At 59.4% G+C, this 199,910-nt stretch carries 193 protein-coding genes, 1 tRNA gene, 2 rRNA genes and 2 pseudogenes (2 of these 198 running past the window's edge); 69 read left to right on the forward strand and 129 right to left on the reverse strand.

Annotated features, from left to right (window positions below; all coding sequences use genetic code 11):
- Nucleotides 1-20, reverse strand: partial view of a signal recognition particle protein gene (ffh, locus tag AB4P90_RS23395; protein WP_003193965.1) — the start only. 1,357 nt of this gene lie to the left of the window's left edge; the window shows 20 of its 1,377 coding nt (coding positions 1-20); its start codon is at nt 18-20; its stop codon lies beyond the left edge, outside the window.
- A 232-nt stretch (nt 21-252) separates the two neighbouring features.
- On the opposite strand from ffh, the gene AB4P90_RS23400 reads away from it, so the two are divergent.
- The 3 genes from AB4P90_RS23400 (at nt 253) to AB4P90_RS23410 (ending at nt 3,992) form a co-directional block, all read left to right on the forward strand.
- A complete protein-coding gene (locus AB4P90_RS23400) occupies nt 253-1,065 on the forward strand; it encodes an inner membrane protein YpjD (protein ID WP_003193966.1) in 813 nt (270 codons plus the stop codon).
- A gap of 12 nt (nt 1,066-1,077) precedes the next feature.
- A complete protein-coding gene (locus AB4P90_RS23405; protein WP_003193967.1) occupies nt 1,078-2,316 on the forward strand; it encodes a transporter associated domain-containing protein in 1,239 nt (412 codons plus the stop codon).
- A gap of 365 nt (nt 2,317-2,681) precedes the next feature.
- On the forward strand, nt 2,682-3,992 hold the full coding sequence (locus AB4P90_RS23410) for an MFS transporter (RefSeq protein WP_003193968.1): 1,311 nt from the start codon (nt 2,682-2,684) through the stop codon (nt 3,990-3,992).
- A 121-nt stretch (nt 3,993-4,113) separates the two neighbouring features.
- On the opposite strand, the gene purT is transcribed toward AB4P90_RS23410, so the two are convergent.
- From purT to AB4P90_RS23435, 5 genes are all read right to left on the reverse strand, one after another.
- Nucleotides 4,114-5,295 (reverse strand): formate-dependent phosphoribosylglycinamide formyltransferase, encoded by a 1,182-nt coding sequence (purT, locus tag AB4P90_RS23415; RefSeq protein ID WP_072435082.1) that lies wholly within the window; start codon nt 5,293-5,295, stop codon nt 4,114-4,116.
- Between the two features lie 70 nt (nt 5,296-5,365).
- The gene (locus tag AB4P90_RS23420) at nt 5,366-5,833 is read right to left on the reverse strand and encodes a preQ0 transporter (protein WP_014719786.1); all 468 of its coding nucleotides are present in this window, start codon (nt 5,831-5,833) and stop codon (nt 5,366-5,368) included.
- Nucleotides 5,834-5,980: 147 nt separating this feature from the next.
- Nucleotides 5,981-6,196, reverse strand: coding sequence for a DUF1289 domain-containing protein (locus tag AB4P90_RS23425; protein ID WP_014719787.1), 216 nt, complete (start codon nt 6,194-6,196; stop codon nt 5,981-5,983).
- Nucleotides 6,193-6,714, reverse strand: a complete 522-nt coding sequence (locus AB4P90_RS23430; RefSeq protein WP_014719788.1) for a gamma carbonic anhydrase family protein — start codon at nt 6,712-6,714, stop codon at nt 6,193-6,195. Before AB4P90_RS23430 ends, AB4P90_RS23425 begins: the two co-directional genes overlap by 4 nt.
- A 35-nt stretch (nt 6,715-6,749) precedes the next feature.
- Complete coding sequence (locus AB4P90_RS23435; protein ID WP_014719789.1) at nt 6,750-7,352, reverse strand: CoA pyrophosphatase; 603 nt, start codon at nt 7,350-7,352, stop codon at nt 6,750-6,752.
- A gap of 147 nt (nt 7,353-7,499) precedes the next feature.
- Between AB4P90_RS23435 and AB4P90_RS23440 the strand changes: the two genes are divergently transcribed.
- The 7 genes from AB4P90_RS23440 to nagE all read left to right on the forward strand — a co-directional run bounded on the left by AB4P90_RS23440 (nt 7,500) and on the right by nagE (nt 15,994).
- Nucleotides 7,500-8,048, forward strand: a complete 549-nt coding sequence (locus AB4P90_RS23440) for an NUDIX hydrolase (protein ID WP_003193976.1) — start codon at nt 7,500-7,502, stop codon at nt 8,046-8,048.
- Nucleotides 8,049-8,084: 36 nt separating this feature from the next.
- Entirely contained in the window at nt 8,085-8,588 is a 504-nt protein-coding gene (locus tag AB4P90_RS23445; protein ID WP_014719790.1) for a murein L,D-transpeptidase family protein, read from the forward strand.
- Nucleotides 8,589-8,850: 262 nt separating this feature from the next.
- Nucleotides 8,851-9,609, forward strand: coding sequence for a GntR family transcriptional regulator (locus AB4P90_RS23450; protein ID WP_003193978.1), 759 nt, complete (start codon nt 8,851-8,853; stop codon nt 9,607-9,609).
- A gap of 10 nt (nt 9,610-9,619) precedes the next feature.
- Complete coding sequence (nagA, locus tag AB4P90_RS23455; protein ID WP_014719791.1) at nt 9,620-10,726, forward strand: N-acetylglucosamine-6-phosphate deacetylase; 1,107 nt, start codon at nt 9,620-9,622, stop codon at nt 10,724-10,726.
- On the forward strand, nt 10,719-11,729 hold the full coding sequence (locus AB4P90_RS23460) for an SIS domain-containing protein (RefSeq protein WP_395606112.1): 1,011 nt from the start codon (nt 10,719-10,721) through the stop codon (nt 11,727-11,729). The genes nagA and AB4P90_RS23460 overlap by 8 nt, the downstream gene beginning before the upstream one ends.
- Before the next feature lie 30 nt (nt 11,730-11,759).
- Entirely contained in the window at nt 11,760-14,270 is a 2,511-nt protein-coding gene (gene ptsP, locus AB4P90_RS23465) for a phosphoenolpyruvate--protein phosphotransferase (RefSeq protein WP_014719793.1), read from the forward strand.
- Nucleotides 14,271-14,296: 26 nt separating this feature from the next.
- The gene (gene nagE, locus AB4P90_RS23470; RefSeq protein ID WP_014719794.1) at nt 14,297-15,994 is read left to right on the forward strand and encodes an N-acetylglucosamine-specific PTS transporter subunit IIBC; all 1,698 of its coding nucleotides are present in this window, start codon (nt 14,297-14,299) and stop codon (nt 15,992-15,994) included.
- 115 nt (nt 15,995-16,109) lie between these two features.
- Here the strand turns inward: nagE and AB4P90_RS23475 are convergent, their stop codons facing one another.
- From AB4P90_RS23475 to purL, 4 genes are all read right to left on the reverse strand, one after another.
- Complete coding sequence (locus AB4P90_RS23475) at nt 16,110-16,304, reverse strand: DUF6124 family protein (protein ID WP_395606113.1); 195 nt, start codon at nt 16,302-16,304, stop codon at nt 16,110-16,112.
- Between the two features lie 86 nt (nt 16,305-16,390).
- Nucleotides 16,391-16,660, reverse strand: a complete 270-nt coding sequence (locus AB4P90_RS23480) for a DUF6124 family protein (RefSeq protein ID WP_102665948.1) — start codon at nt 16,658-16,660, stop codon at nt 16,391-16,393.
- A 475-nt stretch (nt 16,661-17,135) separates the two neighbouring features.
- Nucleotides 17,136-17,447 carry an NGG1p interacting factor NIF3 gene (locus AB4P90_RS23485; protein ID WP_072435073.1) on the reverse strand — a complete coding sequence of 104 codons (312 nt, stop codon included), beginning with the start codon at nt 17,445-17,447 and terminating at the stop codon, nt 17,136-17,138.
- Between the two features lie 4 nt (nt 17,448-17,451).
- Nucleotides 17,452-21,348 (reverse strand): phosphoribosylformylglycinamidine synthase, encoded by a 3,897-nt coding sequence (purL, locus tag AB4P90_RS23490; RefSeq protein ID WP_014719797.1) that lies wholly within the window; start codon nt 21,346-21,348, stop codon nt 17,452-17,454.
- A 286-nt stretch (nt 21,349-21,634) separates the two neighbouring features.
- On the opposite strand from purL, the gene mltF reads away from it, so the two are divergent.
- On the forward strand, nt 21,635-23,095 hold the full coding sequence (mltF, locus tag AB4P90_RS23495; protein ID WP_137270788.1) for a membrane-bound lytic murein transglycosylase MltF: 1,461 nt from the start codon (nt 21,635-21,637) through the stop codon (nt 23,093-23,095).
- A gap of 136 nt (nt 23,096-23,231) precedes the next feature.
- Here the strand turns inward: mltF and AB4P90_RS23500 are convergent, their stop codons facing one another.
- The 5 genes from AB4P90_RS23500 to treP form a co-directional block, all read right to left on the reverse strand.
- Nucleotides 23,232-23,510 (reverse strand): PTS transporter subunit EIIB, encoded by a 279-nt coding sequence (locus tag AB4P90_RS23500; RefSeq protein ID WP_019817232.1) that lies wholly within the window; start codon nt 23,508-23,510, stop codon nt 23,232-23,234.
- A 2-nt stretch (nt 23,511-23,512) separates the two neighbouring features.
- Nucleotides 23,513-26,047, reverse strand: a complete 2,535-nt coding sequence (gene ptsP / locus AB4P90_RS23505) for a phosphoenolpyruvate--protein phosphotransferase (protein ID WP_395605408.1) — start codon at nt 26,045-26,047, stop codon at nt 23,513-23,515.
- A 171-nt stretch (nt 26,048-26,218) separates the two neighbouring features.
- On the reverse strand, nt 26,219-27,439 hold the full coding sequence (locus AB4P90_RS23510) for a carbohydrate porin (protein WP_019817230.1): 1,221 nt from the start codon (nt 27,437-27,439) through the stop codon (nt 26,219-26,221).
- A 165-nt stretch (nt 27,440-27,604) separates the two neighbouring features.
- A complete protein-coding gene (gene treC, locus AB4P90_RS23515; protein WP_130175421.1) occupies nt 27,605-29,251 on the reverse strand; it encodes an alpha,alpha-phosphotrehalase in 1,647 nt (548 codons plus the stop codon).
- A gap of 122 nt (nt 29,252-29,373) precedes the next feature.
- Nucleotides 29,374-30,816, reverse strand: coding sequence for a PTS system trehalose-specific EIIBC component (treP, locus tag AB4P90_RS23520; RefSeq protein WP_014719803.1), 1,443 nt, complete (start codon nt 30,814-30,816; stop codon nt 29,374-29,376).
- 254 nt (nt 30,817-31,070) lie between these two features.
- Here treP and treR point away from each other — a divergent pair, with 254 nt between their 5' ends.
- On the forward strand, nt 31,071-31,775 hold the full coding sequence (gene treR, locus AB4P90_RS23525) for a trehalose operon repressor (RefSeq protein ID WP_060768042.1): 705 nt from the start codon (nt 31,071-31,073) through the stop codon (nt 31,773-31,775).
- Nucleotides 31,776-31,813: 38 nt separating this feature from the next.
- On the opposite strand, the gene AB4P90_RS23530 is transcribed toward treR, so the two are convergent.
- The 9 genes from AB4P90_RS23530 to AB4P90_RS23570 all read right to left on the reverse strand — a co-directional run bounded on the left by AB4P90_RS23530 (nt 31,814) and on the right by AB4P90_RS23570 (nt 38,837).
- Nucleotides 31,814-33,049: a type II toxin-antitoxin system HipA family toxin gene (locus tag AB4P90_RS23530; RefSeq protein WP_003193995.1), complete on the reverse strand. Its 1,236-nt coding sequence runs from the start codon at nt 33,047-33,049 to the stop codon at nt 31,814-31,816.
- A complete protein-coding gene (locus AB4P90_RS23535; RefSeq protein WP_003193996.1) occupies nt 33,042-33,287 on the reverse strand; it encodes a helix-turn-helix transcriptional regulator in 246 nt (81 codons plus the stop codon). The genes AB4P90_RS23530 and AB4P90_RS23535 overlap by 8 nt, the downstream gene beginning before the upstream one ends.
- Before the next feature lie 294 nt (nt 33,288-33,581).
- Nucleotides 33,582-34,280, reverse strand: coding sequence for a competence protein CoiA (locus tag AB4P90_RS23540; RefSeq protein WP_122350183.1), 699 nt, complete (start codon nt 34,278-34,280; stop codon nt 33,582-33,584).
- A gap of 303 nt (nt 34,281-34,583) precedes the next feature.
- Nucleotides 34,584-35,621, reverse strand: coding sequence for a PIN domain-containing protein (locus AB4P90_RS23545; protein ID WP_122350181.1), 1,038 nt, complete (start codon nt 35,619-35,621; stop codon nt 34,584-34,586).
- Nucleotides 35,618-35,812 carry a transcriptional regulator gene (locus tag AB4P90_RS23550; RefSeq protein WP_122350180.1) on the reverse strand — a complete coding sequence of 65 codons (195 nt, stop codon included), beginning with the start codon at nt 35,810-35,812 and terminating at the stop codon, nt 35,618-35,620. Before AB4P90_RS23550 ends, AB4P90_RS23545 begins: the two co-directional genes overlap by 4 nt.
- A 79-nt stretch (nt 35,813-35,891) precedes the next feature.
- Nucleotides 35,892-36,731: a hypothetical protein gene (locus tag AB4P90_RS23555; RefSeq protein WP_182240333.1), complete on the reverse strand. Its 840-nt coding sequence runs from the start codon at nt 36,729-36,731 to the stop codon at nt 35,892-35,894.
- 36 nt (nt 36,732-36,767) lie between these two features.
- A complete protein-coding gene (locus tag AB4P90_RS23560) occupies nt 36,768-37,631 on the reverse strand; it encodes a DUF4231 domain-containing protein (protein WP_122349717.1) in 864 nt (287 codons plus the stop codon).
- A gap of 11 nt (nt 37,632-37,642) precedes the next feature.
- The gene (locus AB4P90_RS23565; protein ID WP_256149963.1) at nt 37,643-38,131 is read right to left on the reverse strand and encodes a TIR domain-containing protein; all 489 of its coding nucleotides are present in this window, start codon (nt 38,129-38,131) and stop codon (nt 37,643-37,645) included.
- Nucleotides 38,132-38,471: 340 nt separating this feature from the next.
- A complete protein-coding gene (locus AB4P90_RS23570; RefSeq protein WP_122349715.1) occupies nt 38,472-38,837 on the reverse strand; it encodes a plasmid mobilization protein in 366 nt (121 codons plus the stop codon).
- 488 nt (nt 38,838-39,325) lie between these two features.
- Here AB4P90_RS23570 and AB4P90_RS23575 point away from each other — a divergent pair, with 488 nt between their 5' ends.
- A complete protein-coding gene (locus tag AB4P90_RS23575; RefSeq protein WP_229589561.1) occupies nt 39,326-39,535 on the forward strand; it encodes a TraC family protein in 210 nt (69 codons plus the stop codon).
- Nucleotides 39,536-39,572: 37 nt separating this feature from the next.
- Here the strand turns inward: AB4P90_RS23575 and AB4P90_RS23580 are convergent, their stop codons facing one another.
- On the reverse strand, nt 39,573-39,704 hold the full coding sequence (locus AB4P90_RS23580; RefSeq protein ID WP_108724267.1) for a hypothetical protein: 132 nt from the start codon (nt 39,702-39,704) through the stop codon (nt 39,573-39,575).
- A 327-nt stretch (nt 39,705-40,031) separates the two neighbouring features.
- Between AB4P90_RS23580 and trbJ the strand changes: the two genes are divergently transcribed.
- The 4 genes from trbJ to AB4P90_RS23600 are packed head-to-tail and all read left to right on the forward strand — an operon-like array spanning nt 40,032 to nt 42,962.
- Nucleotides 40,032-40,826: a P-type conjugative transfer protein TrbJ gene (gene trbJ / locus AB4P90_RS23585; RefSeq protein WP_182240337.1), complete on the forward strand. Its 795-nt coding sequence runs from the start codon at nt 40,032-40,034 to the stop codon at nt 40,824-40,826.
- A 2-nt stretch (nt 40,827-40,828) separates the two neighbouring features.
- Nucleotides 40,829-41,017 (forward strand): hypothetical protein, encoded by a 189-nt coding sequence (locus tag AB4P90_RS23590; RefSeq protein ID WP_182240339.1) that lies wholly within the window; start codon nt 40,829-40,831, stop codon nt 41,015-41,017.
- A 2-nt stretch (nt 41,018-41,019) separates the two neighbouring features.
- Entirely contained in the window at nt 41,020-42,645 is a 1,626-nt protein-coding gene (gene trbL / locus AB4P90_RS23595; protein WP_259154125.1) for a P-type conjugative transfer protein TrbL, read from the forward strand.
- Nucleotides 42,642-42,962 (forward strand): hypothetical protein, encoded by a 321-nt coding sequence (locus AB4P90_RS23600; RefSeq protein ID WP_182240343.1) that lies wholly within the window; start codon nt 42,642-42,644, stop codon nt 42,960-42,962. Before trbL ends, AB4P90_RS23600 begins: the two co-directional genes overlap by 4 nt.
- 687 nt (nt 42,963-43,649) lie before the next feature.
- On the opposite strand, the gene repC is transcribed toward AB4P90_RS23600, so the two are convergent.
- From repC to AB4P90_RS23640, 8 genes are all read right to left on the reverse strand, one after another.
- The gene (repC, locus tag AB4P90_RS23605) at nt 43,650-44,549 is read right to left on the reverse strand and encodes a replication protein C, IncQ-type (RefSeq protein WP_202692395.1); all 900 of its coding nucleotides are present in this window, start codon (nt 44,547-44,549) and stop codon (nt 43,650-43,652) included.
- Nucleotides 44,536-45,420 carry a helicase RepA family protein gene (locus AB4P90_RS23610; protein WP_182240347.1) on the reverse strand — a complete coding sequence of 295 codons (885 nt, stop codon included), beginning with the start codon at nt 45,418-45,420 and terminating at the stop codon, nt 44,536-44,538. Before AB4P90_RS23610 ends, repC begins: the two co-directional genes overlap by 14 nt.
- A 3-nt stretch (nt 45,421-45,423) precedes the next feature.
- Nucleotides 45,424-45,645 (reverse strand): AlpA family transcriptional regulator, encoded by a 222-nt coding sequence (locus tag AB4P90_RS23615; RefSeq protein ID WP_182240349.1) that lies wholly within the window; start codon nt 45,643-45,645, stop codon nt 45,424-45,426.
- A gap of 303 nt (nt 45,646-45,948) precedes the next feature.
- Nucleotides 45,949-47,157, reverse strand: coding sequence for a site-specific integrase (locus AB4P90_RS23620; protein ID WP_103714983.1), 1,209 nt, complete (start codon nt 47,155-47,157; stop codon nt 45,949-45,951).
- A gap of 308 nt (nt 47,158-47,465) precedes the next feature.
- The gene (gene guaA, locus AB4P90_RS23625; protein ID WP_014719806.1) at nt 47,466-49,043 is read right to left on the reverse strand and encodes a glutamine-hydrolyzing GMP synthase; all 1,578 of its coding nucleotides are present in this window, start codon (nt 49,041-49,043) and stop codon (nt 47,466-47,468) included.
- An 80-nt stretch (nt 49,044-49,123) separates the two neighbouring features.
- Nucleotides 49,124-50,593 carry an IMP dehydrogenase gene (gene guaB, locus AB4P90_RS23630; protein WP_014719807.1) on the reverse strand — a complete coding sequence of 490 codons (1,470 nt, stop codon included), beginning with the start codon at nt 50,591-50,593 and terminating at the stop codon, nt 49,124-49,126.
- Between the two features lie 104 nt (nt 50,594-50,697).
- On the reverse strand, nt 50,698-51,246 hold the full coding sequence (locus AB4P90_RS23635) for a hypothetical protein (RefSeq protein ID WP_005791157.1): 549 nt from the start codon (nt 51,244-51,246) through the stop codon (nt 50,698-50,700).
- Nucleotides 51,247-51,383: 137 nt separating this feature from the next.
- Nucleotides 51,384-52,151 carry a sulfite exporter TauE/SafE family protein gene (locus AB4P90_RS23640; RefSeq protein ID WP_032903680.1) on the reverse strand — a complete coding sequence of 256 codons (768 nt, stop codon included), beginning with the start codon at nt 52,149-52,151 and terminating at the stop codon, nt 51,384-51,386.
- Nucleotides 52,152-52,250: 99 nt separating this feature from the next.
- On the opposite strand from AB4P90_RS23640, the gene AB4P90_RS23645 reads away from it, so the two are divergent.
- From AB4P90_RS23645 to leuA, 4 genes are all read left to right on the forward strand, one after another.
- Nucleotides 52,251-53,141, forward strand: coding sequence for a LysR family transcriptional regulator (locus AB4P90_RS23645; RefSeq protein WP_395605409.1), 891 nt, complete (start codon nt 52,251-52,253; stop codon nt 53,139-53,141).
- Nucleotides 53,142-53,151: 10 nt separating this feature from the next.
- Nucleotides 53,152-54,531 carry an exodeoxyribonuclease VII large subunit gene (gene xseA, locus AB4P90_RS23650; RefSeq protein ID WP_014719810.1) on the forward strand — a complete coding sequence of 460 codons (1,380 nt, stop codon included), beginning with the start codon at nt 53,152-53,154 and terminating at the stop codon, nt 54,529-54,531.
- 3 nt (nt 54,532-54,534) lie between these two features.
- Nucleotides 54,535-55,356, forward strand: coding sequence for a M23 family metallopeptidase (locus AB4P90_RS23655; RefSeq protein WP_014719811.1), 822 nt, complete (start codon nt 54,535-54,537; stop codon nt 55,354-55,356).
- A 425-nt stretch (nt 55,357-55,781) separates the two neighbouring features.
- Nucleotides 55,782-57,461: a 2-isopropylmalate synthase gene (gene leuA, locus AB4P90_RS23660; RefSeq protein WP_014719812.1), complete on the forward strand. Its 1,680-nt coding sequence runs from the start codon at nt 55,782-55,784 to the stop codon at nt 57,459-57,461.
- A gap of 167 nt (nt 57,462-57,628) precedes the next feature.
- On the opposite strand, the gene AB4P90_RS23665 is transcribed toward leuA, so the two are convergent.
- The 21 genes from AB4P90_RS23665 to trmJ form a co-directional block, all read right to left on the reverse strand.
- The gene (locus tag AB4P90_RS23665) at nt 57,629-58,420 is read right to left on the reverse strand and encodes an amidohydrolase (RefSeq protein ID WP_038451430.1); all 792 of its coding nucleotides are present in this window, start codon (nt 58,418-58,420) and stop codon (nt 57,629-57,631) included.
- The gene (locus AB4P90_RS23670; RefSeq protein WP_020301376.1) at nt 58,408-59,556 is read right to left on the reverse strand and encodes a pyridoxal phosphate-dependent aminotransferase; all 1,149 of its coding nucleotides are present in this window, start codon (nt 59,554-59,556) and stop codon (nt 58,408-58,410) included. Before AB4P90_RS23670 ends, AB4P90_RS23665 begins: the two co-directional genes overlap by 13 nt.
- Before the next feature lie 134 nt (nt 59,557-59,690).
- Entirely contained in the window at nt 59,691-61,160 is a 1,470-nt protein-coding gene (gene der, locus AB4P90_RS23675; RefSeq protein WP_005791167.1) for a ribosome biogenesis GTPase Der, read from the reverse strand.
- A 139-nt stretch (nt 61,161-61,299) separates the two neighbouring features.
- The gene (bamB, locus tag AB4P90_RS23680) at nt 61,300-62,451 is read right to left on the reverse strand and encodes an outer membrane protein assembly factor BamB (RefSeq protein WP_014719815.1); all 1,152 of its coding nucleotides are present in this window, start codon (nt 62,449-62,451) and stop codon (nt 61,300-61,302) included.
- Nucleotides 62,444-63,085, reverse strand: a complete 642-nt coding sequence (locus AB4P90_RS23685; protein ID WP_014719816.1) for a YfgM family protein — start codon at nt 63,083-63,085, stop codon at nt 62,444-62,446. Before AB4P90_RS23685 ends, bamB begins: the two co-directional genes overlap by 8 nt.
- Nucleotides 63,086-63,126: 41 nt before the next feature.
- Nucleotides 63,127-64,416 (reverse strand): histidine--tRNA ligase, encoded by a 1,290-nt coding sequence (gene hisS / locus AB4P90_RS23690; RefSeq protein ID WP_019817223.1) that lies wholly within the window; start codon nt 64,414-64,416, stop codon nt 63,127-63,129.
- 23 nt (nt 64,417-64,439) lie between these two features.
- Nucleotides 64,440-65,549 carry a flavodoxin-dependent (E)-4-hydroxy-3-methylbut-2-enyl-diphosphate synthase gene (gene ispG, locus AB4P90_RS23695; protein WP_003175952.1) on the reverse strand — a complete coding sequence of 370 codons (1,110 nt, stop codon included), beginning with the start codon at nt 65,547-65,549 and terminating at the stop codon, nt 64,440-64,442.
- A gap of 2 nt (nt 65,550-65,551) precedes the next feature.
- Nucleotides 65,552-66,532 carry a RodZ domain-containing protein gene (locus AB4P90_RS23700; RefSeq protein ID WP_339231661.1) on the reverse strand — a complete coding sequence of 327 codons (981 nt, stop codon included), beginning with the start codon at nt 66,530-66,532 and terminating at the stop codon, nt 65,552-65,554.
- Nucleotides 66,532-67,290 (reverse strand): type IV pilus biogenesis/stability protein PilW, encoded by a 759-nt coding sequence (gene pilW, locus AB4P90_RS23705; protein WP_014719819.1) that lies wholly within the window; start codon nt 67,288-67,290, stop codon nt 66,532-66,534. Before pilW ends, AB4P90_RS23700 begins: the two co-directional genes overlap by 1 nt.
- Before the next feature lie 10 nt (nt 67,291-67,300).
- A complete protein-coding gene (gene rlmN / locus AB4P90_RS23710; RefSeq protein ID WP_395605410.1) occupies nt 67,301-68,449 on the reverse strand; it encodes a 23S rRNA (adenine(2503)-C(2))-methyltransferase RlmN in 1,149 nt (382 codons plus the stop codon).
- Nucleotides 68,450-68,478: 29 nt separating this feature from the next.
- On the reverse strand, nt 68,479-68,904 hold the full coding sequence (ndk, locus tag AB4P90_RS23715) for a nucleoside-diphosphate kinase (RefSeq protein ID WP_003175956.1): 426 nt from the start codon (nt 68,902-68,904) through the stop codon (nt 68,479-68,481).
- 92 nt (nt 68,905-68,996) lie between these two features.
- Nucleotides 68,997-69,197: a Fe-S cluster assembly protein IscX gene (gene iscX, locus AB4P90_RS23720; RefSeq protein ID WP_014719820.1), complete on the reverse strand. Its 201-nt coding sequence runs from the start codon at nt 69,195-69,197 to the stop codon at nt 68,997-68,999.
- Between the two features lie 14 nt (nt 69,198-69,211).
- Nucleotides 69,212-69,553: an ISC system 2Fe-2S type ferredoxin gene (fdx, locus tag AB4P90_RS23725; protein WP_005791182.1), complete on the reverse strand. Its 342-nt coding sequence runs from the start codon at nt 69,551-69,553 to the stop codon at nt 69,212-69,214.
- A gap of 3 nt (nt 69,554-69,556) precedes the next feature.
- Nucleotides 69,557-71,419 carry a Fe-S protein assembly chaperone HscA gene (gene hscA / locus AB4P90_RS23730; RefSeq protein WP_014719821.1) on the reverse strand — a complete coding sequence of 621 codons (1,863 nt, stop codon included), beginning with the start codon at nt 71,417-71,419 and terminating at the stop codon, nt 69,557-69,559.
- Nucleotides 71,420-71,470: 51 nt separating this feature from the next.
- Complete coding sequence (gene hscB / locus AB4P90_RS23735; protein WP_014719822.1) at nt 71,471-71,992, reverse strand: co-chaperone HscB; 522 nt, start codon at nt 71,990-71,992, stop codon at nt 71,471-71,473.
- A gap of 8 nt (nt 71,993-72,000) precedes the next feature.
- Nucleotides 72,001-72,324 carry an iron-sulfur cluster assembly protein IscA gene (iscA, locus tag AB4P90_RS23740; RefSeq protein WP_003209680.1) on the reverse strand — a complete coding sequence of 108 codons (324 nt, stop codon included), beginning with the start codon at nt 72,322-72,324 and terminating at the stop codon, nt 72,001-72,003.
- 28 nt (nt 72,325-72,352) lie between these two features.
- Complete coding sequence (gene iscU / locus AB4P90_RS23745; RefSeq protein ID WP_003175965.1) at nt 72,353-72,739, reverse strand: Fe-S cluster assembly scaffold IscU; 387 nt, start codon at nt 72,737-72,739, stop codon at nt 72,353-72,355.
- Between the two features lie 99 nt (nt 72,740-72,838).
- Entirely contained in the window at nt 72,839-74,053 is a 1,215-nt protein-coding gene (locus AB4P90_RS23750; RefSeq protein WP_003194019.1) for an IscS subfamily cysteine desulfurase, read from the reverse strand.
- Nucleotides 74,054-74,103: 50 nt separating this feature from the next.
- Entirely contained in the window at nt 74,104-74,595 is a 492-nt protein-coding gene (iscR, locus tag AB4P90_RS23755; RefSeq protein ID WP_003194020.1) for a Fe-S cluster assembly transcriptional regulator IscR, read from the reverse strand.
- Nucleotides 74,596-74,882: 287 nt separating this feature from the next.
- Nucleotides 74,883-75,668, reverse strand: coding sequence for a serine O-acetyltransferase (cysE, locus tag AB4P90_RS23760; protein ID WP_395605411.1), 786 nt, complete (start codon nt 75,666-75,668; stop codon nt 74,883-74,885).
- Nucleotides 75,669-75,670: 2 nt separating this feature from the next.
- Nucleotides 75,671-76,441 carry a tRNA (cytosine(32)/uridine(32)-2'-O)-methyltransferase TrmJ gene (trmJ, locus tag AB4P90_RS23765; protein WP_003194022.1) on the reverse strand — a complete coding sequence of 257 codons (771 nt, stop codon included), beginning with the start codon at nt 76,439-76,441 and terminating at the stop codon, nt 75,671-75,673.
- A 145-nt stretch (nt 76,442-76,586) separates the two neighbouring features.
- On the opposite strand from trmJ, the gene suhB reads away from it, so the two are divergent.
- Nucleotides 76,587-77,402: an inositol-phosphate phosphatase gene (suhB, locus tag AB4P90_RS23770; RefSeq protein WP_005791195.1), complete on the forward strand. Its 816-nt coding sequence runs from the start codon at nt 76,587-76,589 to the stop codon at nt 77,400-77,402.
- Between the two features lie 205 nt (nt 77,403-77,607).
- Here the strand turns inward: suhB and AB4P90_RS23775 are convergent, their stop codons facing one another.
- From AB4P90_RS23775 to queA, 6 genes are all read right to left on the reverse strand, one after another.
- Complete coding sequence (locus AB4P90_RS23775; RefSeq protein ID WP_003194023.1) at nt 77,608-78,150, reverse strand: glycine zipper 2TM domain-containing protein; 543 nt, start codon at nt 78,148-78,150, stop codon at nt 77,608-77,610.
- 123 nt (nt 78,151-78,273) lie between these two features.
- Nucleotides 78,274-79,188: a protein translocase subunit SecF gene (gene secF / locus AB4P90_RS23780; protein WP_014719825.1), complete on the reverse strand. Its 915-nt coding sequence runs from the start codon at nt 79,186-79,188 to the stop codon at nt 78,274-78,276.
- 9 nt (nt 79,189-79,197) lie between these two features.
- Nucleotides 79,198-81,066, reverse strand: a complete 1,869-nt coding sequence (gene secD / locus AB4P90_RS23785) for a protein translocase subunit SecD (protein WP_014719826.1) — start codon at nt 81,064-81,066, stop codon at nt 79,198-79,200.
- Nucleotides 81,067-81,128: 62 nt separating this feature from the next.
- Entirely contained in the window at nt 81,129-81,467 is a 339-nt protein-coding gene (yajC, locus tag AB4P90_RS23790; protein WP_003175975.1) for a preprotein translocase subunit YajC, read from the reverse strand.
- 43 nt (nt 81,468-81,510) lie between these two features.
- Nucleotides 81,511-82,626: a tRNA guanosine(34) transglycosylase Tgt gene (gene tgt, locus AB4P90_RS23795; RefSeq protein WP_161937012.1), complete on the reverse strand. Its 1,116-nt coding sequence runs from the start codon at nt 82,624-82,626 to the stop codon at nt 81,511-81,513.
- A gap of 5 nt (nt 82,627-82,631) precedes the next feature.
- Nucleotides 82,632-83,681 (reverse strand): tRNA preQ1(34) S-adenosylmethionine ribosyltransferase-isomerase QueA, encoded by a 1,050-nt coding sequence (gene queA / locus AB4P90_RS23800; protein WP_395605412.1) that lies wholly within the window; start codon nt 83,679-83,681, stop codon nt 82,632-82,634.
- Between the two features lie 108 nt (nt 83,682-83,789).
- On the opposite strand from queA, the gene AB4P90_RS23805 reads away from it, so the two are divergent.
- Nucleotides 83,790-83,874, forward strand: a tRNA-Leu gene (locus AB4P90_RS23805).
- A gap of 83 nt (nt 83,875-83,957) precedes the next feature.
- Complete coding sequence (locus tag AB4P90_RS23810) at nt 83,958-84,287, forward strand: hypothetical protein (RefSeq protein ID WP_020302001.1); 330 nt, start codon at nt 83,958-83,960, stop codon at nt 84,285-84,287.
- Here the strand turns inward: AB4P90_RS23810 and AB4P90_RS23815 are convergent.
- On the reverse strand, nt 84,258-84,896 hold the full coding sequence (locus AB4P90_RS23815; protein WP_020302002.1) for a LysE/ArgO family amino acid transporter: 639 nt from the start codon (nt 84,894-84,896) through the stop codon (nt 84,258-84,260). The two genes, AB4P90_RS23810 and AB4P90_RS23815, sit on opposite strands and share 30 nt — an antisense overlap.
- Nucleotides 84,897-84,922: 26 nt before the next feature.
- Nucleotides 84,923-85,729 carry a 2OG-Fe(II) oxygenase family protein gene (locus AB4P90_RS23820; RefSeq protein WP_038451451.1) on the reverse strand — a complete coding sequence of 269 codons (807 nt, stop codon included), beginning with the start codon at nt 85,727-85,729 and terminating at the stop codon, nt 84,923-84,925.
- A gap of 225 nt (nt 85,730-85,954) precedes the next feature.
- Here AB4P90_RS23820 and AB4P90_RS23825 point away from each other — a divergent pair, with 225 nt between their 5' ends.
- Entirely contained in the window at nt 85,955-86,647 is a 693-nt protein-coding gene (locus tag AB4P90_RS23825) for an NBR1-Ig-like domain-containing protein (protein WP_020302004.1), read from the forward strand.
- Nucleotides 86,648-86,655: 8 nt separating this feature from the next.
- Here AB4P90_RS23825 and AB4P90_RS23830 read toward each other — a convergent pair whose 3' ends face one another.
- Nucleotides 86,656-87,291 carry a LysE family translocator gene (locus tag AB4P90_RS23830; protein ID WP_072435030.1) on the reverse strand — a complete coding sequence of 212 codons (636 nt, stop codon included), beginning with the start codon at nt 87,289-87,291 and terminating at the stop codon, nt 86,656-86,658.
- Nucleotides 87,292-87,447: 156 nt separating this feature from the next.
- On the opposite strand from AB4P90_RS23830, the gene AB4P90_RS23835 reads away from it, so the two are divergent.
- Nucleotides 87,448-87,819 (forward strand): PH domain-containing protein, encoded by a 372-nt coding sequence (locus AB4P90_RS23835; protein WP_014719840.1) that lies wholly within the window; start codon nt 87,448-87,450, stop codon nt 87,817-87,819.
- Between the two features lie 80 nt (nt 87,820-87,899).
- Here the strand turns inward: AB4P90_RS23835 and AB4P90_RS23840 are convergent, their stop codons facing one another.
- Together AB4P90_RS23840 and AB4P90_RS23845 are read right to left on the reverse strand one after the other, a co-directional pair.
- Nucleotides 87,900-88,475: a PIN domain-containing protein gene (locus AB4P90_RS23840; RefSeq protein ID WP_038451456.1), complete on the reverse strand. Its 576-nt coding sequence runs from the start codon at nt 88,473-88,475 to the stop codon at nt 87,900-87,902.
- A complete protein-coding gene (locus AB4P90_RS23845) occupies nt 88,472-88,942 on the reverse strand; it encodes a helix-turn-helix domain-containing protein (protein WP_014719842.1) in 471 nt (156 codons plus the stop codon). Before AB4P90_RS23845 ends, AB4P90_RS23840 begins: the two co-directional genes overlap by 4 nt.
- Nucleotides 88,943-89,136: 194 nt before the next feature.
- Here AB4P90_RS23845 and AB4P90_RS23850 point away from each other — a divergent pair, with 194 nt between their 5' ends.
- Genes AB4P90_RS23850 through AB4P90_RS23860 form a run of 3 tightly spaced genes read left to right on the forward strand, consistent with a single transcriptional unit; the run spans nt 89,137 to nt 90,899 of the window.
- Complete coding sequence (locus AB4P90_RS23850; protein WP_395605413.1) at nt 89,137-90,291, forward strand: S-type pyocin domain-containing protein; 1,155 nt, start codon at nt 89,137-89,139, stop codon at nt 90,289-90,291.
- Nucleotides 90,292-90,298: 7 nt separating this feature from the next.
- Nucleotides 90,299-90,556: a colicin E3-like toxin immunity protein gene (locus AB4P90_RS23855; RefSeq protein WP_014719844.1), complete on the forward strand. Its 258-nt coding sequence runs from the start codon at nt 90,299-90,301 to the stop codon at nt 90,554-90,556.
- 58 nt (nt 90,557-90,614) lie between these two features.
- Entirely contained in the window at nt 90,615-90,899 is a 285-nt protein-coding gene (locus tag AB4P90_RS23860; RefSeq protein WP_019817493.1) for a barstar family protein, read from the forward strand.
- A 20-nt stretch (nt 90,900-90,919) separates the two neighbouring features.
- Here the strand turns inward: AB4P90_RS23860 and AB4P90_RS23865 are convergent, their stop codons facing one another.
- Nucleotides 90,920-91,294 (reverse strand): cytochrome c family protein, encoded by a 375-nt coding sequence (locus tag AB4P90_RS23865; protein ID WP_019817492.1) that lies wholly within the window; start codon nt 91,292-91,294, stop codon nt 90,920-90,922.
- Nucleotides 91,295-91,324: 30 nt separating this feature from the next.
- On the reverse strand, nt 91,325-91,756 hold the full coding sequence (locus AB4P90_RS23870) for a VOC family protein (RefSeq protein WP_019817491.1): 432 nt from the start codon (nt 91,754-91,756) through the stop codon (nt 91,325-91,327).
- Nucleotides 91,757-91,920: 164 nt separating this feature from the next.
- Between AB4P90_RS23870 and AB4P90_RS23875 the strand changes: the two genes are divergently transcribed.
- The 9 genes from AB4P90_RS23875 to AB4P90_RS23915 all read left to right on the forward strand — a co-directional run bounded on the left by AB4P90_RS23875 (nt 91,921) and on the right by AB4P90_RS23915 (nt 101,659).
- On the forward strand, nt 91,921-92,283 hold the full coding sequence (locus AB4P90_RS23875) for a response regulator (protein WP_003194033.1): 363 nt from the start codon (nt 91,921-91,923) through the stop codon (nt 92,281-92,283).
- 212 nt (nt 92,284-92,495) lie between these two features.
- Entirely contained in the window at nt 92,496-93,110 is a 615-nt protein-coding gene (locus AB4P90_RS23880; protein ID WP_395605414.1) for a biliverdin-producing heme oxygenase, read from the forward strand.
- Entirely contained in the window at nt 93,107-95,335 is a 2,229-nt protein-coding gene (locus AB4P90_RS23885) for an ATP-binding protein (protein WP_032903662.1), read from the forward strand. The genes AB4P90_RS23880 and AB4P90_RS23885 overlap by 4 nt, the downstream gene beginning before the upstream one ends.
- 441 nt (nt 95,336-95,776) lie before the next feature.
- Nucleotides 95,777-97,678: an alkaline phosphatase D family protein gene (locus AB4P90_RS23890; RefSeq protein ID WP_019817489.1), complete on the forward strand. Its 1,902-nt coding sequence runs from the start codon at nt 95,777-95,779 to the stop codon at nt 97,676-97,678.
- 138 nt (nt 97,679-97,816) lie between these two features.
- On the forward strand, nt 97,817-98,830 hold the full coding sequence (locus AB4P90_RS23895; RefSeq protein ID WP_019817488.1) for a sensor domain-containing diguanylate cyclase: 1,014 nt from the start codon (nt 97,817-97,819) through the stop codon (nt 98,828-98,830).
- A gap of 110 nt (nt 98,831-98,940) precedes the next feature.
- The gene (locus AB4P90_RS23900) at nt 98,941-100,194 is read left to right on the forward strand and encodes an aspartate aminotransferase family protein (protein WP_395605415.1); all 1,254 of its coding nucleotides are present in this window, start codon (nt 98,941-98,943) and stop codon (nt 100,192-100,194) included.
- A gap of 144 nt (nt 100,195-100,338) precedes the next feature.
- A complete protein-coding gene (locus AB4P90_RS23905) occupies nt 100,339-100,593 on the forward strand; it encodes a type II toxin-antitoxin system Phd/YefM family antitoxin (RefSeq protein WP_003194039.1) in 255 nt (84 codons plus the stop codon).
- A complete protein-coding gene (locus AB4P90_RS23910) occupies nt 100,590-100,844 on the forward strand; it encodes a Txe/YoeB family addiction module toxin (RefSeq protein WP_014719853.1) in 255 nt (84 codons plus the stop codon). Before AB4P90_RS23905 ends, AB4P90_RS23910 begins: the two co-directional genes overlap by 4 nt.
- A 98-nt stretch (nt 100,845-100,942) precedes the next feature.
- Entirely contained in the window at nt 100,943-101,659 is a 717-nt protein-coding gene (locus AB4P90_RS23915; RefSeq protein WP_014719854.1) for a hypothetical protein, read from the forward strand.
- Nucleotides 101,660-101,669: 10 nt separating this feature from the next.
- Here AB4P90_RS23915 and AB4P90_RS23920 read toward each other — a convergent pair whose 3' ends face one another.
- From AB4P90_RS23920 to AB4P90_RS23950, 7 genes are all read right to left on the reverse strand, one after another.
- On the reverse strand, nt 101,670-102,791 hold the full coding sequence (locus AB4P90_RS23920) for an aminotransferase class V-fold PLP-dependent enzyme (protein WP_014719855.1): 1,122 nt from the start codon (nt 102,789-102,791) through the stop codon (nt 101,670-101,672).
- Between the two features lies 1 nt (nt 102,792).
- Nucleotides 102,793-103,995 carry an MFS transporter gene (locus AB4P90_RS23925; protein ID WP_019817486.1) on the reverse strand — a complete coding sequence of 401 codons (1,203 nt, stop codon included), beginning with the start codon at nt 103,993-103,995 and terminating at the stop codon, nt 102,793-102,795.
- Nucleotides 103,995-105,245: an ATP-grasp domain-containing protein gene (locus tag AB4P90_RS23930; RefSeq protein WP_014719857.1), complete on the reverse strand. Its 1,251-nt coding sequence runs from the start codon at nt 105,243-105,245 to the stop codon at nt 103,995-103,997. Before AB4P90_RS23930 ends, AB4P90_RS23925 begins: the two co-directional genes overlap by 1 nt.
- Nucleotides 105,246-105,259: 14 nt before the next feature.
- On the reverse strand, nt 105,260-106,231 hold the full coding sequence (locus tag AB4P90_RS23935) for a proline dehydrogenase family protein (RefSeq protein ID WP_020302012.1): 972 nt from the start codon (nt 106,229-106,231) through the stop codon (nt 105,260-105,262).
- A 4-nt stretch (nt 106,232-106,235) separates the two neighbouring features.
- Nucleotides 106,236-107,300 carry a fatty acid desaturase family protein gene (locus AB4P90_RS23940; protein WP_020302013.1) on the reverse strand — a complete coding sequence of 355 codons (1,065 nt, stop codon included), beginning with the start codon at nt 107,298-107,300 and terminating at the stop codon, nt 106,236-106,238.
- A 249-nt stretch (nt 107,301-107,549) separates the two neighbouring features.
- Entirely contained in the window at nt 107,550-108,266 is a 717-nt protein-coding gene (locus tag AB4P90_RS23945; RefSeq protein ID WP_020302014.1) for a LuxR family transcriptional regulator, read from the reverse strand.
- Nucleotides 108,267-108,463: 197 nt separating this feature from the next.
- The gene (locus AB4P90_RS23950; protein ID WP_395605416.1) at nt 108,464-109,549 is read right to left on the reverse strand and encodes a pyridoxal phosphate-dependent aminotransferase; all 1,086 of its coding nucleotides are present in this window, start codon (nt 109,547-109,549) and stop codon (nt 108,464-108,466) included.
- 211 nt (nt 109,550-109,760) lie between these two features.
- On the opposite strand from AB4P90_RS23950, the gene AB4P90_RS23955 reads away from it, so the two are divergent.
- Both AB4P90_RS23955 and AB4P90_RS23960 read left to right on the forward strand, forming a co-directional pair.
- Nucleotides 109,761-110,366 carry a helix-turn-helix transcriptional regulator gene (locus AB4P90_RS23955; RefSeq protein ID WP_003194047.1) on the forward strand — a complete coding sequence of 202 codons (606 nt, stop codon included), beginning with the start codon at nt 109,761-109,763 and terminating at the stop codon, nt 110,364-110,366.
- Nucleotides 110,353-111,216, forward strand: coding sequence for a queuosine precursor transporter (locus tag AB4P90_RS23960; protein ID WP_014719862.1), 864 nt, complete (start codon nt 110,353-110,355; stop codon nt 111,214-111,216). The genes AB4P90_RS23955 and AB4P90_RS23960 overlap by 14 nt, the downstream gene beginning before the upstream one ends.
- A 107-nt stretch (nt 111,217-111,323) precedes the next feature.
- Here the strand turns inward: AB4P90_RS23960 and queC are convergent, their stop codons facing one another.
- The 8 genes from queC to hmpA form a co-directional block, all read right to left on the reverse strand.
- Nucleotides 111,324-112,022, reverse strand: a complete 699-nt coding sequence (queC, locus tag AB4P90_RS23965) for a 7-cyano-7-deazaguanine synthase QueC (RefSeq protein ID WP_014719863.1) — start codon at nt 112,020-112,022, stop codon at nt 111,324-111,326.
- Between the two features lie 153 nt (nt 112,023-112,175).
- Entirely contained in the window at nt 112,176-113,063 is an 888-nt protein-coding gene (cyoE, locus tag AB4P90_RS23970; RefSeq protein WP_019817484.1) for a heme o synthase, read from the reverse strand.
- A gap of 11 nt (nt 113,064-113,074) precedes the next feature.
- On the reverse strand, nt 113,075-113,410 hold the full coding sequence (gene cyoD, locus AB4P90_RS23975) for a cytochrome o ubiquinol oxidase subunit IV (RefSeq protein ID WP_003194051.1): 336 nt from the start codon (nt 113,408-113,410) through the stop codon (nt 113,075-113,077).
- On the reverse strand, nt 113,410-114,036 hold the full coding sequence (locus AB4P90_RS23980) for a cytochrome o ubiquinol oxidase subunit III (RefSeq protein ID WP_003194052.1): 627 nt from the start codon (nt 114,034-114,036) through the stop codon (nt 113,410-113,412). The genes cyoD and AB4P90_RS23980 overlap by 1 nt, the downstream gene beginning before the upstream one ends.
- 3 nt (nt 114,037-114,039) lie before the next feature.
- Complete coding sequence (gene cyoB, locus AB4P90_RS23985; RefSeq protein WP_005791254.1) at nt 114,040-116,058, reverse strand: cytochrome o ubiquinol oxidase subunit I; 2,019 nt, start codon at nt 116,056-116,058, stop codon at nt 114,040-114,042.
- A gap of 3 nt (nt 116,059-116,061) precedes the next feature.
- A complete protein-coding gene (gene cyoA / locus AB4P90_RS23990) occupies nt 116,062-117,003 on the reverse strand; it encodes a ubiquinol oxidase subunit II (RefSeq protein ID WP_003194054.1) in 942 nt (313 codons plus the stop codon).
- Between the two features lie 794 nt (nt 117,004-117,797).
- A complete protein-coding gene (locus AB4P90_RS23995) occupies nt 117,798-118,304 on the reverse strand; it encodes a disulfide bond formation protein B (protein ID WP_014719865.1) in 507 nt (168 codons plus the stop codon).
- Nucleotides 118,305-118,526: 222 nt separating this feature from the next.
- Nucleotides 118,527-119,708, reverse strand: coding sequence for an NO-inducible flavohemoprotein (gene hmpA / locus AB4P90_RS24000; RefSeq protein WP_014719866.1), 1,182 nt, complete (start codon nt 119,706-119,708; stop codon nt 118,527-118,529).
- 147 nt (nt 119,709-119,855) lie between these two features.
- Between hmpA and norR the strand changes: the two genes are divergently transcribed.
- Nucleotides 119,856-121,403, forward strand: a complete 1,548-nt coding sequence (gene norR, locus AB4P90_RS24005; RefSeq protein ID WP_032902541.1) for a nitric oxide reductase transcriptional regulator NorR — start codon at nt 119,856-119,858, stop codon at nt 121,401-121,403.
- Between the two features lie 63 nt (nt 121,404-121,466).
- Here the strand turns inward: norR and AB4P90_RS24010 are convergent, their stop codons facing one another.
- On the reverse strand, nt 121,467-122,405 hold the full coding sequence (locus AB4P90_RS24010; RefSeq protein WP_058410980.1) for a DMT family transporter: 939 nt from the start codon (nt 122,403-122,405) through the stop codon (nt 121,467-121,469).
- A gap of 136 nt (nt 122,406-122,541) precedes the next feature.
- On the opposite strand from AB4P90_RS24010, the gene AB4P90_RS24015 reads away from it, so the two are divergent.
- Nucleotides 122,542-123,417, forward strand: coding sequence for a helix-turn-helix domain-containing protein (locus AB4P90_RS24015; protein WP_060768063.1), 876 nt, complete (start codon nt 122,542-122,544; stop codon nt 123,415-123,417).
- Here the strand turns inward: AB4P90_RS24015 and AB4P90_RS24020 are convergent.
- From AB4P90_RS24020 to AB4P90_RS24050, 7 genes are all read right to left on the reverse strand, one after another.
- Complete coding sequence (locus AB4P90_RS24020) at nt 123,414-125,909, reverse strand: LuxR C-terminal-related transcriptional regulator (RefSeq protein ID WP_395605417.1); 2,496 nt, start codon at nt 125,907-125,909, stop codon at nt 123,414-123,416. The genes AB4P90_RS24015 and AB4P90_RS24020 overlap by 4 nt on opposite strands.
- 230 nt (nt 125,910-126,139) lie before the next feature.
- On the reverse strand, nt 126,140-127,498 hold the full coding sequence (locus tag AB4P90_RS24025; RefSeq protein ID WP_014719871.1) for a DUF1329 domain-containing protein: 1,359 nt from the start codon (nt 127,496-127,498) through the stop codon (nt 126,140-126,142).
- Between the two features lie 27 nt (nt 127,499-127,525).
- Nucleotides 127,526-129,316 (reverse strand): DUF1302 domain-containing protein, encoded by a 1,791-nt coding sequence (locus AB4P90_RS24030; protein WP_014719872.1) that lies wholly within the window; start codon nt 129,314-129,316, stop codon nt 127,526-127,528.
- A 481-nt stretch (nt 129,317-129,797) separates the two neighbouring features.
- Nucleotides 129,798-130,709, reverse strand: coding sequence for an SDR family oxidoreductase (locus tag AB4P90_RS24035; protein ID WP_395605418.1), 912 nt, complete (start codon nt 130,707-130,709; stop codon nt 129,798-129,800).
- A gap of 117 nt (nt 130,710-130,826) precedes the next feature.
- The gene (locus AB4P90_RS24040; protein ID WP_395605419.1) at nt 130,827-131,729 is read right to left on the reverse strand and encodes an alpha/beta fold hydrolase; all 903 of its coding nucleotides are present in this window, start codon (nt 131,727-131,729) and stop codon (nt 130,827-130,829) included.
- Nucleotides 131,729-132,511, reverse strand: coding sequence for a class II aldolase/adducin family protein (locus AB4P90_RS24045; protein WP_020302024.1), 783 nt, complete (start codon nt 132,509-132,511; stop codon nt 131,729-131,731). The genes AB4P90_RS24040 and AB4P90_RS24045 overlap by 1 nt, the downstream gene beginning before the upstream one ends.
- 175 nt (nt 132,512-132,686) lie before the next feature.
- Nucleotides 132,687-133,142: a flavodoxin gene (locus AB4P90_RS24050; RefSeq protein ID WP_014719876.1), complete on the reverse strand. Its 456-nt coding sequence runs from the start codon at nt 133,140-133,142 to the stop codon at nt 132,687-132,689.
- A gap of 129 nt (nt 133,143-133,271) precedes the next feature.
- Between AB4P90_RS24050 and AB4P90_RS24055 the strand changes: the two genes are divergently transcribed.
- Together AB4P90_RS24055 and AB4P90_RS24060 are read left to right on the forward strand one after the other, a co-directional pair.
- Complete coding sequence (locus tag AB4P90_RS24055; protein ID WP_020302025.1) at nt 133,272-133,739, forward strand: PAS domain-containing protein; 468 nt, start codon at nt 133,272-133,274, stop codon at nt 133,737-133,739.
- 58 nt (nt 133,740-133,797) lie between these two features.
- On the forward strand, nt 133,798-134,403 hold the full coding sequence (locus AB4P90_RS24060; protein WP_020302026.1) for a hypothetical protein: 606 nt from the start codon (nt 133,798-133,800) through the stop codon (nt 134,401-134,403).
- Here AB4P90_RS24060 and AB4P90_RS24065 read toward each other — a convergent pair.
- Nucleotides 134,394-135,356 carry a MerR family transcriptional regulator gene (locus AB4P90_RS24065; RefSeq protein WP_395605420.1) on the reverse strand — a complete coding sequence of 321 codons (963 nt, stop codon included), beginning with the start codon at nt 135,354-135,356 and terminating at the stop codon, nt 134,394-134,396. The two genes, AB4P90_RS24060 and AB4P90_RS24065, sit on opposite strands and share 10 nt — an antisense overlap.
- Nucleotides 135,357-135,569: 213 nt before the next feature.
- Between AB4P90_RS24065 and AB4P90_RS24070 the strand changes: the two genes are divergently transcribed.
- The 6 genes from AB4P90_RS24070 to AB4P90_RS24095 are packed head-to-tail and all read left to right on the forward strand — an operon-like array spanning nt 135,570 to nt 138,493.
- Nucleotides 135,570-136,127 carry an antibiotic biosynthesis monooxygenase gene (locus AB4P90_RS24070; RefSeq protein ID WP_395605421.1) on the forward strand — a complete coding sequence of 186 codons (558 nt, stop codon included), beginning with the start codon at nt 135,570-135,572 and terminating at the stop codon, nt 136,125-136,127.
- A 57-nt stretch (nt 136,128-136,184) separates the two neighbouring features.
- On the forward strand, nt 136,185-136,895 hold the full coding sequence (gene folM, locus AB4P90_RS24075; RefSeq protein WP_133634300.1) for a dihydromonapterin reductase: 711 nt from the start codon (nt 136,185-136,187) through the stop codon (nt 136,893-136,895).
- Between the two features lie 20 nt (nt 136,896-136,915).
- Nucleotides 136,916-137,476: a GTP cyclohydrolase I FolE gene (gene folE / locus AB4P90_RS24080; protein ID WP_003194072.1), complete on the forward strand. Its 561-nt coding sequence runs from the start codon at nt 136,916-136,918 to the stop codon at nt 137,474-137,476.
- A gap of 2 nt (nt 137,477-137,478) precedes the next feature.
- Nucleotides 137,479-137,850, forward strand: coding sequence for a dihydroneopterin triphosphate 2'-epimerase (gene folX, locus AB4P90_RS24085; protein ID WP_003194073.1), 372 nt, complete (start codon nt 137,479-137,481; stop codon nt 137,848-137,850).
- 15 nt (nt 137,851-137,865) lie between these two features.
- A complete protein-coding gene (locus AB4P90_RS24090; RefSeq protein ID WP_014719882.1) occupies nt 137,866-138,162 on the forward strand; it encodes a DUF1244 domain-containing protein in 297 nt (98 codons plus the stop codon).
- Nucleotides 138,155-138,493 (forward strand): HopJ type III effector protein, encoded by a 339-nt coding sequence (locus AB4P90_RS24095; protein WP_014719883.1) that lies wholly within the window; start codon nt 138,155-138,157, stop codon nt 138,491-138,493. The genes AB4P90_RS24090 and AB4P90_RS24095 overlap by 8 nt, the downstream gene beginning before the upstream one ends.
- Nucleotides 138,494-138,663: 170 nt before the next feature.
- Here the strand turns inward: AB4P90_RS24095 and trxB are convergent, their stop codons facing one another.
- Entirely contained in the window at nt 138,664-139,626 is a 963-nt protein-coding gene (trxB, locus tag AB4P90_RS24100; RefSeq protein WP_003194076.1) for a thioredoxin-disulfide reductase, read from the reverse strand.
- A 293-nt stretch (nt 139,627-139,919) separates the two neighbouring features.
- Between trxB and cysZ the strand changes: the two genes are divergently transcribed.
- A complete protein-coding gene (gene cysZ, locus AB4P90_RS24105; RefSeq protein WP_019817478.1) occupies nt 139,920-140,684 on the forward strand; it encodes a sulfate transporter CysZ in 765 nt (254 codons plus the stop codon).
- A 54-nt stretch (nt 140,685-140,738) separates the two neighbouring features.
- Nucleotides 140,739-141,917, forward strand: a complete 1,179-nt coding sequence (locus AB4P90_RS24110) for a glycosyltransferase family 1 protein (protein ID WP_019817477.1) — start codon at nt 140,739-140,741, stop codon at nt 141,915-141,917.
- 379 nt (nt 141,918-142,296) lie between these two features.
- On the opposite strand, the gene AB4P90_RS24115 is transcribed toward AB4P90_RS24110, so the two are convergent.
- The 7 genes from AB4P90_RS24115 to rplU form a co-directional block, all read right to left on the reverse strand.
- Nucleotides 142,297-143,400, reverse strand: a complete 1,104-nt coding sequence (locus AB4P90_RS24115) for an NADH:flavin oxidoreductase (RefSeq protein ID WP_014719887.1) — start codon at nt 143,398-143,400, stop codon at nt 142,297-142,299.
- A 116-nt stretch (nt 143,401-143,516) separates the two neighbouring features.
- Nucleotides 143,517-143,999: a glutathione peroxidase gene (locus AB4P90_RS24120; RefSeq protein WP_014719888.1), complete on the reverse strand. Its 483-nt coding sequence runs from the start codon at nt 143,997-143,999 to the stop codon at nt 143,517-143,519.
- Between the two features lie 102 nt (nt 144,000-144,101).
- Nucleotides 144,102-144,566, reverse strand: a complete 465-nt coding sequence (locus AB4P90_RS24125; protein ID WP_014719889.1) for a CreA family protein — start codon at nt 144,564-144,566, stop codon at nt 144,102-144,104.
- Nucleotides 144,567-144,582: 16 nt separating this feature from the next.
- Complete coding sequence (gene proB, locus AB4P90_RS24130) at nt 144,583-145,701, reverse strand: glutamate 5-kinase (RefSeq protein WP_019817476.1); 1,119 nt, start codon at nt 145,699-145,701, stop codon at nt 144,583-144,585.
- Nucleotides 145,702-145,810: 109 nt separating this feature from the next.
- Nucleotides 145,811-147,034, reverse strand: a complete 1,224-nt coding sequence (gene cgtA, locus AB4P90_RS24135; protein WP_003194084.1) for an Obg family GTPase CgtA — start codon at nt 147,032-147,034, stop codon at nt 145,811-145,813.
- A 192-nt stretch (nt 147,035-147,226) separates the two neighbouring features.
- On the reverse strand, nt 147,227-147,484 hold the full coding sequence (gene rpmA / locus AB4P90_RS24140; RefSeq protein WP_003176049.1) for a 50S ribosomal protein L27: 258 nt from the start codon (nt 147,482-147,484) through the stop codon (nt 147,227-147,229).
- 34 nt (nt 147,485-147,518) lie between these two features.
- A complete protein-coding gene (gene rplU / locus AB4P90_RS24145) occupies nt 147,519-147,833 on the reverse strand; it encodes a 50S ribosomal protein L21 (protein WP_007950961.1) in 315 nt (104 codons plus the stop codon).
- 239 nt (nt 147,834-148,072) lie between these two features.
- Here rplU and AB4P90_RS24150 point away from each other — a divergent pair, with 239 nt between their 5' ends.
- The 3 genes from AB4P90_RS24150 (at nt 148,073) to AB4P90_RS24160 (ending at nt 149,971) form a co-directional block, all read left to right on the forward strand.
- Nucleotides 148,073-149,041, forward strand: a complete 969-nt coding sequence (locus AB4P90_RS24150; protein WP_014719891.1) for a polyprenyl synthetase family protein — start codon at nt 148,073-148,075, stop codon at nt 149,039-149,041.
- 170 nt (nt 149,042-149,211) lie between these two features.
- Complete coding sequence (locus AB4P90_RS24155; RefSeq protein WP_014719892.1) at nt 149,212-149,553, forward strand: zinc ribbon domain-containing protein YjdM; 342 nt, start codon at nt 149,212-149,214, stop codon at nt 149,551-149,553.
- 160 nt (nt 149,554-149,713) lie between these two features.
- Complete coding sequence (locus AB4P90_RS24160; RefSeq protein ID WP_005791321.1) at nt 149,714-149,971, forward strand: hypothetical protein; 258 nt, start codon at nt 149,714-149,716, stop codon at nt 149,969-149,971.
- Between the two features lie 60 nt (nt 149,972-150,031).
- Here the strand turns inward: AB4P90_RS24160 and AB4P90_RS24165 are convergent, their stop codons facing one another.
- The gene (locus tag AB4P90_RS24165; protein WP_014719893.1) at nt 150,032-150,649 is read right to left on the reverse strand and encodes an FKBP-type peptidyl-prolyl cis-trans isomerase; all 618 of its coding nucleotides are present in this window, start codon (nt 150,647-150,649) and stop codon (nt 150,032-150,034) included.
- Between the two features lie 390 nt (nt 150,650-151,039).
- Between AB4P90_RS24165 and AB4P90_RS24170 the strand changes: the two are divergent.
- Nucleotides 151,040-151,921: pseudogene (locus tag AB4P90_RS24170) on the forward strand (methyl-accepting chemotaxis protein); the annotation flags it as partial.
- Nucleotides 151,922-152,119: 198 nt separating this feature from the next.
- Nucleotides 152,120-152,824: a methyl-accepting chemotaxis protein gene (locus tag AB4P90_RS24175; RefSeq protein WP_370874670.1), complete on the forward strand. Its 705-nt coding sequence runs from the start codon at nt 152,120-152,122 to the stop codon at nt 152,822-152,824.
- A gap of 640 nt (nt 152,825-153,464) precedes the next feature.
- Here the strand turns inward: AB4P90_RS24175 and AB4P90_RS24180 are convergent.
- The 4 genes from AB4P90_RS24180 to AB4P90_RS24195 are packed head-to-tail and all read right to left on the reverse strand — an operon-like array spanning nt 153,465 to nt 157,617.
- The gene (locus AB4P90_RS24180) at nt 153,465-153,833 is read right to left on the reverse strand and encodes a glyoxalase superfamily protein (protein WP_014719894.1); all 369 of its coding nucleotides are present in this window, start codon (nt 153,831-153,833) and stop codon (nt 153,465-153,467) included.
- A gap of 29 nt (nt 153,834-153,862) precedes the next feature.
- Nucleotides 153,863-155,326 (reverse strand): amidohydrolase family protein, encoded by a 1,464-nt coding sequence (locus tag AB4P90_RS24185; RefSeq protein WP_395605422.1) that lies wholly within the window; start codon nt 155,324-155,326, stop codon nt 153,863-153,865.
- A gap of 1 nt (nt 155,327) precedes the next feature.
- Nucleotides 155,328-156,188, reverse strand: a complete 861-nt coding sequence (locus tag AB4P90_RS24190; protein ID WP_014719896.1) for a MurR/RpiR family transcriptional regulator — start codon at nt 156,186-156,188, stop codon at nt 155,328-155,330.
- Between the two features lie 25 nt (nt 156,189-156,213).
- A complete protein-coding gene (locus AB4P90_RS24195) occupies nt 156,214-157,617 on the reverse strand; it encodes a gluconate:H+ symporter (RefSeq protein ID WP_020302507.1) in 1,404 nt (467 codons plus the stop codon).
- 189 nt (nt 157,618-157,806) lie between these two features.
- Between AB4P90_RS24195 and AB4P90_RS24200 the strand changes: the two genes are divergently transcribed.
- Nucleotides 157,807-158,181 carry a lysozyme inhibitor LprI family protein gene (locus tag AB4P90_RS24200; protein ID WP_014719898.1) on the forward strand — a complete coding sequence of 125 codons (375 nt, stop codon included), beginning with the start codon at nt 157,807-157,809 and terminating at the stop codon, nt 158,179-158,181.
- A 29-nt stretch (nt 158,182-158,210) separates the two neighbouring features.
- On the opposite strand, the gene AB4P90_RS24205 is transcribed toward AB4P90_RS24200, so the two are convergent.
- The 4 genes from AB4P90_RS24205 to AB4P90_RS24220 all read right to left on the reverse strand — a co-directional run bounded on the left by AB4P90_RS24205 (nt 158,211) and on the right by AB4P90_RS24220 (nt 162,555).
- Complete coding sequence (locus AB4P90_RS24205; protein WP_020302509.1) at nt 158,211-159,656, reverse strand: SulP family inorganic anion transporter; 1,446 nt, start codon at nt 159,654-159,656, stop codon at nt 158,211-158,213.
- Between the two features lie 199 nt (nt 159,657-159,855).
- Nucleotides 159,856-160,749, reverse strand: a complete 894-nt coding sequence (locus AB4P90_RS24210; RefSeq protein ID WP_102665970.1) for an NAD-dependent epimerase/dehydratase family protein — start codon at nt 160,747-160,749, stop codon at nt 159,856-159,858.
- Nucleotides 160,750-160,852: 103 nt separating this feature from the next.
- Nucleotides 160,853-161,749 (reverse strand): LysR family transcriptional regulator, encoded by an 897-nt coding sequence (locus AB4P90_RS24215; protein WP_014719901.1) that lies wholly within the window; start codon nt 161,747-161,749, stop codon nt 160,853-160,855.
- A 41-nt stretch (nt 161,750-161,790) separates the two neighbouring features.
- Nucleotides 161,791-162,555, reverse strand: coding sequence for a sulfite exporter TauE/SafE family protein (locus AB4P90_RS24220; RefSeq protein ID WP_395605423.1), 765 nt, complete (start codon nt 162,553-162,555; stop codon nt 161,791-161,793).
- A gap of 185 nt (nt 162,556-162,740) precedes the next feature.
- Between AB4P90_RS24220 and AB4P90_RS24225 the strand changes: the two genes are divergently transcribed.
- A complete protein-coding gene (locus AB4P90_RS24225; protein ID WP_395605424.1) occupies nt 162,741-163,631 on the forward strand; it encodes a LysR substrate-binding domain-containing protein in 891 nt (296 codons plus the stop codon).
- Here AB4P90_RS24225 and AB4P90_RS24230 read toward each other — a convergent pair.
- Both AB4P90_RS24230 and kynU read right to left on the reverse strand, forming a co-directional pair.
- Nucleotides 163,577-164,983: an amino acid permease gene (locus AB4P90_RS24230; RefSeq protein WP_395605425.1), complete on the reverse strand. Its 1,407-nt coding sequence runs from the start codon at nt 164,981-164,983 to the stop codon at nt 163,577-163,579. The genes AB4P90_RS24225 and AB4P90_RS24230 overlap by 55 nt on opposite strands.
- A 132-nt stretch (nt 164,984-165,115) precedes the next feature.
- On the reverse strand, nt 165,116-166,366 hold the full coding sequence (gene kynU / locus AB4P90_RS24235) for a kynureninase (RefSeq protein WP_060768073.1): 1,251 nt from the start codon (nt 166,364-166,366) through the stop codon (nt 165,116-165,118).
- A 144-nt stretch (nt 166,367-166,510) separates the two neighbouring features.
- On the opposite strand from kynU, the gene AB4P90_RS24240 reads away from it, so the two are divergent.
- Nucleotides 166,511-166,984, forward strand: coding sequence for an Lrp/AsnC family transcriptional regulator (locus tag AB4P90_RS24240; protein WP_003176072.1), 474 nt, complete (start codon nt 166,511-166,513; stop codon nt 166,982-166,984).
- A 106-nt stretch (nt 166,985-167,090) separates the two neighbouring features.
- Here the strand turns inward: AB4P90_RS24240 and catA are convergent, their stop codons facing one another.
- The 3 genes from catA to AB4P90_RS24255 are packed head-to-tail and all read right to left on the reverse strand — an operon-like array spanning nt 167,091 to nt 169,490.
- Nucleotides 167,091-168,020 carry a catechol 1,2-dioxygenase gene (gene catA / locus AB4P90_RS24245; protein ID WP_395605426.1) on the reverse strand — a complete coding sequence of 310 codons (930 nt, stop codon included), beginning with the start codon at nt 168,018-168,020 and terminating at the stop codon, nt 167,091-167,093.
- Nucleotides 168,021-168,059: 39 nt separating this feature from the next.
- Entirely contained in the window at nt 168,060-168,350 is a 291-nt protein-coding gene (gene catC, locus AB4P90_RS24250) for a muconolactone Delta-isomerase (RefSeq protein WP_014719906.1), read from the reverse strand.
- Between the two features lie 12 nt (nt 168,351-168,362).
- Nucleotides 168,363-169,490 carry a muconate cycloisomerase family protein gene (locus tag AB4P90_RS24255; RefSeq protein WP_020302515.1) on the reverse strand — a complete coding sequence of 376 codons (1,128 nt, stop codon included), beginning with the start codon at nt 169,488-169,490 and terminating at the stop codon, nt 168,363-168,365.
- Between the two features lie 114 nt (nt 169,491-169,604).
- Between AB4P90_RS24255 and AB4P90_RS24260 the strand changes: the two genes are divergently transcribed.
- Complete coding sequence (locus tag AB4P90_RS24260) at nt 169,605-170,480, forward strand: LysR family transcriptional regulator (RefSeq protein ID WP_122301553.1); 876 nt, start codon at nt 169,605-169,607, stop codon at nt 170,478-170,480.
- Nucleotides 170,481-170,613: 133 nt separating this feature from the next.
- On the opposite strand, the gene AB4P90_RS24265 is transcribed toward AB4P90_RS24260, so the two are convergent.
- On the reverse strand, nt 170,614-171,606 hold the full coding sequence (locus AB4P90_RS24265) for an AraC family transcriptional regulator (protein WP_014719909.1): 993 nt from the start codon (nt 171,604-171,606) through the stop codon (nt 170,614-170,616).
- 311 nt (nt 171,607-171,917) lie between these two features.
- Between AB4P90_RS24265 and antA the strand changes: the two genes are divergently transcribed.
- The 4 genes from antA to AB4P90_RS24285 all read left to right on the forward strand — a co-directional run bounded on the left by antA (nt 171,918) and on the right by AB4P90_RS24285 (nt 176,355).
- Entirely contained in the window at nt 171,918-173,309 is a 1,392-nt protein-coding gene (antA, locus tag AB4P90_RS24270) for an anthranilate 1,2-dioxygenase large subunit (protein ID WP_020302518.1), read from the forward strand.
- Entirely contained in the window at nt 173,309-173,800 is a 492-nt protein-coding gene (gene antB, locus AB4P90_RS24275) for an anthranilate 1,2-dioxygenase small subunit (protein WP_014719911.1), read from the forward strand. Before antA ends, antB begins: the two co-directional genes overlap by 1 nt.
- 75 nt (nt 173,801-173,875) lie before the next feature.
- Nucleotides 173,876-174,883, forward strand: coding sequence for an anthranilate 1,2-dioxygenase electron transfer component AntC (gene antC, locus AB4P90_RS24280; protein ID WP_014719912.1), 1,008 nt, complete (start codon nt 173,876-173,878; stop codon nt 174,881-174,883).
- A 71-nt stretch (nt 174,884-174,954) separates the two neighbouring features.
- On the forward strand, nt 174,955-176,355 hold the full coding sequence (locus tag AB4P90_RS24285; RefSeq protein WP_044274391.1) for an amino acid permease: 1,401 nt from the start codon (nt 174,955-174,957) through the stop codon (nt 176,353-176,355).
- Nucleotides 176,356-176,515: 160 nt separating this feature from the next.
- Here the strand turns inward: AB4P90_RS24285 and kynA are convergent, their stop codons facing one another.
- Complete coding sequence (gene kynA / locus AB4P90_RS24290) at nt 176,516-177,373, reverse strand: tryptophan 2,3-dioxygenase (protein WP_054896994.1); 858 nt, start codon at nt 177,371-177,373, stop codon at nt 176,516-176,518.
- A complete protein-coding gene (gene kynB / locus AB4P90_RS24295; protein ID WP_020302521.1) occupies nt 177,370-178,020 on the reverse strand; it encodes an arylformamidase in 651 nt (216 codons plus the stop codon). The genes kynA and kynB overlap by 4 nt, the downstream gene beginning before the upstream one ends.
- 364 nt (nt 178,021-178,384) lie before the next feature.
- Here kynB and AB4P90_RS24300 point away from each other — a divergent pair, with 364 nt between their 5' ends.
- On the forward strand, nt 178,385-178,729 hold the full coding sequence (locus AB4P90_RS24300) for a cupin domain-containing protein (RefSeq protein ID WP_019817873.1): 345 nt from the start codon (nt 178,385-178,387) through the stop codon (nt 178,727-178,729).
- A gap of 47 nt (nt 178,730-178,776) precedes the next feature.
- On the opposite strand, the gene mmsB is transcribed toward AB4P90_RS24300, so the two are convergent.
- Both mmsB and AB4P90_RS24310 read right to left on the reverse strand, forming a co-directional pair.
- Complete coding sequence (mmsB, locus tag AB4P90_RS24305) at nt 178,777-179,664, reverse strand: 3-hydroxyisobutyrate dehydrogenase (RefSeq protein WP_103452051.1); 888 nt, start codon at nt 179,662-179,664, stop codon at nt 178,777-178,779.
- 15 nt (nt 179,665-179,679) lie between these two features.
- On the reverse strand, nt 179,680-181,197 hold the full coding sequence (locus AB4P90_RS24310; RefSeq protein WP_014719917.1) for a CoA-acylating methylmalonate-semialdehyde dehydrogenase: 1,518 nt from the start codon (nt 181,195-181,197) through the stop codon (nt 179,680-179,682).
- 133 nt (nt 181,198-181,330) lie between these two features.
- Here AB4P90_RS24310 and AB4P90_RS24315 point away from each other — a divergent pair, with 133 nt between their 5' ends.
- Nucleotides 181,331-182,278, forward strand: a complete 948-nt coding sequence (locus AB4P90_RS24315) for a LysR family transcriptional regulator (RefSeq protein WP_014719918.1) — start codon at nt 181,331-181,333, stop codon at nt 182,276-182,278.
- A gap of 330 nt (nt 182,279-182,608) precedes the next feature.
- The gene (locus AB4P90_RS24320) at nt 182,609-182,899 is read left to right on the forward strand and encodes a DUF3077 domain-containing protein (RefSeq protein ID WP_395605427.1); all 291 of its coding nucleotides are present in this window, start codon (nt 182,609-182,611) and stop codon (nt 182,897-182,899) included.
- 45 nt (nt 182,900-182,944) lie between these two features.
- Here AB4P90_RS24320 and AB4P90_RS24325 read toward each other — a convergent pair whose 3' ends face one another.
- Genes AB4P90_RS24325 through AB4P90_RS24335 form a run of 3 tightly spaced genes read right to left on the reverse strand, consistent with a single transcriptional unit; the run spans nt 182,945 to nt 185,741 of the window.
- Nucleotides 182,945-183,892, reverse strand: coding sequence for a LysR substrate-binding domain-containing protein (locus AB4P90_RS24325; RefSeq protein ID WP_073845580.1), 948 nt, complete (start codon nt 183,890-183,892; stop codon nt 182,945-182,947).
- Nucleotides 183,892-184,740, reverse strand: a complete 849-nt coding sequence (locus AB4P90_RS24330; protein WP_003194121.1) for an EamA family transporter — start codon at nt 184,738-184,740, stop codon at nt 183,892-183,894. The genes AB4P90_RS24325 and AB4P90_RS24330 overlap by 1 nt, the downstream gene beginning before the upstream one ends.
- Before the next feature lie 53 nt (nt 184,741-184,793).
- Nucleotides 184,794-185,741, reverse strand: a complete 948-nt coding sequence (locus AB4P90_RS24335; protein ID WP_395605428.1) for a TauD/TfdA family dioxygenase — start codon at nt 185,739-185,741, stop codon at nt 184,794-184,796.
- A gap of 148 nt (nt 185,742-185,889) precedes the next feature.
- Here AB4P90_RS24335 and AB4P90_RS24340 point away from each other — a divergent pair.
- A pseudogene (locus AB4P90_RS24340) lies at nt 185,890-185,985 on the forward strand (DUF3077 domain-containing protein); the annotation flags it as partial.
- A 155-nt stretch (nt 185,986-186,140) separates the two neighbouring features.
- Here AB4P90_RS24340 and AB4P90_RS24345 read toward each other — a convergent pair.
- The 8 genes from AB4P90_RS24345 to AB4P90_RS24380 form a co-directional block, all read right to left on the reverse strand.
- Entirely contained in the window at nt 186,141-186,629 is a 489-nt protein-coding gene (locus AB4P90_RS24345; protein ID WP_014719919.1) for an OmpA family protein, read from the reverse strand.
- 5 nt (nt 186,630-186,634) lie between these two features.
- Nucleotides 186,635-187,897, reverse strand: coding sequence for a diguanylate cyclase domain-containing protein (locus AB4P90_RS24350; RefSeq protein WP_020302524.1), 1,263 nt, complete (start codon nt 187,895-187,897; stop codon nt 186,635-186,637).
- Nucleotides 187,894-188,460, reverse strand: a complete 567-nt coding sequence (locus AB4P90_RS24355; RefSeq protein WP_014719921.1) for a YfiR family protein — start codon at nt 188,458-188,460, stop codon at nt 187,894-187,896. Before AB4P90_RS24355 ends, AB4P90_RS24350 begins: the two co-directional genes overlap by 4 nt.
- Nucleotides 188,461-188,602: 142 nt before the next feature.
- Nucleotides 188,603-190,672, reverse strand: a complete 2,070-nt coding sequence (gene recD, locus AB4P90_RS24360) for an exodeoxyribonuclease V subunit alpha (RefSeq protein WP_020302526.1) — start codon at nt 190,670-190,672, stop codon at nt 188,603-188,605.
- On the reverse strand, nt 190,669-194,340 hold the full coding sequence (gene recB / locus AB4P90_RS24365) for an exodeoxyribonuclease V subunit beta (RefSeq protein WP_395605429.1): 3,672 nt from the start codon (nt 194,338-194,340) through the stop codon (nt 190,669-190,671). The genes recD and recB overlap by 4 nt, the downstream gene beginning before the upstream one ends.
- The gene (recC, locus tag AB4P90_RS24370) at nt 194,337-197,789 is read right to left on the reverse strand and encodes an exodeoxyribonuclease V subunit gamma (RefSeq protein ID WP_395605430.1); all 3,453 of its coding nucleotides are present in this window, start codon (nt 197,787-197,789) and stop codon (nt 194,337-194,339) included. Before recC ends, recB begins: the two co-directional genes overlap by 4 nt.
- Nucleotides 197,790-197,948: 159 nt before the next feature.
- Nucleotides 197,949-198,064, reverse strand: a 5S ribosomal RNA gene (gene rrf, locus AB4P90_RS24375).
- Nucleotides 198,065-198,221: 157 nt separating this feature from the next.
- Nucleotides 198,222-199,910: ribosomal RNA gene (locus AB4P90_RS24380) — 23S ribosomal RNA — on the reverse strand (it continues 1,203 nt past the right edge of the window).

A 199,910-nucleotide genomic window follows, 5' to 3' on the forward strand; every position in this document is an offset into this window, starting at 1 on the left:
TCAGTCAAGTTTTCAAACATGCGCGATCCTTTCAGGCCCTATTCATCGAAATGCAGGTAGACCGAGGTAATGGCGGCCCAGGCTGGGGGAAATCGCTATTAAAAACAGCGTTCGCCGAGCCTGCGGCGTGGGCAGGTCGCGGATTATAGCGAAGACTGCGCCCATGCACACCCGCTGTCTGGCCCGGGAGTCTTTCGTGCAACGCAGGTGTGTGCCAAACTCAACGCCTTTCGGGCTTGCCTACCAGGATTTATGCTCCCCTTGTCACCCAGTTTGCTACCCAGCCTCGCCGCCGCCATTTTGTATGCCGCTGCGACCCTCTATCAGGGCACTCGTCTGGCCCAAGGCGCCAAAGCGGACAAACGTCTGCTCGTCGGCCTTGGCGTGCTGGCCCTGCTAGCCCATGCCGCCAGCCTGTTCACCCACCTGATGACCCCGGTCGGCCTGGGCCTGGACTTTTTCAGCGCCGCCAGCCTGATCGCCGCGGCCGTCATCGCGCTGACGCTGCTGGCCTGCTACCGGATTCCGGTGGAGAACCTGCTGGTGCTGCTATTCCCCCTGGGAATGCTCACGGTGCTGCTGGCGCAGTTCACCCCCACCGGCACCGTACAGGTGATCGACGAGGAGCCGGGCATCCTCGCTCACATCCTGCTGTCCATCCTCGCCTACGGCATGTTCACCATCGCGGTGTTCCAGGCCCTGCTCCTGCTGCTGCAGGATCACCAGCTCAAGCACAAGCACCCGTCGGGGCTGATCAAGAACTTCCCGCCCCTGCAAACCATGGAAAGCCTGCTGTTCGGGTTCCTGTGGGCCGGCTGGACCCTGCTGTCACTGTCGCTGATCTCCGGCTGGCTGTTCGTCGAGAACCTGTTTGCCCAGCATCTGGTGCATAAAACCTTGCTGGCGTGCCTGGCGTGGGTCGTGTTCAGCGTGCTGCTGTGGGGGCGCAACCGCCTCGGCTGGCGCGGGCACAAGGCCATCCGCTGGACCCTGGCCGGTTTCTGCCTGTTGATGCTGGCCTATTTCGGCAGCAAGCTGGTTCGCGAATACATCCTGCATATCTGACGGGCAGTGATCATGGACAACTTGCCCTTAGGGCCGATGCTCGCCGTAATTGCCCTGCTGATCTTGTGGGCGGCGCTGTTTACTGCCATAGAAGCTGCGCAACAACACCTGCTGGCCCTGCGCCCTGGCACCCGCCAGGGCGACAAGGCGGCCGCCCGCCTGAGCTTCCCGCGCCATAGCCTGATCCTGTGCAACAGCCTGTGTCGCGCCGCCGTGGTGATTCTTTGCACCCTGCTGGCAATCTATGCCTGGGCAGAAAACGGGCCCTGGCTAGGCTGGCTGATTTCCTGCGCAGCGCTGCTGGTGCTGGCCGACTACCTGCCCCGCGCCCTGGCCACCCGTCACCCTCAGGCAGTGCTGGGCTTTGGCAATACATTGCTGGGCGTGCCGCTGAAAATCCTCTACCCCCTGGCCTGGCTGCTCAATGGCATCAGCCTGCTGTTATTGCGCCCGTTTGCACGCAAATCCGGCGTGGCGAAAAACAGCGACGAGCCCCTGCCCGACCATGATGACAACCCAGAGCCCGATACCGACGCCGACCGCACTCCCGGCCTGCCCGGTATCCATGCCCTGGACAACATCACGGTCAACGACATCCTGGTGCCGCGCAGTGAAGTGGACGGCATCAACCTCGATGAGCCAATAGAAAACATCATCGAACAGTTGCGCACCTCGCCGCGCACACGCCTGCCGGTGTTCCACAGCGACATCAACCAGGTGCAGGCCGTGCTCAACACCCGGCAGGTCCAACACCTGCTGCCTGACGCCAGCCTGACCAAAGAGGCCCTGCTCGCTGCCTGCCACGAGCCTTACTTCGTGCCGGAAAGCACGCCGTTGCAGCTGCAACTGCTGAACTTCCACAAACAACAGCGGCGCCTGGGCATGGTGGTGGACGAGTACGGTGAAGTGCTGGGCATCGTCACCCTGGAAGATATTCTGGAAGAGATCGTCGGCGAATTCGAAAGCGATCAGGCGGTGGATAACCCGCATATCGAAGCCCAGCCCGATGGCCGCTACATCATCGACGGCGCCGCTTCGATCCGCGAACTGAACAAAAGCCTGGGCTGGCACCTGCCCAGCGACGGTCCCAAGACCCTCAACGGCCTGGTGACCGAAGCGCTGGAAACCATCCCCGATTGCGCGGTGTGCCTGAAAGTCGGCCGCTATCGCCTGGAAATTCTCGAGACCGAGGACAACCGGGTGAGCAAAGTATTGATCTGGCATACCAGCCACGTGCCAGTGGCCGCCTGACCTCAGCAGGCTCAACCCGGTCAATGTGGGAGCTGGCTTGCCTGCGATGCAGGCGACTCGGTCCTTCAGTTGAACCGAGGTGATGCTATCGCAGGCAAGCCAGCTTCCACATTGATCCAGTTCCAGGCCATAGATCCTCACCAGCCCCTTGTTGGATCCTTAGCCCCCTTCCTATAATCCCTGCGGCTTACCCAAGCCCCGCCCGACCGCGTGCTACCCGCACTCAGCGTGTCCTGGCACCGCCTTACCATGTCCGACCGGCGTTTGCTCCCATCCCGAGCCGCTCCGCGCATAGCCCTGATCCATGGGTGTTCGACCAATAATAATCCGCGTCCAAACGCGCAATAACCGTCAGGGATAACGTTATGAGCACCACCTACCAAGAGGCCGCGAGCGCCGCACCTGCCAACTCGACCGCCCGCGTCGCCACGGCGAGCATCGTCGGCACCGCCATTGAGTTCTACGATTTCTACATCTACGCCACGGCTGCCGCCCTGGTGATCGGCCCGGTGTTTTTCCCACAGACCTCCGGCACCGCACAGATGCTGGCGTCGTTTCTGACCTTCGGCATCGCCTTTATCGCCCGGCCACTGGGGTCGGCGTTGTTCGGTCACTTCGGCGACCGCATCGGCCGTAAATCAACCCTTGTGGCTTCGCTGCTGCTGATGGGGGTGTGCACCACCTTGATCGGCTTGTTGCCGGGCTACGACAGCATCGGCGCCTGGGCCCCGATTCTCTTGTGTGTTTTGCGCTTCGGCCAAGGCCTCGGCCTGGGTGGAGAATGGGGCGGCGCGGCCTTGCTGGCGACCGAGAATGCCCCCAAGGGCAAGCGCGCCTGGTTCGGCATGTTTCCCCAACTGGGCCCGTCGATAGGCTTCCTGGCGGCCAACGGTTTGTTCCTGATTTTGGCCATGAGCCTGAATGACGAGCAATTTCGCAGCTGGGGCTGGCGCATTCCGTTCATCCTCAGCGCCGCGCTGGTGATGGTGGGCCTGTATGCGCGCCTCAAACTGCATGAGACGCCGGTATTCGCCAATGCAGTGGCCAAGGAAAAACCCGTGAAAGTGCCGCTGGTGGAACTGTTCAGCCAGCATTGGCTGCCGGTACTGCTGGGCGCCGCGTCGATGGTGGTGTGCTATGCGCTGTTCTACATCACCACGGCGTTTTCGTTGAGCTACGGCGTTTCCACGTTGGGCTACAGCCGTGAAACCTTCCTCGGCCTGCTGTGCTTTGCGGTGCTGTTCATGGGGCTGGCAACGCCATTGGCCGCCTTGGCCAGTGATCGCTACGGGCGCAAGCCGGTGCTGATTGTCGGCGCGGTCCTGGCAATTCTGTCGGGCTTCACCATGGAGCCGCTGCTGACCCATGGCTCGACCTGGGCGGTGGCGCTATTTTTGGCCCTGGAGCTGTTTTTGATGGGCGTGACGTTCGCACCGATGGGCGCGCTGCTGCCAGAACTGTTCCCGACCCGCGTGCGTTATACCGGCGCATCGGCGGCGTATAACCTGGGTGGAATCGTGGGGGCGTCGGCGGCGCCGTTCTTCGCGACCAAGCTGGTGGCGATGGGCGGGCTGAGTTATGTCGGTGGGTATGTGTCGGCGGCAGCGTTGCTGAGTTTGATTGCGGTGCTGTGCCTGAAAGAGACGCGGGATAACGACTTGAACAAGGTCGCCTGACCCCATGCTCGTTCCCACGCTCTGCGTGGGAATGCAGTTAGGGACGCTTTGCGTCCCCAAGCGCGACGCAGAGCGTCACAAGAGGCATTCCCACGCAAAGCGTGGGAACGAGCGTGGCGGCTTAGAGCTCTACAACAACTGCTTGGGAAGCACGGGTCGCCTTGGCACGAGCCGCTTCAATCGACTCGTCCCGCGCCAGTGCCACGCCCATGCGGCGCTGGCCGTTCACTTCAGGTTTACCAAACAGACGCAACGCTGTATCCGGCTCGCTCAGCGCGGCGCCGAGGTTGGCAAACGCCGTCTGGGTGGACTGCCCTTCCACCAGGATCACCGCAGACGCCGAAGGCCCGAACTGACGGATCAACGGGATCGGCAGGCCGAGGATGGCGCGCGCGTGCAAGGCAAACTGCGACAGGTCCTGAGAAATCAGGGTCACCAGGCCAGTGTCATGGGGACGCGGCGACACTTCGCTGAACCACACCTGATCGCCTTTGATGAACAACTCCACACCAAACAGACCACGACCGCCCAAGGCTTCGGTCACGGCTTTGGCTACGCGCTCTGACTCTGCCAGGGCAATCGGGCTCATGGCCTGCGGCTGCCAGGACTCCTGATAGTCGCCCTTCTCCTGGCGATGCCCTACCGGCGCGCAGAAGGTGGTACCGCCGATGTGGCGCACGGTCAGCAGGGTGATTTCGTAGTCGAAGTCGATAAAACCTTCGATGATCACCCGGCCCTTGCCGGCACGCCCGCCCTCTTGGGCGTAGTCCCAGGCTTTCTGCACGTCATCAGTGCTGCGCAACAGGCTCTGGCCCTTGCCCGACGAACTCATCACCGGCTTGACCACGCACGGGAAGCCCAGGTCCTGGACAGCCTTACTGTAGGCTTCGAAGGTGTCGGCGAAGTGGTACGGCGAGGTCGGCAGGTCCAGTTCTTCGGCGGCCAGGCGACGGATGCCTTCACGGTTCATGGTCAACGACGTGGCGCGGGCGGTCGGAATGACGGTAAAGCCTTCGGCCTCTAGTTCCACCAGGGTCGCGGTGGCGATGGCTTCGATTTCCGGCACGATAAAGTGCGGTTTCTCCGCCTCGATCACCGCACGCAATGCGGCCCCGTCAAGCATGTTGATCACATGGCTACGGTGCGCCACCTGCATGGCCGGCGCGTTGGCGTAGCGATCCACGGCAATCACTTCAACGCCCAGGCGTTGCAGTTCGATTACCACTTCCTTGCCCAGCTCACCGCAGCCACACAGCAAAACGCGGGTCGCGGTTGGCGACAATGGAGTTCCGATTCGGGTCATCTCAGGTCCTCAGGGGAGCGGATCATGGGGGAGAAAGGCCGGCATTTTACATGAACTGTAAAAATTGGCCTCAGTTGGCGACAGCCCGCCGGCGGATGCGCCAGGCCATGATCAGCCAGACCACGGTGACACCGGCGAACTTGGACACCAACGCCGTGCCCGCCACCGCCGGCGTCAGTGCGCCGATCAGGCCGAAAAAGATAAAGGTATCGAGGGGAATGCTCAGCGCCGAACTTATCCACAGGCGGTCATGCAGCGGGCGCTTGGTGATGCTGAACACCAGCCAGTCGATGCATTCGGACACCGCAAACGCCGTGGCACTGGCCAGGGCGATGGACGGGTCGGAGGTGATATAGGACAGCACCAGTGCCGCCAGCATGGCGATGATTGCGCCATGGCCGAAGCGGGTTTGCACCATGTCGCGCAGGATAAATACCAGGCCGCCCCAGGCGGACCAGATGATGTCCAGGTGTGGGGCGGTGGAGAAGGCGAAGTTGATCAGCACGACGCTGCTGATGTAGGCGATCAGGAAAAACATGGAGGATGGACCTGTGGGCAATGCCGCACAGGGTACACAATTACAAGGATGTCGTCTGGCAGGGCCTCATCGCAGGCAAGCCAGCTCCCACATTTGAGGGTATTCACACATCAAGGGTGGGAGCTGGCTTGCCTGCGATGAGGCCTGTCAGGCGCCAGATTTTCCAGGGGTCATCCACACCATCCCACTCGCCACCGCCCGCTCATGGCACAACCCCAGCACCACCCGGCGCTCGGCGTTGTCCATGCGGCTCCAACGCGTGATTTCATCCACATTGCGCTGGCAGCCGGTGCAGATATCGTCATCATTCAGTGCGCAAATGCTGACGCAGGGCGAGGCGACCGGTCGTTCAATCGTGCTCATTCCTGCTCGACCAGGTCACGGGCATAACGCTGCGAGTTATGCACATAGTGCGCGGCGCTGGCTTCAAGCATGCGCTTTTGCGCCTCGGTCAGCTCACGCACCACTTTGCCCGGCGAGCCCATGACCAGCGAGCCGTCGGGGATTTCCTTGCCTTCACCGATCAGCGAGTTGGCGCCGATGATGCAGTGCTTGCCGATCTTGGCGCCGTTGAGGATCACTGCGTTGATACCGATCAGGCTGTAGTCGTCGACGGTGCAGCCGTGCAGCATGGCGTTATGGCCAATGGTCACGCCGGTGCCAAGGGTCAGCGGGTAGCCCATGTCGGTGTGCATCACGCTGCCGTCCTGCACGTTGCTGTTCTTGCCGATCAGGATCAGCTCGTTATCGCCACGCAACACCGCGTTGAACCAGACGTTGGCGCCCTCCTCCAGCTTGACCTTGCCCACCAGCGTGGCATTCGGTGCAACCCAACTGTTGGGATGGGTCTCGACGCGGGCGTCGCCCAGGCGGTATTTCATGGTTTTTCCTCACGGCATGCCATTTAAACGATGGCTTATAGATTGATGAAGCTCTTGGGCGGATGGTGCAGGCTGATCTTGGCATCGTCATAGAGCAGGTTGATCAGCTCGACAATCATGATTGCCGTCAGCCCCCAGATTTTGTATTCACCGAACCGGTAGCTGGGCACATACCAACTGCGGCCCTGGTAATCAATGCGATGGGTATGTTCGCGTGGGTCCTGTCGGAAAAAGTCCAAAGGCACGCTGAAAACGGCGGCAATCTCGGCGTCGTTGGCCAGGTATTCGACGTAATCGGGGACCACGCCCACATAGGGCGTTACGCGGATGCCGTGCAGGGAAATCAGCGGGCTCAACGGGCCGATGACTTCAACCAGCCCCGGCGGCAGGCCGATTTCTTCTTCGGCTTCGCGCAAGGCGGTAAAGATCAGGTCCGGGTCTTCGGGGTCGCGGCGTCCGCCGGGAAAGGCCACTTCGCCACCGTGGGTCGACAGGCCGCTGGCGCGCAGGGTCAGGATCAGCTCCGGTTCGTCACTGCGGGTAATCGGCACCAGCACCGCAGCCTCGGGGAAACGCCCGTCGGTTTCCAGAGTGTGGGGGGTGTGGTTGCTTACCCGGCGAAGTAGCTCGTCCAGCATGAGTCATCTCGGTCTGTTGGCTACCTTGCATCATGCACCAAAGCGTGCGAGCGCCCAACCCCAAAACCGCAGCGCTGTCGCGAAACGACAACTTGCAGGAACGCCCGGCACCGAGCCAAGATGTGCCCATTGTCCAGGAACCCCAGCATGAATTTCTGCAGCCAGTGCGGCAAACCGGTAACCCAACGCATTCCCGAAGGCGACGCACGCCTGCGCTATGTATGCGACCACTGCTCGACCATTCATTACCAGAACCCCAATATCGTCGCCGGTACCGTGCCGGTATGGGGCGACCAAGTGCTGCTGTGCCGCCGCGCCATTGAGCCACGCCTGGGTTACTGGACCCTGCCCGCAGGCTTTATGGAAAATGGCGAGACCGTCGAACAGGCCGCCATGCGTGAAACCCTGGAAGAAGCCTGCGCCCGGGTGCGCAACCTGAGCATCTATACCCTGATCAACGTGCCGCACATCAGCCAGGTGCATATCTTCTACCGCGCCGAACTGATCGACCTGGACTTCGCCGCTGGCCAGGAGAGTCTGGAAGTGAGGCTGTTCGACGAAGCCGACATCCCTTGGTCCGAGCTGGCTTTCCGCACGGTCGGGCGTACCTTAGAATGCTTCTTCGCTGACCGTCGCCAACAGGCGTACCCGGTACGTAGCGAATCTGTGCCACCGCTGTCCAAGCCCGCCCAATAACAAGCCGGCCAATGTCGCCAAAGGGATACCGTTTCAATGCGTTGGTTGCTTGCTCTGATCTGCCTGTCGTTCGCCACGCTGTCCCCGGCCTCCACGGTGCAAACCCTTGGCGGTAAAACGGTCGAGAAAGTCCTGGTACTCAAGTCCGCCCACCAGCTGCAGCTGATCAACGACGGCAAGCCGTTCAAGACCTATCGCATTTCCCTGGGCAAGAACCCCAAGGGCCACAAGCTGATCGAAGGCGACCGCCGCACACCCGAAGGCCTCTACTGGATCGACTGGCGCAAGACCAGCGACCGCTTCAACCTGGCCATGCACATTTCCTACCCGAACATCAGCGACGCCGCCCGCGCCCGCCGCGAAGGCGTGAAGCCAGGCAGCATGATCATGATCCACGGCACCCCCGACACCGAAGACTACCCGGAACAGTGGTTCCACACCCTGGACTGGACCGACGGCTGCATCGGCATGCGCAATGTGGATATGCGCGAAGTGTGGAACCTGGTCAAAGACGGCACCCTCATCGAGATTCGGCCGTAATCGCGTGCCGTTCGTAAAATAATTCGAAAATAATTCCTGCCCCAGGCAGCGCCTGCCGGTGAATACCAGTTCACCGCGCGGGACCCTGCACTTGTGCGCGCCACAAAGACCTCTCTAATACCACTTGATACCAAGCCCCATTAAAGCGCCCTGAAACCGGGATTCGCACCGTTTTGGTAGCATTGACATGGTATTTAAGTGGTATTAGTTTTCGGCCATTACCGGGCGACAACACTCCAATAACGCATCGGAAACCTGACAGATGAACCCCATCCTGGCCCTGCGCCCCGACGATAAGCAATCCACGCCGCTGTACCTGCAACTGGCCCGCAGCCTTGAAGCAGCGATCCATGCCGGCCAGTGGAAATCCGAACAGGCCCTGCCTTCGGAACGCGCCCTCAGCGAGCAACTGAGCATCTCGCGGGTCACCGCCCGTAAAGCGCTGGAAGTGTTGCTGGCTCAAGGCCTGATCCGTCGCAGCCAAGGCTCCGGCACCTTCATCACGCCGCGCCTGGAACAACCCTTGTCACGCCTGTCGGGGTTCAGCGAAATGCTGCGGCTCAAGGGGTTTGTGCCCACGTCTCAGTGGTTGGAGCGCGACATCACCCCGCCGACCCATGAAGAACTGATCCGCCTGGGCCTGTCGCCCACCGACAAAGTGGCGCGCCTCAAGCGACTGCGCAAAGCCGATGACACGGTGATGGCGATTGAAATGACCGCCATGCCGGCCTCGGTGTTGCCCCATCCCCAGGCCATCGGCAATTCGTTGTACGAATACCTGGAAAGCATCGGCAAGCCCATCGTGCGCGCCTTGCAGCATATCCAGGCGATCAATGCCTCGGATGAGTTCGCCGCGCTGGTCGGCATCGCCCCCGGCACCGCCATGCTGCTGATGACCCGCGTGGGCTATACCGCCGATAACACGCCGATTGAAATCACCGACACCTACTGCCGCAACGATTACTACGACTTTGTCGCAGAACTGCGCCGCCATGATTACTCCGCCGAATTGCGAACTTAGAGAACTGCCCATGACTGAAGACAATATCCTCACGCCCAGCGGCTGGATGCGTGGTCGCCTGGTGCACGAGCACGGCAAGGTTGTCGCCATTGACGGCACGCCGTGCGACCCGGCCGACAACGACCTGCCCTACCTGCTGCCGGGCTTTATCGACCTGCATGTGCATGGCGGTGGCGGCGCGGACATCATGGAAGGTGCGGGCGCCTTCGAGACCATTACCCGTACCCACGTGCGTTTTGGCACCACCTCGCTGCTGGCCACCACCATGACGGCGCCGGTGGAAGAAATCTCCCGCGTGCTTGGTGAGCTCGGCACGTTCTGCGAACAGCGCCCAGCCGGCAGCGCCCGCGTACTCGGCGTGCACCTGGAAGGCCCCTACATCAATCCGGGCAAACTCGGCGCCCAACCCAACTTCGCCCACACCGCGTTGATGCAGGAAGTGGAAGCCTACCTGCGCCTGGCGCCGATCCGGGTGATCACCATCGCCCCGGAAATCGCCGGCCACGACGGCCTGATCCGCGCCCTCAGCGAACGCGGCGTGCGCATGCAGATCGGCCATACCCTGGGCAGCTATGAAGAAGGCGTTGCCGCCCTGGCCGCTGGCGCCACCAGTTTCACCCACTTGTACAACGCCATGAGCCCGCTGCATCACCGCGAACCCGGCATCGTCGGCGCCGCGCTGGCCCACGCCCAGTACGCCGAGCTGATCCCGGACTTGCTGCATGTGCACCCTGGCGCCATGCGCGTGGCGTTGCGCTCGATTCCCTGCCTGTATTGCGTCACCGACTCCACCGCCGCCGCCGGCATGCCCGACGGCGAGTACAAGCTGGGCAGCCACACCGTGACCAAATGCCTGGGCGGCGTGCGCCTGGCCGATGGCACCCTGGCCGGCAGCACCCTGACCATGGACCAGGCGCTGCGCAACCTGGTGAAAATCGGCCTGCCCATCAGTGAAGCCTCACAACGCCTGTCGCAATTTCCTGCGGACTACCTGGGCTTGCAAGAACGCGGCCGCCTGCAACCGGGCAGCTTTGCCGACTGCGTGCGCCTGGACCGCTCCCTGACACTCACCGACGTAATGGTCGAAGGAGACACCATTGACTTCAAAAATGCTTGAAGAGGCCCTGGCCTCCTGCGACGCCGTCGCGGCCCAACTGCAACGCCTGGACCCGATGCTGGAAGAAATCGCCGGCCGCCTGCGCCGCCAGCCACCACAGGTGGCGATGACCATCGCCCGCGGCAGCTCCGACCATGCCGCCAGCTACTTCGCCTACCTGGCCATGCAACACGTGGGCATTCCGGTGGCGTCGCTGCCAATGTCGGTGGTGACCCTGTTGCAGGCGCCGATGAAAGTCAGCGGCCAAGTGGCGTTTGGTTTCTCCCAATCTGGGCAGAGCCCGGACCTGGTCAACAGCCTGCGCCTGCTACGCAAGCGGGGTGCCTTGAGCATCTCGATGGTCAACGCCGAAGACTCACCGCTGGAAGCCGCGTGTGAATTTCATGTGCCGCTGTGCGCCGGGCCGGAACTCAGCGTGGCCGCCACCAAGAGCTTCATCGCCACCCTGAGCGCCAGTGCACAGTTGGTCGGCCACTGGAATCAAGAAGCCGACTTGCTGCAAGCCTGTCAGGCCTTGCCCGAGGGCCTGCGTGACGCCGCCAGACAGGATTGGCGCCTGGCCGTCGACGCCCTCAAAGGCAGCCAGCGCTTGATGGTGATCGGCCGTGGCGCCGGGTTTGCCATCGCCCAGGAAGCCGCGCTCAAGCTCAAGGAAACCTCGGCGATCCAGGCCGAAGCGTTCAGCAGCGCCGAAGTGCGCCACGGGCCGATGGCCTTGATCGACGAGAACTACCCTCTGCTGGTGTTCGCCCCACGCGGCGCCGAGCAGGCCGGCCTGCTGAGCCTGGCCGCCGACATGCGCCAACGCGGCGCCCGCGTGTTGCTGGCCGCGCCGGACGATATCGCCGAACGCGACCTGACGCTGAGCCGCGCCGAACACCCGAGCCTGGACCCGATCCTGGCGATCCAGAGCTTCTACGTGATGGCCGCAGACCTGGCGCAGGCACGGGGCATGGACCCGGACCAACCGCGCCACCTGAGCAAAGTCACCCGCACGCACTAAAGCGGCGTTTTCCTGATGAGTACCGTACCCATGCCCAACAACAATAATCCATTGACCCTTAGCGCCCCCTTGAGTGGGCCGGTGCTGGCCCTGAACCGCGTCCCCGACGAAGTGTTCGCCAGCGGCGCCATGGGCGACGGTATCGCTATCGACCCGCTGAACGACTGCCTGCAGGCGCCCTGTGACGGCGTGATCATCCACGTCGCCCGCACCGGGCACGCCCTGACCATCCGCGCTGATAACGGTGCCGAAGTACTGATGCATGTGGGCATCGACACCGTGGAACTCAATGGCGAAGGCTTTGCCTTGCTGGTGAAGGAAGGCGCACGGGTGAGCGAGGGTCAGCCGTTGGTGCAGTTTGATCTGGACCGCATTGCGCGCCAGTGCAAGAGCCTGGTGAGCTTGATCATCCTGACCAACAGTGAGCGCTTTGAGCTGCAACCGATTGCAGGCAAGACGGTGAAGGTCGGTGACGCGCTGATGCGGATTGCCGTGCGCACATCCGCACCGGTTAACACCGCTGTGGATAACTCGGACGCGCAAGTGAGCGCTACAGTGCGCATCACACACCGTGGCGGATTGCATGCACGCCCTGCTGCACTGATCCGCAAGACTGCTCAGGGTTTCAGCAGCCAGTCACAGCTGCACTTCGGTGATAAGACGGCGGCTTGCGACAGCTTGATCGGCCTGATGGGGCTGGGCATTGGTGAAGGTGACGAGGTACGGGTGAGCTGTCGCGGCAAGGATGGCGAGGCGGCGTTACAGGCATTGGTCGCCGCGCTGTCCGTGGCGATCCACGAGGAACACCACACGCCGGTCGCCGCCACACCACGCCGGGCGAATACCGAAGCCAATGTGCTGCAAGGCGTCTGCGCCGCTCCGGGCTTGGTATGTGGGCCGCTGTTCCGCCTGGCGGGCATCGAGTTGCCGGAAGACACCGACACCCATAACGTCGACGAACAACTGCAACGACTGGATGTGGCTCTTGAGCAAGTGCGTGGCGAAATCCGCAACACTCTGGAACTGGCCCGCCAACGCAAGAACGTCGAAGAAGAGGAGATCTTCGCCGCGCACCTCGCTCTGCTGGAAGACCCGACGTTACTCGACGCCGCCAGCGCAACCATCGAACAGGGCAGCGCCGCCACCCACGCCTGGCGGGATGCGATCCAGGCCCAGTGCGCCGTGCTGCTGGCATTGGGCAAGCCACTGTTTGCCGAGCGCGCCAACGACCTGCGCGACCTGCAACAACGGGTGCTAAGGGCGTTGCTGGGTGAAGCCTGGCATTTCGAATTGCCGGCGGGGGCGATTGTCAGTGCCCATGAGCTGACACCTTCGGACCTCCTGCAATTGAGCGCGCAACAGGCTGCGGGCATCTGCATGGCCGAAGGCGGTGCGACCTCCCATGTGGCGATTCTGGCCCGGGGCAAAGGCCTGCCATGTCTCGTCGCCCTGGGCAATGAAGTGCTCGACGTACCCCAAGGCCAACGGGTGGTGCTCGATGCCGCCAACGGCCGCCTGGAACTGGCCCCCAGCGAAGCGCGCCACGCCGAAGTTCACCAGATTCGCGAAACACAGAAGTTGCGACGCCAGCAGCAACAGGTCCAAGCCCGGCAATCGGCGAACACCACTGACGGCGTGACGGTTGAAGTCGCGGCGAATGTCGCCTCCAGCGCCGAAGCCCAAGTGGCGTTTGACAACGGCGCCGACGGCGTCGGCCTGCTGCGCACCGAATTCCTCTTCGTCGACCGTCGCACCGCGCCGGATGAGCAAGAACAGCGCCAGGCTTATCAGGCCGTGCTGGATGCCATGGGCGACAAGTCGGTGATCATCCGCACCATCGATGTGGGCGGCGACAAGCAGCTCGACTACCTGCCGCTGCCCGTCGAGGCCAACCCGGTACTGGGCCTGCGCGGTATTCGCATGGCTCAGGTACGCCCGGAACTGCTCGACCAGCAACTGCGCGCCCTGCTGCAAGTTACCCCGCTGGCGCGTTGCCGCATCCTGCTGCCGATGGTCAGCGAGGTGGATGAACTGCTGCAGATCCGCCAGCGCCTGGATGAACTGTGCGCGGAGTTGGAGCTGACGCAACGCCCCGAACTGGGCGTGATGATTGAAGTGCCCGCCGCCGCGCTGATGGCTGAACAGTTGGCTGAACACGCGGACTTTTTGTCCATCGGCACCAATGACCTGTCCCAGTACACCCTGGCCATGGACCGCGACCACGCAGGCTTGGCCGCCCGTGTTGACGCGCTGCACCCGGCGCTGCTGCGGCTGATCGCCCAGACCTGCGCCGGTGCGGCGAAACACGGCCGTTGGGTCGGCGTGTGCGGTGCCCTGGCGTCGGACCCGCTGGCCACGCCAGTACTGGTTGGCCTGGGAGTCACCGAGCTGTCGGTAAGCCCGCCGCAGATCGGCGAAATCAAGGACCGCGTCCGCCACCTGGACGCGGCGCAATGCCGGCAACGGAGCCTTGAGCTGCTCGACCTGAGCAGCGCCAAGGCCGTTCGCCAAGCCTGTCAACACCACTGGCCGCTGAGCTGAAAACAACAAGAATAGGGAGACACGCCATGTACCAACACTTTATCGAAGGCCTGCAACGCCTGGGCCGCGCACTGATGCTGCCGATTGCGATCCTGCCAATCGCCGGCTTGCTGCTGCGCCTGGGCGACACCGACTTGCTCAACATCGCGGTGATGCACGATGCCGGGCAGGCGATCTTCGCCAACCTGGCGCTGATCTTCGCCATCGGCATTGCCGTGGGTTTTGCTCGCGACAACAACGGCACCGCCGGCCTGGCCGGGGCGATTGGCTACCTGGTGATGATCTCCACACTCAAGGTGATGGACACGTCCATCAACATGGGCATGCTCGCCGGTATCGCCAGCGGCCTGATGGCGGGCGCGCTGTATAACCGCTTCAAAGACATCAAGCTGCCGGAGTACCTGGCGTTCTTTGGCGGACGACGCTTTGTACCGATTGTCACCGGCTTTTCGGCGGTGGGCCTGGGCGTAATCTTTGGCCTGATCTGGCCGCCGATCCAGCACGGCATCAACAGCTTCGGCGTATTGCTGATGGAAAGCGGCAGTCTGGGTGCGTTCGTATTCGGCGTATTCAACCGCCTGCTGATCGTCACTGGCTTGCACCACATCCTCAACAATATGGCGTGGTTCGTGTTCGGCACGTTTACCGACCCGACAACCGGCGCGGTGGTGACCGGCGACCTGACCCGCTACTTCGCCGGCGACCCGAAAGGCGGCCAGTTCATGACAGGTATGTTCCCGGTGATGCTGTTCGGCCTGCCGGCGGCGTGCCTGGCGATGTACCGCAACGCGTTGCCGGAGCGGCGCAAGGTCATGGGCGGGATCTTCCTCTCGATGGCGCTGACCTCGTTCCTGACCGGGGTGACCGAGCCGATTGAATTCGCCTTCATGTTCCTCGCACCGTTCCTCTACTTGCTGCATGCGCTGCTGACCGGCCTGTCGATGGCCGTGACCAATATGCTGAATATCCACCTCGGCTTTACCTTCTCCGGTGGTTTTATCGACATGGTGCTGGGCTGGGGCAAGTCCACCAATGGCTGGCTGGTGGTACCGGTGGGCCTGGCCTACTCGGTGATCTACTACACGGTGTTCAGCTACTGCATCCGCCGCTTCAACCTGAAGACACCGGGGCGTGAAGATATCCAGGTGGTGCAGGCCGAAGCGATGAGTGACAACCAGCGTGCGACGGCTTATATCCAGGCGTTGGGTGGTGCGCAGAACCTGCTCAGTGTCGGCGCTTGCACTACGCGCCTGCGCTTGGACATGGTGGATCGCAACAAGGCGGTGGATGCTGAACTGAAAGCGCTGGGTGCCATGGCTGTAGTGCGCCCGGGTAACGGCGGCAGCTTGCAGGTGGTGGTTGGGCCGATGGCCGATAGCATTGCCGATGAGATTCGCTTGGCGATGCCGGGGTTTGTTGCCGCAACGCCTGTAGCGGTTGCGCCTGTGGATAAGCCGGTGGCGGTGAATGTACACGAGGCCGAAAAGTGGCTGAATGCCCTGGGTGGCCGAGAGAATGTGCGCCAACTGGAAGCGGTAGCGATGACCCGGTTGCGGGTGGAGTTGGGGGATGATTCGGTGCTGTCTGAAGCGGACCTCACTGCGCTGGGTTGCAAGGGTGTGAGCCAGCTGGATAGCGGGGTTTGGCACTTGTTGATTGGTGACAAGGCTTTAGGTTTGGGTGAGGCTTTGGAGCGGTTGGTTACCCGCCCTATCAACGCCTGACCGATCGTTCCCACGCTCTGCGTGGGAATGCCGCCCCGGACGCTCTGCGTCCCGCCCTGCGCAAGGGTGACGCTGAGCGTCACAGGATGCATTCCCACGCGGAGCGTGGGAACGATCAGTTAGCCGTGGCTGCTGACACTTTGTGAAGATCCAGCACCCGATCCACCATCAACTGGATCCCTTCCACCATCCGATGAATCCCCAGCACTGCATCACGCAGGGAGCCGTCGACATCAAAAGCCAGTTGACCCGCCAGTGCCTGCACGGATGCCAGGTCTTGACCGATCGTTCCCACGCTCTGCGTGGGAATGCCGCCCCGGACGCTCTGCGTCCCGCCCTGCGCAAGGGTGACGCTGAGCGTCACAGGATGCATTCCCACGCGGAGCGTGGGAACGATCAGTTAGCCGTGGCTGCTGACACTTCGTGAAGATCCAGCACCCGATCCACCATCAACTGGATCCCTTCCACCATCCGATGAATCCCCAGCACTGCATCACGCAGGGAGCCGTCGACATCAAAAGCCAGTTGACCCGCCAGTGCCTGCACGGATGCCAGGTCTTGGGAGGCGTTGGCGAGCAGGGTTTCGCTGTTCAGGTTGGTTAGGATGGTGAAGATTTGGTCGGTGGGCTGGGAATCAGATGGGGGATTTGGGCTGTCTTTGATCATGGTAAACCTCTGGTGTGAAGTAAGAACTACCAGCATCACTTGCAGATGATGGGTGGCAGCTGTGTGCGGGCCTGCAAGACCGAGAATCACCAGCAAGTCTCGGTAGACCCGAAGGTCTCCCGCACACAGCCGCCATAAATGGCGACCATGAAAAAGCGCCGCAATTATAAAGGCGCTTGTGACTAACTGGTGAGGTTTCGGCGGGCTTGCAGTCCCGGTCGCTGAATTGGCAGCGACTGACGAAGGTTAGTGGTACCCGTTCCGAGGGACAACCTGAAAGGCTTGTCGGAAAGTTCTGAGGCGCCTGCACCGGCGCCATCGCAGGCAAGCCAGCTCCCACAGTGGGTTGATGCATGACAGGACAACACGATCAAACTGTAAGAGCCGGGCTTGCCCGCGATGAGGCCTTCACAGCCAACAAAAAACCCGCTGACCAAACTGGCCCAGCGGGTTTCTTGTTTATGCAGCCAGCCGATCAAAAATCCGCCAACCGCCACACCTCATACGCCGGTGTCTCATACGGGTGACTGAGTTTCAAAGCAGCCACGACAGCCGCAATCAACTCATCCGCCACCACCAGCTCAACCTTCCACTCTTCAACCACTTCAACCTGGCCGACCTGCCCGATAAACGGCTGGCTGCCGTCCAACGCGCGGAATTGGCCCTGGCCCAGCACTTGCCAGGCGCAGCTGTCGTAGTCGCCGATGCGCCCGCCGCCGGCTGCGAAGACGGCGGTTTTTACCGTCTCCACATGGCTGTCGGGTACGAAGAAGGCGAGCTTGTACACGGCCTTAGTTCACCCACACGCGAGCGTTGCGGAACATGCGCATCCAGGCGCCGTCTTCGTTCCACTCTTCCGGGCGCCACGAGTTTTGCACGGCGCGGAACACGCGCTCCGGGTGCGGCATCATGATGGTCACGCGGCCGTCGCGGCTGGTAAGGCCGGTGATCCCGCGCGGCGAGCCGTTCGGGTTGGCCGGGTAGCTCTCGGTGACCTTGCCGTGGTTGTCGACGAAACGCAGGGCCACGGTGCCGGACAGGTCGGCTTCAAGCAGCGCTTCTTCGCTGCTGAATTCGGCGTGGCCTTCACCGTGGGCGATGGCGATTGGCATACGCGAACCGGCCATGCCCTGCAGGAAGATCGAGTTGGACTCCTGCACCTGCACCATGGCGACACGGGCTTCGAACTGCTCGGAACGGTTACGCACAAAGTGCGGCCAGAACTCGCTGCCCGGGATCAGTTCGCTGAGGTTGGACATCATCTGGCAACCGTTGCACACACCCAGGGTGAAGCTGTCGTTGCGTTCGAAGAAGCCCTGGAACGCGTCGCGGGCACGGCTGTTGAACAGGGCCGACTTGGCCCAGCCTTCACCGGCACCCAGCACGTCGCCGTAGGAGAAACCACCGCAGGCCACCAGGCCTTTGAACTCATTGAGGTCAACGCGACCAGCGAGGATATCGCTCATGTGCACGTCGATCGCATTGAAGCCGGCGCGGTCGAACGCCGCCGCCATTTCCACCTGACCGTTGACGCCTTGCTCACGCAGTACGGCAACCTGTGGGCGAATGCCCTTCTTGATGTAAGGCGCTGCGATGTCCTGGTTGACGTCGAAGCTGAGCATGGTGCTCAGGCCCGGGTTATCTTCTTCCAGGATCACGTCGAATTCCTGCTCGGCGCAGTCGGCGTTGTCGCGCAGACGCTGGATCTGATAGCTGGTCTCGGCCCACTGGCGTTGCAGCAAACGACGCTGACCGGTAAAGACCGTGTCGCCGTTGAAGGAGATATTGACTTCGCCGTTGTTGATCGGCTGGCCAATCACCGCCACGCACTCGGCCAGGCCAGCGGCGCTGAACTGCGCGAGCACGTCTGGGGTAGCGTCCTGGCGCACCTGGATCACCGCACCCAACTCTTCGTTGAACAGGATGCCGTTGATTTCGGCAGCATCCTCGGCAACGCTGTCGAGCACGATGTTCAAGCCGCAGTGACCGGCGAAGGCCATTTCGACAACGCTGGTCAGCAAACCACCGTCGGAACGGTCGTGGTAAGCCAACAGGTGGCCGTCGGCGTTCAGGCCCTGGATCACGGCGAAGAAGGCCTTGAGGTCTTCGGCGTCGTCGACGTCCGGGGCCTGCTTGCCGAGCTTGCCGTGGGTTTGCGCCAGGATCGAGGCGCCCATGCGGTTCTGGCCACGGCCCAGGTCGATCAGGATCAGGTCGGTGGTGCCCTTGTCCATGCGCAGTTGCGGGGTCAGGGTCTGGCGGATGTCGGTGACCGGCGCGAAACCGGTAACGATCAACGACAGCGGCGACGTGACGCTCTTGTCGGTGCCGTCTTCGTTCCAACGGGTGGCCATGGACATGGAGTCCTTGCCCACCGGAATGGTGATACCCAGTTCCGGGCACAGCTCCATGCCGACGGCTTTAACCGTGTCGTACAGGCGCGCATCTTCACCCGGGTGGCCGGCAGCGGACATCCAGTTGGCCGACAGTTTGATGTCGGACAGCTTGCCGATACGCGAGGCAGCGATGTTGGTGAGGGTTTCACCAATGGCCATGCGGCCCGACGCCGGAGCGTCCAGCAGGGCCAGCGGCGTGCGCTCGCCCATGGCCATGGCTTCACCGGTGTACACGTCGAAGCTGGTGGCGGTGACGGCAACGTCGGCCACCGGCACCTGCCATGGGCCGACCATTTGGTCACGGGCAACCAGGCCGGTGATGGTGCGGTCGCCGATGGTGATCAGGAAGCTTTTGCTCGCCACAGCCGGATGGTGCAGCACGCGTTCGATGCTGTTGGCCAGGTCCAGCGTGCTTGGGTCGAAATCATCGCCCAGTTCAGCTTCACGGTTGGCCGAACGGTGCATGCGCGGGGCCTTGCCCAGCAGCACTTCCAACGGCATGTCCACGGGGCTGTTGCCGAAGTGGCTGTCGGTGACGGTCAGTTGCGGCTCGGCAGTGGCTTCGCCGACCACGGCAAACGGGCAACGCTCGCGTTCGCAGATGGCCTGGAAGCGTGCGAAGTCTTCAGGACCGACGGCCAGTACGTAGCGTTCCTGGGATTCGTTACTCCAGATTTCGTGCGGGGCCATGCCCGGCTCGTCGTTTGGAATGTTGCGCAGCTCGAAACGGCCACCACGGTCGCCATCGTTGACCAGTTCCGGGAAGGCGTTGGACAAACCGCCAGCGCCGACGTCGTGGATGAAGCTGATCGGGTTCTTGTCACCCAACTGCCAGCAACGGTCGATGACTTCCTGGCAACGGCGTTCCATCTCAGGGTTTTCGCGCTGTACGGAAGCAAAGTCCAGATCTGCCGAGCTGGTGCCGGTGGCCATGGAAGAGGCCGCACCGCCGCCCAGGCCGATCAGCATCGCCGGGCCGCCGAGCACGATCAGCTTGGAGCCGACCAGAATCTCGCCTTTCTTGACGTGTTCTTCACGGATGTTGCCCATGCCGCCGGCCAACATGATCGGCTTGTGGTAGCCGCGCACTTCATCGCCACGCGGGGTGGTGATGGACTGCTCGAAGGTCCGGAAGTAACCGGTGAGCGCCGGGCGCCCGAATTCGTTGTTGAACGCGGCGCCGCCCAGCGGGCCTTCGATCATGATGTCCAGCGCGGTGACGATGCGCTCAGGCTTGCCGTACGGCACTTCCCACGGCTGTTCGAAGCCCGGGATCTGCAGGTTGGACACGGTGAAACCGGTGAGGCCCGCCTTGGGCTTGGCGCCACGGCCGGTGGCGCCTTCGTCACGGATTTCGCCACCTGAACCGGTGGCTGCACCCGGGAACGGGGCAATCGCGGTCGGGTGGTTGTGGGTTTCAACCTTCATCAGGATGTGCACCGGCTCCTGCACCGCGCCGTATTGGCGGGTTTCCGGGTCCGGGAAGAAGCGACCGGCGACGGAGCCGACGATGACCGAGGCGTTGTCCTTATAAGCCGACAGAACGCCTTCGCTGTGCATCACGTAGGTGTTCTTGATCATGCCGAACAGGCTTTTTTCCTGGCTTTGGCCGTCGATGTCCCAACTGGCGTTGAAGATCTTGTGACGGCAGTGCTCGGAGTTGGCCTGGGCGAACATCATCAGTTCGATGTCGTGGGGGTTGCGCTTCAAGCCGGTGAAGGCGTTGACCAGATAGTCGATCTCGTCTTCGGCCAGGGCCAGGCCCAGCTCGGTGTTGGCCTTCTCGAGGGCGGCGCGGCCGCCGCCGAGCACGTCAATCGCGGTCAGCGGCTTCGGCTCGGCATGGCTGAACAGGCCGGCAGCCTGTTCCAGCTGGCTGACGATGATCTGGGTCATGCGGTCGTGCAGGCTGCTGGCGATCAGTTCGGCTTCGGCATCGCTGAACTGGCCGGCGACATAAAAGGCGATCCCACGCTCCAGGCGCTGGATTTTATCCAGGCCGCAGTTGCGGGCGATGTCGCTGGCCTTGCTCGACCAGGGCGAGATGGTGCCGAACCGTGGCAGAACCAGGAACAAGCGGCCAGTCGGCTCTTGAACGGGAACGCTTGGGCCGTACTTCAGAAGGCGTGCCAGCACTTGCTGTTCGTCGGCGGTCAAGACGCCGGTTACGTCGGCGAAGTGAGCAAATTCAGCGTACAGGCCTGTAACAGCTGGAACCTTCTGGCTCAGTTGCTCAAGGAGTTTGCTGTGGCGAAAGGCAGAAAGGGCAGGAGCGCCGCGCAGGATCAACATCTTCGGGACAGCCTCGGGAAGGGGTGTGCTTTGAGGCCGTGCATTCTAGCGTAAACCTTCGCCAACGGCACCCGAAACGCTACCGGTGGCCGCCGCCGAACGTCAGTTGGCACGCTTTGCCTGCGATCACGGCGTGATGCAGGGCATTGGGCGCAGTTATTTTAACCGTCACAATCGCTCGCCAAGCCCCGTTTCTGCGGGCTGCAGCACAGTTTTACGCTGGCTAGCAGACAAGTGCGCCGCTGTCGAGATATGGCGCCGTGAGCCGTTTGCGTATACTGCGCAGATGTTCTTCCCAACTGTTTCGCGCCTGCGATGCGTCAAATGGCTCATCGCCACCTTGCTCTTCCTGATGCTCAGTGCCTGTGTTGATAAACCCAGCACACTGGAGCGAATCAAGGAGGATGGCGTATTGCGGGTGGTCACTCGCAACAGTCCCGCTACGTATTTCCAGGATCGCAACGGTGAGACCGGCTTCGAATACGAACTGGTCAAGCGCTTTGCCGACGACCTGGGGGTGAAGTTGGAAATCGAGACGGCCGACAACCTCGACGACCTGTTCAGCCGGCTGGGCAAACCCAATGGCCCGGTACTCGCCGCCGCCGGCCTGGTGAGCAGCGACCAGCGCCAGCAGCAGGTGCGCTTCTCCCACCCGTACCTTGAAGTCACCCCACAGATTATCTACCGCAACGGCCAATCGCGTCCCACCAATGCCGCCGACCTGGTGGGCAAGAAGATCATGGTGCTCAAGGGCAGCACCCACGCTGAACAACTGGCGGCGCTGAAAAAACAGAACCCGGCGATTGAATACGAAGAATCCGATGCCGTTGAGGTGGTGGATTTGCTGCGCATGGTCGACGAAGGGCAAATCGACCTGACCCTGGTGGACTCCAACGAAGTGGCCATGAACCAGGTGTACTTCCCCAACGTGCGCGTGGCCTTCGACCTCGGCAATGCCAGCAATCAAAGCTGGGCCGTGGCAGCAGGCGACGACAACAGCCTGCTCAACGAGATCAACAGTTACCTGGACAAGGTCGAGAAGAATGGCACCTTGCAACGCCTGAAGGACCGCTACTACGGGCACGTCGATGTACTCGGCTATGTCGGCGCCTATACCTTTGCCCAGCACCTGCAACAGCGCCTGCCCAAGTATGAGAAACACTTTCGTGCGTATGCCAAGGCCGAGAAAGTCGATTGGCGGCTGCTGGCAGCCATTGGTTATCAGGAATCGCTGTGGCAACCCACGGTCACCTCCAAGACCGGCGTGCGCGGCCTGATGATGCTGACCCAGAACACCGCGCAAGCCATGGGCGTGTCCAACCGCCTGGACCCCAAGCAGAGCATCATGGGCGGCGCCAAGTACCTGGCCAGAATCAAGGATGAGCTGGACGACAAGATCGCCGAGCCCGACCGCACCTGGTTCGCCCTCGCCGCCTATAACGTGGGCACCGGCCACCTGGACGACGCACGCATCCTGGCGAAAAAAGAAGGTCTGAACCCGAACAAGTGGCTGGACGTGAAGAAGATGCTGCCACGCCTGTCGCAGAAGCAGTGGTACAGCAAGACCCGCTACGGCTACGCCCGCGGCGGCGAGCCGGTACATTTTGTGGCGAACATCCGGCGTTACTACGACATCCTCACCTGGGTGACCCAGCCGCAGCTGGAGGGTAACCAGGTGGTGGAAGGCAACCTGCATGTGCCGGGCGTGGACAAGACCAAGCCACCGCAAGACAGCCCGCAACTCTGATCACGACAGCCCGCACACAGCAAATCTCTGTGGGAGCCGGGCTTGCCCGCGATGGCGGCCTGACAGTCAAGGTATTCGGCGCCTGACACACCGCTATCGCGGGCAAGCCCGGCTCCCACATTTGATCATCGTCGCCTTATAGGCTGGTGAGCAGGTGGAGCACGCCGCCCGGCAGTACCATCACGGCGGGTATACCCGCGGCCTTCAACGCCGACTCATCCAAACGCCCCGCCTCGCGCAATTGCACGCGCACCCGCGTGAGTGCCACGCGCTGCTGTGACGTCACGTTACCCTCCCCGCCCAATGCACTCACCACATCGGCCGACAACAGGCTCGGCGTCGTCGGCGTGACCGTCTCGGCCACCAAATCAGGCGTCAGGGCTTTCCAGAACGCCCGCTGCAATTTCTCGAACATGCTCAGTGCTCCATGACAGGTGAGGTTTCAACGGTGGCCGCGTGGTACAGGCGCAGGGCCTCGCGCACTTGGTCGGCTTCTTCCAGGCCCAGCACTTGGCGGGCAATGATCTGGCAGTCGTGCAGGTCCAACTCGCGCACGGTGGCCTTGATGGTGGGGATCAGCGGCACGCTGACCGACAGCTCATCCACGCCCAGGCCGATCAACACCGGCACCGCCAGGGTTTCGGACGCCAGCGCACCACATACGCCCACCCACTTGCCGTGGGCATGGGCCGCCTTGACGGTCATGTCGATCAGCCGCAGCACCGCCGGATGAAAACTGTCGGCCTGGCTGGCCAGGCGCGGGTGATCGCGGTCCATGGCCAGGGTGTATTGGGTCAGGTCGTTGGTGCCGATGGAGAAGAAATCCACATGGGGCGCAAACACATCCGCCATCAACGCCGCACTCGGCACTTCGATCATGATGCCCAGCTTGGGGAGTTCACTCAGGCCAAGCGTCTGCGCTTCCTCTTCGAGCATTTTGCGCGCCAGATGCAGCTCCGACAGCAGGCTGACCATCGGCAACATGATATGCAGCCGCGCCAAACCTGCACTGGCAAGAATCGCACGCAACTGTTCACGCAACAGTTCGGGACGTTCCAGGCACAGGCGGATCCCACGCAGGCCAAGGAATGGGTTGGTCTCGCTTTCCATCGGTACATAGGCCAAGGGTTTATCGCCGCCCACATCCAGGGTACGCACCACCAGATTGCGCTCGGGGCCGAGGGCGCGGGCGATGGCGCTGTAGGTGTCGGCCTGCTCCTCTGCGCTCGGGGCACGGTTGCGTTCCAGGTAGAGGAACTCCGAACGCAGCAGCCCCACGCCTTCAGCGCCCAGGGTCAGTGACTGTTCCACTTCCTGCAATGAGGCGACGTTGGCTGTGACCTCGATGTGGTGACCGTCGCGGGTGACCGCCGCCTGTGAGGCCTGTGCCACTTCACGCTGCAGCCGTAGCTTTTGCTGTTGACGAACCGCCTGCAGTTGCTCGATTTCAGCCAGATTCGGCTCCAGCTGCAGCTCGCCTTTATCGGCATTGAGCAGTACCCGCTTGCCGTTGGCCAAGGCCAATACTTGACTGGGTACACCGCAAAGGGATGGCAGGCCGAGGGCCCGGGCGAGGATGGCCACGTGGCTGGTAGCCCCACCGGCGACCGTGACGAAGCCCAGCACTTTGCTGGTATCCAGGCCGGCGGTTTGTGAGGGGGTCAGTTGTTCGGCGACCAGAATGGCGCACTCCGGCAGCTCCATGGAACGCTCCGGCACCCCCAGGATCAACTTGAGCACGCGCTGGCCGACGTCGGCCAAATCCGCCGCACGCTCAGCCAGCAGCGTTTTACCCAAGCCTTCGAAGAGCCTGGCGGTCGCCACCGTGGCCGTATTCCAGGCAAAGGCCGCGCTCTTGCCTTCGGCCAGCAGGCTATGAGCTTGTTCAAGCAGGGTCGGGTCTTCGAGCAGTTCCTGGTGGGCGCGGAAAATCTCGGCCTGGGCGCTGCCGGCCGCCTTGGCCTGCAACGCTTGCAGCGCCTCGTTTGCCGCCCGCAGGCCACGGGCCAATGCGGTACGTTCGAAGGTTTCTCCCGCACCGGCTTCGGGAATGTCGAGCGTCGGTTCAGCCACTTGGACCACCTGGCCGAACGCCGAGCCCGGCGACGCACAGACGCCTCGCAACACGGACGCCGAAGACGCCGGCGCAGCGGGCTTGCTGATTTTCTCGACGGCTACCGGCAGCGTCTCGCCACAGCCGTCGAGCAACAACGCCACCAGCGCCTGGATCGCCGCCTCGGCATCTTCCCCCGCCGCGCTCACTTGCACGCTGTCGCCCTGGGAGGTCTGCAGCGCCATGATCGCCACAAGCGACTTGGCATTCGCGCTCAGGGTTTGCTTGTGCAGAAATATGCTTGAACTGAACCCCTTCGCCGCCTGAGCAAACACCGCCGCAGGGCGGGCGTGCAAGCCGCTGGCGTTGGGCAGGGTTACTGGCTTGGAGAACAGCGCATTGCCCTCCTCCTCGTCCACCTCTGCGGGTATCTGCCCCGGGGAGACCTGCAACAGTGGCTGGCCGGACTCGACCAGCGCCTGACCGGCCACCAACGGCACAAACGGCTCGCCGCTTACAATGAGCATCAACGTCAGCAGGCTACGTGCATTGAGCGCCACATAGTCGGCATCGAATTCGATCAGCGGCTGCCCGGCCTCCACCCGTTGGCCCTCCTCGACCAGCCGGGTGAAGCCCTGGCCCACCAGGTTCACCGTGTCCAGGCCAATATGCAGCAATATCTGCACACCGTTATCGGCGGTGACGCTGACGGCGTGGCCGCTGTCCTGAATGTTGCTGACCACCCCGGCCAACGGCGCGCAGAGGGTCTGCGAAGTGGGGTCGATGCACAGGCCATCGCCAATCACGCGGCCGGAAAATACCGGGTCGGGGACCTGATCCAGCGCCAGCAAAACCCCGGACAAGGGTGCCAGCAGTTCCAGGGGTTGAGATGTGGTCATGACTTCACCTGTTTGTGTTGTTCTTTAAAAAACATTGAGTCGATGCAAGGTTGAGGATGACGAAGGTCAAAGGTGGGAGCGGGCTTGCTCGCGAAAGCGGTGTATCAGGCGACACATTCATTGACTGACCTACTGCATTCGCGAGCAAGCCCGCTCCCACACAAGCGCGGATTACTTCCACCAATATTCGACCTGCACACCGACGTTCGACCCATGCCGCGCCGTGCCATAGGCGCCGGTGTCGGACAAAGCCGAGCCCGCCGCCAGCTCATTGGCCGCACGCTTGGCCGCTTTATTCCAGGACGCATAGGTGTAATACAGCCGTACTTCCGGCCGCGCCCAGAATTCAGGGCCTTTGGGCGACCAGGTCGGGGCGAAGGTAAATTTGCTCAATTTGCGCGTACCGCCGGTGGCCTCGACCTGATCGTGCCCCAGCTCAGTGACCAGTTTGAATTGCTCGCTGAGCGCATACGCCGGGCGTACACCCAGGGACATCCAGTTCTGATCCTGACGCCCAGGGCGCACATCTTTCTGGTACACAGCTTCAACTTGCCCGCCGAAACGCGGAGTCACTTGCCAATCAAAGAACTCCACGGCGCGGTAACTTTTGCTGCTTTTGTCCAACGTGGTATTGCCGGTGTAACCCAGGCCGGTGCCAGGGCCTTCGCCGTACTGCAGGGCAAACTTGTTCTTGCCTCCCAGGAAAGCCGCTTGTACATGCTGCGCCGTCAGCGCCCAGCCACTGTTGGTGTCACGCCCACCGGCCTTGGCGATGTAGCTCAAGCCAAGTTCCAGTTCGCCACCGGGGTTGGTCTTGAAACCTGCGACGTTGAAGTCGTGACGGGTGGCGTATTCCTTCTGGTACAGGTTGTCCTTGCGCGACAGGGCGTAGCTGTATTTCAAGCCGCCGATCAACACGTCCTCGATCCCACCACCGGTGGCGCTCTGGTTCCAGTAGTAGAAGTCGGAAATATGGATGTCGTTACGTTTGTAGTAACGCCGCCCGGCCCACAGCGAACCGCCATTGAGACTGGGCAGGTTGGACCATTGCGCATACATCTGCGGCATGCGCGCCGAGCCGTTGTTTTCACCCTGGAACTTCAGGGCGCGGTCGTACCGGTTGTAGAGGGACGCCATGGCATCGACGCTGAACACAGAACCGTCGTCGAGGGTCAGCAAATCCTGACGCAGTTCCAGCTCGGCGTACTGCTCGCATTCGTTACCCAGGCGGTATTTGGTTTGCGCACCCGGCAGTTGGAAACATTGCTGCTTGCCGCTGCCCGTTGACGTGCCCACGCCGCTGCGCAAATACCCGGCAAACTCCAGGGCTTGCGCGCCAAAAGGCACCGTGAGGCAGGAGGCAATAAGGCCCAGCTTTATTGTTGTTTTCATGAAACGCTCCTTTTATTTTTATTGTTTTTTCTTACTGTCTTGCATGACGCGATCCCTGTAGGAGCGAGCTTGCTCGCGAAAAACTTCCTGCCTCCACGCAACACCTGGAGGGGCGCGTTTTCGTTGACGATCTTCGCGAGCAAGCTCGCTCCTGCAGGGGGTGTTTCAATCAGTCAGGTGCAGCACGAAGGATTCATAAGGACGTAACAGCACAGTGCTCGTGCGCAGGGGGCAGTCGGGGTAGTTGCTGATCAACAGGCGTTGCTCGCTCTCGGCGTTGATCACGCCTTCTGGCAGCTGGATCTCGCATGGCGATCCATAGAAGTTGTTGAGTACCAACAGGCGCTCGCCGTGGCCTTCACGCAGGTACGCCCATACCTGGCGATGGTCTTGCAGCATCGGGCGGTAAACGCCTTGCTTCATCAGCGGTTCGCGACGGCGCAGATCGATCAGCCTGCGGTAGTGATGCAGCACCGAATCCGTGTCATCCATCTGGCTTGCGACGTTGATCTGCGCAGCATTCGCGGGAATGCCGATCCAGGGTTCACCGCGGCTGAACCCCGCGTTCGCTTCGGTGCTCCACTGCATGGGCGTACGCCCGTTATCGCGGGACTTCTGCATGATCGCCGCCATGCTCGAGGCTTCGGACTCTCCCGCGTCGCGCTTGAGCCGGAAGATGTTCAGGGTTTCCACATCGCGGTATTGCGAGATGCTGTCGAAGCCTGGATTGGTCATACCCAACTCTTCGCCCTGATACACATACGGCGTGCCCTGCAGAAAGTGCAGCGCCGTGGCGAGCATCTTGGCCGAGACCACGCGGTATTGGCCGTCGTCACCAAAGCGCGAGACCACCCGTGGCTGGTCGTGGTTACACCAGAACAACGCGTTCCAGCCGCCGCCGGCCTGCATGCCCATCTGCCAGTCGGAGAAAATCTGCTTGAGTTGCAGGAAGTCGAAGTCAGCCTTCACCCACTTTTGCAGGTTGGGGTAATCGACTTTCAGGTGGTGGAAGTTGAAGGTCATCGACAGTTCTTTAGACGCTGGATTCGAGTAGCGAATGCAGTGTTCCAGGCGGGTGGATGACATCTCGCCCACGTTGATAAGGTCATGGCCTTCAAAGACTTCACGGTGCATTTGCTGCAAGTATTGGTGCACGTTCGGGCCGTCGGTATAGAAGCGGCGGCCGTCGCTGTTGTCCTCGGGGAAGTCGGCGGGCTTGGAGATCAGGTTGATCACATCCAGGCGGAAGCCGCCCACGCCTTTGTCGCGCCAGAAGCGCATCATCTTGAACACTTCGGCGCGCACCTGGGGGTTGTCCCAATTGAGGTCGGCCTGTGTATGGTCGAACAGATGCAGGTAGTACTGGCCAGTCTGCGCTTCGTACTCCCAGGCCGAGCCGCCGAACTTGGATTCCCAGTTGTTCGGCTGGTCGCGCCAGATGTAGAAGTCACGATAGGGATTGTCGAGGCTGCTGCGCGCCTGCTGGAACCATTCGTGTTCGATGGAGGTGTGGTTGACCACGATATCGAGCATCAGCTTGATACCGCGCTTGGCGGCTTCGCTGATCAGCAGGTCGCAGTCGGCCATAGTGCCGTAGCTGGGGTCGATGGCGTAGTAGTCGCTGATGTCGTAGCCGTTGTCGCGCTGGGGCGAACGCAGGAACGGGGTGACCCACAGGCAATCCACGCCCAGCCATTTGAGGTAGTCGAGTTTGTCCACGATGCCCAACAGGTCACCGGTGGCGTTACCCGCGTGGCTGTGGAAGCTTTTGGGGTAGATCTGGTAGATCACCGAGTGTTGCCAGGTTTGCATGGTGGGTTCCTTCAGTAGAGTTGGGTGCTGGCCCTTCTGGCCTCATCGCAGGCAAGCCAGCTCCCACACTTGAATGTGTTCACAAATCACTGTGGGAGCTGGCTTGCCTGCGATAGCGATCTTCAGGCGACCCGATAACCAGGCCGAACGATCTTCATGCTCAACATGCACGTCAGCGCAAACGGCACGACCATCGCCACGACCATGCCGATCACGAACATCGGAATCGCGCTCGGCACGATCGAGATAAACCCGGGCAACCCACCGACGCCGATGGCCGAGGCCTGCACCTTGTTCAACGACAGAAAAATGCTGCCCAGCGCCGAGCCCAGCAGCGCGGCATAGAACGGAAATTTGAAGCGCAGGTTCACGCCGAACATCGCCGGCTCCGTGATGCCGAAGTAAGCGGAAATCGCCGAGGTCGAGGCCATGCTTTTGTCCCGCGCGTTGCGGGTCATGTAGAACACCCCGAGGGCGGCGCTGCCCTGGGCCAGGTTAGACATGACGATCATCGGCCAGATAAAGGTGCCGCCCTGAGTGGAGATCAACTGCAGGTCGACGGCGAGGAACATGTGGTGCATGCCGGTGATCACCAGCGGCGCATAGAGCAGGCCGAAAATCGCGCCGCCGATCATCGGGGCGATCTCGAACAGGGTCACCAAACCTTCGGTGATCAGGATGCCAAGGTGACGGGTCACCGGGCCGATAATCGCCAGGGCCAGCACGCCGGTGACGACGATAGTGGTGATCGGCACCACCAGCAGTTGAATGGCATTCGGCACCCGCGCCCGCAGCCACTTTTCGATCACGCTCATGACAAAGGCCGCCATCAGGATCGGCAGGATCTGCCCCTGGTAACCGACTTTCTCGATCTGGAACCAGCCGAAGATATCGAAGTACGGCAGGCTCTGGCCGTCGAGGCCGGCAACCGCCTTGCCGTAGTTCCAGGCGTTGAGCAGGTCCGGGTGCACCAGCATCAGGCCCAGCACGATGCCGAGGATTTCACTGCCGCCGAACCGCTTGGCCGCCGACCAGCCCACCAGTGCCGGCAGGAACACGAAGGAGGTGTTGGCCATCAGGTTGATCAGGCTCCACAGACCATCCAGGTTCGGGTAGGCCTCCAGCAGCGTCTTGCCTTCGATGAACATGCCCTTGGCGCCCATCAGGTTGTTCACGCCCATCAACAGGCCGGCAATGATCAGCGCGGGCAGGATCGGCATGAACACATCGGAGAACACCCGCACCAGGCGCTGCATGGGGTTGGTCTTGTCGCCGCCGGCTTTCTTGACGTCGGCAATGGTCGACGCGGCCAGGCCGGTCAGCTCGCGCAGGGCGGCGTAGACCTTTTCCACTTCGCCGGGGCCGATCACCACCTGGAACAGGCCACCGGTAAAGAACGAGCCCTTGACCAGATCGACCTGGTTCAGGGCACTGCTGTTGACCAGGCTGGGGTCCTTGAGCGCCAGGCGCAGGCGGGTCACGCAATGGGCGGCCTGCTCAAGGTTTTCGCGGCCCCCGAGGTTGTCGAGAATCTCGCGGGCAATCGTTGAATAGTCGTGGCTCATGCTCGTTTTCCACTGTGATTGTTTTTATGGGTGGCAGTCGTTGGCAGCACGCCGAGGAGGGAAAAGTACTCGTCTGTACGAGTTAAATCAACAACTCGTCTGTACGAGTTACACTTTTGTTTATGCCTGCGAGCTTTCTGTCAGATTTTTCCCCGGCTCGCACCGCTGTCCAATGGACAAACCCCACCTCTGCCACTATGGTTCCTGCCTTGAACGCGCAGTCCACCTTCATAACGCCGGGCAAGAGCCATCCCATGAGCAAATACAACCAGATCTATACGGATCTGCTTGCCAGCATCACCACCGAGCGCCTGCAACGCGGTACGCGCCTTCCCTCCGAAACCGAACTGATGGACGCCTACCAGGCCAGCCGTGGCACCGTACGGCGCGCCATCGAGCAGTTGCAGGAACGTGGCTTTGCGCAAAAGATCCACGGCAAGGGCACCTTTGTGTTATCGCCCAACCCGATCGAGTTCCAACTGGGCGGCATCGTCAGCTTCCACGAAACGCACGCTGACCTGGGCGATGACGTACGTACTGACGTGGTCGAGTTCACCCAGATCCCGTTGGAAGGCTCACTGCTGCAGCACATCGAGGCCGAACCCGGCACACTGATCACGCGCATCAAACGGGTGCGCCGCATCGGCGGCAAACGCGTGATTCTGGACATCAACCACTTCATCAGTGACCTGATTCCCGGCCTGGATCACGACATCGCCGAGCAGTCGATCTACGCGTTTATCGAGCAAACGCTGCAGCTGCAGATCAGCTATGCGCAGCGCACCATCGAAGCCTTGCCGCGCAGCAAGGACGACCAGGCGCATCTGGATCTGGATGGGCAAAGCCATGTGATTGTGGTGAGCAACCAGACGTTCTTGCAGGATGGAAGGCAGTTCGAGTACACCGAGTCGCGGCATACGTTGGATAAGTTTTATTTTTCGGATGTGGCACGGCGCTAAACCCGGCTGCTCCCTGGGGCTCGCTTAAACCCGGCCCCTCACGACACCGAGATACTCCTGGCCAAGCCTGCTGCCCATGCGCCGGCCATCTTTTCCCCTACGGCTTCGAACTCCGGGTGGGTACTTCGATACTCGGATAGCTCCGCCATGGCGCGACTCATGCCATCGTCCACTCTGGCGAGCAATTCGTTACAGCGCGCCTGCGTCAAACTGCACGAACTGCGCCCGAACTGCACAAGCATCTTGCGCTTTGGCCACGCCTTCGAACCGCCAAGCAACAGCCCCATGATGTCGTTGCCGGCGTAGACCGTAGTGGTCACCAGGTCATAAACGGGGGCAAGCCAGACATCGGCATCCTCGGCGCAGTTTTCATAAAGCAAGCCGAAGTTTTTCAGGTGTGCATCACCGTTCTGAATACCGGCCGAGAGCGCCACCATTATGAAAAAGTCTTCAAGAGCCCTGGCTACCCGGCTTGGCGTGACAAATGACCTGATCAGTTTTGCGCACCCTTGATAGCTGCCGTCATATTTTTTCCCGGTTCCCCATCCCGATAGAACACACATATCCTCAAATCCGAGGTAGGCGTTTTCACCGATGTCGAACCGCTTCACTACCAGAAACTTCCCGTTATGACTGAGCTGGACCTCAGGCACCTCAAGACCACAATGGTATGCGGCACGCATGCAGAAAAATTCATTGGCCGCCAACTGAGGAACGTCCGACTCATTGAACGCCTTTACCAAATGCGTGGCGCCCTTGTGGGTAAGACGTTCAATATCAGCAGCCATATCGCCAACATCGCGAACCAGCACTTTCGGCTGAACGCCCGACACCCCTGAATAAGCGGCGTAGGTTTTCAGAAGCTCATCGAACAGGTCTTCAGCCCCGTCGTACACCAGCAGGTCAGCCAGCTTGACCCCAGGCAACGACGCATCACCCGCTTGATGGGCAACGCTGATACGACCCAATTGGTGCGGACCTACGATGCCCAATAAAGCAAAGTCATCAAAACCGCGCACCGATTTGCTGAAACGCCGTACGAGTTCGGCCTTGAGATGCCCTTCAGGAATGTGCATCTCAAACAACGGGTGAATGCCGTACTCCCAGTTGTAGCTTTCCAGGCGCACCGGCATGGTCAAGGACACTGCTTGCTCTTGGGCCACCGTGTCGTTATACGAAAAAATCGAGTCACGCTGATTTTCATTACGTCGCCCGAGCGTTCCAGCAGGCACACCGTTGGTGCCGATGTACAACCGATCACGTTGGCTAGTCATGGACACCTCCTGCCTTCAATTCGTCGAGAGTCATGCGTCGAGGATTGGGGGTGGCGGTCAATTCGTATCCCAAGCCTTCAAGAATCGCTGCGACCTTGCGAATACCTATTTCAGGGATGGTATTGTTTTCGATCCCCGAGATGGTGGCGCGACTCATGCCGTGCCGCTGTGCTAGCTGACTTTGCGAAAGGCCTGCGGACTTTCGCAGGGTTTTGATCAGAATTCCTAGATCCTCCATCTATATCGCATCCTATACAATGCAAAACCTCATAAATTACAATTTTGCATAATATACAATGCATTTTGTATTGAACAGCTTCCTTGATGTACAGAGGATGAGTTCTTCTAACCTACTCGCCTAACATGCAAAAACCCCGGCACATGGCCGGGGTTCTGTTATTCAGTCCTCACCTGCTATCGCAGGATCATTCCCACTCTATTATTGATTATCAAAAAAAATCGTTATTTGACAGTATATTGCGCACAAAAATCCTTCAGATACCATTAAAAATGCCATGCGACATATTCAAGGTCAACCAAGATTCCAAGATCCGCCACGATACTGGAATGCGCCATCTATGATGCCAGCCAGCCACACCGCCACAGTCGCAGTCTTGAACCCACCGAACTGAACCACCTGCTCGCCCTCGGTCTCCAACATCGCTACCGGTAACTCAGGCAGCATACCTGTACCGATTCCACCAGGCGGAAACACGTTGCCGAAGTCACGCTTTAGCAGAAGTCGCGATGTGGCCTTTCCCAAGGTCAGAAATGTCTCTTTGCGGACCAGCCAGTAAGATTCAACACCCGAGGCAGCATATCGCTCCTGCCGACGAGTGAAGTCGCGCAGATGCTGGTAAGAGCGTTGCAACTCGATCACGATGGTGCGACCCGAAACCGAGAAGAGAACATCGGCCTCCCACTTGTCCCCGCTCGTAGATCGGCCCGGCACCTCGTCACGACTCTCGATGCCCATGCTTGTTAAAGCGGCCATCACTGCTGCCTTGCCTGCCTTGTGCCACTTCGTTTCCGGTGCGGTATCGCACTCATCCGAAAGATGGGCGAAGAAGGCCAAGCCGTTAATGCTTGTCTTGAGGACCGCTGGCGCCTTGCAGCAAGGCATCATGAAGTCACCTAGCTGTGCCACCTGTTTCAAGGCCTCCCACTCAATGCCCGGAATGGAAGCGGCATCTACCGGCACGCCGTCGCGCCTCCAAGCCACTTGCGTCATGGTTGCCTCGTCGCAAAAGTCAGAGTTGCAAAGTCTTCCCCAAACGCCTCGACTACCTGTCGCAGCAGAATGGAAAGCTCTGCCGGGTCACCGCCGCGGCGAACCTCGACCAGCAGTTCAGATGCGTAGTCTGGGCTGGCACGGAAAAGCTCAGCCATAGCCTCACTATGTAATCTGTCTTTCATTGATGGTGCCCTCCGCTCTGGTAGCGCAAACGGTCGAACGATAATTCAGAACGCCCACAGGCGTTGTTTTGGATTGCGCAATCCAAAACAGCAACGGCGATCCATAACTGTCTGTGTATTACGTATCGAGCATATCCCACTCGTCACCGAGCATCCAGCGTATAGCAGACAGCTTGCCGTTGATCATCCCCCACTCGAAGTCAGTCCACGGCCCCAGCGCCTCCGCGCCGAGTTCCTCCTCCGCGCTCCTCATAGCAGCTAGCATTCCCTCCCAAATCGAATCGACCACAAGCTTCCGCCGCTCTTCCGGCGCAGCTCTGTCCCACTCCTCCTTAGCCACCACCCTTTCTTCCCCATCCTCGACGTTAGCGATGATGTTCCACTTCCTGTTGTACCAAACTTGAGTAGTCAGTTTCTGCTCTGCTTCGAGCAACTCGGATAGCTGTCTAGGAGCTTGACTGTATTCGCGCTCAAACCTGGTTTCTTCGATCAATTCGCTGGCGAATTCGCTGAGCAGTGTGCTTAGGTTGGTTGAATATCTCGATCTCACGCCATCGAAAAGGGCTTCTAAATCCGGGTGTGGCAAACGTGTATCTGCTCCCTGACGGCTAAAGTCGTGGATGTTATGAGTCACGAACGCGAACACGTCGTCACTCTGACGCGCAGCCAGAGCATCAATGTAGGTCTCGATGATGATTGCATCTCCCATGCCATTCATCTGACGGTGGAAAGGGGCAATCTTGGCGATAGCTCGGTCAGCTGCACGCAGCTTAATACTGTCACTTACGGGCACAGGCTGAGAGTCGGCAAAGAGTTTTTCAATGAGGTCTACCGCCTCGTTTACTGCCTCGCCGCCAGTCGCCACGCGGTGATCCACTTCGTTTAGCTGCCGGATCGTAGCCTCACGGCCATCTTCAGGTGCGAACTGCATAATTGCCTCTCGAACCCTCTTGAAGTGACTCGAAAGGCTGGCTCTACTCGCGGCCATCACTCGGTCGCGATTCCGTGCAAATTCATCGATAACAATCTGCGGCACAACGAGTACTACTTCGTCTGCCTCGCTCATCGCGGATAGGGCATCCAACAGCGGAAGGTGGCGGGGATCTTTTGTGAGGTCGAGCCATACACACGTATCTATTAACAATTTCAGGGTCATTCGCGCTCCTTCCTCGTCTGAGAAACTACCCGCAATCCGTCCTGGCCGAACGCCTCAGCCGTCTGACGCAGCAAAATAGCCAGTTCAGCCGGGTCGCCGTCTAGGCGAACTTCGGCAAGCAACTCCGCTGCGTAGGAAGGAATAGCATGGAAATACTCCACCATGGCCTTGTCATGTGATCTGTCTTTCATCTCACCTGTCCTCTATGCTGAGAGTTCAATACAAGGCTTCTCGGTGTACATCCAAGACATCTGCAACAAGAAGATAAATTTAGTGACCGACAATGGTTTGAATTCGTGCCTGCAAAGCCACGGACAATTCGGCTATTCCTTGCGCGTTCGCATGATAACGAATAAATCGTAGATGCCGTAGATCAAACGGTATGTCGTGCTCAGCTTGAGCTATTAGTATGACTTCTCTACCCAGAGTATGCGCAATCCCAGCCTCATAAAAGACGTTAGGGTTTCTACCTGTGCAATCACACACCACAACACGCGCTCTATCTATTAAAGCAACTACATCCTGAATTACGGCTGGATTCTCCCAAATATCATCGGCACGACGACAACGAAGGCCAGCCCCTTCTGCGGCCAACTGAATACCGTTGTAGACCGGATTAAAAGCAGCATCAAATGGCATCATTACAGAGACCAGCATCGCTTCAATGCTCTCATGTTCTGAAATCTGAAATACCGTAGGCCGTTGGCGCCTCGGCCTAACCGTTCTAAGCAAAAATCGATAAAGATCAATATCCTTAACAGCCCAATGATTCCTAGAGAACTCAAAATCCTTTGGCATATCAAGTGCCATTCTATTTTTGTATATAAATGAGTTATGAATAACTGGCACCTCACTGTCTAATGAATACTCAAAAGATATATCACCACCTACTATTCTTGCTCTATTTATTTGACCAACGTAAGCAACCTCATCCCGCGTTCCTTCTTGCATAAACAGACACGGAAGGGCTATAAGTCTATCCAGCGATGGAATATTATTTTCTCTAAAAATTTGAGATATGTGGCTATCCGTATATTCAAAAACCCGGCCAATCTCCATTGATTCTTGCCCAGAGTCCCACTCAACCGATCTCATAATAAGATTAAACATATCACCCCCCCTAAATCATGCCATTGACAGAAGCATCTACGCATCTTTCCTTGCAACCCATTGCGTATGTTCTCGGGAAAAAGCATTTTCCGCATCCCCCACAAATACAGAAAACTTTTCATCTGTATTTGGCTGCTTCGCTTCTTCTTTTACCAACCCTATCTCGTGAGACGTTAAAGAGTACGAGGCCGCTAATTCAGAAAATCGCTTTGCTTGCATCCAACTTAAAATACTTGCAGCCGCTGCTACGAAAACATCAGTTGGCCAAAAAGGCACCTCTACGTTAGCAACCCGCACCACAGCACAAACAACAGCGAAGGTATTGACCGTTATCAGAACCCAAAAAAAATACCGAGCTCTCCTACGATTGAATTTAGCTTTGTTGGCATACCATGCATGTTGATCTCCAATCCTGCTTTTCACATATATTTCTTTGCGTTTACTTAATGTTTCGCACCGGATCTGCTCCATCTTAGGAGAAACTTGGATACCTTCAAGGTGGTCAGTGAGCGCCCGGCAAACCTCTCGATTTTGTTCAATTATTGCTTTAAGTGTCAGACGAAAATCTTTCCGAGCGCTTTCATCGTCTCCCTGGAACGGTTCAGCTCGACACACATAGCGCCAAGTTATCGTCTTTATAGATTCTGCGACCGCTCTGCCACCGTACCAAAGCTTTTCTGGCCTAACACTAAACAAATAGATAGAGCACGCCAAAGCTCCTAAAAGAGCAAAGACCTGCAAGGCTGCTACAGTCCAGTGTGGAAAGCTTACTATTGATAATAATGCGGCGAGAACCAAGGTAATAAGATGGCACCTTAAAGCTAAGAAAAATTGCGACTGCGACTTTAACGAAAGTTCATTAGCAGACCGATAGAGGGCAGGGAAATCTTTATCTTCCATATATTCTCCGATCACTTATATCCGAGACTTCTATAAACTTCGTCTTTATAATGCCAGTCATCATTCGGCTGCTTAGTCCAATTAGCAAGCGCATGGGCAACAATTTTTGGTGAAAAAGGAACAAAGATAGCTCCTACATTTCGAATAATAGGCGGGCATTTTGCTTCTACCACGCTACGTGCGCCATCCAAATTTATGCCTATGATTCTGCATTTTTTTTCTAACGCGACTTCCATTTCCCATCTTACATATTTGTGCTTGTTACGTGTATCAGAACCAATAAGCACAGCAAACGTTCCTGCCATATCTATGCGCTCGCGACACTTACGTTTTATATATGCCTCATCGCTTGAATTTATTTCTTGTGAAAGCTGGCAATTAGTGAAACTGAAATCAATATGTTCGTGTTGCTTCCACGCAAGCATTAATCGATAATAGTGAATGTCCGTACTACTAAATCCTACAAATGTTCTTGGTAGCCCCATTACTATCTTCTCCACGTCTCGGAAAACCACAGCATTTTTTTATACTTAAGGACTCTAGCGCGATACCGGCCTAATGCCACGTCTTTTTTGGATTGCGCAATCCAAAAAAGCGTTTTCGCCTGCCAATTGCTAGCAGCGGCAACATCGCCTTAGACACAGGGCTTTACTGTGCCCTCGATGGAGTCATGAAGCTGTGTCGTGCGCAGTCAGCAAGATTGTGCCCTGATACGGCCCTCTGGAAATGGCAAAACTCAAAAGCCCCCTCAAATTGGAGATGATGTGCATGCCCAATTGGCCATAATTTTTCTAAAATGGCGTTACGAAAAAATGCTGCAACCGGTCTTAGGCGCCGCTCCTATCTCCGTTCATAAACAACATTGCTCATAACAGCCAAAACTTTCCCTTGTAGCTCACGAAACTCCCTCATCAATGCATCAACGTCCGCTGCCGGGGCACCATGCCCGCGTTTCTCTGCCAACCACATTTTCAGCAAGCCTGCCACCCGCCCAAGGTCGCCGTTTACTTTCCCAAGCTCCGCAACCGCCTTCAGGTCAAGTGCGGATCGAATGGGCCTGTTGCGGCCTACAGCGGACAGATAGGCGGACAATGACATGTTAGTTTGCCTGGCCTTGTCCTCGATCTCTGCGCGCTCGTCCTCCGACACCCACACCTTGATGGGCGGCAACTTCCGTCGAGGGGTGTGCTTCTCCTTTTTCTCCATGCTGTACCTCTCCAGCTTTTCAATTGTCGCGGCAGCGACGGCAAGCCTCGCAGAGCAAGATCCGTCGAGCCGAAGGCGAGTAAGGGGCGGTGGTGGGGGTCGTAGCTGCGGAGCAGCGTAGGCCCACAACACACATCTTGCCGTCTGTCTGAGTGCAACTCAAAGAAATTTAATGCTAATGGCCGTTTCGGTAACGCAAGTTGCCTTGAATTTCCTTGAATTTCGTTCATTTTTCCTTAGTTGCCTAGAGTTGCATTAATCTAAGCAGGAGTTTCCTAAAATTGCCTTGAATTTACTTAATCGACCAACTTTAACTGAACGGATCACACAGGGCGGAGAAAGCACAGGAGTGGCGACCAACATGCCGGGGCCGCGCTTCGTTCTTAGCGACGCCAATCCAGATGTGGTCAGAAATTCCAGCGGTCGCTAAAATCTCCGTGATCACAATCGGTTAAGGCCGAAATGGCACCAAAAAAGGAGCACTACAATTGGCTAGAAAAACCCTTTCCGAGCGACGAGCTGACGCGCTTTCTGAGCTAGAGATGGCTAAGGCAAGGCTTGCAAAGCTCGACAATGAGGCAGCAGAAAGAATCGGAAGAATTGCAATAAAATCAGGATTGGTTAATCTTGAGCTTACGGACGATCAGATCCGGGAAGAATTCGATAGAATCGTGGAACGGATCAGCAAGAGGAATTGATCATGAAGACAGCTCACCGCATCAGCGCTTTGGCCAATCAACTCAATGAACTGCAAGCCTGCCTAGGTCGAGCCAGCGGGCAATCTAGTAAGCCCGTTGTGGAAGCCCAGCGCATTGCGGCCGAGCTAGCTTCTTCACTCGAAGAGTGGCACCTAGAGACGCTGCACATCCCTGAGACTGAACGTAGCCTTTATCGCGCTCAGAATCCTTATTACGCGGCCCACTGACGCCGCGCACAAACTTATCAAAAGCTCACTTTGGTGGGCTTTTTTTTGTCCGCAAAAAGCATCAAACCGGACAGCTAAGTATTCTTCCTCATGAAAGAAAAACCCTAGACAAGTCAGATGGTTGGCATCATTGCAAAGGATGATTGACGGACAGTTTCCGGACGCAAGTCATTGAAATCTATGCGGATAAGTATCTATCCGCATATTCAAAACCACCCCGTATCGGACAATAATCAAACCTCAGATTACGACAAAATGAGGTATTCGGCATGGAAATGGAATCGCGAAAAACGTCAGCTTATGTCGCTCGGGTATTTGGCCGTGGCGCGGCGCTAGCTGTGGCAATGGCAACCACAGGCCTTGGTGTAGGCCTCTACATCACACCTGCACCGGCTTACGCCATCTACTGCTCTAACTGCTCGACGTTCTATCAACAGATGTTCGAGTACGCCGAACAGGTCAACACGGCGCTGAACACCGCCGAGCAACTGCAAACGCAGATTCAGCAGTACCAAAACATGGTCACTCAGGGCACGGGCCTGCCCGATTCGATGTTTGGCAGCATTGCGGCTGACTTGAAAAGCGTGGTCAACATCTACAACCGTTCGCAGGCCTTGGGCCGTCAAATCCAGAACATGGATTCGCAGTTCAACACGGCTTTCCCCGGCTTCGATTCCTACCTGAATCAAGCAGCGAACTCGGCAGAGGTCCCGGCGCAGGATCGCTATCAAAAGTGGTCGCAACAGGGCCGCGACAACGTGAAAACGGCGATGGAAGCGGCAAATCTCAATACCAGCACGTTCGAGCCTGAAGACGCCCAGCTTGCTCGCATGGTGGCCCGTTCGCAGTCAGCCGTAGGCCGCATGCAAGCTATTCAGGCGGGCAACGAAATCGCCTCGCAGAACGTGCAGCAACTGCAAAAACTGCGGGATCTGATGGCCACCCAAATCAACATGCAGGGCAACTACATGGCCCAGCAAGGCGACCGACAGGCCGTTAGCGAAGCGGCTGAACAGCAGTTTGAAGCGCGGAAAAACACACGCGGCGGCGTGAAGGAGTACTGAGAATGACTATTTCGAAATGGCTAATCGCGTTGATGTGCGCCGGGTCCGCACTGACCGGTTACATGGTTGCCGTGGTGGTTCAAAGCAACATCGAATGTACTGCGATGGCTGAGCAACAACGGCAACAGCGTGACGCTGATGCGTCGTTTGAGGCGCGCCCCAACACTCGCGGCGGCGTGAAGGGGTACTAGCTATGGATCGTCGTCTTTTGTTGTTCCTCGCCTTGGCGAGTGTGTTCATGGCCGGAAATGCTATGGCCGCGACCGACCTTTCCCATGCCGATACATCGGTTCAGGGCCTACTCGACCTAGTTTTGCAACAGTCGCACCAGTGGTCAGCGAAGCTGTATGACTATGCGATCAGACTGTTCTGGCTGCTGGCCTCGATCCAGTTTATTTGGACGTTCATGCCTCTAGTAATGAAGCAAGCCGACTTCGGCGAGATTGTCGGCGAGCTGCTGCGCTTCGTGCTGGTGATCGGTTTCTTCCTTGCAGTCATGAAGTACTCAGTGGAGTGGTCGACGGCCATCGTCGATAGTTTCCGCGATGCAGCGGCATCAGCGAGCGGCCTCGGGCGTGCATTAGAACCCGGCGATATGCTTGCAGTTGCGCTGGATTTTGGCCGCACAATGGTAGAGGGCATTTCAGTATTTTCTCCGGCCAAGGGACTTCTGATCGCTGTATGCGCAATTCTTGTGCTGGCATGTTTCGCATTCATCGCTGCATTCATGTTTGTCACGCTCGTAGAGGCCTACGTAATCATCAACGCATCCGTGCTGTTCTTGGGCTTTGGTGGCTCGCAATGGACGCGGGAATTTGCAATTGCGCCAATGCGTTTCACCGTCGCGATTGGTGCAAAGCTATTTGTATTGACTCTGATTGTCGGCCTGGTTGTACAGTCGGCTAAGCAGTGGTTAGCAGCCTATACCAATGATGAAGCGTCATTGATGACGATGGTCGGCTTGGCCTTGGTGTGCTGCTATCTGACCAAGACTATTCCTGACCTGATCGGCGGCATGATTAGCGGCACGTCCATGGGCGGTGGCTCAGCCATTGGCGGGATGGCGGTGGCCGGGGCAGCCGGAGCGGCTGCGGCGGCTGCCACCATCGCCACGGCCGGGGCGGCCGCTCCGGCTGCTGCCGGTGCTCTTGGCGCTGCCGGTACTGGCGGCGCTGCTGGGGCCGGTGTAGCGGGTGCAGGTGGAATTGGCGGCGGCGGTCTGGCTTCTGCGATCAATTCCAGTTTTGCCGGTGGTGGTGCGCCCGCAGCGGCGGCGACTCACGGCGGTGCGGCCGCTGGGCTCGGCGCGAGCACGGGCGGCCAAGCGGCCGCCCAAGGTGCGTCGTCGGCCGGTGCCCGCGTAGGTGGCAGTGCCGCCCCTCAATCACCGGGCACGGCTCCGCAGCAGCCTAGCAGTGGTGTCCAGCAGGCGACCAAGCAGGCCGGGAGAGCGGCGCAGGACAGAAACGACAAAGACCAGCAAGGGGCACCAAAAGGGGGAGTTGTTGGCTCTGGCAACGCCCTTTCCCAAGCGGCCAACGCTAGCGCAAAAGCGCTCGGTGTGATGACCTCGATGGCAGTGCCGGGCATGGAGAATGCGCATTCTCTGTCTCTTGGTGCAGGATCTCCGCCGCCTGTTCCCGATGGTGCCAGCTCGACCGTTCCAACCAATGGCGCGGAAACAACCGTGGAAGCTGCACAAACGGAATCTAACGTCATCCGTCCATCCTCGGACGAAAGCCCCGCCACAAGTCGCCTAGCCTCGCTCAATGTGCCCGGCACGGCATCAAACAACGACAACTCGGAGAAACAACCATGATGGACATACTGATGTTCGCTGGATTCGTAGTATTCGCATCGACATTTGCCATCGGCATGTGGGCGCTCGGCCGATGGCTACGTAGCAAGGGCTACGGGCCGCAACTCGATAGTCTAGATCGCCAGTACACGGCCTTGCAGCTTCGAGTGAACCCGCTCGCATTGTCGGCGTCCTATCGCATGTTTGCTGGGGCACAGGCTATGAATCGTCTACCTTTGCTGGGCAGCAAGAATAACGCAGCCCTGAATCAGCAGGCGTTGATGGCCATCCAAGCCGCGCAGGAAGCACAGAAGCAAGAGAGTCCCGGCAAGCAGTGATCACTGACGAGACCCACACAACCCCGCCTAAGTGCGGGGTTTTACTTTCCAAACGCAGCCTCGTGATTGCATCAGGTTCACTCCCCGTCAGTTGGTCGTTCTGTCAGTCCCAGCACAAGCCCAAAGCCTCCGCACCTGCGGTGCTGCGTGTCCCGTGGACAACGCTTTGCGTTGACACACCGGACTTGCGGCTACTCGCGATATTTCATCACGGGGCTACTCCCGGCTGCGCCGATCAAAAGCGCGAGGGCTTCGCCATTAGTAATACGCACGAACCTGTCTCAGCTCCGTCTATTACACCACCTGTAAGGCCCTGAGCTGCATTCTGAGCGATTTTTTGGCTACAGCACCCGATGGCCATCCCGCATCATTTAAAAGCGTTATGGCGGCTCCTAAGACCTTCTGATTGGTCGTTCACCCCGAGATCTTCTCTTTAGTGCGTCTTCGGATGCCGCAGACGGCGCGATGCACTTGGTGGTTTAGGTGGTGTGTGTGTTCGAGGGAGCCGCCCTTCCTTTTGGTGCCCAACGGCCGCAGGCCGACCAACAGCAGCAAGCGATGAGCTGCGCCACCAGGGCGCGGCGCTTCGCGCGCATGATAGAGATTCTTAGAGAATCTTGGATGGAATTTGCGAACGGCCCGCAAGGCCCCGCCGTTGCTAGGTTTCCAGAAACAGGCCGGGTGCCGTTAAACAGGGGTTTGGGTACTGTTAAACAGGGGGTTAGGTGCCGTTAAACAGGGGGGCGCGGCATTACACTCGGATGCCTTGGGTCGCCTGATTTCCCATTTTCCCTTAGCATACTCGTCCAGCCTCCAACCCACGGCAGCAAGCTCGGCCAGCGCTTTGCGTGCCGTCTGGCGACGTTTTTTGATGGTATTCGGGTTCGCCGGTTCATCCGGCCAGACATAGCCGCATAGCGTGTCCAGCTCTACCCGCCCCGACTTGCCGAGGTCGATCCAGCCGCATAGACGTTGATGAATCAGGCGGGCGGGGTCGGTCTGTAGCTTTCTTACTTCGGCCATATCTATGCGGATGTGCTGCCCACCCATGATTGCGCGAGCAATAAGGGGGTTCAATGCCACATACAGCTTGCCTTCCTGCTCATCACTTGCGTACTCGGATAGCAAACGGAAGCCCTGCCGCTTCCTTCCATTTTGCGCAATGATAGAGACCTTCCAGAGCCTCTCAATGCAATCGCGTACTGGCCTAGTATTGTCGATGTCCGCATAGCCAACCTCACGGGCCAGCGACCGATAGCTACCCTTGACTACCATCGCATCCTGCTGGACCGCTTCCCACTTAGGTTCGAGAAATAGCCGGAGCTGCCGACCTGCTTCTGTCTGAGGATCGGAAGAAAGCACAAGACCGCAAGGTCCAGCCATAGCAACCAGTCCTTGCAGAATACGCAGATCGTCGGCCCCCAGCGGTTCCGGCCCACTGAACTCGATACGCTTGCCATTGCCGTAGTCATAGACAACGTCCAGTTTGCTGCGCTTGCGTTCGCCACGTTTGAGGCTACGGAACAGGCCGGGTGCCAGACAATGCACCGGGTCGTGCCGGGCGTGAGTCAAGTCATGCTTGCTCACGTTGACGCACCTTTCCGCTGTCCTGCTTAACGTCCAACAACTCCACCGGCAGCAAAACGCCGCCGTCGCGGCGTTGATACCATTGGTCGTGCGGAGTAGCGTCGTAATTCTGTTTGCTGACACCAAAACGGACAAAGAAGCCGCGCCGGTCGTTGTCGATGGGCTGACGGTCATAGGAGCGGTCGCTCAGGCTCTTGGCCTCGTCCTCGGTCATCTTTGCGACGAAGCCGCACCAGCGGGCATTGTCGATTAGAGCGGATGCGCCTCGTGCTGCCTGCTGTTGATCCGTCTGCCCCTCTCGGGCGCTACCTTTGCTAACGTGGTGCAGGTACAGAACTGAGGCCCCGGTACACGCCGCAATGTGCTCCAGCGTAGAAACAAGTCGTGCCATGTCGCCGTTGCTGTTCTCGTCCCTGTCGTGAATGCGGCTCAGGGTATCCAGCACGATCAACCGGGCACCGGCGCAAAACTCAATGACGCGGGCAAGGTGCCGCTCATCCATCACATTCAAGCGCTTACCCATGATCGGCTCAAGGGTGAGGTTCTGCGCGATGACTTCCCGTGACTGCTGGTTCAGATGCTGACCGATGGCATGGATACGGCGCACCAGTGCGACTTCCGGGTCTTCTCCAGCGAAATAGACGACGCGACCAGCTTTCGCAGGTGCAAGCCCTACCAAGTCACCACCGGCCGCTCTGCTTTCAACGGTTGCGCCACAGGCAACGGACATTGCCGCCTCCAGCGCCCAGAAGCTCTTACCAGTGGCTCCGGGAGCTACCAAGGCTCCCACTGTGCCTGCAAGGAAGCCGGGCCATATGAAGTCAAGTGAGGGCGGCTCGTTCTCGAAAGCTGCCCGTAAGTCAATCGCCACAATTCAGGCCCCCATTCCGGGCCGGGGAGCCGGGCCGGTCCCCTTGCACGCATCAATCCATTCCTCCACTTCCCCCAAATCCCAGACCACCTTACGGCTGCTAAGAGCAATACGCCGAGGGAATTTTCCCTGCTTTTCAAAGTTGTAGATCGTGCGCTCGCACAACGGGATCATTGCCAGCAACTGTTTCTTGCTGATCAGGACTTTTCTCGATTCTTTCTCCACACCGAATACCTCGTTTCGTGATCATTCGAGGTTCGATTATTGCCCCACATTTCCGGTATTTTCCAGCATTTTTAGACGATTTTTCCATACAAATCAATCACTTAAGTGTCCGTCAAACGTCCAGTTTCGGGACGGGGATAATCACCCAATCTCTTGTTTTATCGGTAGTTTTTTTAAACGAAATTCAGAGAAAAAAAGTGTCCCTAAAACGTGCGTTTCGGGACAAAAAAAAAGCCCACCGAAGTGGGCGTTTCGCCACAAACGAATGGGCGCCATGTACTCTGTAGTCCACGAAGCTCGGTATCAGCCCTCGGAGCGCGGTCTCCTAAGCGTCCACTCGTCGATCATGTCCGCCCAATCCTGCAGCATCGCCCGACGCTGATCTCGATATTCGGCCTTGTTGTAAACCGCTCGCACACCCTTCTGTTCGTGTGCGAGGCACTTCTCGATCCAATCGGTGTTATAGCCAGCCTCATGTAACAATGTGCTGGCAGTCCGTCGCAAGTCGTGCGGCCCGAACTTGCCTAGCGACTGCCCCTCTTTCTGGGCGAGGCGATAGGTCAGCGTTAGCACTTGATTGAGAGTGGCACTGCTCATCGGTAAGTCAGAGTCATAGCGCGATGGAAGAACATATTCCGAGCCACCCGCAAAGGTTTTCAGGGCAATGAAAATATCAAGCGCTTGCCTGGACAGGAACACCAAATGCGGATTACGGCGCTTCATCCGCTCTTTGGGAACTGTCCAGACTGCTTCGCTGAAATTGATTTCGCTCCAAGTCGCATTGGTCAGTTCACTTTTGCGAACCATGGTTAGCAACAGCAACTTAGCCGCAACACGCACCGAAGAAGCGGTACCAATGCGTTCCATGTACTGATACATCAAGGCGATTTCATCAGGAGTCAAGGCCCGGTCGCGCGGCTCGAATTTTGCGATGCTGGTAGGCCGTACTAGATCAGCCGGGTTCTCAACCTTCTGACCACGTTCGATTGCCCATCGAAAGACCTGCATCACAATCTCTCGCGAGTGAACTGCTGTTGCCGGAGCACCTCGCTCCACGATGCTGTCAGTCAGCGCTCGCAGGTCCTCATGCGTAATTTCAGCGAGTTTCTGGTTGCCAAATTTCGGCTTTAGCTCTCGTTCGAAAACCGAGCGTCGCATATCGCGGGTGGAATCAGCCATTTGGTACCCACGCAGCCATTTTTCAGCCCAAGCGCCGAACGTCTCCGCATCCCTGACGCGGCCCTTTTCTCTGGCCTTCTCTTTGGCTGGTGACTTCCCAGCGGCGATCATCTTTTTTGCCTCGCCGAGTCGTTCCCGGGCTTCCGCTAGGGTGATGCCCCCTACACCGTAACGGCCGAAGGTGATGGTCTCCTGCCTACCGTGGATCGAGTAGTTGTAGCGGAATGAAATCGACCCCGCCGGGGTGATGGCTACATAGAGACCGTCACGGTCGTTCACTTTGTACAGCTTGTCTTTCGGCTTGATGTTACGCAGCTTGGTATCGGTCAGCATGGTCAGGGCGGGTTTCCTCTAAAAAATACCATGTTCACTCCGCATCGCATTAATCTCATAAAAACCTTACAAATCAATACTTTAACGCAAATCAATACCATGCCAATCTGATTAGGAGCGACATGGTATCGAGCGCCGAACATGGCATTAGGGTCAGGTCGTACCATCTACCATGCCATAAAAACGGGGTGCTTGGCGATGCGAAAACTTGCCAGATAGTGCGGAGCCGAAAACGCAAAAAGCCCGCAATTACGCGGGCTTCAGGGGTGTTTCATGCCACTTGCTGCTGGTCTATGCCGGACGCAGGATCATTCCCACTCAATCGTCGCCGGCGGCTTGCTCGACACGTCATAAGTAACGCGCGAAATACCTTCGATCTCATTGATAATCCGGCCGCTGACCGTCTCCAGCAGTTCGTAAGGCAGGTGTGCCCAACGCGCTGTCATGAAGTCGATGGTCTCTACGGCGCGCAGCGCAACAACCCATGCGTAACGACGACCATCGCCGACAACGCCCACCGATTTCACCGGCTGGAACACCACGAACGCCTGGCTGACCTTGTGGTACCAGTCGGCCTTGCGCAGTTCTTCGATGAAGATGTGGTCGGCGCGGCGCAGCAGGTCGGCGTATTCCTTCTTCACTTCACCCAGGATACGCACACCCAGGCCCGGGCCTGGGAATGGGTGGCGGTAGACCATGTCGTACGGCAGGCCCAGTTCCAGGCCCAGACGGCGGACTTCGTCCTTGAACAGTTCGCGCAGCGGTTCTACCAGCTTGAGGTTCATTTCCTCAGGCAGGCCACCCACGTTGTGGTGGGACTTGATCACGTGGGCCTTGCCGCTTTTGGCGCCGGCCGATTCGATCACGTCGGGGTAGATGGTGCCCTGGGCGAGGTACTTGATGTTGTCCAGTTTGTTGGACTCGGCATCGAACACGTCGATGAAGGTGCGGCCGATGATCTTGCGCTTCTTCTCCGGGTCGGACTCGCCGGCCAGGTTGTTGAGGAACTGGTCCTCAGCGTTGGCGCGGATCACCTTGACGCCCATGTTCTCGGCGAACATGGCCATCACTTGCTCACCTTCGTGCAGGCGCAGCAGGCCGTTGTCGACAAACACGCAGGTCAGTTGGTCGCCGATGGCCTTGTGTAGCAGTGCCGCTACAACCGAGGAGTCAACGCCGCCGGACAGGCCAAGCAATACGTTGTCAGTGCCGACCTGGGCGCGCACTTGGGCGATGGCATCTTCAGCAATTTTCGACGGGGTCCACAGGGCTTCACACTCGCAGATGTCGAGGATGAAACGCGACAGGATGCGCCCGCCTTGCTTGGTGTGGGTCACTTCCGGGTGGAATTGCACGCCGTAGTAGCGACGCTCGTCGCTGAACATGCCGGCAATCGGGCAGCTCGGGGTGCTGGCCAGGATGTGGAAATCTTCCGGCATTTTGGTGACCTTGTCACCGTGGCTCATCCACACGTCGAGGCCGAACAGGCCGTCGGCGTCGATGTGGTCTTCGATGCCGTCCAGCAGGCGGCTCTTGCCGACCACGTCTACACGGGCATAACCGAATTCACGCAACTCGGAACCTTCAACCTTGCCGCCCAGTTGCTCGGCCATGGTCTGCATGCCGTAGCAGATGCCGAACACCGGCACGCCCAGGTCGAATACCGCCTGCGGGCAGCGCGGGCTGTTGGCTTCGTGAACGGACTCGGGGCCACCGGCGAGAATGACGCCTTTGGGTGCGAATTCGCGGATCGCTTCATCGTCCATGTCGAACGGGTGCAGTTCGCAGTACACGCCGATTTCACGCACGCGGCGGGCGATCAGTTGGGTGTACTGGGAACCGAAGTCGAGGATCAGGATGCGGTGGGCGTGAATGTCGAGGGCCATGAAGTCAGTCTCGTCTAATGAATCAGAAACAACTCGGGGCTGAAGAACAGCCCCGGTTACTTAACATTTTGCTGGAAGGCTCAACCTACACGGTAGTTTGGCGCTTCCTTGGTGATCTGCACGTCGTGGACATGGGATTCAGCCATGCCGGCGCCGGTGATCCGCACGAACTCTGGCTTGGTGCGCATTTCTTCGATGTCGGCACTGCCGGTGTAGCCCATCGAGGAACGCAGGCCGCCCATCAGTTGATGGATGATCGCGCTCAGGGTGCCTTTGTACGGCACACGGCCTTCGATGCCTTCCGGTACGAGCTTCTCGGCGCCTGCCGAGGAGTCCTGGAAGTAACGGTCGGAAGAGCCTTGCGCCTGGGACATGGCGCCCAGCGAACCCATGCCACGGTAAGCCTTGTACGAACGACCCTGGAACAGTTCGATCTCGCCCGGCGCTTCTTCGGTACCTGCGAACATCGAGCCCATCATCACGCAGGAGGCACCGGCGACGATGGCCTTGGACAGGTCACCGGAGAACCGGATGCCACCGTCGGCGATCAAGGGTACGCCCGTGCCTTCAAGGGCGGCGGCGACGTTGGCGATGGCGCTGATCTGCGGCACGCCCACACCGGCAACGATGCGCGTGGTGCAGATGGAACCTGGGCCGATACCGACCTTGACTGCGTCGGCGCCCGCTTCGGCCAGGGCCTTGGCGGCAGCGCCGGTGGCGATGTTGCCGCCGATCACCTGCACGTCAGGGAAGTTCTGCTTGACCCAACGCACGCGGTCAATCACGCCTTTGGAGTGGCCGTGGGCGGTGTCGACCACTACCACGTCAACACCGGCGGCGACCAGGGCCGAGACCCGATCACCAGTGTCTTTACCGGTACCGACGGCAGCGCCAACACGCAGACGACCTTGGTCATCCTTGCTGGCCAGCGGGTAAGCCTTGGCTTTTTCGATGTCGTTGACGGTCATCATGCCTTTGAGGGCGAATTTGTCGTCGACGATCAGCACGCGCTCGATGCGGTGCTTGTGCAGCAGTTCGCGCACATCGTTCTTGTCGGCGCCTTCCTTGACGGTGACGAGGCGCTCTTTAGGCGTCATCACTTCACGGACGGTGACTTCAAGGCGGTTCTCGAAACGCACGTCACGGGAAGTGACGATGCCGACCAGGTCGCCATCGTGCAGCACCGGGACGCCGGAGATGTTGTGCATACGCGTGAGTTCGAACAGGTCACGCACGGTGGCGTCAGCTTCGATGGTGATCGGATCTTTCACCACGCCGGCTTCGTAACGCTTGACCTTGCGCACTTCGGCAGCTTGCTGCTCGATGGTCATGTTCTTGTGGATGATGCCGATGCCGCCTTCCTGAGCCATGGCAATGGCCAGACGGGCTTCGGTGACGGTGTCCATGGCAGCGGAAACCAGGGGAATATTCAGCTCGATGCCACGGGTTAGGCGGGTCTTGAGACTGACTTCGTTAGGAAGCACCTCGGAATAACCGGGCACTAGGAGAATGTCGTCGAATGTCAGAGCTTCTTGGCTGATACGCAGCATCGCGGGGGCTCCCGAGCGGGAAAATGGAAGCGCGCCATTATATACATGCACCCTGCCCGGCTCAATGTAAAACTCTGACAAACTTGGTAATACTGATAGATGGATTAAAGCTCGACTTTGACCCAGCTCATTTTCTGGTCCAACCAATCGGCAAATTCGTCGATAAAGCTCTGCTTGAACCCCGCCTCCGCCCAGTTGTTGAAGATGAACCCCAGGTTGGAAAACCCGCATTCCTGCAGGAACAGAAAACCGTTGATGTCATCTTCATGCCCACACAGCGGGCAGGTGAAGTTGTCGGTGTGGCCAGGCATCCAGTCTTCCAGGCTTTCGAACAGCGCCTCACCAACTTCCTTCAGGCATTCCGGGCAACCGGCTTCTTCAAGAAACCCCTTGGCCGGGGTATAGATGCAACGCTTGTAGATGATCTCCAGGCCATTGACCGGCTCGTTGAACGGCAGCGCCTCGGGGTGCAGCACCACGGCGCGGGCGCCATCGGCCAGGGCGTAGCCCATGCGGTTGCCGGTACGCCCGCAAGTGGTGAGTTCTTCCTTGATGATGTTCTTGCGCACCAGCCAGCGCACAATCGCCCGGGCGCGGGGTTCGTGGACGGGCAAGGTGGAGATTTTCGGGACAAGGATGCTTTGGGAGTTCATGGGAGTCCTGCGGTGTGGCTATTGGCGCCATCGCGGGCAAGCCCGGCTCCCACAGTTGATCGCATTCCAATGTGGGAGCCGGGCTTGCCCGCGATGACGCCCGGGAGGACGGCAGCTTAATCCCTGAAAAAATCAGGTCAAGTACTCACATACCGCCCGATCAACGCAATACCACTGGCCAATACCAACCAGGTCACCAACCGCACGAACGCCTCCCGGGACAGCCGCATCGTCAGCCTGCGCCCACACCACAGCCCCAGGGCCATCGCCGGCAACAGACAAACCGCCAACATCAATAACGGCAAATCTGCATACACCCCGGCAATCAGGAACAAACTCAAACGCACGACCGTGCTGCAACTGATCAGCGCACTTTGCGTGGCCCGCGCCGCGTCTTTGGGTAAACGGCTGTTAAGGTAAATCGCATATAAAAAGCCGCCACTACCAAATAGCGCCCCAAACAGGCCACCCACAGTGCCCATGGGAATCGACCAGCCCGCCGCCAATTGAGTCGGCCGTGCTTTCACCGCCAGGCTGTAAATCGCGTAGGCACTGATAAACAGCCCCATCAACAACAGCAACAAGTCCGAATGCAAGTTGAGCAAAAACCCCACGCCCAGGCTGCAGCCGATGGCCATGCAGGGCAGCAACCGCAACAGTTCCGGCTTGTTCACATCGTGCCGCGCTTGCAGCAGGCCGCCAAACGCCGCGACAAAATCCAGCAGCACCAGCAACGGGATGATCTTCGACAGCGGCATGAATAGAATCAGGATTGGCCCGGCGACCAAGGCCGTCCCGAACCCGGCAATGCCAAACACCACATAGGCCAGCACCACACCCAGGCCGATCACCAGCCAATCCACAGCCCCGAACGACCACTGACTCATCAACTCAACCAGGCTCATGGGTTATTCCTTGCTGGACATGGCCTTCACTTTAGCCATTGTCTACTGTTGCGACTAATATCTTCAAAGCCAGCCACTCATCTCAAAAAGGCATGACTCGTGATCTCCACGCGGCAACTGCGTTACTTCGTCGAAATCGCCGAGAGCGGCAGCTTCAGTGCCGCGGCCGAACGCCTGTTTGTGGCGCAGTCGGCCTTGAGCCGGCAGATCAAGGAACTGGAAAATCAACTTCAAACCCCATTGTTCGAACGCACCGCACGCCAACCGCGGCTCACAGCGGCCGGTGAAGCGTTCTACCCACGGGCGCGCAATTTGTTGAGTGAGTTGCTCAAGGCCAGCGAAGTGGCGACCCTCGTAGGCAATGGCCAGCTTGGAACGCTGCGCCTGAGTCACTCGAGCACCGTGCCGATGAGCGGCGCGTTATTGCACGGCATCAGCAACTGGCTAGAGCGCTGTCCGGGCGTGTCGGTGGATATTGCCAAGCTCTCCTCCGAAGCTCAGTTGGAGGATATCGCCGAGGGTCGCCTGGACGTCGGCCTGCTACGCTTGCCCGTACTGCGCCAGCGCGACGGCGTGCGTGTGCTGCCGTTGTACACGGAGCCGTTGGTGCTGGCGGTGCCGCCGAATCATCCGTTGGCACGCAGCGACGCGCCGGTGGAGTTGGCACAGCTAAAGGACCAAGCGTTTATCTCGATCCCCCATCCCCAAGGCGGCGGGCTGAGTTATCTGTCGGCCGAATTGTGCATGCGTGCAGGTTTTTTCCCCAAGGCCGCACGGGTGATGTCGCGCAAGACCACGCAGTTGCAATTGATCCAGGCCGGTTTCGGTATTGCCTTGTTACCAAAATCCATGCAGGACATCGCCCCCGCCAACCTGCACTTTTTACCCCTGGCCGACCCGGACTGCCACAGCACCGTGGCCCTGGCCTGCGCGCAAGTGCAGAGCCCGCTGGTGGAGCAATTCTGTCAAACCCTGCACGAATGCCTATAAACTGCCGCCCATGATTAAAGATCCTTTTGCCCGTTTGGGCCTGGACCGCGAAGTCCTGACTGTCAGCCAGCTCAACGGCCGTGCGCGGGTGTTGCTGGAAGACGTGTTCACCAATATCTGGGTGGAAGGCGAGATCTCCAACCTCGCTCGCCCAGCCTCCGGCCATGTGTATTTCACGCTCAAGGACAGCGGGGCCCAAGTGCGTTGTGCGCTGTTTCGCAACAACGCTGCACGCGTACGCCAGGCGTTGAGGGACGGGCTGGCGGTGAAGGTGCGCGGCAAGGTCTCGTTGTTCGAGGGCCGTGGTGATTACCAACTGATCCTCGATACCGTGGAGCCAGCCGGTGACGGTGCGCTGCGCCTGGCCTTTGATGCACTGAAGGAAAAGCTGAGCGCCGAAGGCCTGTTCAGTGCCGAACGCAAGGTGGCGCTGCCGGTGCATCCTCGGCGCATCGGCATTATCAGCTCGCCCACCGGCGCGGTGATTCGCGACATTATCAGCGTGTTCCGCCGCCGCGCGCCGAACATTGAACTGACCCTGATCCCTACCGCCGTGCAAGGCCGCGAAGCAATCCCGCAGATCGTGCGGGCGCTGAAACTCGCCGACGCTCGTGGTTTCGACGCGCTGATCCTGGCCCGTGGCGGTGGCTCCCTTGAAGACTTGTGGTGCTTCAACGAAGAGGCGGTGGCCCGTGCAGTTGATGCCTGTGTTACCCCTATCGTCAGCGCCGTTGGTCATGAAACCGATGTGTCCATCAGCGACTTCGTGGCGGACGTCCGCGCCCCTACTCCCTCCGCCGCCGCCGAGTTGTTGGCTCCCGACGCCAGCCATCTGGTACGCCAGGTAGAAAACCTGCAGCGCCGCCTGGTGATGCTGATGCGCAACCGCCTGAGCCACAGCCGCCTGCGCCTGGAAGGCATGGCCCGGCGCCTGCGTCATCCGGGCGAGCGCTTGCGCCAGCAGGCCCAGCGCCTGGATGACCTGGACATGCGCTTGCGCCGTGCCTTTGAGCGCAGCCTCAATACCCGTCGCGAGCGCTTGATCCGCCTGGAGACCCGCCTCGCCGGCCAGCACCCGGGCCGTCAACTGGCACTCTTGCGCCAGCGCCTGGACAGCCTCGCCGAACGCCTGCCCCGCGCCATGCGCGAAGGTCTCAAGGCTCGGCGTCTGCAACTGCAGAGCCAAGTGCAGACATTGCAGGTGGTCAGCCCGCTGGCGACCCTGGGCCGCGGCTACAGCATCCTGTTGGACGAGCGCGGCCAGGCGATTCGCAATGCCGCGCAAACCCACACCGGCCAGCGCCTCACCGCGCGCCTGGGTGAAGGCCAATTGCAAGTGCGGGTGGAAGACAACCACCTGACACCCGTCACCCTTTCATTATTGGATTGATCGATGCCACGCCTACTGAGCCTGTTGATGCTGTTGTGCCTCACGTTTAATGCCCACGCCGACAGCTACATCACGCGAACCCTGAACAAACCGGTGCCTGGCGGCGTGGCCGTCGTCGAGCTGGGCCCTTCGGCCACGGCGCCGAAAGCCACTTACCAGGGCAAGCCGGTGCTGGTGGTCAAGGAGCAGGACAACTGGCTGGCCATTGTCGGCATCCCGTTGACGGTCAAGCCCGGCAACGAGCGCATCAGCAGCGGTGGGCGCAACCTGCCGTTTATCGTCGGCTACAAGAAGTATCCGGAACAGCGCATCACTTTGAAGAACAAGAGCCAGGTCAACCCTGACCCGGCCCAGCTCAAGCGCATCGAAGGCGAACTGGCTGTGCAGCTCAAGGCTTACCGCAGTTTCAGCCCGAACCTGCCGAGCAACCTGGTGCTGGATAAACCGGTGAGCGGGCCGCTGTCGAGCAAGTTCGGCGTGCGACGCTTCTTCAACGGCGAAGAGCGCAACCCGCACTCGGGCCTGGACTTCGCCGTGCCGGCCGGTACGCCGATCAAGACGCCCGCCAACGGCAAGGTCATTCTGGTGGGCAATTACTTCTTCAATGGCAACACGGTGTTCGTCGACCATGGCCAGGGTTTTATCAGCATGTTCTGCCATATGTCCAAAATCGACGTGAAGGTGGGCCAGCAACTGGTGCGCGGCGCGGTGGTGGGCAAGGTGGGTGCGACTGGCCGGGCGACTGGCCCGCACATGCACTGGAACGTCAGCCTGAACGATGCACGTGTAGATCCAGCGATCTTTATCGGCGCGTTCCAACCCTGATATCAAATGTGAAACTACGGGCCTCATCGCGGGCAAGCCCGGCTCCTCCATTGGAAGGCTGCCCAGTGTGGGAGCTGGCTTTCCTGCGATGGTGCAAGCCGTCGCCTCAATTGCGCACCTGACAAACCCACAGCAACAAAAACACACACCACTCGAAATTACGGCAATAAAATCTCGATTTTCGAGGCAGCAAAAGAACTTATCTCAATTTTTCTCGACTGCTTGCCATCTTTCACCCCGGCGGTTAGGGTTGAGCTTATGAAAACCTCTCACACCCTCATTCAGCTCCGCCAGCACCGCAGCCTGTGCCTTGTCAGCGCACGACTGCCAGGCTGAATCGATCTGCCTCGTCCTAAAGTTTTATCCCCAATAACAGTTCTACGGCAGGCCGCCTTTTTTCGGCCCCTACAACCAAGGATTTTCCGATGAGCATGCTCAAAGACCCGTCTTCGAAATACCGCGCGTTCCCGACCATCGACATCCCGGACCGTACCTGGCCGTCGAAGACCATCACCCAAGCGCCGATCTGGTGCAGCTCCGACCTGCGTGATGGCAACCAGTCGCTGATCGAGCCGATGGACGCGGTGAAAAAGCTGCGCTTCTGGAAGACCCTGGTGGCCGTTGGCGTAAAGGAAATCGAAGCCTCGTTCCCTGCCGCGTCGCAAACCGACTTCGACTTCGTGCGCACCCTGATCGAAGACAACCACATCCCCGAGGACACCACCATCCAAGTGCTGACCCAGGGTCGTGAAGACTTGATCGCACGCACCTTCGAATCCCTGCGCGGCGCGAAGAAAGCCATTGTGCACTTGTACAATGCCACCTCGCCGTCGTTCCGCCGCATCGTGTTCAACCAGGACAAGGACGGCATCAAGGCGATCGCGGTCAACGCCGCCAAGCTGTTCGTCAAATACGCCGCCCAGCAGCCGGAAACCCAGTGGACCTTCGAATATTCCCCAGAGACCTTCAGCGCCACTGAGCTTGAGTTCGCCAAGGAAGTCTGCGACGCGGTGATCGAGGTGTGGAACCCCACGCCTGAGCACAAGATGATCCTCAACCTGCCCGCCACGGTTGAATGCGCCACCCCTAACATCTATGCCGACCAGATCGAGTGGTTCGGTCGCCATATCAACCGTCGTGACAGCGTGATCATCAGCCTGCACACCCACAACGACCGTGGCACTGGCGTGGCGGCCACCGAGTTGGGCCTGATGGCCGGCGCTGATCGTGTGGAAGGCTGCCTGTTTGGCAACGGCGAGCGCACCGGGAACGTCGATTTGGTCACCGTGGCGCTGAACATGTACACCCAGGGCCTGGACCCGCAGTTGGACTTCTCGGACATTGACGGCGTGCGCAAAGTGGTCGAGGAATGCAACCAGATCCAGGTGCACCCACGTCACCCGTATGTCGGCGATCTGGTACATACCGCGTTCTCCGGCTCGCACCAGGATGCGATCCGCAAGGGCTTCTCCCAGCAGAAAGACGATGCGTTGTGGGAAGTGCCGTACTTGCCGATCGACCCGGCCGATATTGGCCGCAGCTACGAGGCCGTGATCCGTGTGAACAGCCAGTCAGGCAAGGGCGGCATCGCCTACTTGCTGGAGCAGGAATACGACATCAGTTTGCCCCGTCGCATGCAGATCGAGTTCAGCCAGGTGGTACAGGCCGAAACCGATCGCGTGGGCCTGGAGATGACCGCGCCACAGATCTACGCCTTGCTGCAGCGTGAGTACTTGCAAGCCAACACGCCGTACGCGCTGGTCAGCCACCGCCTGCAGGAAGAGAACGGCAACAGCTTTGTCGAGGTGGAAGTCTCCGGCAAAGGCCAGGGCGAAACCAACCTGCACTGGAAAGGCAAAGGCAACGGCGCGCTGGAAGCCTTGGTGGCCGGCTTGCCGATTGGCGTTGAAATCATGGACTACAACGAGCATGCGATTGGTGCGGGTACCAATGCCAAGGCGGCGGCTTACATTGAACTGCGCGTGAACGGCGAACGCCCGGTGCATGGGGTGGGGATCGATGAAAACATCACTACCGCCAGCTTCAAGGCGCTGTTCAGTGCGCTGAACCGCTCGTTGAGCCAGTTGGAAGCCAAAGCGGCGTAAGCATTGCCGTAATGCAAAAGGCCCCTGGGTGAGAATCCAGGGGCCTGATCGTTCCCACGCTCTGCGTGGGAATGCAGCCCTGGACGCTCTGCGTCCGCCCTTAGAAGCGGTACGCAGAGCGTCCCAAGAGGCGTTCCCACGCAGAGCGTGGGAACAATCTCAGAGCCTCAGACAAACTGAAAGCTATCGGCATCCAGATTCGCCGGGAATCGTGTACGGTAAGCCGCCAGCTCCGTCGCATCCAGGATCACCTGGAACACCCCATCCGCCTCCCCTGCACTCAGCAAAGTCTCACCCTGGAAATCCAACACCTGGCTATCGCCGGTGTAGGCAAACCCCTTGCCGTCGGTGCCCACCCGGTTCACCGCCGCCACGTAACACAGGTTCTCAATGGCCCGTGCCGGCAACAGCCGATTCCAATGCTGACGCCGAGCGCCCGGCCAGTTGGCGGTGTACAGCAGCAGGTCCGTATCCTGGGCGTCGCGGCTCCACACCGGGAAGCGCAGGTCATAACAGATCAGCGGGCGAATGCGCCAACCCTTCAGCTCGAACTGCACCTGGCGTTCACCTGGGGTGTAATGGTCATGTTCACCGGCCATGCGGAACAGGTGGCGCTTGTCGTAATGCAAGACCTCACCATCCGGCCGCGCCCACAGCAGACGGTTGCGGTGGCTGCCATCGGCGGCCTGGATGATCACGCTGCCGGTAATCACGGCCTGATACTTTGCCGCCTGGGCCTGGAGCCAATGATGGGTGGGGCCGCTTTCCGGCTCGGCGAGGGCTTCTGATTCCATGGAAAAACCGGTGGTGAACATCTCTGGCAACACAATCAAGTCGGCGCCTTTGGCCTGCTCCAGCAGCAACTCGAAGTGTTCGAAGTTGGCTTGGCGGTCATGCCAGGCCAGGCTCGTCTGCACCAGGGCAATGTTCAGATTGGGCAGTGCACTCAGATCGCGCATAGTTTTTCCGCCGCTTGTCGCAACGTCTCCTCGCGTTTGGCAAAGCACAGGCGCACCAGGCGCTGGCCTTGGGGTGGGTGCTGGTAGAACACCGAAACCGGAATGGTCGCCACGCCATGTTCGCGGGTCATCCACAGGGACATGGCGACGTCATCCAGGTCTGGGCGAATCTGCGAGTAATCCACCAGTTGGAAGTAAGTGCCGGTCACCCGGGTAAAGCTCAAGCGCGATGGCGCCAGCAGGTCGCAGAACAGGTCACGCTTGGCCTGGTAAAAAGCCGGCAGTTCGTCGACATGCTCCGGATGTTCGGCCATGAAGTCTGCCAAAGCGTACTGCAAAGGGGTCACGCCGCAAAAGTTGACATATTGATGCACCTTGCGCAGTTCAGCTGTCAGGGCCGGCGGCGCGACCACGTAACCGGTTTTCCAGCCGGTCACGTGATAGGTCTTGCCGAAGGAGCTGACTACAAAGGCGCGCTGATACAGTTCCTGATGGGCCAATATGCTGACGTGGGGCACACCGTCGAATACCAGGTGTTCGTAGACCTCATCGCTGACCAGATAAATATCACGGTCGCGGATCAGTTCGGCCAACTGGTCCAGCTCGGCGCGGCTGATCAGCGCGCCGGTGGGGTTATGTGGCGAGTTGATGATGATCATGCGCGTGCGCGGTGAGAGCGCGGCCCTGATCTTGTCAAAGTCGAGGGCGAAGCCTTGCAGGCTCAATTGCACATGCACGCAGCGACCACCGGCCAGCTCGACCGACGGCTCGTAGCTGTCGTAGCTGGGGTCGAACACGATGACTTCATCGCCGTTGCGGATGACCGCCTGGATCGCGCAAAAGATCGCCTCGGTGGCGCCTGGGGTGATGGTCACTTCGCTGTCGACATCCACTGTGACGCCATAACTGCGGGCGATCTTGGCCGCCACTTGCTGACGCAACACGGGCAGGCCGGTCATCGGTGCGTATTGGTTATGGCCGAGGGCGATATGCTTGCCCACGGCATCGAGTAAACCTTGCGGGCCATTGAAATCCGGGAAGCCCTGGGACAGGTTGAGTGCGCCGGTTTCAGCGGCGAGTTGCGACATGGTGGTGAAAATGGTCGTGCCGACATTCGGCAGCTTGCTGGTGATCATCGGAAGCCCCTGCAGGTGAGCCACAAGTTTTAAGCTGCCCACTGCATCGGGTCAAGGCACAAACGGTCGCGCATAAAAAAGGGCTCCAAAGGAGCCCTCTCTTGCAGCGTGTCGCTTACAACGCAAAGCTGCCGTTATTTCTTGTCGCGGCGCTTCTTGTCGGCTTTCTTGTGGTGAGTCATCAAACGACGCTTCTTGTTCACCTGACGGTCAGTCAGTGTGTTCTTGTTGCCTTCGTATGGGTTCTCGCCACCCTTGAACTCGATACGGATCGGCGTACCGACCAGTTTCAAGACTCGACGGTAAGTGTTTTCCAGGTAACGCACGTAGGACTTGGGCACCTTCTCGATCTGGTTACCGTGGATCACGATAATCGGCGGGTTGGCACCACCCAAGTGGGCGTAACGCAGTTTGATCCGGCGGTTGTTGACCATCGGCGGCGCGTGCTCGCCCACCGCGTCTTCCAGGATCTGGGTCAGGCGGTTGGTCGGCCAGCGGGTAACCGCGGACTTGAACGAGTTCTGTACGGACGCGTAGAGGTTGCCCACGCCGGTGCCGTGCAGTGCCGAGATAAAGTGGATATCGGCGAACTCGACGAAGAACAACCGACGCTGCAGCTCGATTTTGACGAAATCGCGCTCGCTCGGCGTCATGCCGTCCCACTTGTTGATCGCGATTACCAGGGCGCGACCGGCTTCCAGGGCAAAGCCCAGCAAGTTGAGGTCGTGGTCCACCACGCCTTCGCGGGCGTCCATTACGAAGATCACCACGTTGGCGTCTTTGATCGCTTGCAGGGTTTTGACCACGGAGAACTTTTCAACTTCTTCGTGGATCTTGCCGCGCTTGCGCACACCGGCGGTGTCGATCAGCGTGTACTTCTCGTCGTTACGCTCAAACGGGATGTAAATACTGTCGCGCGTGGTGCCGGGTTGGTCATAGACGATAACGCGGTCTTCACCGAGCATACGGTTGACCAGGGTCGACTTGCCGACGTTCGGGCGGCCGATGATAGCGATCTTGATACCGTCTTTTTCGCTCGGGCCAGGAATGCGCTTGGCTTCCTCACCTTCAGCGACGATCTCTTCCTCGCCCTCTTCTTCCTCGACGTCATCCTTGGGGAAGTCGCGCAGGGCGATTTCCAGCATCTGGGTGATGCCGCGACCGTGGGCACCGGCGACCGGGATCGCATCGCCCAGGCCCATCGGGCTGAATTCGGCACGGGCTGCCTCAGGATCGATGTTGTCGATCTTGTTGGCGACCAGATAGGAGCGCTTGTTGCGCTTGCGCAGGTGCTCGCCAATCATCTGGTCGGCAGCGGTATAGCCCGCGCGGGCGTCCACCAGGAACAACACGACATCGGCTTCTTCAATGGCCAGCAGTGACTGCTCGGCCATTTTTTCGTCCATGCCATGCTCGTCACCGGAGATACCACCGGTGTCGACAATAATGTAGGAGCGCCCTTGCCACTTTGCCTCACCGTATTGGCGATCACGGGTCAGACCGGACAAGTCGCCGACAATGGCGTCGCGAGTCCTGGTCAGGCGGTTGAACAGGGTGGACTTGCCGACGTTAGGTCGGCCCACCAGGGCGATTACGGGAACCATGCGGCTCTCCACTTCGTTATTTCAGAAAATACAAAAGCCGCTGCAGGGCAGCGGCTGGTGCTCGGGGCAGCATCGTCAGATGCCGCATGCCCCGCCGAAGCAGGGCCGCCTGGGGGTTACCCCAAGCATAGTCAAACCTTTACTTGATGGTCAGGGCTTCCAGCTTGCCGCCGTTGCCATACACATAAAGCATGTTACCCACCACCAGCGGACGCGCACGCAGGCCGTCGCTGTCGATACGCTGGCGACCGACAAAACGACCGTCCACCTGGCTCAGCAGGTGCAGGTAGCCTTCGAAGTCACCCACCGCGACGTAGCTGGAGAAGACTTCCGGTGCCGACAGTTGACGGCGAGCCAGGGAGTCATTGCTCCACAGTGCAGTGGTGGAACGTTCATCCACACTTTCAACGGTGCCGGATGCCAGGCTCACATAGACGCTGCCAAACCCTTGGGCGACACCCGCATAGCTGGAGGCATCACGCTGCCAGTTGATGCGACCGCTTTGCAGGTCCAGCGCGGCAACACGACCCTGGTAGGTGGCGACGTAGAGGGTTTCACCCGACAGCAGCAAGCCGCCGTCGATGTCGACCACGCGATCCAGTTCGGAACGACCTTGCGGGATGGCCACACGGGTTTCCCAGGCCGGCACGCCGTTCTGGGTATTCAGGGCAACCACTTTACCGGTCGACAGGCCAGCAACGGCCAGGTTGTTGGTCACAATCGGACCACTGGTACCGCGCAGGGTCAATACCGCTGGGGTGCTGTCGTACAACCAGCGTTGGTCGCCGGTGGAGGCATCCAGGCCGATCACGCGGTCATCCTGGGTTTGCACCACGACGATATCGCCGTTGGTCGCCGGTGCCGAGAGCACTTCACTGGTCACGCGAGCGCGCCATTTCTCTTCACCGGTGCTGGAGTCCAGCGCGACCACGTCACCCTTGAGGGTACCGATCAGCACCATGCCGTAGCCGACGCCCACACCGCCGGAAACCGGCAGTTCGAGGTCTTTCTTCCACTTGACGTCGCCGCTCATGCGATCCATGGCAACCACGACACCAGTGGAATCAGTAGCCACGATGTTGTCGCCGTCAATCGCCGGCTGCAACAGGTTGTAGAGGTCGCCCTGCCCATCACCAATGGATTGGCTCCATTGTTTTTGCAGGACCACTTCTTCCTTGAAGCTGGTCAGCTCGGCAGGAGGCAGTTCTTTTTTGCTGTTGCTGCTGCAACCCGCGGCCAAAACGGCCAGAGCCAGCAATGCTGCATGTTTCCAACGGATCACGTCACGCATCCCCTTTGGCCAAGTCGTCGAGCTTGATTTGTAAGCCACCGACCGCCGCTTCATCAGACAGCGCCGCCTTGGCTTTTTGGTACGCAGCATGGGCTTCGTCGGTACGACCCAATTGGACCAACAGGTCGCCCTTGAGCTCTTCGCGAGTGGCCACGAATGCCTTGTCAGCATCGCCGTCGAGCAGTTTGAGTGCTTCGTCAGCCTTGTTCTGTGCCGCCAATACCTGTGCCAGGCGCTGACGTGCGATTTCACCCAGGGTCGGGTTGGTCGGCTTGTCGGCAATGGCCTTCAGCTCGGTGACGGCGTCATCCAGCTTGCCGGTATCGACCGCGACTTTCGCGACGAACAGGCTGCCGTACTGGGCGTAAGTGCTACCGCCGAATTCGTTCTTCAGCTTGCCGGCCAGATCCGCCACCTGCGCAGGGTCAGGCTTGCCGTCCGGGGTCAGGGTAGTTTCCAGCAGTTGCTGATAAACGATCGAGGCACCTTGGGACTGGTTGGCCTGATACTTGGTCCAGGCTTGCCAGCCGAACACCACCACTAGCGCCAGCAGGCCGCCTGTGACCAGGGGCTTGCCGTTACGCTGCCACCAGTCCTTGAACTCGGCCAGTTGCTCATCATCAGTACTCGACACCCCAATACTCCTTAATCGCTAAATTCGGCTGTTCGACAGCTTCAACCCTGCACGATGCAGGTGGCCAAGTGCGCAGCGAGCGCATCAAAGGCAATGTTCTGTTGTTCACCCTGGCCACGCAGGGGTTTGAAACCTATCACTTGCTGGGCCAGCTCGTCATCGCCGAGGATCAGTGCGTAAAGCGCACCGCTCTTGTCGGCCTTCTTGAACTGGCTCTTGAAGCTACCAGCGCCGGCATTGATCTGCAGGCGCAGGTTGGGCAGTTGGTCACGTACTTTTTCGCTCAAAGCCAGGGCCGCCAGTTCGGCAGCCTCGCCGAAAGCGCACAGGTACACGTCCACCTGACGGGAAATCTCTTCCGGAACCTGCTCCAAGGTTTCCAGCAGCAGGATCAGCCGCTCGATGCCCATGGCAAAGCCTACGCCGGGGGTCGGCTTGCCGCCCATTTGCTCGACCAGGCCGTCGTAGCGACCACCGGCACACACGGTGCCCTGGGCGCCGAGCTTGTCGGTGACCCACTCGAACACGGTCTTGCTGTAGTAGTCGAGGCCACGCACCAGCTTGGGGTTGATCACGTAGGGAATACCGGCTGCATCCAGACGAGCCTTGAGGCCCTCGAAATGCACGCGGGACTCGTCGTCCAGGTAATCAGCCATTTTCGGCGCATCGACCAGCACGGCCTGGGTGTCGGCGTTCTTGGTATCCAGCACGCGCAACGGGTTGGTCTTCAGACGGCGTTGGCTGTCTTCGTCCAGTTTGTCCAGGTGGGCCGACAGGTACTCGACCAGGGCTTCGCGATAGCGACCCCGGGACTCGCTGGTGCCCAGGCTGTTGAGTTCAAGCTTGACCGCATCGCGGATGCCCAGTTGGCCCCATAGGCGCCAGGTCAGCACGATCAGCTCGGCGTCGATGTCCGGGCCGTCCAGGTTGAAAACTTCGCAACCGATCTGGTGGAACTGGCGGTAACGGCCTTTCTGCGGGCGCTCGTGGCGGAACATCGGGCCGATGTACCAGAGCTTCTGGGTCTGGCCACCACCGGTGATGCCATGTTCCAGTACGGCACGCACGCACGCGGCCGTGCCTTCCGGACGCAGGGTCAGGGAGTCGCCGTTGCGGTCTTCGAAGGTGTACATCTCTTTTTCGACGATGTCGGTCACTTCACCGATGGAGCGTTTGAACAGCTCGGTGAACTCGACGATCGGCATACGGATCTGCTTGTAACCGTAGTTATCCAGCAGGCGCGCGACAGTGCTCTCGAAGTAGCGCCACAGTGGCGTCTGCTCCGGCAGGATGTCGTTCATGCCACGAATGGCTTGCAGAGACTTGCTCACATCAGATCCTTAAATTCGTTCAATCAGCCGCGAGCGATCAGCGCTGCGTCAGCGGCGACCTTCTCGGCCGCTTTCTCGCGGATCAGCTTTTCCAGCTCGTCCACCAGATTGTCATTCGTTAGCTTCTGCGACGGCTTGCCGTCGATGTAAATCAGGTTCGGTGTGCCACCCGTCAGGCCCACGTGGGCCTCTTTGGCCTCACCCGGCCCGTTGACCACACAACCGATCACTGCGACATCCAGCGGCACCAGCAGGTCTTCCAGGCGCAACTCCAGGTCGTTCATGGTTTTCACCACGTCGAAGTTCTGCCGCGAGCAGCTCGGGCAGGCAATGAAGTTGATACCACGGGAACGCAAACGCAGGGATTTTAGAATGTCGTAACCGACCTTCACTTCCTCAACGGGGTCTGCCGCCAGGGAGATGCGGATAGTATCGCCAATCCCTTCGGCGAGCAGCATACCGAGACCCACCGCAGATTTCACTGTGCCTGAGCGCAAACCGCCAGCTTCGGTGATACCCAAGTGCAGCGGCTGCACGATTTCCTTGGCCAGCAGGCGATAGGCTTCTACCGCCATAAACACGTCGGAAGCTTTTACGCTGACCTTGAAGTCCTGGAAATTCAGACGTTCAAGGTGTTCAACGTGGCGCAGGGCCGACTCGACCAGCGCCGCCGGAGTGGGCTCGCCGTATTTCTTTTGCAGGTCTTTTTCCAGGGAGCCGGCGTTGACGCCGATGCGGATCGGAATACCGCGATCACGGGCAGCGTCCACCACGGCACGCACGCGGTCTTCACGCCCGATGTTGCCGGGGTTGATACGCAGACAGTCCACACCCAGTTCGGCCACGCGCAACGCGATCTTGTAGTCGAAGTGAATGTCGGCAACCAGCGGTACCTTGACCAACTGCTTGATACGACCAAAGGCCTCGGCTGCGTCCATGTCTGGTACGGAAACTCGCACGATGTCCACACCGGCCGCTTCCAGACGGTTGATCTGGGCCACGGTGGCCGCTACATCGTTGGTGTCGCTGTTGGTCATGCTCTGCACTGCGATAGGGGCATCGCCACCCACCGGCACCGAGCCGACCCAGATCTTGCGCGATACGCGACGTTTGATTGGAGATTCGCCGTGCATGACTATTGTCCCAACTTGAGGCGAGCAGTCTCGCCACTGGTGAACGGCGCCACGTCTACAGGCTGGCCGTTGTAGGCCACTTGCGCGCCACGGGCGAAGCCCAGACGCAGCGTCAAAGGAGGCTTGCCGCCCTGGTCAAGCGTATCGCCCTTACGCTTCAAACCGCTGAACAGCACTTTGCCGTTGCCATCGGTAACTTGCGTCCAGCAGTCAGCGATGAAGGTAATTTGTACGCGCCCGTCACCGGCGATCAACGCCGGAGTGGTGGGAGGCGACATCGCCGGCGCTGCGGGTGCGGCTGGCGCAGGGGTCGCAGGTGCAGGAGCCGCCGGAGCCTGTGCCACGGGTGCTGCGGGAGCGGTCGGAACAGCCGGAGCCGGTACCGCAGCAGGGTCCACGCCAGCATCTGGCGTGGGCTGTTCGGCAGTGGCCGGTGCTTGCGGCGCGGCTTGCCCTTCTACCACGGCCTGGTCTTCCGGCTCGTCCAGCGGATGAATCTGGGTGGTGCCATCGGCGCTTTCGACTTCGACATGTTCCATGGCGTTGCTGGTCAGGTCTTTGCTGCGCAGGGAGGCTTGGTCTTGCCACCAGACGAAACCGCCGCCGACCACGGCAACCAGCAACAACAGGCTGACAATCCGCAAAATCGTGTGGGAAACCCGCGTTGGCTCTTCGATGCGCCCAAGGCCATGGACATTACTGCCCTGTGCATCGGTACCGGTGAACTGGTCGAATTCCTGCACCAGTACGGCCTGGTCGATACCCAACAATTTGGCGTAGGCGCGGATATAGCCGCGGGCAAAGGTATGCCCAGGCAGCTTATCGAACGCGCCGGCTTCCAGGTTGGCCAGGGAGGTGCTGGTCAAATTGAGCTTGAGGGCCACTTCCGCCAGCGACCAACCATTGCTTTCGCGGGCCTGGCGCAAGGTTTCGCCTGGGTTGACGCGATTAGCTGCTACATCTTCCGGGTGCGCGGCTTTCATCATTGCTCCGACAGGTATTGCTGATATTCCGGCGTACCGGGATAGAGTCGTTCGAGTTGCTGGCCAAAACGTGCGGCCGTGTCGTGTTCTTCATGAACCGTCGCCAGGCGCACACCGAGCAATAGACTACGTGCATTTTGCCCGCTGAGCAGGCTAAAACGCTCGTAATAGTCACGTGCCGGCACATAATGCCTGTCTTCGTAAGACAACTCAGCCATTTCGAGCAATGCCCGTGGCTGGCGACTGTTCAGGTGCAGGGCTTTTTCCAGTTGCTGGCGGGCGCTGTCGCGCTGGCCGAGGCGCATCGAGGTCACACCAAGGTTCTCGAACACCCGCGAACGCTGCGGGTAGAGAGTATCGGTGGCGGCTTGCTGGAAATAACGTGACGCCAGGTCATACCGTTTCTGCTCGAACAGGAAACTGCCGTAGTTATTCAGCAGCCGCGGATCGGCAGGGCGGGAGGCCAGGGCCTTGTGAAAATAGCGGTCGGCCAGCTCGGGCTCGGCCTGAGCCTGAAACACCAGGGCCAGCGCGGCGTTGGCATCGGCATCATCAGCGTCCAGCTCAAGGGCCTTTTTCAACGGCACCTTGGCCTGCTCGCTCATGCCTTGGCGCAGGTACCCCAAACCCAGTTGCACATAGGCAACCCGCGCCTCATCACGGCCTTTATCAGTGCGCAACGGGCTGTCATGGCCCGATGAAACGCAACCGGCCACGAGGCCGGTAAACAGTAAAAGCAGCGCAAGGCGCAAGGGCATAGAGATCCTCTCAGATTCGATTCACAGCGATTTGCGGCAAATCTTCAGCGGCGTTAAGTTCGCGCACGGCGATATAACGTTCACTGCGGCGGGTGCGGTCCATCACCTGCCCTACCAATTGGCCACAGGCGGCATCGATGTCTTCACCACGAGTGGTTCGCACAGTGACGTTATAGCCGGCCTGGTGCAGTTGATCCTGGAAACGACGGATGGCGTTGTTGCTCGGCCGCTCGTAACCAGAATGAGGAAACGGGTTGAACGGGATCAAGTTGATCTTGCACGGGGTGTTCTTGAGCAATTCGATCATCTCGACCGCGTGCTCCAGCTTGTCGTTGACGTCCTTGAGCATGGTGTACTCAATGGTCAGCACACGCTTCTCACCCAGGGTCGCCATATAACGCTGGCACGATTCGAGCAGCATCTTAAGCGGATACTTCTTGTTGATCGGCACCAATTGGTTACGCAATGCGTCATTAGGCGCGTGCAACGACAACGCGAGGGAGACGTCGATGTGCTTGGCCAGCTCATCGATCATCGGTACCACGCCGGAGGTCGACAGGGTCACACGGCGCTTGGAGATGCCGTAGCCCAGGTCGTCCATCATCAAATGCATGGCCGCAATCACGTTGTCGAAATTCAGCAGCGGCTCACCCATGCCCATCATCACCACGTTGGTGATGGCACGGTCGACGGTCGCCGGGACGCTGCCAAAGGATTTGTTGGCAATCCACACCTGGCCGATGACTTCGGCGGCGGTGAGGTTGCTATTGAAGCCTTGCTTGCCGGTGGAGCAGAAACTGCAGTCCAGGGCACAGCCTGCCTGGGACGAAACGCACAAAGTGCCGCGCTTGCCCTGGGGAATGTACACGGTCTCGACACAGCTACCGGACGCCACGCGCACCACCCATTTACGGGTACCGTCGCTGGAAATGTCCTCGCTGACCACTTCGGGACCACGCACCTCGGCAATGGCCTTGAGCTTGTCGCGCAGGGCCTTGCTGACGTTCGTCATGGCGTCGAAATCGTCGACGCCAAAGTGGTGAATCCACTTCATTACCTGACCGGCACGGAAACGCTTCTCCCCGATTGAGTCGAAGAATTTCTCCATTTCCGGCTGAGTCAGACCCAGCAGGTTGGTTTTAACAGTCGATGTAGTCATGGATTCACCCTCACTCTTTAAGCCGATGCTTAGCGAGCGGTTACTTCAGTAGCAGCGAAAAAGTACGAGATTTCGCGAGCAGCAGCAGCTTCGGAGTCCGAGCCGTGAACAGCGTTGGCGTCGATGGATTCAGCGAAGTCAGCACGGATGGTGCCAGCAGCAGCTTCTTTAGGGTTGGTAGCGCCCATCAGCTCACGGTTCAGAGCGATAGCGTTTTCGCCTTCCAGAACCTGAACAACAACAGGACCGGAGATCATGAAGGCAACCAGGTCGCCGAAGAAGCCACGAGCGCTGTGCTCAGCGTAGAAGCCTTCAGCTTCAGCCTTGGACAGTTGCTTGAGTTTCGAAGCTACAACCTTCAGGCCGGCTTTTTCGAAACGAGTGGTGATCTCGCCGATGACGTTTTTTGCAACAGCGTCAGGCTTGATGATGGAGAAAGTACGTTGAACAGCCATGGTGTAACTCCAGAAACGGTAATTTACGAAAAATTAAACCCGCGAATTATACGCGGGTTATTGGGTATTGCCTAACTGCGTAAAAAGGCGGCTCAGTCTGCTTCTTCGATCCACAGGCCTTGAATCGCCTCAAGGACCTTTTCGCCACCCCGGTCAGGGATGTCGTCAAAATCCGGCAGTGCCATTACGAGGTCGCGCAGCTTGACGAAGTTCACGGTAAGAGGATTGACCTCAGGATGAGCTTGCGCAAGTTGTATAGCGATTTCTTGTACATCAACCCATTTCAGGCTCATGACATTTCCTTGAATCAATGCGGCGCTTCGGCTGCATGGTTGAGCGAATATTTCGGGATTTCGACGGTGAGGTCTTCAGTTCCCACTTTCGCCTGACAACTCAGGCGCGACGTCGGCTCCAGGCCCCACGCCCGATCAAGATAGTCTTCTTCCAGGTCGTCAGCCTCATTGAGGCTGTCGAAACCTTTACGAATGATGCAGTGACACGTGGTGCAGGCATTCACGCCGCCACAAGCACTTTCGATCTCGATGTGGTTGTCATGGGCGACGTCGAGCAGGGACTTGCCGGTCTCAGCCTCCACGACCATGCCGTCAGGGCAATGTTCGGCGTGCGGTAGAAAAGTGACCTGCGGCATCAGTTATTCCTCAATTTCATTCAGGTTGCGGCCCGCCAGCGCGGCTTTAACCGTCTGATCCATACGGCGGGCAGCAAAGGCATCAGTGACTTGCGACAGGCGCTTGGTCTGTTGCTCGATGGCGTAACCATCGTTGCCTTTCATCAGTTCGGCCAGTTCCTGCATTTGCAGGTCAATGACCATGCGCTCTTCGGCATCCAGCAAGCGCTCGCCGTCGGCTTCAAGGGCGCCCTGCACCGCTTCGAGCAGGCGCTGGGCATCCACTTGTTGCTCGCGCAATACGCGGGCGACCTTGTCGTCACCGGCATACTGGAATGAATCCTTGAGCATCTTGGCGATTTCGCCATCGGTGAGGCCGTAGGACGGCTTGACCTGGATGCTGGCTTCAACGCCAGACGCCAGTTCGCGCGCAGCGACACTGAGCAGGCCATCGGCATCGACCTGGAAGGTCACGCGAATTTTCGCCGCGCCCGCGACCATCGCCGGAATGCCACGCAATTCAAAGCGCGCCAGGGAACGGCAGTCGCTGATCAGCTCGCGCTCACCTTGCAGCACATGAATCATCATGGCTGTCTGACCGTCTTTGTAGGTGGTGAAGTCCTGGGCGCGCGCGACGGGGATGGTGGTGTTACGCGGAATCACCTTCTCCATCAGGCCGCCCATGGTTTCCAGGCCTAGCGACAGCGGAATCACGTCGAGCAACAGCAATTCGCCGCCATCACGCTTGTTACCAGCCAGGGTATCGGCCTGGATGGCAGCGCCGATGGCGACGACTTGATCCGGGTCGATTTCGGTCAGTGGTTGGCGCCCAAAGGCTTCGGCTACCGCTTCACGCACGCGCGGAACGCGGGTGGAACCGCCCACCATGACCACTGCGCCAACGTCCTCCAACTCGATACCGGAATCACGCACAGCACGACGGCAGGCCTTGAGGCTGCGGGCGACCATCGGCTCGATCAGCGCATCAAAGGCTTCGCGAGTCAGTGGGGCCGACCAATTACCGTAGCAAACGTCAACAGAAGCAGCGTCAGTCAGCGCCTCTTTGGCCGCGCAGGCAGTTTGCAGCAGGTTGCGCTGCGCGCCTGGGTCCAGATCAGCCGACAAGCCGGCACTGCTGATGATCCAGCCAGCAATGGCGTGATCAAAATCATCGCCACCCAGGGCACTGTCGCCGCCGGTCGCGAGCACTTCGAACACACCGCCGGTCAGGCGCAGGATCGAAATATCGAAGGTACCGCCGCCCAGGTCATAAATAGCGACCAGGCCTTCAGCGTGCTGATCGAGGCCGTAGGCCACAGCTGCCGCAGTCGGCTCGTTGAGCAAACGCAGCACGTTCAGGCCGGCAAGTTTCGCCGCGTCCTTGGTGGCTTGACGCTGGGCGTCATCGAAATACGCCGGAACGGTGATAACCGCCCCTACCAGCTCACCACCCAAGGTATTTTCCGCACGCTGGCGCAGCACCTTGAGAATATCGGCCGACACTTCGACCGGGCTCTTGGGCCCCTGGACGGTGTCGATGAACGGCATATGGGACTCGCCGCCGACAAAGCGGTACGGCAGTTGGTCACCCAATTGCTTGACGTCGGACAACCCACGACCCATCAAGCGCTTGACCGACAACACCGTGTTCAAGGGGTCTGCGGACGCGGCGAGCTTGGCCGACTCGCCCACTTCAGTGCGATCTGCGTGATAACGCACAGCGGACGGCAGGATCACCTGCCCATCGGCGTCAGGCAGTGGCTCGGACAGGCCGCTGCGCAAGGCAGCAACCAGAGAATTGGTGGTGCCCAGGTCAATCCCGACCGCCAGGCGACGCTGGTGCGGTTGAGGGCTTTGGCCGGGTTCGGCGATTTGCAGTAGAGCCATGGTAATCAGGTCTTATCTGTCTATCAGGCGTGCATCACGGGCAGCACTGGGTTAATCGTCGAGGCGCTCTTCTAGCTGGCGCACTTCGTAGGTGAGCTTGTCGAGAAACTGCATGCGCCGCATCAGGCGCTCGGCCTGTTCGCGTTGCGCCGCATCATCCCAACAGGCTGCGAAGCTTTCGTTGAGCTCATCCTGGGCGGTTTTCAGACGACGCTTGAAGACCGCGACACCCGCCACATCGGCTTCGTCCTGCAGTTCTTCGAGTTCTTCACGCCATTGCATCTGCTGCATCAGGAAGTCCGGATCATGCACGGTGACCTCCATCGGCAACTCACCGCCCTTCATCGCCAGCAAATAGCGCGCGCGTTTGGGGGGGCTTTTGAGCGTCTGATAGGCTTCGTTGAGGCTGGCCGATTGCTCAAGGGCCAAGCGCTGCTCACGCTCGGAAGCGTCAGCGAAGCGGTCCGGATGCACCCCACGCGCCAATTCACGGTAGCGCGTGGCGAGCTGCTCAAGGTCCAGCCGAAAGCTCGGCTGCAGCTCGAATAAAGCGAAATGACAAGGAGTACCCACGAGTAGCCTCAGATGTTGAAGCTTTCGCCGCAGCCACATTCACCGCGCACGTTAGGGTTGTTGAACTTGAAACCTTCGTTCAACCCTTCCTTGACGAAATCGAGTTCGGTGCCGTCCAGGTAGGTCAGGCTCTTGGGGTCGATGATCACTTTCTCGCCGTGACTTTCGAACACTTGATCCTCTTCAACCACCTCGTCGACAAACTCCAGCACGTAGGCAAGGCCGGAACAGCCCGTGGTGCGTACACCCAGACGAATCCCCTCACCTTTACCGCGCCCATTCAGGGAGCGGCGAATGTGCTGCGCAGCCGCTTCTGTCATGCTGATAGCCATCGTTGACTCCTTACTCGTCGCCAAATGCTTAGATCAAGCCTTTCTTCTGCTTGTAGTCGCGAACAGCTGCCTTGATGGCATCTTCAGCGAGTACGGAGCAGTGGATTTTCACTGGCGGCAACGCCAGTTCTTCGGCCAGCTGGGTGTTGCTGATGGTGACAGCCTCATCCAGGGTCTTGCCTTTCATCCATTCGGTCGCCAGGGAGCTGGAGGCGATGGCCGAACCGCAGCCGTAAGTCTTGAATTTGGCGTCTTCGATAACACCGGCATCATTGACCTTGATCTGCAGGCGCATTACATCGCCGCACGCCGGGGCGCCGACCATGCCGGTGCCGACATCTGGATCTTCCGCGTTCATCTTGCCGACGTTGCGCGGGTTTTCGTAGTGGTCGATGACCTTTTCGCTGTAAGCCATGGTACTGAATCCTCACTCATCAGGGCCGCTCTGGAACCCTGTAGAAACGCCTGCGTTTTCCGCCACGTTCCTACAGAGCTTGGGTGGCGGCTTCTATAGTTAGTGTGCCGCCCACTCGATCTTGGAAATATCGACACCGTCTTTGTACATGTCCCACAGTGGCGACAGAACGCGCAGCTTGTTGACGGCTTCGCAGACCTTCTGCGCGGCGTAGTCGACTTGCTCTTCGGTGGTGAAGCGGCCGAACGTAAAGCGGATAGAGCTGTGGGCCAGTTCGTCGTTGCGGCCCAGGGCGCGCAGTACGTACGAAGGCTCAAGGGACGCCGAGGTGCAGGCCGAACCGGACGATACCGCCAGGTCCTTGAGCGCCATGATCAGCGACTCGCCTTCGACGTAGTTGAAGCTCAAATTCAGGTTGTGCGGTACACGAGCGGTCATGCTGCCGTTGATGTACAGCTCTTCAAGGTTTTCGACCTGCTTGTAGAAGCGATCGCTCAGGGCCTTGATGCGCACGTTTTCGGCAGCCATGTCTTCCTTGGCCACACGGAAAGCTTCGCCCATGCCGACGATCTGGTGGGTCGCCAGGGTGCCCGAACGCATGCCGCGCTCGTGACCGCCGCCATGCATGGTGGCCTCGATACGTACGCGCGGCTTGCGGCTTACGTAGAGAGCACCGATGCCTTTAGGGCCGTAAGTCTTGTGGGCCGAGAACGACATCAGGTCGACTTTCAGCTTGGACAGGTCGATATCGACCTTGCCAGTGGACTGAGCAGCGTCGACGTGGAGCAACACGCCCTTGGAGCGAGTCAGCTCGCCGATGGCGGCGATGTCGTTGATAGTGCCGATTTCGTTGTTCACGTGGATCACCGAAACCAGGATGGTGTCTTCACGCATCGCGGCTTCGATCATGGCCGGGGTGACGATACCGTCGGTGGTTGGCTCAAGGTAGGTAACCTCGAAACCTTCACGCTCCAGTTGGCGCATGGTGTCCAGGACAGCCTTGTGCTCAATCTTGGTGGTGATCAGGTGCTTGCCTTTGGTCGCGTAGAAATGCGCCGCGCCCTTGATAGCCAGGTTGTCGGACTCGGTGGCACCAGAGGTCCAGACGATTTCGCGTGGGTCGGCATTGACCAGGTCAGCGACTTGGCGACGAGCGTTCTCGACCGCTTCCTCGGCTTTCCAGCCGAATACGTGGGAACGGGAGGCCGGGTTGCCGAAGTTTCCGTCGACCAGCAGGCATTCGCTCATTTTTTGCGCGACACGCGGATCAACCGGGGTGGTCGCTGAGTAATCAAGGTAAATCGGCAATTTCATGGACTTTCTCCTAAATCAGGCTGGCTGGCGTGCCGTTAGCTCTTCGGCTGTCACTCGACGGCGGACGCTTCAATCTTGTCCAGACGCGGCGCCTTGGTGTTGCAACGGCGCTGGTCCTGACGCTGGGCTACTTCTTGCACCTCACGGCGAGTCACAAGATCAGCCAAGCTGATACCACTCAAAAACTCATGGATCTGCAGGCTCAAGTCACACCACAAGTGGTGCGTCAGGCAGGTGTCACCGGCATGGCAGTCACCCAAACCCTGGCATTTGGTGGCATCGACGGATTCGTTGACCGCGTCGATCACCTGGGCCACCTGAATGCCCTGCATGTCGCGGGACAACTGATAGCCACCACCCGGACCGCGAACGCTGGAAACCAGATTGCTACGGCGCAATTTGGCGAACAACTGCTCGAGATAGGACAGGGAAATGCCTTGGCGCTCGGAGATATCGGCCAGGGACACCGGCCCAGTTTGCGCGTGCAAGGCCAAGTCGAGCATGGCGGTCACCGCGTATCGGCCTTTTGTAGTCAGTCTCATGGACAAGTACCAAGGTGTTTCAGAATGGGAGCAAGTATGCGATTCCCGAGTATTTAAGTCAACTATAAGACCTAGTACTTTAGTCAGGAATACCCGTAAAAAGGGCGCGCGAATCATAGCAGGATGGGGTGGGATCGAACAGCGCAACCAGGCCTGCTGCAAGACCACCGAGCCAATGGAGATCAAATGTGGGAGCTGGCTTGCCTGCGATTGCGGCGGGCCAGCAACCTATAAGCAAGCTGATAGACAGCTATCGCAGGCAAGCCAGCTCCCACAAGAGACCGCATTCAGCCTGCCTTGGTGGTAGCGGCCTCGTCCTTGATCTCAGCAAAGTCCTCTTCGCGCAGTTCAGGCAGGTCTTTGGCACAGTACGGGCTGCCCAACTCCTTCAGCGCCCCGCATATACCCTCCAGCTTGCCGTCCACCGCCTGCAAATGATCAAGCAATTGACCAATCGCACGAGCCACCGGGTCGGGCATATCTTCACTGACGCCATAGGCATCGAAACCAATCTTCTCGGCCATCGCCTTGCGCTTGGCCTCTTGCTCATCACCGTCTTGCGGCTTGACGATGATGCGGCCTGGAATACCCACAACCGTGGCACCCGGCGGCACAGCCTTGGTCACTACCGCGTTGGAGCCAACCTTGGCGCCGGCACCCACGGTAAACGGCCCGAGCACCTTGGCGCCCGCCCCTACTACCACGCCATCGCCCAGCGTTGGGTGGCGCTTACCCTTATTCCAGGTGGTGCCGCCCAGGGTCACGCCTTGATAGAGGGTGACGTCATCGCCGATCTCGGCTGTCTCGCCAATCACGATGCCCATGCCGTGATCGATAAAGAACCGACGGCCCACCTTGGCACCCGGGTGGATCTCGATACCGGTCAACCAGCGCCCGAAGTTCGATACCAGCCGCGCCAGCCATTTCCAGCCCATGCCCCACAGGGCGCCGGACAGGCGGTGGATCCAGATCGCGTGCATGCCCGGGTAGCAGGTCAGCACTTCAAAGGCATTGCGCGCCGCCGGGTCACGGTGGAAAACACTCTGGATATCTTCTCGCAAACGCTCGAACATTTTTAATCCTTCCGCTTAAGAAGCTCACCACGGGCCGCTTTCTGGGTTTCCGTGAGGATGCCACGCAATATGTTCATTTCAGCCCGGCTCACCGAGCTGCGGCCGTACAAACGACGCAGGCGCGCCATCAAGTGCCGTGGCTTTTCAGGGTCGAGGAATTCGATGGCGACCAGGGTTTGCTCCAGGTGCTCATAGAACCGTTCCAGCTCGTCCATGGTGGCCAACTCGCCACTTTTGGTTGAGGCAACCTCTTCCTTTTCCACTTTGCTCGGCTGGCCGGCAGCAGCCAGCCAGGCCATGCGCACTTCATAAGTCAGCACCTGCACCGCCGCCCCGAGGTTCAGCGAACTGAACTCAGGGTCTGAGGGGATATGCACGTGGTAATGACATCGCTGCAGCTCTTCGTTGGTCAGGCCGGAGTCTTCACGGCCGAATACCAAGGCGATTTCAGCACCGCCAGCAGCCTCTTCCACCACTTTGGTGCCGCATTCACGCGGATCCAGCAGCGGCCAAGGGATACGCCGATCACGGGCGCTGGTGCCGAGCACCAGATTGCAGCCGACCAGGGCTTCCTCCAAGGTGGCGACCACCTGGGCATTTTCAAGCAAGTCATTGGCGCCGGACGCACGGGCATCAGCCTCGTGGTGCGGGAATATCCGCGGTTCGACCAGCACCAGGCGCGTCAGCCCCATGTTTTTCATGGCTCGCGCCACCCCGCCGATGTTGCCGGGATGACTGGTATTGACCAAGACGACACGAATGTTTTGCAGCAAGGGAGGCGCTCGCGGACACAGGAAAGGGGAGCAAATCTTACAGAACCGCCTAAGGTTATGCCATGAAAGCGAACGTCGTCCTTCACCTGAAGAAAGTTTCTGCTAGAATGCTCGGCTTTCTTTAACAACCTTAGGTGACCTATCCATGCAGCCCATGCTGAATATCGCGCTGCGCGCCGCCCGCAGCGCCAGTGAATTGATTTTCCGCTCCATCGAGCGCCTGGATACCATCAAGGTCGACGAAAAAGACGCCAAGGATTATGTATCCGAGGTGGATCGCGCCGCCGAACAGAAAATCATCGACGCCCTGCGCAAGGCCTACCCTACCCACGGCATCCTCGGTGAAGAAACCGGCCTGCACAAAGGCAGTGGCGAAGGCGAAGACTACCTGTGGATCATCGACCCACTGGATGGCACCACCAACTTCCTGCGCGGCATCCCGCACTTTGCCGTGAGCATCGCCTGCAAATACCGTGGCCGCCTGGAACACGCCGTTGTGCTGGACCCGGTTCGCCAGGAAGAATTCACCGCCAGCCGTGGTCGTGGCGCCCAACTGAACGGTCGTCGCCTGCGTGTCAGCGGCCGCACCAGCCTGGAAGGCGCTCTGCTGGGTACCGGCTTCCCATTCCGTGACGACCAGATGGACAATCTGGAAAACTACCTGGGCATGTTCCGCGCCCTGGTTGGCCAGACCGCCGGCATCCGCCGTGCCGGTGCAGCCAGCCTGGACCTGGCGTATGTAGCCGCCGGTCGCTTTGATGCGTTCTGGGAGTCGGGCCTGTCCGAATGGGACATGGCAGCAGGCGCCCTGCTGATTCAGGAAGCGGGCGGCCTGGTGAGCGACTTCACCGGCGGTCATGACTTCCTGGAGAAAGGCCACGTCGTGGCTGGCAACACCAAATGCTTCAAGGCAGTACTGACGGCGATCCAGCCGCACCTGCCGGCTTCGCTGAAGCGCTAAGCGAGCGAGCACAAAAAAAGCACCCCTCGGGGTGCTTTTTTTATGCCTGGGATTTAGCAAAAAACCAATTCCAACTGACTCAATACAATCCAATGTGGGAGCTGGCTTGCCTGCGATAACAGCCTGCCAGCCAACTCACGGGTTACTGACCCACCGCCATCGCAGGCAAGCCAGCTCCCACACTTGAACCTTGCAAGGCTTGGGATTACTGCTGGTTCTGACCTAGGATCAAACGACCTTCCTTATCCACCGGAATCTGGCTGCCAGGGTCACGCTCCATACGCACGGTACCTTCCTTGCCATCCAGGTTGTAACGCACGTCATAACCGACCACCTTGTCACTGATGTCGTTAACGGTGTTACAGCGAGTTTGTGTGGTGGTGTAGGTATCGCGGTTCTGCATGCCTTCCTGAACCTTGTTACCGGCATAACCGCCACCGACCGCACCGGCCACGGTGGCCAGCTTCTTACCGTTACCGCCACCAATCTGGTTGCCCAGCAGGCCACCCGCAAGGGCGCCCACCACGGTACCGGCGATTTGATGTTGGTCCTGCACCGGACGCTGCCGGGTCACGGTGACGTCCTTGCAGACCTCACGCGGGGTTTTGATCTGGGTTTTCACCGGCTGTACCGCCAGTACTTGCGCATACTCAGGGCCGCTTTTTACCAGGCTGTAGGTGGCAACAGCGCCTCCGGCAGTCACACCGACAGCACCCAATACCGCACCAACCAGCAACGACTTGTTCACATGAACCTCCTGACCATCACAAGCGGACCGAAAGATCCGCGCTATACCCAGCCTTGGAGCAAAAAAAAAGGCGCGAGTTCAATACTCGCGCCTTTCTTGTAACAGCGGATCAACAAACGCCCATCAAGGACGGTCGTCGACCTCCTTGTCGGTAGCGGCAGGAGGGATCAAGTCTTCGCTGTTGAGGTTCAGCCAGATCAGCACCACGTTGGCGATGTAGATCGACGAGTAGGTACCCGCCAGAACGCCGATAAACAGCGCCAGGGAGAAGCCCCACAGGTTATCGCCACCGAAGATCATCAGCGCAGCAATCGCCAGCAAGGTGGAGATCGACGTCGCCATGGTCCGCAGCAGGGTCTGCGTGGTGGAGATGTTGATGTTCTCGATCAACGTCGCCTTGCGCAGCACCCGGAAGTTCTCACGAACCCGGTCGAAGACCACGATGGTGTCGTTGAGCGAATAACCAATGATCGCCAGCACAGCTGCCAATACGGTCAGATCGAAGGTGATCTGGAAGTAGGCCAGGATACCCACGGTCACGATCACGTCGTGGATCAGCGACACAATGGCGCCGACACCGAACTTCCACTGAAAGCGGAATGCCAGGTAGATCATGATGCCGACCAGCGCCATCAGCATGCCGAGGCCGCCCTGATCGCGCAGTTCTTCACCCACTTGCGGGCCGACGAACTCGACGCGCTTGACCGACGCCGGGTTATCGCCGCCCACCTTCTGCAAGGCCTCGGCTACCTGGTGACCCAGTTGAGGGTCTTCACCAGGCATGCGTACCAGCAGGTCGGTGGTGGCACCAAAGCTCTGCACCACGGCTTCGTGATAGCCGGCCTTGACCAGCTCGCTGCGCACCAGGGTAACGTCGGCCGGCTTCTCATAGGTCAGCTCGATGAGCGTACCGCCGGTGAAGTCCAGGCCGTAGTTCAGGCCCTTATGGAACCAGCTGAACAACGCCAGAACGGTAAGGAGCACGGTGACGCCGAACGCAATATTGCGAACGCCCATGAAGTTGATTGTACGTAACATGGCAGCCCCTTAAATCCACAACTTCTTGAAGTCACGCCCGCCAAAGATCAGGTTGACCATTGCGCGGGTCACCATGATGGCCGTGAACATCGAGGTAAAGATCCCGAGGGACATGGTCACCGCAAAACCTTTCACCGGGCCTGTGCCCATGGCGAAGAGAATCCCGCCGACCAACAGTGTGGTCAGGTTGGAGTCGAGGATCGCGGTAAATGCCCGGCCGAAGCCTTCGTTGATTGCACGCTGCACGGTCATACCGGCGGCGATCTCTTCACGAATCCGCGAGAAGATCAGCACGTTGGCGTCCACCGCCATACCCATGGTGAGTACGATACCGGCGATACCTGGCAGGGTCAGTGTGGCGCCCAGCAACGACATCAACGCCAGCAGCATCACCATGTTGCCCGCCAGGGCGACAGTGGCGATCACACCAAAGAAGCGGTAGATGGCGATGATGAACAGCGACACGAACAACATACCCCACAGCGCCGCATCGACACCTTTGGTGATGTTGTCGGCACCCAGGCTCGGGCCGATGGTACGCTCTTCAGCGAAGTACATCGGTGCAGCCAGGCCACCGGCACGCAGCAGCAACGCCAGCTCGGAAGACTCGCCCTGGCCGTTCAGGCCAGTGATACGGAACTGAGCACCCAGCGGCGACTGGATGGTCGCCAGGCTGATGATCTTCTTCTCTTCCTTGAAGGTCTGCACCGGCACGTCTTTCTCGACGCCATTGACCATTTGCTTGGTGTAGGTGGTCACCGGGCGCTGCTCGATGAAGATCACCGCCATGCTGCGACCAACGTTGCTGCGCGTGGCGCGGCTCATCAGTTCGCCACCATGACCATCCAGACGGATGTTCACTTCAGGCGTGCCGTGCTCGCCGAAACCGGCCTTGGCGTCGGTCACCTGGTCACCGGTGATGATCAAGCCACGCTCGATCAGCGCAGGAGGACGGTTGCCTTCACGGAATTCGAATTCTTCGGAAGTTGCACGCGTAGCGCCTGGGTCTGCCGCGAGACGGAACTCCAGGTTGGCGGTCTTGCCGAGGATACGCTTGGCTTCAGCAGTGTCCTGTACGCCTGGCAGCTCAACCACGATGCGGTTGGCACCCTGGCGCTGCACGATCGGCTCTGCCACACCCAGCTCGTTGACGCGGTTACGGACCGTGGTCAGGTTCTGCTTGATGGAGTATTCGCGGATTTCAGCGATCTTGGCCGGGCTCATCGCCAGACGCAGTACCGCTTGGCCGTTCAGGTCGGCAGGCACGATGTCGAAGTCATTGAAGTTCTTGCGGATCAGCGCACGGGCCTGTTCGCGGGATGCTTCGTCAGCAAAGCCCAGCTGGATGGCGCCATTGAGCTGCGGCAGGCTGCGGTAGCGCAGCTTCTCTTTGCGCAGCAGGCTCTTCACGTCGCCTTCGTAGACCTTCAGACGTGCGTCCAGGGCCTTGTCCATGTCGACTTCCAGCAGGAAGTGCACACCACCGGACAAGTCCAGACCCAGCTTCATCGGGTGCGCGCCAATGCTGCGCAGCCATTGTGGCGTGGTCTGGGCCAGGTTGAGCGCGACAACGTAGTCGTCACCCATGGCCTTGCGTACGACATCCTTGGCCGGCAATTGGTCTTCTTGCTTGGTCAGGCGCAACAAGCCGCCTTTGGAACCAGCCGCCAAGGTTGCCGCTTTAACCTGGATACCCGCGTCGGTGAGCGCTTTGCTCGCACGGTCCAGGTCAGCCTGATTGACCTGCAGCGAAGTGCTGGCGCCAGAGATCTGGATCGCCGGGTCATCAGGATAGAGATTGGGAGCGGAATAAATAAAACCGATCGCCAGCACCGCCAGGATCAGTACGTATTTCCACAGAGGGTATTTGTTCAGCATCACGCCGCCCGCTTATAACGCGGGGCGCCTTGCGCGCCCCGTCGATTGGTAAAGGTTGTTACTCAGATCGCTTTGAGCGTGCCTTTAGGCAGCGTGGCGGCGATGGCGCCCTTCTGGAACTTCATTTCCACGGTGTCGGAGACTTCCAGTACCACGAAAGCATCGGAGACCTTGGTGATCTTGCCGGCGATACCGCCAGTGGTCACGACTTCGTCGCCTTTTTGCAGGCTGCCCAGCAGGTTTTTCTGCTCTTTGGCGCGCTTGGCCTGTGGACGCCAGATCATCAGGTAGAAGATGACCAGGAAGCCGACCAGGAAAATCCACTCGAAACCACCGCCCATAGGGCCGGCAGCAGCAGGCGCAGCGGCGTCAGCCATGGCGTTAGAGATAAAAAAGCTCATTTAGCACTCCAGTTGCAAATAGTGAATCTTAGGGTCGGAAAACTCAGTCCAAGGGCGGCACAGGGAGGCCACGCTTGGCATAGAAGGCATCGACGAAGGCGGCCAATGTACCCTGTTGAATAGCCTCGCGCAAACCAGCCATCAGGACTTGGTAGTGACGCAAATTGTGGATGGTATTCAACATGCTACCCAGCATTTCCCCGCACTTGTCCAGATGGTGCAGATAAGCACGGGAGAAGTTCTGGCAGGTGTAGCAGTCACAGGTAGGATCCAGCGGCGAATCATCATGGCGATGGAACGCGTTACGGATCTTCAGCACGCCTGTATCGATGAACAGATGCCCATTGCGGGCATTACGGGTTGGCATCACGCAATCGAACATGTCCACACCGCGGCGCACACCCTCTACGAGATCTTCCGGTTTGCCAACGCCCATAAGGTAACGAGGTTTGTCTGCGGGCATCAGGCCCGGCAGGTAATCCAGCACCTTGATCATTTCATGCTTGGGCTCGCCCACCGACAAACCGCCGATGGCCAGGCCGTCGAAGCCGATCTTGTCGAGGCCTTCCAGCGAGCGTTTGCGCAGGTTTTCATGCATGCCGCCCTGGACAATACCGAACAACGCCGCGGTGTTATCGCCATGGGCATTCTTCGAACGCTGGGCCCAACGCAGCGACAACTCCATGGAGATACGCGCCACGTCTTCATCTGCCGGGTACGGCGTGCACTCGTCGAAAATCATCACGATGTCCGAACCCAGATCGCGCTGTACCTGCATCGACTCTTCCGGGCCCATGAACACCTTGGCGCCGTCGACCGGCGAGGCAAAGGTCACGCCCTCTTCCTTGATCTTGCGCATGGCGCCCAAGCTGAACACCTGGAAACCACCGGAGTCGGTAAGGATCGGCCCTTGCCACTTCATGAAGTCATGCAGGTCGCCGTGCTTCTTGATCACTTCCGTGCCCGGGCGCAGCCACAGGTGGAAGGTATTGCCGAGGATAATCTCGGCACCGGTGGCGACGATGTCGCGGGGCAACATGCCTTTGACGGTGCCGTAGGTGCCGACCGGCATGAAGGCCGGGGTCTCCACAGTGCCACGCGGGAAGGTCAGGCGACCACGACGGGCTTTGCCGTCCGTAGCGAGCAATTCAAACGACATACGACTCATAAGTTGTCCTCAGGGCCGCGCGGCGCCGGGTTACGGGTGATAAACATCGCATCACCGTAGCTGAAAAAACGGTACTCGTTAGCGATGGCGGCCTGGTAGGCAGCCATGGTTTCCGGGTAACCGGCAAATGCCGACACCAGCATCAACAGCGTGGATTCGGGCAAATGGAAGTTGGTGACCAGGCAATCGACCACATGAAAGGGTCGCCCTGGAAAAATGAAAATATCGGTGTCGCCACTGAACGGCTTGAGCACGCCATCACGCGCTGCACTCTCCAGCGAACGCACACTGGTGGTGCCCACGGCAACCACTCGACCGCCACGCGCCTTGCACGCCGCCACCGCATTCACCACGTCCTGGCTGACTTCCAGCCATTCGCTGTGCATATGGTGGTCTTCGATGTTATCCACACGCACCGGCTGAAACGTACCGGCCCCCACGTGCAGGGTTACATAGGCGGTGTCGACGCCCTTGGCGGCAATCGCATCCAGCAGTGGCTGGTCGAAATGCAGCCCGGCAGTCGGTGCGGCGACGGCGCCGAGGCGCTGTGAGTACACGGTCTGATAGCGCTCGCGGTCCGCGTCTTCGTCGGGGCGGTCTATATAAGGAGGCAACGGCATATGGCCGACGCGCTCCAACAGCGGCAACACTTCTTCGGCAAACTTGAGTTCGAACAAGGCATCGTGGCGCGCCACCATCTCGGCTTCGCCACCGCCCTCGATCAAGATGCTCGACCCCGGTTTGGGCGACTTGCTGGAGCGCACATGGGCCAGCACGCGATGGCTGTCCAGCACCCGTTCCACCAGAATTTCCAGCTTGCCGCCGGAAGCCTTCTGGCCAAACAGCCGCGCCGGAATCACCCGGGTATTGTTGAAAACCATCAGATCGCCTGGGCGCAAATACTCAAGCAAATCAGTGAATTGACGGTGTGCGAGGGCACCGCTGGGCCCGTCCAGGGTCAGCAGTCGACTGGCGCGACGCTCGGCCAAAGGGTGGCGAGCGATCAGCGAATCAGGGAGCTCAAAAGTAAAGTCAGCAACGCGCATGATGGGGTTCGTCTAGCAGGGCCGGGAAGTCTAGCGGAAATAGTGAAAATAGACCATGAAACGTGATTGACCAACGGTAATCTCATCTCTATACTTCGCCGCCATTGAGCCCTGATGGCGGAATTGGTAGACGCGGCGGATTCAAAATCCGTTTTCGAAAGGAGTGGGAGTTCGAGTCTCCCTCGGGGCACCATCTTAAAGAAAGACCTTGAAATTCAAGGTCTTTTTTTTCGCCTGCAAAAAAGTGCCAGGCGTGGCAGTGGAGGGAGCGGGACCATGGAGTTGACGCTTGAAGCGGTTGCGTTGTTCGCGTTGAAGCTGGTGCATGAGACTGACCACGGCAGCCCATTGCTGCGCGATGATCCCGTGATGGAGGGCTATGATCGCGAGGTGTTTGGGTTGTTGGTGCGCCAGGGAAACCTGGCCGAGATCCAGTTGAAGCTCGATGAGTGCATCACCCAGGCGTTGATTGCATTGGGTGGAGCGGACAGCGTTCTCGGGCGTGAATTGCAAAGGCTATCCACCGATGTGCAAAACATCGCTCGTCTTGATGAGTTGACCTGCCCGCTGACCGTACTAAAGAGCTATCTGAAAGATGTGCAATGAATCGGTAATCAGGGTAACGGCCAGGTAAACCATCAACACCGCCACCCCTGCATCCAACCAGCGCCAGACCGCAGGCTTGCGAAACAATACCGTCAATCGCTGACAGCACAGCGCCAACACCACGAACCACACGAGTGATGCCGTCATGGCGCCTGTCGCGAACAGCGCCTGTTGGCCCGCAGGTTTCGTGGCACCGATGGAACCAATCAACACCACGGTATCGAGCCAGGCGTAAGGGTTGGCAAAGCCGAGTATGACCGCCGAGCGCAACAGCCCTCTTTGCGAGTTGCCGCCTTGAGCGTCCGGCATGGACTGATCCCGGATGCAGGCCAACAGACGTTGGCCACCAAACCAAAGCAGATACGCAGCGCCGGACAACAGCAATAGTGCCATCACCTCAGGCCGGCTTCCCAACAACGAACCTAAACCCGTGACCCCGAAAGCGATCAGGAAAATATCGGCCATTACGCAAATAGCGACAACGCCCCAGATCGGCCCGCGACCGACACCTTGGCGGATCACCAAGGTGTCTTTCGGGCCAGGGGCGGCGAACAGTCCGATACCCAAGAGCAAACCTTCGATGTAAAGGGCATTGAAGTGAGGAAACATGGACTGTTCGAGCCCTCCAGGACTATTTAGCGCAGTTGAATCGGTTGATTACCGAAACCGGTATGACGAGCATTCACAGTACTGCCCAGGTCAATGGATTTCTGGCGGTAAAAGGTCGTCAGCAACTGATCCGGATTGGGATTTGCAAAGTAGATCAATGAGCTTCTGGCGACCGGTTTGCTGGGCGCAAGTACAGCATGGTAGGCGGCAGGCACGGCATGATCGGAGAGCTCTGTCAGCAAGGAACCCGCCAGCACCGCGACCTCGTTCTCCAGAAGGCGTACCGGCTCCAACGATCGTCCTTTCATCAAAACCAGCCCTTCGCGGGTAGGCTTGATAAACGAAAGCATATGCCCGTCTTCATGAGGATCCTGGGCATATTGACGAGAATGGTCTTTCGCCTGTGGACCATAGACACATAACTGGATGTACGATGCCGCGCGAAAGGGGGCCAAGGGGGCAACGCCAAATTCCTCGCAAATGCCATCCATAACTCCCTGGGCCAACTCGCTCATCTGTCGTTCAAAACTGCCGACTGCGACAACGAAAGTACTTCGGGTGAATTCGAAAGCGGTTCTTTTTGAAGCGTGCGCGGGCCAGTAACAAAACCGCTCGCACAGGTCCGGGTGCTCCTCGGCAAGGGAGTACTCGGCGCCAAAAGGGAAAAAACCATCCGTGTCCTGGGCAAAGGAAAACTCATCCTTGATGGCCTGGGGAATGGCCGAATAGCCATCAATGATCTTTTTGTAGTCCTGCAACATCGCATCAGGAATTTGCAGGATGCCAAAGCCTGATCGGGCAATGGATTCACAGCACGCTTTCATTGGACTCATAGCTATATCCACAGATAGATGTAAAGGAATGCAACACACACAAGGTTCGCAAGCATGTGAGAAACCGCGACACTGGATATGCCAACCAAACCGGGACCTATCCATGTCTTTCACAACGTCGCCAGCAAGACCAAAGTCTGAATCGCTATGTAACCGTGACGGCGGGCAGGTTGTCCTTTTTGGCTTACAAGATGACGACTTCCACTGGAAACGGGTTTGCAAAATATGAGCATCAAAACTGGCGATACTCTTCGAGCGCTTGTTGTACGACGCAGCCGAGAACTGGGAAAACCCCTGACTAACCTGGCTAAGGAGGCTGGCATCTCCAGAACCTACCTTTATGCATTGGCGGACGGTGCTTCAAAAGATCCGTCCGTACGTACCCTGATCAAATTAGCCAAAGCGCTACGTGTCTCCCCGCTGCTGCTGTTTCGCTACTTTGCCGACCTGACCGGTGCTCCAACTGATGCTTACTCAATGGCTATCACCAACCGGGCCATTGGCTTGCACGACCCATCTGACATTGCCGTATTCAATGCAGACGTGACCACGCCTGACCAGACCGTAGTGCTGCCCGGTGAAACCTTTCAGAAAACCTGGGAGATCCAGAACCTCGGGATTCGCCCCTGGCGCGGGCGGCGATTGGTGAGAGTGGACGGTGAGTACGTGATCGCCCGTCGAACCGCTTCGGGGGAGCCATTGGAAGTGGTGATGGATAGCCATCTGCGAAGCCTGAATAACGATATTCCGATAGCAGATACTTTGCCCGGCCAGCCAGTGCATATCACCGTGGAGTTCGGAGCCCCGAGGGAGACCAGTACCGTCACCTCAATCTGGCGTATCGAAGATGAACATGGGCAGCCTTGCTACGGGCCAGCATTCATCCTGCATGTGATTGTCAACGTCATGGCGCGCTGAAAGCAGCCTTACTTGCGCCCCTCTACCGCCATCCGCACCGCCAAACCCATCAACACCGACCCCATCAGCCAGCGCTGCAGCACCTGCCAACCAGGCCGGGTGACGAAGAACACCGCGATGGAACCCGCCATGCAGGCAATCACCGCGTTGACGCTCACGCTGATAACAATCTGCAGGGAGCCCAGCGCCAGGGATTGCATCAGCACACTGCCATGACCATTAGGGTCGATGAACTGGGGCAGCAACGACAAATACATCACCGCCACTTTGGGATTGAGCAAGTTGGTGACCAAGCCCATGGTCACCAACTTGCGCGGGCTGTCCTTGGGCAAGTCGCGCACCTGGAATGGCGAGCGCCCACCCGGCTTGACCGCCTGCCAGGCCAGATACACCAGATACAACGCCCCGCCGAGCCGCAGCGCGTCGTAGGCAAACGGCACAGCCATCACCAACGCCGTGATACCCAGCGCCGCGCACACCATGTACACCACAAACCCCAGCGCCACCCCGCCCAGGGAAATCAACCCGGCCGTGCGCCCCTGGCAGATGGAGCGGGAAATCAGGTAGATCATGTTCGGCCCGGGAGTCAGTACCATGCCGAGTGAAATCAGGCCGTAGGCGAGCAAGCTGGACATATCAGGCATGGATTGGCTCCTGGTTTTTTAGGCTGCCAGCGTGAAATCCTTCGCCGACGCGGTCGTGTTGAGCGTCATGCTAGGGGCTTGCAGGCCAGGGCGTTAGATACAGATCCGCAGGCAAAACGTCATACACCGACGGCACCACTTACCCAGGACAGGCACATGATCGACTTCAACAACAAAGGTTTCTTCAAGCTCAAGCAAAACAACGAATACGCCGAACGCGTAGCGGCCCTGCTGCTGGACGGCGAAGAAGTGGTCGACGCCTACAAGGCCATGCGCGACGGCGTCGTGTTCACCACCAAACGCATCATCGCGGTGAACGTGCAGGGGATTACCGGCAGCAAGAAGGATTTCACCTCATTGCCATACAAGAACATCGTGGCGTACTCGGTGGAAACGTCCGGGACGTTTGACTTGGATTCGGAGTTGGAGATTTATTTTTCGTCGTTGGGGAAGGTGAAATTCGAGTTCACTGGCAAGACCTCGATCGTGGAAATCTCCCGGCTGATTTCCAAGCATCTGCTGAGTTGATCCGCAGGCACCCAAAAGACCTTGGTGTTTCAAGGTCTTTTTTATTGCGGCTCAGCTGACGTACACCGGGCTCATCCTGCTCACAGCATCATTTCATAGGGTCCCATTGCCTTGCTAGTCTGCACCAAGCCCTGCCGCATCAACATCTCAAGATAACTTCCCGCCTCCATCGCGGGCTTCTTCAACGCCCTCCTCTGCTTCTGCGCCGCTCCCAACACTGCCGCCTGATCCAAATCCCAGAGATCCGAAATAAAGTCATCCGGATGCATCGGTTCAATGTCATAGGCAGCCAATATATGAGGTGGAAAGTCTTTCAAATTGAAGGTCACAATAACCTCAGCTTTACTCCGAATTGCCGCCGCCAACACATGCCGGTCATCCGGGTCTGGTAAATCCAAACTCGAACACAGATCCTCATATCCCGTCACCAACGCGTCAGGTATAGCAATGTCCATTAGCGCCGACGTGCAGTCCACCTGAGCCGCCGTAAGATCGGGTCGGTTCTTAAGTACGTTTCGCTTCCACTCATCCTGAATCTGGCCAGTCCATCGCGCTCGATACAAACCAGACAAACCAAGCCACATGAGTAAGTCCCTAAGTGCCGCAGGATAGAGAACACAAGCATCGTACACCGCAGTAAAGGGCGAACACCTCATCCGTCATACCCCATTCCCAACTCTTGGGCCTGTTGAACCAGCGCTTCCATTGCCTCTTGGCTTTGCTCGTCACGCCGTTGCTTGAACGCCATCAAATCCGAAAAACGGACTCGCCGATGTCGGCCCGTTTTTGTAAAGGGGATGGCTCCTTCCTCCAGCATCTTGACCAAATGCGGGCGTGACACATTAAGCAGGTCGGCAGCCTCCTGCGAGGTCAACTCGGCATGAACCGGCACTACCTTGACGGCATTGCCCAGCGCCAATTCGCCCAGAATATCGACCAGCAGACGCAGTGCGGAGGTTGGTAGGACAAGCCTGTGTGGCTTGTCTTCTTTGTCGAAGATATCGATGCGCTGGGTTTCAAATTTGGTCGACAATAGGGACGCTAATTCACGCTGACCTTGCACTGCCGCCTCGACTTCTTTTTCCAGCGGAAGGATCGTTTTGGGAAGATTGTTGATGGTCATGATGCAACTCCGGCCTTACGCAATTCAGTTGAGGTCAACGCTAAACGAAACAAACGAAAATCGCAATATTCGAAACAATGCTGGCGACTCACGTACCAGTCAACTTTTCCCACATCAACTGACAAATTGAGCTGATATCGGTTTCTGACTCCCCCTCATAGGCTCACTCCCTCGCACAAGGAAGTGAATCGGTCATGTCAGAACGCTTTTATCCACCCACCGAACAAGCGTTACTCAAGCGACGAATCCTCACCCGGCAACCGTCGCGTGTGCCGCATTCGCCTACTATCGATTTTTTCGAGCCATCCCCTGCCCAGCCACCTACACCAGCCCAACCTCCAAGCTGCGTTTTCATAAAACCATGCCAACTGCCTGACGGTATCGCTCATTACTCGAGCCCCACCGGTTTTGTCCCACTGGAACTGATCAAGGAGTACGGCCATGTAAGTCTGTTGGGCGGGCGCGAAGTGGACGCCCGGGGCGCGGTTGCCTTGCGCAAGATCAGTGGCAGCGCACTGCCAGCCGGCTTAGGGCAGTTGGCATTGCGTTCAGCGTTTTTGGAGTCGGCGGCGACAGTCAGCGCATCCGTCGCTGGTAGCCTGTTGACAGGATTGGTAGCGCTGGCTTGGCCGTCGGATCTAAATGATAGCGCGCTCTACAACGAGGAACAGTTGCGTTCGCTGCAACGAGCGCGTTCGCAAATGCGGCTGCATATCGAGCAACGCGACGACGGCACGCTTAAGGGGTATGGGTTTTACACAGGTAACAATGCCGATTGGCAGATGATTGACGTGGTGCAGTTTCAAAACCGCAGCGGCCAGTTAATAGCAGATTTGAATAATGGCGTAGAGCTGATCTGGACGCCCTCCGTTGATCCAAATGACACCTTAGGTGTTCCGGCATTGGAGGCTGCGCCGCAAGCACCCGTGATCTGGATCTACCCACCGACTGAGACGGCGGCGCAGATTCTGGTTAACCCTATTTACCCACCGGCCTATCGGGATTTTATTCTGGTGTTTCCGGCGGGGTCGGGGGTTCGGCCGCTGTATGTGGTGGTAGGTGCCAAGTCTGGGGATCACAAGTACCACAAAGCGCCTGACACTGAACAAATAACTGGCTTTGAAAAACTGATAAAAGCAAAACCCAAGACTCCCAGACAAGGAGGCGCCGGGCTGAGAGAACGCTGGATTGAGGAAAAAGGTCGGAAGATCTATGAATGGGACTCTCAGCACGGAGAGCTGGAGGTTTATCTAGCGAGTGATGGGAGCCATATAGGTGCGTTCAACCACATAAGCGGCGAGCAGCTAAAAGGGCCAATCAGAAAACGAAACATCAAAAAATATCTGTGAGGGCTACATGGGACTAAAAATAAGGTTGGAATGGTTCGACAGAACTACAGAGAGGCTAAACGGAACGGAGAGTTCAGCGGACTGCGGAGATGACTACTCGGTGATTTCCACGCTCGGGTTGTTGAGCGCAGTGGACGTCAATAACGGCATGTTTGAATTGCGCAGGGAATGGCTATCAGTGATACAGCCACACTTTTTTCATGAAATTGCTCTTTCAGAAAGTGACTACTTCATCGCATTTGATTACGAAGTTGCAAACGAGTAATGCAGACTCAAAGAATTCAGCCTGAGCTGTAGTAGATGAAAAAGCAAATGGTGCACAAGTGACCCGAACATCCATCATCAAAATAGACCTGACCCGCATTCAGAACCCCAAAGAGCTTCACGCCACGCTGGGCACTTCACTCAACTTCCCCACCTGGTATGGCCAGAACTGGGATGCTTTTTGGGACGCCATCACCGGCTTGGTAGAAATGCCCGAGACGCTTGAGTTTTCTGGTTGGGATATTTTTTCAGAGTGCCTACCTCACGATGCCAAGATGCTGCGGCAGTGCTTGGCTGAGCTCGCGACCCATTACCCGGACCTTGCGTCGCGGGTTCGCTACTGATGCCCGTCAGCCTGGGCGCCTCACTTGGGCTGGAATGTCGCTAAGTACGCCAGGATATTTTCAATCTTCTCTTGGTCACTGATCCCCCAGAAGATCATCCGCGTGCCACTCACCACCGACTTCGGATCTTCAATGTAGGCCGCCAGTTTTTCCCGTGTCCACACCACGCCTGAGTTCTTCATCGCATCCGAATACTGATAGTCCGTGGTAGTACCGGCAGGCCGGCCAATGATGCCGTTCAGTTCCGGGCCAAAACCACCCCGCGCGCCTTCACCAATGCTGTGGCAGCCACCGCAGGTCTTGGTGAAGAGTTTGCCGCCCGCGTCGGCGTCGCCCGCAGCGAACGCGGGTGCGGCGATAACGGTCAGGACGAGGGTCAATAACACATACTTCATTCACGTATCCCTATCGGCTGTTGCCGTGGATTATGCCTGTTCGACCGGCCTTTCTCCCAGCCGCTGCACCAGACGCACCAGATAACCGTCCGGGTCTTGCACGATGAACTGGCGCTGCCCGGCCTCCACGTCACCGGCTCGGTACCAGGCATCTTCAACATCGCGGAACAATGGCCAGCCAATGTGCGCCAACCGTTGCAGGATAGGCGCCACGGCGGGCACATCGATTTGCAGGTTGATGCCGCGCCCGAACGGTGGCTGCAACGGTGCGGTCAGCCACTGGCCGGCGTCGGGGTCGTATTGTTCGAGCATGATTTGCGCGCCGTGCAGGTCGAGGTAGGCAAAGCCTTCTTCAGCGCGCTGGTAGGCGATGGTGAAGCCTAACTGTTCTACCCAGAACGCCAGGCTGACACTGAGGCGAGTGACGATCAGTTCCGGCACGAGCGGGTTACGGTTAAACATGGCATTCCTTGGGACGGCGGGGTGGCGTTCACCTTAACGGATTGTCGTGCCCATGGCTCACAAGCAGTCAAACGACCACCCATCGATTAAAAAACATCCAATCGAACCTATCCGGCCACCTTCCACTCCACCTTACTGAACCCCCTGATGGTGGAGTAAGGATCATGGCTCAGCCATCGATTTTGGTATTGGAAGACGACGAGATCATTCGGGCGTTGATGGTAGATGTGCTGGAAGACTTTGGTGCGGTGGTGACATCGTTTGCATCGGCAGACGAAGGGATGATTTACCTGGAGCGCGGCGATGACCCGGTGGATTTGATTGTCAGTGATATTCAAATGCCCGGCTTGCTCAATGGTTATGACTTGAGCCGTGTGGTCGCCCACCGCTGGCCTGAAGTACAAGTAGTGCTGACCTCAGGTAATACGAAAATCGCCGCCGAGTTGGGCAGTTCCGTGCGGTTTCTGCCCAAGCCCTGGAGTACCGACCACTTGCTTGAGTGCGTGCAGACAGCATTGACGCACTAGGGCCTGCCCCTGCGTTGATAGCAGCGCGATATCATTTCAACCGAACTTGAGGGCCAGTTCTGCGGTCATGTAAGGTGCAGGGAGCGACTTTTCTGATCCGCTGGTCAGCCTTTTCGCTTCTGCGTTCAGCTGACGACAATGAGTTGTGTAGAATCGTCGCCCATTTTCACGCGTCATTCATGGCCGACAGGCCCACAGTTCGAGCTCATTGAATGCATTCACAGGCCCATGACGTTAGTGCGCCCTCCTTGTTGGAAACGTTGCGCACGGGCACGGGCCTGCTGCATGTGGCGTTGGAACAGCGCCTGCCGTTTTTTTCCGAGCGCCTGGATGCCCAGTGGTATCGGCGCCTGCTGCAAGCGTACTACGGCTTTTATCAGCCGATGGAAGCGGTGCTGTGTGACAGCGGTTTGATTCCCGATGGATATGAGCCTGTGTTGCGTGTGAAAACGCCAACACTGGTCCATGACCTGCACGCACTCGGCCTGACTGACCACGCCATCCATGCCCTGCCTCGCTGTGCCCAACTCCCCGTATTAGACACGCCGGCTGCGTGTCTCGGCGCCCTGTATGTGCTGGAAGGCGCCACCCTGGGTGGCCAAGTGCTGCGCCGGGAAATGGCCCTGCGCCTGGATGTGAACGCCGACAACGGCGGTGCCTTTCTCAATGTATACGGCGCCGAGACCGGACGGCGCTGGAAAGATTTCCTCGATTATCTGAGCCGCCAGCCACTGGATACAGATGCCGCCGCGCGCGCGGTGATGGCGGCCCGTTCGACATTCAGCGGCTTTGAGCAATGGCTCGACAGCCAGGAGGTATTGCTATGAAACCCGAAGATTTTGAAGAGCTGCTTGCCAACTGCGCCGACGAACCCATTCGTTTTCCGGGGGCCATCCAGCCCCACGGCGTGCTGCTGACTTTGTCGGAACCTGGCCTGAACATTATTCAGGTAAGTGCCAACGTCGGTACGTTGTTCGGCCACGCCCCCGAGGCGCTGTTGGATCAACCGTTGCACAGATTGATTGGCGAGGAGTACGCCCAGGCCGTGCAAACCATGGCCGAGGACAGCGCATTCCTGGACTCGCCGCCCCTGCTGATCACCTTCAAGGGTGAGCAGTTCGAAGGCCTGTTGCATCGCCACCAGGGCGTGTTAGTGCTGGAATTCGAACCACGGCTCAAGGATTTCAAACCCCGAGCGCACAATGGCCGCACCAGCGATCTGGGCAAGATGCTGCACCGCCTGCAATCGGCAAAGACCTTGGAGGCGCTCTACGCCATCACCGTCAACGAAATCCAGGCCATGACCGGTTATGACCGGGTGCTCATCTATCGCTTCGAAGAGGAAGGCCATGGCCAGGTGATCGCGGAGGCCTCGGCGCCGTCAATGGAATTGTTCAACGGGCTGTTCTTCCCCGCGTCCGACATCCCCGAGCAGGCTCGGGAGCTGTATCGCACCAACTGGCTACGGATCATCCCGAATGCGTCCTACGAACCGGTACCGCTGGTGCCCAAATTGCGCCCGGACACCGGGCAGCCCCTGGACCTGAGCTTCGCCACCCTGCGCAGCGTGTCGCCGATTCACTGCCAGTACATGCAGAACATGGGCGTGTTGTCGTCCATGAGTATTTCGTTGATGAAGGGCGACAAACTCTGGGGCCTGATCAGCTGCGGCAACCGTGAGCCGCTGCTGGTACCTAATGACCTGCGCATGGCCTGCCAGACCATCGGCCAGGTGCTGTCATTGCAGATCAGTGCCATGGAGGCCCTGGAGCTGACCCGCCAGCGCGACGAGAAAGTCCAAGCGCTGGCGCTGCTGGACCTGGCGATGAAAGCCTCTGCCAATAACGTCTTCGACGGCCTGGCCCAACAAGGCCGAATGCTGATGGACCTGACCCTCTCCGGCGGCGTGGCGATCATCGAAGATAAACAACTGCACCGCTACGGCAATTGCCCGGAACCGGCGCAGATACGCGCGCTGCACAAGTGGTTGCAGGCCAACGGTGAACCGGTATTTTCCAGCCATAACCTGGCCTCGGTTTACCCGCCTGCCGCTGAGTTCCAGAGCGTGGCCAGCGGCGTGCTCGCCATGAGCTTGCCCAAGCCTGTGGATAACGGTGTGTTGTGGTTTCGCCCGGAAGTCAAAGAGAACATCCACTGGAGTGGCGACCCGCAGAAGCCGCTGAATCTGGAAACCTGCGACGCGGGCATGCGCCTTCGCCCACGCACCTCGTTTGAAATCTGGAAAGTGGAAATGGCCGGCATCTCCACCAAATGGAGCCATGGCGACCTGTTTGCCGCCAACGATTTGCGCCGCTCGGCCCTGGAGAACGACCTGTCCCGCCAAGTGCTGCGCGAGCAACAAGCGGTGCGTGCGCGGGACGAGCTGGTCGCGGTGGTTTCCCACGACCTGCGCAACCCCATGACCGTCATCTCCATGCTCTGCGGCATGATGCAAAAAGCCTTCAGCTCCGATGGTCCACACACCTCACGCCGTATCTCTTCCGCGATCGACACCATGCAACAGGCCGCCGGGCGCATGAATGTGTTGCTGGAAGATTTGCTCGACACCTCGAAGATCGAGGCCGGGCGCTATGTGGTCAAGCCGGTGGCGCTGGACGTCAGCCAGATCTTTGAAGAAGCGTATTCGTTGCTGGCCCCCCTGGCCTCGGAAAAAGGCATCGACCTGTCGTTCAATGTCGAGCCCGGCCTGCAGATCAAGGCCGACCCGGAGCGCTTGTTCCAGGTGCTGTCGAACCTGATCGGCAATGCGATCAAGTTCACCCCACGCCAAGGCAACATCGGCATCAGCGCCATGAGCAACGGTGAGGAGATTGTATTTTCGGTGCGAGACTCCGGTGAAGGCATTGCACCGGACGATTTGCCCCATGTGTTCGATCGCTATTGGACCCAGACTGAAAACAACCCCACCGGCAGCGGGTTGGGGCTGTATATCACCCAGGGGATTGTCCAGGCTCATGGTGGGCGCATCGAGGCCGAAAGTGAGTTGGGGTGCGGTAGTGAGTTCAGGTTTACGGTGCCAAAGCCTGCCTGAAACGCGCCCATTTTCTAAACCCAACATGCGGATACCTTTGGCCGGGAACGAACAACCCGGCCAATGCCACTGAAACGGTGCGCACTCAAAGGAAGTATTGGTGCGACAACAGTCCTCCAATTGAGTAAGGGGTTTACCGATGATCATTGGCAATTCGTTTGACAGCTTGAGCTATAACATCCAGCAAGGCATGAAAGCTAACCAGCCTTCAGCCAATCCCGCCCCCACCTCTTCGCCGATTGGCAGCCCCCCACAGGGGCAGGACACGCGACCAAAACCCAAAGATTCGGGTATGACCTCTCTCGGAGGAGGCAAACTGCTTTAAACCGTTAGGAGTCACCGGCAACGAGTGCAACGCAACGCGCTGCACTTGCGTTAACAAAACACTGACATCCTCTGCGTTATCCTTTCCAGTCCCACTTGGTATGAGCTGCATTCTTCATGGGTCAACCTGAAATCCTGCCTGCCGTGATCGCCGGCCCCTTGCTAAGACGCCTGGAACCACAGCGCCTGGTTATCTGGTTGGTGGGCAGTCGTGCCCTGCCCCTGTGCTTGCGGCTGCAATTACCCTCGGGCGAGGCGCTGGATATCCCGCTCGATGCAACGCACTGCCAAGTCGTGCCCGTCGGCCGCCATGCCGTTATCCACCTGATCGACATAGCCCTGAGCCACGCCCTGCCACAGGATGAAATCATCGGTTACGACCTGTTGATCGACGGCCTCGGCATTGCACAATGGGCACCGCACTTGCTGTATGGCGACGCGACTACGCCAAGCTTCGTGCTGCATAGCCGCATCCATCACTTGGTGCATGGCTCGTGCCGCAAACCCCACCATCGTGCCGACGAAGGCTTGCTGTGTGTCGACCGTCTGTTGGCGGACGCCCGCACACCGCTCGAACGCCCAGCCTTGCTGATGATGAATGGCGACCAGATCTACGCCGACGACGTCGCAGGGCCCATGCTGCGAGCCATTCACGGGCTGATTGCGCGCCTGGGCCTGTTCGATGAGTTTCTAGAGGGTGCGGTGGTGAGCGACAGCGCCAGCCTTTATGGGCATCGCGCCAGCTATTACCACCGGGCCGACCTGCTCCCTGCGCTGGACAGTAACGAGACCTTGCGCGAACGCTTTTTCGGCGGTGTGAAGAAACCCATCTTCACCAGCAGCACCGCCGACAATCACCTGGTGACCTTTGCCGAAGTGATCGCCATGTACCTGCTGGCCTGGTCGCCGGTACCCTGGACGCTGATCGCACCAGAACCGCCGCCGCTGAGTGCGCAAGAACAACAACGCTATGCCCGCGAACAGGTTCATATCGATCAGTTCCGCGACGGCCTGCCTGGGGTAGCGCGGGTGTTCGCGCACCTGTCGACGCTGATGATGTTCGACGATCACGACATCACTGACGATTGGAACCTCAGCGCCCAGTGGGAAGAAACCGCCTACGGCCACCCCTTCTCCAAGCGCATCATCGGCAATGCCTTGCTGGCGTATCTGTTATGCCAGGGCTGGGGCAACCAGCCCCAGGTGTTTGGCGAACTGCTGGACCAGACCCAGGCACTGACCGGCCGGGTACAGGCCAATCATCTCGAGGCGACGGCGCAAGACGCGTTGCTGGAGGCCTTGCTGAAATTCCAGCAGTGGCACTACGTATTGCCCACCACCCCGGCGCTGGTGGTACTCGACACCCGCACCCGACGCTGGCGCAGCGAGTTCACCCTCAAGCAACCTTCCGGCCTGCTGGACTGGGAAGCCTTGAGCGAACTGCAACAAGCGCTGCTGGACCATCCATCCGCCATCATCGTCTCGCCCGCGCCGGTCTTTGGCGTCAAGCTGATAGAGACGGTGCAAAAGGTCTTCAGCTGGTGCGGTTTTCCCCTGCTGGTGGACGCCGAGAACTGGATGGCCCACCGCGGCGCCGCCCAAGTGATTTTGAATATCTTCCGCCACTCACGCACGCCAGGTAACTACGTGATCCTTTCCGGTGACGTGCATTACTCGTTTGTCTACCAAGTGCTGATCCGCCACCGCAACGGCGGCCCCAAGATCTGGCAAATCACCAGCAGTGGCATCAAGAACGAGTTCCCGCCGCGCCTGCTGGAATGGTTCGATCGCCTCAACCGCTGGCTCTACTCCCCGCGCTCGCCCCTCAACTGGTTTACCCGCCGCCGCACCATGCAGGTGATGCCTTATATCCCAGAGCATGCCGAAGCGGGTGAGCGGTTGTGGAACTCGGCGGGCATTGGCCAGGTGTTTTTCAATGAGCAGGGCCAACCGCAGGCCATTTACCAGCACAACGCGGATGGAAGACCTCGAACAAAGATGATGGCGCCAGAAAAATAGCGTTTCGCCACTCGTCATAAGCAGCACACCTGCCCTATTCAAAGCGCGCAAGCGCCGATGTACAGTAGCGCCAGCCACGGAGTATCGGCGTCAACCATGACTGGCCTTGGGCGCCAGCCCCCCGCAGGAAGCGCGCAGATGGACGATACATCCGGCAAAGAACCGCTACGCAATGAGGTGTCCGACCTCAACGTCGACCTGTTGCACGCCATCATGGAACTGGTCAGTGATGGCATCTGGGACTGGAACGCCAATACCGGCTTCGTCTACCGCAATCCCGGCTGGTACGAAATGCTTGGCTACTCCCACCACTCCCTGGAAAACAGCGTCTTCACCTGGGAGAACGTGATCCACCCCGAGGATTACCCTCGCGTGATGGCGGTGTTCGATGACTACATCAGCCAACGCGCCGCTCATTACCGGGCCGAATACCGTTGCCGAAAAGAAGACGGTACGTACCTCTGGATCGAGGACCGCGGCTACGTCATTGCCCGCAACCCCGACGGTTCCGTGGCGCGCATGGTCGGCGCACACCGCGATATTCATACGCGCAAATGCTCCATCGAACAGTTGCAAAAGCGCAACCAGTCCCTGGAAGCACTGGTTGCGGAGCGCACCCTCGAGTTGTCGCGCGTCAACCAGCAACTGCAATTGCAACTGGACGAAAACCGCTCTTTGGCCGAGCGGGACGCCCTGACGCGCATCGCCAATCGGTACCGCCTGGAAAAGGTGCTGCTGGAGGAATGCGACCGCGCCGAGCGCTTCCGCCTGCCCTTGGCACTGGTGGCCATGGATGTCGATGACTTCAAGCCGATCAATGACCAATACGGCCACGGCGTCGGCGACCAGACGCTGATACGGGTAGTGGAACACCTGGAAGCCTGCGTACGTAAAAGCGACTTGCTGGCGCGTTGGGGCGGCGACGAGTTTATGGTGGTGCTGCCCAAAAGCAGCCTGGACACGGCCAAAGAGTTGGCCGAAAGGATTCGCCATAAAATCAAGGCGGCGGCCCCCTTGGGCGCGTTGAACGTTACCCTGAGCCTGGGCGTAGTAGAGCGGCGCATGGGGGAATCTCCGGCGGCGCTGATGGCGCGGGCCGATCAAGCCTTGTACCGATCCAAGGCGGCGGGCAAGGATGGGGTGTCGGAATAGGCCGCAGCTCCTTCCAAGGTGGAATGACCCGGCAACTTTATTTCGTTTGCGGCAAGGCCAGGCGCGCGGCTTAGATAGCGCTGCGCCCACCACTGCCGAGTCTCCGAGTCATGAGCCACGCTAGCATCAGCCAGTCGATTTCCATCGTTCACCCCATCAGCCTGAGCCACGGTAAAAACGCCAAAGTCTGGGACACGGCGGGCAAGCGTTACATCGACTTTGTCGGCGGTATCGGCGTACTCAACCTGGGCCATTGCCACCCGGCCGTGGTGGCGGCCATTTGCGAGCAGGCCACCCGGCTAACCCATTACGCGTTCAACGCCGCACCGCATACGCCCTACATCGAGTTGATGCAACGCCTCTGCGCCTTTATCCCGGTGAGCTACCCCGTCAGCGGCATGCTCACCAATAGCGGTGCCGAGGCGGCGGAAAACGCCCTGAAGATCGCCCGTGGTGCCACCGGGCGCACGGCGGTGATCGCCTTTGACGGCGCCTTCCACGGGCGCACCCTGGCGACCCTCAACCTCAACGGCAAGGTCGCGCCCTACAAGCAGAAGGTCGGTGTACTGCCCGGCCCTGTGTATCACCTGCCCTACCCCAGTACCGATAACGGCGTGTCCTGCGCCGAAGCGCTGAAGGCCATGGAGCGTCTGTTCAGCGTGGAGATCGACGTAACCGATGTGGCCTGCTTCATCATCGAGCCGGTACAGGGCGAAGGCGGTTTTCTCGCCCTGGACACTGAGTTCGCCCAGGCGCTGCGGCGCTTCTGCGACCAGCACAACATCCTGCTGATCATTGATGAAATCCAGTCGGGTTTTGGTCGCACCGGCCAGCGTTTCGCCTTCTCGCGCCTGGGCATCGAGCCGGACCTGCTGCTGCTCGGCAAAAGCATCGCCGGCGGCATGCCGCTGGGGGCGGTGGTCGGGCGCAAGGCGCTGATGGACAACCTGCCCAAAGGCGGCCTGGGCGGTACCTACTCGGGTAATCCCATCGCCTGTGGGGCGGCGCTGGCGACCCTTGAGGTGATGAGCGACACAAACCTGCACGCCTGGGGCGTCGCGCAGGCGGCCGCGATTGTGGGCCGCTATGAAGCCTGGCGCGCACAGCAACTGTCGCCCTACCTGGGCCGCCTCACCGGTGTCGGCGCGATGCGGGGCATTGAACTGGCCCATGCCGACGGCACACCCGCCCCCAAGCAACTGGCGCAACTGCTGGAGCTGGCGCGAGAGGCTGGCTTGTTGCTGATGCCCAGCGGCAAGTCGCGGCACATCGTGCGCTTGCTGGCCCCGCTGACCATTGAGCCTGAGGTGTTGGAGGAAGGTCTGGATATTCTCCAGGCGTGCCTCGAAGAACTGGACGAGTAACATGTATCAACAGGTTGGACGCTGCTCCACTCAGTCGTTGAGCTTGTTCGTGAAGTCCGGGCGAGGTGGATGACCGTTGATAAGATTCCCGTTGTGGATATGTACGTATTTCTGTACGTTAAACCCACCCAACAAGGAGTCCCCATGGAAACTATCAACTACACCAACGCCCGAGCCCATCTGTCCGAAACGATGGACCGCGTCAACGATGATCACGTCCCACTTCTACTGACTCGACAAAAAGGCGAGCCCGTGGTGATGATCTCGTTATCAGAGTTCAATGCTCTGGAAGAGACGGCTTACCTGCTGCGCTCGCCTAAAAATGCCGAACGTCTCATTAACTCAGTCAACAGCTTACGAGCAGGCAAAGCCAAGCCAAGGCGGTTGATTGAAGAATGAAAATACTCTTTACCCCTGAAGGCTGGGACGACTACCTCTGGTTTCAACAGAACGACAAAGCCGGGCTCAAGCGCATCAATCTCTTGATCAAGGCCATACAAAGAGACCCGTTCGGCGGCGTGGGCAAGCCTGAACCCCTCAAACATAACCTGAGTGGTTTCTGGTCTCGACGAATCACCGCGGAGCATCGTTTGGTTTATGGCATCGAGGATGATGAAGTACAAATATTGATGTGCCGCTACCACTACTGAAATTATTCTGACGCCCCAGCCACCTTGACCTGATCCCCCCACCCGCTGAAAATGCCCGACGTTTTTTGTCTCTCCGCATACTACGCAGTGAAATTTTAATGTCTGATTCCTACACCGAAAAATCCGCCGAAGAATCCGTAGTCGCCCTGCACGCCAAAGCCGAATACGAAAACGCCATCAATCTTTCACAGCATGTGCCAGCCGCCAAGATCATCAGCGAGATGGTGCTGGACGCGTTTCACACCTCCAAGGAAAGCGACCAGATCCGCGAGCTGCGCGTTGCCATCCGCCAGGCCCACGATGCCTTCGATGATGACAAAGCCTATGAGCTGATGGGCCAGCTCAAGCAATTGAAAGACGCCGAAGCCGCAGACAACGCCGCCCTGGAACACCTGAGCAGTCAGTTCTCGATCAGCCGCATCCTGTCCAGCTTCAAGGACGATCCCGAGTTCCAGGAACTGGTCTATGGCCTGGCCCTCAAGGTGCTTAACCAGTCGCACCAGGCCATCAGCAACCCGAGCGCCGGCAAGGGCAAAGCTGCACGCGCCAAGAAAGACAGCGAAGTGTTTGTGATCAGCAAAGATGGCATCAGCGTCACCCTGCCGCTGCGCACGCCGCGCTCCAAGCTCAATGTGGACCGCGAAGCACTGGAGTTCCTGGGCTTCACCTTTGTAGGCGAAGGCAGCGAGGCGGAGCTTGCGAGCGAAACCTTCATCGACAACAGCGGCGCCGAGCAGCCGGTCACGCGCAAGAGCATCGTGACCGCGCTGCAACAGCAAAGCGCCTTTGACGGCTACGCCATCGCCGCCCAGTAAGTGCCCAACACTACAAACTTCGCAGGGTCAACAGAGCCTGCTCGACCTGGGCGAGAGTGATATGCCGGCCCACCGAGGCACGCACAAAGTGTGTGACGCCCAGGTCCTTAAGCAACAACGGAGTGTGAGCGGTGGTGCCTGCCCACAAGTTGAGCCCCAGCTCGCGGGCTTGGCCGACAAATGCCTTGGCCGGCAGGTTGTGCGGCACAAACGAGACAATTCCAGTCTGCTCGAACTGGTCGCACATTAGCGTCAACTGCGGCAGGCGCCGCAATTCCTTCGCCAGCAGCGCATAGGGCTCTGTACTCACCTGCCCGCCGCCGACCTGCACATACTCCTGCAGCGCCGTATGCATGCCCACCTGAGCCGAGAGGCTCTTTTCAGCAATTTCCAGCACCCGCGCACTGGCCACGTCCAGCCGGTTGACCTGGCCATCGGTGCTGGCGGCGTGCAAGTCGGCAAAATTGAGCTGCAATTGGCCAAGCAAGCGTGGCGACACGTAAGCAACCCCACTGCCACGGGGCCCGCAGAGAAACTTGCGGCCCGCACCTGTCAACAAATCACAATGGATATCCCGCACATCCAGCGGTAACTGCCCCAACGACTGGCAGGCATCCACCACATACAACGCATTCGCGTCCTTGAGCAACGCGCCCAGCGCTTCCACCGGATTGATCACCCCACAGCACGAAGGCAGGTGCGACACACTGACCAGGAACACATCATCGTCCAAATGACGCCGCACCCACTCCAGATCCAGCGGGCTGGTGGCCGTGGTGGGGATCACTTCGACGCGAATGTCACTCGATAACTTGAGGTAGTTGAAGAAGATCAGGTTGGCCGCGTACTCAGAAGTTGATACCCAGACCCGCTTGCCCCGGGGAAATTGCAGTTTGCCGAGGATGCTGGTCCAGGCTTCGGTGGCACTGCTGAAAAAACCAATCTGTGAAGGCTGAGCATTCAACAGCCCGGCCATCACTCGGTACAGGTCGACGTTGAGCAACTCTTCATAGGCAAGCTCGGCTTCATAGCTGCCTATCTGCGCTTCAATGGAGGTAAAACGCTGTATAGCATTGAGCGTGGCCGACGACATCAGGCCCGCACCGGCGGTGTTCAAATGCACCCTATTCATTTCATGCTTCCTTGTTCCACAAAACAGCCGATCCTTTCATCACGCCCACTGCCACTGCGAACAACAGCAATACCGTACCCGCCAGCAGCCACGGCGACGGCAGGGATGGCTGTGACATCAGCATGAACGCCAGCGGCGGTGTGATCATCACGCCGATATTCACCCCCGCCGAGTAATAGCCGAGGTTGCGGTCAACGGTGTGACGGCTGGAGATACTGCTGACGTAGTGGGTGATACCGGGGAACACAACCATCTCCCCCAGGCTCCAGAGCACGGTGGCGGCCAGCAACAATGCACCGATATGGCTGAAGCCCATCAGGAAAAACCCTACGCCGGCCATCAGGAAACCCGCCACCAGTGAGCGACTGCTCGACAGGTGCGACATGCGTTGGTTAATCGGTACTTCGAATAGAATCACCAGCAGTGCATTGATAAAAAAGATGATGCCGACGTAGTAGGCCGGCAACTCGGTGTAGTTGATGATGTAGGCCGACAGAAACGTTGGCGGCAGCGCATAGGCGATGTGCACCGGCAACGCTGCCAGCAGAATCACCAGCAAGCGCGAACGCTCGTGCATTGCGCTTTCCGGCAGCCCATTGCCTTTACTGGCAACGCCAGCCCCTTGTGTCACCGGCACCGTACGCCCAAACCACAGGCAGGCGATAAAGGCGACAAGGGACAACGCCGCGTTGAGGTAGAACACCGCATCGGCGTTACTCAGGAAAATCAGGCTGCCCAAGAGCGGCCCGATTGCCATGCCGATGTTGATCGCCAGGCGGTTGCAGGAGAACGCCACTTTGCGCGATTCGCTACTGCTGTGAGCCACTGTTTCGGAGAACGTGGCGGGGGTGAATGCTTCGTAGCAGCCCCCCCATAGAAACGACAGCACAAACAACACCACGGTGTTATCCACCGACGGAATGATCAGCAGCAGCACCGCATTGAGCAGTAACGAACCGAGGATCACCCGATTGGCAGAAAAACGCTTGATCACCCCGCCGATGATCAAGTCCACAAACAACGCACCCGCGCCATACACGCCCACCAGCAAACCTGCGGTGCCCGCCGATACGGCGTGCTGATGAATCAGGTACGCCGCATAGAAAGGGAACGCCATGGTGCCCATGCGGAACACCAAGGTGATCAGGAACAGCAACTGCAAGCGGGCATTGAGCCCACGTAAAGCGCGATAGGTGCCCATCATCAGCGGATCACATAGACGTGGTCTTTGTTCTGGCGAATCTGCTCGTAATCCTCGTCGATACTGCGCTGGCTCTCCGATACCAGAAACACCCGCAGAGGGCTGCTGAGCAGGTCCACGGTCTTTTTCATCAACTTGCCGGCCTTGTATTTGACGCTCAGCTTATGCACCGAGGGCAGCGCCTCGATCAGTTGGATAGCTGAGTCGTTGAAGCCAGTGACCTCACCTTGCAGCGTAGTATCGGTGTTGATGACACAGGCTTCCTTGAGCTTTTGATAGCGCTTGCCGGCATAGTTTGCCTTGAACGCCTCACCATCGCAGTACGCCAGATAGGTGAGCTGCGCCTGGTTGCCGCCCAGGCTGATGTCGTGGAATCGGGGCTCCATGTTGCCGTTCAAGCGAGCACCGACTTCTACCAGCGCAGGGCCGGCTTCAGTGAGGATCACTTCCGAATGGGCTGGGCCGTTATTGATACCCAACGCCTTGAGCGCCTGCACGATGTAATCGACCAGTACGTTGGCCTCGGCACTGTCCGGCGCAATCAGAACGTCACGGTCATAGATGTTCTTGCCGCCACTGATTTCACGCTTCACATAACGCCAGATCCCACAGACGTAGGCCTGCCCATCACGGCTGACGGTATCGACGATATACTCCGGGCCCTTGAGGTAGGACTGGCAAAGAATTTCGGTGTTGGCCAGGCCGAAGATATCCAGGTTGGATATGACTTCCTCACAGGCGCGCTTGACGTCCTCGACGTTGTGGCAGATCGAGACGCCGTCTGTCGAAGCCGAGCTCAGCGGTTTGATCACGCACGGAAACACATGGCCGGCCTCTACCCAAGCCAGCAGTTGCTGGGGGTCCGAGGATTTGATCTGGCGGGCGGTCAACAGGCCCGCGGCCGCGACTTTATTGATCATCTCAAACTTGTCGCGGCGCGCACGTGACCCCGCGCTGCCGTTGGAAGTGGACAACTGCAGTTGTTCGCTCAAGTAGTCGGCAAATGGCACGCCTGGCTCCTGGCCAGCAATGACGGCGACTACGTTGAATTCGCGCAGGCGTTGCACGATCTCTTCAGCGTTGTCGTTGAACGCCAAATTGTGTTCGAACTCCGACAGATTCGGCCCGAGCATGCTCGGCATCAACTCTGGGGTACTCTGCACATGGATCAGGCTGAAGCCCGCATCCCGAAAATATTGCGGCAGGAAATTACCGCTCGAGTAGACATCCACCAATGCGACGTACTGCTTCATAAGAATGTCCTTTTTCAGTAATGAGTGGCGGTTTCAGAGGCCCGTGGCGAAGCCACGTCATCCAGCGCCAGGAAAATGTTCTGCGGAAACTCAGCCACACGGTGCAACAGGTGCAGGTACCAATTGATGCCATACACCGCCGACACGCGGGCCTTGACCTGACCCTGGTTTTTCACCTTCTGAATCAATTCAGGGCGCACACCGTGAAGCATCTCCAGCTCGCCTCGGTCGGCGATGCGGCTGGTGAGGATTTCTTCAACCAGCTGTGGGTCCTGGGTCGCGAAAGCGAACGGGCCACGGCCGCCATTGATTCGGTCCAGCAACCCCAGGTAACGCTCGTTGAGCGCATTGCCACGCGGTAAAGCAATCGCGGCAGGCTCAGCATAGACGCCTTTGACCAAGCGTACTTTGCAGCCAGTTTCCAGGACCGCCCCGAGGTCATCCGGGGTTCGATTCAATTGCGCCTGCAAGGTGATACCCACGTTGGGAAAGCGCCCGCTCAGTTGCAGGAAGATATCGAGGATCGAATCCGTCCATTGAGAACGCTCCATACTGATGATCACACCGATATCCTTATCGGCTGCATGGGTGAGGATCTTCGAGCAGTTCTCAATCGCCAGTTCGCGGGAAATGATGGTGCCGACGTTGGACAGGTCGAACCCCAGCTGCGGGGGTTCTTCAAGCTTGGGATGCTGTGCAATCAAGTCGATGAGTTTCAGGTACTCATCGGTAGCCGCGGTGACCTCGGCTAATGTCGTCGCTTCCTCGCCAACGAACTCGACACCGGTGCGATAGCCTTTCTCCAGCAGGGCCCCAAGCTTATCAAGCATCTCCAGGCGATCTTCGGAGATGATGTAACGAAGAGCGGCGGGCCGCAGGAAATCGCGCAGCGTCTCGCTCTGCAGGAACAAATCGCGATAGGTTTTGTTTGCCGCCAGTTTCTTCAGGGCCAGGGTTGCCAGCAGGCTGTTGTCGGTCGTGTTCATGGCATTAAACCCCGTAGGACTGGTTGAGCATACGACGTGCGAAACTCGAATCGTCGGTGTGGTTGGCAATCTTGTGAGCGCGGAACTTGGACGCGTAACTGAGCAACGTTTCCTTGTGGCGGCTCTGCCGATCACGGGTAAAGATCCCGGCCCACAGGTTGTCCCAGCGCGCGTACTCAGGGTGAGTCATCAGCAGCTTATGAGCCTTGCGCATATTCCAGTGGGGAATGGACGGATGTAGGTGGTGCACGAGGTGGTAATTGTCGTCGTGGCGACCGAAAAAGAAGTTCTCCAAAACATTGCCTTTACGGTTGCGGGTCAGCAACAACTTGTCGGTCTCAACCGCCGGCATCGGATAATGCTCGGCCAACTCGATGATCCAGCCTACGGCCACGGCGGTGGTAAACAGCGGCACCAGCCAGAACAACACCCATTCAGCGACCACCCCAAACCAGGCGACCACAGCAAAAATTACCGCCCAATAAGCCCACATCATCATGCGTTCCTTGCGGATGCGCGGGTCTTGCCCCTGGACACGGTCCTTGACCACATACTTGATGTACTGAAGGGTTCTGTAGCCGGATAGCGCCATCACGACGTTCTTCAAGAAGAACTCGCGCTCGCTTTGTTGAAGGTCATACAGGCCGCACTTGAGATGGAAATTGTAGTCAGGGTCTTTTTCTGGATGCCCCAAGTGCACGTGGTGGTTCTTGATGTGCGAAGTGCTGTAGGACTGGTACAAGTGGAAGACCAGATACCCAGAAAGAAACGTACCGGCAAACCAGTTGATCGCACGGTTTTTTGCCAACACCTTGTGGGTTGACTCATGTAGTACGTTAGTCAAAGCACGTTGGGTGGTGCCGATTAGAAACAGCGAAACCGGGTAGAACCAATAGCTGACGCCCAACGACAGGTAAATGGCAAACGCAATAATTGCATAGTCCTTACCCAGTGCGATGGCCCAGTGATAGTTATCTTTTTTACACAAGTGTTTAAGCATCCCGAATGTTTCCCGGGAAATACCGGCAGCGTATTCGCTAGCAGGTTCTTTGTTTTTATCGACCAGCATAATCACTCCATAATTAAGCGGCGCGCTGCAGCACTCGATCCGCGCAGGGCGAAGATGATTTTTTGAGTGCTGCGCCTATTGTTTTTTTTGCCTGAGCTAGACTCATCGGCTGCAAAAAAACTAAAGCACCGCTTAACAGTGAACAAGCTGCCCTTTTAGACAGGTAGCGCCAAATCACGCGCGCACGCGCGCGCTCGCCGATGAAAATTCATCGGCGAGCGCGGTATTTTTACGAGGGAGGCCTGCGGATCAGGCCTGTTCGCGGATGTAGCCCAGTTGCAAGGCTTTACGGATTGCGGACTTGCCGTTGGTGACATTCAACTTGCTGAAGATATTCTTCATATGAAACTTTACCGTACGCGGGCTCATGGAGACCAAGAGCGCTATTTCGTTATAGGTCTTGCCCAGGCTGGTCCAGGACAATACCTCTGTTTCGCGAGGCGTCAGCACGGTTTCGCGTACAACAGGGGCAAGCGAGGTTGCACCACTTTCCAGCGCCTCGTCGTAAACCGAGACCAGCAGCATCTGCAGTTCGCTTTTGTTGGCCAGCACTCTTTCGCGAAACTGTTGATGCTCTCCGAAACTGCACAGGTTGAGAATGGAATAAAAACCCTGGTTGCCATGCACAATAAAACTGGCGCCCTCGCCCACAGGCGCACACGGCCCCGGCACCGGCACCGCTTCTGCCGCAGGGGCCAGGATGTTTTCATCGCTCCAGAAAAACGGTTTTATGCGGCGCTTGGACAAGGACAACAAATGACCGCGTTGGTAAAAATCATCCGCCGCGTCACCGCGGTCCAGCGCATCGGGGTAATTGGTGATGATTTCCGCTTCGTCCAGCGTCGGCCCGCATTGATAAACCTCGAAATGCCCGAGGCCACGTCGACTCAGCTCGGCATCGAGCAATTGACGCACATCAGCGGGCTGAATGAGCGTGTTGTTATTGGCTTGACCATCGCTTCGCATGAATATCATCCCTGATGAGGGACAACGGGGTGAAGCTAGCGATCTGACGGAAGTGCTTCAATCCGGAAGCTTCTGATCAGAGCCGACCCACTCCGTAGGAAATTTCTCTAAACAGGGGAAAGAATGAAACACGCCTGACGGCCTTGTCCAGTGCTTCCGATGGCGAACCGACCGTGAGCAGCTATAGCGCCGCCTGATCAGACCACCTGCGTCGCAAAGGCCTCGCGAAAACGCTCCATCTCCCGCGAGTTGCCCACCGTCACCCGCACCCAATGCGGCCAGTCCTTCCATACCCGCCCAACCAACACATTCTGCGCCGCCAACTGCTCAATCACCTGCTCTGCCGGCCGCTTCACGTCGATCATGAAGCAGTTGCTGTGGGAGATGGTGCAGCTAAAGCCCCGACCCTTGAGCCACGCGATCGTTTCATCGCGCAACCTGGCATTGACCGCTTTGCGTTGGCCCACCAGTTGCGCGTCTTCCAGGCTGGCACGGGCGGCCAGCAAGCTGGCGCCGGCCGGGACGTTGTCGCCGCCAAACACCGCCAACCGCTCCAGCAACGCCGGGTGGCCGATCGCCAGGCCCAGGCGCGCACCGGCCATGCCGTAGATCTTGGAGAAGGTGCGCAGCACCAGCAGGTCGTCGTGGTCGTTGACCCAACTCACGCAACTGGGGGTATCGCAGAATTCGATATAAGCCTCGTCCACCACCAGCACGCTGCCCTTGGGTTTGTGCGCCAGGGCCCGCCGGATGGCATCGGTCGAGGTCAGGGTGCCGGTCGGGTTGTTGGGGTTACACAGGTACAACATGCCGGCCTGTGGGTCAGCCGCGAGCATGGCGGGCACATCATGGGCATGCTGGGCATCCAGGTTCACTTCATGCACCGGCGCCTTGATCGACTCGGCCGCCTGGCGCGGGACTTCGTAGGACGGCGTGGCCATCACCAGGCCGCGGGTCTGGCTGGCAAACGCCAGCACTGCGTAACGCAAGGCAGCCATCGAGCCGGCAAACACCCCGACGTTGTCTTCGGCTATACCCTGTTGTTGGGCGAACAGCGCGGCCAATGCGTACATATCGGGGTAAGGGTAACGTCCGGACGCTGCAATCGCGCGCTGCATTGCCTGGCGAGCCGCGTCTGAAGGGCCGTAGGGGCTTTCGTTGTAATTGAGCAGCACCTGGTCAGATTTTGTCGGCGCTGGGCTGGCGAGGGCCCATTTGAGCTGCCCCATCACAGGCAGGGCCGCGCCCAGCGCGAGAAGGGATCGACGACTGACACGCACCATGGTGACTACTCCTTGTAGAGGCGCGAGGGATTCGCGCAGGCCGTATAGAAGACTATGACGAGAAAGCCGTTGCCTGATTTACCACCAAGGCGTATCCCTGCACTCAGCACTTTATTGTTATAGCGGGCGCGTGCAACACTTTCGCTGCCGCGAACCTTCAAGAACGGGTTCTGCCGGCATGGACTGATGACTAAATGGAAGTGGTGAGCACTTGATACACAGACGGGAAAAAACCGAGCACTTGAAGAGCAACATCAAGTACTTGATCAAGAGTCGTGGCGAAACCCAGCTTTCGTTAAGCAGTGCCGCCGGCCTGACCAGGACCACCATCTACAACATCCTGGAAGGCAAGGTCGTTAACGTACAGCAGTCGACCATTCGCAAAATCTCGGACTTCTTCGGCGTCTCCTACGAAGAAATCGAGACCATCAGTTTTGAGGCCAAGGAAGTCATCGAGAGCAATGTTTCCCCACTGGGTAACAAGAACCCGGCGGCAGTGCCTGTGCTCAAGGAAAGCCTGCTCATGCAGAACCTGGGCAAGCGCATCGGTGAACTGGCCACGCTTCATCCGCTGACGTATTACTTCGGCAGCGCCTGCAACTTGATCGGCGTGCGCCTGGAGCACGGGATTCCGGGCCTCAATGAACCGGGGGACTTGCTGATCGTGCAGAAAGGCTCGTCGAGCGACGATAAAGAAAAGCTGGTGTACGACCGCGCCACCAAGAAGCTGTTCATCACCCTCGAACCCTGCGGGAACTCAGAGCGTTTGTGTGTCATCGGCGACATCCTTGAGGAGCGCTTCAATGACAACGTCTGAGGGCGCCGTGGAAAACAGCAAATACAAGTTACTGGGCTTTGAAAACGACAAACGCCTGGCGGTGATCATGGTGATCGCCACGGGCAAGGTCCTCAAGATCAAGCTGAGTGAAGTGCTCAGCAGTGAAATGATGGACAACTTCAACAAGATGGAAATCAAGAATCTGTACAAAAAATTCTACTCCCAAGGCGGGACACTGACCGCCTACGATATAAACGACCGCAATGAAAACTCCTGGATGATTTACATCATCCTGAACTTGCTGCTGTTCACCTTCTATATCTTCACCAGCATTGCCGCGACCAAACCGATTTACCTGGAGTCGTTGGGCATCATCGTCACGCCGGGCACGTTCCTGTACCCACTGACCTTCTTGATCGTGGACTTGCTCAACGAGAATTTTGGCTTGCGCCTGGCCAGGCGAGCCATTCTGTTTGCGTTTGCCAGCAACGCGATGATCATCATCCTGCTGTATGGCTCCACGTTCCTGCCGGGGCTACCGGGCTGGAAGCTGGATGGGCCTTATACCGACGTGATCCTGCAAGTGTCGTCGGTGCTGGTGGCCTCTTCGGTGTCGTTCCTGGTGTCGGAGAATATAAATTCCTATTTGCTGTGCAAGATCAAGGAGCTGACCAACTCCAGGTACCTATACCTGCGGATATTCCTCAGTACGTTCTTTGCAGTGATTATCGACAGCTTCCTGTTCTGCTTTATCGCCTTCTACGGGGCGATGCAGACCAGCGACATACTCAGCATGATCTATGTACAGATCGCGATCAAAGTCGGCTTTGCGTTCTTCAACATCCTGCCTGCCTACGGGGCACGTTCATTGTTCAAGCGCTATCAATAATCCTGTAAGAGCGAGCTTGCTCGCGAAGAACCCGAGCGCGCCGCGTTCAACCCGATGCGCTGCGTTATCGTTGACGTTCTTCGCGAGCAAGCTCGCTCCTACAAGGGTTATTTCAGCTGCAACTTGTGCTTGAGGCTCTGCATGACAGTTGTCTTGTTCTGCAGGTAGTCATTCAAGCCCCGAGCGCGCAGGTTGCACGCGTCACACTCGCCACAGCCGGTACCGATGATGCCGTTGTAGCAAGTCAGCGTCTGCTCGCGCACCAGCTCCAGTTGCCCGTGGTAGTCGGCCAGGGCCCAGGTTTCGGCCTTGTTCAGCCACATCAACGGGGTGTCGAGGCGCACGTCGTATTCCATGCCCAGCTTGAGGGCCTGGTTGAGTGCTTTGACAAACTCATCCCGGCAATCGGGGTAGCCTGAGAAGTCGGTTTCGCACACACCGGTGATGACGGTCTCGGCCTTCACTTGGTAGGCGTAGATCGCAGCCAGGGTCAGGAACAGGATGTTGCGCCCCGGCACAAAGGTACTCGGCAGGCTTTCACCCGAGCTGTTCACGGTCGGTACCGGGATGTTGTCGCGCGTCAGGCTGCTGATCGCCAGCTCATTGAGCAGGGACACATCCATCACTTTGTGCACAGTGGCCCCCAACTGCTTGGCCAGCTTCTGGGCCACTTCGATTTCTGCCACATGGCGCTGGCCGTAATCAAAGGTAATGCAGTGCACTTCGTCATACAGCGGCAGGGCCTGGATCAGACAGGTGGTCGAATCCTGCCCGCCACTGAAGACCATCACGGCTTTTTTACTCATTGCATTGCTTCCTGCATTTGTAGAATTGGGATGTAGGAGTGCGCTCGCTCGCGAAAAACGTCAACGATAACGCAGCGTATCCGGTTTAGCGCAGCGCTCAATAAAAAACCCCGCACGACTTTCGAAGGCGGGGCTTTTTTACCGCAAGACCACTCAGTGGGCGTAGGTCAGCAACAGCTCTTTCGGCACTTGGAAATCCAGGGACATCATCACGCTGAGCGCGGTGATGGTGAAAATCGAGAACACGAACAGCTTGCGCGCCCAGACGGTGTCATCCACCGCCTTGTAGCCGGTCCAGGCCATGTACAACCAGTACATACCCATCGCGGCGGCGACGGCGAGGTAGCTCATGCCGGCGTAGCCACTGAAGGTCAACATCAAGGTCGCCACGAGGAAGGCCAGGATGTAGAGCAGGATGTGTTTCTTGGCCACCTGGATGCCACGCTTGACCGGCAATACCGGAATCGACGCAGCCAGGTAGTCATTGAAGCGGAAAATCGCGATGGCGTAGGAGTGCGGCATCTGCCACAGGCTGAACATCACCAGCAGCACCAGCGCGGCCATGTCGAAGCTATTGGTCACAGCCACATAACCAATCACCGGCGGCATCGCCCCCGACAGACTGCCCACCAGCGTGCCGTGAACCGACTTGCGCTTGAGGTACAGGCTGTAGAGACCGACGTAGATGACAAAGCCAATCACGGCAAACAGCGCCGCCAATGGGTTGGCCACCTTGTACAACAGGGCCACACCGGCAACACCCAGGACGGTCGCAAAGATCAGTGCCAGCTTCAGGGAAATAAGCCCCTGGACCAGCACGCGATTCTTGGTGCGCTCCATCTTGATGTCGATGTCACGGTCGATGCAGTTGTTGAATACGCAACCGGAAGCAACCACCAGGGACGTACCGATCATTGCAGCCAGGAAGATGGCCAGATCGACATGTCCCTTGGAGGCCAGGAAGAAACCGCCCGCCACAGAAAGCACGTTACCGAAAATGATCCCCGGTTTGGTGATTTGGATAAAGTGCTTAAGCGACATCGGGTCTTACCTCACTTCGCCATCATGTAGGTGTGGATGCTGAACATGATCCACAGCGACAGACCAACCAGCAGAACGATCACCAGGCCTGCGAACACAAACGCGATCACGTTCTCGCGCTGCTCTTTGGAGCGGTCCAGGTGCAGGAAGTACACCAGGTGAACCAGAACCTGAATCACCGCGAACGCCAGGACGATCATCAAGGTGATCGACTTGGGCAAGGTTGGGTACATCACCAGGCCGAACGGGATCAGGGTCAGGATGACCGACAGGATGAAGCCGATGGCGTAAGACTTTACGCTGCCGTGGCTTGAATCGTGGCTGTCATGGGAGTGTGCATTAGCCATTACAGAGTCCCCATCAAGTAAACGACGGTGAATACGCAGATCCAGACCACGTCCAGGAAGTGCCAGAACAGGCTCAGGCAGCTCAGGCGGGTCTTGTTGGTGTTGGTCAGGCCGTGCTTATTGACCTGATACATCATCACTGCCATCCACAGCAGGCCAGCGGATACGTGCAGACCGTGGGTGCCGACCAGCGTGAAGAACGCCGACAGGAAACCGGAACGGTGCGGGCCGTAGCCTTCGGAGATCAGCAGGTGGAACTCGTTGATCTCCATGCCGATGAAGCCCAGGCCGAACAGGAAGGTCAGGCCCAGCCAGCTCAGTACGCCCTTCTTGTTGCCCTTGTAGAAGGCCAACATGGCGAAGCCGTAGGTGATCGAACTGAACAACAGCAAGGCGGTTTCGCCGAGCACGTAAGGCAGTTCGAAGATGTCGTGGCCCGACGGGCCACCCGCTACGTTGTTTACCAGTACCGCGTACACCGCGAAGATCGACGCAAACAAGATGCAGTCGGTCATCAGGTAGAGCCAGAAACCGTAGACGGTTATTGGCCCCGAGTCGTGGTGGTGGTCATCGTGCCCATGGTCATCGACATGGGCGTGTCCAGCATTGGTCACTAAGTTCGACATGGTTTAAGCCTGTTCCAACGAGGTTTCTACACGGTTGGCCGGGATCTTCTTCTCGGCTACCAGGCGAGCGTGCTGCTCGGCTTCGATGCGTTCGATCGTTTCGACCGGCACCATGTAGCCTTGATCATCACGGGCAGCGTGAATGATGAAGTAACCGATAGTGCCCACCAGGCTCGCGATTGCCAGCCACCAGATGTGCCAGATCATCGCGAAACCGAACACGGTCAACAGCGCACCCATCACCACGCCAGTGGCGGTGTTGTTTGGCATGTGGATCGGCTCGTAGTGCTTGGGCTTCTGGTACGCAGTACCGTCTTCCTTGGCTTCGGTGAACGCATCAATGGTGTTCGCAGTCGGGATCACAGCGAAGTTGTAGAACGGTGGTGGCGACGAGGTCGACCATTCCAGGGTATGGCCGTTCCATGGATCGCCGGACTCGCACATGTTCTTCTTGCGATCACGCACGCTGACATACAGCTGGATCAGCTGGCAGGCGATGCCCACAGCGATCATCACCGCACCGAACATGGCAACGTACAGGTACGGTACCCACTCAGGGTTGGTGGTGGCGTTCAGACGACGGGTCATGCCCATGAAGCCCAGTGCATAGAGCGGCATGAACGCGACGAAGAAGCCCGAGATCCAGAACCAGAACGCAGCCTTGCCCCAGCCTTCGTGCAGCTTGAAGCCGAACGCTTTCGGGAAGTAGAAGCTGAAACCCGCGATGTAGCCGAATACCGCACCACCGATGATCACGTTGTGGAAGTGGGCGATCACGAACAGGCTGTTGTGCAGCACGAAGTCAGCGCCCGGGATGGCCAGCAGTACGCCGGTCATGCCGCCGATGGCGAAGGTCACCATGAAGCCCAGGGTCCACAGAACCTGGCTGGTCATGCGCAGACGACCGTGGTAGATGGTGAACAGCCAGTTGAATAGCTTCACCCCCGTCGGGATGGAAATCAGCATCGTCGCCAGGCCGAAGAAGGCGTTGACGCTGGCCCCCGAGCCCATGGTGAAGAAGTGGTGCAGCCATACCATGAAGCCCAGTACGGAGATTGCGCCCGAGGCGTAGACCATCGAGTGGTGACCGAACAGGCGCTTGCCGGTAAAGGTCGAGATCACTTCGGAGAAGATACCGAACGCCGGCAGGATCAGGATGTACACCTCAGGGTGACCCCATGCCCAGAACAGGTTCACGTACATCATTGGATTGCCACCAAGTTCATTGGTGAAAATGTGGAAATCCAGGTAACGGTCAAGCGACAGCAGCGCCATGGTAGCGGCCAGGATCGGGAACGAAGCCACGATCAGCACGTTTGCCCAGGTGCAGGTCCAGGTGAAGATCGGCATGTCCATCAGTTTCATGCCAGGGGCGCGCATTTTCAGGACGGTGGCCAGGAAGTTGACCCCCGTCAATGTCGTCCCGAGCCCTGATAACTGTAGCGCCCAGATGTAGTAGTCCACACCCACGCCCGGACTGTATTGCAAGCCCGACAATGGCGGATACGCAACCCAGCCGGTCTTGGCGAATTCGCCGACGCCCAGGGAAACGTTGATCAGCACCACGCCGGAAACCAGCAGCCAGAAGCTCAGGGAGTTCAGGAACGGGTAGGCAACGTCACGCGCACCAATCTGCAGCGGCAAGGCAAGGTTCATCAAGCCGGTGAAGAATGGCATCGCCATGAAGATGATCATGATCACACCGTGAGCGGTGAAGATCTGGTCATAGTGTTCAGGTGGCAGGTAGCCAGGCGAACCCTCGGTGGCCATGGCCAACTGGGTACGCATCATGATGGCGTCGGCAAAACCACGCAGCAGCATGACCATGGCAACGATGACGTACATGACGCCGATTTTCTTGTGGTCGACCGAGGTCAACCACTCGGTCCACAAGTAGGACCACTTCTTGAAATAGGTGATACCCGCAACCAGCGCCAAACCACCCAGCGCGATCATGGCGATAGTCACCATTACGATCGGCTCGTGGAATGGGACCGCGTCCCAACTTAATTTACCAAACATCGTTTACTCCTCTGCCCCAGCAGTTGAATGCGCGCCCGTATCAGAACCTTCAACCACGGCCACTTCTTTCTTCTCGTGCTTGACCGGCTTGCCTGGCTTCATACCTTCGTACTTGTCGACGATTTTCTGAAACAGGTCCGGCTCATACGCGGAGTACAAGGCGACAGGGTTGTTCTGGCTCGGTTTGGTCAGAGCATCGTATTCAGCTTGATCAAGCTGTTTAGGTGCGGCCTTGACTGCAGCTACCCAGGCGTCGAAATCTTCCTGGCTTGTCGAGATCGCTTTGAATTTCATGCCGGTGAAGCCAGCGCCGCTGTAGTTGGCGGAGATGCCTTCCATTTCAGCTTTCTGGTTGGCGATCAGGTGCAGGCGGGTCTGCATGCCTGCCATCGCGTAGATCTGGCCACCCAGTGCTGGGATGAAGAACGAGTTCATCACGGCGTCGGAGGTGATCCGGAAATTAAGCGGGGTGTGCTCCGGGAAGCGGATCTCGTTGACAGTGGCGATACCCAGGTCCGGGTAGATGAACAGCCACTTCCAATCCAGCGCGACCACTTGGATGTTCACAGGCTTGACGTCGGACTCCAGCGGACGGTACGGGTCCAGCGCGTGGGTCGACTTATAGGTGATGTAACCCAGGGCGATGATGATGAGGATCGGAACCAGCCACACCGCGATCTCGATCTTGGTGGAGTGCGACCACTTCGGCGCGTAGGTAGCGCTGGTGTTGGACGCGCGGTATTTCCAGGCGAAGGCGAAGGTCATCACGATCACAGGCACCACAACCAGCAGCATCAGCAGGGTAGCGGTGATGATCAGGTTTCGTTCATCCAGACCGACCTGTCCTTTTGGGTCGAGCAAGGTCCACTTGCAGCCTCCCAGCATTAACATCATGCCAAGCAGCGGCAAAAAGCCTAGTAATCGGGGGTACCTGTTTTTACTCATCTCACGACCTCTAAAGCAGCTTGCGCAATGCAGTTGGGTTTTGATCGCCAACACTTCACCCTGCCAAGGGTTGGCATTTCTCTTCGATTGAATAAGAGCCTGCCCGACACGTCATGACTGTACGTTTCACGGACCTGCAGTGAGTTCTTATTCGATTTCGTGGCTAAAGGCCTTGTTACAGACCAATTCCATTTGGTGCGGATAGTTGAAAGGCTGCCGGAACCTGGGGTCGCATTGAGCCTTCCATCTGCTCCTCGACCGCTCCAATGCTCAAATATTGAACAGCACCGGACATTCAGTGCGGGCGATTGTAGTTAGCTAGCGATGTATAAACCATGTCTTATAAAGAAATAATTTTTATCGATTCCAGCAACAATCCTTCACCAAAGTTGCAAAGATTCGCGATCTTATCGTGTTCGATTCTCAACAAAAACCACAAAAATTGCCGTGTTATTGGGCACAGTGCCACTTCCCTTACGGCTTGTAAGGGCATGCGGATGCCGTCCAAGTCCCCATAAAACAAGGCATTCATAGAGGCAGCAGGGGTTGGAGCCGCACACAAATCGGGCCACTGCACGAACCACGAACTGACAGCACAATTTGTGCGCCGGGTGCAAATTAAAGGGCCGATTTGGCGGGTCAGAAACGTCCTGCGACAGCGTCCGTGTGACAACATGTCGCACGCTGCGCGCACCTTCCGTTGCCCCTCGTCACGGTGCTTTCACAAATCCCTACAAACAAAAACGCTCCGGCCTTCATTCAGAAGGAACGGAGCGTTTGGCAGCCGCGGCGACTCAGGCTTTGGGGTGACGGTTGCGATAGATGCACAGGGGCACCAGGATCGCCGTCAGCACGAATGCCACCAGTGCCCATTGGGCCAGGGACAGGCCGAGGATCGGTGGGTAGGGGGTGCTGCAGAAGCCGTCGACCTGGAAGCCCAGGGGAAACACCTTGGCCAGGGGCAGGTCGTCGACGATCGGCTGCAACACATCGATGCCGCAGCTGACCTGGGGGAAAAACTGGGTGTACACATGGTGGCCGGCCGCAGCCACGCCACCCAAGGCGCTGAGCACCACCCACCCTTCAAAGAACGTCAGCGCGCCCTTGGTGCGCATGGCGGCGCCGATGAACGCGAAGAGCGCAATCAGCAGCAAGGCGTAGCGCTGCAGAATGCACAGCGGGCACGGCGCTTCGCCCAGCACCACTTGCATGTACAGCGCCCCGCCAATCAGCGCCAGGCAGATGATGCCCAGCAACACCAGAAAGCGCCGCTCCCTGCCTAAACGCATGTCGTCAATCATCCCCGTCTTTCCCTTTCTCTGATTATGGTTGTGCCTGATGGCAACGAGTTTACACACAGGCAGTGGTTAAAACAGAGGGGGGTTAACAGCGGATTAATCGTGGCAAATGTAATGATCGTGCGGACGCCATCGCGGGCAAGCCCGGCTCCCACATTGGAATGCAATCCTCTGTGGGAGCCGGGCTTGCCCGCGATGATGCCGATACGGTCAATTGGCCAAATTCTATTCCAACGCCGCCGCCGGGCCAAAGAACTCATAGCGCGCCTGCTTCTCCGGCACACCCAGCGCCTTGAGATGGCGCTTGACCGCCGCCATGAAACCCTTGGGGCCCAAGAAGTAGGCATCAATATCACGCTGCTCAGGCAACCAGGCTGCCAGTTGCTCCTGGTTGAGCATCCCGACCTGGTCTGCCGCCGGGCTGATACCGTCATCCTCGGCATAGCAGTAGAAACGCTTGAGCTGCGGATGCTGGGCCGCCAGCGTGTCCACCCAATCACGGAACGCATGCACCCCGCCGTTACGGGCGCAATGGATGAAGTGCACCGGGCGTTCGGTTGCCAGGGCGGCTTCGAGCATCGGCAGTGTGGGCGTAATGCCTACCCCGCCGCTGATCAACACCAGCGGTTTATCACTGGCGGCCAGGGTGAACTCACCCGACGGCGGGAACAGGTCAATGGTCGCGCCGACGTGCATCTGGTCGTGCAGGTAATTGGAGACCCGCCCGCCCACTTCGCGCTTGACGCTGATGCGGTACAGCCCGGTGTCGGTGAGGGCCGACAGGGAATAGTTGCGGCGCACTTCTTCGCCATCGAGCACCAGTTTCAGGCCGATGTACTGGCCGGGGGCTGCGGCCAGGATCGGGCCGTTGTCCACCGGGGCGAAGTAGAAGGAGATGATCTCGTCGCTCTCCTCCACGCGCTTGACCAGCAGGAACGCCCGCGCACCCCGCCAGCCGCCGGGCGCCTGGGCTTTTTCGTCGTAGATGGCCGCTTCGGCGCCGATCAGAATGTCCGCCAACTGGCCGTAGGCCGCGCCCCAGGCACTCATGACCTCGGGGGTGGCAATCTCGCTGCCCAGCACTTCGGAAATAGCCCGCAGCAGGCAGGCCCCAACGATGGGGTAATGCTCCGGCAGAATCTGCAAGGCCACGTGCTTGTTGATGATCTTGGCCACCAGGTCGCCCAGTTGGTCCAACTGGTCGATATGCCGCGCGTACATCAGCACGCCATTGGCCAGGGCGCGAGGCTGGTCACCACTGGCCTGGTGGGCCTGGTTGAACAGCGGACGGACTTCGGGATACTCGGACAGCATCATGCGGTAAAAATGGGTGATCAGTGCTTCACCGCCGCTTTCCAGCAGGGGCACAGTGGATTTAACAATGGCACGGTCTTGGGCACTCAGCATGGGAGACTCCTCGGTCTTTTTACTCATTACCCTTAGGTAGTCAGTATTCGTGCCAACTAATAAACCCATGTTTTTCAAGAGCTTAAACATTATGTAGTCAGTATGACCTCCTACGCTTTATAGTCATATCGACTACAAGGAGTCATTATGACTGCAAAACCGCTGCTCACCGCCCTGCTGCCGCTGGTCGCCGATCTGTCCCGGGAACTGCCCGAAGGCGAGCGCTACCGCCGCCTGCTGCAAACCATGCGCGCCCTGTTGCCCTGCGATGCCGCCGCGCTGCTGCGGCTGGATGGCGAGTGGCTGGTGCCGCTGGCGGTGGATGGCTTGAGCCCTGACACATTGGGCCGACGTTTCAAGATCAGCGAACACCCGCGCTTTGAAATACTGCTGAGTAGCCCCGGCCCTACCCGCTTCGACAGCGACAGCCAATTGCCCGACCCCTATGACGGCCTGGTCGCCGGTTTACACGGCCACCTCGAAGTCCACGACTGCATGGGCTGCCCGCTGTTTATCGACGACCAGCCGTGGGGCCTGCTGACCCTTGACGCTCTCGACAACGAGCGCTTTGAACGGGTCGAACTGGACGCGCTGCAGGCCTTCGCCAGCCTGGCCGCGGCCACGGTCAATGTGGCTGAACGCATCGAGCGCCTGGCGCTGCGGGCCGAAGACGAGCACCAGCGCGCCGAAATCTATCGCCAGGCCAGCGGCCAGCAGCACAAGGAAATGATCGGCCAGAGCAAGGCGCATAAACGGCTGGTCGAGGAAATCAAGCTGGTAGGCGGCAGCGACCTGACCGTGCTGATCACCGGCGAAACCGGGGTCGGCAAGGAGCTGGTGGCCCAGGCGATCCATGCCGCGTCATCGCGTGCCGACAAGCCCATGATCAGCCTCAATTGCGCCGCACTGCCGGAAACCCTGGTAGAAAGCGAGCTGTTCGGCCATGTACGCGGCGCTTTCACCGGAGCGCTGAATGAGCGCCGAGGCAAGTTTGAACTGGCCAACGGCGGCACGTTGTTCCTGGACGAAGTCGGTGAACTGTCATTGAGCGTACAGGCCAAGCTGCTGCGCGTACTGCAAAGCGGCCAGTTGCAGCGCCTGGGTTCGGACAAGGAACACCAGGTGGACGTGCGCCTGATTGCCGCCACCAACCGCGACCTTGCCGAAGAAGTGCGCAATGGCCGCTACCGTGCCGATTTTTACCACCGCCTGAGCGTGTACCCGCTGCAAGTGCCGGCACTGCGTGAACGCGGGCGTGATGTGCTGCTGTTGGCTGGCTTCTTCCTTGAACAGAACCGTTCGCGCATGGGCCTGGGCAGCCTGCGCCTGACCGGCGATGCCCAGGCGGCGTTGCTGGCCTACAACTGGCCCGGCAATGTGCGCGAGCTGGAGCACTTGATCGGCCGCAGCGCGTTGAAAGCCCTGGGCAACTGCCGCGAGCGCCCGAAAATTCTCAGCCTGAGCGCCCTGGACCTGGACTTGCCCGACGTGAGTACGGCGGTGGCCGAACAAGCACCGGCCCAAGCCCTGCCCATGGTCAGCGGCGACCTGCGCCAGGCCACCGAGCACTACCAGCGCCAACTCATCAGCGCCTGCCTGGAACGCCACCAGCGCAACTGGGCCAGCGCCGCCCGCGAACTGGGCCTGGACCGCGCCAACCTGGGGCGCATGGCCAAGCGGCTAGGCCTCAAATAAAGCAGGCACCTCCGTTGATCGTTCCCACGCTCCGCGTGGGAATGCCTCACCCGACGCTCCGCGTCATGGCCTCGAGAGCGGACGCGGAGCGTCCCCAGCGGTATTCCCACGCAGAGCGTGGGAACAATCGAGCGCACGGGGCTTACGAAACACCAGCACATTCCCCAGCATCACCAGCACCAGCCCCATCAACGCCGGCGCCGTCCACTGGTAGCCCTCGGCCACGGCCGACACATTCAGCGCCACCACCGGAAACAGCACCGTGCAATACGCCGCCTTCTCCGGGCCCATGCGGCCCACCAGGGTGAGGTAAGCGGTAAAACCAATCACCGAACCCGGGATCACCAGGTACCACAGCGCACCGATATACCGCGCACTCCAGTCCATCTCGAAGGGAATGCCACGCACCGCGCAATAGGTCGCCAGCATCGCCGCCCCATAGGCCATGCCCCAGGCATTGGTGGTCAACGGCTTGAGCCCAGCCTTCTGTTGCAGGCTGGACAACAGGTTGCCCGCCGAGAAGCACAGGGTGCCCAGCAGGGCCAAGCCCAGGCCCAACAGGGTTTGCGGGCTAGCGGTATGCCCAACCAGCTCCGGCCAGAATAAAAAGCCCAGCCCCAGCAACCCAAGCGCCCCGCCCATCAACACGTTACGCGCCACCCGCTGGCCGAAAAACACCCGGGCATTGAGCGCGTTCCACAAGGTCGCCGTGGAGAACACCACGGCCACCAGGCCACTGGGGATCCACTGGCTGGCAGTGAGAAAGCACATGAAGTTGACGCAGAACAGGCACAGCCCTTGGGCCAGGCAGATCAGGTGCCCGCGCCGGTTCATCACCTGCAACTTGCGGCTGAGCAGCAACAGCGCAAACAGCACCAGCGCCGCCAGGCCGAAGCGATAGACAATCGACACGGGAATCGCCACCACGCCCAGCTGCCACTTGAGCGCAATCCAGGTGGTGCCCCAAATCAGCACCGTGAGTAAATACAGGAAGAGGTTCATAGCAGGCTCCGTCGTTTGAGCCACAGTGTTGCCTTCAACCACCCTGAGGTTCTTGCACATTCTTGCGCTTTTGTCGGGCGATGGGCTCACAGCGCCCGCCGCCGGGAGTAGGATGCAAGACGTCGGAGAACACACCATGCCAGAGCTGGAATCGCTGCACGTCTTTCAATCCCTCAACCGCTCGCCTCACGCACGCTTGGAAGCCTGCGCCGAGCTCGGTGACGGTTTGTCTGCGGCCGTGTGGAGCAACCACCACGATGCCCAGGACTACCAGGCGCCCAGCCATCACACTTTGTCCTGTTATATCGGCGGCGGCACGGGCACCTTTCGCCGTGACCGGCCAGGCACCAAGGGCGGCCCCGACAAATTGTGCATACTGCCGGCCGAGCACCAGTCGGCGTGGGTGATCAATGGCGAGATACGCCTGGCCCATGTGTATTTCAGCCCGGAGCAATTTGCCCTCGGCTGCGTCACCTTGCTGGACCGCGAGCCGCGGGAGTTGCAGTTGCGTGAGACGACCTTCCTTGAGGACGCCCGTCAGGCCCGACGCTTTCACCAGTTGATTAGCCTCAACTGGCTCGAACCCGGCGAGCGCCTGCTGACCAGCAGCCTGGCCCATGAACTGCTCAGCCACACCCTGCTCAACCAGGTCGGCGTGCGCGACGGCCTGCGCCTCAAAGGCGGGTTGGCGGCGCACCAACGGCGGCGTTTGGTGGAGTACATCGACCACCATGTTGAAGATCCCATCAGCCTCGGCCAGTTGGCGTCGATGTGCGCGCTGTCGGAATACCATTTCGCCCGGATGTTCCGTCAGAGCTTCGGCGTGCCGCCCCATCAATACCTGCTGGCACGCCGCCTGGCACGCGCGCAAACTTTGCTGCGCAGCGGCTCGTTGCCCTTGGGTGAGGTCGCCTTGAGGTGCGGTTTTTCCAGCGCCAGCCATTTCAACCAACGCTTTCGCCAAGCCATGGGCGCCACCCCGGGTGAATATCGCCAGGCACTGCGCGCCTAGGCCATCAAGCCCAGCGTCTTGGCCTTGGCCACCGCCTGAGTGCGGCGCTCCACCCCGAGTTTGCTGTGGATGCGCCGTGCATGGGTCTTGACGGTGTGCAAGGAGATATACAGGCGGTCGGCGATTTCCAGATTGGAGTTGCCCAGGGCGATCAACTGCAACACTTCGAGTTCGCGCTGGCTCAGAGGGTTTTGCGTCGCACCGGCAGGCGTGACCTGAGGCTCCAGGCCCAGCTCACTCAATAGCCCGGGTGCACGCAAGCGCAGTTCGCGAATCGCCTGCTGTACCTGGCAACGAGCCGCCAGCGCCAGCCCGGCCTGCAATGCACGACGGGCCAACGCCGGGTCACCGAGTTGCCAGGTCACCTCACCCAACACCAGGTGCAGTTCGGTTTCCAGACACAGCATGCCGCGCTGCCGGGAGGTTTCGAGCAAGGCATTGAGCCGTGCGATAGGTTGCTCGGCACAGCCCAGCCTGACCTCGGCCAGCACCAGCAAATACTCCAGACGCGGGATCAGTTCCAGGGTCGCCGGCGGTGCCTGCTTGGCACTGGGCCCACGGAAATGGCGCAACACCCGGCGCACCGCTTGTACCGTCAATTCAGCCCGGCCCTGTTGTAGCCACAGGTGTCCGCTGACCAACAACAACACCGCGCGATACACCGTCTCCGGGACATGGCGCTGCTGCATCAGGCGCTCGGCGTCGCGCAATTGAATGAACGCCTGGGCGTAGTCGCCACGGTTGGCCGCCAGCAGCGCCAGGCCGAGATAGCCATATAGCACGCGCTTGTCCTGGCTTTGCAGGCACAGCGTCAAGCCGGTCTCAAAGCATTCGCACGCCAGGGCGTCCTGGCCTTGCCGCAAGGCCAGGTGCCCACGGCGCAGGACGATGCGCCCCACCAATGGCCCGGCCCTGAGCCGCTGGCGAGCCAGCATCGCCTGCACCGTTTCCAGCAGGCTCTGCGCCCGATACGGCGCGCCGCGCTGCTCCAGTAACTGGGCGTGGTCCAATTCCAGCAGGGATTCGAGCACCAGCGAACCGTGAGCACGTGCCAGGCACAATGCTTCGCGGCTCAAGCTCTGGGCGACATCCAACTCACCGCGCAGCAGAGCTTGCTGGGTCAGGCCCGACAGGCACATCAGGCGTGAGGTCCAGGCGCTGTCAGGCAAGGCTTGCAGCGCTTCGAGCAAGTGTTCGCGGGAACGCTCGGCATCACCGCTCAAATGCAGCAACCAACCCCACTGCGCCTGCCAGCGCGCCAGCAGATAGCGCTGCGCGGCGGGCGTCGGTTGCGGGGCGAACCGGGCCAGTTGGTCGATACACAAGGCCGCCTGTTCGAAGCGCCCGGCAAACAACAACGCGGCCGTGAGCAGCCCCACCAGTTGCGCCGACCCCAACATCAATTCATCGCCCTGCTGTTCATGCAGGCGCAACAGCAGCACGGCGTTCTGCTGGCGAAACAAATCCTCGAAACTGAAGTGCTGCAACAGGCTCACCGCCACTTCATATTCCTGCGCCAGCAACGCCTGCTCGAACGCGGCCTGCCAGTCACCCTCGGCGCTGAACCATTGGCACGCGCGTCGGTGCCAGGAGCGTTTGGCCGGCCAGGGCTCATCGCTCAGCAGTCGCGCCAACGGTGGGAAAACGTGGAGCCAGTCGCTGGTGTCTTCCCAGGGCTGGATAAACGCACCCAGTGCCTGCAACTCGCGCAAATGCTCAGCGCCGTCACCACCACCGAACAAGTACTCACACAGGTTCAGGTTGAAACGCGGCAGATGGGCCAACACCCGCCAGGCCTCAGCCAATGGCGCCGACAAGGTGTTGAACAGCTCATGCTGCAGGTAATCGAGCAGGGTTTTGTCGGGGTGGCCGTCGCCCAACAAGGCGATACGCACACCGGCGCACCAACCGGCGCTGAACTGCATCAGGCTGTCGACGGTATGCCCCGGGGCGAGCAGTTGCTCGACTTCCTCGGCGCTGAAAAACAACTCGCTGCACTCCAGCAACTCATCGTCGAGCAACAGGCGTGGCCAATTGCACAACGGGCGCCGTCGCGCGCCCAGCCACCAGGTCAACTGCGAGCTGCCAGCGGCGAGCAAACGGTCCAGCAGCGCATCCAGCTCAGGCGCAGGTGAGCGACAGAAATCATCCAGAAACAACCACGTGGTGTGTGGCCAACGGCCCAAGTCGAGCAATAACGTGGCTTCATCCACAAACGGCAAGCCAAGCTGCTGCGCCAGCCGTGCGCAGAATTCCAAGGGGCTGAGCGCGGCACCGTTGAGTGGCATCCACACCACCCGGCACCCCTTCGGCGCCTGCAACGCACACTCGGCGAGCAACGCGCTCTTGCCACTGCCACCCGGCGCGCACAGCAACCTTACCCGCGCCTGCGCCGTCAGCAGCGGCACAGTCAGCCGCGCACGCAACACATGGTGGGCGGACAGCCGTGGCATAAATCCAGAACGGTCCAGGCAGCGGGTCATGGCGGTCATTGCTGCATCCTGCTGTTTTTATTGTTGCGTCACCCTAGACCTGTGGTTGGCGGTTGTTGAAGAAGTATTCAGCGGGTTGATTGAAGACCATAAAAACCAAGGTATACGTCCTTCAGTGTGGGAGCTGGCTTGCCTGCGATGGCGGTGCAACAGCAATCGATGAGCGGCCTGGCCCACCGCTATCGCAGGCAAGCCAGCTCCCACATTTTCAACCTCATTTCAGTGTGGAATCAGCGAACGCCCGCCGACCTCAGTGCGGCCGGGGTGTAGTCCGCCGCCTTGGCTGCGAAACCGAACACGAAACTGCTTTTCTCCTCGTTCTTCATGCCCAGCGCGATGTAGCGTCCGGCAATCAGGTCGTACAGGGTTTCCACGGTGTAGGCCGGCACCTGGTGGTCGTAGTAGAACTGCGCATGGCCTTCGGCAACGCGCCACAGTTGGCCGCGGCCGTCGTAGTGGTCCACCAGGGCGACTTGCCAGCTGTCTTCGTCGATGAACATATGGCGTTTGGCATAGATGTGCCGCTCGCTGGGCTTGACGGTGCCGACCACTTCCCACACGCGGTGCAACTCGTAACGGGTCAGGTCCTGGTTGATATGCCCGGCCTTGATGATGTCGTCGTACTTGAGGCTTGGCGAATCGAGCTTGTAGCTGTTGTAGGGAATGTACATCTCCTTCTTGCCCACCAGTTTCCAGTCATAACGGTCGGGCGCGCCGGAGAACATGTCGAAGTTGTCGGTGGTGCGCAGGCCGTCGGAGGCGGTGCCTGGGCCGTCGTAGGACACCTGCGGCGCGCGCCGCACCCGGCGCTGGCCGGCGTTGTAGATCCAGGCCAGGCGCGGTTCCTTCACCTGGTCGAGGGTTTCATGCACCAGCAGTACGTTGCCCGCCAGCCGCGCCGGGGCGGTGACCGATTGCTTGAAATAGCTGAGCACGTTGGCGGCCTTGGCCGGGTCGATATCCGGAATGGCTTGCGGCACCGCTACTTCTTCTTCGAAACGGATCGGCGTGTAGCTGCCATTGGTCTGGGGCGTGGCCTGAGTGATGATGCGCCGCAGGTTGCCGCCGTGGTAACGGGTGATGTGATTCCACAGCACCTCGACGCCATTTTTAGGGATAGGGAACGCGTAGTAACGGTTGCCGGTGAAGTTCTCCAGGCCGTTGCCATCGTTGATCGCCTTCACATTCAAGGCGCTGCGCTTGATCGACTCGTAAATGTCCGCCGGCAAGTTGACCGTACGGTGGCTGGGGTACACCGGGATCTTGTAGGTCTCGGGATAGCGCTTGAACATCGCTACCTGGCCGTCGGAGAGCTTGTCCTTGTACTTGTCCACCGTGGCAGCGGTGATCACGAACAGTGGTTTTTCACTGGCGAAGGGGTCGGCGAGAAACCCCTTGCTGTCCACCGCGCCTGCATTCTTGGGGATGCCGCCGGTCCAGGCCGGAATCGAGCCATCGGCGTTGCCGGCTTTTTCCGCGCCGACCGGGGTCAGGGAAGTGCCGAGCTTGGCGGCTTCTTCGGGCGATACCGCCGCCATTACGTTGGCGGCCAATACGCTCAGGGCCAACATTGCAATCATCTTACGCATAGGGTCTTGTCCTTCTTTTAAGCCAGATCAGAAGTTCACGCCGAAGCTGAGGGCGAGGAAGTCGCGGTCGGTCAGGGTGTTGTAGTCACCGCCAAAAAAGTCGGTGTAGCTCAGACTTGCGGTGTAGGTGCTGCGATAGTCCGCATCCACGCCGACGCTGATGGCCTTGGCGCCTTTGTTGAACAGGCCGTTGGGGCCGTAGCCCGCCACGTCGTGGGACCAGGACAGGTTGGGCTTGAGGTTCACACCGGCAATGGCGTTGTTGTAGTCAAGGATCGCCCGCGCCCGGTAGCCCCACGAGGTGGAGGTGACAAAACCGTCGGTGTCACCTTGAAAACCGTAGGCGCCGTACACCGAGTCTCGGCCGTAACGCAGTTTGGTTTTGTCTTCCAGGCCGGCGACGTGCACCACCGCCGCTTCGCCCACCAGGGTCAGGCGCTCGGCGCCCAGTACCTGGTCGAAGAACTGGGTCATGGTGCTCTGGATCTGGGTGATTTCCTTGCGGCGATAGCCTTTGTTGTCATCGCCGAAATTGCTGCGGATGGGTGAGGCGAGTTGGCCCGCAATGGGGTTGACCAGGGCCAGGGTCAGGTCAGTGGTGTTGAGCTGCACCGGCGCATTGGGCCGATAGCTGATTTCGCCGGTCCACGCCGTGCCCGTGGGCAAGGTGGTGGAGAAACTGGCGCCGAACAGGCGGATGTCTTCCGGGTAATCCAGGTAGTACTGGCCGCGGCCAAGCATGGTGCTTTGGGCCAAACCGCCCCCGGAACCGGGTGCTAGGGCGTTGGCGGTGTTGATGATGCGCCCGATTGTGGCCAGGTTGGTATTGGCGGTCAGGGTGCCGACGGTCGGTGTACGGCTGTGGTAGTTCATGAAATACAGGCCGTATTCAGTGTCATCGCCCAGCCAGCGCAGGGCCGCGCCGAACTGGCCGGAGTCACGCGCATCGCGGTCACCGGCACGCCGCACGATCACGCCTTCATTGGTCACGCCAAACCCTTGACCAAAGGCAGCGGCCACCGGTTGCAGCGGTCGGATCGCCGGGCTGCCCACGGTGTAGTTATTGGTGCAGCCGTCCGCCGCCACGTCCCCACCGAAGAAGGTGCCGCAGTTGTCGAGCACCGTCTGGTCCCATTCCAGTTGGTAGAAACCTTCCACTGTCAGTTGATTGGTCAGGCTCTGGGAGGCAAACAGCATGTTCACCGGGATCAAGCCTTCCTTGATCTCGGCACCGGGCCTGCGAAACGCCGACACGTCGATCGGGTTGATGCTGTTGATGGAGTTACCGATGAAGGTACTTTCGCCCCAACTGACCACCTGCTTGCCGGCGCGCACGGTGCCGGGCAGGTCGCCCAGGGAGTAGTTGTGGTAGACGAAGGCATCGAGGATCTGCGCACCGCTGGACTTGGCGCCTTCCTTGCGGTTGTGGTCGCTGATGGGCTTGAACTCGCGGTCTTCGTCCTTGAGCTCGAAGTCGTACCAATACTTGCCACGCACGAATACCCCGGTGTCGCCGTACTTCAACTCAAGGTCGTGCAGCCCCTTGAAGATCTTGGAGAAGGTCTCGCCCTTCTTGAAGTTGAGGCGCCCGTCATCCCCGGTGGACGCCTGGCCCGTCCCGCCATTGACCGTGCCGACCAGGCTTTTATCGGCATCGCGCATGCCCCAACTGGCGCCGACCGACAGCGAGGAGTCGAATTGCCCTTCGATCTCGCCGATGTTGAACGAAACAGCCTGCGCCTGGGCACAGCAGCCCAGCGCAACCGCAGTGGCCAGCGCCTGTGGCGTGAAGATGGCGCGCATTATTGTTTTTGTCATGCGTCTTCCCCGGTGAGTGACAGAAGGCCCCACCCTACTGCCGCCCTTGAGGAGCGATAAGCGCACCAAGGAGGTATTCGTGTTGTCGCTCGAAAGGATGACGGGGTTCTCTGGCCGGGCGTTGGCTTGGTGACATGCATGCGATGGATGAAGGGTTATCAGAAGGATCGATGGCGCCCTGTAATTATTGCCGATCTGGTAATAGTCCTTGTCCTGATTCGCTATTACTCATTTTGTTACAACCGACTATTCTTGCCTGGCTTTCAGGGCAAACAGCCCGCTCCCGCATTGGGGAGAAAAGCTGATTTATAACGGATTGATCCCGTAATCAGTCTGTTCCCGGTGTTCACTGACGTTGATTTGTCGCTCCTTGATCCAACGTCTTACTTCGGCCGCTGCCTATGCAGCGGCCTTTTTTATGCCTGCAATAAAACGGGGCGTCATCGACGCCCCGTGGGATTCATTGATTTACCGGCAATGATCAGAGGCTGAACTTCTGCAAGTTGGCCATCATTTCCTTCAACGCCTCAATATTATCCTTGGGGTGCGCAGCCCCTTCGAAATCGCAGATCTGCTGCCAGTGCGCGGCCACATCCTGCGGCGAAAAACCGGCCTCGGGATCAAAGCCCACACCCAGGCTGCGCTCCCAACGGGTCTTGCCGATCCAGCCGCCACCTACTTCAAACAAGCCGGCAGTTTCTTCACAAGCGTCACTGCCCAGGTACACCACCAATGGGCTGACCAGTTCCGGCTTGAGGCGCTCGAACACCTGCGGCGGAATCAGCCCTTCGGTCATGCGCGTGCCGCCGGTGGGGGCAATCGCGTTGACCAGGATGTTGTTCTTGCGCCCTTCCAGCGCCAGGGTGCGGGTCAAGCCATACAGGCCCAACTTGGCCATGCCGTAGTTGGACTGGCCGAAGTTGCCGTAAATGCCTGACGTCGACGCCGTGAAGATCACCCGGCCATAACCCTGCTCGCGCAAATGCGGCCAGGCGGCGCGGGTGACTTTGTAGGCGCCTTCGACATGCACCCGGTAAACCAGGTCCCAGTCGTTGTCGTCCATTTTGTGAAAGGTCTTGTCGCGCAGGATGCCGGCGTTGTTGACCACCACGTCGACCCGGCCGAAAACATCCAGGGCGTTCTTTACGATCTTGTCGCCGTCGGTGACGGAGTCATGGTTGGCCTCGGCAATACCGCCTGCCGCGCGGATCTGCGCCACCACCCGGTCGGCCGCCGAGGCGTTGGCGCCCTCGCCTTGGGTTGAGCCACCGAGGTCGTTGACCAGCACTTTGGCCCCGTGCTTGGCGAACAGCAGCGCATGGGCCTGGCCCAAGCCACCACCGGCGCCGGTGACGATCACGACCTTATCCTGGAACTGCACTGACTCACTCATACCGAACTCCGCTGGCGACAATGGGATAGGCAGAGTGTCACGCACGCAGCCTCTGGTCACAATAAAGACGGCCGGGGCTGAATGGTGCTTGATAAGGCAGCGGGATGATGCGCGGAATCAGGAATAGGCCGCGCGCGGTGAAGGCTGGCTGATGCGCTCACGAAACGCCTGGTAATGCTTGAGCACCTGGACCGGCGCCTCGATCTGCGGGTAGTGGCCGATATTGGCCAGCCTTATCGTGTCGGGCGCGGGCACCAGTTGGCGATAGCGCTCGACCATATGAGCCCCGGAAATCGGGTCTACTTCGCCGTCGATCACCCGCAGCGGCACTTCACCTCGCTGCATGGCCGTGAGCCAGCGCTCGCGCAGACGACGGCGCTGGGGGATGTAGGCGATGAGTTTGTGCAGGATACGCGGGCCGTCGTTGCAACTGATCAAACTCCAGAAATCATCCAGCACGCTTTCACTGGGCCGCGTCTGGGGGCCGAAGATCTGGTTGAAACTGCTGGCCAAGGCATTGCGCCCAAAGGCCCGACCGATCATCCAGCCCAACGGGCTGAGCAGCAGCTTTTGCACCAGCGCCGGCCGATGGGTTTCCGGAAACAGCCCGCCGTTGAGAAATACACAACTCGCCATCGGGAACCGGCCCTCGTAATGCCGAGCCAATAATTCCTGGGCGACACTGTCGCCGTAGTCATGAGCCAACACATGCACCGGCTGCTCTACGCGCAGGTGCTCAAGCAGCGCCTGTTGCAGATCGGCCTGTTCCAACAGGCAATAGTCGTGGTCCATGGGTTTGGCCGAGTCGCCAAAGCCGAGCATGTCGCAGGCAATCACCAGATTGCGCTGGGCCAGGGGTTGCCACAGGTAGTGCCAGTCCCAACTGGCCGTGGGGAAACCATGGATCAGCAGCAACGGCTCGCCCTGCCCGGCCATCCAATACCGCACGGTGTGGCCACGAAAGGCGAAGTCCTGGCCGCGCTTGCGCCAGGCTCTGAGCGGTATCTCGGCGAGTGGCATCAGCTTTTATACCCGGGGTCCTGGTGGTCCAATTTGCGTAGCAGCGCCGGCCAGGCCAGCGCACCACCCATACCTTGGGCGCTTTTTGTGACAGCTGCCACCATCGCCTTGGCACCGGCGAGAATCTGCGGCTCGATGGCGATCAACTCGGTGCCGCCGCTCTGGGCCAGCACCTGGATCTCGCAGGCGCGCTGGAAGGTGAACATCATCAGGAAGGTATCGGCGATGGTGCCGGCGCAGGTCAGCAGGCCGTGGTTATGCAGCATCAGGAAATTGTTCTGGCCCAAATCCGCTTGCAGGCGGGCCTTTTCCTCGTGATTGAGCGCCACGCCCTCATAGGCGTGATAGCCCAGGCTGGACAGTACAAACAGCGATTGCTGGCTGATGGGCAATACACCCTGCTTTTGCGCACACACCGCTACGCCCGCAGCAGTGTGAGTGTGCAGCACGCAGGTCACGTCGTGGCGCACTTCGTGGATGGCGCTGTGGATGGTGTAGCCCGCAGGGTTGATATCGTAGGGGCTCTCCATTTGCTTATTGCCGGCCTGGTCAACCTTGACCAGGCTCGACGCGGTGATCTCGTGGAACATCAGCCCATAGGGGTTGATCAGGAAATCTTCAGTGCCCGGCACCTTGGCCGAAATATGCGTGAAGATCAGGTCATCCCAACCGTGCATGGCCACCAGGCGATAGCAGGCCGCGAGGTCCACGCGGGTTTGCCATTCGGCGGCGCTGACCTGGGCTTTGACGTTTTGTGGCGATGGAGCAGGGGCTAGGCTCATGGCAATGACCTCCTTGGCGCACTTCTTATGGTGTCTAAAGTGAGAGCCAGTCTAGTCAGACGCCGAGGCGCAAGGAGTTTCCTTGGCAGCCAGCTTGATGACTGAGCGAGTCAGTCAAGAGAATAGTACAAATACGTGTCAAACAAGCGCCGTCAATAACGGCGCTCCCTGGGGCTCAACCGCGCAGCGCGGTGATCAAATCGGCCAGCCAAGGCTCGGCGTCAGCTTCCGGGGTGACGCTTTCGCTGGCGTCCAGGCGCAGCATCGGCTGCACTTCGCGGATGCCCAGTTCGGCGAACAATTCGCGCATTTGTTCACCGCCGCCACAGAAAGTATCGCCATAGCTGGCGTCGCCCAGGCCGATGACCGCTCCCGGCAGGCCGCGCCAGGCGGCGGGCAGTTGGTCGCGGATGGTTGAGTACAGAGGCTGCAGATTGTCGGGCAACTCGCCCATGCCGGTGGTCGAGGTCACTGCCAGGAATGCATCCGGAGCAAAGGCCTGCACGTCTGCCAGCGTGGCACGTGCGTTGTGCCAGGCGTTGAAACCTGCGTCCTTGAGGATTTCTTCCGCGTGGCGAGCGACTTCTTCAGCCGTACCGTAGACCGAGCCGGAGAGGATGGCGACTTTCATCAATCTGATCCTGTGGTTGAGTGAAAGCGTGGGATATTAGCAGCCTGTGCCAATATTTCAGTGCGCGCCGTGCAACATTCCAGACTTGCCATAAACTGGCAAGGTCAAAACCAGGCCATGGACCGCTCTATGATTAACGCCAAACTGTTGCAAATGGTCGTCAATGCGTCCAACGACGGAATCGTTGTTGCCGAGCGCGAAGGCAACGACAAACCGCTGATCTACGTCAACCCGGCCTTCGAACGGCTGACCGGCTATACCCTCGACGAGATCCTGTATCAGGACTGCCGCTTCCTGCAGTCGGGCGACCGCGACCAACCGGCCTTGATCGCCATCCGTGACGCGCTCGACAGCGGCGGCGCCTGCCGGGAGATCCTGCGCAACTTTCGCAAAGACGGCACGCCTTTCTGGAACGAGCTATCGCTTTCGACCGTGTACAACGAGGTCGACAAGCAAACGTATTTCGTCGGCGTGCAAAAAGACGTCACCACTCAAGTCAAAGCCCAACAGCGCGTCGCCCAGCTGGAAGCCCAGTTAGCCGAGCTCAAAAGTGAGCTCGCGGCACTCAAGGCGACGAGTGGATTTAACAAACTGTAAAAAACGCGGTCTTTAGAGCGATAATGGCTTTTTAATGCCTCAGCCTTGAGCTAGATCAATGCAACGCGACACGCTATTGACGCAGGACGAGCTGGATTTTATCCAGGACATGCAGCACAACCCGCAGCTCAACCTGCGGGATGCATGGTCGAGCCTGACGGTTAATGGCGGCGCACAGATTCGCGATTTGCTCACACGGCTAGCGGCTCACGACCAGGTCACCATCCAGGCGCAGTTCGACAACCAGCAACTCACCTTCCCGTTGCACTTGGTGGAAGATGAGTTTCATGCCGTGCATTTGCGCCTGGGCGTACCGAGCATTTTTGAAGATGGGCCGATGATCCGCCCGTGGCGCCTGGCGCTTGAAACGCCGGTGGCGCTGGAAAACATCAAGGGCTACTCCAGCGCGCTGTGGGTGCACGAAGTGTCATTCAAAGGGGTGCTGGTAGAAGTGCGTGGCCGGGTCAAACCGCCAAAGACGTTTTCCCTGTGGTTCAGCCCTTCCGGCTACGAACGCATCGCCCTGCGCGGTACGCTGGAGCGGGAAACCGCCCGCGGCCTGTTCGCTTATCGCCTCAGCCAGAGCGATGCCGATGAGATCGAACGGTTACGCCAGTTCATCCTGCACCAGCATCGCCTGGTTCATCCTCACGTTCATGCCTGAGACTCCAGATGGCCGCTGAGCAGTTGCTGCAAGCGGCGCGGCATCAAGCGCCCGTCATTGCCCAGACAACCAATCGATGCCCCCTCCAGGCTGTGTTCTGCCAGCTCTGACGCCTCTCCAGCCAGCAGCAACGGGCAGTCGAGGGTGAAGGCCAGGCGATTGAGCCGCGACGCCAGCTCTGCGCCAGGGGCATGGTTGGAAAACAGCACCAGGGCTTGCGGCCGAGTGCGCTCACAGATCAGCGTCAACTCATCCAGTGGCTGGCCAACGCCCAGGACCTTGACCGCCAGTTTCTCGCTCGACATCAACAAGCCCGCCACCAGCAACTCCAGCTCACGGCACTCTCCGGCAATGGCTGACAGCAATACCCTGGGCGCTGGCGAGGCACAGGCCATTTGCAGGCACCGTGCGACACGCGAGCGCAGGAAATTATCGAAGAACAGCCACTCGCTGGCTTGGCCAAAGCGGCCTTGGTGACGTAACAACTGCTGCCACAGCGGGACCAAAATGTCTTGGAACACCACGGTTGTCGAATAGACGCTGAAGATCTGGCCGTACAACCGGTCGAGCTCACGATCATCAAAAGCACTGATGGCCTGCCGCAGTTGCGCCTGCCATTGGCGCCACTCCAGTTCGGTATCGCTGCGTGACGCGGTAGCCGGCTCGTTGGGCTGTGAGTCGCGCGCCAAAAGCTTGCCGACTTTGCTCACCGCCACGCCACGTTCGATCCAGTCGAGGATGCGGTGCACGGTGTCGATATCGGTGCTTGAGTACAGCCTGTGCCCACTTTCGGTGCGTACAGGCTGGATCAAACCGTAGCGACGCTCCCACGCACGCAACGTCACCGGGTTTACACCTGTGAGTCTTGCCACTTCACGAATCGGAAACAGCCCCTCGCAGTCAGAGTGGCTGTCGGCTGTCGTTTCGCGAAGAGGCGCAGTGATTTCGGGCATCAGCGGTCAAAAAACTTGTATGAATTTGAACACCATTTAACGCCGATTGAACTGCATGATTCAAGATCTACGGCGATCCATCCGAAGTTTCTGGCGTATTTGGGCAAATCCGGAATAATCCTTGCCTGTTCTTTTGCGTCGCTGCACCACCCCGCAGCCTCGTTCGTGCACAGCCTACCCGGCTCGGCGCACTTGCTGATTTGGAGATATACGATGTCTACCTCACCCGTCACCTTGATGGTTGCGCGCCGCGTGGCCAAAGGTCGCTACGAAGAGCTGATGGCCTGGCTGCGTGAAGGCGAGCAATTGGCGACTGACTTCCCCGGTTACCTGGGTTCCGGCGTGCTGGCCCCGCCACCCCATGATGATGAGTTCCAGATCATCTTCCGCTTTGCCGATGAAAAAACCCTGCATGCCTGGGAATTCTCCGCGTCGCGCAGCGCGTGGCTGAGCCGAGGCAGCGAGCTGTTTGCCGACCCGTCGGAACACCGCGTCAGCGGTATCGATGGCTGGTTTGGCGCAGTGGGTGCCCGCCCGCCACACTGGAAACAGGCGGTGGCCATCTGGTTGGCTTTTTTCCCGGTATCGCTGCTGTTCAACTTCGGCCTGGGCTCGCTGCTCAGCGAGTTAGACCTGTTCAGCCGCGTACTGGTGAGCACCGCAGCGCTGACCCCGTTGATGGTTTATTTCTTTATACCGCTGTCGACCCATCTGTTGGCGAACTGGCTGCACCCTTCGCCCCCTCGCAAAGTCACTGAAGCCGCCGCTTGAGTACAGGGAGGCCGGCGCGCTGGTATAGTTTGAGCCTGCCAGCGACTTGAGCCTCCCATGAATGCAACCAACGCTCCGATCCTGATCACCGGTGCCGGCCAGCGTGTCGGCCTGCATTGTGCCGAGCGCCTGTTGGATGAAGGCCAAGCGGTGATGTTCAGCTACCGCAGCGAACGCCCCGGCGTGCAGGCGCTGCGTGAGCGCGGTGCCATCGGCGTGTTTGCCGATTTCTCCAGCGAAGCCGGAGTGCTGGCTTTCATTGCCGCAGTCAAAACCCATACTCAAAGCCTGCGAGCAATCATCCACAACGCTTCAGCCTGGGTCGCCGAAACCCCGGGCGACGAAAGCCGTGCCTTTATCGACATGTTCAGCGTGCACATGCTTGCGCCGTACCTGATCAACCTGCATTGTTCACCTTTGCTGCAACGCTCGACACCCGCCGATATCGTGCATATCAGCGACGACGTGGTGCGCAAGGGCAGCCGGCAGCACATCGCCTATTGCGCCACCAAGGCCGGGCTGGACAGCCTCACGTTATCGTTTGCCGCACAGTTCGCGCCGCTGATCAAGGTCAACGGCATCGCACCGGCGATGGTGATGTTCAACGAAGGCGATGACGCGGCCTATCGCGCCAAAGTCCTGGCCAAGTCGGCCCTAGGCATCGAGCCCGGACCCGAGGTGATCTACCAGAGCGTGCGTTACCTGCTGGACAACCCCTATGTCACCGGTACCACCCTGACCGTCAACGGCGGGCGGCATATCAAGTAAGCCGTTTGCGAGGATGTTGTATGACCTTATCCCTGCCCCACCATTACCGCGAGATCCTCAAGGGCCTGGGCGAAGACCCGCAGCGCGAGGGCCTGCTCGACACGCCCAAGCGTGCCGCCAAGGCCATGCAGTACCTGTGTCATGGCTATGAGCAGAACCTGGAAGAAATCGTCAACGGCGCACTGTTCGCGTCCGACAATGACGAGATGGTGATCCTCAAGGATATCGAGTTGTATTCGTTGTGCGAGCATCACCTGCTGCCCTTCATCGGCAAGGCCCATGTGGCCTATATTCCGACCGGCAAGGTGCTGGGCCTGTCAAAACTGGCGCGCATTGTCGACATGTTCGCCCGGCGCCTGCAGATCCAGGAAAACCTCACGCGGCAAATCGCCGACGCCATCCAGGACGTGACCCAGGCCGCCGGCGTGGCGGTGGTGATCGAAGCCAAGCACATGTGCATGATGATGCGCGGCGTGGAGAAACAGAATTCAACCATGAACACCTCGGTGATGCTCGGCGCCTTTCGCGAGTCGAACACCACCCGCATGGAGTTCCTGCAACTGATTGGACGGAGCAAGTAGCAATGCCACAACTTCAACCAGGCATGGCGCGTATCCGGGTCAAGGACCTGTGCCTGCGCACCTTTATCGGCATCAACGAGGACGAAATCCTCAACAAACAGGATGTGCTGATCAACCTGACCATCCTGTATGCCGCCCAGGAAGCCGTGCGTGACAACGACATCGACCACGCCCTGAACTACCGCACCATCACCAAGGCCATCATCGCTCACGTCGAAGGCAATCGCTTTGCCCTGCTGGAGCGCCTGACCCAGGAACTGCTGGACCTGGTGATGAGCAACGAATCGGTGCTGTACGCCGAAGTCGAAGTGGACAAGCCCCACGCGCTGCGCTTTGCCGAGTCGGTTTCGATCACTCTGGCCGCCAGCCGCTGATACCAAGTGAGCCCTATGAACGACCAACAACGCCTCGAACTCGAAGCCGCCGCCTTTCGCCGATTGGTGGCCCACCTGGACAGCCGCAAGGATGTGCAGAATATCGACCTGATGAACCTCGCCGGCTTCTGCCGCAACTGCCTGTCCAAGTGGTACAAGGCCGAGGCCGACGAACGCCAGATCGAGGTCAGCCTCGATGAGGCCCGTGAAGTGGTGTACGGCATGCCGTACGCCGAGTGGAAAGCCCAATACCAGCAAGAAGCCAACGCCGACCAACAGGCCGCGTTTGCCAAAGGAAAGCCTCATGACTGATTTGAACACCCTGCGCGCCAGCCTCAACAGTGGCGAACACCTCTTTGCCGACACCCTGGCGTTCGTCGCGGCCGGTTACAACTACCAGCCGCAAGCTTTCACCAACGGCGGTGTGGAAAACGCTGCCGGACAGAACGAAGGTTCGTGCAAGACCCTGGGTTTGGCGCTGCTGGAAGGGTTGAGTGATAAGGAAGCACTGCTAGCGTTTGGTGAGCATTATCGGTCGGTGGTGGCGACGCCTGAGGGCAGTGACCATGGCAATATCCGAGCGTTGATTGCCCATGGGCTGGCCGCAGTGAAGTTTGCTGAACAGCCTCTGACTCGCCGCTGATTTAATAATCAACCCCGCTCAATGTAGGAACCGGGCTTGCCCGCGAGGGCGGTGGTGACTATCACACCGCTATCGCAGGCAAGCCAGCTCCCACATTTGTTTTGCGGTGTCTCGGCTAGATCGCAGGCATAAAAAAACCGGCTTTCGCCGGTTTTTTCAATTTCACAGGTTTAGAACGAAGCGTCCTTCAAACCGTCGAGGTAACGCTCGGCATCCAGGGCCGCCATGCAACCGGCGCCGGCCGAGGTGATGGCCTGGCGGTAGACGTGGTCTGCCACGTCGCCGGCAGCGAAGATACCTTCGATGTTGGTCGCGGTCGCATTGCCTTCACGGCCACCTTGCACCACCAGGTACCCGTCTTTGGCTTCCAGCACGCCTTCGAACAGCGAGGTGTTCGGGGTGTGGCCGATGGCGATGAACACACCGTCGACTTTCAGCTCGTCGAAGCTGCCGTCGTTGTTTTTCAGACGGGCACCGGTCACACCCATGTTGTCGCCCAGGACTTCATCCAGGGTGGCGTTGAGCTTGAGGATGATCTTGCCTTCGGCGACACGGGCGTGCAGCTTGTCGATCAGGATCTTCTCGGCGCGGAAGGTCTCGCGGCGGTGAACCAGGGTCACGGTGCTGGCGATGTTGGCCAGGTACAGCGCCTCTTCCACGGCAGTGTTGCCACCGCCGACCACGGCAACCGGCTTGTTGCGGTAGAAGAAACCATCGCAGGTGGCGCAGGCCGAAACGCCCTTGCCCATGAACGCTTCTTCCGACGGCAGGCCCAGGTAACGAGCACTGGCGCCGGTGGCGATGATCAGCGCATCGCAGGTGTACACACCGCTGTCACCGGTCAGGCTGTAAGGCTTTTTCGAGAAGTCGACCTTGTTGATATGGTCGAAGACGATCTCGGTTTCAAAGCGCTCGGCGTGCTCTTTCATCCGCTCCATCAGCACCGGGCCGGTCAAGCCGTGGACATCGCCAGGCCAGTTGTCGACTTCAGTAGTGGTGGTCAACTGACCGCCCGCCTGCATGCCGGTGATCAGCAGCGGCTTGAGATTGGCCCGGGCAGCGTAGACAGCGGCGCTGTAACCGGCAGGGCCGGAACCGAGAATAATCACTCGGGAATGACGGGTATCAGACATGACTCACTCCTACCGACCGCCCAGACCACAGGGCGGCGGGAATAAAAAAGGACGGCGAAGCACTTGGGGAAGGCTTTGACTCGCCAGGTCCTGAAAATAATGGGTGCAGCGTATCGAGGGGGGCAAGATTAAGGAAATACGCATTAACAATCCAGCTCATAGGTGTTCTCTATGCGCGCAATTAAGTTAATCGACACCTTTGTAACCCTGGATGTCGCCTACCTGCCCGCGCTTTCACAACAGGTGCAAAGCCGGTAAGGTCGGCGCGTTCGCCATTTTGCTCGGAGTATTCCATGCCCGCCCCTGCTCTTTCCGGCCCGCAATACCTGCGTGAAGGCCTCAAACTGGTGTTGAGCCCTGGCCTGCGCCTGTTCGTGTTGCTGCCGTTGGCGATCAACCTGGTGCTGTTCGTCGGGTTGATCTATTTCGCCGGCCATCAGTTCAGCCTGTGGGTCGATAGCTTGATGCCGACGCTGCCCCACTGGCTAGGCTTTTTGAATTACCTGTTGTGGCCGCTGTTTGTTGTGCTGGTGGTGCTGATGGTGTTTTTCACGTTCACCATGCTCGCCAATATCATCGCCGCGCCGTTCAACGGGTTTCTCGCCGAGAAGGTCGAGGTCGTGGTACGTGGCACCGACGACTTCCCGCCGTTCAGTTGGGCCGAACTGGCCGCCATGGTCCCACGCACCCTGGCGCGGGAGATGCGCAAGCTGGGTTACTTCCTGCCACGTGCCATCGGCCTGTTTATCCTGTCGTTCATCCCCGTGGTCAACCTGATCGCGGCGCCGTTGTGGCTGCTGTTTGGCGTCTGGATGATGGCGATCCAGTACATCGACTACCCGGCCGATAACCATAAGCTGGGCTGGAACGAGATGCTCGCATGGCTGCGCCAGAAACGCTGGCAGAGCATGAGTTTTGGCGGCATTGTCTACCTGGTACTGCTGGTGCCGGTGGTCAACCTGTTGATGATGCCAGCGGCGGTGGCCGGCGCAACGTTGTTCTGGGTGCGTGAGCAAGGCGCCGAGGCGATGGCGCAGCAAGCGGTGGCCAAGTCATAAATCCATCATCGCACTGACACAATGGCGACATGGCCCACGCCGACACTGTGGGTCATGACGACAGCCTCGCTTCACATCACCCTCATTACCGAAACCTTCCCGCCGGAAATCAACGGGGTGGCCAATACCCTTGGCCGCCTGTGCGAGGGTTTGCGCTCACGCGGCCATCAGGTCGAACTGGTGCGCCCACGTCAGAACACCGATAAGAGCCGATCAAGTGACGATCAACTGCTGCTGTGCCGCGGCTGGCCATTACCCGGTTACCCAGGGCTGCAATGGGGCCAATCGTCGATGCGAAAACTGCTCCGACGCTGGAGCCGGCAGCGCCCGGATGTGTTGTATATCGCCACCGAAGGGCCGCTGGGATTATCCGCTTTGCGGGCGGCTCGGCGGTTGGGAATCAGCGTCGTCAGCGGCTTTCATACCAACTTTCAGCAGTATTCGAACCAGTACGGCTTGAGCCTGCTCAGTCGCGTGGTCACCCATTACCTGCGCTGGTTTCACAACCGCTCGAGCCTGACCCTGGTACCGAGCGCCAGTCAGCGTCTGGAACTGGAGCGTCGGCATTTTGAGCGCTTGGGGATGTTGGCCAGAGGCGTCGACAGCCAACTGTTCCACCCCGCCAAACGCGACAGCACTCTGCGCGAACGCTGGGCATTGAATAATGAGCAAATCGCAGTACTGCATGTAGGACGACTGGCTCAGGAAAAGAACCTGGGACTGCTCAAGCGCTGTTTCGAGACCTTGCAAGACAGATACCCACTGCGTCAGATGAAACTGATCATCGTGGGTGATGGGCCGCAACGAGCCATGCTGGAGAAAGACCTTCCCGACGCCATTTTCTGCGGTGCCTTGCGCGGTGAAGAACTGGCTCGTCATTACGCATCCGGCGATGTGTTCCTGTTCCCCAGCCTGACCGAAACATTCGGTAATGTGGTTTTGGAGGCCATGGCTTCAGGACTGGGAGTTGTGGCCTACGACCAGGCAGCCGCCACCCAGCATATTCGTCATGGCTATAACGGGGTGCTGGCGATGCCGGGGGATGAAAATGCGTTTTGCGATGCCGCCAATTGGCTGCTGGAGGACGCAGAAGGTTTACGCCGTATGCGCCTCAATGCCCGTCAACACGCAAGCCGCCAAGGCTGGCCAGCGATTGTCGAGCAATTCGAGCATCAGTTACGTGGGGTGTGCGGGGAGAGTTTTGACCTTCCAACGCAACCTTACGTGCGCTGAACAATCGGTCAATGATCAAACGCATGGCGAGCCTGCTACCGGCCACTCAAGTTTTGCCTGGTATTTAAACCGGGAACCAACGGTTGCGTAACGCCAATCATAGAGACCTGCCGATCAAGCAGGCCCTTTGAATATGGAGATAATGAACAATGCCAATTTATGGAATGGGTGTACGCAATGGCGTCAACATGCCAACCGCAGAGTGGACACGCCAGCAACAATGGCTGGATCAATCCCGTGCAGAACCGCCAACCTACGGCCAGCCTGGGCACAAAGATGGGCTCAAGACTGATCATCACAAAGAGCTGAATAAGCGGCCAGAGTATTAATCACTAAAGCAACAGAACTCCCTGTGCCCCATCACAGGGAGTCCGAGTCCTTACACTAAGGTCGTCAACGCCTCACGACTGAAGGGCAGGATGTCGCCTTCACGCCCTTCGCGCACCTTCACCGCCCAATCCGGGTCCACCAGCAATGCACGGCCCACTGCCACGAGGTCGAACTCATCGTTGTTCAGGCGCTCCAGCAGTTTCTCCAGGCTGGCAGGCTGGGCGACTTTGTCGGTGTTGACCATGAACTGCAGGAACTCGCCATCCAGGCCCACGCTGCCCACCGTGATGGTTGGCTTGCCGGTGAGCTGACGCGTCCAGCCGGCCAGGTTGAGGTCCGAGCCTTCAAATTCCGGCTCCCAGAAACGACGGGTGGAACAGTGGAAAATATCCACGCCAGCGTCAGACAATGGCTTGAGGAACTCACCCAACGCTTCAGGGCTTTGTACCAGGCGCGCGGTGTAGTCCTGCTGCTTCCACTGGGAGAAACGCAAGATGATCGGAAAATCCGGGCCGACAGCGGCGCGGGTCGCCTGGATCAGTTCGATGGCAAAGCGCGAGCGGTTGGCCAGGCTGCCACCGTATTCGTCGGTGCGCTGGTTGCTGCCTTCCCAGAAAAACTGGTCGACGAGGTAGCCGTGGGCACCGTGGATTTCCACGCCGTCCATGCCGATCGCCTGGGCATCCTTGGCCGCTTGGGCGAAGGCGTTGATCACCTGCGTGATGTCCTGTTTGGTCATGCCGTGCACAACGACATTGCCGTCCTTGAGCTTTTCCATCGGGCCATAAGCCGGCACGCTGGCGTCAGGTTCAGTGCCGATACGGCGCACACTGCCCACATGCCACAGTTGCGGGACAATCTTGCCGCCTTCGGCGTGGACTGCATCGACCACTTTCTTCCAGCCGGCCAAGGCGGCTTCACCGTAAAAATGCGGCACGTTGGGGTAGCCGTTGGAGGCTGGGTGCCCGACCACGGTGCCTTCAGTGATGATCAAGCCCACACCGGCAGCGGCACGGCGACGGTAGTACTCAATGACTTTCGAGTTGGGTACGCCACCTGGGGAGAACGAGCGGGTCATGGGCGCCATGACCACGCGGGTCGACAATTGCAATGCACCGAGCTGGAAGGGTTTGAACAAGGCTTGGACGGGCATGGAGCGCTCCACGGCTAAGAAATTTATGACGTGGATAATATGGAGAGCAGAGCGTCTCTCAAAGCACTATTGATCTAAATGATTAAGGTATAGAAGCGCCCGAATACCTGTAGGCGTCAACTCAGGGCTTTTTCGATGGCCTGGATGATGGAGGGATCTTCTGGGGGCGTACGGGGCGAGAAACGCGCAAGTACCCGGCCATCCTTACCCAACAGGAATTTCTCGAAGTTCCAGGTGATATCCCCAGGAAACTCAGCGCCCTCGCCCGCCAGCAAGCGGTACAGCTGGTGCCGATCAGGGCCGTTGACCTCGATCTTGCTGCCCAGTGGAAAGGTCACGCCGTAGTTCAGGCTGCAGAACTGCTGAATCTCCTGCTCGGTGCCGGGCTCCTGGCCTGCAAACTGGTTGCATGGCAAGCCGAGCACTGTGAACCCTTGGTCCCTGTACTGCTGGTAGAGGTTTTCCAGCGCCGCGTATTGCGGGGTCAAACCACATTTGGACGCCACATTCACCACCAGCACGACTTGGCCCTTGAAAGGCGCCAGCGGTAGCGCTTGTCCGTCCAAGGCTTTGAGTTTCAGATCGTGGAAAGCACTCATGACGAACTCCAGATATCCCATGTTCTTTGCATTGCAGCCCTTCGGAGCTTACAACCCGAAAGGCTGCAATCATAGACGCCGGTGACGAAACTCGCCTGCAGGTTACTGAGCGGTCGGCCAGGGCAAAATCGGGATCGCCGTCACCGCATTCTGCGGGCTGCCTTCGATCAAGCGGTCGCTGTAGACCAGATACACCAGGGTGTTGCGCTTCTTGTCGAGGAAACGCACCACCTGCATGGTCTTGAACACCAGCGAGGTGCGCTCCTTGAACACTTCGTCGCCGTCCTTGAGTTCACCCTTGAAGTGGATCGGGCCCACCTGGCGGCAAGCGATCGAGGCCTCGGCACGGTCTTCGGCCAGACCCAGCCCGCCCTTTACCCCGCCGGTCTTGGCGCGGGACAAGTAGCACGTCACGCCATCGACCTTGGGGTCGTCAAACGCTTCAACCACAATCCGGTCGTTGGGGCCGACGAACTTGAACACTGTCGACACCTGGCCGACTTCTTCGGCCGAAGCCAGCAGCGGCATGGCCAACAGCAGGCCGAGCAATCCCTTTATCACGCGCATCGTGTATTTCCTATGGTTAAACCAGGATCAGGTTGTCGCGGTGAACCAGTTCCGGTTCCGCCATATAACCCAAGAGTCCGACAATGGCGTCGGAGGATTGTCCAATAATCTTCTGTGCTTCCAGAGCGCTGTAGTTGGCCAGGCCGCGCGCTATCTCACGACCGTCTGGCGCAACGCACACCACCATCTCGCCACGGCGGAAGCTGCCCTGTACCAACTTCACACCCACCGGCAGCAGGCTCTTGTTGCCCTGGGACAAGGCCGATACGGCTCCCGCGTCCAACACCAAGGTGCCACGGGTTTGCAGATGCCCGGCCAGCCACTGCTTGCGCGCGGCCAACATGCCGCGCTCCGGCGACAGCAGCGTACCAATGCGCTCACCGGCCTTGAGGCGATCCAGCACGCGCTCCAGGCGCCCGCCGACGATGATGGTGTGGGCACCGGAACGCGCGGCCAGGCGAGCGGCGCGCAGTTTGGTCTGCATGCCACCGCGGCCCAGGGCACCGCCGACACTGCCGGCGACCGCATCCAGCGCCGGGTCGTCGGCGCGGGCTTCGTAGATAAGCTGGGCATCGGGGTTGTTACGCGGGTCGGCGTCGAACATGCCATCGCGGTCGGTGAGGATCACCAACAGGTCGGCCTCTACCAGGTTAGCCACCAGGGCGGCCAGGGTGTCGTTGTCACCGAAGCGGATTTCGTCGGTGACCACGGTGTCGTTCTCGTTGATGACCGGGATGACCTTGAGCTCCACCAGCGCGCGCAAGGTGCTGCGGGCGTTGAGGTAGCGCTTGCGGTCGGACAGGTCGTCGTGGGTCAGCAGCACCTGCGCCGTGTGGCGACCGTGCTCGGCAAAGCTGGACTCCCAGGCTTGCACCAGGCCCATCTGGCCGATGGCGGCAGCGGCTTGCAGTTCGTGCATCGCGCTGGGTCGCGCGGTCCAGCCGAGACGGCTCATCCCGGCGGCAACCGCTCCGGACGACACCAATACCAACTCAACGCCTGCTTCATGCAAGGCCACCATCTGCTCGACCCAGACGCTCATGGCTGCGCGGTCCAGACCCTTGCCATCCGCCGTCAACAGCGCACTGCCGATTTTCACGACCCAGCGCTGCGCACCTGTCACTTTGCTCCGCATCATCTTCAACCTTAGAGTGAGGGCCGCGCGACCCAGCGCTGCCCATAACGTTATACCCGGATACCAAAACGCCGCTCCAGGGAGCGGCGTTCAAGTTTATCGCAACGGATCAGTCACGCACGTAAATGATTTCCGGGCCATCTTCATCATCCACGTCTTCTTCGTCCCAATCATCGTCGCCGATGTCGTGGACTGACTTCACGCCGCTGCGGCGCAGGGCGCGCTGGTCGTCCAGGGCCTGCAACTGGGCACGGGCTTCGTCTTCGATCTGCTGGTCGAGTTCGGCGAGTTCGGCCTTGTACACCGGGTCGGCCGCCAGGCGGTCGGCACGGTCTTCCAGGTAACGCATGATGTCGCGGGTCAGGCGCTCGGTGCCTTCTTTGGCGATGGCCGAGATGACGTAGACCGGGCCTTCCCACTCCAGGCGATCAACGATCTCCTTGACGCGCTCTTCGTGCTCTTCTTCAAGGATCTGGTCGCACTTGTTCAGTACCAACCAGCGATCGCGCTCGGCCAGGGCCGGGCTGAACTTGGTCAGTTCGCTGACGATGACTTCGGCGGCATCGGCGGCACTGGTGTCATCCAGCGGTGCCATGTCGACGAGGTGCAGCAGCAAACGGGTACGGGACAAGTGCTTGAGGAAGCGAATACCCAGGCCCGCGCCGTCGGAAGCGCCTTCGATCAAGCCAGGAATGTCGGCGACTACGAAGCTTTTCCAGCGGTCTACGCTGACCACGCCCAGGTTTGGCACCAGGGTCGTGAACGGGTAGTCGGCCACTTTCGGCTTGGCGGCCGATACCGAACGAATGAAGGTACTTTTACCCGCGTTCGGCAGGCCCAGCAGGCCCACGTCCGCCAGTACTTTCATTTCCAGCTTCAGGTCGCGCTGCTCGCCCGGCTTGCCCGGCGTGGTCTGGCGTGGTGCACGGTTGGTACTGGACTTGAATCGGGTGTTACCCAAACCGTGCCAGCCGCCCTGCACAACCATCAGTTTCTGGCCGGCCTTGGTCAGGTCGCCAATCACTTCCTGGGTCGCGGAGTCGATGATCGTGGTGCCGACCGGTACGCGCAGTACCAGGTCTTCACCTTTTTTACCGGTGCAGTCGGTGCTGCCGCCGTTGGAGCCACGCTCGGCATCGAAGTGCCGGGTGTAACGGTAGTCGACCAGGGTGTTGAGGTTTTCGTCGGCCATCATGTAGATGGAACCGCCGTCACCGCCGTCACCGCCGTTCGGGCCACCGTTTTCGATGAATTTTTCGCGACGGAAACTCATGCAACCGTTACCGCCGTCGCCTGCTTTTACTCGGATGGAAACTTCATCAACGAACTTCATAACAAAACGCCTCTCGCCGCATGGACGAGCTTAAGAAACCAAGACATAAGACTCTTGCAAAAATGAGCGCAGCGACCTCAATCAGCGACCGCAAACCAGCGCCTGAGCTCATCACAGACAGCTTTGCAAGAGACTCACTCCACAAACGAAAAAGCCCCGTCGCAAGACAGGGCTTTTCCAGCGATCTCGCAATTAAGCTGCGACAACGCTCACGTAACGGCGGTTGAACGCGCCCTTTACTTCGAACTTGATCACGCCTTCGATTTTAGCGAAGAGGGTGTGATCTTTACCCATGCCAACACCGTAACCGGCGTGGAATTGGGTGCCGCGCTGACGCACGATGATGTTGCCCGGAATGATTTTCTGGCCGCCATACATCTTCACGCCAAGGCGTTTGGCTTCTGAGTCGCGACCGTTACGGGTACTACCACCAGCTTTTTTGTGTGCCATGAGTCAATTCTCCTAGTGAGGAATTAGGCTGAAATTAAGCCTGAATACCGGTGATTTTGATCTCGGTGTACCACTGGCGGTGGCCCATACGCTTCATGTGGTGCTTACGACGACGGAACTTGATGATGCGGACTTTATCGTGACGACCTTGGGAGATCACTTCAGCCACAACGGTAGCGCCAGCAACAACTGGAGCGCCGATGTTCACGTCATCGCCATTGGCGACCAACAGAACGCGATCAAAAGTAACGGATTCGCCAGTAGCGACTTCCAGTTTCTCGATCTTCAGGTATTCACCTGGGGCGACTTTGTATTGCTTGCCACCAGTAACAATTACTGCGTACGACATGGTATTTCTCCGATAATCCTGCTCACCCAGCGCTTTATAAGAAGAGGTATTGGCTGGCATGGCTGCATGGGATGGACGTCCCGAATGCAATTGCGTAAGGCAGGTGCTGCCCAGGAAGTTCAGGGTGCGCGATTGTACGCAAGCTATGGGAGGCTTGCAAGGGGCCGTCTATCGCGCCTTGACACCCGGGGGTCAGGGTCCTAGCATGCCGCGCAACCCTTCTGGAGCGACTGTCGCTGATGCAACCCCAAGCTTTCTACCGCGCGGTCGCGGACGATTTTAGCGCCGTCGACGGCATCATCAAACAGCAGCTGACGTCTAAAGTGCCGCTGGTCTCCAAAATTGGCGACTATATTACGTCGGCGGGCGGCAAACGCCTGCGTCCTTTATTAGTGTTGCTGTGCGGCAAGGCCCTGGGCCGCCAAGGCGATGACCTGCGCCTGCTGGCCGCCACGATCGAATTCCTGCACACCGCCACCTTGCTGCATGACGACGTGGTCGACATGTCCGGCATGCGCCGTGGTCGCGAGACTGCAAACGCGATGTGGGGCAATGCGCCCAGCGTGTTGGTGGGCGACTTCCTGTATTCGCGCTCGTTCGAAATGATGGTCGAGCTGGGCTCGATGCCGGTGATGAAGATTCTTTCACAGGCCACGCGCATCATCGCCGAAGGCGAAGTGTTGCAGCTGTCCAAGGTGCGCGACGCCAGCACCACCGAAGAAACCTATATGGAAGTAATTCGCGGCAAAACCGCGATGCTCTTCGAAGCCTCTACCCACAGTGCTGCCGCGCTGTGTGGCGCCACCGCCGAACAGGCCGAAGCCCTGCGTACCTTTGGTGATCACCTGGGCGTGGCGTTCCAACTGGTGGATGACCTGCTCGACTACAAGGGCGACGCCGAAACCCTGGGCAAGAACGTCGGTGACGACCTGGCCGAGGGCAAGCCGACCTTGCCGCTGATCTACACCATGCGCGAAGGCACGCCGGAACAGGCCGCCCTGGTGCGCAAGGCGATCCAGAAAGGCGGGATCGAAGACCTGGAAGCCATCCGTGCCGCTGTAGAAGCTTCGGGTTCCCTGGAGTACACGGCGCAACTGGCGCGTGACTACGTGGCGCGAGCGATCACCTGCCTGCAAGCGCTGCCGGCCAGTGAATACCGGGATGCCCTGGTTGAGCTGAGTGAGTTTGCGGTCGCCCGTACTCACTGATTCCGCGCTGTTTAATGTGGGAGCTGGCTTGCCTGCGATGACTGGAGTGAACTCACTGCCGCTATCGCAGGCAAGCCAGCTCCCACATTAGGACGAGTCCAACCCCATCCGCGTTTAAAACCCTATATAATGTGCGACTTTTAGCCATCCCTGACTTTCTAGGAGCTTTAGTGAGCACGTTGCCTCCCTGCCCGAAATGCAATTCCGAATACACCTACGAAGACGGCGCCCAGCTGATCTGCCCGGAATGCGCCCATGAATGGTCCGCCACTGGCGAGGCCGAAGTGGCTGGTGATGAAACCGTGAAGAAAGACGCTGTGGGCAATGTCCTGCAGGACGGCGACACCATCACCGTGATCAAGGACCTCAAGGTCAAGGGCACTTCCCTGGTGGTCAAGGTCGGCACCAAGGTCAAGAACATCCGCCTGTGCGACGGCGACCACGATATCGACTGCAAGATCGACGGGATCGGCCCGATGAAACTCAAGTCCGAGTTCGTACGCAAAGTCTGATCCTGCTGCATTCCATCCCGCGCCCGCCGCGGGATGGCGTTTCGCCCTCTGCGTTGATCGAACGCAATACCCACACAGAAAAACCCAGAAACTGCCAATAGACGCTTGCTATTCTACGAATAAGAATTATTCTCATTGAAACCCATCAAGGAGAACGACCATGACTTATTTGATAGATGCCTGGCTGGATCGCCCCCACCCTTACCTGCGAATCCTGCATCGGGAAACCGGTGAAGTCTGTGCGGTGCTTGAAGAAGAAGCGCTGAACGAGCTGCAGGACCAGGGCGATCTGGACGTCAATGGCCTGAGTTCCAGTGAGCCTGGGGTGCTGAAGGAGGTGGTAAGGAATCTGTTTCTGTTCTGCTATGCACGAGCGTTGCGCCCGGCGACCGACTTGAATGGCAAGTTCCATCCATGAAGAAACTGGCAAATGCCTGTTGGGGCGAACGCGTTCGTCCCAACAGGTAATCAGCAGGTCTTACAGAACGTCGAGCAGCTCGACGTCGAATACCAGAACGCTGTGCGGCGGGATGCTGCCAACGCCTTGAGCGCCGTAAGCCAGTTCGCTCGGCACGTACAGGCGCCATTTGCTGCCGGCATTCATCAGTTGCAGGGCTTCGGTCCAGCCGGCGATCACGCCACCCACCGGGAATTCCGCAGGTTGGCCGCGCTCGTAGGAGCTGTCGAACACAGTGCCGTCGATCAGGGTGCCGTGGTAGTGAGTGCGCACTTGGTCTTCACGGGTCGGCTTCGCGCCGGTACCGGCGGTCAGCACTTCAAATTGCAGGCCGGAAGCCAGGGTCGTGATGCCATCACGCTTGGCGTTTTCTGCCAGGAAAGCCAGGCCAGCGCCCGCAGCAGCTTCAGCCTTGGCAGCGGCTTCGGCTTGCATGATTTCGCGGATCACTTTGAAGCTGGCTGCCATTTGCTCTTGGTCAACACGGCTTGGCTGGCCTGCAAACGCGTCGGTCAGACCGGCCAGGATTGCGTCCAGGCTCACGCCCGGTGGCGGGTTGTCGCGCAGTTGGTCGCCCAACTGACGGCCGATACCGTAGCTGACGCGGGTTTCGTCGGTGGACAGATTAACTTCGGACATGAAGAGGCTCCGCTGTAGGACAACACGGTTTCCCGCGCTGCCCAGAACTAAAAGGGCCCGCAGACTAGCACACAAGAGCGGCCCATGATCAGCCCCACCCCGGCATCGCCTTAGCGTGCCGATGACCCTTCGTCGCCCGGCAATAAAAGTATTTCAGAATTGCCCCTTGCCGCCGATACAGCCCTACACATCTTGGCTGGCTCAAACAACAACACACCGTCCAGCAGACAGACATCACTCTTCAAGGAGCTTTCGATGAACAGCTGGTTCGGTAACATCAGCGTCAATCTCAAACTCGGCCTGGGCTTCGGCCTGGTGTTGGTCCTCACTTCAGTCCTGGCGCTCACGGGCTGGACCAGCCTCGGCGGCTTGATCGACCGTAGCAATTGGATGAGCGATATCACCCAGCTCAACGCCTCGCTGACCAAGCTGCGCATCGTGCGCTTGCAATACATGCTGGCCAATGGCGACGAAGCCGTGGCGCAGAACGTACAGACCAGCCTCGATGCCTTCGCCGCTCAGCAACAGAAGCTGCTGGATAGCTTCAAGAGCCCGGAAAACCTCAAGCTGCTCAATGACCAGAAAGCCGTCATTACCGCCTACCGCCAGTCCTTGAACAAAATGCGCGAGGCCTACCGCAATGGCAACGCTGCGCGCGACGTCATGGGCGCCAAGGCCGATATCGCCAACGCGCAAATCAATGCGCTGCAAACCAGTGTGCAACAGGCGCCGGATAGCCCGGAACGCTTCACGCAATTTCTGGCCGTGACCCAAGCCAAGAATGAGTTCCAGCAAGCTCGCTACGAAGTGCGCGGCTATACCAATAGTCCCAACGCAGAAACCGAAGCCCGCGCTGCGGCGCAACTGGAAAAAGCCGTCGCCGGTTTGAAGGACCTCAGCGCGGCGTTCGGTACCGGTCAGCAAAGCGCATTGTCGGCCCTGGAAACCGCCCTCGGTGCCTACCGCAGCGCCGTGCAGAGCTACAAGGCAGCCAACGCCAACATCGTCACCGCCCGCGCCGAAATGACCACCCAGGGCGCCGATATCGTGACCATCAGCGACAAGCTGTACGACATTCAACTGGAACGTCGCGACGCTGAAAGCACCCAGGCCCGCAGCCTGCAATTGATCAGCACCTTGCTGGCTTTGCTGGTTGGCGTAATTGCCGCCTGGGTCATCACCCGACAGATCACCCGCCCGATCCAGGACACCCTGGCGGTGGTAGAGCGCATCGCTTCGGGCGACTTGAGCCACAACATCCAGGTAACCCGTCGTGATGAGCTGGGCGTGCTGCAACAAGGCATCCAGCGCATGGGCACGACCCTGCGCGAGTTGATCAGCGGCATCCGCGATGGCGTCACTCAGATCGCCAGCGCCGCCGAAGAGTTGTCAGCGGTGACCGAGCAGACCAGCGCCGGCGTGAACAGCCAGAAGATCGAGACCGATCAGGTCGCTACCGCCATGCATGAAATGACGGCCACTGTGCAAGAAGTCGCGCGCAATGCCGAGCAGGCTTCCCAAGCCGCTTCCGACGCCGACGGCCAAGCCCGCGAAGGCGATAAAGTGGTGGCTGAAGCCATCGCCCAGATCGAACGCCTGGCGGCCGAAGTGGCGCGCTCCACCGACGCCATGACGCACCTGCAACAAGAGAGCAACAAGATCGGCAGCGTGATGGACGTGATCAAGGCCGTGGCCGAACAGACCAACCTGCTGGCCCTGAACGCCGCGATTGAAGCCGCGCGTGCCGGTGAGGCCGGGCGTGGCTTCGCGGTGGTCGCCGACGAAGTACGCGGCCTGGCCCAGCGTACACAGAAATCCACCGAGGAAATCGAAGGCCTGGTTGCCGGCTTGCAGAACGGCACCCAACAAGTGGCCAGCGTGATGAACAACAGCCGCAGCCTGACCGACAGCAGCGTCGAACTGACGCGCAAGGCCGGGGTATCCCTGGAAAACATCACCCGCACCGTGTCGAATATCCAGTCGATGAACCAGCAGATTGCAGCGGCCGCCGAACAGCAAAGCGCCGTGGCGGAAGAGATCAGCCGCAGTATCGTGAATGTGCGGGATGTGTCCGAGCAGACCGCGACTGCCAGTGATGAGACGGCCAAGTCGAGTGTGGAACTGGCTCGATTGGGTAGCCAGTTACAGCAGATGGTCAGTCATTTCCGGGTTTAAAAAACCAAAAAAAGCCGCCTCAATTTAAGCCGAGGCGGCTCCACTTCTCAGACCTTATTGGTCATCAAAGCTGTCCCGCAGGAATGTCCACACGTGATAAACACGTAAAGCATTCACTACGAGGTTCCACGTACGTCGTGCAAACTTAGACATACTCGGCCCTCCTAGAGTTGGGCCTTACCTCCAGCGCACTTACCGGAACACGTGAGCCTTTGGACGCGGGTCAATGCGTCCTTTGAGGTGGCCGGGCTAGTGGGCCTTCCGCATCAATCCGGCACGGATTACTAGCCCGTGGCGGTCAGTCCAGAATTCGCGCGCGTACCCGGCCCCCCAAAAGCGACAAACGCAGACCGGGGAAGATCCTAACCAACATTCCCGTCTAAGGTGTGTCTAACAGTGGTCAAATATCCAGTATCGCCGATAGATTCATTGCAAGCTTTTGCAGTCAAAATCAGGCAAGAGAAGATGCCTAAAGGATCCATGCCGGCCATCGTTCCGTCTTGCGTGACGACGTGACCGGCAGTTAGTATCCACCTGCGGGTCAATGCGTCCTTTGAGATAGCAAACCCCAGCCACTCACTGGGTTTGCAATAAAAAACCGCCCTACTAAGGCGGTTTTTTTTTGCCTGCCATTTACCCTTCAGACCTCGCTGTCCTCGACAAACACCAGCCGATTCCCAAACGGGTCACGGATACTCATCTCCCGCGAACCCCAGGGCGTGTCCTCAACCCCAGGCTTGGCATATCGGTACTCTTTGCCCAGCAACTGCTGCTGATACGCATCGACCCCTTGGGCCTGAATTCGCACCGCCGCCCCCGGTGAAGCATCACCATGATGCTCGGACAAATGCAGCACGCATTCCCCCAGCGAGACCTGAAGGTACAACGGGAAGTTCGCCTCGAAACGATGCTGCCAATCGACCTTGAACCCCAGGAAGTCGACGTAGAATTCCAAGGCTTTGACCTCGTCGAAAATCCGCAGAATGGGGACGACTTTTCCTAAGTGCATGGCGACAGCTCCGTATAAAAGAAGCCCCACTATAGAGCCGTAAACCCACCACGCAAATCCCCGCTACGCGCCAGGAACCGGCCTGCTCTCGCGCCGTTCGCCTGCCCATCGCGATAGCTCAATACGCCATTGACCCACACGCCATCAATCCCTTCAGCTGCGCGCTGCGGTGCGGTGAAATCCGCCACATCCCGCACCCGCAGGGGGTCGAACAACACCAGGTCAGCCCAGTAGCCTTCACGGATCTCGCCACGCTCGGCCAGCCCAAAGCGCGCCGCCGACAAGCCGGTCATCTTGTGCACCGCCGTGTGCAAAGGGAACAAGCCGACATCCCGACTGAAATGCCCGAGTACACGTGGGAAGGCCCCCCACAAGCGGGGATGAGGAAACGGGTCTTCAGGCAAGCCGTCCGAGCCCACCATCGACAACGGATGCGCAAGGATGCGCCGAACGTCGGCTTCATCCATCCCGTAATACACCGCCCCTGCCGGCTGTAAACGGCGAGCGGCCTCCAACAGCGAAACGTTCCACTCGCCAGCGATGTCCTGCAAATCGCGCCCGCCCATGTGCGGGTGCGGTGTCGACCAGGTGATGGTGATGCGAAACGCGTCGGTGACCTGTTTGAGGTCCAGGGTCGAGGAACTGGCAGCATAGGGATAGCAATCACAGCCCACCGGATAATTTTCCGCTGCAGCTTGCAGAGCCGCCAACAACTGCGGACTGCGCCCCCAATTACCGGCACCCGCGCATTTAAGGTGGGAAATAATCACCGGCACCCTGGCATGTCGGCCGATCAGAAACGCCTCATCCATTGCCTCCAGTACCGGCTCGAACTCGCTGCGCAAATGCGTGGTGTACACCGCACCGTAGGCCGTCAGTTCTTCAACAAGCTGCAACACCTCATCAGTCTCGGCGTTGAATGCGCTGGCGTAGGCCAGGCCTGTGGATAACCCAAGGGCACCGGCCTCCAGGCTCTCTTGCAACTGCACGCGCATGGCCGCGATTTCATAGGGCGTGGCGGTGCGATGCAGGTCATCCATATGGTTGCTGCGCAGCGCCGTGTGGCCGATCAGGGCGGCAACGTTCACTGCCGGATCGGCGCCTTGCACTGCGTTGCGATAATCGCTGAACCGCGGATAACAGAACTGCTCACGCTTGCCCAATAAGTTCATTGGGTCCGGCGGGTCGCTGCGCAAACTCACCGGCGAGGCGCTGATGCCACAGTTGCCGACAATCACCGTGGTCACGCCTTGGCTGAGCTTGGGCAGCATCTGCGGCTGGCGGATCACCACCGTGTCATCGTGGGTGTGCACGTCGATAAAACCCGGCGCCAATACGCGGCCATGGGCGTCGATGACTTGCTCGGCCCGGGCTGTGGACAAGTCGCCAATCGTGCGGATGCGCCCTGCGTGCACGCCCACATCGGCGACATACCCTGGGGTGTTACTGCCATCGATGATCAGCGCCTGGCGAATCAGCGTGTCGTACGTCATATCAGTCTCCAAGCGGCAGGCTGTCAGGGCCGCCGCGGTAATCATCCAGGGCCAGCTTGATCCGGCGCAGGCGTTCCTGGTTGTCGTCCGGCAGGGCCAGCGCCAGCTCGGTGGCGAGCAGGTCGATGGCCAGCAGCATGCCGTAGCGGGCGGCGGTGGGTTTGTAGATAAAACTGGTTTCCGCCGGTTGCAGCGGCAGCAGGACATCCGCCAATTCGGCCAGGGGAGAGTCCGCGAGGGTGATGGCAATGATCCGTGCGTCGTAGTTGCGCGCCAGTTTCACCACATCCAGTAATTCAGGTGTGCGGCCGGTGAGGGAACAGACAATCAAGGCATGTTGCGGGCCCAGGGTCGCGGCCGTGACGCGCATCATCACCGGGTCATGGCAGGCCGCAATCGGGTAGCCCAGACGCACCAGGCGCACCTGCAATTCATCGCTGCACAGGCTGGAGGGGCCGCCCATGCCGAACGCATGAATCATCCGCGCCTTGCCCAGCAAACTGACCGCATCGACAAAGCTGTGCTGGTTAAAACCTGACAAATGCTGGCGCAGCGTCGCTTCTATATCGCCCAGAATTTGCCGATGAAAGGCCGACTGTTCCGGCAACCCCGCCGGGTCCAGGAAGCGGCTGCCCACACCACTGGCCTGGGCCAGCTGCAGGCGCAAATCGCGCAAGTCACGGCAGCCAACGCTGCGGGCAAAACGCGACAAGGTCGCGGTGCTGACCTCGGCCCGCTGGGACAACGCCTCCAGGCTGGCCGAGGCGGCAAAGCCCACATCTTCAAGCATCAACTTGGCGATACGCCCTTCGCCGGCGCTGAACGAGTCCTGGCGGGCGCGGATCTGGTAGAGGATGTCCATGCAGGCTCCGGTTATAGAATCAGGCTCATAACACCAGGGACAAGCCGTAGGTCAGACCGAAGGCGACCAGCGAAATCAGGGTCTCCAGTACGGTCCAGGTCTTGAAGGTCTGGATGACCGTCATATTGAAGTATTCCTTGATCAGCCAGAAGCCGCCGTCGTTAACGTGGGAAAAGATCACCGAGCCCGCACCAGTCGCCAGCACCAGCAATTCAGGGTGTGGATAACCCAGGCCCAAGGCGACCGGCGCGACCACCCCGGACGCGGTGGTCATGGCCACCGTGGCCGAGCCGGTGGCGACGCGCATCAACGCGGCGAACAGCCAGCCCATCACCAGCGGCGACAACTGGAACGCATGAGCCAGGCCAAGGATTTCATGAGTAACACCAGCGTCCACCAGGATGCGATTCAACCCACCGCCCGCGCCCACCAGCAAGGTAATGCTGGCGGTCGGCGCCAGGCATTCGTTGGTGAACTTGAGGATCGACTCGCGGTTGAAGCCCTGGGCCAGGCCCAAGGTCCAGAAACTCACCAGGGTCGCCACCAACAGGGCGATCACCGAGTTGCCGATAAACAACAGGAACTGGTTGAAACCGCTGCCCGGCGTAGAAATCACGTTGGCCCAGCCGCCGATCATCATCAACACCACCGGCAACAGGATGGTGCCCATGGTCAGCGCAAAGCTGGGCAGGCGCGTACGCGGTTCACGCTCGATGAACTGACGCTCCAGCGGGTTTTGCGCCGGCAACTGAATGTGCGGCACGATGAACTTGGCGTAGACGGGCCCGGCAATGATCGCCGTGGGGATGCCAATCAAAATCGCATACAGCACCGTTTGCCCGACCGAGGCGTTATAGGCCAGCACCGCCATCATTGCCGCCGGGTGCGGCGGCACCAACGCATGCACCACCGACAGGCCAGCGACCATCGGCAGCCCGACCATCAGGATCGACACGCCCACGCGCCGCGCCACGGTAAAGGCAATCGGCACCAGCAACACAAAGCCGACTTCGAAAAACAGCGGCAGCCCCACCAGGAACGCGATACACACCATCGCCCAGTGGGCATTGCGCTCACCGAAGCGGTTGATCAGCGTGCGCGCCACCTGCTCGGCGCCACCGGACTCGGCCATCATCTTGCCGAGCATTGTACCCAGCGCCACCACCAGGGCGATATGCCCCAGGGTCTTGCCGACACCCGCCTCGTACGAACCCATGATGGTGTCCGCCGGCATTCCGGCCATCAGCGCCAGGCCGATGGACACCAGGGTAATCACGATAAAGGGGTTGAGTCGGTAGCGTGCAATCAGCACGATCAATGCAATGATGGCGATGGCAGCGTATGCCAACAGCCCGAAGCCCGGTGATGCGGCCATGCGGTACTCCTCGGAAAGGGTCACGTCGAATTGGTTGTGAAACTCATAAATCATTCCCGAGGAGCATTTTCAATTTTTATGAAAGTAATTTTCGCCCACGGATAAGCGCTGTCGCTTGGGGATATGCCCGACGTGGGTGGATGAAAATTCGGAGGGTGTTCTTACATGAAGATCAGTGAAGGCGGAAACTCAAACGCCGCCCTTGAGTCATAGACTGCGCATCCATTGCCCAGGAACCCGCTCATGATTCGCACCACAATTGCCGCCAGCGTCCTGCTCTTGTGCAGCAGCGCTTATGCCGCCGACAACCCTGCCTTGAAAAAATGCATGGACAGCGCCAATACCACCGCCGACATGGTCAATTGCAACGCCAGGCAAACCAAGGTGCAGGACGACCGCCTGAACCGTGCCTACAAAACCGCCCTCGCCGCCCAGGAAGGCCCGCGCAAACAGCAACTGCAAGACGTGCAGCGCCTGTGGATCAAATACCGCGACGCCAATTGCGCCTTCGCTGGCAGTGCCACCGGCGGCACCCTTGATCAGGTCAACGGCTCAGGCTGCGTGCTGGACATGACCCAGACCCGCGCCCAGGAGCTGGAAGACCTGGTCGGGCCGTAATAACAACCTCGCTCCTACAGAAGAAGGCGTCAGTCGTGATGAACCTTGGCGCGCTTGAGCAGTTTTTTGCAGCGCTCGGATAAATGCAGTACCCGCAGGTGCTTGCCAGCCTTGGTGTAGCGCTCGCGCAGGGTCATCAGGGCGGCAATCGCCGAATAGTCGACAAAGCTCAGGTGACGGCAATCCAGCGTGACCTGAGCAGGGTCGTTGGCCGGATCGAACTGATTCAAAAACGGCGTGGTTGAGGCAAAGAACAACGTGCCGTGCAGCCGATAGAGCTTGCTGCCATCGGCCTCCAGGTGTTCATCGGCGTACAGTTCCCGCGCCTGCTGCCAGGCGAAGTTCAGCGCGGCGATGACGATACCGCACAGCACCGCAGTGGCCAGGTCGGTGAACACCGTAATGATCGTCACCGCCATGATCACCAGCACGTCGTTGAGCGGCACCTTGTTGATCACCCGCAGCGACGCCCAGGCGAAGGTCTGTTGCGACACCACAAACATCACCCCCACCAGCGCCGCCAGCGGAATACGCTCGATCAGCGGTGACAGAAACAGAATGAACAGCAGGATCATCACCCCGGCAAACGCCCCGGAGAAACGCCCACGCCCGCCCGAGCTGAGGTTGATCACGGTTTGCCCGATCATCGCGCAACCACCCATGCCGCCAAACAGACCCGAGACCATATTCGCCGCGCCCAGGGCCACGCTTTCGCGGTCAGGATAACCACGGGTCTCAGTGATTTCGTCGGTGAGGTTGAGGGTCAGCAAGGTTTCCAACAGGCCAACCATCGCCATCAAAAACGCGTAGGGCGCGATGATGCCGAGGGTTTCCAGGGTCCAGGGAATCTGCGGCAGCGCGAAGGTCGGCAAGCCACCGGCGATGTGCGCCATATCCCCCAAGGTACGGGTCGGCAAACCGAGCAGGTACACCGCCAGGCCCACACCCAGAATCGCCACCAGCGCGGGCGGCACGGCACGGGTCAGGCGCGGCAGCAGGTACACAATGGCCATGGTGACTGCCACCAGCCCGGCCATCACGTACAGCGGCGTGCCGCTGAGCCAGGTTTCGCCGCTCTTGAAATGCTCCAATTGCGCCAGCGCAATGATGATCGCCAGGCCGTTGACGAAGCCGAGCATTACCGAATGCGGCACCATGCGCACCAGCTTGCCCAGGCGCAGCAGGCCGAAGACGACCATGATCAACCCGCCCAGCAGTACCGTCGCCAGCAGATATTCCACGCCGTGTTGCACCACCAGCGCAACGATCACCACCGCCATCGAACCGGCGGCGCCCGAGACCATGCCCGGGCGGCCGCCGAACAAGGCGGTGAGGGTGCAAATGATGAAAGCACCGTAGAGGCCCATCAGCGGGTTGAGGTGGGCCACCAGGGCAAAGGCGATGCATTCGGGCAGCAAGGCGAAAGACGTGGTGAGGCCGGCCAGGGCGTCGGCGCGCAGACGGGTGAGGTTCATGGAGTACCAGGGAATTGCGGGGGATAAGGCGGGGAATGGTACGGAATTGCGTCGGGTGGGGCTAGTGAAGTGTCAGCTCCGAGGTACCGAGTCGCCTCTTTCGCAGGCAAGCCAGCTCCCACATTTGATAGGGGTCACACCTTAAAAATGTGGGAGCCGGGCTTGCCCGCGATGGCCACGCCGCGGTGCTAAGCGAACATCAAATCATCTCGTTGCGAATCCACTCCACCACCGACGTACGCTTCGGCGCCCAGCCCAACAGTTCACGAGCGTGTTTACCGCGCACGCGGCTGTTGGAGCCCAACCCGTAATTGGCCATTTCATACCCCCACTCGGCCTCAGCCTCGGCCAATGGCCAATCCTGTGGTTTGCCCAGGTTCAGCGCTTGGGCAATCGCCGTGGTCATGTCGATGAATGCTGCTTCGCTGCTTTCCACGAAGTAGAAAGTACCCGGGACGTTTTTGGTCAGCGCCAGCAGATACAGGGCGACCACATCTTCAATATGCACGTTGGACCAGATGTTCTGCCCGCTGCCCACATGGCGCACTACCCCGCTTTTGCGCGCCTGCTTGAGCAAGCGCGGCAATTGCACGCTGTCACGCTTCACGCCCAGGCTGTGGCCGTAGATCAAGGTGTTGCAGATCACCGCCGAATTCACGCCGTCATTGGCCGCCGCGAGGATCAGGTTGTCGATGGCCACGCGGGCAGCCTTGTCGACGGTCGGCTCAGGCAGATTGCTTTCGAAGTAGATGACCTCACTGGCCTTGCCGCCCGACGCATCACCGACAATGCTCGACCCGCTGGTATGCAGGAACGGCTTGTTCGAGCCTTTCAAGGCGGCCAGCAAGGTTTCCACAGCGGCGCGATGGTCGCTGCTGGCAGCGTTGATCACCGCATCGGCCTTCTGTGCCTGCTCGGTCAATACGGCTGCGTCGTCGAGGGTGCCGATCACCGGCGTAATGCCCAGGGCGGTCATTTCGGCGGCTTGTTCGGCGCTGCGCACCAAGCCGGTGACGTCATGGCCAGCGTTGACCAGGCCGGTAGCGATGGAACCGCCGATAAACCCTGCTGCACCGGTAACGAATACATTCATGGAGGTTGCTCCTGACTGGGTAAGTGATGCGCCCAGTATCCAGCTCCCACTGCTGCCGAATAAGCCCGTGCGGCCCAATTCACTCTTGCGCTCAGGTCACGAATCAGCGCGCATAGCGCGCCAGCTTGGCCTGAATAAAGTCCAGGAAACACTGGATGCGTAGTGCCAATTGCGAGTTGCGATAGAACACCGCGTGGATCGGCTGGCGATAACCGCTGTTGGACGCCTCCAGCATGGGCACCAGGCGGCCGGCGTCGATGTCAGCGACGGTCATGAAATTCGACAGGCAACAAATGCCCTGCCCCTGCAGCGCCAACTGGCGCAGGGTTTCGCCACTGGATGCACTGACGCCGGGCTGAATCAGCCAGCGGTCACCTTCGCCGTGACGCAGCGGCCAGTGGTTGAGGGTCTCGGTGTGGGTGAAGCCCAGCAAGGTGTGATCAGCCAACTCGGCAACGGTCGTCGGCGTGCCGTACTGCTTGAGGTAGTCGGGGCTGGCCAGGACATGCAGCGGCGTGCTGCCCAGGAACCGCGCATGCAGGGTCGAGTCGGCAAGGGCGCCGATGCGAATGGCGATGTCGGTGCTTTGCTCCAGCAGGTCGATGATCAAATCATCGCTGTTGAGCTCCAACTGGATATCCGGGTAGAGGCTGCGAAATTCAGCGATGTACGGCACGATCCCATGCAGCATGAACGGCACGGCGGCGTTGATACGCAGGCGCCCGGCCGGCTTTTTCTGGCGCGAGGACAGGCGCTCTTCCAGCTCATCCATCTGCGCCAGGATCAGCTTGGCCTGCTCGAAGAAGTACTTGCCCTCCTCGGTCAAGTCCATGCGTCGCGTGGTGCGGTTGATCAGCGTGGTATCGAGCTTGGCTTCCAGGCGCGACAGCGTGCGGCTGACCGCAGACGGCGTTTGCCCGACCTTTTCGGCGGCGGCAGAAATCGAGCCGCATTCAATCACGCTGACGAAGATCTGTAGCTCATCGGAACGGGCTTTCACGGGCAGTCCTTCATTAACGGCTGAAAAATGCCCGCTCATTATTAACCAGCCAGCAACAAATGGCCTCCCAACAAAGCCATGCCGGTGAAAAAACCACGTTTGAACCACACGGCACTGATACGCCGACGCACCACCTGGCCCAGCCACATCCCCAGCAAGGCCGGCACCAGCGCCAACACCGACGCCCCCATTTCACCCCCGCCCAGCACACCGCGCCAAGCCAGCCCGGCGGCAAGTGCCAACGTCGATACGGTGAACGACAGCCCCAGCGCCTGCACCAACTGGTCACGGCTCAAGCCCAGCGCCTGCAGGTACGGCACCGCAGGGATCACGAAGACACCGGTGGCCGAGGTAATGATGCCGGTGATCACCCCGCACATGGGGCCCAGCCAGCGCTCGGTTCGGGGCGCGACCTTGAAGGTCGGCAGGAATAACCCGCTCAGCGCATACACCAGTAAAGCCGCGCCCAGGGCACGCACCACCCAAGGTCCGCTACCCATGCCTAGCCAAAAGGTGCCCAGCCCGGTGCCGAGAAAAATCAGCAACAGCATCGGCCACAGGCGTTTGAGCAAGGCACCCAAGTGCCCGCCAAAGGACAGTTGCCAGAGGTTGGTTACCGTCGAAGGAATGATCAGCAATACCGCAGCCTGCGCCGGCAGCATAGCCAGGCCAAGCATGCCCATGGCTACAGTGGGCAAGCCCAGGCCGATGACGCCCTTCACCGTACCGGCCAGCAGGAAGGTAGTGATGACCAGCGCTGTCAGTGCGGGGCCTAGGTTTTGGTAGAAGGAGAGGAAGGTATTCATGCATCGATTGTGCAGGGCTGGAGAGTGGCTGAAAATTCGCCATATACTGAGGTAGCCTCTTGTTTTGCGTAAGGCTGACGACGCTATCGCAGGCAAGCCAGCTCCCACATTTGGAATTGTGAATACATTCAAGGGTGGGAGCTGGCTTGCCTGCGATGAGGCCCTTCCAGTCACTGGGAAACTTCATGCACTTTGACCTCATCGACCTGCGCCTCTACCTGCACATCCTGGACAGCGGCAATATCACCGCTGGCGCGGCCCGCAGCCACCTGTCCCTGGCTGCCGCCAGCGCACGCATCCGAGCCATGGAGTCTTCACTGGGCATCGCGTTTCTCGAGCGCGGCCGCCGTGGGGTAACCCCAACACCCGCGGGCAAAGCCCTGGCCCGGCATGCTCGCCTGCTGTTGCAGCAGGCCGACCATCTGCAGCAAGACCTGGCCGAATACGCCAATGGCGTCAAAGGCCAGGTACGCCTGCTGTGCAACACCACCGCCCTCAGCGAATACCTGCCGGAGCTGCTCGCGCAGTTTTTGCGCGAGCATCCCAACCTCGATATCGACCTGCAAGAGTTGCCCAGCCTGCGCATCACCCACGCCTTGCGCCAGGGCACCGCCGAGCTGGGGATTATTTCCGATGCGGTAGACACCCACGGCTTGCAGACCCTGGCGTTTCGCGACGACCCGCTGGTGCTGATCATGCCCCTGGACCACCCGTTGACCAACCCGAGTTTTATCGAGAGCCTGCAATACGACTACGTGGGCCTGGGGGCGAACAGCGCGTTGGCGGTTTACCTGGAAGAACAGGCACTGCACGCTGGCTTTCGCTTGCAGACGCGCATTCGCGCCGACGGTTTTGAGGGGTTGATTCGCATGGTCGTCGGCGGTGCGGGCCTGGGCATCGTGCCTCAGGCCGCCTTGGACCGCTGGCCGTCAGAACGCCGTTTCAAGGCCCACCTCCTGCAAGAGGAGTGGGCCTGCCGCACGTTGCTGTTATGCGCACGCTCGTTCGAGCAACTGCCGGGTTATGCCAGGGCTTTGTTCGAGGCCTTGGCCCTGCCCTTGCGGAAGAACCCGTAATACACAGCCGACAGAATCAGCAGGAACGGCACGCCAAACACCAGTGTCATCTTGAAGGCGTCGGTGAAATCGGTGGTGATCATCACCGCCCCCATCAGCACCAACCCCAGCAACGTGCTGTAGGGAAACAGGCGCAACTGGAACGACAACTTCGCCCCGCCATGACGCTTGCGATAGCGGCGGAAAAACAGGTGAGTGAGGAAGATCATGAACCAGGTGAAGATTGCGCCGAACATCGAGATCGCCATCATCAGGGTGAACGAGCTTTCCGGGTACACCACGTTGAGCAACGTCGCCAGGGCAATGCCCGAGCTGGACAGCAGCAATGCGTTGAGCGGGATGCCGTTCTTGCTCAGCGCGCCCATGGACTTGGGCGCAAAACCAGCGCGCGACAGGCTGAACATCATGCGCGTGGTGATGTAGAGCTGACTGTTCATGGCCGACAGCGCCGCGATCAGGATCACGAAATTCATCACCCCGGTGGCACCGGGAATGCCGATAGTCTGCATCACTGTGACAAACGGGCTCTGGGCCTGGCCGGCCTGGTTCCACGGTACGATGGCGAGCATCAGCGCCAGGGTCAGCAGATAGAACACCACCAGCCGCACGATGGTAGCGCGGAAGGCTTTCTTCACCGCCTGCTCCGGGTCGGCGGCTTCACCGGCGGCCACGGCGATCATCTCGACACTGAGGTAGCTGAAGATCGACACGATCACCGCGATCCACATGCCACTCAAGCCATGGGGGAAAAAGCCGTCGTGGGCCGTGTAGTTCTGCACGCCGTAGTCGGGGTTACCAGAGCCGAACACCACATACACCGCCAGTATGATGAAACCGACAATAGCGCTGATCTTGATCGTCGAGAACCAGTATTCGAAGTTGCCGAAGGTCTTCACGCTGATCGCGTTGAGCAGGATCAGCACACTGGAAAACGACACGATCCACACCCACTCCGGCACGTTGGCAAACCAGTACTTCATGTACATCGCCACCGCCGTGACCTCGGCCCCCACCGCCAGCACAATCGCCGCCCAGTAGGCATACCGCACCAGGAACCCGGCCAACGGGCTGATGTAGAACTCGGCATAGGCGCCAAAGGAGCCGGAGGTGGAATGGGCCACCGTCATCTCCGCCAGGCAGCCCATCAGCAGCAAGGTAATCAATGCGCCGATGGCGTAGCTCACCAGCACGCTCGGCCCGGCATAACCGATGGCGTAGGCGCTGCCCATGAACAGCCCGGTGCCGATGGCGCCACCGATGGCGATCATGCTCATCTGGCCGGAAGTGAGCTGGCGCCTCAGGCCCAGTTCACGGTGGGTAATCTCTGCAAAGCCGTTGTCTGGCGTGGTCACGGGTGTGCCCCTTTATTATTGTGATAGTGGCTGACGCTGAACCTGTGGGAGCTGGCTTGCCTGCGATAACGGTAGTGAATGCACCGACGCTATCGCAGGCAAGCCAGCTCCCACATTTGATCTGTGTTGCTCTTAAGTAACGCTGTTGCGGACTTTGAATTGCGGCTGGTCCCAGGTGGCGTTGTCGAGAATTTCACCGAGAATTTCCACGGCGTCCCACACCTCGGTAAAGCTGCTATACAACGGCGTGAAGCCAAAACGCATGATCCGCGGTTCACGGTAATCGCCGATCACGCCTCGGGCGATCAAGGCCTGGATCACCGCGTAACCTTCGGGGTGTTCAAAGCTGACGTGGCTGCCGCGCCGGGTGTGTTCACGCGGGGTTATCAGTTCCAGGCCATGGGCGGCGCAACGGCTTTCGACCAACGCAATAAACAGGTCGGTCAAGGCCAGGGATTTGCGGCGCAGGCTGGCCATGTCGGTCTGGGCGAAAATCTCCAGGCCGCATTCCACCATGGCCAACGAGGTAATCGGCTGCGTACCGCAGAGGTAGCGGGCAATGCCGGCGCTGGGGGCGTAGGTGGACTCCATGGCGAACTGGCGGGTATGCCCGAACCACCCGGACAACGGCTGGCGCACCACATCCACCAACGCCGGGTTGACCCACACAAACGCCTGGGAGCCCGGGCCGCCGTTGAGGTATTTGTAGGTGCAGCCAATCGCATAATCCGCGCCGGCATGGTGCAGATCGACAGGCACCGCGCCCGCCGAATGCGCCAGGTCCCAGATGCTCAGCGCGCCGCACTCGTGGCTCAGTGCGGTCAGCGCCGCCATGTCGTACATATAGCCGGTCTTGTAGTTGACGTGGGTGAGCATCACCACCGCCACGTCCGCATCAATGGCCTGGGGCAGTTCGGCCGGGCTGTTCACCAGGCGCAGGGAATAGCCTTGTTGCAGCAATTCGGCCAAGCCTTCGGCGATGTACAAGTCGGTGGGAAAGTTGCTCGCTTCGCTGACGATGACCTTGCGCGCAGGTGTACGTTGGCGCTGCACACTCAAGGCGGCGCTGAGCACTTTGAACAGGTTGATCGAGGTGGTGTCGGTGATCACTACCTCGCCGTCACGCGCACCAATCAATGGCGCCAGGCGATTGCCCAGGCGCTGGGACAACTGCGCCCAGCCAGCGCTGTTCCAGCTACGAATCAAGCCGTTGCCCCACTCCTCGGCGATCACCTGTTGTGCGCGTTCCAGCGCCGCCACCGGGCGAGCGCCGAGGGAGTTGCCGTCGAGGTAGATCACGCCCTCGGGCAAGGCGAATTGGGCACGCAGGGGGGCCAAAGGGTCCTGTGCGTCGAGGGCTTGGCAATGGCTTCGAGTGGTCATGGGTCGTCCTGGTTTTTATAGGTGAGGATGGACCAAATAATGAACGAACTTTTAGAGAATTTTCGTGCAAAGTGGTGGGTAAACGGCTATTTAAGCTGTAGGAAATTCGAATTTAACCTCCAAATACGCGGATATCTTCCAAGCATGATTCTCGACGCCACCGACCTGCGCCTCCTGCATTTCCTGCAACAGGATGGCCGCATCAGCAACCAGGAATTGGCGGAAAAAGTCGCGCTGTCGCCGTCTGCATGCCTGCGCCGTTTGCGCCTGCTGGAGAGCGAGGGAATCATCAGCGGCTACCGCGCGGTATTGAACGCCGAGCAGTTGGGGATCGAGCTGGAAGCCATCGTGCACCTGTCGTTGCGCCAGGATGTGGAGGACTGGCATGAGACGTTCATCAAGAAGGTGCAAGGCTGGCCGGAGGTGGCGAGCGCCTATGTGATCACCGGCGCCAGCAACTATGTGCTGCGGGTGCAGGCGCGTAACCTCAAGCACTTTTCGGACTTTATCGTGAACCACCTGAACCGCACGGCGGGGGTGATGGATATCCGTTCGGAGATCGTGCTGCAGAAGATCAAGGACCGGGATGAGGTGTTGGACCTGGTCGTGCGCAAATAACACAAACACCCCAAAACCAATGTGGGAGCTGGCTTGCCTGCGATAGCGGTGGTGAATGTTCCACCGCTATCGCAGGCAAGCCAGCTCCCACAGTTGACCGAGTTGATCAGTCTTCCAGAGCACGCACTCGTTGCATGCGCTGCTGTTCTATTGGCGCATCCGCCACCTGCAACTCAAAGTCAAAATCAATCTGCGCAAACCGCCCTTGCACACCAAACTCTCGCGCCAGTTGTGAGTCGTCGCTGAAGCGAATTTCGGCAATCAGTTCATCGCGGGTGGCATAGGCGAAGTCATCATGCAGGTACGGGTCATCCGACAGGTTGATCTGCGTGGTCAGGTGCCGGTGCCCAGGCGCCGAGATGAAGAAGTGGATATGCGCCGGCCGTTGCCCGTGGCGCCCCAATTGGTCGAGCAGCTGTTGCGTCGGCCCGCTCGGCGGGCAACCGTAGCCCGAAGGTACGATGCTGCGAAAACGGTAGTTGCCCTGGGCGTCGGTTTCGATACGGCGACGCAGGTTGAATTCAGATTGATTCGGGTCGAACCACGAGTAAGTGCCGCCGGTATTGGCCTGCCACACATCGACAATCGCCCCCGCCAATGGCTTGCCTGCGGTATCGCGCACTTGCCCGCGCATGAACAACGGCACCGCGTCGTCCTGACCATCATCCAGCCGTGCTTCGTATTGGGACAGCGGCGCGCCGGCCACATACAACGGGCCTTCGATGGTGCGCGGTGTACCGCCGGACTTGCCTGCCTGCTCATCGGCGGCGTCCATCAACAGGTCCAGATAATGCTCCAGGCCCAGGCCGGCAGCGAGCAGACCGGCCTCCTGGTTTTTGCCCAGCTCATTGAGGTAGTTGACCGCCTTCCAGAATTCTTCCGGGGTCACTTCCAGGTCTTCGATAATGTTCACGGTGTCGCGCAGGATCCGGTAAATCAGCGCCTTGGTACGTGGGTTGCCCGCGTCATTGAGGTTGCCGCTGGCTTCTTCGAGAAAGCGTTGAGCATGGGCAGTCTGGGACAGGCGGATGGACATGGTGCATTCCTCATCTTGTAGTTATAGGTGCAAGCCGGCTCAGCGGTCGTCCGCATGGATCGACGACGGATGGCGGCACAGCGCATTCACTTCGATGGCCATGTAGGGGAACAATGGCAGTTGCATCAGCAGGTCGTGCAGGTCCTGGACGCTGTCGACATCGAACACGCTGTAGTTGGCGTAATGCCCGGCGATGCGCCACAGGTGGCGCCATTTGCCCTCTTGTTGCAGGCGCTGCGCCAAGGCTTTCTCCTCGGCCTTGAGGCTGGCGGCACGCTCGGGGTGCATATCGAGGGGCAGGTTCACGGTCATTTTTACGTGGAACAACATGGCAGAGGCCTCTTAGTGTTTGTCACGGCGAAAGAACGCCAGGCGCTCTTCATCGAGCGTCAGGCCCAGGCCCGGCGCAGTGGACACATGCAGCTGGAAATCGCGGTACACCGGTGGCTCGGTGAGGATGTCTTCGGTGAGCAACAGCGGGCCGAACAATTCGGTGCCCCACGCCAGGGTGTTCAGCGTGAGAAAGGCATGGGCCGAGGCCAGGGTGCCAATGCCGCCTTCGAGCATGGTGCCGCCGTACAGGCCGATGCCAGCCGCTTCGGCAATCGCCGCCGTGCGCAATACAGCGCGAGGGCCACCGTTCTTGGCGATCTTGAGGGCGAACACCGTGGCCGCGCCTTCACGGGCCAGGTTAAAGGCGTCTTCTACACATTCGATAGATTCATCGGCCATGATCGGCACCGGGCTCGACAGGTTGAGCCGGGCCATGCCGCCACGGTTGTTGCGCGAGATCGGTTGTTCGATCAGATCGATACCGTGGTCGCCGAGCACCTTGCATGCCCGCAGGGCAACGGCCTCATCCCAGGCCTGGTTGACGTCGACGCGCACACTGGCGCGCTCGCCCAGGGCTTTCTTGATTGCGATCACATGGGCCAGGTCGCGGCTGACTTCACCGGCGCCAATCTTCAATTTGAAGAGGCGGTGACGGCGCAGGTCGAGCATTTTCTCGGCCTCGTTGATGTCCTGTTCGGTATTACCGCTGGCCAGGGTCCAGGCCACCGGCAACGCATCACGCACACGCCCGCCCAGCAGCTCGCTGACCGGCAGCCCGAGGCGTTTGCCGAGCGCGTCGAGCAAGGCGCTTTCGATACCGGACTTGGCAAAGGTGTTGCCGCGAATACTGCGTTCCAGGCGCAACATGGCCGCATTGACGTTGCTCGCGTCCTGACCGATCAATAGCGGCGCAAAGTGGCGGTCGATATTGATTTTGATGCTGTCGGGGCTTTCATTGCCGTAGCTCAGGCCGCCAATGGTGGTGGCTTCGCCGATGCCTTCAATGCCGTCGGCACAACGCAGGCGGATGATCACCAGGGTCTGGTTTTGCATGGTGTGCATCGCCAGCTTGTGCGGGCGAATGGTGGGCAGATCAACAATAAGCGTGTCGATCGATTCGATGGCGCAAATCGGCATGGCAATACCCGTTGGGTTCTTTATAGATTTGCGTCGATTCTGTGCCGCATTTTTTTGGGGTTCCAATATAGAATTGGTCTGGTGCAATACCCTCAAGGTATGAAAGGAGTCGATATGGAACTGCGTCACTTGCGCTATTTCCAGGTGCTGGGCGAAACCCTTAACTTCACCCGGGCTGCCGAACGCCTGCACATCGCCCAGCCGCCCTTGAGCCGGCAGATCCAGCAGCTGGAGGATGAACTGGGGGTGGTGCTGCTGGAGCGCAGTCGGCCTTTGCGCCTGACCGAAGCCGGGCGTTTTTTCTATGAGCACGCTAATGTACTGCTCGAACAACTGGACAAGGTCTGCGACACCACTCGGCGCATCGGCCAAGGCGAGAAAACCTGGCTGGGCATCGGCTTTGCGCCGTCGACCTTGTATGGCGTGCTGCCGGAGCTGATTCGGCGCCTGCGCACCCACGACGCCCTGGAGCTGGAGCTGGGTTTGTCGGAAATGACCACCTTGCAGCAGGTCGAAGCGCTCAAGGCTGGCCGCATTGACGTGGGCTTCGGGCGTATTCGCATCGACGACCCGGCCATTGTCCAGCGCGTACTGGTGGAAGACCGCCTGGTGGCGGTGCTGCCCAGTGGTCACCCGTTGCTGGGCGCTCCGGCCACCCTCGCCCAATTGGCTGACGAGCCCTTCGTGCTCTACCCCGGCAACCCGCGCCCCAGTTATGCCGACCATGTGATCGCGCTGTTCGACGCCCATGGCTTGAGCGTGAAGGTGGCGCAGTGGACCAACGAATTGCAGACCGCTATCGGCCTGGTGGGCGCCGGTATGGGCGTGACGCTGGTGCCGGCGTCGGTGCAGGTGCTGCATCGGGCGGATATTGGCTATACGCCGGTGGTGGAGGCGACGGCGAGTTCGCCGATCATCCTCAGCCGGCGGGTGAATGACCGGTCGCCGGGGCTGACTCATTGCTTGCAACTGGTTGAGGAGTTGATCTGAGATCCTCCAGGCACCCCATACTCCATGTGGGAGCTGGCTTGCCTGCGATGGCGGCGGATCAGTTGGCATCGTGTTGATCGGCCGGCCGCTATCGCAGGCAAGCCAGCTCCCACCTGTTGATCCTCACCCGAGTTCAAGTAATGCGCAGGCGCTTGCGTTGCAATGTCTGGCTGGGCGACTCATCGAACAGCTTGCGGTATTCCGCCGAAAACCGCCCCAGGTGCGTAAACCCCCAGCCCAGGGCGATTTCAGAAATAGTGCGCATTGAGCCCTGCTCCAAAATTTCCTGGCGCACCGCCCCCAGCCGATGCTTCTTCAGATACGCCATGGGCGACAGTGCGAAGTACTTGCGAAACGCATCGAACAGTTTGAACCGCGACACGCCCGCCGCCGCTTCCAGGTCTTCCAGGTGCAACACTTCACGGGCGTTGTCGTGGATGAATTGCCGCGCACGGATCAAGTAGTGCGGCAGTTTTACCCCCAACACCTCGCGCAACTCTTCAGAGTAGTTATTCGGTTGGGCCAGGATCAGCCCCTTGATCAGCGAGCTTTCCAGGTCACGGGTAAACGCCGCCTGCTCGTATAACTCACTGCTGCATTCCAGTTCGGCGATGAAGTATCGCGCCATGCGCCACCACGAAGCCGGGGCGCCGTCCACAGCATCCATCACCGACTCAAACCGCAGCGGTGCATCGATGGGCCGTTGCAGCAAACCTTCCAGTGACTCGCTCATCGCCGCGCGGGTGATCACCACCTGCAACTTGCGGCAGTCACCGGAAATCGCCAGCACCTGATGCTCATTGGGTGAAATGATCACGCCCTGGTCGCGGTTGGAACTGAGGCGCTCACCGTTCTTGCTCAGCTCCTGCTCGCCCACCAGCGGCAGGCTCAAGCTGTAGCTGCGAAAGTGCTCGGCGTCTTCGATGTCGATGGTCACATCGGTACCGTATTCGATCACGCCCAGGGTGGTGGCGCGGGACTTGAACACGTTGGCGCTGTGGTGAAAGCGCAGGCGCTCGGGGGTGGCCGTCGCCAGGCGATGGGGCCCGCAGATGCCGGACATCCAGCTGCGCGCGCCTTCCAGGTCGAAGCGTTGAATATGAATATCGCGTGTCTGGCTACTCATCAGGGTGCACCCACGGCGGTTAGGCATTTGCGCGCTCTGGCGGCGCGTCGTTGAACCTCGACAGCAAGTTCCAGGCCACGCCAGCAGCGTGGCCACTGGGTGGATAGTAACGGTCGACTATGTGGATAAATCCCAGGGGTTTACGACCATCGCCCACCATCACAGTAGCGCATGCCGTCACCTGCGCGCACCGCCATGGGTATTTGCTGCCCAACTTTGCGGCCTGCGTTCCCCCATTAAGCGGATAGCCCGCCACCGCATCGCAGCCGCTTAATGGCTCACCGTTTAGCCATGATCAAAAGGTGCCTCCCATGAGTGGTGCAAGAACCGTCGAGCAGTGGAAATCCTTTATCGAAAGTTGCCTGGACTTTCGCCCGGCGGATGAAGTGTTCCGCATCGCCCGCGACATGTTCACCGAGCCCGAGCTGTTCGACCTGGAGATGGAACTGATCTTCGAGAAGAACTGGATCTACGCCTGCCACGAAAGCGAACTGGCCCATAACCACGACTTCGTGACGATGCGCGCCGGGCGCCAGCCGATGATCATCACCCGCGACGGCGAAGGCCGGCTCAACGCGCTGATCAACGCCTGCCAGCATCGCGGCACCACCCTCACCCGCGTGGGCAAGGGCAACCAGTCCACCTTCACCTGCCCGTTCCACGCCTGGTGCTACAAGAGCGATGGCCGACTGGTGAAGGTCAAGGCGCCGGGGGAATACCCGGAAGGTTTCGACAAGGCCACCCGCGGCCTGAAAAAAGCGCGCATCGACAGCTACAAGGGCTTTGTGTTTATCAGCCTGGACGTGAACGGCACTAACAGCCTGGAAGATTTCCTCGGCGACGCCAAAGTGTTCTTCGACATGATGGTGGCGCAATCGGCCACCGGAGAGTTGGAGGTGCTGCCGGGCAAGTCCGCCTACACCTATGACGGCAACTGGAAGCTGCAAAACGAAAACGGCCTGGACGGTTATCACGTCAGCACCGTGCACTACAACTACGTGGCCACCGTGCAGCATCGCCAGCAGGTCAACACCGAGAACGGCGCAGGTTCCAGCACGACGCTGGACTACAGCAAGCTCGGCGCCGGCGACGCAAATACCGACGACGGCTGGTTCGCCTTCAACAATGGCCACAGCGTGTTGTTCAGCGACATGCCCAACCCCAGCGTACGCTCCGGCTACGCCACCATCATGCCGCGTCTGGTAGAAGAACACGGCCAGCAGAAGGCCGAGTGGATGATGCACCGCCTGCGCAACCTGAATATCTACCCCAGCCTGTTCTTTCTCGACCAGATCAGCTCGCAGTTGCGCATCATCCGCCCGGTGGCCTGGAACAAGACCGAGATCATCAGCCAGTGCCTGGGGGTCAAGGGTGAGTCCGACGCCGACCGCGAAAACCGGATTCGCCAGTTCGAGGACTTCTTCAACGTTTCGGGCATGGGCACGCCCGATGACCTGGTGGAGTTTCGCGAAGCCCAGCGCGGTTTCCAGGGCCGCCTGGAGCGCTGGAGCGATATCTCACGAGGCAGCCATCGCTGGGAGACTGGGCCGACGCCCAACAGCGAAGCCATTGGCATCCAACCAGCCATGACCGGCACCGAGTTCACCCACGAAGGTTTGTACGTCAACCAGCATCGCAACTGGCAGCAGTTCCTGCTCCAGGGCCTGGAGCGACAAGCGCTGACACTGCGGGAGGTGAAGTGATGAATGCGCAATTGCAGTACCAGATCGAGCAGTTTTTCTACCGCAAATCCGAACTGTGCGACGCCCAGGACTGGGATGCCTACGTGCAGTTGTTCGACCCGCAGAGTGAGTTTCACCTGCCGCAATGGGATTCCGAACACGTCTACACCCAAGACCCCAAGCGCGAGATGTCGTTGATCTACTACGCCAACCGCTCGGGCCTGGAGGACCGTGTGTTCCGCCTGCGCACCGGCAAAGCCGCCTCTGCCACGCCGATGCCGCGCACCTTGCACCTGATCAATAACGTACGCATTGCCGAGCAGGCCGACGACACGTTGGAGGTGCGTTTGAACTGGCACACGCTCTTCTATCGCCTCGCCACGTCCGAGCAGTTCTATGGGCATGCCACGTACCGCCTCAAGCCTGCGGGCGACAGCTGGCTGATCATGCGCAAGCACGCCTTGCTGCTCAACGACACCATCAACTCGGTGCTGGATTTCTATCACCTGTAATGGTGCCGCATCCCTTGTAGGAGCGAGCTCGCTCGCGCCTACAAGGGGTTCATACCTATCCACGGAGTCATGTGAATGAATCACAAAGTGGCCTTCAGCTTTGCCGATGGCAAGACCCTGTTCTTCCCGGTGGGCGCCCATGAAATCCTGTTGGACGCGGCCCTGCGCAACGGCATCAAGATCCCGCTCGATTGCCGCGAAGGTGTGTGCGGCACCTGCCAGGGGCGTTGCGAATCCGGTGAGTACACCCAGGACTACGTCGACGAGGAAGCGCTCTCCAGCCTCGACCTGCAACAGCGCAAGATGCTCAGTTGCCAGACTCGGGTGAAGTCCGACGCCACCTTTTATTTCGACTTTGATTCGAGCCTGTGCAACGCCCCCGGGCCCGTGCAGGTACGCGGCACGGTGAGCGCGGTGCAGCAGGTCTCGACCAGCACCGCCATCTTGCAGGTGCAACTGGACCAGCCACTGGATTTTTTGCCGGGCCAATATGCGCGTCTGTCAGTGCCCGGCACCGATAGCTGGCGCTCCTACTCCTTCGCCAACCGGCCGGGTAATCAGTTGCAGTTCCTGGTACGCCTGCTGCCCGACGGAGTCATGAGCAACTACCTGCGTGAACGCTGCCAGGTAGGTGATGAAATGCTGATGGAGGCGCCCTTGGGTGCGTTTTATCTGCGGCACGTCACCCAACCGCTGGTACTGGTGGCGGGCGGCACCGGGTTGTCGGCGTTGTTGGGCATGCTCGATGAGCTGGTCGTCAACGGCTGCACACAACCTGTGCACCTGTACTACGGCGTGCGCGGCGCCGAAGACTTATGTGAAGCGGCACGTATCCAAGCCTACGCGACGAAAATCCCGAACTTTCGCTACACCGAAGTGCTGAGCGACGCCTCAGCCGAGTGGACGGGCAAACGCGGCTACCTGACCGAACATTTCGACCTGGCCGAATTGCGGGACAGATCGGCGGATATGTACGTGTGCGGCCCCCCTCCAATGGTCGAATCCATCCAACAATGGCTGGCGGATCAGACACTTGATGGCGTTCAGTTGTATTACGAAAAGTTTACGCAGAGTAATATCTGACCCTCAGCAGTTCTGAGGGGCCGATGCGGCGTGCAATCACCCTTGAGAAAAACAAGTAGAAGGGAATGTTAATGGCGGATGACATGGTTAACCCGGTGGGCCTCAAGCGAGGCCTGAAGAACCGGCACATTCAGCTGATCGCCTTGGGAGGTGCGATTGGTACAGGCTTGTTCCTCGGCTCGGCCGGGGTGCTCAAGTCGGCGGGGCCGTCGATGATCCTGGGTTATGCGGTAGCCGGGTTTATCGCGTTCCTGATCATGCGCCAGCTCGGCGAGATGATCGTCGAAGAGCCGGTGGCCGGGTCCTTCAGCCACTTCGCACATAAATACTGGGGCGGTTACGCGGGCTTCCTGGCGGGCTGGAACTATTGGGTGCTCTACGTGCTGGTGGGCATGGCCGAACTGACGGCCGTCGGCAAGTACATCCAGTTCTGGTGGCCGGAGATTCCAACCTGGGTCAGCGCGCTGGTGTTCTTCGTCGCGGTGAACCTGATCAACACTCTGAACGTGAAGTTCTTCGGTGAAGCCGAATTCTGGTTTGCGATCATCAAGGTGGTGGCGATTGTCGGCATGATCGTGCTCGGCTGCTACCTGCTGTTCAGCGGCACCGGCGGCCCGCAAGCCTCGGTCAGCAACCTGTGGAGCCACGGTGGGTTCTTCCCCAATGGCGGCATGGGGCTGTTGATGTCCATGGCCTTCATCATGTTCTCGTTCGGTGGCCTGGAACTGGTCGGCATCACCGCCGCCGAAGCCAGCGAACCACGCAAGGTGATCCCCAAAGCGATCAACCAGGTGGTGTACCGCATTCTGATTTTCTACGTCGGTGCGCTGACCGTGCTGTTGTCGCTGTACCCGTGGGATCAACTGCTGCAAACCCTCGGCGCGTCGGGCGATGCCTACAGCGGCAGCCCGTTTGTGCAGATTTTCTCGCTGATCGGCAACGACACCGCCGCCCACATCCTCAACTTCGTGGTGCTGACCGCGGCGTTGTCGGTGTACAACAGCGGCGTGTACTGCAACAGCCGCATGCTGTTCGGCCTGGCCGAGCAAGGTGACGCGCCCAAGGCGCTGATGAAGCTCAACAAACAAGGCGTGCCGCTGCGGGCCCTGGCGATTTCGGCGCTGGTGACCATGCTGTGCGTGGTGGTCAACTACGTGGCGCCGCACAGTGCACTGGAGTTGCTGTTCGCGCTGGTGGTTGCTTCGTTGATGATCAACTGGGCATTGATCAGCCTGACCCATATCAAGTTCCGCAAGGCCATGGGCGAGCAAGGCGTGACGCCGTCGTTCAAGACCTTCTGGTTCCCGTTCAGCAACTACCTGTGCCTGGCGTTCATGGTGATGATCATTGGCGTGATGCTGGCGATTCCGGGGATTCGCGAGTCGGTGTATGCGATGCCGGTGTGGGTGGGGATTATCTACATCGCCTATCGGTTTCGGATCAGAAACGGGAAGGTTGCCGTGGCGCAGTAACCCCTGTGGGAGCGGGCTTGCCCGCGATTGCGGCGTGTCAGCCAATGGATGAGCCGACTGATACACCGCAATCGCAGCGATGCGGCGACCCGACAAGCCAGCTCCCACAATTGACTGTATTTCACCTAGAAAAAAGCCCCGGTAATCCGGGGCTTTTTTATTAGAGCGTGGAACGTACTCGCCAGAGTTCAGGGAACAGTACCGTGTCGAGCATCTTGCGCAGGTACCCCACGCCTTCAGTACCACCAGTACCCGGCTGAAAGCCGATGATGCGCTCCACCGTGGTGACATGCCGGAAGCGCCACTGGCGGAACGAGTCCTCCAGGTCGATAAATTTCTCGGCCAATTGATACAAGTCCCAGTAGCGATTCGGGTCGCGATACACCTCGCGCCACGCCGCTTCCACCGATTCATCGTGCACCGTGGCCGCCGTCGGGTCGCGTTCGGCGCGCTGAGGGTCAATCGCCAGCCCTGCCTTGATCATCAGGTTCACCGCCTCGTCATACAACGACGGCGTGGCAATCGCCACCTGCAATTGCTGCAGCAACTCCGGGCGATGGGCATGGGGCCGCAGCAGCGCCGGGCTTTTGTTGCCGAGGATGAATTCGATCTCGCGGTACTGAAACGACTGGAACCCCGACGACTGCCCCAGGAACGGGCGAATCGCCTTGTATTCCGACGGGGTCATGGTCGCCAGCACCGCCCAGGCGTGCACCAGTTGATCGAAGATCCGCGACACCCGCGCCAGCATCTTGAACGCCGGTGGCAGCTCACCCAGGCGCACATGTTCCCTGGCAGCCTTGAGTTCGTGCAGCATCAATTTCATCCACAGCTCCGAGGTCTGGTGCTGGATGATGAAGAGCATTTCGTTGTGATCCGGCGACAGCGGGTGCTGGGCGCTGAGGACTTTGCCCAGGTCCAGGTAATCGCCATAGCTCATGGACTCGGAAAAATTCAGTTCGGCGTTATGCCATTCTTCCGGCGGTTGGTAATCAGCTGAGAAAGGACATTGGCTCATCGCGTGGGCTCCTTGAGCGGGCGGAGAATGGCGCGCACGGGGCTCGCGTCCAGGTTGGCGAAGCGCAGCGGCAGCGCGATCAGTTCATAGTCGCCCTCCGGTACGTCATCGAGCACGATGCCTTCGAGGATCGCCATGCCATGGCGCGCCACGGCGTTGTGCGAATCCATGGTCTTGGATTGCTGCGGGTCCAGGGACGGCGTATCGATACCGATCAGGCGCACCCCCAGGCTGGCCAGCAACTCAATGGTCTGGGGGGCGATGGCGGTGAAGTTCGAATCCCAGTCGGTGAGTGGCGCTTGTGGATAAGTGCGCAGCAGCACGCGCTCCGGCAGGTTATCCACACGCCCTTGCAACTGATGGGGCTGCACCAGAGCGCCGCTGCCCAGGCAATGCAATACCCGGCACGGGCCCATGTACACATCCAGCGATACCTCGCCAATCGGCGCCCCATCGGCGCTGTAATGCAGCGGCGCATCCACATGGGCACCGGTGTGCGGCGACAGGGTGACGCGCCCCACATTTACCGGACACTCCGGGCCGAACTGCCACACGCGCTCTTCCTGGAACGGTGTATCGCCCGGCCAGGTCGGGGTGGCCGTGCTCAAGGGCGGGCTGATATCCCACCACGTTTTTATTGGTTTCATTGCAAGGCTCTCACGGGGTACTGGGGTGAATGATACGAGGGCCAGCTCTGAATTTTCTTGCGAATTCTGGCGCGCCACGGGAAATATTTCGCAGTTACTGCGAGGAAACAGCGGTTTGATGCACAGATCTGTCGCTCAGATACACCAAGACCTCCTGTGGGAGCCGGGCTTGCCCGCGATAGCGGAGTGTCAGGCAATGGAGATGCTTGTTGTGCCAGCGTCATCGCGGGCAAGCCCGGCTCCCACAGGGGACTGCGGTGTTCAGGTGACTGCGCTTCTGGGCATCCCAATGTCGAGTTCAGACCACTGGCGCAACGCCCGAGGCCTTAGGGTTGAGCTTTCCCTTCCCTGCCTCGGAGTCATCATGACCAAGCCCATCACCGTACTGCGCGACACCCACCCACTGCCGGTCCTGGATGCCTGCAAATGGGAAAAGCTTGAAGGCGACCCGCACACCGTCAACCTCAACGCCTACACCAGCGAAGACGGCAGCAAGATCATGGGCACCTGGATCTGCACACCGGGCAAGTGGTACGTGGAATACGTGAAGTGGGAATACTGCCATTTCCAGGAAGGCTACTGCGTGATCACGCCTGAAGGCATGGAGCCGATCCACTTGCGGGCTGGGGATATCTTTGTGGTGGAACCGGGGATGAAAGGAACGTGGGAAGTGGTCGAGACGGTGCGTAAGTATTTTGTGTTTGCCTGACCCAGCAAAACCTGTGGCGAGGGAGCTTGCTCCCTCGCCACAGGTTTTTATTTGGGCTTGCGATAGCTGTTGATGATCGCCGAGAAGTCCTTGCCCCCTTCCCCACGCTGGCTCATCGATTGATACAGCTGCTGGGCCACTGCGCCGAGGATCACCGGCTGGTGCACCTGGCGTGCAGCTTCGGTGGCCAGGCCTAAATCCTTGAGCATCAGGTCGGCACCAAAACCACCGGTATAGCCACGCGATGATGGCGCGGTCTCAATCACGCCTGGCCAAGGATTGTAGGTATCGGAACTCCAGCAGCGCCCCGTGGAGCTGTTGATGATGCCGGCCAGCACTTGTGTATCAATGCCAAGTGCATCGCCCAGGGCCATGGCTTCACTGACGCCGACCATGCTGATGCCGAGCAGCAGGTTGTTGCAGATCTTGGCGATTTGCCCAGTGCCGACATCGCCGCAGTGCACGATATTGCGGCCCATTTGCGCCAGCACCGGTTGCAGGGTGGCGAACAGTTCCGGGTTGGCGCCAACCATAAAGGTCAGCGTCCCGGCCTGGGCACCGCCGGTGCCACCGGAGACCGGCGCATCGGCCACGGCCACACCTTGTTTGGCTGCCGCAGCCGCTACTTCACGGATGGTTTGCGGGTCAATGGTGCTGCAATCCACGGCGGGGATGCCTTTGCCGATGCCGGCGAGTACACCGTCTTCATTCAGCCACACGCTGCGCACGTGGGCGGCGGCCGGCAGCATGGTAATCACCAGTTCGGCGCCCTGGGCCGCATCACGCGGCGAGCTGCTGATGGTGCCGCCCAGTTCGGCGAGTTCCTTGAGTACCGCCTGGTTCAGGTCGAACAGGTTAAGCGCGTGCCCAGCCTTGATCAGGTTGCGGGCCATGGGCGCACCCATGTTGCCCAGGCCGATAAATGCAATCTTCATGATCGTCTCCCAGGTTCAGCGCAGGTTGATGGTGGTGTTGACGCCATCGTTGACCGTGTCGTCATCAAACCAGCGGCTGGTGACGGTTTTGGTCTGGGTGTAGAACTGCACCACTTGCTTGCCGTAAGGGCCCAGGTCGCCGAGCTTGGAACCACGGGAGCCGGTGAAGCTGAAGAACGGCACTGGCACCGGGATGGGGATGTTGATGCCGACCTGGCCCACATCGATTTCGCTCTGGAATTTACGCGCCGCCGCACCGCTCTGGGTGAACAGACCTGTGCCGTTGCCGAACGGGTTGGCGTTGACCAGGGCGATGGCTTGATCGAGGGTGTCGACTTCCAGCACCACCAGCACCGGGCCGAAGATTTCCTCGGTGTAGATGCGCATGTCGGTGGTCACGCCCGAAAAAAGAGTCGGGCCGACAAAGTTACCTTGTTCGAAGCCCGGCACCTTGATATCGCGGCCATCCAGCTCCAGCTTGGCGCCTTCTTTCACGCCGCTTTCGATCAGTTCAAGGATGCGTGCCTTGGCGCGCTTGGAAATCACCGGGCCGACATCCGTGCCGGCTTCGCTGCCTGCATTGACCTTGAGCTTTTGAGCCAACGCCTTGAGATCTGGCAGCCACTGCTTGGCCGCACCCACCAGCACCACCACCGAGGTGGCCATGCAACGCTGGCCCGCCGCGCCGAAACCGGCGCCGACCAGGGCGTTGAGGGTGTGCTCGCGGTTGGCATCCGGCAGCACCACCGCGTGGTTCTTGGCGCCCATCATCGATTGGACGCGTTTGCCGTGCTTGCCTGCCAGGTCATAGACATGGGTGCCGACGGCCGTCGAGCCGACGAAGGACACCGCCTTGATGTCTTTGTGGGTGCACAGTGCATCCACCACGCTCTTGCCGCCGTGCACCACGTTGAGCACGCCCGCCGGTACGCCGGCTTCCAGCGCCAGCTCCACCAGGAGCATGGTCGACAACGGGTCTTGCTCGGAAGGCTTGAGTACGAAGGTGTTACCGCAGGCAATCGCCATCGGGAACATCCACAGCGGAATCATCGCCGGGAAGTTGAACGGGGTGATACCGGCGCATACGCCGATAGGCTGGCGCAGGGTGTAGGTATCCACGCCGCCGGCCACGTTCTCGGCGAACTCGCCCATTTGCAGGGTGCCGATGGAACAGGCGTGTTCGACCACTTCCAGTCCACGGAAAATATCGCCCTCGGCATCGGCAATGGTTTTGCCCTGCTCGGCGCTGAGGACTACAGCAATGCGCTTGGAATGTTCGCGGATCAAGGCTTGCAGCTTGAGCATGATGCGCATGCGCGCGCCGATCGGTGTCAGCTTCCAGGTCTGGAAAGCGCGATGGGCAGCGTCAATGGCGGCGTTGACTTCATCGGCAGTGGCGAACGGGACTTTGGCCAGCACTTGCTGAGTGGCCGGGTTGACGATGTCTTGCCACTCGGTGGTTTTGGACTCGACCCACTCGCCGTTGATCAGCAACTTGACCTGTTGCACGGAAATATCGGCAGATGCGTTCATATGGTCTCCAGAATCTTGTCGTTATGCAGAGAACCAAGGCGTTGAATCGCCTTGAAGAATGAGGCGTTCGGACTGTTTTTGGAGTATAGATGTGCAAATCTCTAATAAGAACGCACATAAAAGCCGGTCCAATATGCAAAAAAATATCACCTCCCTGGGCGCCCTGAACTGGGATGACCTGAAGTTTTTCCTCGAAGTGGCGCGCACCCGCAAGGCCAGCGTGGCCGCCAAGCGCCTGGCGGTGGACTACACTACCGTGTCGCGACGCATCAGTTCACTGGAAGTGTCCCTGGGCACGCTGCTGTTCGAAAAATCCCGGACCAACGGCTTCGTGCTCACCAGCGAAGGCCAGCGGTTGCTGGGTTATGCCGAATCCATCGAAAGCACACTGCACATGGCCTGCGAACAGGTGTCCGGGTCCGGCGTGGCACTGTCGGGCCATGTGCGCATGGGTTGCACCGAAGGCTTCGGCAGCTTCTTCGTCACCCCGCAACTGAGCCATTTCGTCGACACTTATCCCGCGATCTCGGTGGACATCCTGCCCCTGCCCCACTTCATCAGCCTGTCCAAGCGCGAAGCCGACATCGTCATCGCCCTGGAACGCCCGGAACACGGACCGTATGTGTGCTGCAAACTGTGCGACTACAAACTGCAGCTGTACGCCACCCAGGACTACCTCGACCAACACCCGCCGATTCGCACACCTGCGGACTTGGCCGAGCATCCATTTATCAGCTACGTGGATGACCTGGCGTTCAGCTCGGAGCTGCTGTACCTGGCCAACGTCGTGCCCGGCGCCAGCGCGAGTTTGCGCAGCACCAGCGTGATCGCGCAGTACGTGGCGGCGCAGCAAGGCCGGTCGATGGCGATATTGCCGTGCTTTCTGGCAGCGCAGGACCCGCGGTTGTTGCCGGTGCTGGGGGAGCAGATCGCGATTACGCGACAGTTCTGGATGTATTGCCGGGAGGATTTGAGGAAGTTGAAGCGGATTACGTTGTTGTGGGATTACATCCGGGAAGTGACGGAGCAGAATCAGGGGTTGTTGATGGGGGAGACGCGGGAGATCAGGTTTGCGGATTAAAGCGCCATCAACGACGATTCGCTTTAAATTGCAGGACGTTTCCTAGAGAATCCCTGGCCTATTGCGCCATAGGATTTGAGTGTCTAGCCTCCTCGGGGCGCTGCAAAACAGCGGCTGGGTTTAGCGACCCGAGAAACGTAGGTTCAACGCCCTAAATCACCCTGGCTAGCCATTTTGCTCGCCTTATCGTGTTATGGCGGCTGTGCGCGGGAGACCTTCGGGTCTACCGGGTTCCTAGGTTACCGGTTCGCTAACCCGCGCACAGCTGCCACCTTTCCATGTTTAGCGACATGCCGTGGCGGTTTCTACTTATTAACCTAAGGAAAAACCATGTCCAAGATCGTTCCCGATCCACCGCTTTCCTCCATCATCACCCTCGGCGTAGTCACCTTCGGCGACTACGGCGAAAACCAAAAACCACTGTTCCGCGTTAATTCCGGCATGCCGATTGAGGAAGCATTGGAACACGCCCCCACCCTACTTTTTTACTCCAAGAAACTCGCGATGGAAGCCGCCATGGATGTGCGCGGTGAGCAATATGCATGGGCTGCGCATTATCTGTGTGAGATGGGCAAGGCCGTGGTGGATGACTTAACGCAGGCGATGACGCCGGGCCGTTAAGCGAATACCGTTTGAATGCGGGAGGAGCCTTGCTCCTTCCCACATTTAAACCGCGCCAGCCCCGGCAATTTGCGGATACCGAGCCTGAACTTCGCGCAGAAACTCACCCGCGCTGTTCTTGAGCCATTCAATCAGCCGAGCAATATCCGGCTCCGACTGACGCCCGTTTCGACAAATGATGTAGTAGGCCGCAGGGGACATCATCACAGGGCTATTCAACGCAACTAACGCACCGTCTTCCAGTTGGTCATACACCAACGCAGTCCTGCCCAGCGCAATCCCTCCGCCCTTCACCGCCAGGCTGATCGCCAAGCTCGAATCCGGAAATCTCGGCCCATGGTGATAAGGCGGCGCCGCCAGCCCCTGAAACGCAAACCAACTTTCCCATCCCGGACACACCTGATCGTCCACCCGATGAATCAGCGGATTGCGGGCGACATCCTCCAGCGCGATATCACCCTTCAACCGCAGAAACTCCGGCGAACAAACGGGGAACACCGCATCGCGCATCAGTAATTCGACATGATGATCCGGGTAGTCGCCGTACCCCATCACCACCGCGACATCATATTGATGAGCCTCCAGGTTGGCGCGGTTCATGTCGGCGCTGGTCAACACCAGATCTAGATTGAATGAGGCCTCAGTGTGAGAACCGTGCATCCTGGGGATCAGCCATGTCGAACAGAGAGAAGACGTGCATGAGAGGTACAGCGGTTGGGATTTACCGGGGTTGAGTGAATGCAGCACCCCATCCAGCGATTTGAAGAAACCATCGGTAACCGGCAACAAAGCCTGCCCTGCCACCGTCAGTTTGACGCCACGCGAGTGCCGCTCAAACAACGACACGCCCCACCACTCCTCCAAGCCCGCAATTTGATGGCTAATGGCACTGGCGGTGAGGTTAAGCTCAGACGCTGCACGCGCAAAGCTACCGGCTTGCGCAGCGCTGACGAACGCTTGAAGCATAGGAGTGGGTGGCGGACGCTGGGCCATCAGGTGCTCACTTTGATCAAGATGATCCCGCAAACAATGACGAACGCCGAAAGCATCCGTCGCCAACCGAACCGTTCATGAAAGAACAGCGCGGCAATAATGGCGCCGATAATAACACTGGTTTCCCGCAGAGCTGAGACCTTGGCCACCGCGTCCAGCGACAAGGCAAACAACACCAATCCGTAAGACGCCAGGTAAAAAACACCGCCTAATAGCCCAACTCGCCAGTGCCCACGTATCGCACGAGCCAAGGTTGAACGCTCTTTGGAAAACGCCAGCATCGGGATCGGGATACTTTGGAATACTGTCAGGTAAATAATGTACTGCAGCACCGTCTCACTGGCTCTTACACCTTTAGCATCCACCACCGTGTAAGACGCAATAAACGCACCGGCGCACACCGCCATCAGGATCGGCTTGAATATCTGCGCCGTCATCCTGCGCACAAAGGTCAAGCTGATAATCCCCACACAAATCAGCAACACTCCCGTCAACGCCTGGGAGGACAACTGTTCATGCAGCAGAAAGTAAGAAAACAGCACGACCAATACGGGCGGCACCCCACGCATCACCGGGTAAACCTGACCGAAGTCACCCGTTTCGTACGCTTTAATCAAAAATAGCCGGTAGACCGTATTGAGCACCACAGAGACGAGTATATAGCCCCATACCTCCAGGCTAGGCACACTGACAAACGGCAACGCCAGCAGGCATATCACTAGCGCGGTGCCGTCGACCATGGCCAAGGTCATGAAGCGACTGCTACCGGCGCGAACTACGGCATTCCAGGTGGCGTGCATAAAGGCAGAGACCAAGACCAACGTGATCGCAATATCGGAGGTGTCCATGGGGCTCGGCTTATGGCGGATATGGGAGGACTTACGTTATGAATACCGAAGCATCATTGTTTGCGTAACCACAGCCGTAGCATATAACGATTCAGATCACTCAAAGGCTCAGCATCATTGATCTCGGAACGAGGAGCGTTCATATCAATGAAGTTCGTACGCGTATGCAGAAACTTGTTATCGGCTGAAATAAGCACTTGCCCTGGCTCCAGCAGTACTCGATGCTGAACCGATGACTGATCGAGAACAGTATCCAGAAAGTCCAGTGCCTGGGTTTGAGCTGCTGTTAAAGGCACTCCTGCCTTAAGGTGAGCTGACTCAATGTAGACTCGAAAGTATCTGATCAGTGGAATACCTTCACTGGAAAAGTAGAGGATGGGGGCTTTAAACAGTTGCTCATCCTCTGACATGCCGCGATTCTCAAAAAAGAAGTCGCATTTGAGCTCTTCCAATACGTCTGGGAACGCCATCAACTCCGCGTATACCGCGCTTGCATCGATGAGAATGCTCTCACCTCCTAAAAGTGCTTTCTGTCCACAGGCCAGGATCAAGTAATCGATAGGCAGCGGGTCGCTCACACCATCGTTATGTATATAGGCGCCTTGACGGGTCTGATGGTATCTCGCACCTACCTCAATGCTTTTGCCACCTCGGTCATAAACCTCAATCACTTTATGACCAAGATGATTCTGTACCATTGGGACACCGAGTAAGGAACTGAATGTCCACACCAGAGATTTGAACGTTGAAAGTTTATCCACCTTAAAGCCATCGAGAATCAAGACATGACTTTCATGATCGATCATATTTCGTATTCTATTCAGCTCCTCTCTCAGCACGCTTGACTGTAAAGGATTAATGTAAGCGACCTTGGTATCGAATCTAACACCTTGACTTACAGTCTCGAATAACTCCCTTACCTTCAATAGCTCAGCAAATGCATCTTTTGAAAGCCTGACTTTAGATACTCCCTGGCGAAAATGACTGACATTCATATTCATCGCAATCCTGTACGGTAGTTACTCATAGCGTCCATTTAACTAAGCCCACCATTTGCGAAAAAGCGAAACTTCATCAGCCCAGCCATTAAAATTCGTCATGACAGGTTTTTCCTACAGAGAAAACTCCTAATGGTCGTTGGTAGGTTTTCGCGGCGACCAATACGCATGGGCCGCGCATTATCTGTATGAGAGGGGCAAAGCCGTGGTGGATGACTTGCCGCAGGCGATGACACCGAGCCGTTGAGCGAACAATCTCGCGAGCACACCGCAGAACAAATGTGGGAGGGGGCTTGCTCCCGATATAGGTGTGTCAGTCACCAGTTGTATTGGCTGACACACGGCTATCGGGGGCCTCCTCCCACAATAGATTGCGTTTCGGGTTGAGGCGGGCGAATTGCCTTAGTCCGCGATTACTACAATTGACACCCGGCGATTCTCGGTGCGGCCTGCTGTGGTCGTATTCGGCGCCACCGGCTCGCTGCTGCCCAGGCCGCGCAGTTGGATGTTTTCTTCTTTCATGCCCACGCGGGTCAGCACCTTGCCCACGCTTTTGGCGCGGCGCAGGGACAGTGCCACGTTGTAGGGTTCTTTGCCGGAGGCGTCGGTGTGGCCGTCGACACGCACACGCTCGATACCCGCGCCTACCAGGGCCTGGCCGATGCGTTCGACGATGTCGGTGCTGGGTTTGTTGAGGGTTTCGACGTCACTGCCAAACAGCACTTTGCCGGACAGGCCGAAGGCCCAGCCTTCATCGGTCAGCTCGAAGCCTTGTTGTTTGAGCACGGCGACTTGCGCCGGGGTCAGGCCTTTGGGTGGCGTCTGGCAGCCGCTGAGGGCCAGGAAAGCGACGAGTAAAGAAACAAATAAAATGCGTGTGTTAGCGAACAAGGGAATCAACTCCTGTGTTGAACGTTGACGACGGGATGCTCCGACTCCGCCGTTTGCTGGCCGCCCGAGGACAATCGTTTGGCCTGGTACATCGCCGCGTCGGCGGCGTTGAGCAAGGTGCCGGGAGTGGCGCCATGCTCGGGATAAATGGCAATACCGATGCTGAGGGAGGTCAACACCTGGGTATCACCTGGCAGGGGGATCGGCATGTCCATGCTGGCAATGATTTTGTCGGCGATGCGATGGGCGTCTTCGGCCTTGTGCAGGGGCGCCAGTAATACCGCGAATTCATCACCGCCCAGGCGCGCCACCAGGTCGTCCTCGCGCAGTTGCGCCCGCACGCGGTCGGCAACGGCCACCAGCACGGCATCGCCAGCGGCGTGACCGAAGCTGTCGTTGATGTCTTTGAAGCGGTCGCTGTCGAGGAACAACACCGCCACCCGCTCGTTGACCTTGGCGGCGCTGCGCAAGGCGCGGATCAGCCGGCCTTCGAAGAACGCGCGGTTGGGCAGGCCGGTGAGGCTGTCGTGGCTGGCCTGGTGGGCCAGGGTTTCGTTTTCGCTTTGCAGGTGGCTTTGCCAAGCCTCCATCTCACCGAGCAGGGCATTGAAGTCGCTGCCCAGGCTGTCGAGCTCGGCGATCTGCGCCGAGGGTACGCGGCGGTCGAAGTCTCGTTCGCTGCGGGCGGCGTGGGCGACGGCGGCCAAGCGTTGCAATGGCACGGTGATGCCATTCAATAGACGCCGCGACAGGTGCAATGCCACCCAGGCGCTGAGCGCTGTGCAGATCAAAATCCCGACCAGACCGCTGAGCAAAAAGCGCAACAGGCTGCCACCGTGGCCGACCAGGTGGATGCTGCCGACAGTTTGCCCCTGGCGCAGAATCGGCTGGCTGATGGGCTGTTCGAGCAGGGCGTGCGCTATTTGCAGCTCGACCCGTGACAACATGCCGGTTTCCGGGCGAACCCAGCGCGCCAGCAGCTTGCCGTTGATATCAAATACTTCTGCCTGGGCCACTTCTTCGGTGGAGGCAATCAGGCTCAGGGCTTCGGTGGCCGCCGCGCTATCGTTGAACACCACAGCCGCTTCCACGGTGTAGTTGATGGAGCGGGCGATCAGGTGCAGGTTGTGCTCGGCGTAAACCCGCAGGGCCAGCACGCCGAGCAGGGTCAGGGAAACACTGGCCAGGGTCACCGCTACCAGCGCCAGGATCATATGCCCGCGGGCAATCACCGAACGCAGGGTCGGCCGCACTTTATCGCGGCTCATGAGCCAGGCGCTCGACGGCGAGACAACTGCAACACACTGGGATGGATACGCACGCCGCTGCGGGCGACGGAATCCAGATTGACCTCGAATGACACCTGCTCATCGCTGACCCGCAGGCAGAACAGGCTGCCCACCGTGCATTGGTCGCCCCCTTCGCTGATGCTGAGCACAGGGTGACCAATCAACGAAGTAAACAGGCGGTTGCGTTCGTCAGGCGTGATTTTGCCGATGTAGATGGCGTCGCAGGCATTGACGATATCCGGATGATCGACCAGCAGGCGCCGCACCCGCACCGGACGACCGGTGGCCTGGGTAGTGCCTTTGACCAGGTCATCGGTGTACTGAGTCGGCCCGACAATGCACAGCCGCAATTGCGCAGGCTCCACCGGCCACCGCGCGTAGCTGAGAATACCCAGCACGACCTGGGTGACCGCCTGGGCGCGCTGCTCGGCGAGGCTGGGCGTCTGCGCCCATACCTGCGGCGCGAGCAGGCACAGAACCGCCACCCGCAACATGCGTCTCCAGCTCAAACTGCGCTCTGTGGGCGAGACAGCCACGTTCATGCAGCACTTCTCTCAGGTATTTTCCAGGGTGATGCCGCAACGATAGCACAGCGGCGGGAACCCCCGCGCAGCACGGCTGGCACGGGGCCTACTATTTTTTCAGAAAAATCAGACATCTGAATCAGAAATATTTCATGACCTATCAGTCAGTTTTTTCCGGTGCGGCGTCCAACTCCAGCATCAACCCGCTCAAACGCTTGACCTTGCGCCGTACCGCCTCTTCAAACACACCACCCCGGGGCTCGATCAAGCTGAACCAGCGCTTGGCGCGGGTAATACCGGTATAGATCAATTCTTTGGTCAGCACCGGGTTCAAAGCATCCGGCAGGATCAGCGCCGTATGGATGAACTCCGAGCCCTGGGATTTGTGTACGGTCATCGCATACACAGTTTCGACATCATTCAAGCGGCTGGGCAGCACGAAACGTACGCCACCCTGGCCATCGTTACGTGGGAAGGCCACGCGTAGCACGTGGGGGCCGCCATCGCTTTCGGGCAGTTTCAGCGCGATGCCGATGTCCCCGTTCATCAGGCCCAAGCCATAGTCGTTACGGGTCATCAAGACCGGACGGCCCTCGTACCACTGCTCGTCGCCTTCGATCAGGCGGACTTTGCGCAGGGCCGCGGTGATGCGCTGGTTCAGCCCTTCAACCCCCCAGGGCCCTTTGCGCACGGCACAGAGCAATTGGAACGCATCAAAGGCTTGCAACAATTGTTGCGCCCAATAGGTCCAGGCCGGGTCATCGCGCGGCGTATCCAGAGGTGGACGTGCCGATTGCAGCAGGTTCAGGTAGTAGCGATAACCCTGGGCGCCGTCGCCCTGCCCGTCCAGCACCAAGCGCTCAAGGCCGTGGTCATGCTCGCCCTTGAGGCTTAGGCAAAACAGGTCGTCATGACGGCGCGCGGCCAGCAACTGACGTGCCTCTTCGGCATTTTGCTGGTTGACCCAGCGCGCCAGCTGGCCGATGCCGCTGCCTTCGCCGAAACGACGCGAATAGCGCAGCATCACCACCTGCTGGGCCAGGGGATGACGGGCATCGAGGTCTTCTTGCAGGCCGCTGGCACTGAGGTCTTCGCCGCTGACCGCTTGCAGCCATTGCAGAGTCTGCGGGCTGTACCAGCCGGCTTCGGCGTCACGGCACAAATCGCCGAGTACCGCACCGGCCTCCACCGACGCCAACTGGTCCTTGTCGCCCAGCAATACCAGACGCGCATGGGGCGCCAAGGCATCGAGCAGGTTGGCCATCATTTCCAGGTCAATCATCGAGGCTTCATCCACCACCAGCACGTCCAGCGGCAATGGATTACCCAAGTGATGCCGGAAGTGGCGGGTGCCCGGACGGCTGCCCAACAGGCGATGAACCGTGGTGACCTGGGTCGGGATTTTTTCCCGCACGTCGTCGGGCACTGTCAGTGACAGCACTTGCTGGCTGATGGATTCGGTCAGGCGCGCAGCGGCTTTACCGGTGGGCGCAGCCAGGCGAATACGCAACGGGCTGCCGGACTCCACAGCGGGTGCCTGCAACAACGCGAGCAGGCGCACCACGGTGGTGGTCTTGCCGGTGCCGGGGCCGCCGGTGACGATACTGAAGGCGCCGCGGGTTGCCAGGGCACAGGCAAGCTTTTGCCAGTCAATTACACCGTCGGGCGCCGGTTGGTCAAACAGGCGGTTGAGGCGTTGTGGCAAATCGGCAGCTGCGGGCTCCACGTTCGCAAGGCGCAGGCGCAGGGCGCGGTCGATACGTCGCTCGTAGGTCCAGTAGCGGCGCAGGTACAGGCGCTTGCCAGACAACACCAACGGACGACTCTGGGCCGCGTCGCTGCCATCGACCGCCAGCGCTACCAATGGGCTGCACGCCAGGGCATGGCACCAATGGGCACCGTCCAGGTCGTGCAGCAATTGCGACGGCAGCAGCATGGCGCCAGTGTGCAGGTCGCCTTCGGGCGGCAATGACAGGGCGAAGTCCGGCGCCTTGAGGGTTTCGAACAGGTCAAGGCAGACGTGACCATGGCCCAGTTGATGGCTGGTCAAGGCGGCCGCCAACAAGACCAAGGGGTCGGCCTGGGCGTCAAGCTCATGCAGGAAGCCGACGAAGGCTTTGTCCAGGGCCCGCAACCAGCCACGCTCGACCCAACGCTCAAGCAACTGCACCAGGTCGGTGGCGCGACTCAGCGGTGCCAGCTCCTCTAGCGGTAACGGCGACAGGCTCATAGCAACACTCCTTGTTCCCAGACGGGCTCGACCTTGGGCGGGATAGGCTTGCCCTGGAACAGCAGATCCAGACTCTCGATCAGCTCGCGGGGCGGCCGGGTAAAATACGCCCCCTGGCTCACCGACTGGGTGCCACGCAGAAACAGGTACAGGGCGCCGCCGACGTGCTGGTCGTAGTCATAATCAGGCAGGCGCGCCTTGAGCTGGCGGTGCAGGGCCAGCAGGTAAAGTACGTATTGCAGGTCGTACCGATGCTCAAGAATCGAGTGCTCCATGGCTTGCTGGGTGTAGGCCGAATCGTCGGGGCCGAGCCAATTGGATTTGTAGTCCGCCACGTAGTAGCGGCCATCGTGTTCGAACGTCAGGTCGATAAAACCCTTGAACATGCCGTTGAGCAGCACCGGCTCAGCGGCCACACGGGAAACACCGCCGTGGGTGTGCTGGCACACCAGTTTGTCGAGGGCCAGCACATCGACTGTGTGACTGGCGAACCAGAACTCCATTTCGATCTGGTACTGCTGAAGGCCGCTTAAGGTCACGTGGTCGTTGTACAGCGGCAACGGCGTTTGCAACAGATGACCCAGCCAGCCGCTGAGGGTGACGATCCAGCCTTCCCAGTTGCGGCGGTTACAACGTGCGCCCACGGCTTTTTCGATGGCCTCGGGCGTCACGTTGAAACCCTCTTCACCGGCCCACTCCAACAAGCCGTGGAGGAAGGTGCCTGGATTAGGACCGCGTGGGAAACGATGAATATCACCGCCGGACGCCGCCACTTCCCGTGGCGCATCGGGGTCGAGGCGTTCGTCATCGAACAGTTTCTGGGCCTGGGGGCTTTCCGGTGCTTCAAGACTGGCGGCGCTCATGCTGTCGCCAATGCGCAAGGCACTGTAGGAAGCAATCCACCAGTTTTCCGTGGCCTTACGTTCAGGCAGCAATGGTGCGAGCAGGGTCGCTTGATTGCGCGGCGGGTGGAACAGGATGTCTTGGGCGTCCGGCACATGGTCATAACCGATGGCCGCGCAGCCTTGCTGCAAGTCCAGCAACCAGCGCGCCAGACCCGCTGATTCGCCTAACGACGCGCCAGCACCAAGCAAATAGCCCAACGCCGACAGGTGCAAGACCGAGCTGCTGTTATTGCCGCGCTTGAGGTCGGCGATGCCTAGCCAGCAGGCGTGTTTGGCGCGGGTCAAGGCCACATAGAACAAACGCAGGTCTTCGGCCAGGCGCTCATCGTCGGCTTGGGCGATCAGCTCGGCCGTGGGTCGCAGGCTGACGTGGGACTTGCCCTGTCCATCGTGGTAATGCAGCGGCAAGCGACTGCCGTCCACAGGCTTGGCCGAACAGATGAACGGCAAGAACACCAGGTCGTATTCCAGGCCCTTGGATTTGTGGATGGTCACCACTTTGACCAGTTGCTCGTCGCTTTCCAGGCGCAGGATCTGCTCTTCACCGGCCTGTCCCGACAGCGCCAGATGCTCGGCCAAATGACGGATCAACGCCTGCTCGCCATCCAGTTCCGAGGCGGCCTGTTGCAACAATTCACTGAGGTGCAACAGGTTGGTCAGCACCCGCTCGCCATCACTGCGGGCGATGAGGGTTTGCGGCAGCTTGAAGTCGTGGAGCAGGCGACGCAGCATCGGCAACACGCCTTGGGTACGCCAGATGGCACGGTAGCCACGGAACTGCATCACCCGTGATTCCCACGCCAGTTCGTCCTGATTCAGACGCTCCAGCTCCGATAGGGACAGGTTCAGGGTGACGCAGGCCAGGGCGGCACGCAGCGGGCGTTCGACATCGGGTTCGGCGCAAGCCTTCAACCAGGCCAACAGGTCATGGGCTTCCTGGGCGGCAAACACCGAGTCTTTATCCGACAGGTACACACTGCGCACGCCACGGCTGGCCAGTTCGGCACGCACGGCCTGGGCTTCCTTGCCATCGCGCACGAGGATGGCGATGTCTGACGGCAACACGCCCTTGAGGTTACCCTCTATTACAAAGCCCGCCGTGCCTTGCTGCCCACCGTTGAGCAGCGCAACGATTTGCGTGGCGCAGGCGGCGGCCAGGTGTTGACGGTAAACCACGTTGGAAATCGGCTGGTCGGTGGGCAGGTGCCAAAGGTTCATGGCCGGCATTGGTTGGCCGTCGACCTGCAGGTGTTCGCTGCGGCCTTGGGACAGCACCGGGTGAAACGGCACCGGGTTATCCCCATTGGGCTCACGGAACAGGAACGCACCACGACCGGTTTCCGCACGCTGGAACACGTGATTCACCGCCTCGACCATCGCATGGCTGGAGCGGAAGTTGGTGCCCAGGGTGTGATGACGGCCGGTGGTGGATTGCCGGGCGCGCAGGTAGGTGTAGATGTCGGCGCCGCGAAAGGCGTAGATCGCCTGCTTGGGGTCGCCGATCAGGAACAGGCCGCTGTCGAGGTGGTTTTCTTCGATGCGGTAGATGCTGTCGAAGATGCTGTATTGCACCGGGTCGGTGTCCTGGAATTCATCGATCAGGGCCACCGGGAATTGCTCGCGGATCACGCTGGCCAGGCGCTCGCCACCGTCTGCCTGGAGGGCGGCGTTGAGGCGGATCAGCATGTCGTCAAACCCCATCTCGGCGCGGCGACGTTTCTCTTCCTCGAAGCGTTTGCCGACCCAGCCGGCAGCGTGTTGCAGCACCGCCGCGTCGGGCGTTGGCAAGGCGTCGAGGCTGGCTTTGAGGCTGGCCATGGCCTCGATGCCAGGGTGCTGCGGCGGCTCGCCTTTCCACGCTTCGGCCATGCCGTCAGGCGTCAGGCGGGTGAAGCCGGTGCCGATGTCCAGTTGTTCCAGGGTTTCGTCAGCGGCCCAGGCGCTGATCTTTTCGAACCAGGGCTCGAAGTAGCGCGCTTGCATCTTGCGCCCATCGACCGCCTTGGCGGCCACGGCTTGCAGGCAGATATCCCGCAGCTCGGCGGCCCATTGTTGCCAGGGTGCCTTGAGAGCAACCAGCGCGGCACGACGTTCTTGCAGGCAGGCGGTGATCAGTTCGGCTGGCTCGCGGGTTTCGTCGGTGGGCCGCTCGCTGCCGAACAACGCACGCACCCGTGGCATCAGCGCCGCGGGGCCGCCCCAATGGTTGCGCACCCAGTTGAGGGCATCGTCGTGCATTGGGTAGCAGAACAATCGCCAGTAGTCGCGCAGCACTTCGCCCAGCAGGTCGCTATGGTCAGTTTCCAGGGTCTGGGTGAACAGGCTGCCGCTGTCGAACGCATGTTCGCGCAGCATGCGCTGGCACCAACTGTGGATCGTCGAGACGGCGGCTTCATCCATCCATTGGGCGGCGATGTCCAGCCGGTTAGCGCAGGCGGGCCATTGCTGCGGTTCATATTGCTCACGCAGGTCGGCAATCAGCGCATCAGGCTGCTCGATTTCGTCACGGAAAAAGCGCGCGGCTTCGGCCAGGCGGATGCGGATGCGTTCACGCAGCTCCTTGGTGGCGGCGTCGGTGAACGTCACCACGAGGATTTGCGGTGGCAGCAGCTCGCGGCCGAAACCGGACTCACCACCGCCGTGGCCGAGCACCAGGCGCAGGTACAAGGCGGAGATGGTGAAGGTCTTGCCGGTGCCGGCACTGGCTTCAATCAACTGGCTGCCTTTGAGCGGGAACGCCAGGGCCAAGGGTTTGCCGATCATGCGTCAGCCTCCGTGCTGGAAAGCGATCGCCAGGGGGCGTTGATCAGCGGGCGATACAGGGTTTCGCACCAGCCTTCGAACTCTTCACTGGCGACCAGGGCCGCGTAGTCGGGAAATTGCCGCGTAAGGGCAGGCGTTTCGCGGCGTTCGCCGTCTGTGGTGATGCCATCGCCTTCATAGGCTTTGCTCGCTGCCGCTTGGGCCTTGGCAGGGTCGGTCTGGCCAAGCCAGGCGAACGCGGTTTTCACCGCGACCGGTAGCGGCGCGCTCATTCCCGTGTGCCAGGCCAACAGCAGGTTACCGAGGATGTCCTCGGCGCCGGCCTTGTCCAGTGGGGCCAACAACAAGGTGTCGTCACTGGCTACCAGGCCGGTGCTCAAGGGCAGGCCACAGGCGCAGGCCACCACGTGATTGACCCAAGGGCGGATGAGGCGGTGCCACTTGCGTGTCTTGATCGAGCCAATACTGTTGGGGATGGTGGTGACGCTTAACAATCCGCCATCACTGCGTCGGTGCAGACCGCTGATCCAACCTTCCAGCTGGATACCTTGGTACGCAAAGCTGATCGGTTCAGCGCCAGTATGCGGGGTGGGCCACAGCGCTAGAAGGTGTTGATAGCGTTGCACCAGGTCCGGCAACGGCTCGATCAACTCGTTACGCAGGCATTCACCGAAACCGACCATCGGCAGCAGGCCGCTGCCTTGCAGGCGCAGGGCCTGGGCGTTGAGCGCCTGATCGAGTTGGTCGGGTTGGGTGAGTGCCGCGTTCAGCAGGCTGTCGCTTAAGCTGTAGCGTTGCAATGCGTCCAGCACGAAGGGTTCTTCATCAGCCAGGGGCACTTCAGCGGCTTCGAAGAATACTTTCAGGCGCTGGCTGAAGAAGTGTTTGACCGGATTGCGCAGGAAGTCCTGTAACTGGCCAAGGCTCAGGGGTTCTTCCTGTTGGTGAGGGGTCAAGCCTTGCTCTTGGGTGATGACCGCCGGTGCCTGATGCAGCAATTGCCATTCGCGGGCATAGCTGAACAGCGAATCGCCTTCGTGGAAGTAGCGTGCGCTGAAGGGTTGCAGCGGGTGCTCTTGGGTCATTGCGTCGAGCAGCGGCTGATCATTGTTGGCGTGCTGCCAGCCGCTGGCCAAGTGGTCGCGCAGTTGGCCGATCAGTACCGAGGCCGGGCGATCACTGTTGTCACGGATGCTGCGGCCTACCCAGCTGATATACAGCTGGTCACGGGCTGACAGCAGCGCTTCGAGCAGTAAGTAGCGGTCGTCTTCACGGCGAGAACGGTCGCCGGGGCGGTAATCGCTGCCCATCAGGTCAAAATCCAGGGGTGGCTGGGCCCGCGGGTAATCGCCGTCGTTCATGCCGAGCAGGCAGACCAGCTTGAACGGGATCGCACGCATGGGCATGAGCGTACAGAAATTGACCGCTCCCGCCAGGAAGCGCTGGGACAGGCGCCCCTGATCCAATCCGGCAAGCCATGCCTCACGTACTACCGTAAGGGGTAACTCGTCTTGCAAGCCGACGGATTCGCAGGTTTCCAGCCAGGTTTCTCTTAGCTGTTCGAGCTGGCCCAGCAGGTAGTCATCGTGCTCGCTGCTGGGCAGGAAAAACAGCTGCATCAACCGTTGTAGACGCTCGCCCCAGGCCTGTGGCGCGGCGGGTTCCGATAGCGCTTGATGGGCATCGTGCAAGGCGTCGAGCAAGCCGACCAGCGGGCCGATCAAGGCCGCATCGAGGCCACCGATTTCGTCATAAGGTTCAATACCGTCGCAGGCCGTGCCGGTGCCGACGGCATAGCCCAGCAGCATACGGCGCAGGCCGAATCGCCAGCTGTTCTGCTCCAGTTCCGCGGGCAGGCCCAAACCGGCGCGTTGCTCGGCATTCAGGCCCCAGCGGATGCCGGCCCCTTCGATCCAGCGATGCAAGGTGGGCAGGTCACGCTCTTTGATGGCGAAGCGTTCGCGCAGGGCCGGGACGTCGAGCAGATCGAGGATTTCGCTGACGGGGAAGCGGCTGTCGGGGAGTTTGAGCAGGTGCTCCACAGCAATCAACAGCGGGTCGCGGCCACGTTGACCTTGGTCTGTGAGGGTGAAGGGGATAAAGCGTGGGTCATGGCGTTCGAGCTGGCCGAAGACCGCGCGAATATGCGGTGCGTAGCTGTCGACGTCGGGGACCATGACGATGATGTCCCGAGGGCGCAGGGAGGGGTCGGCGCTGAAGCGATGAAGTAATTGGTCGTGGAGGATTTCTACTTCGCGCTGGGCGCTGTGGGCGATATGGAAACGGATCGAAGTATCGCGTTGCAAGTCGACAGCGGGCCACCGTTCACGGGTTTCATTCAACGGGCGCAGTTCAAGGATATCGTCCTGGAGTTGGTTGAGCAGCGTGGTGGGTTCGCTGTCGCTGAACAGGTCGATACGACCGTCGCGAAATGCGGCGCGGTAGCTGTTGGGATCATCGTAGCTGTCCAGCAGACTGATGTAATCACGGCCCTGCTTGCCCCAGGCAGCGAGCAGCGGATGGGCGTGCTGGTGCAAAGTTTGTGGGTCGATAGTGACGGGCATGCCCGCTTTGCGCGCCTGGCGTTTGTATTCGTTACGCAGCAAGTCTTTGTCGGCGACGATGTCCGACCAATGATGGCGGCAGGGGTTATGCACGCAGAGCAGGACCTGGCTGAAACGGGCCAGACCCGCCAAGGCTTCCAGCGCCTGGGCCGGCAGCGATGAGATACCGAAGACGATCACCCGGGGAGGCAAGCCGGGCGGTGCTTGTTCAAGGCTGTTGATGCGCTCGATGAAACGCTGATGTACACCGGCCCGACTTTCGGCCATGCCTGCTTCACCCACATCCAGCAGCAGCGCGCGCCACAGCTCGGCTTGCCAGCAGTTGGCTGGGTTGAGCGGTTTGGACTCACCTCGACCATTGCGCAGTTGATGCCGGCCTGCGGCCCAATCCTCCAGCCAGTCGGCACGGTAGACCTGGTATTGGTCGAAGAGGTCAGCCAGGCGCTCGGCGAGTTGGTAGCGTTTGCGCAGGTCGGTGTCTTGCGTCAGGAAGCGTTGCAGAGGTTCGAAGTGCGGTTGGTCGATCAGCTCCGGTAACAGACGCATGAGGCGCCAGGTCAGCGGGGCTTTATCAAGCAGGGACTTGGGCGGGATTTCGTCGCGGCCCAGGACCATGCGATAGAGCTGCCACATAAAGCTGCCAGGCAGTTGTACGTCGATGGCTGCGGCAATGCCACAGCCGCCCATATCATCTTCTTGCGGATCTTCAGCCAAGGCCAGCTTCAGCCACTGGGCGATGCCGTTACTTTGTACCAGGGCGATTTCGTTTTCCAAAGGCGCCAGTGGGTAACGGCGCATCCAACTGACCACCAGGCTGCGCAGTTCGTCCAGGCGGTTGCCGTGAACCACCATGAATCCAGGGCTGAGGGACGTCGCGTCCGGCATAACGGCTTCCTTGGGAAAAGCAAAATCGAGGGGTGGACTTTAGCACTGTGGCGCACGGGGCGGGCACAGCCTGACAGGCGTGCGGGGACAAGGCGGACACTTTTCGAGCGCGCAAAACAAAACCCCAACTGCTTTCGCAATTGGGGTTTCGGAATTTAATCTTGACGATGACCTACTCTCACATGGGGAAACCCCACACTACCATCGGCGATGCATCGTTTCACTGCTGAGTTCGGGATGGGATCAGGTGGTTCCAATGCTCTATGGTCGTCAAGAAATTCGGGTACTGAGTCGTGGCCAGTTGGCCTCGCTTCAGCAAATTGGGTATGTGATAGATCGTGGTGTTTTGTGAGCGTCGAACTTTCGGTTCATCTTCGTCTTCACACACCGCAATCTGGTCTCTCTCGAGTTCGCAAATTGCTTGGGTGTTATATGGTCAAGCCTCACGGGCAATTAGTATTGGTTAGCTCAACGCCTCACAGCGCTTACACACCCAACCTATCAACGTCGTAGTCTTCGACGGCCCTTCAGGGAACTCAAGGTTCCAGTGAGATCTCATCTTGAGGCTAGTTTCCCGCTTAGATGCTTTCAGCGGTTATCTATTCCGAACATAGCTACCCGGCAATGCCACTGGCGTGACAACCGGAACACCAGAGGTTCGTCCACTCCGGTCCTCTCGTACTAGGAGCAGCCCCTCTCAAATCTCAAACGTCCACGGCAGATAGGGACCGAACTGTCTCACGACGTTCTAAACCCAGCTCGCGTACCACTTTAAATGGCGAACAGCCATACCCTTGGGACCGGCTTCAGCCCCAGGATGTGATGAGCCGACATCGAGGTGCCAAACACCGCCGTCGATATGAACTCTTGGGCGGTATCAGCCTGTTATCCCCGGAGTACCTTTTATCCGTTGAGCGATGGCCCTTCCATACAGAACCACCGGATCACTAAGACCTACTTTCGTACCTGCTCGACGTGTCTGTCTCGCAGTCAAGCGCGCTTTTGCCTTTATACTCTACGACCGATTTCCGACCGGTCTGAGCGCACCTTCGTACTCCTCCGTTACTCTTTAGGAGGAGACCGCCCCAGTCAAACTACCCACCATACACTGTCCTCGATCCGGATAACGGACCTGAGTTAGAACCTCAAAGTTGCCAGGGTGGTATTTCAAGGATGGCTCCACGCAGACTGGCGTCCACGCTTCAAAGCCTCCCACCTATCCTACACAAGCAAATTCAAAGTCCAGTGCAAAGCTATAGTAAAGGTTCACGGGGTCTTTCCGTCTAGCCGCGGATACACTGCATCTTCACAGCGATTTCAATTTCACTGAGTCTCGGGTGGAGACAGCGCCGCCATCGTTACGCCATTCGTGCAGGTCGGAACTTACCCGACAAGGAATTTCGCTACCTTAGGACCGTTATAGTTACGGCCGCCGTTTACCGGGGCTTCGATCAAGAGCTTCGCGTTAGCTAACCCCATCAATTAACCTTCCGGCACCGGGCAGGCGTCACACCCTATACGTCCACTTTCGTGTTTGCAGAGTGCTGTGTTTTTAATAAACAGTCGCAGCGGCCTGGTATCTTCGACCGGCATGAGCTTACGGAGCAAGTCCTTCACCCTCACCGGCGCACCTTCTCCCGAAGTTACGGTGCCATTTTGCCTAGTTCCTTCACCCGAGTTCTCTCAAGCGCCTTGGTATTCTCTACCCAACCACCTGTGTCGGTTTGGGGTACGGTTCCTGGTTACCTGAAGCTTAGAAGCTTTTCTTGGAAGCATGGCATCAACCACTTCGTTACCTAAAAGGTAACTCGTCATCAGCTCTCGGCCTTAGAATCCCGGATTTACCTAAGATTCCAGCCTACCACCTTAAACTTGGACAACCAACGCCAAGCTGGCCTAGCCTTCTCCGTCCCTCCATCGCAATAACCAGAAGTACAGGAATATTAACCTGTTTTCCATCGACTACGCTTTTCAGCCTCGCCTTAGGGACCGACTAACCCTGCGTCGATTAACGTTGCGCAGGAAACCTTGGTCTTTCGGCGTGGGTGTTTTTCACACCCATTATCGTTACTCATGTCAGCATTCGCACTTCTGATACCTCCAGCAAGCTTCTCAACTCAC

This window comes from Pseudomonas sp. B16120, assembly GCF_044218845.1.
Classification (GTDB): domain Bacteria; phylum Pseudomonadota; class Gammaproteobacteria; order Pseudomonadales; family Pseudomonadaceae; genus Aquipseudomonas; species Aquipseudomonas paracarnis.

Bases quoted from the DNA above. Each gene is read 5' to 3' on its own strand.
- AB4P90_RS23400 (WP_003193966.1), top strand. From the start codon at position 253: ATGCTCCCCTTGTCACCCAGTTTGCTACCCAGCCTCGCCGCCGCCATT.
- AB4P90_RS23405 (WP_003193967.1), top strand. From the start codon at position 1,078: ATGGACAACTTGCCCTTAGGGCCGATGCTCGCCGTAATTGCCCTGCTG.
- AB4P90_RS23410 (WP_003193968.1), top strand. From the start codon at position 2,682: ATGAGCACCACCTACCAAGAGGCCGCGAGCGCCGCACCTGCCAACTCG.
- purT (WP_072435082.1), bottom strand. From the start codon at position 5,295: ATGACCCGAATCGGAACTCCATTGTCGCCAACCGCGACCCGCGTTTTG.
- AB4P90_RS23420 (WP_014719786.1), bottom strand. From the start codon at position 5,833: ATGTTTTTCCTGATCGCCTACATCAGCAGCGTCGTGCTGATCAACTTC.
- AB4P90_RS23425 (WP_014719787.1), bottom strand. From the start codon at position 6,196: ATGAGCACGATTGAACGACCGGTCGCCTCGCCCTGCGTCAGCATTTGC.
- AB4P90_RS23430 (WP_014719788.1), bottom strand. From the start codon at position 6,714: ATGAAATACCGCCTGGGCGACGCCCGCGTCGAGACCCATCCCAACAGT.
- AB4P90_RS23435 (WP_014719789.1), bottom strand. From the start codon at position 7,352: ATGCTGGACGAGCTACTTCGCCGGGTAAGCAACCACACCCCCCACACT.
- AB4P90_RS23440 (WP_003193976.1), top strand. From the start codon at position 7,500: ATGAATTTCTGCAGCCAGTGCGGCAAACCGGTAACCCAACGCATTCCC.
- AB4P90_RS23445 (WP_014719790.1), top strand. From the start codon at position 8,085: ATGCGTTGGTTGCTTGCTCTGATCTGCCTGTCGTTCGCCACGCTGTCC.
- AB4P90_RS23450 (WP_003193978.1), top strand. From the start codon at position 8,851: ATGAACCCCATCCTGGCCCTGCGCCCCGACGATAAGCAATCCACGCCG.
- nagA (WP_014719791.1), top strand. From the start codon at position 9,620: ATGACTGAAGACAATATCCTCACGCCCAGCGGCTGGATGCGTGGTCGC.
- AB4P90_RS23460 (WP_395606112.1), top strand. From the start codon at position 10,719: ATGCTTGAAGAGGCCCTGGCCTCCTGCGACGCCGTCGCGGCCCAACTG.
- ptsP (WP_014719793.1), top strand. From the start codon at position 11,760: ATGCCCAACAACAATAATCCATTGACCCTTAGCGCCCCCTTGAGTGGG.
- nagE (WP_014719794.1), top strand. From the start codon at position 14,297: ATGTACCAACACTTTATCGAAGGCCTGCAACGCCTGGGCCGCGCACTG.
- AB4P90_RS23480 (WP_102665948.1), bottom strand. From the start codon at position 16,660: ATGATCAAAGACAGCCCAAATCCCCCATCTGATTCCCAGCCCACCGAC.
- purL (WP_014719797.1), bottom strand. From the start codon at position 21,348: ATGTTGATCCTGCGCGGCGCTCCTGCCCTTTCTGCCTTTCGCCACAGC.
- mltF (WP_137270788.1), top strand. From the start codon at position 21,635: ATGTTCTTCCCAACTGTTTCGCGCCTGCGATGCGTCAAATGGCTCATC.
- AB4P90_RS23500 (WP_019817232.1), bottom strand. From the start codon at position 23,510: ATGTTCGAGAAATTGCAGCGGGCGTTCTGGAAAGCCCTGACGCCTGAT.
- ptsP (WP_395605408.1), bottom strand. From the start codon at position 26,047: ATGACCACATCTCAACCCCTGGAACTGCTGGCACCCTTGTCCGGGGTT.
- AB4P90_RS23510 (WP_019817230.1), bottom strand. From the start codon at position 27,439: ATGAAAACAACAATAAAGCTGGGCCTTATTGCCTCCTGCCTCACGGTG.
- treC (WP_130175421.1), bottom strand. From the start codon at position 29,251: ATGCAAACCTGGCAACACTCGGTGATCTACCAGATCTACCCCAAAAGC.
- treP (WP_014719803.1), bottom strand. From the start codon at position 30,816: ATGAGCCACGACTATTCAACGATTGCCCGCGAGATTCTCGACAACCTC.
- treR (WP_060768042.1), top strand. From the start codon at position 31,071: ATGAGCAAATACAACCAGATCTATACGGATCTGCTTGCCAGCATCACC.
- AB4P90_RS23530 (WP_003193995.1), bottom strand. From the start codon at position 33,049: ATGACTAGCCAACGTGATCGGTTGTACATCGGCACCAACGGTGTGCCT.
- AB4P90_RS23535 (WP_003193996.1), bottom strand. From the start codon at position 33,287: ATGGAGGATCTAGGAATTCTGATCAAAACCCTGCGAAAGTCCGCAGGC.
- AB4P90_RS23540 (WP_122350183.1), bottom strand. From the start codon at position 34,280: ATGACGCAAGTGGCTTGGAGGCGCGACGGCGTGCCGGTAGATGCCGCT.
- AB4P90_RS23545 (WP_122350181.1), bottom strand. From the start codon at position 35,621: ATGACCCTGAAATTGTTAATAGATACGTGTGTATGGCTCGACCTCACA.
- AB4P90_RS23550 (WP_122350180.1), bottom strand. From the start codon at position 35,812: ATGAAAGACAGATCACATGACAAGGCCATGGTGGAGTATTTCCATGCT.
- AB4P90_RS23555 (WP_182240333.1), bottom strand. From the start codon at position 36,731: ATGTTTAATCTTATTATGAGATCGGTTGAGTGGGACTCTGGGCAAGAA.
- AB4P90_RS23560 (WP_122349717.1), bottom strand. From the start codon at position 37,631: ATGGAAGATAAAGATTTCCCTGCCCTCTATCGGTCTGCTAATGAACTT.
- AB4P90_RS23570 (WP_122349715.1), bottom strand. From the start codon at position 38,837: ATGGAGAAAAAGGAGAAGCACACCCCTCGACGGAAGTTGCCGCCCATC.
- AB4P90_RS23580 (WP_108724267.1), bottom strand. From the start codon at position 39,704: ATGTGCAGCGTCTCTAGGTGCCACTCTTCGAGTGAAGAAGCTAGCTCG.
- trbJ (WP_182240337.1), top strand. From the start codon at position 40,032: ATGGAAATGGAATCGCGAAAAACGTCAGCTTATGTCGCTCGGGTATTT.
- AB4P90_RS23590 (WP_182240339.1), top strand. From the start codon at position 40,829: ATGACTATTTCGAAATGGCTAATCGCGTTGATGTGCGCCGGGTCCGCA.
- trbL (WP_259154125.1), top strand. From the start codon at position 41,020: ATGGATCGTCGTCTTTTGTTGTTCCTCGCCTTGGCGAGTGTGTTCATG.
- AB4P90_RS23600 (WP_182240343.1), top strand. From the start codon at position 42,642: ATGATGGACATACTGATGTTCGCTGGATTCGTAGTATTCGCATCGACA.
- AB4P90_RS23620 (WP_103714983.1), bottom strand. From the start codon at position 47,157: ATGCTGACCGATACCAAGCTGCGTAACATCAAGCCGAAAGACAAGCTG.
- guaA (WP_014719806.1), bottom strand. From the start codon at position 49,043: ATGGCCCTCGACATTCACGCCCACCGCATCCTGATCCTCGACTTCGGT.
- guaB (WP_014719807.1), bottom strand. From the start codon at position 50,593: ATGCTGCGTATCAGCCAAGAAGCTCTGACATTCGACGACATTCTCCTA.
- AB4P90_RS23635 (WP_005791157.1), bottom strand. From the start codon at position 51,246: ATGAACTCCCAAAGCATCCTTGTCCCGAAAATCTCCACCTTGCCCGTC.
- AB4P90_RS23640 (WP_032903680.1), bottom strand. From the start codon at position 52,151: ATGAGCCTGGTTGAGTTGATGAGTCAGTGGTCGTTCGGGGCTGTGGAT.
- xseA (WP_014719810.1), top strand. From the start codon at position 53,152: ATGATTAAAGATCCTTTTGCCCGTTTGGGCCTGGACCGCGAAGTCCTG.
- AB4P90_RS23655 (WP_014719811.1), top strand. From the start codon at position 54,535: ATGCCACGCCTACTGAGCCTGTTGATGCTGTTGTGCCTCACGTTTAAT.
- leuA (WP_014719812.1), top strand. From the start codon at position 55,782: ATGAGCATGCTCAAAGACCCGTCTTCGAAATACCGCGCGTTCCCGACC.
- AB4P90_RS23665 (WP_038451430.1), bottom strand. From the start codon at position 58,420: ATGCGCGATCTGAGTGCACTGCCCAATCTGAACATTGCCCTGGTGCAG.
- AB4P90_RS23670 (WP_020301376.1), bottom strand. From the start codon at position 59,556: ATGATCACCAGCAAGCTGCCGAATGTCGGCACGACCATTTTCACCACC.
- der (WP_005791167.1), bottom strand. From the start codon at position 61,160: ATGGTTCCCGTAATCGCCCTGGTGGGCCGACCTAACGTCGGCAAGTCC.
- bamB (WP_014719815.1), bottom strand. From the start codon at position 62,451: ATGCGTGACGTGATCCGTTGGAAACATGCAGCATTGCTGGCTCTGGCC.
- ispG (WP_003175952.1), bottom strand. From the start codon at position 65,549: ATGCACGGCGAATCTCCAATCAAACGTCGCGTATCGCGCAAGATCTGG.
- AB4P90_RS23700 (WP_339231661.1), bottom strand. From the start codon at position 66,532: ATGAAAGCCGCGCACCCGGAAGATGTAGCAGCTAATCGCGTCAACCCA.
- pilW (WP_014719819.1), bottom strand. From the start codon at position 67,290: ATGCCCTTGCGCCTTGCGCTGCTTTTACTGTTTACCGGCCTCGTGGCC.
- rlmN (WP_395605410.1), bottom strand. From the start codon at position 68,449: ATGACTACATCGACTGTTAAAACCAACCTGCTGGGTCTGACTCAGCCG.
- ndk (WP_003175956.1), bottom strand. From the start codon at position 68,904: ATGGCTGTTCAACGTACTTTCTCCATCATCAAGCCTGACGCTGTTGCA.
- iscX (WP_014719820.1), bottom strand. From the start codon at position 69,197: ATGAGCCTGAAATGGGTTGATGTACAAGAAATCGCTATACAACTTGCG.
- fdx (WP_005791182.1), bottom strand. From the start codon at position 69,553: ATGCCGCAGGTCACTTTTCTACCGCACGCCGAACATTGCCCTGACGGC.
- hscA (WP_014719821.1), bottom strand. From the start codon at position 71,419: ATGGCTCTACTGCAAATCGCCGAACCCGGCCAAAGCCCTCAACCGCAC.
- iscA (WP_003209680.1), bottom strand. From the start codon at position 72,324: ATGGCTATCAGCATGACAGAAGCGGCTGCGCAGCACATTCGCCGCTCC.
- iscU (WP_003175965.1), bottom strand. From the start codon at position 72,739: ATGGCTTACAGCGAAAAGGTCATCGACCACTACGAAAACCCGCGCAAC.
- AB4P90_RS23750 (WP_003194019.1), bottom strand. From the start codon at position 74,053: ATGAAATTGCCGATTTACCTTGATTACTCAGCGACCACCCCGGTTGAT.
- iscR (WP_003194020.1), bottom strand. From the start codon at position 74,595: ATGAGACTGACTACAAAAGGCCGATACGCGGTGACCGCCATGCTCGAC.
- cysE (WP_395605411.1), bottom strand. From the start codon at position 75,668: ATGTTCGAGCGTTTGCGAGAAGATATCCAGAGTGTTTTCCACCGTGAC.
- suhB (WP_005791195.1), top strand. From the start codon at position 76,587: ATGCAGCCCATGCTGAATATCGCGCTGCGCGCCGCCCGCAGCGCCAGT.
- secF (WP_014719825.1), bottom strand. From the start codon at position 79,188: ATGTTACGTACAATCAACTTCATGGGCGTTCGCAATATTGCGTTCGGC.
- secD (WP_014719826.1), bottom strand. From the start codon at position 81,066: ATGCTGAACAAATACCCTCTGTGGAAATACGTACTGATCCTGGCGGTG.
- yajC (WP_003175975.1), bottom strand. From the start codon at position 81,467: ATGAGCTTTTTTATCTCTAACGCCATGGCTGACGCCGCTGCGCCTGCT.
- tgt (WP_161937012.1), bottom strand. From the start codon at position 82,626: ATGTCGTTTGAATTGCTCGCTACGGACGGCAAAGCCCGTCGTGGTCGC.
- queA (WP_395605412.1), bottom strand. From the start codon at position 83,681: ATGCGCGTTGCTGACTTTACTTTTGAGCTCCCTGATTCGCTGATCGCT.
- AB4P90_RS23810 (WP_020302001.1), top strand. From the start codon at position 83,958: ATGGAGTTGACGCTTGAAGCGGTTGCGTTGTTCGCGTTGAAGCTGGTG.
- AB4P90_RS23815 (WP_020302002.1), bottom strand. From the start codon at position 84,896: ATGTTTCCTCACTTCAATGCCCTTTACATCGAAGGTTTGCTCTTGGGT.
- AB4P90_RS23820 (WP_038451451.1), bottom strand. From the start codon at position 85,729: ATGAGTCCAATGAAAGCGTGCTGTGAATCCATTGCCCGATCAGGCTTT.
- AB4P90_RS23825 (WP_020302004.1), top strand. From the start codon at position 85,955: ATGAGCATCAAAACTGGCGATACTCTTCGAGCGCTTGTTGTACGACGC.
- AB4P90_RS23830 (WP_072435030.1), bottom strand. From the start codon at position 87,291: ATGCCTGATATGTCCAGCTTGCTCGCCTACGGCCTGATTTCACTCGGC.
- AB4P90_RS23835 (WP_014719840.1), top strand. From the start codon at position 87,448: ATGATCGACTTCAACAACAAAGGTTTCTTCAAGCTCAAGCAAAACAAC.
- AB4P90_RS23840 (WP_038451456.1), bottom strand. From the start codon at position 88,475: ATGAGGTGTTCGCCCTTTACTGCGGTGTACGATGCTTGTGTTCTCTAT.
- AB4P90_RS23845 (WP_014719842.1), bottom strand. From the start codon at position 88,942: ATGACCATCAACAATCTTCCCAAAACGATCCTTCCGCTGGAAAAAGAA.
- AB4P90_RS23850 (WP_395605413.1), top strand. From the start codon at position 89,137: ATGTCAGAACGCTTTTATCCACCCACCGAACAAGCGTTACTCAAGCGA.
- AB4P90_RS23855 (WP_014719844.1), top strand. From the start codon at position 90,299: ATGGGACTAAAAATAAGGTTGGAATGGTTCGACAGAACTACAGAGAGG.
- AB4P90_RS23865 (WP_019817492.1), bottom strand. From the start codon at position 91,294: ATGAAGTATGTGTTATTGACCCTCGTCCTGACCGTTATCGCCGCACCC.
- AB4P90_RS23870 (WP_019817491.1), bottom strand. From the start codon at position 91,756: ATGTTTAACCGTAACCCGCTCGTGCCGGAACTGATCGTCACTCGCCTC.
- AB4P90_RS23875 (WP_003194033.1), top strand. From the start codon at position 91,921: ATGGCTCAGCCATCGATTTTGGTATTGGAAGACGACGAGATCATTCGG.
- AB4P90_RS23880 (WP_395605414.1), top strand. From the start codon at position 92,496: ATGCATTCACAGGCCCATGACGTTAGTGCGCCCTCCTTGTTGGAAACG.
- AB4P90_RS23885 (WP_032903662.1), top strand. From the start codon at position 93,107: ATGAAACCCGAAGATTTTGAAGAGCTGCTTGCCAACTGCGCCGACGAA.
- AB4P90_RS23890 (WP_019817489.1), top strand. From the start codon at position 95,777: ATGGGTCAACCTGAAATCCTGCCTGCCGTGATCGCCGGCCCCTTGCTA.
- AB4P90_RS23895 (WP_019817488.1), top strand. From the start codon at position 97,817: ATGGACGATACATCCGGCAAAGAACCGCTACGCAATGAGGTGTCCGAC.
- AB4P90_RS23900 (WP_395605415.1), top strand. From the start codon at position 98,941: ATGAGCCACGCTAGCATCAGCCAGTCGATTTCCATCGTTCACCCCATC.
- AB4P90_RS23905 (WP_003194039.1), top strand. From the start codon at position 100,339: ATGGAAACTATCAACTACACCAACGCCCGAGCCCATCTGTCCGAAACG.
- AB4P90_RS23910 (WP_014719853.1), top strand. From the start codon at position 100,590: ATGAAAATACTCTTTACCCCTGAAGGCTGGGACGACTACCTCTGGTTT.
- AB4P90_RS23915 (WP_014719854.1), top strand. From the start codon at position 100,943: ATGTCTGATTCCTACACCGAAAAATCCGCCGAAGAATCCGTAGTCGCC.
- AB4P90_RS23920 (WP_014719855.1), bottom strand. From the start codon at position 102,791: ATGAATAGGGTGCATTTGAACACCGCCGGTGCGGGCCTGATGTCGTCG.
- AB4P90_RS23925 (WP_019817486.1), bottom strand. From the start codon at position 103,995: ATGATGGGCACCTATCGCGCTTTACGTGGGCTCAATGCCCGCTTGCAG.
- AB4P90_RS23930 (WP_014719857.1), bottom strand. From the start codon at position 105,245: ATGAAGCAGTACGTCGCATTGGTGGATGTCTACTCGAGCGGTAATTTC.
- AB4P90_RS23935 (WP_020302012.1), bottom strand. From the start codon at position 106,231: ATGAACACGACCGACAACAGCCTGCTGGCAACCCTGGCCCTGAAGAAA.
- AB4P90_RS23940 (WP_020302013.1), bottom strand. From the start codon at position 107,300: ATGCTGGTCGATAAAAACAAAGAACCTGCTAGCGAATACGCTGCCGGT.
- AB4P90_RS23945 (WP_020302014.1), bottom strand. From the start codon at position 108,266: ATGCGAAGCGATGGTCAAGCCAATAACAACACGCTCATTCAGCCCGCT.
- AB4P90_RS23950 (WP_395605416.1), bottom strand. From the start codon at position 109,549: ATGGTGCGTGTCAGTCGTCGATCCCTTCTCGCGCTGGGCGCGGCCCTG.
- AB4P90_RS23960 (WP_014719862.1), top strand. From the start codon at position 110,353: ATGACAACGTCTGAGGGCGCCGTGGAAAACAGCAAATACAAGTTACTG.
- queC (WP_014719863.1), bottom strand. From the start codon at position 112,022: ATGAGTAAAAAAGCCGTGATGGTCTTCAGTGGCGGGCAGGATTCGACC.
- cyoE (WP_019817484.1), bottom strand. From the start codon at position 113,063: ATGTCGCTTAAGCACTTTATCCAAATCACCAAACCGGGGATCATTTTC.
- cyoD (WP_003194051.1), bottom strand. From the start codon at position 113,410: ATGGCTAATGCACACTCCCATGACAGCCACGATTCAAGCCACGGCAGC.
- AB4P90_RS23980 (WP_003194052.1), bottom strand. From the start codon at position 114,036: ATGTCGAACTTAGTGACCAATGCTGGACACGCCCATGTCGATGACCAT.
- cyoB (WP_005791254.1), bottom strand. From the start codon at position 116,058: ATGTTTGGTAAATTAAGTTGGGACGCGGTCCCATTCCACGAGCCGATC.
- cyoA (WP_003194054.1), bottom strand. From the start codon at position 117,003: ATGAGTAAAAACAGGTACCCCCGATTACTAGGCTTTTTGCCGCTGCTT.
- AB4P90_RS23995 (WP_014719865.1), bottom strand. From the start codon at position 118,304: ATGATTGACGACATGCGTTTAGGCAGGGAGCGGCGCTTTCTGGTGTTG.
- hmpA (WP_014719866.1), bottom strand. From the start codon at position 119,708: ATGCTGAGTGCCCAAGACCGTGCCATTGTTAAATCCACTGTGCCCCTG.
- norR (WP_032902541.1), top strand. From the start codon at position 119,856: ATGACTGCAAAACCGCTGCTCACCGCCCTGCTGCCGCTGGTCGCCGAT.
- AB4P90_RS24010 (WP_058410980.1), bottom strand. From the start codon at position 122,405: ATGAACCTCTTCCTGTATTTACTCACGGTGCTGATTTGGGGCACCACC.
- AB4P90_RS24015 (WP_060768063.1), top strand. From the start codon at position 122,542: ATGCCAGAGCTGGAATCGCTGCACGTCTTTCAATCCCTCAACCGCTCG.
- AB4P90_RS24020 (WP_395605417.1), bottom strand. From the start codon at position 125,909: ATGACCGCCATGACCCGCTGCCTGGACCGTTCTGGATTTATGCCACGG.
- AB4P90_RS24025 (WP_014719871.1), bottom strand. From the start codon at position 127,498: ATGCGTAAGATGATTGCAATGTTGGCCCTGAGCGTATTGGCCGCCAAC.
- AB4P90_RS24030 (WP_014719872.1), bottom strand. From the start codon at position 129,316: ATGACAAAAACAATAATGCGCGCCATCTTCACGCCACAGGCGCTGGCC.
- AB4P90_RS24035 (WP_395605418.1), bottom strand. From the start codon at position 130,709: ATGAGTGAGTCAGTGCAGTTCCAGGATAAGGTCGTGATCGTCACCGGC.
- AB4P90_RS24040 (WP_395605419.1), bottom strand. From the start codon at position 131,729: ATGCCACTCGCCGAGATACCGCTCAGAGCCTGGCGCAAGCGCGGCCAG.
- AB4P90_RS24045 (WP_020302024.1), bottom strand. From the start codon at position 132,511: ATGAGCCTAGCCCCTGCTCCATCGCCACAAAACGTCAAAGCCCAGGTC.
- AB4P90_RS24050 (WP_014719876.1), bottom strand. From the start codon at position 133,142: ATGAAAGTCGCCATCCTCTCCGGCTCGGTCTACGGTACGGCTGAAGAA.
- AB4P90_RS24055 (WP_020302025.1), top strand. From the start codon at position 133,272: ATGATTAACGCCAAACTGTTGCAAATGGTCGTCAATGCGTCCAACGAC.
- AB4P90_RS24060 (WP_020302026.1), top strand. From the start codon at position 133,798: ATGCAACGCGACACGCTATTGACGCAGGACGAGCTGGATTTTATCCAG.
- AB4P90_RS24065 (WP_395605420.1), bottom strand. From the start codon at position 135,356: ATGCCCGAAATCACTGCGCCTCTTCGCGAAACGACAGCCGACAGCCAC.
- AB4P90_RS24070 (WP_395605421.1), top strand. From the start codon at position 135,570: ATGTCTACCTCACCCGTCACCTTGATGGTTGCGCGCCGCGTGGCCAAA.
- folM (WP_133634300.1), top strand. From the start codon at position 136,185: ATGAATGCAACCAACGCTCCGATCCTGATCACCGGTGCCGGCCAGCGT.
- folE (WP_003194072.1), top strand. From the start codon at position 136,916: ATGACCTTATCCCTGCCCCACCATTACCGCGAGATCCTCAAGGGCCTG.
- folX (WP_003194073.1), top strand. From the start codon at position 137,479: ATGCCACAACTTCAACCAGGCATGGCGCGTATCCGGGTCAAGGACCTG.
- AB4P90_RS24090 (WP_014719882.1), top strand. From the start codon at position 137,866: ATGAACGACCAACAACGCCTCGAACTCGAAGCCGCCGCCTTTCGCCGA.
- AB4P90_RS24095 (WP_014719883.1), top strand. From the start codon at position 138,155: ATGACTGATTTGAACACCCTGCGCGCCAGCCTCAACAGTGGCGAACAC.
- trxB (WP_003194076.1), bottom strand. From the start codon at position 139,626: ATGTCTGATACCCGTCATTCCCGAGTGATTATTCTCGGTTCCGGCCCT.
- cysZ (WP_019817478.1), top strand. From the start codon at position 139,920: ATGCCCGCCCCTGCTCTTTCCGGCCCGCAATACCTGCGTGAAGGCCTC.
- AB4P90_RS24110 (WP_019817477.1), top strand. From the start codon at position 140,739: ATGACGACAGCCTCGCTTCACATCACCCTCATTACCGAAACCTTCCCG.
- AB4P90_RS24115 (WP_014719887.1), bottom strand. From the start codon at position 143,400: ATGCCCGTCCAAGCCTTGTTCAAACCCTTCCAGCTCGGTGCATTGCAA.
- AB4P90_RS24120 (WP_014719888.1), bottom strand. From the start codon at position 143,999: ATGAGTGCTTTCCACGATCTGAAACTCAAAGCCTTGGACGGACAAGCG.
- AB4P90_RS24125 (WP_014719889.1), bottom strand. From the start codon at position 144,566: ATGCGCGTGATAAAGGGATTGCTCGGCCTGCTGTTGGCCATGCCGCTG.
- proB (WP_019817476.1), bottom strand. From the start codon at position 145,701: ATGCGGAGCAAAGTGACAGGTGCGCAGCGCTGGGTCGTGAAAATCGGC.
- cgtA (WP_003194084.1), bottom strand. From the start codon at position 147,034: ATGAAGTTCGTTGATGAAGTTTCCATCCGAGTAAAAGCAGGCGACGGC.
- rpmA (WP_003176049.1), bottom strand. From the start codon at position 147,484: ATGGCACACAAAAAAGCTGGTGGTAGTACCCGTAACGGTCGCGACTCA.
- rplU (WP_007950961.1), bottom strand. From the start codon at position 147,833: ATGTCGTACGCAGTAATTGTTACTGGTGGCAAGCAATACAAAGTCGCC.
- AB4P90_RS24150 (WP_014719891.1), top strand. From the start codon at position 148,073: ATGCAACCCCAAGCTTTCTACCGCGCGGTCGCGGACGATTTTAGCGCC.
- AB4P90_RS24160 (WP_005791321.1), top strand. From the start codon at position 149,714: ATGACTTATTTGATAGATGCCTGGCTGGATCGCCCCCACCCTTACCTG.
- AB4P90_RS24165 (WP_014719893.1), bottom strand. From the start codon at position 150,649: ATGTCCGAAGTTAATCTGTCCACCGACGAAACCCGCGTCAGCTACGGT.
- AB4P90_RS24175 (WP_370874670.1), top strand. From the start codon at position 152,120: ATGACGGCCACTGTGCAAGAAGTCGCGCGCAATGCCGAGCAGGCTTCC.
- AB4P90_RS24180 (WP_014719894.1), bottom strand. From the start codon at position 153,833: ATGCACTTAGGAAAAGTCGTCCCCATTCTGCGGATTTTCGACGAGGTC.
- AB4P90_RS24185 (WP_395605422.1), bottom strand. From the start codon at position 155,326: ATGACGTACGACACGCTGATTCGCCAGGCGCTGATCATCGATGGCAGT.
- AB4P90_RS24190 (WP_014719896.1), bottom strand. From the start codon at position 156,188: ATGGACATCCTCTACCAGATCCGCGCCCGCCAGGACTCGTTCAGCGCC.
- AB4P90_RS24195 (WP_020302507.1), bottom strand. From the start codon at position 157,617: ATGATTTATGAGTTTCACAACCAATTCGACGTGACCCTTTCCGAGGAG.
- AB4P90_RS24200 (WP_014719898.1), top strand. From the start codon at position 157,807: ATGATTCGCACCACAATTGCCGCCAGCGTCCTGCTCTTGTGCAGCAGC.
- AB4P90_RS24205 (WP_020302509.1), bottom strand. From the start codon at position 159,656: ATGAACCTCACCCGTCTGCGCGCCGACGCCCTGGCCGGCCTCACCACG.
- AB4P90_RS24210 (WP_102665970.1), bottom strand. From the start codon at position 160,749: ATGAATGTATTCGTTACCGGTGCAGCAGGGTTTATCGGCGGTTCCATC.
- AB4P90_RS24220 (WP_395605423.1), bottom strand. From the start codon at position 162,555: ATGAATACCTTCCTCTCCTTCTACCAAAACCTAGGCCCCGCACTGACA.
- AB4P90_RS24225 (WP_395605424.1), top strand. From the start codon at position 162,741: ATGCACTTTGACCTCATCGACCTGCGCCTCTACCTGCACATCCTGGAC.
- kynU (WP_060768073.1), bottom strand. From the start codon at position 166,366: ATGACCACTCGAAGCCATTGCCAAGCCCTCGACGCACAGGACCCTTTG.
- AB4P90_RS24240 (WP_003176072.1), top strand. From the start codon at position 166,511: ATGATTCTCGACGCCACCGACCTGCGCCTCCTGCATTTCCTGCAACAG.
- catA (WP_395605426.1), bottom strand. From the start codon at position 168,020: ATGTCCATCCGCCTGTCCCAGACTGCCCATGCTCAACGCTTTCTCGAA.
- catC (WP_014719906.1), bottom strand. From the start codon at position 168,350: ATGTTGTTCCACGTAAAAATGACCGTGAACCTGCCCCTCGATATGCAC.
- AB4P90_RS24255 (WP_020302515.1), bottom strand. From the start codon at position 169,490: ATGCCGATTTGCGCCATCGAATCGATCGACACGCTTATTGTTGATCTG.
- AB4P90_RS24260 (WP_122301553.1), top strand. From the start codon at position 169,605: ATGGAACTGCGTCACTTGCGCTATTTCCAGGTGCTGGGCGAAACCCTT.
- AB4P90_RS24265 (WP_014719909.1), bottom strand. From the start codon at position 171,606: ATGAGTAGCCAGACACGCGATATTCATATTCAACGCTTCGACCTGGAA.
- antA (WP_020302518.1), top strand. From the start codon at position 171,918: ATGAGTGGTGCAAGAACCGTCGAGCAGTGGAAATCCTTTATCGAAAGT.
- antB (WP_014719911.1), top strand. From the start codon at position 173,309: ATGAATGCGCAATTGCAGTACCAGATCGAGCAGTTTTTCTACCGCAAA.
- antC (WP_014719912.1), top strand. From the start codon at position 173,876: ATGAATCACAAAGTGGCCTTCAGCTTTGCCGATGGCAAGACCCTGTTC.
- AB4P90_RS24285 (WP_044274391.1), top strand. From the start codon at position 174,955: ATGGCGGATGACATGGTTAACCCGGTGGGCCTCAAGCGAGGCCTGAAG.
- kynA (WP_054896994.1), bottom strand. From the start codon at position 177,373: ATGAGCCAATGTCCTTTCTCAGCTGATTACCAACCGCCGGAAGAATGG.
- kynB (WP_020302521.1), bottom strand. From the start codon at position 178,020: ATGAAACCAATAAAAACGTGGTGGGATATCAGCCCGCCCTTGAGCACG.
- AB4P90_RS24300 (WP_019817873.1), top strand. From the start codon at position 178,385: ATGACCAAGCCCATCACCGTACTGCGCGACACCCACCCACTGCCGGTC.
- mmsB (WP_103452051.1), bottom strand. From the start codon at position 179,664: ATGAAGATTGCATTTATCGGCCTGGGCAACATGGGTGCGCCCATGGCC.
- AB4P90_RS24310 (WP_014719917.1), bottom strand. From the start codon at position 181,197: ATGAACGCATCTGCCGATATTTCCGTGCAACAGGTCAAGTTGCTGATC.
- AB4P90_RS24315 (WP_014719918.1), top strand. From the start codon at position 181,331: ATGCAAAAAAATATCACCTCCCTGGGCGCCCTGAACTGGGATGACCTG.
- AB4P90_RS24320 (WP_395605427.1), top strand. From the start codon at position 182,609: ATGTCCAAGATCGTTCCCGATCCACCGCTTTCCTCCATCATCACCCTC.
- AB4P90_RS24325 (WP_073845580.1), bottom strand. From the start codon at position 183,892: ATGGCCCAGCGTCCGCCACCCACTCCTATGCTTCAAGCGTTCGTCAGC.
- AB4P90_RS24330 (WP_003194121.1), bottom strand. From the start codon at position 184,740: ATGGACACCTCCGATATTGCGATCACGTTGGTCTTGGTCTCTGCCTTT.
- AB4P90_RS24335 (WP_395605428.1), bottom strand. From the start codon at position 185,741: ATGAATATGAATGTCAGTCATTTTCGCCAGGGAGTATCTAAAGTCAGG.
- AB4P90_RS24350 (WP_020302524.1), bottom strand. From the start codon at position 187,897: ATGAGCCGCGATAAAGTGCGGCCGACCCTGCGTTCGGTGATTGCCCGC.
- AB4P90_RS24355 (WP_014719921.1), bottom strand. From the start codon at position 188,460: ATGAACGTGGCTGTCTCGCCCACAGAGCGCAGTTTGAGCTGGAGACGC.
- recD (WP_020302526.1), bottom strand. From the start codon at position 190,672: ATGAGCCTGTCGCCGTTACCGCTAGAGGAGCTGGCACCGCTGAGTCGC.
- recB (WP_395605429.1), bottom strand. From the start codon at position 194,340: ATGATCGGCAAACCCTTGGCCCTGGCGTTCCCGCTCAAAGGCAGCCAG.
- recC (WP_395605430.1), bottom strand. From the start codon at position 197,789: ATGCCGGACGCGACGTCCCTCAGCCCTGGATTCATGGTGGTTCACGGC.